This window comes from Selenomonadales bacterium 4137-cl (assembly GCA_032334055.1).
GTDB classification, from domain to species: Bacteria; Bacillota; Negativicutes; order Sporomusales; family UBA7701; genus Anaeroselena; species Anaeroselena agilis.
In genome coordinates, this window is sequence record JAUOZS010000001.1 from 842,501 (window position 1) to 1,073,186 (window position 230,686).

The 230,686-nt window shown below is 60.1% G+C and carries 222 protein-coding genes, 2 tRNA genes, 3 rRNA genes, 1 other RNA gene and 1 other annotated feature (2 of these 229 cut by a window edge); of the genes, 188 read left to right on the forward strand and 40 right to left on the reverse strand.

The window, feature by feature from the left end; translation table 11 throughout:
- The 9 genes from Q4T40_04375 to cydC form a co-directional block, all read left to right on the forward strand.
- Nucleotides 1–2,718, forward strand: a 23S ribosomal RNA gene (locus Q4T40_04375); it begins 205 nt to the left of the window's first position.
- A gap of 151 nt (nt 2,719–2,869) precedes the next feature.
- Nucleotides 2,870–2,986, forward strand: a 5S ribosomal RNA gene (rrf, locus tag Q4T40_04380).
- A gap of 40 nt (nt 2,987–3,026) precedes the next feature.
- A tRNA-Met gene (locus tag Q4T40_04385) sits at nt 3,027–3,102 on the forward strand.
- Between the two features lie 14 nt (nt 3,103–3,116).
- Nucleotides 3,117–3,233 (forward strand): 5S ribosomal RNA (rrf, locus tag Q4T40_04390).
- Between the two features lie 184 nt (nt 3,234–3,417).
- Nucleotides 3,418–3,840: an Rrf2 family transcriptional regulator gene (locus Q4T40_04395; protein MDT8900476.1), complete on the forward strand. Its 423-nt coding sequence runs from the start codon at nt 3,418–3,420 to the stop codon at nt 3,838–3,840.
- A gap of 47 nt (nt 3,841–3,887) precedes the next feature.
- Complete coding sequence (locus Q4T40_04400; protein MDT8900477.1) at nt 3,888–5,270, forward strand: cytochrome ubiquinol oxidase subunit I; 1,383 nt, start codon at nt 3,888–3,890, stop codon at nt 5,268–5,270.
- Nucleotides 5,261–6,265 carry a cytochrome d ubiquinol oxidase subunit II gene (gene cydB, locus Q4T40_04405; GenBank protein ID MDT8900478.1) on the forward strand — a complete coding sequence of 335 codons (1,005 nt, stop codon included), beginning with the start codon at nt 5,261–5,263 and terminating at the stop codon, nt 6,263–6,265. Before Q4T40_04400 ends, cydB begins: the two co-directional genes overlap by 10 nt.
- A 62-nt stretch (nt 6,266–6,327) precedes the next feature.
- Nucleotides 6,328–8,052 carry a thiol reductant ABC exporter subunit CydD gene (gene cydD / locus Q4T40_04410; protein ID MDT8900479.1) on the forward strand — a complete coding sequence of 575 codons (1,725 nt, stop codon included), beginning with the start codon at nt 6,328–6,330 and terminating at the stop codon, nt 8,050–8,052.
- On the forward strand, nt 8,049–9,773 hold the full coding sequence (cydC, locus tag Q4T40_04415) for a thiol reductant ABC exporter subunit CydC (GenBank protein ID MDT8900480.1): 1,725 nt from the start codon (nt 8,049–8,051) through the stop codon (nt 9,771–9,773). Before cydD ends, cydC begins: the two co-directional genes overlap by 4 nt.
- 47 nt (nt 9,774–9,820) lie before the next feature.
- Here cydC and Q4T40_04420 read toward each other — a convergent pair whose 3' ends face one another.
- From Q4T40_04420 to Q4T40_04440, 5 genes are all read right to left on the reverse strand, one after another.
- Nucleotides 9,821–9,943, reverse strand: coding sequence for a hypothetical protein (locus Q4T40_04420; protein MDT8900481.1), 123 nt, complete (start codon nt 9,941–9,943; stop codon nt 9,821–9,823).
- A gap of 144 nt (nt 9,944–10,087) precedes the next feature.
- Entirely contained in the window at nt 10,088–11,014 is a 927-nt protein-coding gene (fba, locus tag Q4T40_04425; GenBank protein MDT8900482.1) for a class II fructose-1,6-bisphosphate aldolase, read from the reverse strand.
- A 93-nt stretch (nt 11,015–11,107) separates the two neighbouring features.
- Entirely contained in the window at nt 11,108–12,001 is an 894-nt protein-coding gene (locus Q4T40_04430) for an RluA family pseudouridine synthase (protein MDT8900483.1), read from the reverse strand.
- A 127-nt stretch (nt 12,002–12,128) separates the two neighbouring features.
- Entirely contained in the window at nt 12,129–12,596 is a 468-nt protein-coding gene (locus tag Q4T40_04435; GenBank protein ID MDT8900484.1) for a hypothetical protein, read from the reverse strand.
- A gap of 79 nt (nt 12,597–12,675) precedes the next feature.
- Complete coding sequence (locus Q4T40_04440) at nt 12,676–13,008, reverse strand: hypothetical protein (GenBank protein ID MDT8900485.1); 333 nt, start codon at nt 13,006–13,008, stop codon at nt 12,676–12,678.
- Between the two features lie 125 nt (nt 13,009–13,133).
- Between Q4T40_04440 and Q4T40_04445 the strand changes: the two genes are divergently transcribed.
- The 12 genes from Q4T40_04445 to Q4T40_04500 all read left to right on the forward strand — a co-directional run bounded on the left by Q4T40_04445 (nt 13,134) and on the right by Q4T40_04500 (nt 25,104).
- The gene (locus Q4T40_04445; GenBank protein ID MDT8900486.1) at nt 13,134–14,030 is read left to right on the forward strand and encodes a DMT family transporter; all 897 of its coding nucleotides are present in this window, start codon (nt 13,134–13,136) and stop codon (nt 14,028–14,030) included.
- Between the two features lie 366 nt (nt 14,031–14,396).
- The gene (locus tag Q4T40_04450) at nt 14,397–14,648 is read left to right on the forward strand and encodes a hypothetical protein (GenBank protein MDT8900487.1); all 252 of its coding nucleotides are present in this window, start codon (nt 14,397–14,399) and stop codon (nt 14,646–14,648) included.
- Nucleotides 14,649–14,780: 132 nt separating this feature from the next.
- Nucleotides 14,781–15,173, forward strand: coding sequence for a class II SORL domain-containing protein (locus Q4T40_04455; protein MDT8900488.1), 393 nt, complete (start codon nt 14,781–14,783; stop codon nt 15,171–15,173).
- 143 nt (nt 15,174–15,316) lie between these two features.
- On the forward strand, nt 15,317–16,552 hold the full coding sequence (locus Q4T40_04460; protein MDT8900489.1) for an aspartate kinase: 1,236 nt from the start codon (nt 15,317–15,319) through the stop codon (nt 16,550–16,552).
- A 392-nt stretch (nt 16,553–16,944) separates the two neighbouring features.
- The gene (locus tag Q4T40_04465) at nt 16,945–17,841 is read left to right on the forward strand and encodes a hypothetical protein (protein MDT8900490.1); all 897 of its coding nucleotides are present in this window, start codon (nt 16,945–16,947) and stop codon (nt 17,839–17,841) included.
- A gap of 125 nt (nt 17,842–17,966) precedes the next feature.
- Complete coding sequence (locus Q4T40_04470; GenBank protein MDT8900491.1) at nt 17,967–18,245, forward strand: alpha/beta-type small acid-soluble spore protein; 279 nt, start codon at nt 17,967–17,969, stop codon at nt 18,243–18,245.
- Between the two features lie 139 nt (nt 18,246–18,384).
- Nucleotides 18,385–18,858 (forward strand): pyridoxamine 5'-phosphate oxidase family protein, encoded by a 474-nt coding sequence (locus Q4T40_04475; protein ID MDT8900492.1) that lies wholly within the window; start codon nt 18,385–18,387, stop codon nt 18,856–18,858.
- Nucleotides 18,859–18,927: 69 nt separating this feature from the next.
- Nucleotides 18,928–20,220: an asparagine--tRNA ligase gene (asnS, locus tag Q4T40_04480; GenBank protein MDT8900493.1), complete on the forward strand. Its 1,293-nt coding sequence runs from the start codon at nt 18,928–18,930 to the stop codon at nt 20,218–20,220.
- Between the two features lie 108 nt (nt 20,221–20,328).
- Nucleotides 20,329–21,570 carry an aminotransferase class I/II-fold pyridoxal phosphate-dependent enzyme gene (locus tag Q4T40_04485; protein ID MDT8900494.1) on the forward strand — a complete coding sequence of 414 codons (1,242 nt, stop codon included), beginning with the start codon at nt 20,329–20,331 and terminating at the stop codon, nt 21,568–21,570.
- Between the two features lie 387 nt (nt 21,571–21,957).
- Nucleotides 21,958–22,812 carry an IS3 family transposase gene (locus tag Q4T40_04490; GenBank protein ID MDT8900495.1) on the forward strand — a complete coding sequence of 285 codons (855 nt, stop codon included), beginning with the start codon at nt 21,958–21,960 and terminating at the stop codon, nt 22,810–22,812.
- A gap of 144 nt (nt 22,813–22,956) precedes the next feature.
- A complete protein-coding gene (locus Q4T40_04495) occupies nt 22,957–23,139 on the forward strand; it encodes a hypothetical protein (protein MDT8900496.1) in 183 nt (60 codons plus the stop codon).
- A gap of 387 nt (nt 23,140–23,526) precedes the next feature.
- The gene (locus Q4T40_04500; protein ID MDT8900497.1) at nt 23,527–25,104 is read left to right on the forward strand and encodes a nucleoside kinase; all 1,578 of its coding nucleotides are present in this window, start codon (nt 23,527–23,529) and stop codon (nt 25,102–25,104) included.
- 32 nt (nt 25,105–25,136) lie between these two features.
- On the opposite strand, the gene Q4T40_04505 is transcribed toward Q4T40_04500, so the two are convergent.
- The 8 genes from Q4T40_04505 to Q4T40_04540 form a co-directional block, all read right to left on the reverse strand.
- Nucleotides 25,137–26,489 (reverse strand): pyruvate carboxylase subunit B, encoded by a 1,353-nt coding sequence (locus Q4T40_04505; GenBank protein MDT8900498.1) that lies wholly within the window; start codon nt 26,487–26,489, stop codon nt 25,137–25,139.
- Between the two features lie 83 nt (nt 26,490–26,572).
- Nucleotides 26,573–27,958, reverse strand: coding sequence for a [Fe-Fe] hydrogenase large subunit C-terminal domain-containing protein (locus Q4T40_04510; GenBank protein MDT8900499.1), 1,386 nt, complete (start codon nt 27,956–27,958; stop codon nt 26,573–26,575).
- A 384-nt stretch (nt 27,959–28,342) separates the two neighbouring features.
- Entirely contained in the window at nt 28,343–29,320 is a 978-nt protein-coding gene (locus Q4T40_04515) for an ATP-binding cassette domain-containing protein (GenBank protein MDT8900500.1), read from the reverse strand.
- Nucleotides 29,317–30,333 carry an ABC transporter ATP-binding protein gene (locus tag Q4T40_04520; protein MDT8900501.1) on the reverse strand — a complete coding sequence of 339 codons (1,017 nt, stop codon included), beginning with the start codon at nt 30,331–30,333 and terminating at the stop codon, nt 29,317–29,319. Before Q4T40_04520 ends, Q4T40_04515 begins: the two co-directional genes overlap by 4 nt.
- Nucleotides 30,334–30,348: 15 nt before the next feature.
- On the reverse strand, nt 30,349–31,257 hold the full coding sequence (locus tag Q4T40_04525) for an ABC transporter permease (GenBank protein ID MDT8900502.1): 909 nt from the start codon (nt 31,255–31,257) through the stop codon (nt 30,349–30,351).
- 2 nt (nt 31,258–31,259) lie between these two features.
- The gene (locus tag Q4T40_04530; protein MDT8900503.1) at nt 31,260–32,192 is read right to left on the reverse strand and encodes an ABC transporter permease; all 933 of its coding nucleotides are present in this window, start codon (nt 32,190–32,192) and stop codon (nt 31,260–31,262) included.
- A gap of 156 nt (nt 32,193–32,348) precedes the next feature.
- Nucleotides 32,349–33,944 carry a peptide ABC transporter substrate-binding protein gene (locus tag Q4T40_04535; protein ID MDT8900504.1) on the reverse strand — a complete coding sequence of 532 codons (1,596 nt, stop codon included), beginning with the start codon at nt 33,942–33,944 and terminating at the stop codon, nt 32,349–32,351.
- 151 nt (nt 33,945–34,095) lie between these two features.
- Nucleotides 34,096–36,465 (reverse strand): diguanylate cyclase, encoded by a 2,370-nt coding sequence (locus Q4T40_04540; GenBank protein MDT8900505.1) that lies wholly within the window; start codon nt 36,463–36,465, stop codon nt 34,096–34,098.
- A 99-nt stretch (nt 36,466–36,564) separates the two neighbouring features.
- On the opposite strand from Q4T40_04540, the gene Q4T40_04545 reads away from it, so the two are divergent.
- Nucleotides 36,565–36,801 (forward strand): hypothetical protein, encoded by a 237-nt coding sequence (locus tag Q4T40_04545; GenBank protein MDT8900506.1) that lies wholly within the window; start codon nt 36,565–36,567, stop codon nt 36,799–36,801.
- A gap of 79 nt (nt 36,802–36,880) precedes the next feature.
- The gene (locus Q4T40_04550; GenBank protein MDT8900507.1) at nt 36,881–37,270 is read left to right on the forward strand and encodes a DUF1540 domain-containing protein; all 390 of its coding nucleotides are present in this window, start codon (nt 36,881–36,883) and stop codon (nt 37,268–37,270) included.
- A gap of 159 nt (nt 37,271–37,429) precedes the next feature.
- On the opposite strand, the gene Q4T40_04555 is transcribed toward Q4T40_04550, so the two are convergent.
- The gene (locus tag Q4T40_04555; protein ID MDT8900508.1) at nt 37,430–37,639 is read right to left on the reverse strand and encodes a DUF896 domain-containing protein; all 210 of its coding nucleotides are present in this window, start codon (nt 37,637–37,639) and stop codon (nt 37,430–37,432) included.
- A gap of 101 nt (nt 37,640–37,740) precedes the next feature.
- On the opposite strand from Q4T40_04555, the gene Q4T40_04560 reads away from it, so the two are divergent.
- The 15 genes from Q4T40_04560 to nth all read left to right on the forward strand — a co-directional run bounded on the left by Q4T40_04560 (nt 37,741) and on the right by nth (nt 53,636).
- Nucleotides 37,741–38,646: an FAD-dependent oxidoreductase gene (locus Q4T40_04560; protein ID MDT8900509.1), complete on the forward strand. Its 906-nt coding sequence runs from the start codon at nt 37,741–37,743 to the stop codon at nt 38,644–38,646.
- Nucleotides 38,647–38,882: 236 nt separating this feature from the next.
- Nucleotides 38,883–39,725 carry a xanthine dehydrogenase family protein subunit M gene (locus tag Q4T40_04565; protein ID MDT8900510.1) on the forward strand — a complete coding sequence of 281 codons (843 nt, stop codon included), beginning with the start codon at nt 38,883–38,885 and terminating at the stop codon, nt 39,723–39,725.
- Nucleotides 39,722–40,195, forward strand: a complete 474-nt coding sequence (locus Q4T40_04570) for a (2Fe-2S)-binding protein (GenBank protein MDT8900511.1) — start codon at nt 39,722–39,724, stop codon at nt 40,193–40,195. Before Q4T40_04565 ends, Q4T40_04570 begins: the two co-directional genes overlap by 4 nt.
- Nucleotides 40,188–42,599: a xanthine dehydrogenase family protein molybdopterin-binding subunit gene (locus tag Q4T40_04575; GenBank protein MDT8900512.1), complete on the forward strand. Its 2,412-nt coding sequence runs from the start codon at nt 40,188–40,190 to the stop codon at nt 42,597–42,599. Before Q4T40_04570 ends, Q4T40_04575 begins: the two co-directional genes overlap by 8 nt.
- A gap of 69 nt (nt 42,600–42,668) precedes the next feature.
- Nucleotides 42,669–43,988 carry a uracil permease gene (gene uraA, locus Q4T40_04580; protein ID MDT8900513.1) on the forward strand — a complete coding sequence of 440 codons (1,320 nt, stop codon included), beginning with the start codon at nt 42,669–42,671 and terminating at the stop codon, nt 43,986–43,988.
- A 49-nt stretch (nt 43,989–44,037) separates the two neighbouring features.
- Nucleotides 44,038–44,931: a DUF2877 domain-containing protein gene (locus Q4T40_04585; GenBank protein MDT8900514.1), complete on the forward strand. Its 894-nt coding sequence runs from the start codon at nt 44,038–44,040 to the stop codon at nt 44,929–44,931.
- 1 nt (nt 44,932) lies between these two features.
- On the forward strand, nt 44,933–46,408 hold the full coding sequence (locus tag Q4T40_04590) for an FdrA family protein (protein MDT8900515.1): 1,476 nt from the start codon (nt 44,933–44,935) through the stop codon (nt 46,406–46,408).
- Nucleotides 46,409–46,410: 2 nt separating this feature from the next.
- Complete coding sequence (locus tag Q4T40_04595) at nt 46,411–47,832, forward strand: DUF1116 domain-containing protein (GenBank protein ID MDT8900516.1); 1,422 nt, start codon at nt 46,411–46,413, stop codon at nt 47,830–47,832.
- A 37-nt stretch (nt 47,833–47,869) separates the two neighbouring features.
- Nucleotides 47,870–48,655, forward strand: a complete 786-nt coding sequence (locus tag Q4T40_04600; GenBank protein MDT8900517.1) for a cyclase family protein — start codon at nt 47,870–47,872, stop codon at nt 48,653–48,655.
- The gene (gene yqeC, locus Q4T40_04605) at nt 48,642–49,436 is read left to right on the forward strand and encodes a selenium cofactor biosynthesis protein YqeC (GenBank protein ID MDT8900518.1); all 795 of its coding nucleotides are present in this window, start codon (nt 48,642–48,644) and stop codon (nt 49,434–49,436) included. Before Q4T40_04600 ends, yqeC begins: the two co-directional genes overlap by 14 nt.
- A 122-nt stretch (nt 49,437–49,558) precedes the next feature.
- A complete protein-coding gene (locus Q4T40_04610; GenBank protein ID MDT8900519.1) occupies nt 49,559–49,828 on the forward strand; it encodes an ACT domain-containing protein in 270 nt (89 codons plus the stop codon).
- Between the two features lie 71 nt (nt 49,829–49,899).
- Nucleotides 49,900–51,258 (forward strand): PFL family protein, encoded by a 1,359-nt coding sequence (locus Q4T40_04615; protein ID MDT8900520.1) that lies wholly within the window; start codon nt 49,900–49,902, stop codon nt 51,256–51,258.
- Between the two features lie 109 nt (nt 51,259–51,367).
- Nucleotides 51,368–52,393: a molybdopterin-binding protein gene (locus tag Q4T40_04620; protein MDT8900521.1), complete on the forward strand. Its 1,026-nt coding sequence runs from the start codon at nt 51,368–51,370 to the stop codon at nt 52,391–52,393.
- Nucleotides 52,390–53,001, forward strand: coding sequence for a nucleotidyltransferase family protein (locus Q4T40_04625; GenBank protein ID MDT8900522.1), 612 nt, complete (start codon nt 52,390–52,392; stop codon nt 52,999–53,001). Before Q4T40_04620 ends, Q4T40_04625 begins: the two co-directional genes overlap by 4 nt.
- Before the next feature lie 2 nt (nt 53,002–53,003).
- Nucleotides 53,004–53,636: an endonuclease III gene (gene nth / locus Q4T40_04630; protein ID MDT8900523.1), complete on the forward strand. Its 633-nt coding sequence runs from the start codon at nt 53,004–53,006 to the stop codon at nt 53,634–53,636.
- Nucleotides 53,637–53,687: 51 nt separating this feature from the next.
- On the opposite strand, the gene Q4T40_04635 is transcribed toward nth, so the two are convergent.
- The gene (locus tag Q4T40_04635) at nt 53,688–54,872 is read right to left on the reverse strand and encodes a methyl-accepting chemotaxis protein (protein ID MDT8900524.1); all 1,185 of its coding nucleotides are present in this window, start codon (nt 54,870–54,872) and stop codon (nt 53,688–53,690) included.
- 206 nt (nt 54,873–55,078) lie between these two features.
- Between Q4T40_04635 and Q4T40_04640 the strand changes: the two genes are divergently transcribed.
- The 9 genes from Q4T40_04640 (at nt 55,079) to tdh (ending at nt 69,378) form a co-directional block, all read left to right on the forward strand.
- Complete coding sequence (locus Q4T40_04640) at nt 55,079–55,531, forward strand: N-acetyltransferase (GenBank protein ID MDT8900525.1); 453 nt, start codon at nt 55,079–55,081, stop codon at nt 55,529–55,531.
- Nucleotides 55,532–55,634: 103 nt separating this feature from the next.
- Complete coding sequence (locus Q4T40_04645) at nt 55,635–58,772, forward strand: PD-(D/E)XK nuclease family protein (protein MDT8900526.1); 3,138 nt, start codon at nt 55,635–55,637, stop codon at nt 58,770–58,772.
- A complete protein-coding gene (locus Q4T40_04650; protein ID MDT8900527.1) occupies nt 58,765–62,241 on the forward strand; it encodes a UvrD-helicase domain-containing protein in 3,477 nt (1,158 codons plus the stop codon). Before Q4T40_04645 ends, Q4T40_04650 begins: the two co-directional genes overlap by 8 nt.
- A 453-nt stretch (nt 62,242–62,694) precedes the next feature.
- Nucleotides 62,695–64,386 carry a sigma 54-interacting transcriptional regulator gene (locus tag Q4T40_04655; protein MDT8900528.1) on the forward strand — a complete coding sequence of 564 codons (1,692 nt, stop codon included), beginning with the start codon at nt 62,695–62,697 and terminating at the stop codon, nt 64,384–64,386.
- 237 nt (nt 64,387–64,623) lie between these two features.
- Nucleotides 64,624–65,370, forward strand: a complete 747-nt coding sequence (locus Q4T40_04660; protein MDT8900529.1) for a glucose 1-dehydrogenase — start codon at nt 64,624–64,626, stop codon at nt 65,368–65,370.
- Between the two features lie 36 nt (nt 65,371–65,406).
- Nucleotides 65,407–66,435 (forward strand): TRAP transporter substrate-binding protein, encoded by a 1,029-nt coding sequence (locus Q4T40_04665; protein ID MDT8900530.1) that lies wholly within the window; start codon nt 65,407–65,409, stop codon nt 66,433–66,435.
- A 73-nt stretch (nt 66,436–66,508) separates the two neighbouring features.
- Entirely contained in the window at nt 66,509–66,997 is a 489-nt protein-coding gene (locus Q4T40_04670; GenBank protein ID MDT8900531.1) for a TRAP transporter small permease, read from the forward strand.
- Between the two features lie 15 nt (nt 66,998–67,012).
- Nucleotides 67,013–68,299, forward strand: a complete 1,287-nt coding sequence (locus Q4T40_04675) for a TRAP transporter large permease (GenBank protein ID MDT8900532.1) — start codon at nt 67,013–67,015, stop codon at nt 68,297–68,299.
- Nucleotides 68,300–68,340: 41 nt separating this feature from the next.
- Nucleotides 68,341–69,378, forward strand: coding sequence for an L-threonine 3-dehydrogenase (gene tdh, locus Q4T40_04680; GenBank protein MDT8900533.1), 1,038 nt, complete (start codon nt 68,341–68,343; stop codon nt 69,376–69,378).
- Between the two features lie 182 nt (nt 69,379–69,560).
- On the opposite strand, the gene Q4T40_04685 is transcribed toward tdh, so the two are convergent.
- Nucleotides 69,561–70,232, reverse strand: a complete 672-nt coding sequence (locus Q4T40_04685) for a metal-dependent hydrolase (protein ID MDT8900534.1) — start codon at nt 70,230–70,232, stop codon at nt 69,561–69,563.
- Nucleotides 70,233–70,449: 217 nt separating this feature from the next.
- On the opposite strand from Q4T40_04685, the gene moaA reads away from it, so the two are divergent.
- The 7 genes from moaA to Q4T40_04720 all read left to right on the forward strand — a co-directional run bounded on the left by moaA (nt 70,450) and on the right by Q4T40_04720 (nt 75,621).
- Entirely contained in the window at nt 70,450–71,430 is a 981-nt protein-coding gene (moaA, locus tag Q4T40_04690) for a GTP 3',8-cyclase MoaA (protein MDT8900535.1), read from the forward strand.
- Nucleotides 71,431–71,542: 112 nt separating this feature from the next.
- Nucleotides 71,543–71,788 carry a MoaD/ThiS family protein gene (locus tag Q4T40_04695; GenBank protein ID MDT8900536.1) on the forward strand — a complete coding sequence of 82 codons (246 nt, stop codon included), beginning with the start codon at nt 71,543–71,545 and terminating at the stop codon, nt 71,786–71,788.
- 21 nt (nt 71,789–71,809) lie between these two features.
- Nucleotides 71,810–72,292, forward strand: a complete 483-nt coding sequence (gene moaC / locus Q4T40_04700) for a cyclic pyranopterin monophosphate synthase MoaC (protein ID MDT8900537.1) — start codon at nt 71,810–71,812, stop codon at nt 72,290–72,292.
- A gap of 10 nt (nt 72,293–72,302) precedes the next feature.
- Entirely contained in the window at nt 72,303–72,746 is a 444-nt protein-coding gene (locus Q4T40_04705; protein MDT8900538.1) for an MOSC domain-containing protein, read from the forward strand.
- A complete protein-coding gene (locus Q4T40_04710) occupies nt 72,739–73,239 on the forward strand; it encodes a MogA/MoaB family molybdenum cofactor biosynthesis protein (protein ID MDT8900539.1) in 501 nt (166 codons plus the stop codon). Before Q4T40_04705 ends, Q4T40_04710 begins: the two co-directional genes overlap by 8 nt.
- 68 nt (nt 73,240–73,307) lie before the next feature.
- Nucleotides 73,308–73,558, forward strand: a binding site (T-box leader).
- A 189-nt stretch (nt 73,559–73,747) separates the two neighbouring features.
- Complete coding sequence (gene aroF / locus Q4T40_04715) at nt 73,748–74,764, forward strand: 3-deoxy-7-phosphoheptulonate synthase (protein ID MDT8900540.1); 1,017 nt, start codon at nt 73,748–73,750, stop codon at nt 74,762–74,764.
- Nucleotides 74,761–75,621, forward strand: a complete 861-nt coding sequence (locus Q4T40_04720; GenBank protein MDT8900541.1) for a prephenate dehydrogenase/arogenate dehydrogenase family protein — start codon at nt 74,761–74,763, stop codon at nt 75,619–75,621. Before aroF ends, Q4T40_04720 begins: the two co-directional genes overlap by 4 nt.
- Here Q4T40_04720 and Q4T40_04725 read toward each other — a convergent pair.
- Nucleotides 75,605–77,218 (reverse strand): GDSL-type esterase/lipase family protein, encoded by a 1,614-nt coding sequence (locus Q4T40_04725; protein ID MDT8900542.1) that lies wholly within the window; start codon nt 77,216–77,218, stop codon nt 75,605–75,607. The genes Q4T40_04720 and Q4T40_04725 overlap by 17 nt on opposite strands.
- A gap of 89 nt (nt 77,219–77,307) precedes the next feature.
- On the opposite strand from Q4T40_04725, the gene Q4T40_04730 reads away from it, so the two are divergent.
- A complete protein-coding gene (locus tag Q4T40_04730) occupies nt 77,308–78,477 on the forward strand; it encodes an MFS transporter (protein MDT8900543.1) in 1,170 nt (389 codons plus the stop codon).
- A 60-nt stretch (nt 78,478–78,537) separates the two neighbouring features.
- On the opposite strand, the gene hydG is transcribed toward Q4T40_04730, so the two are convergent.
- Nucleotides 78,538–79,971, reverse strand: coding sequence for a [FeFe] hydrogenase H-cluster radical SAM maturase HydG (gene hydG / locus Q4T40_04735; GenBank protein MDT8900544.1), 1,434 nt, complete (start codon nt 79,969–79,971; stop codon nt 78,538–78,540).
- Nucleotides 79,961–80,239, reverse strand: a complete 279-nt coding sequence (locus Q4T40_04740) for an iron-only hydrogenase system regulator (protein ID MDT8900545.1) — start codon at nt 80,237–80,239, stop codon at nt 79,961–79,963. The genes hydG and Q4T40_04740 overlap by 11 nt, the downstream gene beginning before the upstream one ends.
- A gap of 335 nt (nt 80,240–80,574) precedes the next feature.
- Here Q4T40_04740 and Q4T40_04745 point away from each other — a divergent pair, with 335 nt between their 5' ends.
- The 31 genes from Q4T40_04745 to Q4T40_04895 all read left to right on the forward strand — a co-directional run bounded on the left by Q4T40_04745 (nt 80,575) and on the right by Q4T40_04895 (nt 111,958).
- Nucleotides 80,575–81,480 (forward strand): acyl-CoA dehydratase activase-related protein, encoded by a 906-nt coding sequence (locus tag Q4T40_04745; GenBank protein MDT8900546.1) that lies wholly within the window; start codon nt 80,575–80,577, stop codon nt 81,478–81,480.
- Nucleotides 81,477–82,580: a hypothetical protein gene (locus Q4T40_04750; protein MDT8900547.1), complete on the forward strand. Its 1,104-nt coding sequence runs from the start codon at nt 81,477–81,479 to the stop codon at nt 82,578–82,580. The genes Q4T40_04745 and Q4T40_04750 overlap by 4 nt, the downstream gene beginning before the upstream one ends.
- 83 nt (nt 82,581–82,663) lie before the next feature.
- Nucleotides 82,664–83,056 carry a 4Fe-4S binding protein gene (locus tag Q4T40_04755; GenBank protein MDT8900548.1) on the forward strand — a complete coding sequence of 131 codons (393 nt, stop codon included), beginning with the start codon at nt 82,664–82,666 and terminating at the stop codon, nt 83,054–83,056.
- A 239-nt stretch (nt 83,057–83,295) separates the two neighbouring features.
- A complete protein-coding gene (locus Q4T40_04760) occupies nt 83,296–83,685 on the forward strand; it encodes a secondary thiamine-phosphate synthase enzyme YjbQ (GenBank protein ID MDT8900549.1) in 390 nt (129 codons plus the stop codon).
- A 2-nt stretch (nt 83,686–83,687) separates the two neighbouring features.
- Nucleotides 83,688–83,969 (forward strand): DUF503 domain-containing protein, encoded by a 282-nt coding sequence (locus Q4T40_04765; GenBank protein MDT8900550.1) that lies wholly within the window; start codon nt 83,688–83,690, stop codon nt 83,967–83,969.
- A gap of 122 nt (nt 83,970–84,091) precedes the next feature.
- Nucleotides 84,092–84,550 (forward strand): tRNA (uridine(34)/cytosine(34)/5-carboxymethylaminomethyluridine(34)-2'-O)-methyltransferase TrmL, encoded by a 459-nt coding sequence (trmL, locus tag Q4T40_04770; protein ID MDT8900551.1) that lies wholly within the window; start codon nt 84,092–84,094, stop codon nt 84,548–84,550.
- A 37-nt stretch (nt 84,551–84,587) separates the two neighbouring features.
- Entirely contained in the window at nt 84,588–85,475 is an 888-nt protein-coding gene (locus tag Q4T40_04775) for a TIM barrel protein (GenBank protein MDT8900552.1), read from the forward strand.
- Nucleotides 85,476–85,489: 14 nt separating this feature from the next.
- Complete coding sequence (locus tag Q4T40_04780) at nt 85,490–86,329, forward strand: methyl-accepting chemotaxis protein (protein MDT8900553.1); 840 nt, start codon at nt 85,490–85,492, stop codon at nt 86,327–86,329.
- A 180-nt stretch (nt 86,330–86,509) separates the two neighbouring features.
- Nucleotides 86,510–86,857, forward strand: coding sequence for a YlbF family regulator (locus Q4T40_04785; protein ID MDT8900554.1), 348 nt, complete (start codon nt 86,510–86,512; stop codon nt 86,855–86,857).
- A complete protein-coding gene (gene murB / locus Q4T40_04790) occupies nt 86,844–87,770 on the forward strand; it encodes a UDP-N-acetylmuramate dehydrogenase (protein MDT8900555.1) in 927 nt (308 codons plus the stop codon). The genes Q4T40_04785 and murB overlap by 14 nt, the downstream gene beginning before the upstream one ends.
- Before the next feature lie 110 nt (nt 87,771–87,880).
- Nucleotides 87,881–89,512, forward strand: coding sequence for an MBL fold metallo-hydrolase (locus tag Q4T40_04795; GenBank protein ID MDT8900556.1), 1,632 nt, complete (start codon nt 87,881–87,883; stop codon nt 89,510–89,512).
- A gap of 85 nt (nt 89,513–89,597) precedes the next feature.
- The gene (typA, locus tag Q4T40_04800) at nt 89,598–91,427 is read left to right on the forward strand and encodes a translational GTPase TypA (protein MDT8900557.1); all 1,830 of its coding nucleotides are present in this window, start codon (nt 89,598–89,600) and stop codon (nt 91,425–91,427) included.
- Nucleotides 91,428–91,429: 2 nt separating this feature from the next.
- Nucleotides 91,430–93,121: an adenosylcobalamin-dependent ribonucleoside-diphosphate reductase gene (locus Q4T40_04805; protein MDT8900558.1), complete on the forward strand. Its 1,692-nt coding sequence runs from the start codon at nt 91,430–91,432 to the stop codon at nt 93,119–93,121.
- 274 nt (nt 93,122–93,395) lie between these two features.
- Nucleotides 93,396–93,803, forward strand: coding sequence for a cell division protein SepF (gene sepF, locus Q4T40_04810; GenBank protein MDT8900559.1), 408 nt, complete (start codon nt 93,396–93,398; stop codon nt 93,801–93,803).
- A gap of 271 nt (nt 93,804–94,074) precedes the next feature.
- Nucleotides 94,075–94,845 (forward strand): IclR family transcriptional regulator, encoded by a 771-nt coding sequence (locus Q4T40_04815; protein MDT8900560.1) that lies wholly within the window; start codon nt 94,075–94,077, stop codon nt 94,843–94,845.
- Nucleotides 94,846–94,886: 41 nt separating this feature from the next.
- Complete coding sequence (gene kduI / locus Q4T40_04820; GenBank protein ID MDT8900561.1) at nt 94,887–95,714, forward strand: 5-dehydro-4-deoxy-D-glucuronate isomerase; 828 nt, start codon at nt 94,887–94,889, stop codon at nt 95,712–95,714.
- An 81-nt stretch (nt 95,715–95,795) separates the two neighbouring features.
- Nucleotides 95,796–96,158: a cupin domain-containing protein gene (locus Q4T40_04825; GenBank protein ID MDT8900562.1), complete on the forward strand. Its 363-nt coding sequence runs from the start codon at nt 95,796–95,798 to the stop codon at nt 96,156–96,158.
- 72 nt (nt 96,159–96,230) lie between these two features.
- Entirely contained in the window at nt 96,231–97,247 is a 1,017-nt protein-coding gene (locus Q4T40_04830; GenBank protein ID MDT8900563.1) for a TRAP transporter substrate-binding protein, read from the forward strand.
- A 124-nt stretch (nt 97,248–97,371) separates the two neighbouring features.
- On the forward strand, nt 97,372–98,652 hold the full coding sequence (locus Q4T40_04835) for a TRAP transporter large permease (GenBank protein MDT8900564.1): 1,281 nt from the start codon (nt 97,372–97,374) through the stop codon (nt 98,650–98,652).
- Nucleotides 98,653–98,667: 15 nt separating this feature from the next.
- Nucleotides 98,668–99,156, forward strand: coding sequence for a TRAP transporter small permease (locus tag Q4T40_04840; protein MDT8900565.1), 489 nt, complete (start codon nt 98,668–98,670; stop codon nt 99,154–99,156).
- Between the two features lie 38 nt (nt 99,157–99,194).
- Nucleotides 99,195–100,337: an iron-containing alcohol dehydrogenase gene (locus Q4T40_04845; GenBank protein MDT8900566.1), complete on the forward strand. Its 1,143-nt coding sequence runs from the start codon at nt 99,195–99,197 to the stop codon at nt 100,335–100,337.
- A 38-nt stretch (nt 100,338–100,375) separates the two neighbouring features.
- Nucleotides 100,376–101,137 carry a 2-dehydro-3-deoxy-D-gluconate 5-dehydrogenase KduD gene (kduD, locus tag Q4T40_04850; GenBank protein ID MDT8900567.1) on the forward strand — a complete coding sequence of 254 codons (762 nt, stop codon included), beginning with the start codon at nt 100,376–100,378 and terminating at the stop codon, nt 101,135–101,137.
- 77 nt (nt 101,138–101,214) lie between these two features.
- A complete protein-coding gene (locus Q4T40_04855; protein MDT8900568.1) occupies nt 101,215–102,228 on the forward strand; it encodes a zinc-binding alcohol dehydrogenase family protein in 1,014 nt (337 codons plus the stop codon).
- Between the two features lie 76 nt (nt 102,229–102,304).
- The gene (locus Q4T40_04860) at nt 102,305–102,949 is read left to right on the forward strand and encodes a bifunctional 2-keto-4-hydroxyglutarate aldolase/2-keto-3-deoxy-6-phosphogluconate aldolase (protein MDT8900569.1); all 645 of its coding nucleotides are present in this window, start codon (nt 102,305–102,307) and stop codon (nt 102,947–102,949) included.
- Between the two features lie 18 nt (nt 102,950–102,967).
- Complete coding sequence (locus Q4T40_04865; protein MDT8900570.1) at nt 102,968–103,987, forward strand: sugar kinase; 1,020 nt, start codon at nt 102,968–102,970, stop codon at nt 103,985–103,987.
- 166 nt (nt 103,988–104,153) lie between these two features.
- Entirely contained in the window at nt 104,154–105,221 is a 1,068-nt protein-coding gene (locus Q4T40_04870) for an HD-GYP domain-containing protein (protein MDT8900571.1), read from the forward strand.
- 337 nt (nt 105,222–105,558) lie between these two features.
- Complete coding sequence (gene dcuS, locus Q4T40_04875; protein MDT8900572.1) at nt 105,559–107,169, forward strand: DcuS/MalK family sensor histidine kinase; 1,611 nt, start codon at nt 105,559–105,561, stop codon at nt 107,167–107,169.
- Nucleotides 107,166–107,870, forward strand: coding sequence for a response regulator (locus Q4T40_04880; GenBank protein MDT8900573.1), 705 nt, complete (start codon nt 107,166–107,168; stop codon nt 107,868–107,870). Before dcuS ends, Q4T40_04880 begins: the two co-directional genes overlap by 4 nt.
- Before the next feature lie 200 nt (nt 107,871–108,070).
- A complete protein-coding gene (locus tag Q4T40_04885; protein MDT8900574.1) occupies nt 108,071–109,495 on the forward strand; it encodes an anion permease in 1,425 nt (474 codons plus the stop codon).
- 30 nt (nt 109,496–109,525) lie between these two features.
- Nucleotides 109,526–110,752, forward strand: a complete 1,227-nt coding sequence (locus Q4T40_04890; protein ID MDT8900575.1) for an NADP-dependent malic enzyme — start codon at nt 109,526–109,528, stop codon at nt 110,750–110,752.
- Nucleotides 110,753–111,091: 339 nt separating this feature from the next.
- Nucleotides 111,092–111,958, forward strand: a complete 867-nt coding sequence (locus tag Q4T40_04895) for a methyl-accepting chemotaxis protein (GenBank protein MDT8900576.1) — start codon at nt 111,092–111,094, stop codon at nt 111,956–111,958.
- Nucleotides 111,959–112,027: 69 nt separating this feature from the next.
- Here Q4T40_04895 and Q4T40_04900 read toward each other — a convergent pair whose 3' ends face one another.
- Nucleotides 112,028–112,843 (reverse strand): serine hydrolase, encoded by an 816-nt coding sequence (locus Q4T40_04900; GenBank protein ID MDT8900577.1) that lies wholly within the window; start codon nt 112,841–112,843, stop codon nt 112,028–112,030.
- A 361-nt stretch (nt 112,844–113,204) separates the two neighbouring features.
- Here Q4T40_04900 and Q4T40_04905 point away from each other — a divergent pair, with 361 nt between their 5' ends.
- Nucleotides 113,205–114,389 carry a CaiB/BaiF CoA-transferase family protein gene (locus Q4T40_04905; protein ID MDT8900578.1) on the forward strand — a complete coding sequence of 395 codons (1,185 nt, stop codon included), beginning with the start codon at nt 113,205–113,207 and terminating at the stop codon, nt 114,387–114,389.
- 38 nt (nt 114,390–114,427) lie between these two features.
- On the opposite strand, the gene Q4T40_04910 is transcribed toward Q4T40_04905, so the two are convergent.
- The gene (locus tag Q4T40_04910; GenBank protein ID MDT8900579.1) at nt 114,428–114,997 is read right to left on the reverse strand and encodes a CBO0543 family protein; all 570 of its coding nucleotides are present in this window, start codon (nt 114,995–114,997) and stop codon (nt 114,428–114,430) included.
- A 23-nt stretch (nt 114,998–115,020) separates the two neighbouring features.
- Nucleotides 115,021–115,167, reverse strand: a complete 147-nt coding sequence (locus Q4T40_04915; protein MDT8900580.1) for a hypothetical protein — start codon at nt 115,165–115,167, stop codon at nt 115,021–115,023.
- 146 nt (nt 115,168–115,313) lie between these two features.
- Between Q4T40_04915 and Q4T40_04920 the strand changes: the two genes are divergently transcribed.
- Nucleotides 115,314–115,790 (forward strand): universal stress protein, encoded by a 477-nt coding sequence (locus Q4T40_04920; GenBank protein ID MDT8900581.1) that lies wholly within the window; start codon nt 115,314–115,316, stop codon nt 115,788–115,790.
- Between the two features lie 112 nt (nt 115,791–115,902).
- Nucleotides 115,903–116,871 (forward strand): acyl-CoA dehydratase activase, encoded by a 969-nt coding sequence (locus tag Q4T40_04925; protein MDT8900582.1) that lies wholly within the window; start codon nt 115,903–115,905, stop codon nt 116,869–116,871.
- A 39-nt stretch (nt 116,872–116,910) separates the two neighbouring features.
- Here Q4T40_04925 and Q4T40_04930 read toward each other — a convergent pair whose 3' ends face one another.
- Together Q4T40_04930 and Q4T40_04935 are read right to left on the reverse strand one after the other, a co-directional pair.
- Nucleotides 116,911–117,996: a hypothetical protein gene (locus Q4T40_04930; protein ID MDT8900583.1), complete on the reverse strand. Its 1,086-nt coding sequence runs from the start codon at nt 117,994–117,996 to the stop codon at nt 116,911–116,913.
- The gene (locus tag Q4T40_04935) at nt 117,993–118,904 is read right to left on the reverse strand and encodes an acyl-CoA dehydratase activase-related protein (GenBank protein MDT8900584.1); all 912 of its coding nucleotides are present in this window, start codon (nt 118,902–118,904) and stop codon (nt 117,993–117,995) included. The genes Q4T40_04930 and Q4T40_04935 overlap by 4 nt, the downstream gene beginning before the upstream one ends.
- 189 nt (nt 118,905–119,093) lie before the next feature.
- Between Q4T40_04935 and Q4T40_04940 the strand changes: the two genes are divergently transcribed.
- Nucleotides 119,094–119,384, forward strand: a complete 291-nt coding sequence (locus Q4T40_04940) for a hypothetical protein (GenBank protein MDT8900585.1) — start codon at nt 119,094–119,096, stop codon at nt 119,382–119,384.
- A 3-nt stretch (nt 119,385–119,387) separates the two neighbouring features.
- Here the strand turns inward: Q4T40_04940 and Q4T40_04945 are convergent, their stop codons facing one another.
- From Q4T40_04945 to Q4T40_04955, 3 genes are read right to left on the reverse strand one after another with little or no spacing between them, the layout of a single operon-like run.
- The gene (locus Q4T40_04945) at nt 119,388–120,674 is read right to left on the reverse strand and encodes an aspartate aminotransferase family protein (GenBank protein MDT8900586.1); all 1,287 of its coding nucleotides are present in this window, start codon (nt 120,672–120,674) and stop codon (nt 119,388–119,390) included.
- A gap of 21 nt (nt 120,675–120,695) precedes the next feature.
- On the reverse strand, nt 120,696–122,615 hold the full coding sequence (locus tag Q4T40_04950) for a U32 family peptidase (GenBank protein MDT8900587.1): 1,920 nt from the start codon (nt 122,613–122,615) through the stop codon (nt 120,696–120,698).
- Complete coding sequence (locus Q4T40_04955; GenBank protein MDT8900588.1) at nt 122,608–123,462, reverse strand: ABC transporter substrate-binding protein; 855 nt, start codon at nt 123,460–123,462, stop codon at nt 122,608–122,610. The genes Q4T40_04950 and Q4T40_04955 overlap by 8 nt, the downstream gene beginning before the upstream one ends.
- 198 nt (nt 123,463–123,660) lie before the next feature.
- On the opposite strand from Q4T40_04955, the gene Q4T40_04960 reads away from it, so the two are divergent.
- Nucleotides 123,661–124,119, forward strand: coding sequence for a redoxin domain-containing protein (locus Q4T40_04960; protein ID MDT8900589.1), 459 nt, complete (start codon nt 123,661–123,663; stop codon nt 124,117–124,119).
- A gap of 184 nt (nt 124,120–124,303) precedes the next feature.
- The gene (locus tag Q4T40_04965; GenBank protein ID MDT8900590.1) at nt 124,304–127,726 is read left to right on the forward strand and encodes a DNA polymerase III subunit alpha; all 3,423 of its coding nucleotides are present in this window, start codon (nt 124,304–124,306) and stop codon (nt 127,724–127,726) included.
- Nucleotides 127,727–127,771: 45 nt separating this feature from the next.
- On the opposite strand, the gene Q4T40_04970 is transcribed toward Q4T40_04965, so the two are convergent.
- On the reverse strand, nt 127,772–128,347 hold the full coding sequence (locus Q4T40_04970; protein MDT8900591.1) for a YdcF family protein: 576 nt from the start codon (nt 128,345–128,347) through the stop codon (nt 127,772–127,774).
- A 424-nt stretch (nt 128,348–128,771) separates the two neighbouring features.
- Between Q4T40_04970 and Q4T40_04975 the strand changes: the two genes are divergently transcribed.
- The 8 genes from Q4T40_04975 to Q4T40_05010 all read left to right on the forward strand — a co-directional run bounded on the left by Q4T40_04975 (nt 128,772) and on the right by Q4T40_05010 (nt 137,256).
- On the forward strand, nt 128,772–130,346 hold the full coding sequence (locus Q4T40_04975) for an acyl CoA:acetate/3-ketoacid CoA transferase (GenBank protein ID MDT8900592.1): 1,575 nt from the start codon (nt 128,772–128,774) through the stop codon (nt 130,344–130,346).
- 67 nt (nt 130,347–130,413) lie between these two features.
- A complete protein-coding gene (locus tag Q4T40_04980) occupies nt 130,414–131,595 on the forward strand; it encodes an acetyl-CoA C-acetyltransferase (protein ID MDT8900593.1) in 1,182 nt (393 codons plus the stop codon).
- A gap of 137 nt (nt 131,596–131,732) precedes the next feature.
- Nucleotides 131,733–132,872 (forward strand): acyl-CoA dehydrogenase, encoded by a 1,140-nt coding sequence (locus Q4T40_04985; protein MDT8900594.1) that lies wholly within the window; start codon nt 131,733–131,735, stop codon nt 132,870–132,872.
- A 37-nt stretch (nt 132,873–132,909) separates the two neighbouring features.
- Nucleotides 132,910–133,695 (forward strand): electron transfer flavoprotein subunit beta/FixA family protein, encoded by a 786-nt coding sequence (locus Q4T40_04990; protein MDT8900595.1) that lies wholly within the window; start codon nt 132,910–132,912, stop codon nt 133,693–133,695.
- A 14-nt stretch (nt 133,696–133,709) separates the two neighbouring features.
- Nucleotides 133,710–134,909, forward strand: coding sequence for an electron transfer flavoprotein subunit alpha (locus tag Q4T40_04995; protein MDT8900596.1), 1,200 nt, complete (start codon nt 133,710–133,712; stop codon nt 134,907–134,909).
- Nucleotides 134,910–135,073: 164 nt separating this feature from the next.
- Nucleotides 135,074–135,490 carry a MaoC family dehydratase gene (locus Q4T40_05000; protein MDT8900597.1) on the forward strand — a complete coding sequence of 139 codons (417 nt, stop codon included), beginning with the start codon at nt 135,074–135,076 and terminating at the stop codon, nt 135,488–135,490.
- 97 nt (nt 135,491–135,587) lie between these two features.
- Nucleotides 135,588–136,448, forward strand: a complete 861-nt coding sequence (locus tag Q4T40_05005; protein MDT8900598.1) for a 3-hydroxybutyryl-CoA dehydrogenase — start codon at nt 135,588–135,590, stop codon at nt 136,446–136,448.
- A 22-nt stretch (nt 136,449–136,470) separates the two neighbouring features.
- On the forward strand, nt 136,471–137,256 hold the full coding sequence (locus Q4T40_05010; GenBank protein MDT8900599.1) for a short-chain-enoyl-CoA hydratase: 786 nt from the start codon (nt 136,471–136,473) through the stop codon (nt 137,254–137,256).
- A gap of 62 nt (nt 137,257–137,318) precedes the next feature.
- Here the strand turns inward: Q4T40_05010 and Q4T40_05015 are convergent, their stop codons facing one another.
- Nucleotides 137,319–138,728 carry a GntP family permease gene (locus Q4T40_05015; protein MDT8900600.1) on the reverse strand — a complete coding sequence of 470 codons (1,410 nt, stop codon included), beginning with the start codon at nt 138,726–138,728 and terminating at the stop codon, nt 137,319–137,321.
- Nucleotides 138,729–139,145: 417 nt separating this feature from the next.
- On the opposite strand from Q4T40_05015, the gene Q4T40_05020 reads away from it, so the two are divergent.
- The 8 genes from Q4T40_05020 to Q4T40_05055 all read left to right on the forward strand — a co-directional run bounded on the left by Q4T40_05020 (nt 139,146) and on the right by Q4T40_05055 (nt 148,544).
- The gene (locus Q4T40_05020; protein ID MDT8900601.1) at nt 139,146–140,324 is read left to right on the forward strand and encodes an acetyl-CoA C-acetyltransferase; all 1,179 of its coding nucleotides are present in this window, start codon (nt 139,146–139,148) and stop codon (nt 140,322–140,324) included.
- Nucleotides 140,325–140,371: 47 nt separating this feature from the next.
- Complete coding sequence (locus tag Q4T40_05025; GenBank protein MDT8900602.1) at nt 140,372–141,112, forward strand: beta-ketoacyl-ACP reductase; 741 nt, start codon at nt 140,372–140,374, stop codon at nt 141,110–141,112.
- Between the two features lie 297 nt (nt 141,113–141,409).
- The gene (locus Q4T40_05030) at nt 141,410–141,964 is read left to right on the forward strand and encodes a hydrolase (GenBank protein ID MDT8900603.1); all 555 of its coding nucleotides are present in this window, start codon (nt 141,410–141,412) and stop codon (nt 141,962–141,964) included.
- A gap of 182 nt (nt 141,965–142,146) precedes the next feature.
- Nucleotides 142,147–144,234 carry a sigma-54-dependent Fis family transcriptional regulator gene (locus tag Q4T40_05035; GenBank protein ID MDT8900604.1) on the forward strand — a complete coding sequence of 696 codons (2,088 nt, stop codon included), beginning with the start codon at nt 142,147–142,149 and terminating at the stop codon, nt 144,232–144,234.
- A 25-nt stretch (nt 144,235–144,259) separates the two neighbouring features.
- Nucleotides 144,260–144,457 carry a hypothetical protein gene (locus Q4T40_05040; GenBank protein ID MDT8900605.1) on the forward strand — a complete coding sequence of 66 codons (198 nt, stop codon included), beginning with the start codon at nt 144,260–144,262 and terminating at the stop codon, nt 144,455–144,457.
- Nucleotides 144,458–144,476: 19 nt separating this feature from the next.
- The gene (pyk, locus tag Q4T40_05045) at nt 144,477–146,231 is read left to right on the forward strand and encodes a pyruvate kinase (protein MDT8900606.1); all 1,755 of its coding nucleotides are present in this window, start codon (nt 144,477–144,479) and stop codon (nt 146,229–146,231) included.
- Nucleotides 146,232–146,448: 217 nt separating this feature from the next.
- Nucleotides 146,449–147,849 carry a hypothetical protein gene (locus Q4T40_05050; GenBank protein ID MDT8900607.1) on the forward strand — a complete coding sequence of 467 codons (1,401 nt, stop codon included), beginning with the start codon at nt 146,449–146,451 and terminating at the stop codon, nt 147,847–147,849.
- Entirely contained in the window at nt 147,846–148,544 is a 699-nt protein-coding gene (locus tag Q4T40_05055; GenBank protein ID MDT8900608.1) for a class I SAM-dependent methyltransferase, read from the forward strand. Before Q4T40_05050 ends, Q4T40_05055 begins: the two co-directional genes overlap by 4 nt.
- 92 nt (nt 148,545–148,636) lie before the next feature.
- Here the strand turns inward: Q4T40_05055 and Q4T40_05060 are convergent, their stop codons facing one another.
- Nucleotides 148,637–149,854 (reverse strand): tyrosine-type recombinase/integrase, encoded by a 1,218-nt coding sequence (locus Q4T40_05060; GenBank protein ID MDT8900609.1) that lies wholly within the window; start codon nt 149,852–149,854, stop codon nt 148,637–148,639.
- A 977-nt stretch (nt 149,855–150,831) separates the two neighbouring features.
- Nucleotides 150,832–150,987: a ribbon-helix-helix protein, CopG family gene (locus Q4T40_05065; protein MDT8900610.1), complete on the reverse strand. Its 156-nt coding sequence runs from the start codon at nt 150,985–150,987 to the stop codon at nt 150,832–150,834.
- 172 nt (nt 150,988–151,159) lie between these two features.
- Here Q4T40_05065 and Q4T40_05070 point away from each other — a divergent pair, with 172 nt between their 5' ends.
- The 52 genes from Q4T40_05070 to Q4T40_05325 all read left to right on the forward strand — a co-directional run bounded on the left by Q4T40_05070 (nt 151,160) and on the right by Q4T40_05325 (nt 190,254).
- The gene (locus Q4T40_05070) at nt 151,160–151,555 is read left to right on the forward strand and encodes a hypothetical protein (GenBank protein ID MDT8900611.1); all 396 of its coding nucleotides are present in this window, start codon (nt 151,160–151,162) and stop codon (nt 151,553–151,555) included.
- A complete protein-coding gene (locus Q4T40_05075) occupies nt 151,548–151,739 on the forward strand; it encodes a hypothetical protein (protein ID MDT8900612.1) in 192 nt (63 codons plus the stop codon). The genes Q4T40_05070 and Q4T40_05075 overlap by 8 nt, the downstream gene beginning before the upstream one ends.
- Before the next feature lie 405 nt (nt 151,740–152,144).
- On the forward strand, nt 152,145–152,630 hold the full coding sequence (locus Q4T40_05080; GenBank protein ID MDT8900613.1) for a hypothetical protein: 486 nt from the start codon (nt 152,145–152,147) through the stop codon (nt 152,628–152,630).
- 14 nt (nt 152,631–152,644) lie between these two features.
- A complete protein-coding gene (locus tag Q4T40_05085) occupies nt 152,645–152,914 on the forward strand; it encodes a hypothetical protein (protein ID MDT8900614.1) in 270 nt (89 codons plus the stop codon).
- Between the two features lie 2 nt (nt 152,915–152,916).
- Nucleotides 152,917–152,997, forward strand: an RNA gene (locus Q4T40_05090) — hammerhead ribozyme type II.
- 19 nt (nt 152,998–153,016) lie between these two features.
- On the forward strand, nt 153,017–153,322 hold the full coding sequence (locus Q4T40_05095; GenBank protein ID MDT8900615.1) for a hypothetical protein: 306 nt from the start codon (nt 153,017–153,019) through the stop codon (nt 153,320–153,322).
- Nucleotides 153,323–153,347: 25 nt separating this feature from the next.
- Complete coding sequence (locus tag Q4T40_05100) at nt 153,348–153,575, forward strand: hypothetical protein (GenBank protein ID MDT8900616.1); 228 nt, start codon at nt 153,348–153,350, stop codon at nt 153,573–153,575.
- A gap of 88 nt (nt 153,576–153,663) precedes the next feature.
- The gene (locus Q4T40_05105; protein ID MDT8900617.1) at nt 153,664–154,338 is read left to right on the forward strand and encodes a hypothetical protein; all 675 of its coding nucleotides are present in this window, start codon (nt 153,664–153,666) and stop codon (nt 154,336–154,338) included.
- A gap of 16 nt (nt 154,339–154,354) precedes the next feature.
- Nucleotides 154,355–154,540 (forward strand): hypothetical protein, encoded by a 186-nt coding sequence (locus Q4T40_05110; protein ID MDT8900618.1) that lies wholly within the window; start codon nt 154,355–154,357, stop codon nt 154,538–154,540.
- Between the two features lie 3 nt (nt 154,541–154,543).
- Nucleotides 154,544–154,699, forward strand: coding sequence for a hypothetical protein (locus tag Q4T40_05115; GenBank protein MDT8900619.1), 156 nt, complete (start codon nt 154,544–154,546; stop codon nt 154,697–154,699).
- A 288-nt stretch (nt 154,700–154,987) separates the two neighbouring features.
- Nucleotides 154,988–157,582 (forward strand): hypothetical protein, encoded by a 2,595-nt coding sequence (locus Q4T40_05120; GenBank protein MDT8900620.1) that lies wholly within the window; start codon nt 154,988–154,990, stop codon nt 157,580–157,582.
- Nucleotides 157,583–158,067: 485 nt separating this feature from the next.
- On the forward strand, nt 158,068–158,592 hold the full coding sequence (locus Q4T40_05125; GenBank protein ID MDT8900621.1) for a hypothetical protein: 525 nt from the start codon (nt 158,068–158,070) through the stop codon (nt 158,590–158,592).
- 29 nt (nt 158,593–158,621) lie between these two features.
- Nucleotides 158,622–158,834 carry a hypothetical protein gene (locus tag Q4T40_05130; GenBank protein ID MDT8900622.1) on the forward strand — a complete coding sequence of 71 codons (213 nt, stop codon included), beginning with the start codon at nt 158,622–158,624 and terminating at the stop codon, nt 158,832–158,834.
- 26 nt (nt 158,835–158,860) lie between these two features.
- Entirely contained in the window at nt 158,861–159,190 is a 330-nt protein-coding gene (locus Q4T40_05135; GenBank protein ID MDT8900623.1) for a hypothetical protein, read from the forward strand.
- Nucleotides 159,191–159,215: 25 nt separating this feature from the next.
- The gene (locus Q4T40_05140; protein MDT8900624.1) at nt 159,216–159,854 is read left to right on the forward strand and encodes a hypothetical protein; all 639 of its coding nucleotides are present in this window, start codon (nt 159,216–159,218) and stop codon (nt 159,852–159,854) included.
- Nucleotides 159,855–160,331: a hypothetical protein gene (locus Q4T40_05145; protein MDT8900625.1), complete on the forward strand. Its 477-nt coding sequence runs from the start codon at nt 159,855–159,857 to the stop codon at nt 160,329–160,331.
- On the forward strand, nt 160,328–160,666 hold the full coding sequence (locus Q4T40_05150) for a hypothetical protein (protein MDT8900626.1): 339 nt from the start codon (nt 160,328–160,330) through the stop codon (nt 160,664–160,666). Before Q4T40_05145 ends, Q4T40_05150 begins: the two co-directional genes overlap by 4 nt.
- 20 nt (nt 160,667–160,686) lie before the next feature.
- Nucleotides 160,687–162,357, forward strand: a complete 1,671-nt coding sequence (locus Q4T40_05155) for a DnaB-like helicase C-terminal domain-containing protein (protein ID MDT8900627.1) — start codon at nt 160,687–160,689, stop codon at nt 162,355–162,357.
- Nucleotides 162,358–162,378: 21 nt separating this feature from the next.
- Nucleotides 162,379–162,828 (forward strand): DUF5664 domain-containing protein, encoded by a 450-nt coding sequence (locus Q4T40_05160; GenBank protein ID MDT8900628.1) that lies wholly within the window; start codon nt 162,379–162,381, stop codon nt 162,826–162,828.
- Between the two features lie 70 nt (nt 162,829–162,898).
- A complete protein-coding gene (locus Q4T40_05165; protein MDT8900629.1) occupies nt 162,899–163,171 on the forward strand; it encodes a hypothetical protein in 273 nt (90 codons plus the stop codon).
- A gap of 23 nt (nt 163,172–163,194) precedes the next feature.
- Nucleotides 163,195–165,165, forward strand: a complete 1,971-nt coding sequence (locus tag Q4T40_05170; GenBank protein ID MDT8900630.1) for a DNA polymerase — start codon at nt 163,195–163,197, stop codon at nt 165,163–165,165.
- Nucleotides 165,166–165,283: 118 nt separating this feature from the next.
- Nucleotides 165,284–165,604, forward strand: a complete 321-nt coding sequence (locus Q4T40_05175) for a hypothetical protein (protein ID MDT8900631.1) — start codon at nt 165,284–165,286, stop codon at nt 165,602–165,604.
- Nucleotides 165,601–165,768, forward strand: coding sequence for a hypothetical protein (locus tag Q4T40_05180; protein ID MDT8900632.1), 168 nt, complete (start codon nt 165,601–165,603; stop codon nt 165,766–165,768). Before Q4T40_05175 ends, Q4T40_05180 begins: the two co-directional genes overlap by 4 nt.
- Nucleotides 165,758–166,033, forward strand: a complete 276-nt coding sequence (locus tag Q4T40_05185; GenBank protein ID MDT8900633.1) for a DUF2829 domain-containing protein — start codon at nt 165,758–165,760, stop codon at nt 166,031–166,033. The genes Q4T40_05180 and Q4T40_05185 overlap by 11 nt, the downstream gene beginning before the upstream one ends.
- 67 nt (nt 166,034–166,100) lie before the next feature.
- On the forward strand, nt 166,101–167,012 hold the full coding sequence (locus Q4T40_05190; GenBank protein ID MDT8900634.1) for a hypothetical protein: 912 nt from the start codon (nt 166,101–166,103) through the stop codon (nt 167,010–167,012).
- Complete coding sequence (locus Q4T40_05195) at nt 167,012–167,203, forward strand: hypothetical protein (protein MDT8900635.1); 192 nt, start codon at nt 167,012–167,014, stop codon at nt 167,201–167,203. The genes Q4T40_05190 and Q4T40_05195 overlap by 1 nt, the downstream gene beginning before the upstream one ends.
- A gap of 1 nt (nt 167,204) precedes the next feature.
- Nucleotides 167,205–167,432, forward strand: coding sequence for a hypothetical protein (locus tag Q4T40_05200; protein ID MDT8900636.1), 228 nt, complete (start codon nt 167,205–167,207; stop codon nt 167,430–167,432).
- The gene (locus Q4T40_05205) at nt 167,432–167,692 is read left to right on the forward strand and encodes a hypothetical protein (protein MDT8900637.1); all 261 of its coding nucleotides are present in this window, start codon (nt 167,432–167,434) and stop codon (nt 167,690–167,692) included. The genes Q4T40_05200 and Q4T40_05205 overlap by 1 nt, the downstream gene beginning before the upstream one ends.
- Nucleotides 167,693–167,932 carry a hypothetical protein gene (locus Q4T40_05210; GenBank protein MDT8900638.1) on the forward strand — a complete coding sequence of 80 codons (240 nt, stop codon included), beginning with the start codon at nt 167,693–167,695 and terminating at the stop codon, nt 167,930–167,932.
- Nucleotides 167,926–168,702, forward strand: a complete 777-nt coding sequence (locus tag Q4T40_05215) for a hypothetical protein (protein ID MDT8900639.1) — start codon at nt 167,926–167,928, stop codon at nt 168,700–168,702. Before Q4T40_05210 ends, Q4T40_05215 begins: the two co-directional genes overlap by 7 nt.
- Nucleotides 168,675–169,175, forward strand: coding sequence for a hypothetical protein (locus Q4T40_05220; protein MDT8900640.1), 501 nt, complete (start codon nt 168,675–168,677; stop codon nt 169,173–169,175). The genes Q4T40_05215 and Q4T40_05220 overlap by 28 nt, the downstream gene beginning before the upstream one ends.
- A 13-nt stretch (nt 169,176–169,188) precedes the next feature.
- Complete coding sequence (locus Q4T40_05225; GenBank protein ID MDT8900641.1) at nt 169,189–169,398, forward strand: hypothetical protein; 210 nt, start codon at nt 169,189–169,191, stop codon at nt 169,396–169,398.
- Complete coding sequence (locus tag Q4T40_05230) at nt 169,388–169,588, forward strand: hypothetical protein (protein ID MDT8900642.1); 201 nt, start codon at nt 169,388–169,390, stop codon at nt 169,586–169,588. Before Q4T40_05225 ends, Q4T40_05230 begins: the two co-directional genes overlap by 11 nt.
- Before the next feature lie 35 nt (nt 169,589–169,623).
- Complete coding sequence (locus tag Q4T40_05235; protein ID MDT8900643.1) at nt 169,624–169,770, forward strand: hypothetical protein; 147 nt, start codon at nt 169,624–169,626, stop codon at nt 169,768–169,770.
- A gap of 80 nt (nt 169,771–169,850) precedes the next feature.
- Nucleotides 169,851–171,401, forward strand: coding sequence for a portal protein (locus tag Q4T40_05240; GenBank protein ID MDT8900644.1), 1,551 nt, complete (start codon nt 169,851–169,853; stop codon nt 171,399–171,401).
- On the forward strand, nt 171,401–172,237 hold the full coding sequence (locus tag Q4T40_05245) for a hypothetical protein (GenBank protein MDT8900645.1): 837 nt from the start codon (nt 171,401–171,403) through the stop codon (nt 172,235–172,237). The genes Q4T40_05240 and Q4T40_05245 overlap by 1 nt, the downstream gene beginning before the upstream one ends.
- A gap of 66 nt (nt 172,238–172,303) precedes the next feature.
- Nucleotides 172,304–173,296 carry a phage capsid protein gene (locus tag Q4T40_05250; GenBank protein ID MDT8900646.1) on the forward strand — a complete coding sequence of 331 codons (993 nt, stop codon included), beginning with the start codon at nt 172,304–172,306 and terminating at the stop codon, nt 173,294–173,296.
- An 85-nt stretch (nt 173,297–173,381) separates the two neighbouring features.
- Nucleotides 173,382–173,954 carry a hypothetical protein gene (locus Q4T40_05255; GenBank protein MDT8900647.1) on the forward strand — a complete coding sequence of 191 codons (573 nt, stop codon included), beginning with the start codon at nt 173,382–173,384 and terminating at the stop codon, nt 173,952–173,954.
- Nucleotide 173,955: 1 nt separating this feature from the next.
- Nucleotides 173,956–176,331, forward strand: coding sequence for a hypothetical protein (locus tag Q4T40_05260; protein ID MDT8900648.1), 2,376 nt, complete (start codon nt 173,956–173,958; stop codon nt 176,329–176,331).
- Entirely contained in the window at nt 176,328–176,774 is a 447-nt protein-coding gene (locus Q4T40_05265; GenBank protein MDT8900649.1) for a DUF2833 domain-containing protein, read from the forward strand. The genes Q4T40_05260 and Q4T40_05265 overlap by 4 nt, the downstream gene beginning before the upstream one ends.
- Nucleotides 176,775–176,776: 2 nt before the next feature.
- Nucleotides 176,777–177,328, forward strand: a complete 552-nt coding sequence (locus Q4T40_05270) for a hypothetical protein (GenBank protein MDT8900650.1) — start codon at nt 176,777–176,779, stop codon at nt 177,326–177,328.
- A gap of 3 nt (nt 177,329–177,331) precedes the next feature.
- Nucleotides 177,332–179,632 carry a hypothetical protein gene (locus Q4T40_05275; protein MDT8900651.1) on the forward strand — a complete coding sequence of 767 codons (2,301 nt, stop codon included), beginning with the start codon at nt 177,332–177,334 and terminating at the stop codon, nt 179,630–179,632.
- A 15-nt stretch (nt 179,633–179,647) separates the two neighbouring features.
- Nucleotides 179,648–184,099, forward strand: coding sequence for a transglycosylase SLT domain-containing protein (locus Q4T40_05280; protein ID MDT8900652.1), 4,452 nt, complete (start codon nt 179,648–179,650; stop codon nt 184,097–184,099).
- 11 nt (nt 184,100–184,110) lie between these two features.
- Nucleotides 184,111–185,919 (forward strand): phage tail fiber protein, encoded by a 1,809-nt coding sequence (locus Q4T40_05285; protein ID MDT8900653.1) that lies wholly within the window; start codon nt 184,111–184,113, stop codon nt 185,917–185,919.
- 39 nt (nt 185,920–185,958) lie between these two features.
- A complete protein-coding gene (locus Q4T40_05290; GenBank protein ID MDT8900654.1) occupies nt 185,959–186,153 on the forward strand; it encodes a hypothetical protein in 195 nt (64 codons plus the stop codon).
- Nucleotides 186,129–186,413 (forward strand): hypothetical protein, encoded by a 285-nt coding sequence (locus Q4T40_05295; GenBank protein MDT8900655.1) that lies wholly within the window; start codon nt 186,129–186,131, stop codon nt 186,411–186,413. Before Q4T40_05290 ends, Q4T40_05295 begins: the two co-directional genes overlap by 25 nt.
- A complete protein-coding gene (locus Q4T40_05300) occupies nt 186,382–186,960 on the forward strand; it encodes a hypothetical protein (protein ID MDT8900656.1) in 579 nt (192 codons plus the stop codon). The genes Q4T40_05295 and Q4T40_05300 overlap by 32 nt, the downstream gene beginning before the upstream one ends.
- Before the next feature lie 25 nt (nt 186,961–186,985).
- Entirely contained in the window at nt 186,986–187,213 is a 228-nt protein-coding gene (locus tag Q4T40_05305; GenBank protein ID MDT8900657.1) for a hypothetical protein, read from the forward strand.
- The gene (gene terL / locus Q4T40_05310; GenBank protein MDT8900658.1) at nt 187,213–188,967 is read left to right on the forward strand and encodes a phage terminase large subunit; all 1,755 of its coding nucleotides are present in this window, start codon (nt 187,213–187,215) and stop codon (nt 188,965–188,967) included. The genes Q4T40_05305 and terL overlap by 1 nt, the downstream gene beginning before the upstream one ends.
- 420 nt (nt 188,968–189,387) lie before the next feature.
- Complete coding sequence (locus Q4T40_05315) at nt 189,388–189,801, forward strand: hypothetical protein (GenBank protein MDT8900659.1); 414 nt, start codon at nt 189,388–189,390, stop codon at nt 189,799–189,801.
- Nucleotides 189,789–189,911, forward strand: a complete 123-nt coding sequence (locus tag Q4T40_05320; protein MDT8900660.1) for a hypothetical protein — start codon at nt 189,789–189,791, stop codon at nt 189,909–189,911. Before Q4T40_05315 ends, Q4T40_05320 begins: the two co-directional genes overlap by 13 nt.
- Before the next feature lie 196 nt (nt 189,912–190,107).
- Complete coding sequence (locus tag Q4T40_05325; GenBank protein ID MDT8900661.1) at nt 190,108–190,254, forward strand: hypothetical protein; 147 nt, start codon at nt 190,108–190,110, stop codon at nt 190,252–190,254.
- Between the two features lie 338 nt (nt 190,255–190,592).
- Here the strand turns inward: Q4T40_05325 and Q4T40_05330 are convergent, their stop codons facing one another.
- Both Q4T40_05330 and Q4T40_05335 read right to left on the reverse strand, forming a co-directional pair.
- The gene (locus tag Q4T40_05330; protein MDT8900662.1) at nt 190,593–191,708 is read right to left on the reverse strand and encodes an acyltransferase; all 1,116 of its coding nucleotides are present in this window, start codon (nt 191,706–191,708) and stop codon (nt 190,593–190,595) included.
- A complete protein-coding gene (locus Q4T40_05335) occupies nt 191,693–192,646 on the reverse strand; it encodes a DMT family transporter (GenBank protein MDT8900663.1) in 954 nt (317 codons plus the stop codon). Before Q4T40_05335 ends, Q4T40_05330 begins: the two co-directional genes overlap by 16 nt.
- Nucleotides 192,647–192,727: 81 nt before the next feature.
- On the opposite strand from Q4T40_05335, the gene Q4T40_05340 reads away from it, so the two are divergent.
- Nucleotides 192,728–193,192 (forward strand): peroxiredoxin, encoded by a 465-nt coding sequence (locus tag Q4T40_05340; GenBank protein ID MDT8900664.1) that lies wholly within the window; start codon nt 192,728–192,730, stop codon nt 193,190–193,192.
- Between the two features lie 16 nt (nt 193,193–193,208).
- On the opposite strand, the gene Q4T40_05345 is transcribed toward Q4T40_05340, so the two are convergent.
- On the reverse strand, nt 193,209–193,745 hold the full coding sequence (locus Q4T40_05345) for a pyruvate kinase alpha/beta domain-containing protein (protein ID MDT8900665.1): 537 nt from the start codon (nt 193,743–193,745) through the stop codon (nt 193,209–193,211).
- Between the two features lie 143 nt (nt 193,746–193,888).
- Here Q4T40_05345 and dat point away from each other — a divergent pair, with 143 nt between their 5' ends.
- Entirely contained in the window at nt 193,889–194,746 is an 858-nt protein-coding gene (dat, locus tag Q4T40_05350; GenBank protein MDT8900666.1) for a D-amino-acid transaminase, read from the forward strand.
- Nucleotides 194,747–194,880: 134 nt separating this feature from the next.
- Nucleotides 194,881–195,129: a hypothetical protein gene (locus Q4T40_05355; GenBank protein MDT8900667.1), complete on the forward strand. Its 249-nt coding sequence runs from the start codon at nt 194,881–194,883 to the stop codon at nt 195,127–195,129.
- A gap of 27 nt (nt 195,130–195,156) precedes the next feature.
- On the opposite strand, the gene Q4T40_05360 is transcribed toward Q4T40_05355, so the two are convergent.
- Nucleotides 195,157–196,392 carry an MFS transporter gene (locus Q4T40_05360; protein ID MDT8900668.1) on the reverse strand — a complete coding sequence of 412 codons (1,236 nt, stop codon included), beginning with the start codon at nt 196,390–196,392 and terminating at the stop codon, nt 195,157–195,159.
- A gap of 286 nt (nt 196,393–196,678) precedes the next feature.
- On the opposite strand from Q4T40_05360, the gene Q4T40_05365 reads away from it, so the two are divergent.
- The gene (locus Q4T40_05365) at nt 196,679–196,885 is read left to right on the forward strand and encodes a hypothetical protein (protein ID MDT8900669.1); all 207 of its coding nucleotides are present in this window, start codon (nt 196,679–196,681) and stop codon (nt 196,883–196,885) included.
- Nucleotides 196,886–196,913: 28 nt separating this feature from the next.
- Here Q4T40_05365 and Q4T40_05370 read toward each other — a convergent pair whose 3' ends face one another.
- A complete protein-coding gene (locus Q4T40_05370; GenBank protein ID MDT8900670.1) occupies nt 196,914–197,552 on the reverse strand; it encodes a nitroreductase family protein in 639 nt (212 codons plus the stop codon).
- A 242-nt stretch (nt 197,553–197,794) separates the two neighbouring features.
- On the reverse strand, nt 197,795–198,514 hold the full coding sequence (locus Q4T40_05375; protein MDT8900671.1) for a L,D-transpeptidase: 720 nt from the start codon (nt 198,512–198,514) through the stop codon (nt 197,795–197,797).
- 144 nt (nt 198,515–198,658) lie between these two features.
- Between Q4T40_05375 and Q4T40_05380 the strand changes: the two genes are divergently transcribed.
- Entirely contained in the window at nt 198,659–199,543 is an 885-nt protein-coding gene (locus tag Q4T40_05380) for a dihydrodipicolinate synthase family protein (protein MDT8900672.1), read from the forward strand.
- Nucleotides 199,544–199,759: 216 nt separating this feature from the next.
- Here Q4T40_05380 and Q4T40_05385 read toward each other — a convergent pair whose 3' ends face one another.
- Nucleotides 199,760–200,104, reverse strand: a complete 345-nt coding sequence (locus Q4T40_05385) for a hypothetical protein (GenBank protein ID MDT8900673.1) — start codon at nt 200,102–200,104, stop codon at nt 199,760–199,762.
- Between the two features lie 179 nt (nt 200,105–200,283).
- Between Q4T40_05385 and Q4T40_05390 the strand changes: the two genes are divergently transcribed.
- From Q4T40_05390 to hcp, 3 genes are all read left to right on the forward strand, one after another.
- Nucleotides 200,284–200,616: a hypothetical protein gene (locus Q4T40_05390; protein MDT8900674.1), complete on the forward strand. Its 333-nt coding sequence runs from the start codon at nt 200,284–200,286 to the stop codon at nt 200,614–200,616.
- 325 nt (nt 200,617–200,941) lie between these two features.
- On the forward strand, nt 200,942–201,457 hold the full coding sequence (locus Q4T40_05395) for a hypothetical protein (GenBank protein MDT8900675.1): 516 nt from the start codon (nt 200,942–200,944) through the stop codon (nt 201,455–201,457).
- Between the two features lie 172 nt (nt 201,458–201,629).
- Complete coding sequence (hcp, locus tag Q4T40_05400; protein MDT8900676.1) at nt 201,630–202,928, forward strand: hydroxylamine reductase; 1,299 nt, start codon at nt 201,630–201,632, stop codon at nt 202,926–202,928.
- 216 nt (nt 202,929–203,144) lie between these two features.
- On the opposite strand, the gene Q4T40_05405 is transcribed toward hcp, so the two are convergent.
- Entirely contained in the window at nt 203,145–204,242 is a 1,098-nt protein-coding gene (locus Q4T40_05405; protein MDT8900677.1) for an NADH:flavin oxidoreductase, read from the reverse strand.
- A 100-nt stretch (nt 204,243–204,342) separates the two neighbouring features.
- Nucleotides 204,343–205,080: a SprT family zinc-dependent metalloprotease gene (locus tag Q4T40_05410; protein ID MDT8900678.1), complete on the reverse strand. Its 738-nt coding sequence runs from the start codon at nt 205,078–205,080 to the stop codon at nt 204,343–204,345.
- A 119-nt stretch (nt 205,081–205,199) separates the two neighbouring features.
- On the opposite strand from Q4T40_05410, the gene Q4T40_05415 reads away from it, so the two are divergent.
- The 20 genes from Q4T40_05415 to Q4T40_05510 all read left to right on the forward strand — a co-directional run.
- A tRNA-Leu gene (locus tag Q4T40_05415) sits at nt 205,200–205,285 on the forward strand.
- 471 nt (nt 205,286–205,756) lie between these two features.
- On the forward strand, nt 205,757–206,116 hold the full coding sequence (locus Q4T40_05420; GenBank protein MDT8900679.1) for a hypothetical protein: 360 nt from the start codon (nt 205,757–205,759) through the stop codon (nt 206,114–206,116).
- Entirely contained in the window at nt 206,101–206,463 is a 363-nt protein-coding gene (locus Q4T40_05425) for a response regulator (GenBank protein ID MDT8900680.1), read from the forward strand. The genes Q4T40_05420 and Q4T40_05425 overlap by 16 nt, the downstream gene beginning before the upstream one ends.
- Nucleotides 206,464–206,485: 22 nt before the next feature.
- Entirely contained in the window at nt 206,486–208,525 is a 2,040-nt protein-coding gene (locus Q4T40_05430) for a chemotaxis protein CheA (protein MDT8900681.1), read from the forward strand.
- A 21-nt stretch (nt 208,526–208,546) separates the two neighbouring features.
- Entirely contained in the window at nt 208,547–209,035 is a 489-nt protein-coding gene (locus tag Q4T40_05435; protein MDT8900682.1) for a chemotaxis protein CheW, read from the forward strand.
- Nucleotides 209,036–209,073: 38 nt separating this feature from the next.
- Nucleotides 209,074–210,765, forward strand: a complete 1,692-nt coding sequence (locus Q4T40_05440) for a methyl-accepting chemotaxis protein (GenBank protein ID MDT8900683.1) — start codon at nt 209,074–209,076, stop codon at nt 210,763–210,765.
- Between the two features lie 60 nt (nt 210,766–210,825).
- On the forward strand, nt 210,826–211,647 hold the full coding sequence (locus tag Q4T40_05445) for a protein-glutamate O-methyltransferase CheR (GenBank protein ID MDT8900684.1): 822 nt from the start codon (nt 210,826–210,828) through the stop codon (nt 211,645–211,647).
- On the forward strand, nt 211,647–212,663 hold the full coding sequence (locus tag Q4T40_05450; GenBank protein ID MDT8900685.1) for a chemotaxis response regulator protein-glutamate methylesterase: 1,017 nt from the start codon (nt 211,647–211,649) through the stop codon (nt 212,661–212,663). The genes Q4T40_05445 and Q4T40_05450 overlap by 1 nt, the downstream gene beginning before the upstream one ends.
- Before the next feature lie 51 nt (nt 212,664–212,714).
- Nucleotides 212,715–216,527 carry a PAS domain S-box protein gene (locus Q4T40_05455; protein ID MDT8900686.1) on the forward strand — a complete coding sequence of 1,271 codons (3,813 nt, stop codon included), beginning with the start codon at nt 212,715–212,717 and terminating at the stop codon, nt 216,525–216,527.
- A gap of 13 nt (nt 216,528–216,540) precedes the next feature.
- On the forward strand, nt 216,541–216,942 hold the full coding sequence (locus Q4T40_05460) for a response regulator (GenBank protein MDT8900687.1): 402 nt from the start codon (nt 216,541–216,543) through the stop codon (nt 216,940–216,942).
- Nucleotides 216,943–217,199: 257 nt separating this feature from the next.
- Nucleotides 217,200–219,191, forward strand: coding sequence for a sigma-54-dependent Fis family transcriptional regulator (locus Q4T40_05465; GenBank protein MDT8900688.1), 1,992 nt, complete (start codon nt 217,200–217,202; stop codon nt 219,189–219,191).
- 427 nt (nt 219,192–219,618) lie between these two features.
- Nucleotides 219,619–222,372: a molybdopterin-dependent oxidoreductase gene (locus Q4T40_05470; GenBank protein MDT8900689.1), complete on the forward strand. Its 2,754-nt coding sequence runs from the start codon at nt 219,619–219,621 to the stop codon at nt 222,370–222,372.
- A gap of 106 nt (nt 222,373–222,478) precedes the next feature.
- The gene (locus Q4T40_05475; GenBank protein MDT8900690.1) at nt 222,479–224,788 is read left to right on the forward strand and encodes an FAD-dependent oxidoreductase; all 2,310 of its coding nucleotides are present in this window, start codon (nt 222,479–222,481) and stop codon (nt 224,786–224,788) included.
- Nucleotides 224,789–224,800: 12 nt separating this feature from the next.
- Nucleotides 224,801–224,992 carry a hypothetical protein gene (locus Q4T40_05480; GenBank protein ID MDT8900691.1) on the forward strand — a complete coding sequence of 64 codons (192 nt, stop codon included), beginning with the start codon at nt 224,801–224,803 and terminating at the stop codon, nt 224,990–224,992.
- A 23-nt stretch (nt 224,993–225,015) separates the two neighbouring features.
- Nucleotides 225,016–225,264 carry a hypothetical protein gene (locus Q4T40_05485; protein MDT8900692.1) on the forward strand — a complete coding sequence of 83 codons (249 nt, stop codon included), beginning with the start codon at nt 225,016–225,018 and terminating at the stop codon, nt 225,262–225,264.
- Nucleotides 225,265–225,295: 31 nt separating this feature from the next.
- Complete coding sequence (locus tag Q4T40_05490; protein ID MDT8900693.1) at nt 225,296–226,357, forward strand: XdhC family protein; 1,062 nt, start codon at nt 225,296–225,298, stop codon at nt 226,355–226,357.
- Nucleotides 226,341–227,489 (forward strand): nucleotidyltransferase family protein, encoded by a 1,149-nt coding sequence (locus Q4T40_05495; protein MDT8900694.1) that lies wholly within the window; start codon nt 226,341–226,343, stop codon nt 227,487–227,489. Before Q4T40_05490 ends, Q4T40_05495 begins: the two co-directional genes overlap by 17 nt.
- On the forward strand, nt 227,486–228,850 hold the full coding sequence (locus Q4T40_05500; GenBank protein ID MDT8900695.1) for a radical SAM protein: 1,365 nt from the start codon (nt 227,486–227,488) through the stop codon (nt 228,848–228,850). The genes Q4T40_05495 and Q4T40_05500 overlap by 4 nt, the downstream gene beginning before the upstream one ends.
- Nucleotides 228,847–230,163, forward strand: coding sequence for an AMP-binding protein (locus Q4T40_05505; GenBank protein MDT8900696.1), 1,317 nt, complete (start codon nt 228,847–228,849; stop codon nt 230,161–230,163). The genes Q4T40_05500 and Q4T40_05505 overlap by 4 nt, the downstream gene beginning before the upstream one ends.
- A 4-nt stretch (nt 230,164–230,167) precedes the next feature.
- Nucleotides 230,168–230,686: the 5' portion of a histidine phosphatase family protein gene (locus Q4T40_05510; protein MDT8900697.1), read on the forward strand. Its footprint extends 93 nt past the window's final position; only the first 519 of its 612 coding nucleotides appear in the window; its start codon is at nt 230,168–230,170; the stop codon falls past the right edge of the window.

Here is a 230,686-nt window from a genome sequence, read left to right on the forward strand (position 1 = left end):
GAGGAAAAGTAATCAAACGAGATTCCCTAAGTAGCGGCGAGCGAACGGGGAAGAGCCCAAACCAGGGAGCTTCGGCTCCTTGGGGTTGAGGACCAGCATAATCTTGGTCAGGTCTAGTCGAACTACCTGGAAAGGTAGGCCACAGAAGGTAAGAGCCCTGTAGGCGAAAGACAGAGCCAAGTGGCTGGTATCCAGAGTACCACGGGACACGAGAAACCCTGTGGGAAGCAGGGGGGACCACCCTCCAAGGCAAAATACTCGTTGGCGACCGATAGCGCATAGTACCGTGAGGGAAAGGTGAAAAGCACCCCGGGAGGGGAGTGAAAAAGTACCTGAAACCGTATGTCTACAAGCAGTCGAAGCTGTAAAAGGCGACGGCGTGCCTATTGAAGAATGAACCGGCGAGTTACAGTCACTAGCGAGGTTAAGTGGGAAACACGGAGCCGCAGCGAAAGCGAGTCTTAATAGGGCGACAGTTAGTGATTGTAGACCCGAAACCGCAGTGATCTATCCATGACCAGGGTGAAGCGTAGGTAAAATTACGTGGAGGCCCGAACCCGTGAGCGTTGAAAAGCTTTGGGATGAGTTGTGGATAGGGGTGAAATGCCAATCGAACGCGGAGATAGCTGGTTCTCCCCGAAATAGCTTTAGGGCTAGCCTCAAGTGATGACTTACGACGGTAGAGCTCTGATTGGGCTAGGGGCCGTTAGGTTACCGAACTCTGTCAAACTGCGAATGGAGTAAGTTTAACTTGGGAGTCAGACTGCGAGTGCTAAGATCCGTAGTCAAGAGGGAAACAGCCCAGACCATCAGCTAAGGTCCCCAATGCCGTGCTAAGTGGCAAAGGATGTGGCGATACAAAAACAACCAGGATGTTGGCTTAGAAGCAGCCACCATTAAAAGAGTGCGTAATAGCTCACTGGTCGAGTGTCGCTGCGCCGAAAATGTCCGGGGCTAAAGCACGGAACCGAAGCTATGGCTTGAACGAAAGTTCAGGGGTAGGGGAGCGTTCCTACTGGGTCGAAGTCGCATCGGAAGGTGCGGTGGACTGGTAGGAAGTGAGAATGCCGGTATGAGTAGCGAAAAGGAAGGTGAGAATCCTTCCCACCGAAAGCCTAAGGATTCCTGAGGAAGGATCGTCCGCTCAGGGTAAGTCGGGACCTAAGCCGAGGCGTAGATGCGTAGGCGATGGACAACTGGTTGATATTCCAGTACCACCCCAAGTCGTTTGAGTGATGGAGTGACACAGTAAGGTAGGTAATCGCGAGGATGGAAATTCGCGTCTAAACTAGTAGGGTGTTTGGGAGGCAAATCCCCCAAACGAAAAGCCTGAGAAGTGACGGGGAGCCGATAGCGATATTGGCGAACTTACTGACCCTAGACTGTCAAGAAAAGCTTCTAGCGAGACTTGTGGGTGCCCGTACCGCAAACCGACACAGGTAGGCGGGGAGAGAATCCTAAGGTGCGCGGGAGAACCCTCGTTAAGGAACTCGGCAAAATGTCCCCGTAACTTCGGGAGAAGGGGAGCCCTGGGACGTGTAGATTAGAAACGATTGAAGCGTCCTGGGGTCGCAGAAGAGAGGCCCAAGCGACTGTTTACCACAAACACAGGTGCCTGCTAAAGCGAAAGCTGACGTATAGGTGCTGACACCTGCCCGGTGCTGGAAGGTTAAGGGGAGTGCTTAGAAGCAATTCGAAGGTGTGAACCGAAGCCCCAGTAAACGGCGGCCGTAACTATAACGGTCCTAAGGTAGCGAAATTCCTTGTCGGGTAAGTTCCGACCCGCACGAAAGGTGTAACGACTTGGGCACTGTCTCAACGAGGGACCCGGTGAAATTGAAATACCTGTGAAGATGCAGGTTACCCGCGACTGGACAGAAAGACCCCATGGAGCTTTACTGCAGCCTGGCATTGGATTTTGGTAAATCATGTACAGGATAGGTGGGAGACTTAGAAGCGAGGACGCAAGTCTTGGTGGAGTCGCCCTTGGGATACCACCCTTGATTTACTGGAGTTCTAACTGAAGAAGTAACGACTCTCAGGACAGTGCCAGGTGGGCAGTTTGACTGGGGCGGTCGCCTCCGAAAGTGTAACGGAGGCGCCCAAAGGTTCCCTCAGCGCGGTTGGAAATCGCGCGCAGAGTGCAAAGGCAGAAGGGAGCTTGACTGCGAGTCAGACAAGACGAGCAGGGACGAAAGTCGGGCTTAGTGATCCGGTGGTACCGAGTGGAAGGGCCATCGCTCAACGGATAAAAGCTACCCTGGGGATAACAGGCTAATCTCTCCCAAGAGTCCATATCGACGGGGAGGTTTGGCACCTCGATGTCGGCTCATCACATCCTGGGGCTGAAGTAGGTCCCAAGGGTTGGGCTGTTCGCCCATTAAAGTGGTACGTGAGCTGGGTTCAGAACGTCGTGAGACAGTTCGGTCCCTATCCATCGCGGGCGTAAGAGACTTGAGGGGAACTGCTCCTAGTACGAGAGGACCGGAGTGGACTGACCAATGGTGTACCAGTTATCCCGCCAGGGGTACAGCTGGGTAGCTACGTCGGGAACGGATAAACGCTGAAAGCATCTAAGCGTGAAACCGGCCTCAAGATGAGGTCTCTCACAGCATAAGCTGGTAAGGCCCCTTGTAGAACACGAGGTTGATAGGCCAGGAGTGTAAGGGCAGTAATGTCTTCAGCTGACTGGTACTAATAGGCCGAGGGCTTGACTTATGGCCAGACACACAGCGCTTCAGCGCTGATGTGGTCGGCAAGTTCTGAGCGTAGCGAAGAACATCCTATGTCTAATCCAAGCAAATGTGCATACACTTTCTTCTGTGATGTTTTGAGGGAGCGTACTTTTAAGAGATGCTTACCTCTACAATCTGGTGCCGATAGCTGTGGGGTCCCACCCGTTCCCATACCGAACACGGCAGTTAAGCCCACATACGCCGAAAGTACTTGGCTGGAAACGGCCTGGGAGGATAGGTAGGCGCCGGTTAGACAGAGTACCGCTAAGGTACTCTGTCTGTCTCTCACATCGCGGGGTGGAGCAGCTGGCAGCTCGTCGGGCTCATAACCCGAAGGTCGCAGGTTCAAATCCTGCCCCCGCAACCAAATTATCAATAACATCTGGTGCCGATAGCTGTGGGGTCCCACCCGTTCCCATACCGAACACGGCAGTTAAGCCCACATACGCCGAAAGTACTTGGCTGGAAACGGCCTGGGAGGATAGGTAGGCGCCGGTTAGACAAACCCCGTTCGTATTCACGAACGGGGTTTTGCCTGTTTGTAGGAAAGTTTGAGGACCGACGTCAAACAGAAGGAGAAGTATTATCAGAAGATTGACTTTAATTAGTATTGACTACTGAAAATGTATGGTGGTAAAATAAAACTGTACTCATATAGTATAGTATACAGTGGAGGCATCACGTGCAGTTTAACCAAGCAACCGATTACGCATTCCGGGCGATGCTCCATTTGGCGGCACGGCCTCCCGGATCTATAGTCAGTATCCAGCAATTGGCGGCGAGCGAGGCAATTCCACCCCGTTTTCTCCAGAAGATAACGCGTCCGCTCGGCAAGGCCGGTCTGATACGTTCTCATCGGGGGGTTGAAGGCGGGTTTGCGCTTGCCCGTCCGGCCGAAGAAATCAGTTTGCTGGACATTATCACGGCTGTGGAAGGAAAGTTGGTCGTCCACCGTTGCCTAGCGGAAAGGGAGGCCTGCAATAAGCACTGCACGGAAGAATGCCCCGTGCACGCAACTTTGGCAAGGTTGCAGGCGCAGTTGGTCGCCGGACTCAGGCAAGCGAACCTAGCGGCGTTGGTGGCTGAGCAGCGGGGCCGAAAATGAGTAATCGCCGGTTTTGGCGGAAGTCTTTTAACGAGGAGTGGGGATAAGTGGATGAACTTTTGCTAGCCCGGTGGCAGTTCGGGATTACCTCAACCTATCATTTCTTATTTGTGCCGCTTACTTTAGGGCTGTCGCTGCTGGTGGCGGCGATGGAAACGGTTTACGTTCGTACTGGTAACGAGCTTTATAAGAAAATGGCCCAGTTCTGGGGCAAATTGTTTCTTATCAATTTTGCCCTCGGAGTGGTAACCGGATTGGTGCAGGAATTTGAGTTCGGCATGAACTGGTCGGAGTACTCGCGCTTTATGGGCGATATCTTCGGAGCGCCGTTGGCGCTGGAGGCTCTTACCGCTTTCTACCTTGAATCCACCTTCATCGGGATATGGATATTCGGTTGGAAACGTTTATCGAAGGGCATGCACGCCGCCGCCATCTGGATTGTAGCCTTGTCCAGCAATCTTTCGGCCTTCTGGATTTTGGCGGCGAATTCTTTCATGCAGGCGCCCGTCGGTTATGTGCTGCGCAACGGCCGGGCCGAAATGAACGATTTTTCCGCCTTGTTGGCCAATCCGTACTTATGGAATCAATTCCCCCATACAGTTCTGGGGGGCCTGGTGACCGGTGGCGTTTTCGTCATGGCCATAAGCGCCTACCATCTGCTGCGGCGGAGCCAGGTGGAGTTTTTCCGGCCGTCTTTGAAAATCGGGCTTATCTGCGCCTTAACCGCCAGTCTGTTGGTGGTCGTTACCGGTCACCGGCAGGCCCAGTATCTTGCCGAGGCCCAGCCGATGAAGCTGGCGGCCATTGAGGCCTTGTGGGAGACGGCCGATCCGGCGCCGTTCACCTTTTTCACCGCTATCGACAGCGGGAAGCAAGAGAACCGCGGGGGTGTTAGTTTGCCCGGCGGCCTGTCGCTGCTAGTGCACAGTTCGCCGACTGGCGAGGTGAAGGGCATAAAAGACCTCCAGCAAGAGAGCGAAAAGCGTTTCGGTCCCGGTTCCTATGCTCCCGATATCCCGTCGGTGTTCTGGAGTTTCCGGATTATGGTGGCGGCCGGCTGCTGGCTGTTGGCGGTCGCGGGCTTGTGCGCCTATTATTTGCGGCGCGGTACGCTGGAGGATAAGCCGCTTGCGTTGAAAGCGGTGGTGGTTACCCTCGCTGTGCCGTATATCGCCAATTCAACCGGCTGGTACGTGGCGGAGGCCGGGCGGCAGCCGTGGATCGTGGTCGGCCTGCAGCGGGTTGAGCAAGCTGTGTCGCCAACAGTATCGGCAGCCAGTATTGGGATTACGCTTGTCGGTTTCACGCTTGTGTATGGGGTTTTGGCGGTAGTTGGCATTTATCTACTGGGTAAGTTCGCCAAGCAGGGACCGGTGGCGCCGTTCGCGGCGAAGCCGGCCGAAGGCAAGGGGGTGGCGCTGTGGAACTGAGTGTTGTCTGGTTTGTGCTTGTCGCTGTTTTGTTCACAGGTTTCTTTTTCCTTGAGGGGTTCGACTATGGAGTAGGAGTGCTGTTGCCCTTGCTGGGGCGCACGGATGATGAACGACGGCTGATCATCGGTTCGATCGGCCCGGTTTGGGACGGTAACGAGGTCTGGATGATAACGGCCGGGGGCGCGATGTTTGCCGCATTTCCCCATGTTTACGCCACTCTGTTCAGCGGTTTTTACCTGGCTCTTTTCCTAATGCTCGTCGCGCTAATCGTTCGCGGCGTGGGCCTGGATTTTCGCAGCAAGCAGTCAGGGCCTGCCTGGCGTAGCACTTGGGACTGGCTGATCTTCGCCGGTAGCCTGGTGCCCGCGCTGCTGTGGGGCGTGGCGGTGACCAATCTTTTAAAAGGAGTGCCTATCGATGCCAAGATGAATTATGTCGGCACTTTTTTCGATCTTTTAAGTCCGTACACCTTGATAGGCGGCGTCGCCTTCCTGCTGGTGTTCATTTATCACGGGGCGGCCTATCTTGTTCTCAAGCTGGAGGATCCTTTGGCCGGGCGGGCCCGCCGGACGGCTCTAACGGTCGGTGTTTTTGCGGCGATCGCTTTCCTGGCGCTGGTTGGAATGACCTACATATATACCGATCTTTTCGCCAGCGTCGGCGCGGGCGTCAGTCTGTGGGCGGCCGTAGGAGCATTTGTCGTCAGTTATCTGGCCATGAGGGCCCACCGCACCGGATGGGCGTTTGTCGGCAGCGGCCTGGCGATTGTGTTTACGACGGCGGCGTTTTTCTGGGGGCTTTTTCCCCGCCTGATGGTTTCCAGCCTCAATTCCGCCTGGAGTCTCACGGTGACCAACGCTTCCTCCAGCCCGCTCACGCTGAAGCTGATGACCGTTGCCGCCGGACTGCTGGTGCCGGTCGTGCTGGCCTATCAGGCCTGGAGCTACTGGATTTTCCGCAAAAGGGTAACGCTGCGCGATCTCGAATATTAACTAAAGGCGACCGTGACCATCCTAACGGTAGGTCACGGTCTTTCTATTTTAGGGGGGCGGCGATGTTTCACCGCGGTTTGTGGAATGAGGGTAAAAAACAGAGCCGTCAACTGGCGCTCCTGGCAGGCGCGGGCGTGGCCGCAGGCGGCGCGGCCGTGGCTCAGGCCTATGTGTTCGCGCGCCTTGTGGACGGCGTGTTTTTGAAAAGCCTGGGCGTCGGCCAATTAAGGCATTGGATATACGGTCTGATAGCGATAATGGTTGCGAGGGCGGCTATTACCTGGATTATCGAGACGGTCGGCAGCCGCCTGGCGCTGGCGGTGAAAACCGATCTCAGGCGACGCCTGTTGACCCATTTGGCTGCCCTGGGGCCAGTGCACGGCGGGGCGGAGAGGACGGGAGAACTGGCCAATTTGCTGGGTGAAGGCATGGAAAGCCTCGATGCCTTTTTCGCCCGCTATCTGCCGCAGTTGGCGGTGACCGTCGCCGTGCCGCTGCTTGTGCTCGCGGTTGTGGCTCCCATCGATGGCGTAGCCGCCATCATCATGCTGGCGACGGCGCCGCTCATACCGATAATGATGGCGTTGATCGGCCGCTGGGCGGGCGAATTGCATCAGAAGCGCTGGCAAGTACTCAGCAGCCTCAGCGGCCATTTTCTCGACGTGCTGAAAGGGCTCACGACGTTGAAGCTTTTCGGACGCAGCCGCGAGCAGGCGGATATAATATTTGCTTACAGTGAAGAGTTCCGGCGGACGACGATGGGGGTGCTGCGGATCGCTTTTCTGTCGTCTCTTACCCTTGAGCTTTTGTCGACAATCAGCATCGCGCTGGTGGCGGTGACAGTCGGCCTCAAGCTACTGTATGCCGGCATCGGTTTTGGGGAGGCTTTTTTCATCTTGCTGCTGGCGCCGGAGTTTTATCTGCCTTTTCGTCTGCTGGGCGGCCATTTCCACGCCGGAGCGGCGGCCGTCGCCGCCGCCGGGCGCATTTTCGACCTTCTGGCGCAACCGGTGCCGGAAGGGGCTTACGGCACGCTTCCCTTGGCTGCGGGCAAGGGGATAACGGTGGAACTGTCGGCCGTTTCTTTCTGCTACCCCGGACGCGACCGTCAGGCGCTGATGGACGTCTCCTTCACTATTCCGGCCGGCAAGCGGGTGGCGTTGGTAGGGCCGAGTGGTGCCGGTAAGACTACGGTGGTTAATCTGCTGCTGGGGTTTGCGGCGCCCGCGCGGGGGGCTGTCAGAGTGAACGGGCAGGATATAAAAAGCGTATGCCGGGAGGACTGGTTGCGCAATGTCTCTTATATCCCCCAGTTTCCGCATATTTTCGCCGGCACGGTCGCCGACAATATCCGCCAGGGCGGTCGCGGCTCTCAGGCGAAGGTGGTGGCGGCGGCCGAGGCGGCCGAGGCGCATGCATTCATCAGCCGCCTGCCCCGGGGATATGACACGCTCATCGGCGAGGGAGGCCTGGCCCTGAGCGGCGGCGAGGCGCAGCGTATCGCCATCGCCCGCGCATTTTATCGTCAGGCGGCATTTATTATCCTTGACGAGGCGACGAGCGGGCTGGATCCTCGGACGGAAAAAGCGGTGCGGACAGGATTGGACAGGCTGCTGGCCGGCCGCACCGCTCTGATAATCGCCCATCGCCTGACAACCGTGTATTCCGCCGACTTGATCGTCGTACTTACGGAAGGCATGGTCGCCGAGCAGGGCCGTCATGAGGAACTAGTGGTCAAGGAAGGGGTGTATTCCCGGTTGGTGGGCGCCTACCGGGGAACGGCATGAGGTGCTTTTGCCGTCTTCTGGGGCTGGCCGGACCGGTTTGGCTGCTGCTGGCCGCCGCGGCGGGGGCTGGTTTCCTGGCGGTGGCGGCCGGGGCGGGCATGCTGGCGACCGCTGCCTATCTCATCGCCATGGCGGCTTTGTCGCCGCCGCTCGCCGCCCTGTCGGTCTCAATCGCGGGGGTGCGTTTCTTTACGCTGCTGCGGGCCGGAACCCGATATTTAGAGCGCTACCTGGCGCACGACGCAATCCTGCGGCTTTTGAGCGACCTGCGGGTACGGCTGTATAGGGCTCTCGAAAGGTTGGCTACCGCCCGCTTTGACGCTATCGGCGACGCCGATTTGTTCGCCCGCCTTGTCGCCGATATCGACAGGCTTCAGTTTTTTTACCTGCGGGTGGTGCTGCCGCTTCTTGTGGCCGTAATGGCAACAGTCGGGCTGGGGTGTTTTCTCGGCGTGTTCGCCTGGCACTTGATCTACCCCGCAGTCGCCGGGTTTCTGGTGGCCGGGGGTGTGCTGCCGCTGGTGTTTTATCGCGTGGGAGCCGGACTGGGCAGGGTGCTGGCGACCGCCGGGGCCGAGCATAGCACGGCGGTCATTGATTGCCTGCGCGGCTGGCGGGAACTGGCGGCCGCCGGCAAGCTCAGCCAGCAGGCCGAACGGGTGGTGCAGGCTGACCATCGCCTGGCGCAGGCCCAGAAGGGAGCGGCCGGCCTGACCGGATTGGCCGACGCGGCCAGTGGCCTGGTAGTAAATCTCACGGTGTTGGCCGTCTTTTTGGCGGCGGCGGAAATGGTGCGGAGCGATCAGCTTCCTGGCGTTTATCTGGGGGCGCTGACCCTGGCTGTTCAAGGGGCGGCCGAGGCGATGCTGCCGCTGACCGCGATTTTCCGGCACTGGGGCGAGAGCATGTCGTCCGCCGAGCGCGTCTTTTCCCTGCTTATATATGGGCCGGTTTTGGAGAAGGCAAACCGTGAAGAGGTACCGGTGGCGTATGATATCGAACTACGTGATGTCCGGTTCCGGTATCAGCCTGAAGGCCCGTGGGTGCTCGACGGATTGTCGCTTTCGCTGGCGGCGGGAAGCCGTGTGGGGGTGGTGGGCGCCAGCGGAGCGGGCAAAAGCACACTGGCCAAACTGCTGCTGCGGCTTTACGACCCTGAGGATGGCTGTGTTTTGTTGGGAGGACGGGATATACGCGAATACCGGTCAGAAGCCGTGTGGGCGTCGATGGGAGTGGTTGAGCAGCACAATCATCTTTTTAACGCCAGCGTCGCCGACAATATTCGCCTTGCCAAACCGTCAGCCGGCGAAAACGAGGTTGTCGCCGCCGCCAGGGCGGCCGGCCTGGGAAAGATCATCGACGAATGGCCGCAGGGGCTGGCATCATCCGTAGGGGAGAACGGTCACTGTTTATCGGGCGGCGAGCGTCAGCGGGTGGCGATGGCCCGCGTGCTGCTGAAAAAGCCGCAGGTATTCATCCTTGACGAACCGACCGCCGGGCTTGACCCGGTAAGCGCACAAACGCTGCTGGACTCGCTGCTGGCTGGCGCGGACGGCCGAACGACCCTGTCGATAACCCACCGCTTGGCAGGCCTGGCGGTCATGGACGATATTATCGTCCTCGATCAGGGCCGGGTGGCCGAACGGGGGAGTTTCGACGAACTACTGGCCAGACAGGGGATTTTTTATGAAATGTGGCGATTGGAGCAAGACTTGTTCTAAGTAGGCAAAGAGGGCGAAGACGCGGTGTCTTCGCCCTCTTTGGGGATTCACTTGTCGAAGGCCAGCAGGATGACCGGATTGCCATATTTTTTGGCCAACTCGCCTTCGTAGTCCTTGATGGCGGCGATCTGATCCGGCGACAGTTTGGCCAGCGGCGCTTTGAGATCCATTGCGGAAGCTCCTTTCCTAAAGGCAATTTTGTTCATAACATCTCCCAACCAGGATAGTCTATACGCGGATTTTTTAGCGGCGTTCCGCTGTTAGAGGCCAAGCCGAAAAACAAAGGCCGGAACCGATCGGTTCCGGTCTTTGTTTTACAGCCTGTTGCTCGCTCCCAGGACATTTTTGATTTTGTGTTTGACCATATTTTTGATCGCTTCGCGGGCGGGGCGCAGGTAGTCGCGGGGGTCGAATTTGTCGGGATTTTGGGCGAGGGATTCGCGGATGCTGGCGGTCATGGCCAGGCGGAGATCAGTGTCGATGTTGATTTTGCATACTCCCATGGTGCCGGCTTTTTTGAGCATTTCCTCGGGAACGCCTTGCGCGTCCTTGATCTGGCCGCCGTAAGCGTTGCATTTGGCGACAAACTCGGGCAGGACGGTAGAGGCACCGTGGAGAACGATGGGGAAGCCGGGAATGAGGGCGGCTATCTTGGCGAGGCGATCGAAATCAAGTTGCGGCTCGCCCTTGAATTTATAGGCGCCGTGGCTGGTGCCGATGGCGATCGCCAGTGAGTCGACGCCGGTGCGGCGCACGAACTCGGCGGCCTGGTCGGGGTCGGTGTAGGTGGCGTCTTTGGCACTGACGTTGACGGCATCCTCCACACCGGCGAGGCGGCCCAGTTCGCCTTCGACCACTACGCCGCGGGCGTGGGCGTATTCGACCACCCGCTTGGTCAGCGCGATGTTCTCCTCAAAAGGATACTTGGAGCCATCGATCATAACGGAAGTGAATCCGCCGTCAACACAGGCTTTGCAGATTTCGAAGTCTTCGCCGTGGTCGAGATGCAGGCAGATCGGCAGGCCGGTATCTTCGACAGCCGCCTCGACGAGTTTCATGAGGTATATATGTTTGGCGTATTTGCGGGCGCCAGCCGATACCTGCAGGATTAGCGGGGCCTGTTCCTCCTTAGCGGCGTCTACGATGCCCTGAATGATTTCCATGTTGTTGACGTTAAACGCGCCCACAGCGTAATTGCCATAGGCTTTTTTGAACATTTCCGCTGACGATACCAACGGCATAGAGATTCCCTCCTTGCTTTTTGTCCGCGTTAATTATATCACATTTTCCCAATTAGCGGAAAACGGTGTAGCGGCATTTCGGCCAGGGTTGCGCTAATCGCCGCCAGTCGGCGGAGAGTGCAGCTTGTCCAGCAGTTGGGCCATATCGGGGGGCAACGCGCTTGACAGCGATATCCGCTCGCCGCCGATCGGGTGGGAGAAGGCCAGAGCCGCTGCATGGAGAGCCGGCCTGGCGATGAGGGCGGTGGAGCCTCCGTACAGGTCGTCGCCGAGGATGGGATGCCCGAGGTGGGCGAGATGGACGCGAATCTGGTGTGTTCGGCCGGTAAGCAGGCGAAGGCGGACAACGCTGTGCGGGCCGGCTGTGGTGACTGTTTCGTAAATGGTGGCGGCGGTCTTGCCATCCGGGCAAACAGTGCGCTCGATGATGCTGCCTGGCAGACGCCCCACTGGCGCGTCGATCACGCCGGCCGGGGGGAGGGGATGTCCGGTGACGAGGGCGAGGTAAGAGCGCTCGATGGGCTTGGCGTTTTCCGAAGACAGGAGGTGCTGAACATAAGGGTTCTTGGCGATCAGAATCAGACCCGACGTATTGCGGTCCAGACGATGCACCGGGTGAAAGGCGCCAGGTTCACCCAGCGTGCGCAAGTGATGGACGATCGCATTGGCCAGCGTGGGTTCCGGTGTACCGCTCGCCGGATGGACGAGCAGGCCGGCGGGCTTATCCACCACCAGCAGGTGCTCGTCTTCGTAACTGATGGCGAGGGGCAGGGAAAGGGGAGCTATAGTGCTCTCGTCAGGCCAGGAGATGGTGATGACATCGCCCGGCGTTACGGCTGTCTGCCAGGGAACGGGCCGCCCGTTAACGCGGATGGCATCCGGGGTGCGCTTCAGTTTGCGGCGGAGGGTAAGGGAGAAATTGAGACGGCGGAGGAGCTTGCTCAGTTGCGCGGGTTGTTCGCCGCCGGGGAGGGTAAAAGTGAACATGATGTCAGTCCTTTGCGGATGCTTATATTTAGTATTTCGTTTTCCGGCGGCCCGATTCCTGGGTGACGCTGTCAGGAAAGGCCGATCTGAGACGGACAAAAAAAACCTGCCCTCGCAGGCAGTGTTTTCACAGTATATCCTGGATCAGCGCGATTAGCTCGGCCATATGTTCTCGTTCGGCGGTCATGGATTCTCTGAGGTAATCGCCCATCGGATGCCCCCGCCATCCATAGACATCGGCAAAGCGGCGGTGCCGGCGGTTCAAAGCTGACAGAATAGGCAGAAGAGGCAGGCGGCTTCCGTAGTTTTCGGGGCCGGTCTCGGTGCTGTCGCTGTCACGCAGGCTCATGCCGTGCTTGCTCAGGACGGCCGCCATTTGATCGTCATGGAGGGTGATCATGTGGAGGACGTCCAGGTAACCGTTCCAGTGGTCAACGGCCATGTCGTCCAGGGTGTCCCGGGCGGTGCCGCTGGCTTGGCCGGCGGCTTCCAGGGCGGTGCGCAGGAGATCAAGCTGTTCCGAGGCTTCGAGATGCAGGCGCCGAAGATGATCCGCGTCAACCGTCATCGGCCTGCGGTCGCGGTTCTTTTTCACGGCAAACCCTCCTCATAAGGGTGGATGGTATATCTTATGCCGCCGCGAAATGGATGTGAAGACAGCGCCCGGGCCGCCTTTATTTATATGGGGCGATGAAGCGGATCATTTTGATCGGGATATGCATGGACAGGCAGCGATGACGGACATTTACGTTGACGATGACGAAGTCACAGCCTACGTAGCACAGGGTGCCGCAGAAAGATTCCCTGCCGCAGAAGCGGGCATCCACCGAAAAGAGCACTTCGTCGCCAAGCAGGCATAGGATGCGGTCTTTGAGGCTCTCGCGATGGAAGTCGTACATCTTGTACGCCATGGGCTCGTCGCAGCAGACGTCTTTCATCATGTAGTCGTCGCAGACGGGCTCCATGTTGTCATCGCATTGATACCAGTGCGGATATTTGCAGTCCATAGGCCTTAGTATCCTCCTTTATTTTTTTATGGAGAAATGGTATAATTTTTTTGCTGTCTACCTGCTACATCATATGAGAAGCTGAAACATAATGTTACTTTTGTCAACACCCAGGAGGTGGGGGATTGCTGCGTTTTTTACTACATACCGAGAGAGGCGTTCTCATATTACTGACTTTGACTGCCGTAATGTGGGGTGGTAACGCGGTGACCGCCAAGTACGTCGTGGGCGAACTGCCGCCGGTTACCACCGCTTTTTTTCGTTTTGCCTGGGTAAGCGCCATTTTGCTGACACTTGCCTGGCGTGTCGAAGGGGCCAAGTGTTTGCCTGAACGGCGGCAGTTGCCGGGGATCCTGGCTATGGCCGCCACCGGCATTTTTGGGCATAATTTCCTCGTTTATAGCGGAGTCAAGCTGTCGACCGCCACCAACATGAGCCTGTTTGCCGCCGTCAATCCGGTCATCACCGCCTGCCTGGCCGCCGTATTTTTGCACGAGCGGCTCACGGGACGGCAGATGCTGGGAGTGGCGCTATCCCTGATGGGGGTGGTGACGGTAATCACCAGAGGCGATGCAAGCGTGCTTACGGGGCTGAGTTTCAACTTCGGCGACATTCTCCTGGCTGCCGCTCCGGTCGCGTGGGCGGTGTATTCAGTTGTCGGCCGGCGCGTTATGAGGGGGATGTCGGCGCTGGCGGCGACAGCGTGGGCAAGCCTGGCAGGGACGGCATTGCTGCTAGCGGCCGCCCTGTGGGAGGGATTCGACGGCGCGATCGCCCTGAGCACTGTGGGCTGGGCCGGTATGACGTATATGATCATCGGCAGCGGCGTTATCGCCTTCTATTGGTGGAACCAGGGAGTAACGGTCGTCGGGCCTAGCCGGGCGGCAATCTTCATGAACTTAATACCCTTGTCCGGCATGTTCTTAGCGGCCGTGCTGCTGCACGAATCAATCTCCGCCGAGCAGGCGGCAGGGGCGGCGATGATAATAGGCGGCGTCTGGCTGACAACGCAAAGACCTTAGCGCATCTACATTTAAGGCTGCGAGCAGGATATTGCGCATTTAGTCCCGAAATATTAATCACACGCCATTAGGGAGGATGCCATGTCTCCTTCGATTGTGACTTTCTGGGGCGCGTTGCTTGGCTGGTTCCTCATGCCGCGAATCAGAAAAAAAAACCGGAGCATTCGCGCGTTTAGGCCTATCTGGGCATATGCCTGCGCGATAATAATCGCGTTAGCGGTGATGTATTTGTTCGAATACCACCGCAAAGCATGGCTGTTTGTTTTTGGAATGGCCGTTCAGCTCATGGTGTTTGCTTCCGTGGCCTGGTTACGCCGGCCGGCGGCCAAAGACGGCCGTAAATAGTAGGCCTGTCGGGAGGATAGTATGGAAATCGGTCAAAACGTATATATTGTGTTGTGTGGCTTTCTGGTATGGCTGATAATCGCCCCACGCCTTAGTGCGGAACGATACGGTGATTGGTTCCTCGCCTATATGGCCGCCTTATTGCTCAGTCTGATAGCCAGTGCCGAAATAATGATGGTAAAGCCGGTAGCTTTCTTTTTTACCGTGGGCGGCGTTTTTGCCTTTTGCTATGTACTGGCCCGTTCGCTAGTGATGGTCAGAATCAGAAAATGAAACCGGCGGGCGTAATGCACAGCCGGTTTCATTATGAATAGAAAAATAATTAAAAAATAATAATTATCAAGAAGGAATTTTTGAGTTGAATGAGTAATACTATTAATAACACAAAAATAAGGAGGGTCTTAAATGAAAATTGCCGATGTCGTTCAAAGCGCCGACTGGAAAACCGAGAAGCACGTTCCGGTAATCGAGGCTCCGGACAGTGCGAAAGCAGGGGAGAAACTGGCTATCCAGGTATCGGTGGGCAAAGAGATAGCCCATCCCAACACGACCGAGCACCATATTCGCTGGATCAAGCTCTATTTCAAGCCCGAGGGCGGCAAATTCGCGTATGACCTTGGCGGCTACGACTTCTCCGCCCACGGGGAGTCGGTGGAGGGAGCCAACAAAGGACCAGCCTACAGTGAACCCCAGGCAACCGTGGCTGTAAAGCTGAACGTATCCGGGACTCTTATCGCCGAGGCTTACTGCAATATCCACGGATTATGGGAAAGCTCCAAAGAAATAAAGATCGTGTGATGTGCAACCCGGCCGAGGCCGGGTTTGCCTTTTTGTAAGCCGTATCTATAGCCGCAATATTCTGAATGTGCATTACCAGGAGGAAATTGTACGTGCTTGAAGAATAATAACTCCTATTGTGCAGCAGAAGGAAGGTAATGGATATGGCGCTAATCGTTAAAAAATTCGGCGGTAGTTCGGTAGCGACGACAGAGAAGATAATGGCTGTGGCTCGGCGCGTCCTGGCCGATAAAAAACCTGAAGACAAAGTGGTCGTTGTAGTTTCGGCTATGGGCGACACTACCGACGACCTGATTCAGCTGGCTAAAGGGGTGACAGATAAGCCCTATGGCCGGGAAATGGACATGCTGCTGGCGACGGGAGAGCAGGTATCCATCGCCATCCTGGCAATGGCTTTCGCATCCCTGGGCCAGCCGTCAGTTTCGCTTACCGGCTGCCAGGCCGGCATTGACACGAACAACGCCTTTAACAAAGGGAAAATCAAGGCGGTTAAACCGGACCGGGTATTGGCGGAACTGGCGGCGGGCAAAATTGTCGTAGTTGCAGGTTTCCAGGGAGTGACAGCCGACGGCGACATCACGACCCTGGGGCGGGGAGGCTCGGATACCACCGCCGTGGCTCTGGCCGGCGCCATGCAGGCTGACGTCTGCGAGATTTTCACCGATGTCGACGGCGTCTACTCCGCCGACCCCAGGGTAGTAAAAACCGCCCGGCGGATGAAAGAAATCACCTACAACGAAATGCTGGAAATGGCCAGGCTGGGAGCGGTGGTCATGCAGCCGCGCTCGGTCGAGATGGGCAAGCACTACGGGGTGCCGATTCATGTCCGTTCGACCTTCAGTCGCGAGCCGGGTACTATAATCAGGGAGGTATACACAGTGGAAGAAAAAGAGTTCATCATCAGGGGAGTAACTCACGACTCCAATGTCGCCAAGGTGGCCATCCTGGGAGTGCCGGACCGTCCGGGTATCGCCTATAAGGTTTTCTCCGCCCTGGCTCAGGCCAATATCGACGTTGACATGATCGTCCAGAGTATCCGTAACGCCGACAAAAATATCAACGACATCGTTTTCACCATTGCCCAGCCGGACCTGCCGATGGCCAGGCAAATAATCGAGGAGGTGGGGAAAACGATCGGCGTTCTTGGCGTGGTTGTTGACGAGAATGTCGCCAAGGTATCGGTGGTGGGAGCCGGCATGTACGGCAGCCCCGGCATCGCCGCGGCAATGTTTGGCGCATTGTCCGACGCCGGCGTTAACATCGAAGTCATCAGCACATCGGAAATCAGCATTTCCTGCCTGATTCAGGCCGACAAGGTCAAAGAAGCGGTTGGCGCCATCCACGCCCGTTTTTTTAAGGACGAGAACAACGCCAAATAATTCGCCTGGTATAGCAAGAGCGCCGCAAGGCGCTCTCTTTTTGCCCGAATATTTATGTTATGTAAAATATAATGATGATGCTATCACTTGTTATTGCGTTATATGGCAGTAATTACATAATAGATATAGTTCTATCTGTGAAGGAATTATGTAAACGACATAGAATTATGCTAAATATAAAAGGCTTATAATCGCCACCGACGCGAGAAAGAGACAGCAGGGTGACTGCTCAGTCTGCGGAGGATAGGCGTTATAGGATAACCGGCTCACTCGGGGAGTCTGACAGTGAGGAAACGTGGATACTCACTCTGGGCTCTTCAGGGAAGCAGCGGGTTATGTAGATGGTAACACGGACAAATCACCCGCAAAAAAAACTGAGGAGGCACAAAAACGTGAAAAAGAGACTGCTTTCGGCTGCTATCATGGCTGCACTCACTATTTCGACCGCTACCGCTTTTGCCGCTCCCGTGATCACCGGCGACGCTCAGACCATGATTCAGTCCACCAAAGAACGCGGTGACTACTCTGACGCCCGTATCCGTCTGAACTTCGACTTCGACATGGGTGAAGGCATGTACGCCCACGCCCGCCTTATGGGTATCGACCAGCAAATGCAAGGCACCGGCCTGAACTATGCCGAAGCCGGCACCGGCTCAAAAGGTTCGGAAGTCAATATGGAGCAGATGTATATCGGCTCAAAGATCGGCCAAGTTGACGCAAAAATCGGTCGTCAGCCGGTTGCCGTTGGCCAGGGCATGCTCGCCGACGTCAATGGCATCCAGGGTATCTCGGTGAGCGGCAAAGCGGGCGACTTCAACCTCTACGGCTTCGGTGGCCGCTCCGTGAAAGACGATGTTCTCGCCGCCAGCATCGACACCAAGGTGCAAGCAGTCGACATGGGCGCCGGCTACCTGAAACGCGAAGACAACAAGTACTGGTCCGTTAACGCCGGCGGCAAGATCGCCGAAAACGTGGGTCTGACCGGCGTCTATATGAAGAACAACACCGCCAAGGCTGACGGCTACATGATTAAAGCCACCGTCGGCGAAGCGGCCAACAAAGGCGACTTCAGCTACGCGGTATCCTTCCGCGATATCGAGAACAACGCGGTTGACGCCGACTGGGTTACCAACGGTGCATTCGCCGATTCCAAGGGCGTTCGTCTCGAAGCCAAGTACAAGCCGACCAACAACGCTACTCTGTGGGTATACCAGGACATCACCAAGCAATCCAGCAACCCGTCCTACAAACCGAACCAGTTCCGCGCCGAACTCGACTTCAACTTCTAGAACAATTGCCAAAGCGGCCCTTAACGGGCCGCTTTTTCCTGCCCATTTTTTTCAATGTATGCGGCGGCTCTTTTCAGCCATTCTATAAATGGGTACCCAAAATACGCAAAGGGAGGTTTTGCTTAATGTCGAGGAGTCGGAAACCCGTAAATCCCCAGGCGCAGAAAGCTCTCGACCAGCTGAAGGTGGAAACCGCTGCCGAACTCGGCTTGCAGAATTACCAGAACACCTACAAGGGTGCCCTTACTTCGGCGGATAACGGCCGCGTCGGCGGCCACATGGTCCGCAAGATGATCGAGTCTCAGGAGAACAAATTGGGCGGCAGTGCGGGCAGCTTCGGACAAAGCGGCCAGCAGGGCAAGACCACGCAGACGCTGACCAGCAAGAACAACATTGGCAGCTGACGAGGATTGAAGGGCAGGCCGCAAGGCCTGCTTTCCATTTTGAAAGGGCATCACTTTTCGCGGATGTTTGCGCCGGGAGACAGGAAAATAGCGCCAGATAAAGAAATGAAACAGTATGCACATCTGTAGGAGGGATAAGATGCCAAAAAAATGGCTAACCGAAAGCGAGGCGTTCGGCTATCTCGCGGCGAGGACGGAAGGAAGGCTGGCTACGTGCGACGCCGATGGACAGCCTTACATAACGCCCCTCAACTATGTTTTCCATCGTGGCAATATCTATTTTCACTGCGCTCCTCAGGGGCATAAGCTTGACAACATTGCCGCCAATAACCGCGTCTGCTTTGAAGTGAGCCAGTCCGACAAGCTGGTGTTTAACGAGAAGGCCTGCGGTTGTTCGACCCGCTACACCTCGGTGGTCGTTTTCGGGAAAGCCCGTATCGTCAACGATACCGCGGAAAAGATTGACGCGCTCAACACGTTGACCGCGCGTTTCGCCGCCGGACGCCCGTTCGCGGCTGTGGACGCCGCGATGGTCAACGGCTGTGTCGTAGTTGCCGTAAGCGTGGAGAAGATCAGCGGCAAGAAAAACGTCGATCCGGATGCGGCGCCTTAAGAAGGCGGTAATAGGAAATTTCTTCATGGTTACACTAACTAAGAATCAGGCAAAAAGGGGTGGCGCCGATTGGCAACGGCACTTATAAAACATCTTGGCCGCCATGTGGGCGAAACGGTGACAGTCCAGGGGTGGCTTTATAATTTCCGGTCTTCGGGAAAAATCTCGTTTCTGATTGTCCGCGACGGTACCGGTCTTGTGCAAGGGGTAATGGTGAAGAAAGAGGTCGGGGACGACCTATTTGCTCTTGCCGCCACTCTGACCCAGGAGAGCTCGCTGAAAGTAACCGGCGTCGTACGGGAGGAGCCGCGGGCGGTGGGCGGTTACGAGCTTACCCTGACCGGTCTTGATATTGTCAGCATTGCCGAGGAATACCCGATAAGCCATAAGGAGCACGGGGTAGAATTTCTCGCCGAAAGGCGCCATTTGTGGCTCAGAACCCCTAAACAGGCGGCCGTTATGCGCATTCGCTCCGAAATCGAGCAAGCATTCCGCGACTTCTTCTACCAGCGCGACTTCGTGCTGGCCGATGCGCCCGTGATCACGCCGGCCGCGTGCGAGGGCACCACGACGCTGTTCGAGATCGATTATCACGGCGATAAAGCGTTCTTATCCCAGAGCGGCCAGCTTTACAACGAGGCGACCGCCGCCGCCCTCGGGCGCGTTTACTGCTTCGGGCCGACTTTCCGGGCCGAAAAGTCGAAGACGCGCCGTCACCTGATGGAGTTCTGGATGATCGAAGCGGAAATGGCCTACTTCGATATCGACGACAATATGAAACTCCAGGAGGAAATGGTATATTACGTAATCCAGAGGGTATTGGAACGTTGCCGCCAGGAACTCAAGGCTCTGGAGAGGGACGTAACCAAGCTAGAGTCCGTCAAGCTGCCTTTCCCGCGCATAAGCTATACCGAGGCGGTCGAGCTGCTTAAGAAAGCGGGCGAGGAATTCACCTGGGGCGACGATTTCGGGGCGCCGCACGAGACGATCATCGGCAGCAATTTCGAATCGCCTGTCTTTGTCCATCGCTATCCCACCGCGATCAAGGCGTTCTATATGAAACCCGACCCCAACGACCCCAAAGTGGTTCTAGGCGCTGACCTGATCGCCCCGGAAGGATACGGCGAAATGATCGGCGGCGGGCAGAGGATCGACGACCTGGGCCTTCTTGAACAGCGGCTGGACGAACACAAGCTGCCGCGGGAGGCGTTCGAATGGTACCTCGATCTTCGCCGCTACGGCGCTGTTCCCCATTCCGGCTTCGGGCTGGGAATCGAACGGACGGTTGCGTGGATATGCGGTCTTGATCATATCAGGGAGACGATACCCTTCCCGCGGATGCTGCATAAGATGTACCCCTGATGTATACTGGATTTTTCCTGCATACGGCAGGAAAAAGGGAGAACGCGCCAAACGTTAAGATAATATTGGTTATAAAATGGCTATAAACTGATTGAGGAGGAAACTGATATGCCTTATGGTATCGCAGCATCCCACATGGCCGGGAAGTCGGCCACCGACAAAATTTTCGGCGCCGCGGCTGCAGCTAACGCCGCGAAAGCCAAGATCGGCAAAGAGAACGTCGTTGACGCCACCATCGGCGTTTTGCTGGACAACAGCGAAAAACTTGTCATCCTGCCCACGGTGGAGAAAGTCTACAAGAGCCTGCCGATGGCGGAAATAGTTCCTTACGCCGGTATCGCCGGTATGCCTGATTTTCTCGAAATGGTTCAGGTCGCCGCCTTCGCCGACAACAAGCCGGAGGCTTACACCAAGGCCGTATCGACTTCGGGCGGCTCGGGCGCCATTCATCACACCATTTGGAACTACTCCGAGGTCGGCGACACCATTCTGACCCACGACTGGTACTGGGACCCCTACAGCGTTCTGTCCGACGCGCTGATGCGCAAACTCGACACCTTCTCCCTGTTCGACGAAGCCAACAAGTTCAACATCAAGTCCTTCGAGAGCAAAGTCAACGAGCTGCTCGCCAAACAGACCAATCTCGTCGTTATCCTGAATACCCCGGCGCACAACCCGGTCGGCTACAGCCTGAGCGACACCGAATGGGATCAGGTGCTCGCGGTTCTCAAAAAGGCCAAGCCCGAAAAGAAGATTACCCTTTTCGTCGATGTCGCCTACTTGGATTACGCCGGCGAAAAGAACGAGAGCCGGGCGTTCATGAAGAAATTCGGCGGCCTGCCGGAGAATATCCTCGTCATCATCGGTTACAGCATGTCCAAAGGCTATACCGTATACGGCATGCGGACAGGGGCGATGATCGGCATTTCCTCCAGCCAGGACGTTATAACCGAATTCGCCAACGTCAACCAGTACCTTAGCCGGGCCACCTGGTCGAACATCAATCGCGGCGCTCAGCACCTGCTGTCCGCCATCTACAAGGACGCCGCCACCCAGGCTGAACTGGAAAAAGAGCGGGCCTCCTTCTATAAGATGATCGCCGAACGGGCCAGCCTTTTCACCGCCGAGGCCAAAGAGGCCAAGCTCAACATGCTGCCGTACATCGCCGGCTTCTTCCTGTCCATCCCGGCCCGGAACCCTGATGCTGTCTGCACCAGGCTTCACGCCGACAACATCTTCGCCGTGCCGCTCGCCAAAGGGGTCAGGGTCGCCGTCTGCGCCCTGCCGGCCGGTAAAATTAAGGGCGTGCCGACTAAAATTGCGCAGGCCATGGCCGAAGCGGACAAATAAAAAGCCCCCGAAACCGGACTGAACTGAACCCGAAAAAACGGACATTGAGCAAAAAAGCCTCCTGTTGTAGGATAACTACGATAGGAGGTTTTGTATGTCACGGAAATGGACAGATATGCAATCGGCTGAGCGGATTATCCTGCAAATGCGACAAGATGGAAGAACCAGGCGGGAGATAGCAGATGCCTTGGGTCTTGAAAAAGTACAAATCAAGAACTGGATTAACCGGTACAATCGGAGACAGACCACCCTTCCGGCATCCCCCAAGAAGAAAGGCCGCCCCAGAAAAAGCCCGATAACTGCACACCACGCGATGGAGCTGCGGATACGGGAACTTGAAAGAGAAGTGGAACTATACCGGTCTTTTCTTCACGCTGCTGGAAGGATGTGAGAGCACAGGTTAAGTACATAGCCATAGCGCAAAATGCCGGCAAGCATCCGGTTGCGGTCATGTGTAATTTCTTTGAGGTATCAAGAAGCGGCTACTACGCGTATCTCAAACGGAAAGACCGGTCATCCGCCGAGGAGAAGTTGGCCGCCTTGATTCAAAAATGCCAGCGGCAGACTAATGGAACTTACGGTTATAGGCGTGTGGGGATATGGCTTGAGAGGCGAGGCATTAAGAAAAACCATAAGGCGGTGCTGCGCATCATGAACAAGTACGGGTTGCTGGCGCAAATCCGGCGCAGAAAAAAGTACCGGCAGATGAGCGGTCAACTGCACCGGTATCCGAATATCCTCGGCCGCGATTTCACAGCTATCAAACCTAATCAGAAATGGGTAACGGATGTTTCCTATATCCAGACGCCGCAGGGAACCTTGTATCTATCCATGATTCGCGACCTGTTTGACAACAGTATTGTCGCCTACCAGACTGGAACCGAGCAGTCGGTCAACCTGGTTCTGCGAACCGTTCGGCAAGCCAAGGCAAAAGAAGCGGTCACTGCAGAGTTGCACCTCCACAGTGACCAGGGGTTTCAATACACTTCCCAGGCATATTTCACCCTAACTCAAAATTACGGCATTACTCCGTCCATGTCAAGGCGGGGAAACTGCTATGACAACGCGCCGGCAGAAAACTTCTTCAGCATCCTTAAGACCGAGTGTATCCGGCGGCATAAGCCAAAGACGGTCGATCAGGCGCGTCAGCTTATTGATAACTACATTTTTTTCTACAACCACGAGCGTATTCAACTCAAAACAAAACTGACGCCGCTCGAAAAACGACGCCAGTTTGCGTAATCTCATCTAATCCTACGATAGGGCTTTTTATCTGTGTCCATTGGCCGGGGTTCAGTGCAGACGGACAGTCCGGTTTCCTTTTTTTCCCGCTTGAGAGAAAAGGCCGCTTTGGCAATACTATCGCCAAAGGAGGCTGATGAATCCGTGGGGCAATATCATGAAAATTGGATCGACGACACTGCTCTTGAATTTCCGCGGACCGGTTTCTGGCTCGTCCATCTTCTCGGTACGGTAATGATTTTCATTCTCGGCATGCGTTTCGCCGTTCACCGCGCGCCGCTGTCGATAATGGCCTACCGCTTTATGCGCCTGCTCCGGAAGCGGTGAATCCGGGAGGAGGAGTGAACGAAAGTTCACTCCTCCTGTTGTTGAATCCCCCGGCCCGGCGGGACAGACAGTGCCTTCCCCGGTAAGCGCTGCTGGACATATTACCGCCGTTGCCTGGCGTTTTAGGCATAAATCCTATATACTATTTTCGGGGAAAGTATTTGCGGTACCGGTTGGATACGGCCAGGGTTACCGGCGAATAATTAGCGACGTGATGTATAGAATGGGTAATAGGTTGTTGTTGCGGAAATACGGGCGGGCAACGAGTGCGCGGATAAGTACGCGGCCCAGCCTTATCTGGAGGGGGATTCATTGGTTACAGTCCAAATCAACGATACCAGCCGCGAGTACGACGCAGGCGCGACCCTGCTGGACGTCAGCCGGGATATGGCCTGCCTTTACCCCTCGCCGATCGTCGCGGCGACAGTCGACAACGATGTCAAGGATTTGAAGACCGCTATTCGGGACGGCGACAGGATAACCTTCCTTGACCTCACCAGCGAAGAGGGGATGAGGGTATATCGCCGCAGCCTCTCCTTCATCCTTGTCGTCGCTGCTCGCGACCTTTTCCCCGCCGCGGAAGTGACTGTCGAACATTCGCTCGGCAAAGGGGTCTACTGTGAGCTTCATCTCGACCGTGAATTAACCGCGGAGGATGTTGATCGCCTCCAGGAGCGCATGCGGCGGCTTGTCGCCGAAGATAGGCCGTTCGTCCGTCAGAGCATGCTGCGGGCTGACGCTATCGCCCTATTCAAGGCTTCGGGCCAAATCGGCAAGGTTAAACTGCTCAGTCAGCTGCAGCGCGAGCTTGTAAGTGTTTACTACTGCGGCGACGAGTATGACTATTTTTATGGGACAATGGTGCCGAGCACCGGTTATCTCAAGGTGTTCGAGCTCAAATACCACTCGCCGGGCTTTATTCTCCGTTATCCGGAAAAGGATGCCCCTGAAGTCTTGCCCCCTTACGTACAGCAGCCCAAGCTGTTCAAGGTGTTCCAGGAGGCCGAGCAATGGGGGAAAATCCTTCGCTGTCCGTACGTGGCCAATCTCAACGAATACGTGGAACAGGGCCAGGCGGCCGAAATCATCCGCATAGCCGAGGCCCTTCACGAAAAAAAGATGGCCCAGATTGCCGACTATATCAGTGAACACACCAGCGAGGTGCGGGTTATTCTCGTTGCCGGGCCGTCCTCATCGGGAAAAACCACCTTCGCCCAGCGACTCAACGTGCAGCTCAGGGTCAACGGCGTAAGGCCAGTTCCCATCTCCCTTGACGATTATTTCGTCGATCGCGACCATACGCCCCGGGACGAGAAAGGCGACTACGACTTCGAGGCCATCGAGGCCATCGACCTGGAGCTTTTCAACGAGCATCTGGTAAGGCTTTTGCGGGGCGAACTCGTTAAACTGCCCACCTACAACTTCATGTCCGGCCAGCGGGAGTACCGCGGCCGCCGCATCCAGATCGAGCCCGACCAGCCCCTAATTATCGAGGGCATCCACGGCCTCAACGAGCGGCTGACCCGCGCGGTGCCGCGGGAAAACAAGATAAAAATATATATAAGCGCCCTCACGCAACTCTCGATCGACAACCACAACCGCATCCCCACGACCGACACAAGGTTAATCCGCCGGATTGTGCGCGACAGCCAGTTCAGAGCCCACGACGCGCTCAAGACGCTCGAAGTATGGCCTTCGGTGCGACGGGGGGAGGAACGCAACATTTTCCCCTTCCAGGAAGAAGCCGACATTATGTTCAACTCGGCCCTCATCTATGAACTGGGGGTTTTGCGCAACTGCGCCGAGGGGCTGCTGCAGCAGGTCGGTCCCGAAAGCCCGATGTATTCTGAGGCCAAGCGGCTTTTGAACTTCCTGCGGTACTTCACCCATTTGCCTGATGACGATATCCCGGCGAACTCCATTCTTAGGGAATTCGTCGGCAAAAGTTGTTTCTACAGCCCATAAAAAACCCCCTGGCGTCAGCCAGGGGGTTTCCGTTACTTCCTGTTCGTTTCGAAGAATTTCAAGGCCACTTCGGGGAAGACGGCGTACGACAGGACATCCTCCATCGAAGCGTTGGGGTAGCCCTTCTCGGCAAGAGCCTGCTTGAGGCCTTCGAGCTGGGGCGGGATGTCGTCGGCCGGGCGGTGGGTGATGATCTCCTCACCCTTGAGGATGAGGTCAGCCACCTCCTTGGAGATTGGCGCCGGGGTGCGGCCGTACTTGCCGCGGGCCAGGTCCTTGACCTCGCGGGGCACGTTCTTGTACCTGCCCATGATGACGTTGAAAGCCGCCATCGAGCCGACAATTTGGCTTGTAGGGGTGACAAGGGGCGGGTAGCCGAGATCAGCACGCACTTTGGGCATCTCCTCGATCAGCGCGGGATACTTGTCGGCCATGCCCATCTCCTTGAGCTGATTGAGCAGGTTCGACATCATGCCTCCCGGGATCTGGAAGGACAGTACCTTGGTGTCGATGTCGATGGCGGTGTTGAGCTTGAAGGTCTCGGCAAGCTGCTTCTTGACGCCGCGGAAATGATCGGCGATAGGGTACATGTCTTCCTTTTTGAGGCCGGTGTCGCGTTCGTGGCCTTCGAAAGCCGCTACGATCGCCTCGGTGGCCGGCTGGGCTGTGCCGAGGGCGAAGGGGGACAGCGAGCAGTCAACGATATCTACGCCGGCTTCAGCGGCCTTGAGATAGGACATCGAAGCCATGCCGCTGGTGTAGTGACTATGCAGGTGTATGGGGATGCTGATCTGGCCTTTGAGGGTTTTTACCAGTTCATAGGTAGTGTAAGGCGCCAGCAGGCCGGCCATATCCTTGATGCATATCGAATCGGCGCCGAGGTCTACCAGATCTTTGGCCACTTTAACGAAACTGTTCACATCATGGAAGGGGCTGATAGTGTATACGAAGGCTCCCTGCACGTGGGCGCCGGACTGCTTTGCGGCCCGCATGGCCGCTTCCAGGTTGCGGACATCGTTAAGCGCGTCGAAAATGCGCATCACGCCCACGCCGTTGTCGACGGCGCGTTTGACGAACTCCGTCACCACATCGTCGGCGTAGTGGTTGTAGCCAAGGACGTTCTGGCCTCTCAGCAGCATTTGCAGCGGCGTTTTTTTCAGGTATTTCTTAATGGTGCGCAACCGCTCCCAGGGGTCTTCGTTGAGGAAGCGCAGACAACTGTCGAACGTGGCCCCGCCCCAGGCCTCCAACGAGAAATAGCCAATCTCGTCGAGCTGCTCCAGCGCCGGGATCATATCAGAGGTGCGCATGCGGGTGGCGGCCAGTGATTGATGACCGTCGCGCAAAACTGTTTCGCAGATCTTTAAAGGATTCTTGTTAGCCAAAATACAGCCTCCCTTGTAAAAAAATCGCAATTAAATCTATTCTACCCTATCTATTTTCAGCGCGCAACGATCCGGCATATATATTAGCTTGGATCCAGTTTACGCGCCAGCAGGGTCGCAATGGGACCCTCCCCGGTAAGCGCCGGCGTGTCGGTTTCGTGGCTTAGCCGGGCGAGGATGGAGTAAACCTGGGGATTTTCCGGCGGGATATGGCTGGCGGAGGTCTCTGAGTAGGCGTTGACATGGCGGGTGCCATCCTCCGGCGGCAGAATGCGCCCCGGGCCGCCGACGCAGCCCCCCTTGCAGGCCATACCTTCGACAAAGTTAGCCCCAAAGTCGCCGCCCTTCAGTTCCGCGAGCATTTTTTGGCAGTCGGGAATGCCGTCGACCTGGCGGGCTATAAACTTTTCCGCCCGCCGCGGGATAAGCTTGGCAAGGGTTGCGGCCACGGCGGCGCTTACGCCGCCGGTGCGTCCGTAAACCCGGCCGCTCCACGACGCCTGGGCATTTTCCTCATCCGGCTGGTCGGCGGGGTCGACCCCGGTAGCCTCGAAGATGGCGGCAAGCTCCTGGAAAGTGAGGACAAAATCCACGGCGCCGCTGAGACCGGGGAGAACGGCCTCCGATTTTTTGGCCACGCAGGGGCCGATAAAGACAACCTTGGCATCGGGCTCAAACGCCTTGATTACCCGCGCGGAAGCGACCATGGGAGAGACGGAGGGAGAAATGTGGGCCAGCAGTTCGGGGAATCTGTTCTCGATAAGTTTTATCCACACCGGACAGCAACAGCTGGTGATGAGAAAGTCCTTTTCGGTCTGGACATGTTCGTCATACTCGAAGCATTCCTTCATCGTGATGAGGTCGGCGTAAAGGGCGGTTTCCACCATGTCGGCGAATCCGAGCTTCAGCAGGGCCGTTCGTAGCTTTCCAGGGGTGACGTCCGGGCCGAACTGGCCGGCGAATGCGGGGGCGATCGAAGCGTATACCGGCCGCTCGTTTTGGCGGAGCAACCCAATTAGAGGGACGAAATTGGACTTCTCGGCCAGCGCCCCGAAGGAACACGCTTCCACGCAGTGACCCTCGCCTAGGCACCGTTCGCCGTCAATGCGCACCCGGTCGAATTCGTCGCGGCTGATGGCCCCCACCGGGCAAGCCCGTTGACAGTTACGATCATCGGGGGCGCAACTGTTGCACGCGTCGGGATTTGCTACGACGAACGGCTCGCTGGCCATGCCCATAAGGGCCTCGGCGTCGTGTTCGCCGATGACGGTATCGCTGTCGTGGGGGTCGAGGCCCATGGCGATACGGATCTGGTTGGCGACTTGGCGGCGGGTGAACCTATCGGCAAATTCGTCGTGAACCATGCGGCAGATATCCTCGCGCCGCTCGAACAGTTTGCCTTCCCAGGCGGCCTTGGCGACCTGGTAGAGGATACGGGGCCTGATACTGAGGGCGGACTGTGTAGGCAAGTCAATCACCTCGGCATAAACATTTTTTAAGTATTATTAGTTTATTTATGCCAAGTCTAGTCGTTTTCCTGTTTTTTTCCCTAACCGTCAAGCCGGCGTCGCCGCCGGAGGAAAAAGCGTAACGGTGCCGTGGCATGGGTTTTCGCTATCGGGGCCGTCTTTTGCTCCTCAAATTGGGGACAAAGGCTGAAGTTGCTGGCGGGAGCTAGACGGGGGCGGGGCCAGGTGGGTTGAATAATGTATACGTGTATACAAAAATTATGCCACAGGCCAAAAAGAAAAGTCAATAAAAATATTCCAAAATTCAGAATATGACACAAAACATCATCCCGCGGACCGATAAAAAACCGCTCTCTTTATAGGAGCGGTTTTATCGGTAGATTCCTAGCCGTTGACGAGATGGCAGGCAACGAAACGGTCTCCGTGGCCCATTAGGGGCGGGACCTCGCACCGGCAGCGCTCGAAAGCCCGGGGGCAGCGGGTGTGGAATTTGCAACCGGGCGGCGGATTTATAGGGCTGGGGACTTCGCCGCCGAGGACGACGCGGCGGCGGTTTTTCTGAACCAGCGGATCGGGAATGGGAATTGCGGAAAGAAGCGCCTGAGTGTAAGGGTGCAGAGGGTTTGCATACAGTTCGTCGACGGGGGCTGTTTCGACCAGCGTGCCGAGATACATGACGGCGACGCGCTGGCAAATATGGCGGATCATCGAAAGATCGTGGGCGACGAAAAGGTAGGTGAGGCCGTACTCAGCCTGCAGATCCTGCAGCAGGTTGACCACCTGGGCCTGGATTGACACGTCAAGGGCGGAGATGGGCTCGTCGCAGACAAGGAATTCCGGCCCGGCGGCAAGAGCCCGGGCGATTCCGACCCGCTGGCGCTGACCGCCGCTGAACTCGTGCGGGAAGCGACTGGCGTGCTCGGGACTGAGACCGACCTGCCCGAGCAGGTGCATGATGCGCTCCCGGCGTTCGTTGCCGGTGGCAAGGCCATGGATATCGAGAGGCTCGCCGACGATGTCGCCCACCGTCATGCGTGGGTTAAGCGAAGCGTAGGGGTCCTGGAAGATCATTTGAACGCGGCGGCGGAAGAGGTTGCCGTCCGGGCCGGCGAGGGCGGCGTGAATATTTTCGCCGCGGAAGAGAACCTCCCCGGCGGTGGGCGTATAGAGGCCCACCAGGGTGCGGGCGACCGTCGATTTTCCGCAGCCGGTCTCGCCTACGAGGCCGAGCGTTTCCCCGGCGGCGACGGCGAAACTGACGCCTTCCACCGCTTTTAGCACGGCGCGGGGCGCACCCAGCAGGGTGCGGGCGGTTACGAAAAATTTGCTGAGGCTCTTGACCTCGATCAGGGGCGCGCTCATGCCGGTAGAACCTCCTTTGCCGCCCGGATTGGCAGGGTACGGGGGCAGTCGGGGTGAGCCAGCCAGCAGCGACTGAAGTGATCTTGACCAACCGGGAAAAGGGACGGCGCCTCCTCGCAGACCTTCATGGCGAAGCGGCAGCGGGGCGCGAAGGCGCAACCGTCCGGCGGCGCCAGCAGGTCGGGGGGGTGGCCGTCGATCGACGTGAGGCGCGACCGGACGGCGTCGAGCCGCGGCACCGAGTCGAGGAGCCCCAGCGTATAAGGGTGGCGGGGCCGGGCGAAAAGGGCGGCCACCGGGGCGGCCTCGACAATTTGGCCGGCATACATGACGAGAACCCGCTCGCACAAGCCGGCGACCACGCCAAGGTCGTGAGATATGAGGATGATCGCCGTGCCCAGTTCCCCGTTGAGCTTTTTCATCAGGTCGATTATCTGCGCCTGAATGGTGACGTCAAGGGCGGTGGTGGGTTCGTCGGCGATCAGGATGCGCGGGTTCATAGCCAGCGCCATTGCGATCATAACCCGCTGGCGCATGCCGCCGCTAAGCTGGTGGGGATACTGTCCCAGCCGCACCTCGGGGGCGGGAATACCCACAAGCCGGAGCATGTCCGCTGACCGGCCGGCTGCTTCCTCCCCGCTAAGTTTTTGATGGGTCGTGAAGCACTCTTTAAGCTGGTTGCCGATGGTCAGCACCGGGTTGAGCGATGTCATCGGATCCTGGAAGATCATGCTGACGGCATTGCCTCTTAGCTTGCAGAGCGCTTTTTCGTCCATCCCGGCGATATCTTCACCGGCGAACAGGATGCGGCCGGCGGCTATTTCCCCCGGCGGCGCGGGGATGAGCCCCAAGAGTGCGCTGGCGGTCACGCTTTTGCCGCAGCCCGATTCGCCCACAATGCCGAGGATCTCCCCTTTGGCCAGGGTGAAGCTAACATCGCGGACGGCCTGGACGATGCCGGCGTAAGTATGGAAGTTGACGGTAAGGTTTTCGACGCTGAGGAGCGGCTGCATCTTACACCTCCTGTCCTATTTGCGCATCCGCGGGTCGAGGGCGTCGCGAAGGCCGTCGCCGAGGAAGTTGAAGGCCAGCATCGTAACGCTGATGGCGAGGGCGGGGTAGAGGAGCTGGAAAGGGTAGGAACGGAGACCGGCGAGGCTTTCCGACGCCAGCACGCCCCAGCTGGCCATAGGCGCGGAAACGCCAAGGCCGATGAAGCTGAGGAAGGCTTCGGTGAAAATTGCCTCCGGGATTGAGAGAGTGAGGGTAACGATGATCGGCCCCATGCTGTTGGGGACAAGGTGGCGGAGGATTATGCGCCGGGAGCCGGCCCCTATCAGGCGGGCGGCCAATACATATTCCTGTTCTTTGATCGCCAGCACCTGGCCGCGGACGATGCGGGCCATGCGCAGCCAGTAGACCAGCCCCAGGGCGATGAATATATTGGTAAGCCCGGGTTTGAGGACGACCATCAGCAAGATTACGTAAAGAAGCAGCGGGATGCCGTACAGGATATCGACGAGGCGCATCATCACGCTGTCCACCCGGCCGCCGAAGTAACCGGATATACCGCCGTAGACTACGCCGATCGTCAGGTTGATGAGGCTGGCGACCACGCCGATCGACAGCGAGATGCGGGCACCGTAAAGCACGCGGGTGAAAAGGTCGCGGCCGAGGTTGTCGGTGCCGAACCAGTGCGTCGCGGAAGGCGGTTGGTTGGCGTCGGCCAGTACCTGGTCGGAATAGGAGTAGGGCGAGAAGAGCGGGCCGATGACCGCCATCAGGGCGATGAGAACGATAACGGCGAGACCGGCCATGGCCAGCTTGTTCTCCTGAAGGCGGCGCCAGGCGTCCTGCCAGTAGGTGGTGGCCGGGCGGACGGGGCCGGCTGCCTTGGCGGCGATGTTCAGCGGGGTGAAGTCGGGTGCTGCGGGCACTGTTAATCCCCCCTTCCGCCGTCGAGCTTGATGCGGGGATCGAGCCAGGCGTAGGCGATATCGACAAGGAAGTTGAGAAAAACCAAAAAAGTGCTGTAAAAGATAGTTATGCCGAGAATCACGGTGTAATCGCGGTTGTAGATGCTGGTCACGAAGTGGCGGCCGAGACCGGGGATGGCGAAAATCGACTCGATGACGAAGCTGCCGGTCAAAACGGCGGCTATCAGCGGGCCGAGATAGGTCACGACCGGGATGAGCGCGTTTTTCAAAGCATGGCGCCAGACTACGGCGAACGGAGACAGGCCTTTGGCGCGGGCGGTGCGGATGAAGTCGAGGCCCAGTACCTCCAGCATGCTCGACCGGGTGAGACGGGCTATGAACGCCATCGGGAAGGCGGCCAGGGCCAGCGCCGGCAGGACTACGTATTCCGGGCCGCCCCACATGGCGGCGGGAAATAGTTCGAGCTTCAGGGCGAAGACGTAGATAAAAAGCGTGGCAAGAATGAAGCCGGGGACGGAGATGCCGATGGTGGCCGCGAACATGCACAGGTAATCCGGCCAGCGGTTCTGGCGTAAAGCGGCGATAATTCCCATCGGCAGGCCGCCGGCGACGGCGATGAACACGGCGGCCAGGCCGAGTTCGGCCGACACCGGGAAACTTTCGGCGATGATATCGTTGACGGTGCGCGCTTCATATTTGAAGGAGGGGCCCAGGTCACCGCGCGCGACATTGGCGAGGTAATCGGTGTACTGCTTGAAGAGGGGATCGTTAAGGTGATAGCGTTCGTTGAGATTCTTGAGCACCGCTTCCGGCAGGTTCTTCTCGGCGGTGAAGGGGCCGCCGGGGATGGCGTGCATCAGCACGAAGGTGGCGGTGGTGATGATGAACAGCACGAGCAACATCGAGAGGAAACGGCTGACGGTGTACTTCAGCAAAGCGGCTGGCCTCCTCTTGCGGATATCTATTACCTTTTGTTCTCTGTCAGCGCCGATTATCCTCGTGGCCCGGCGACATGTATTTTATGACAGAGGCGTCCGCCGGCACAAAAAGGGGCGCCACGCTTTGAGCGCGTGGCGCCGGCGGAGCACCGGCTATTCCATATAGGCTTCCTTGAAGTAAAATACGCCGGTGATCGAGCGCACATAGCCTTTGACGTTAGGTTTGACGAGCACGGCGTTGGTGTAATAGTAAATCGGCGCCAGGACGGCGTCGTCCATAAGGAGTTTTTCCGCCTGGTGCATCAGCTTTATCCGCGCGGTCTGGTCATTAGACTCCTTGGCCCGCCTGACAAGATTCTCGTAAACGGGATTTTTGTACTGGGCATCGTTGTTGCCGCTTTCGGGCACGAACATATCGATAAAGGTCATGGGGTCTAGATAGTCGCCGGTCCATCCGTGGCGGGCTACCTGGAAGTCTCCTTTGGTGCGGGAATTGATGAACACCTTCCACTCCTGGTTGGCAAGGGAGACGTTTACGCCGAGATTCTTGCGCCACATTTCCTGGACCGCTTCGGCAATCGCCTTGTGCCCCTCGCTGGTATTGTAGATGAGTGTTACCGGCGGCAGACCCTTGCCGCCGGGGAAGCCGGCCTCGGCCAGCAGCCTCTGGGCAGTCGCCACATCGTTGTCGGCGAAGAAATCGCCGCCCACCCGGCGGAAATCGCTGCCCCGCGCCTCATCGGCCAGGCCGGGCGGGACCCAGGCCAGGGCAGGCTGCTGACCGGCCCTGGTCACGTTTTTAACGATGGCGGCGCGGTCGATGGCGAGGGTGAACGCTTTGCGCACCTTTACATTGTCGAAGGGCGGCTTAGTTACGTTAAAGCAGTAGAAATAGGTGGCGAGAAGAGGGGCGATCTTGAGCTTGCCTTCCTTGAGGAGGCGGGGAATCTCGCTCGGGGGGACATTGCCGCCGAGATCGAGCTGGTTGTTCTCGAACATCGCCAGTTCGGTGGTGGCGCTATCGGTGAGGATGAATTCCATCTTCGGCATCCTGACCTTGGCCGCGTCCCAGTAGTGCTCGTTCTTGGCGAACTCCAGCCTGCTGTTGTGGATCCAGGCGGTCACCTTAAAGGGGCCGTTGCCGATCAGCGTCTTGGGGTCGGCGGCCCATTTTTCGTTGGCGGCGGCTGTTTGCCGGTGCACCGGGTAATAGGTATGAAAGGCGGTGAGGGTGAGGAAGTAAGGGGTAGGCTTTTCCAGCGTCACCTTCAGGGTGCGGTCGTCGACAGCTTTAACGCCTACGGCATCGGCGACTATGAGACCCTTGTTATATTTCTCGCCGTTCTTTAGATAAAAGAGTTGGTAGGCGTATTTGGCGCCGAAGGCGGGGCTGAGCGTCGACTTCCAGGCGTACTCAAAATCGTGGGCGGTCACCGGGTCGCCGTTCGACCATTTGGCGTTGGCGCGCAGGCTGAAGGTGTAAGTAAGACCGTCGGGCGAGACCTCCCACTTTTCGGCGACGCCGGCAACGGGAGCGTCCTTATCGTTCAGCACGGTGAGGCCCTCGAAAATCTGCGCCTCGGCGATCGCCTCGGGCGAGCCTGTTGACCTCCGGGGATCGAGGGTTTCCGGCTCGGTGCCCGCCGAGTAACGGAGATACTTACCGGCCGGCTTGGTGGCCGTGGAGCAGCCGGCTGTCGCCGCCGCTGCCAGTATGAGGACCAGTATAAGGCTGATCAGTTTCCGCAACTTTATTCCCCCTGCCCGACTATACCCTTTTATTCTCTGGTATTATTCTCTGCCGCCGGTTTTTTACCCTCCTTGGCAGAATCATCCGTTTATGCGGAAAAGACGCGGGACACCAAATCCCGCGTCTTTTCCTAGCTAATGGTTGCGGCGTTTACACCAATGGCGTGCTAACCACCCTGTTTCTGCCGCCCTGCTTCGCCTGATAAAGAGCGCTGTCGGCGACGGCAATGAAGCTGGCGGGGTCGGGCGGCGCGGCGTTAACGGATGGATCGTAGGTCGCCACCCCCATGCTGGCGGTTATGCGGGCGGTGAAAGTGCCGGCGTTGTCGGGGAATTCGCCAGCCTCCACCGTCCGCCTGATCTTTTCGGCGAGCGAGGTAGCTTCGGTGGCGCCGCATTCGGGCAGGATGACGGAAAACTCCTCGCCGCCGTAACGCGCGGGGAAATCGATCGTCCGGGTATTCTGCCGGAGGATATCCCCAAGTTGGGCGAGCAGCTTGTCGCCGGTAGGGTGTCCGTAAGTGTCGTTGTACTTCTTGAAATTATCAAGGTCAAGCATAATGAGGCTCAGGGGGCGCCTGAGGGTGAAGGCCCGCCGCAGTTCGGCATCGAGGAACAGGTCGAAGTTGCGGCGGTTGGCAAGGCCGGTTAGCCCGTCGGAAAGGGCCATGGCCTTAACCTGGTTATAAAGGCTGGCCTTTTCGAGAGCGAGGGCAATTTGCTGCGCCATAAGGGTGGCGAACGGAGTGCACTCGATATTTTCCGGGCTGACGCGTCGCCGCCAGCCGAGCAGCATGAGGCCGAGCAGGCGGCTATTTACCGGCAGGGGCATCACCATTACCGGCCCCGTAGCCCCGTCGCCGCACAACCCCTTCAGCGGCGGCGCATCTCCCGAAGGCAGCATCGACGGTATCATGGTGGCGACAAGTGTCCTCAGTTCGGGATAAAAGCCAAGATCGATGTCGGCCGGCCGGAAACTTAGCCCGACGGCTGCCTTGAAGATCAGGGGTTCATCGGCCTGGCCGCCGGCGAAAAAGGCGAGCGCGAACTCGGCCCCGAGAGCCTGGGCCGCGCAGGGCAGGCATTGCTCAAGAATGGTGTCCGGGTCGACGGTGGTGGCCGAGGCCTGGGCAATCCTGTACAGGTATTGCTCCTCGTCGAGACGGGCTTTTGTTTGCTCGTGCAGGGTGGCGCCGGCCACAGCCGCGCCGGCGTGATAACCCAGCGCCTTGAGGAGAAGCACGTCGCGCTGGGAGAAGGCGCCTTTTTCGCTGGAATAAGCTTCCACGACGCCGATGATCTCACGATCGTTTACGAGCGGGGCGGCGATAACGGACCGGATGCTGGTGAAAACGAGCTGCGGACGGAACAGCTCGGGCTGGATCAAAAGGTCATCGACTGTAAGCGCTGTCTGGGTTTCGCAAACCTGTGCGGCGACGCTGTCCTTGAGAGGCAGTAAATCAGGTGGCGTGTTCATGCCGTAAGTTGCCGCCACCTTGAGGACGGAGCGGTCCTCGTTGAAGAGGGCGATAACGCACTGCCGGGCCCTCATCATGTCCGCCACCATGTCAGCGATGGCGTCCAGGGTTTCGCGGAGGTTGAGCTGGGAGGATATTATCATCCCCACGTTGGCGAGGATATCTTCGAACAGATTGCGTTGCTCCTCGGATTCGCGGAACAAGCGGGCGTTGTTTTCCGCCAACTTTTCCATGTCCTCCTTCATTGCCATGGCGTCGGCGAACGGCTGGCGAATAAGGATAACGTATAGGGTCCGCAGGACATACAGGTTGGCGAGAGCCGCGAACAGATGGGCGGCGATGTTGAGGTTTTCCGGCGAGTGCCCGGCGAACGCAAAACTCAGGTCGGCCAACGCGCCGAGCAGCACCGCGGTGTGCGGCAGAATGCCCACATGATTAATCCGTCTGCCGAGAAGAATAATGAATGTCGCGACATTAGCCGCGCACGAAACATATAAACCGTAAATGGCTAACGGATGGGCCGGGCTGTCGATGCTATAAAGGTAAGGCCAGGAGTCGGGGGCGATGAAAATGTCGGCAACTAGGCCGCCAACGGCCACCATAGCGCCGAAAAGGAGAGAGCTTCTGGATGATAGCTGGCACGATGGCCCGTTACGGTCTAGCAAGGTTACCGCGGCCAGTAGGCCGAACGACCACACGAAGCGCGAAAACAGCCACGCTGTTATCCAGATGTGTTTTACATCCATGACGGCGTGCATTTCCGGGAATGCGATCAGGTGTACGAGAGTAAGGATGCCCGAGCCGAGGACGACAAGACTTACGACAGCGACACTTATGCGGACCGGGCCGGTACTGTACCAGGCGATGAAAAAAACGACACAGCCGAAGGCGATGCTGCTTACCTCCAAAACGGTGTGCAGGCCGGCCGCCCGCGGCGCTTCCAAGGTGAGCGAAGTCAGTCCCCCGAAGATGAGAAAACCCAGCAATCCTGCGACGATAAACAAGATGGCCCGTCTGGCGCCGACGGGGCTGGCGGTTTGCATAGCCAAGACGAAACCCTCCCCTTGAAAAGTTGACGATAATCGCTTCTGTTATATGATATGCGGCCGATGTTCCGGGGGTTTGGCGAAGGAGGCTACGGAGTGGAGAAAGTTTGCCCGGTTTGCAACGGCCTCGTGGCGGTCGCGGAGAACTGTCCGCGCTGCGGCCGGCGGCTAGTTGACGGCGGAGCGCTGGAGAATTATTTCGGGCCGTACAGTCCTTACATGGATGTGGCTTCTTTCCAACAGGGCGCCCCGGATGTTCACTGCGTCCACCTGCTTTACTGCCCGGCGTGCGGGTACGACGTCCGGGCGGCCTGGGACCTGGTAGCAATATAGCTGCCGGCTGCTTTGTACAGTCCATGGATAAAGAATTTGCCGGCGTCGAAAACTATCAAAAAAAGAAAGAGGTGGTTTTGTGTCAACAGTTAACCCTCTCGTCAAGTGCAGCGTCGACCAGTGTACGCACTGGATGCCGGGGAATCAGTGCATGGCGGCGAAAATCGCCATATACAACGACGAACACGGCGGAGCTTCACGCTCGTCGGCCGAAACCCAGTGTAAATCCTTCCATGCCGGCAAGGGGGTCGGTGACTACGTGGGAGCGTTGCACAACGCCAATGTGGGCGGGACGGTAAAGGCGGCCTTCGTCGAAGGCACCCAGATCACACCGTCGGTGGAATGTTATGTGGACAATTGCCAATACTGGGAAAAAGGCAACTACTGCCACGCGTCCGCCATTGAGGTCAAAGGACCTTATGCGGCCAAGACGGTAGACACCGATTGCGAGACCTTCAAACCGCGGTAGAAAAAAAGAGCCGGGACTTATGTGTCCCGGCTCTTTCCCGGCCAAATGGTGAGACCAGGAGTGTCTTTTTCGCGTTTTCGCCCTTTGGGGCATATGATGGAATAGGTCGACCGAGGGTAGCCGCGCGGGACGGCAGGAAGGCGGGGTTGACCGGCCTTTTCAATGCTTATGGTTACATCCGCAGCCGCAGTCGTCGGAGTGGGGTTGCCTGACAGCATCATCCAGCGCGGCCTTGATCTGGTTTTTGATATTGTCGATATAAAGACGGCGGAGCTTAGCCTGCTCGGCTCTTTCTTCCTCGGTTAGAATCGCCTCGCGCTGTTTTTTGGCCAGCTCGTTGATGCGGGCGATGACTTCAGGAGTAATCACGGTTTCACCTCGGCCTTTCAAAAATCATGTCTTATACTAACAAATTCCCGGCCGGCGCGCAAGTCGGCGGTGCTGGCGGGAGGATACGGGCGGTGAAGGATATGCACGATATCATAATAATCGGCGGCGGGCCGGCCGGAATGACGGCCGCGGTTTACGCCGCCCGCAAGATGCTGGACACCCTGCTCCTTACAAAGGATCTCGGCGGCCAAATGATGTGGACGAGGGACATAGAAAACTATTTGGGTTTCCAGTACATTAGCGGGCCGGAGTTGATCGGCAAATTTGAAGAACACGTCAGGCACTATCCGACCAATATAGTTTACGAAGAAGTCACCGAGCTTGAGCGGTCAGCCGACGGCATTTTTATCGTCCACTGCGGAGATAAGGAATATCGGGCCAAGACGGTGGTGATCGCCTCCGGTAAACGCCCCAGGCGACTTGGTATTCCGGGTGAAACAGAATATACCGGGCGCGGGGTAGGCTACTGCGCCACCTGTGACGGACCGCTTTACGCCGGCAAGGCGGTGGCGGTGGTGGGAGGCGGCAACTCCGCCCTGCAGGCGGCCATCGAGCTTGCCGCCATCGCCAGCCAAGTCTATCTGGTGGTGCGCGGCGGAATCAAGGCCGATCCGGTCGTTGTCGAGAAGCTGCAGACGACCAGAAAAATCGAAGTCTTGCGGGGATATGTCGCCCGCGGCATCTACGGCGGGGAAACGGTGGAGAAATTCGTAGTGGCAGCCGGAGAAGGGAAGGAACGGAATTTGGCGGTCCAAGGGGTGTTCGTTGAAATAGGTCTCGACCCCAACACCGAGTTTGTCGCCGGCTTGACCGACTTGAACGAATACAAGGAAATAGAGGTGGATTGCCGCACGGCGACCGGTGTGCCCGGCCTGTTCGCCGCCGGCGATGTGGCCAGCGGGCCGGACAAACAGATAATCATCGCGGCCGGCGACGGCGCCAAGGCGGCGCTGGTGGCTTACGAATACCTGCTTCACAATTTTTGAACAGGACGCGTCCATCGGACGCGTTTTTTTCCTTTAAACCGCCGGCGAGCCGGCAGGATTTTTTGCCCCGTTTCCGAATACCAATATATTGTACGGACTAACTGAATAAAGAGCGTCAATGTTGACATATGGGGTATATTCAGTACAAATCGCAGCCTTGTTCCGAGGCTGCTTTTTATGAAAGGTTTTGCATAAATATAATTTTTAATGTATATTTATTCTGGGAGGGTGATGGCATGTTCGAATACCATGAGCCGCAATCGTTGGCCGAGGTCACTTCGTTCCTCGCCGCTCACGGGGAGGCGGCCCGGGTGCTGGCCGGCGGGACCGATCTTCTGGTGCAGATGCGCAAGGGTCGCCATCAGCCGCGCCACCTGCTGAATATCAAGACCGTGCCCGGGCTCGATCAGATTGTCGTCACCGAACACTGTGTGGAAATCGGCGCGGCCGTGACGCTGCACGACGGGGAAAAGTTTCTATCCTCTCACCCTGAATACGGGGTGCTTTGCCAGGCGATGCACAGCGTGGCCTCCTGCCAGATTCGCAACCGGGCTACCCTGGCCGGCAACGTCTGCAACGCCTCGCCTGCGGCCGATACTGTGCCTGCGCTGGCCGTGCTCGGCGCCAGTGTGAAAGTCCACGGCAGCCGCGGCGACCGCCTCGTGCCGGTGGAACGTTTCTTCACCGGCCCCGGACGCACCGTCCTGCTCACCGGCGAGGTGGTAAGCGCAATCGTGTTGCCGCGAATTAACGGCGGGGGAAGGGGCGTTTTCCTCCGCAAGGCCCGCCGCCCGTCGCTCGATCTGGCAACCGCCAACGTCGCCGTACACGGCGCGGGGGCCAACTACCGCATCGCCCTCGGTGCGGTGGGGCCGACCGTTATCCGCGTGCGCGAGGCCGAGCGTCTGCTTGCCCGCCAGGGCCTAACGGCGCCTTCGGCGGCCGAGGCGGCCCGCATCGCCAGGCAGGCGGCCCGGCCGATAACCGATGTGCGCGGTTCGGAAGAATACCGCCTCGAGCTCGTGGCCGCCCTGACCGAACGGGCGCTGCTGACCCTGGCCGGGGAGGTGAGGGCATGAAGACGATAACTTTAAAAGTCAACGGCCGGGAGGAAAAATTGACCCTGGCTCCCCACCGGACACTGCTCGACGTATTGCGCGAGGACCTTGGCCTTACGGGCGCTAAGCGCGGCTGCGAAGCCGGGGAATGCGGCGCCTGCACCGTAATCTTGAACGGCAAGCCGGTCAACTCCTGTCTTGTGCTGGCCGTGGAACTCAATGGCGCCGAAGTGCTCACGGTTGAAGGCCTCGGCGGCCCCGGGGCGCTTGACCCGCTGCAACAGGCCTTTATCGACCATTTCGCCCTGCAGTGCGGTTACTGCACCCCGGGCATGCTTCTCATGGGCAAGGCGCTGCTGGCCCAAAATCCCCGCCCCAGCGAGGACGAGGTCAAGGAATACATAAGCGGCAACCTCTGTCGCTGCACGGGCTACGAGAATATCGTAAAAGCGATTATGGCCGTTGCCGCGGGAGGTGAGCAGGATGGCTGAGCACCGGGTGCTGGGGAAAAGCGTGCTGCGCCAGGACGCGGTCGATAAGGTCACCGGGGCGGCCCAATTTGTCGACGATATCCAGTTCGGGCCCACCCTGCTCCATGTCAAAATTCTCCGCAGTCCCCACCCGCATGCGCGGGTAGTCTCCGTCGATACCGCCGAAGCCGAGAAGGTGCCGGGGGTGAAGGCCATCGTCACCGGCCGGGACTGCCGGAGTTACATCGGACTCTATCTGGCCGACCGCACGGTCTACGCCACCGATAAAGTCCGCTTTGTCGGCGAGCCGGTCGCGGGCGTCGCCGCCGACAGCGTCGAAGCCGCCAGCAAAGCGGTCAACCTCATCAAGGTCGAGTACCAGCCGTTGCCGGGCGTGTTCGACCCGGTGTCGGGCGCTCTCGGCCGCGAAGGCCTGCTGCACGAGAACCCGTCGGCGAGCGACCTGTGGTGGCAGGGCCTGCCCTGTATCGTCACCAAGTCGCCCGGGGCGCTGCTCCACGAGCACCTCGGCGAATACCAATGCGCTCCCTTTATCCACCCCGTGCCCGGCACAAACATCTCCAACCACTTCAAGCTGCGCAAGGGGGATGTGGACCGTGGCTTCGCCGCGGCCGACGTCATTACGGAAAACGTCTACACCCTGCCCCATATCCAGCATTCCCAGATCGAGCCCCACTCGGCGGTCGCCCACTTCGACCGGGCCGGAAAACTGACGCTGTGGGCCTCCAGCCAGTCTCCCAACGCTGTCCGCAAGCTCATCGCCACCGCCTTCGAACTGCCGATGAGCAAGATCCGCGTCATCACTCCCTACGTGGGGGGCGGCTTCGGCGGCAAGGCCGGGGTGACCTGCGAGGCGCTCGTCGTGCCCCTTGCCAAGCGGCTGCCCGGGTATCACTTAAAACTGACGCTGACCCGCGAGGAGGTCTTCCAGGCCACCTTCGTCCGCCAGGCGCTGGTGGCCAGGCTGAAAACGGGGGCGGACAGAACCGGCCGCCTCGTCGCCATGGAGGCCGAACTTTTCTGGGACGGCGGCGCGTACACCGAATACGGCGTCAACATCACCCGCAGCGGCGGCTACTGTTCGTCCGGACCCTACGAGATACCCAACATCAAAACCGACTCCTACTGCGTATACACCAACCATCCGGTAGGCGGGCCGATGCGCGGCTTTGGCATGCCCGAGATCCACTGGGGCATCGAGCAGCAGATGGATATCCTCGCCGCCAAGCTGGGGATGGACCCGCTGGCCTTCCGGCGCATGAACGCCTTACGGGAAGGACGGCCAGGCGCGTTCGGCGGGGCGATGGAAGGGGCGACGCTTGTCGACACCATCGACGCCGTGGCCGCGAAATGCGGCTGGGGAACCCCGCTGCCGCCGGCGTCGGCGCCCCATAAGGCCCGGGGCCGGGGAATTGCCTGCATGTACAAGGCCCCCTCCATGCCGCCCAACGCCCAGTCGTCGGCGATTCTCAAGCTAAACGAAGACGGCTCCGTCCACGTTCTGACGACTGCCATGGAAATCGGCCAGGGTTCGCTTACCGCGCTGGCCCAGATCGCCGCCGAGGAACTCGGGGTCGCGGCCGACAAAGTCGTCGTAACCCTTCCTGATACCGACTACACGCCCTACGAGTGGCAGACGGTCGCCAGCCGCATCAGCTACTCCGCCGGCAACGCCGTTCTCGCGGCGGCCAGGGACGCCAAAACGCAGTTGCTCGCCGTGGCCGCGCAGGTGCTGGAAATTCCGGCCGCCGAACTCGTCATCGAAGACGGGCAGATATTCCCGCCGGCCAAGCCGACCCGCAAGCTCGCGATCAGCGATATCGCCATGGGCTACCTGCTGCCCGAGGGGGCTATCGGCGGCCCGGTCATCGGCCGTGGGTCGTTCATCCCCGCCGGCATCACCGGCCTGGATAAAGACACCGGCCAGGGTGACAAGCCGGCCGCTTTCTGGACCTACGGCACCCAGGTAGCCGACGTCGAGGTGGACACCAAAACGGGGGAAATAACCGTTCTTAAGGTTACAGCCGCTTATGAAGTTGGCAAGGTGATCAATCCCGCCATGGCCAAGGGGCAGGTGCAGGGCGGCATCGTGCAGGGACTGGGGTCGGCGCTGTACGAGCACCTCGTGTTGTCCGAGGGCAAGTATCTTAACGGCGACTTCGTCGATTACAAGATCCCGACAGCCACCGACACCCCGGAAATGGACGTCATTCTCCTGGAGACATCGCCCCAGGCTGACGGACCCTTCGGTATAAAAGGCATCGCCGAGCCCACCATGGTGCCGACCGCCCCCGCTATCGCCAACGCCGTTTACAACGCCACGGGCGTGCGCATCAACGATCTGCCGCTGGCGGCGGAAAAAGTGCTCGCGGCGCTGATGAAGCAGCAGACACGCGGAAAATGATTTGCGCGTGTTCGCCATGGCCGTCGCCAGGCGGCCAAAAATACATAATAGGAAGGTGCGACTCAAGGTATGGAAAGACGGATCATTCAAGTTGATGAACGATTGCCCCTCACTCAGACTATCCCGCTCAGTCTCCAGCACTTATTTGCCATGTTCGGCGCCACCGTTCTCGTCCCGTTCCTGTTCAAGGTCGACCCGGCAACCTCCCTGCTGATGAACGGCGTCGGCACCCTCGTCTATCTTTTCTTCTCCAACTGGCGCATCCCGGCCTACCTCGGCTCGAGCTTCGCTTTCATCGCCCCCGTATTCGCCGTCATGGCTGTGCCCAGCCTGGGCGGTTACGCAGCCGCGCAGGGCGGATTCATCATGTTCGGTATTTTCTTCGTCGTCGTTTCGTTTATAATCAGAGTCGCCGGCGTCCGCTGGCTGGATGTCGTCTTCCCGCCGGCCGCCATGGGCGCCATCGTAGCCATCATCGGCCTTGAGCTTGCGCCGGTGGCCACCGAAATGGCCGGCCTTACCGGCAAACTGATCGAGCAGCTCAAGATCCCCTATGCCACGGCCGTCACCGTTTCGATGTTCACCCTCGGCGTCACCATCCTCGGCTCGGTGCTCTTCCGCGGTTTCCTGTCCGTCATCCCCGTCCTTATCGGCGTTATCGCCGGCTACTGCCTGTCGCTGGCAATGGGCATCGTCGACCTGGGCGCGGTCGCCAAGGCCCCCTGGTTCGGCATCCCGACCTTCTACGCCCCGGTTTTCAATATCTCCGCTATCCTGATGATTATGCCTGCCTTCCTGGTCGTGCTTGCCGAGCACATCGGCCACCTTGTCGTCACCGGCAACATTGTTGAGCGCGATCTGGTCAAAGACCCCGGTCTCCACAAATCCCTCCTTGGCGACGGCATCTCCAACATTCTGTCCGGCTTCGCAGGCGCCACCCCCAACACCACCTACGGCGAGAACATCGGCGTCATGGCGATCACCAAGGTATTCAGCACCTACGTCATCGCCGGCGCGGCCATCATCGCCATCGCCGTATCCTTTATCGGCAAATTCTCGGCTCTCATCCGCAGCATCCCCGTGCCGGTCATGGGCGGCGTCTGCATCCTGCTGTTCGGCGTCATCGCCGCCGCCGGTATCCGCATGCTCATCGAACGGAAAGTCGACTACACCAAATCCAAAAACCTCATCCTCACCTCGGTCGTCCTCATCAGCGGTATCAGCGGCGCGGCCGTCAAAATAGGCACCGTCGAGCTCAAGGGCATGGCTCTCGGCACAATCGTCGCCATCGTCATCAGCCTGGTGTTTGAACTCTTCGACCAGTTGGGGTGGACCAACGACGGCGAACCCAGCGCTCCCACCATTCACGTAGTGGACGAACAGAAATAGGGAGGAGCCCGCTAAAGCGGGCTTTCTCCACTCTTAGGGACTGATGTCATTGCTGGAGGCTCTCTCGGTCGACGCCGCGGCTAGCGACGCCCTGTTCGGGCGGCCTTTCCGCGGTCGCGTACATAGCGTATTCGCCAAAACGGTCAATTTCACCGGCCCGCGTGGGCAGCTTCATTGCCTGGCGGCCGAGGAACTCGACGATGCGCCGGGAACAATAAGGGTCCGGCATTCTGAGGGCCTGAGGCTCGACAGCCTCGGTATAAAGCCGGGCGACGAGGTCGCGACCTTCGGCGGCGGCCTGGCTTTTGGCGCGGTGCCGCTGGTTGCCCGTGAGGTGAGGCCATGGTCGGCGTCCCTGCCGGCGTTTCCGTCTGTACCGGCCGGGCGGAACCTCCTGGCGGCGCGCCTTGTCGTACTGAAGAACGAAATTGTCGCCGCTGGATATGACGGCGGTCTGAAGGCTTTTATCGGGGGGACGGTCGGCACCGTTATGGAAAACCGGCTGGCGGAGCGGGCGGCGGCGCTGATCAGCACTCTTGTTGACGGAGACCTTTCCGACGCCCTGGCTGCCGGAAGGAGGCTGATCGGCCTGGGAACCGGCCTGACGCCTTCCGGCGACGATTTCCTTGCCGGTCTGATGATTACTTTCAATATGCCGGCCGGTCCCTTCGGGCGACGTTACCGCGAGGTCGCGAAAAAACTTGCCGCCGGCGCGGAGACGGGAACGGTGAGCCGAGCCATGCTGCAATACGCCGCCCGCGGCCGCACCAGGGACGGAGTCGTGGCGCTCCTGGCAGCGATGACAGATCCGGCAGCCCGCGACATCGTAGCCGCCGTGCGGCGGGTGCTGGCCTGCGGGGCCACCTCCGGCACCGACCTTGCGGCAGGTATCGCCGCCGGCCTGTCTACGGGGCTGGAACTAGCCGGCGAAAGGGAGGAATGACATGACTGTACACGTCGAGGTAAGAAAGAACACCTATTACGACTCGGTCACGCTGATGGCGCTGACCCAGAAGATGGCCGCCCTGCCCGGCGTCGCCGAAGCGGTGGCCGTGATGGCCACCCCGATGAACAAAGATCTGTTGGCCGGGGTCGGTCTGCTGACGGCAGAGGCGGACGCTTGCGGTGCCGACGATCTGGTTGTCGCTATCAGGGCCGACAGCGATGCGGCCTGTGAAGCGGCCGTGGCACTCTTTGCCGGGGCTGCGGCCAGACAGTCCGGGGACAAAAAAACGGCCGCCGGCTTCGTTTCCCTGAACACCGCGGTGCGTCATCTGCCAGACGCCAACCTCGCAATTATCTCCGTGCCGGGCGAGTACGCGGCCCGTGAAGCCAGAGACGCCCTCCGCCACGGCCTCAACGTCATGCTGTTCAGCGACAACGTCTCACTGGCCGACGAGATCGAATTGAAAACAACGGCCCACGAAAAGGGCCTGCTGGTGATGGGACCGGATTGCGGCACCGCCATCGTGAACGGCGTCGCTCTCTGTTTCGCCAACGCCGTGCGGCGGGGCAACATCGGCATTGTCGGCGCATCGGGGACGGGTACCCAGGAAGTGACCGTACACATCGACCGCCTGGGGGGCGGCATATCGCAGGTGCTCGGCACCGGCGGGCGCGATCTCGGCGAAGCGGTGGGCGGAGTTATGATGCTCGATTGTCTGGAGGCACTAAGCAAAGACGCAGATACCGCCGTTATTGTGCTCATCTCCAAGCCGCCGGCGACGGCGGTGGCCGACAAGATCGTTGCGGCCGTAAAAACCTGTCCCAAGCCCGTGGTCGTCTGCTTTCTCGGTGGCGCGAGCGCGGTCAGGGCAGAAAAGGCATACTTCGCCGCCACCCTGGAGGAAGCGGCTGGGGCGGCGGTGGCGCTGGCTAAAGGGGAACAGCCCGCATCTCCGGCCTGCCGGCACGAAAAACTGGCGACGATGGCAGCGGTGGCGCGGGCCAAACTGGCTCCCGGACAAAAAACCGTACGCGGTCTTTTTTGCGGCGGCACTCTCTGCCAGGAAGCGGCCAGGACGGCGCCGGGCGAAGGGAATATCTTCATCGACCTTGGGGACGACGCCTACACCAGAGGTAAGCCTCACCCGATGCTTGAGCCGTCGCTGCGGCTGCCCCACCTCCTCGATGCCGCCCGTGACCCGGCCGTGGCCGTCATCCTCCTCGACATCGTCCTGGGCTATGGGGCTCATCCCGATCCCGCGGGCGTAACCGCCCCGGCCATCGCCGAGGCCCGCGAAATCGCCCGCGCCGCCGGACGCCACATCGAAATCATCGCCTATGTCTGCGGGACGGATGCCGACCCCCAGGGTAAGGCCGGCCAGGAGGGCAAACTGGCCGCGGCCGGGGCGACACTGGCGAAAAGCAACGTGCGCGCCGCTTGGCTGGCGGCCGCCGTCGTGACCAGGGAGGTGTGACAATGGCACCGATAAACGATTTATTCGGTAAGAAACTTTCCGTCATAAACATCGGGGCGCCGGTATTTAAAGACGACCTCGCCGCCCAGAACGTTTCGGTCGTCCAACTCGACTGGCGGCCGCCGGCCGGCGGTCGCCCGGAACTCATCGCCGCCCTTGACGTCCTGCGGGACCGCGCGGCGACCGACGAGGCCAATGCCGTTGCAGTGGCCGCCATTTTGGACGCGCGGCCGGTGCTGACTGACGTAGCCCTCACCGCCTTGGAAGCCATTCCCGGCATGACGCCCACCACCATTCTCCACGCCGGCCCGCCGGTGGCCTGGGAGGCGATGGCTGGGCCGATGCGCGGCGCGGTCATCGGCGCCCTCATCTACGAAGGGCTGGCTGCCGACGAACAAGAGGCAGGGCGCCTGGCCGCCTCAGGCAGGATAACCTTCGCCCCCTGTCACGAGTACGGCGCAGTCGGGCCGATGGCGGGCATAGTCTCCGCCTCGATGCCGGTGTGGGTGGTGGAGAACAAAACCGCTGGCAATCGCTCCTTCTGCACCCTCAACGAAGGCCTTGGCAAGGTGTTGCGCTACGGCGCCTTCAGCGCCGAAGTTATCGACCGGCTGCGCTGGATGCGCGATGAGCTCGCCCCCGCCCTCAAAGCAGCCCTTGCCCGTACCGGCGGCATCGACCTGAGGACGATGATCGCCCAGGCGCTCCACATGGGCGACGAATGCCACAACCGCAACAAAGCTGGCACCAGCCTCTTCATCCGCGCCATCGCTCCCGCCCTCGCCCAAACCGGCGCGGCGCCGGAAGTCATGGCCAGAGTGCTGGCGTTCATGCACTCCAACGACCATTTCTTCCTCAACCTTTCCATGCCGGCGGCCAAGGCGGCCCTGGACGCCGCCCACGGCATCGAAGGCGCCAGCGTCGTCACCACCATGTGCCGCAACGGCGTGGAGTTTGGCATAAGAGTGAGCGGCTGCCCCGGCAACGCCTGGTTCACCGGCCCCGCCCAGCAAGTGCAGGGGCTGCTCTTCCCCGGCTTCACCGCGGCCGACGCCAACCCCGATATCGGCGACAGCGCCATAACAGAGACCTACGGCATCGGCGGCTTCGCCATGGGCGGGGCGCCGGCCATCGTCCAGTTCGTGGGCGGCACCGTCGGCGACGCGCTTGAATACACGACTAAAATGTACGAAATAACCCTGGCCGAAAACCCCAGCTACACCATCCCCAACCTCAACTTCCGCGGCACGCCCACCGCCATCGACCTGCGACGGGTGGCCGCCACCGGGCTGCTGCCGGTCATCAACACCGGCATGGCCCACCGCGAGCCGGGCATCGGCCAGGTGGGGGCAGGAATCGTCCGGCCGCCGCGCGAATGCTTCGATAAGGCGCTGCTGGCGCTTGCCAAACGGGTCGATATGTAATCCCCAGGATAAATCACGGAAAAGAGAGGGAAGCTTTATGGTCAAAAACTGGGACAAAGTGAAAATGTACGATCTTACGCAGAAACTGAGCCATCTGACGCCGCCGTGGCCGACCTACGAGCCGCTGCAGATCAAATTCTTCAAGCGCCTCACCTCCAACGGCGCCAACGGTCAGGTCATAACCACCTCCAACCATGTCGGCACCCACCTGGACGGCTCGCTCCACTTCTGCACCCACGGTCGCGACATCGCCGCCATCCCCCTGACCGACCTTATCGGTCCCGGCGTCGTCGTCGATGTGAGCGACATCGCCGAGGACTACGGCATCTACACCTCCAAGGACATCATGGAGCGGGCCGACGTGCGCGAAGGCGACATCCTCCTCATCTACACCGGCTATCACAAATATTCCTGGGATCAGCCGGCCGCCGACGAGGTCCGCTACATGGTCAAGCACCCCGGCCCGACCCGTGAGTTCGCGGAGTGGTGCCTAAAAATGAAATTCAAATGGCTGGGAGTAGACGCCGGCTCGGCCGACCATCCCATTAACACCAAAATCCGCGAATGGTGCCCGCGGCAGGCGGCCGAGTGCGAACAGTATTTCCGGGCGAAGTACGGCAAGGGCATCGACGACATCTTTCCCCCCGACCACTACCAGCTCATGCATATCGACCTCTTCCCCCACGACATCATCCATGTCGAGAATGTCGGCGGCGAAATCGAGAAGGTGCTTGGCAAGCGCCTGATAATCGGCTGTTACCCCTGGCGGTTCGAAGGCGGCGAATCGTCGATCTGCCGCATCGTCGCCTATGACGAAGAATAACGAGGTGCTGCACCCGGTCTGGCGCGAACTTCTCGCCGGGCTGCCGGCTTCCGGACTGGTGACCCTCATCGGCGGCGGCGGCAAGACCAGCCTCATGTATTACCTGGTGGCCGGACTCAAGGCCGCCGGAACCGTTGCCTTCGCCGCCACCACCGCCAAACTGTTCATGCAGGAGGGAGCGGGCCACCGGACGGTACTGGTAGGCAGCCTGGCCGAATTCCGCCGGGCGGTCGGGGAATTGCGCTCCTGCCCCGCAATGGTGACCGTGGCCCGCGGGCTGGTGGACGGTGCGCAGCGCAAACTGGCCGGCCTCGCGCCGGAATGGCTCGATACGCTGGCCGGGGAATGCCCCGCCATACGTTTTATAGTCGAAGGGGACGGCTCAGCCGGTCTGCCGCTTAAAGGCCATCTTCCTCACGACCCTGTGGTGCCGGCGGCCACCCGTCTCCTCATTCCGGTCATCGGCGCCGAGGCGGTCGGCCAACCGCTTGCCGCCTGCTGCGTCCATCGGCCGGCACGGGCAGCAGAGCTCACCGGCGCGGCCGAGGGGGAAATCATAACGGCGGACACGGTCGCTAAACTCCTCCTTCACCCCAAAGGCTATCTTCACAACTGTCCGCCTGAAGCGCGCGTCGTCCCCCTCATAAACAAAGCCGAGGGAGCGGCGATGCGTACCGCGGAAGATTTGGCGGCCACCGTACTCGCGGCCCGCCATCCCGCCGTCGGAGGCGTCGTCGTCGGCAGCATCAGGAGGCAGGAATTTTCCTTTATCAGAAAATAGAAATATCGGCCAAGCTCTTTGGTTTTTGACTGAAAAAAGGTATAATATTAGTCAATACCATAACCGCCAGACAAAAGTTTTTGCCTGGCGGACTATTATTTGAACGGGTGGAGCGTGGTTTTATGAAAGTCGTCATCACCATCATCGGCCAGGACAGGGTCGGCATCGTCGCCATGGCCAGCACGACGCTGGCGGCCAACAGCGTAAACATCCTCGACATCAACCAGAATATCGTCAACGGCTTTTTCAACATGGTCATGATCGCCGACATGAGCGGGGCGACGATAAGCCTCAAAGACCTGCAGCAGCTTTTCAAGGACAAAGGACAAGCCATGGGCCTCGAGATCAAGGTGCAGCACGAGGATATCTTCAAAGCGATGCACCGCATATAAAGCCGGCTGCTCGTTTGTGAACAGCCTCAAGTCTGTGGTAATATTTCTGCTCATGTTGAAGGAGGCGGGCTATGCTATCGGTCCAGGATATCCTCGAAACCAACCGGATGATCGAGGAAAATAAGCTCGACGTGCGCACGATCACCCTCGGGATCAGCCTGCGCGGCTGCAGCCATCCCGACATCAAGGTTTTCTGCGCCAATATTTACGACAAAATCACCAAGACTGCCGAGCGGCTGGTGCAGACCGGCGAAGACATCGAAGCCGAGTACGGCATCCCCATCATCAACAAACGCATCTCGGTCACACCGATCGCCATCGCCGCCGAGAGCTGCCGCACCGACAGCTATCTGCCGGTGGCTGAGGCCATGGATGCCGCCGCCAAGGCGGTCGGCGTCAACTTCATCGGCGGCTTTTCGGCTCTCGTGGAGAAAGGCTACACCGAGGGAGACCGCATCCTCATCCGCTCCATCCCCGCCGCGCTGGCCACTACCGAGCGGGTATGCTCCTCGGTCAATCTCGCGTCCACCAAAGCCGGCATCAACATGGACTGTGTGCGGGAAATGGGCCAGATCATCAAACAGACGGCCGAACTGACCCGCGATCGCGACGCGCTCGGTTGCGCCAAACTCGTGGTATTCGCCAATGTCCCGGAGGACAACCCCTTCATGGCCGGCGCCTTCCATGGCGTGGGCGAGGCTGAGACGGCCGTAAACGTCGGGGTAAGCGGTCCCGGCGTCGTCAAACGGGCGTTGGAAGAAGCGCGTGGCAAGGACTTCGGCGCGGTCGCCGAGACGATCAAGCGCACCGCGTTCAAAATCACCCGTGTCGGCCAGCTTGTGGCCCAGGAGGCATCGCGCCGCCTCGGCGTGCCCTTCGGCATTATCGATCTGTCGCTAGCGCCCACGCCGGCGGTCGGCGACAGCGTAGCCCACATCCTTGAAGAAATGGGCCTGGAGAGCTGCGGCGCACCCGGCACCACCGCGGCCTTGGCGCTTCTCAACGATGCCGTCAAGAAAGGCGGCATCATGGCCTCCTCCTACGTGGGCGGCCTGAGCGGCGCCTTCATCCCCGTCAGCGAGGACGCCGGCATGATCGCCGCCGTCGAGCGCGGCAGCCTATCCCTGGAAAAGCTCGAGGCAATGACCTGTGTCTGCTCGGTCGGCCTGGATATGATCGCCGTGCCGGGGGATACCTCGGCGGCCACGATCGCCGCCGTCATCGCCGACGAGGCGGCCATCGGCATGATCAACAACAAAACCACGGCGGTGCGCATCATCCCCGTGCCGGGCAAGAAGGTCGGCGACCGGGTCGAATTCGGCGGTCTCCTCGGCCATAGCCCGATAATCCCTGTCAACCGCTTCAAAGCCGACGCTTTCATCGCCCGCGGCGGCCGCATTCCCGCGCCCGTGCGCAGCATGACCAATTAGCCGCCTTTACTTTCCCCGGGCGGTAGCCTATAATTTAATCATGGGACAAGCTAAGGCCGTTTTCTTTTGAAAATGGCCTTTCTTACTACGTTCGCAGGGAGTGGAGACTATGGCGATAAAAAAAGTACGGGTTGAAGAAGCGGTCGGAATGGTCTTGGGCCATGACATCACCAAAATCGTGCCTGGCGAATACAAAGGCCCGGCCTTCAAGAAAGGCCACATCATCCGGGACGAGGACATTCCCCATCTGAAAAATATCGGCAAAGAGCATATCTACTTAATTGAACTTACCGCCGGGCAGGTGCACGAAAACGAGGCCGTCACCCGCATCGCCCGGGCGGTGGCTGGCCCCGGGATTACCCTTGCCGAGCCGTCCGAAGGCAAGGTCAACCTCAAAGCGGCCGCTGATGGGCTCCTGAAGGTCGACCGCGAGTTGGTGACAGCCATAAACGGCGTAGAACACGCCGTGCTTTCCACCCTCCAGGGCAACCTCCCCGTGAAAGCCGGCGCCCTGCTGGCCTCGGTCAAGGTCGTGCCGCTGGTAGTGGAGATGGCCACCGTGGAGGCGGTGGAGAAACTTGCCGTGTCGAAAAGCGTAATCTCCGTGATGCCGATGCGCAACCTAAAGGTAGCGGCCGTCATCACCGGCAACGAGGTCTTCCACGGCCGCATCGAAGACCGTTTCGGCCCGGTTTTCGCAGCCAAGGCGGCTCAGTACGGCGCCACCCTGATCGGTACCACCTTCCGGCCGGATGACCCTGAACTCATCAAAGAAGCGATCCTTGCCTATAAAGACCAGGGGGCTGACGTAATCGTCGCTTCCGGCGGCATGTCGGTCGATCCCGACGACGTAACCCCTGACGCCATCCGCGCCACCGGGGCCGAAGTGGTCAGCTACGGCAGCCCGGTCCTCCCCGGCGCGATGTTTATGCTCGCCTACCTGGGCGATGTCGCCGTAATGGGTATGCCGGCCTGCGGCATGTACTCCAAAACCACCGCGTTTGACATGATATTACCGCGCGTGCTGGCTGGCGAGCGGCTGCGGAAAGGCGACATCGCCGCCCTCGGGTACGGCGGCTTATGCCTGTCTTGCCCTCAGTGCACCTATCCCCACTGCCACTTCGGCAAAGCATGATTGCCGCGGTAGTCCTTGCCGCCGGCGGTTCCCGGCGGATGGGCCGCCCCAAGCAACTTCTGCCGCTCGCCGGCCGGCCGTTGGTTTGGCATGTCGCCGCTGCCGCCTGCCGGTCGGTCGCCGGCGAAGTGCTCGTTGTCACCGGAGCGGAGCAGACCGCCGTTAAGGCCGCCGTCGCCTGTCTGCCTGCCAAAGTGATTCCCAACCAATCCTGGCGCGAAGGTCAGGCGAGTTCGCTTAAGGCAGGACTGAACGCCGTGAGCCCAAGTGCGCGGGCGGTTATCTTCCTGCTCGCCGACCAGCCGCTCGTCACCCCGGAATTGATCGATTCGCTGGCGGCGGCCTGGCGTGCCGGCGGCGGATCCATCGTCGCTCCGGTCGCCGGCGGTAGACGCGGCAACCCGGTGCTATTCGACCTGGGCCGCTGGCTGCAGCCGTTAACGGCCCTTGCTGGCGACGCTGGCGCCAGGACGGTCATCGCCGCCAACCCGGATCAGCTAACCGCCGTGCCGGTCGTCGATGAGGCGATGTTCTTCGATGTCGACACCCCCGACCAGTACGAAGAAATAAAACGCCTTTATAAAGCAATACACCCTGGAGGCCACTGAACTTGCGCATCAATAAAGCGACCCGCGATAACATCCTCGCCGCCCTCGCGGCAACATACGGCGGCGCCACAACCGCCCTCGAATACGGCTCGCCCTTCGAACTGCTCGTCGCCGTCGTCCTCTCCGCCCAATGCACCGACACGCGGGTCAACATCATCACCAGCCGCCTGTTCCCGGCCTACGACACACCGGCAAAAATGCTTGGCCTCGGTGAGGAAGGCCTGGCGGAGCTCATCCGCGACTGCGGCCTCTACCGCGCCAAGGCCCGCAACCTGATCGCCGCCTGCGCCATGCTGCTCGAAGACTACGGGGGCGAAGTGCCGGGAAACTTCGATGATCTGACGCGACTTCCCGGGGTGGGACGCAAGACCGCCAACGTCCTCCTCAGCCAACTGTTCGCCGTGCCCGCCATCGCCGTCGATACCCACGTCTTCCGGGTCGCAAGGCGGCTCGGCCTGGCAACAGGCAAGACGCCCGAGCAGGTCGAAGAGGGGCTGATGAAAGTTGTGCCGCGCCACGACTGGAGCGACGCCCATCACTGGCTCATCTGGCACGGGCGCAAAATCTGCAAGGCCCGGCGTCCCGATTGTGAGGGATGCCCGCTGAAAGAGCTTTGTCCCAGTGCCTTCAAATAAGACGGCAACAAGCCACCGCCTGGTTGGCGGTGGCTTGCGTATTCCCGGACATTAGCTTTCCGTCAGCTTCAGTACCGTTGACTGCAGTTTATCGCTGATCTCGCGGATGCCCGACAGCGCCTGTACAATGTCGGCGACCGACCGGCTTTCCGTGGCGGCGGCTTCGGCGATCTTGGCTATCTGCCGCTGATTGGCGCTCATCTCCGAGGACAGTGAGCCAAGTGCGGGCGTAATTTGGCCGACCATCGTCTGCACCTCGTTTACCGACTTGCGGATGGTGTCCGTCGAGCCGCGTGTTTCCTCGGCCAGCTTGCGCACCTCCTGGGCGACGACCGCGAAGCCGCGGCCGTGCTCGCCGACCCTCGCCGCCTCGATAGCGGCGTTGAGCGCCAGCAGGTTGGTCTGGTCGGCGACATTCTTGATTGTCTCCGCGATCCCGCCGATATTGCGGGTGGCTGTCACCAGCGTCTCTGACTGGCGGCTAGTCTCGTCGACTTTGGCCAGTTCAAGGTTCATTCGCGCGTCCACATCGTTGATCGTGGCCGAATTAGCGGTAATCGAGCGCGACACCTCGGTCGAAGCGGCTGCGAGTTCCTGCAGTTTGCCGTTGAGATGGCCGGTCAGGGAGGCGACCTCGTTCGCCACGCGTTTGTGATTGAAAAGGGTTATCCAGCGCATCAGCGTGCAAACTGAATCGGTAGTGGCGATGCGGGTGGCGCCGATCACGATCGCGTCGGGCCTTAGATAAGCGCCGTATTTCGTCGGCAGAACGCCGCCGGCGCCGACGATACGCTCCGCGCCGATGATATAACGCGCCGTTCCCAGTTTGGCACAGATCTCCTCATGGGAAAGCTCGCTGTATTGGATGTAATAGTACTCGACATGAGTAATGCCGTGCTCCTGGCAATACCTGGCGATCATCTCGGCCTGGGCAGTGTTGTTGTTGAAGACGGCAACCCGGCTTCCGGGGGGCAGCATCGCCACCTTGACATAAAAAAAAGCATTGGGGATAAGCTCAAGGGCAACCAGCTTGTCGCGGGGGATTTTTTTGGCCGCTTCCTCCACCCGGGTGGGCAGGCAGATAAAAAGGTCAGCGACAGAGTGGTCGCCAACGTCACCGATTGCGTAGGATCGGCCGCCGACCTCTTTCCCAAGCAGGTGGCGGGCGGCGTCGAGCAGTTCATCGGCGACAACCTGCGAGCTACCAACAGTAGCCAGGCGAATTTGCGCATCCAAAAAACGACACCTTCTTTCAAAATGACATAATATTAAAACACTTTGTCTAAATTGTAACATAATACCGGTACGCAGAATATTAAATTCCGCACCATGGCCCACAAGAATAAATTATAACGCCATAATCTATATTTATAACAAAAAAGTGTTGAATATTTATAAGTAAATTGGTATGATTATACGAAAGAGAGGGGATGTTCACAAAGATGCTTTATCGTAAGCCAACCTTTAAAGATGTCGAGGCTATACATAAACTGGTCAACGATTACGCGGAGAAGGGCCTGATGCTCGCCCGGTCGCGCAACGTGCTCTACGAGACACTGCGGGACATGATTGTCGCCGAGGAGGACGGCCGGATTCTCGGCGTCGGCGCGCTCCATCTTGTCTGGGACGAACTCGCCGAAATCAGGGCCCTGGCGGTTGCTCCGGAAACGGTCCGGAAAGGCGTCGGCCGCGTTCTGGTCGCCAAGCTGACGGAAGAAGCCGTCGAACTGGGCGTCAAAACGCTGTTCGCACTGACTTATCAGCCGGAATTCTTTGCCAAGCAGGGCTTTAACGAGGCCAACAAGGACAAACTCCCCCACAAAGTATGGAAAGAGTGCATAAACTGCCCCAAATTCCCCAACTGCGACGAAATCGCCATGATGAAGGAAATCTGAGGTGGCGACAACAATCCCGCGTCTTCGGGCGCGGGGTTTTCTTTTGCAGGACTATGGCGGCGCCTGCGCCAATATATATGACAACTACTTCGGGAGGGCCGTCATGCACACACTCTACTGCACCCCGCTGGGCGAAACGATGCGGGACGAGTTCGTCGCCGAACTGGCCGGGGCCGTTGAACAGGGGCGCGGCCATGAGCATGCTTTTCTCCTGCCCAGCGCTCACCTGCTCGGCGCCGTCCGCCGCGAACTGCGGGTCCGCGGCCCGGTCAGCTATGAGCAGCCCGGCCTGCTGGCCTTCGACGATCTTGTCGGCGAAATCGCCGCCCTTGCCGGGTACCCTCACCGCCTGATGGACAGGATGACCCAGGAAATCGTTGTGGCCGATATCCTCGACAGCCTGAACAAAAGGCAGGCGCTGCCCTATTTCAGCGCCATTTCCACCTTCCCCGGCTATATCAGCACGGTCACCAGCCTCCTGGCCGAGATCAAGCGCACGGCCGCCCCGCCCGAAGAATTCCCCGTGGGCGCCAGCGGCAGCCAGGCCAAGGACGCCGAGGTCCACGCCATCTATGCGGCGTACCAGGGCGTGCTGGCGACGCGTAAACTGGCCGACCTCGAAGAAATGTACTTCCTGGCGATACAGGCCCTGGCAGAAGGGGTGACTCTACCGTACCGGAAGGTATTTATAAGCGAATTCTATATCCTAACTCCGCTGCAGCTCGCTCTGGTCAAAGAGCTTAAGCGGGTGGCGGCGGTAGACATCGGCATCGTTTACGAGCCTAACCGGCCGGAAGTGTTCGCCGCCGTCGAACAGACCTACACCGACCTCGTCGGGATGGGGTTCGCGCCCGTCCACGTCGCTGCCAGGCGGCGGACGGCTGTCGAACACGCCCACATCCGCCGCAACCTGTTCGCGGCCAAACCGGCGACAATCGATGCGGCTCCCGGCCTCGCCGTCGTCAGCAGCCCTACCCGGACGAAGGAGATGGCGGTGACCGCCGCCCGTATCAAAAAACTGCTGCTGTCCGGCGATTGCCGTCCGGCGGAGATCGCCGTCGTCGTCCGCGACACCTCCGCGTGGGCCGATTTTCAAGACATATGCGGCGATTTCGGCCTGCCGGTCAGCCTGGCCCGCGAGGAACGGTTGGTCGACCAGCCGCCGGCCCGCCTGCTGGTGAACGCCCTAACCGCCAAAACCGACGGTGGCGCCCGCGCCACCGTCCTCAACCTGATCAAGTCGCCGCTGGTCGCCGACGCTCTCGGCATCGACGCCGACGCCGTCGAGCAGGCCGCGCTGAGCAAGGTCATCCGTTCCTGGCGGGACTGGTTCGGCGTCTTCAAAGGCGAAAACTCACCTGAAAACCTAAATGAATCACGTAAGAGCTTCGACACTCTCGGCCGCCTGGTAACGAGCCTGCCCCGGCAGGGGACGTGCGCGGCGTTCGCGGCCGCGCTGAAAACCGTCCTCGACACCCTCCGCATCCCGACGACTCTGGGGGAAGCCTACAAGACCGGCCGTCTGCCCCTGCCCGTGCTTCAGGCCGGTCTGCTGGCATGGCAAAAATGCGGCGAAACCCTTGACGCCGTAACGGAAGGCTTCGCATTCGCCGGACAGGCCGACAAACTGCTTCCGGCCGCCGAATTTCTGCGGTTCTTCCGTCAGGCGCTCGCGGGACAGTCGATCAGGCTTGAGGGCCACAACGACCAGGCGGTGCAGGTGGTAAGCCCGGCCGGAGTGCGGGGCGTCACTTTCCGGGCCGTATTCATCCTCGGCCTGACCGACGGCGAATTCCCCTTGCGGGAACGCGAAAACTGGCTGTACGACGACCGCGAACGGGCCGAAATGGCCGCCCTCGGGCTGACCCTGACCACCGCGTCGTTCCGGCGGGCGGAGGAGGATTTCTATTTCGCCATCGCCGTCGCTCTCGCCGGTGAAACGCTAACCCTCAGCGGCCGCGAGGACGCCGAGACGCTGCTCTCCCCTTATGTGGCCGAGGTTGTGCGCCTGTTCGCGCCGGCAACGGTCATCGCCGAAAAGTACAGTGCCGTCGAGTTCTTTCCCGCCGCTTATGACGGGGTTTTCTCGGCCCGCGAACTGGCCGGCAAGGCCCTCCTCGACACCGGAGACTACGCCGGGCCCGAAGCGTGCGCCGCCGCCGCTTACGTTCTCGCCACCCTCACCGACGACGACTTCGTCCGGCGGGTGGCGGTCGAGAAGGACCGCGGCCGCGGCTGTGATCCTTACGGCGGCTTTGTCGGCAATGATGGCGGGGGACACGGGCCGTCCGTGTTCAGCATCACCGCCCTCGAGGAATACGCCCAGTGCCCGTTCCGCTACTTCGCCACCCGCAGCCTGAAGCTCAGGGAGTGGGAGGAAAAGGAGGAGGAGGCCGGCTACGACGTTATCGGCAACATCTATCACGAAGTGCTGGCGGCCTTCCTCCGCGCCCATCGCGGCGAAACCCTCGACGCCGCCAAAAGCGAAGATTACCGCGAAGAACTGGCCGTCGCCCTGGATGACGTCTGCCGCCGTCTCGCGGAGGGCGACAAATCCTTTAACACCAAGGCCTGGGATTACCGGCGACGCCGTCTCGAAGCGACGCTCCGCCGCTGGCTGGACTTTGAAATCGCCGAGCAGAACGGCGACGGCCTCGCTTTTACCCCCGCCTTCCTCGAATGGGGTTTTGGCCTGCCGTTGGCGGAAGGGATGGACGCTGCCTCGGTGTCCGAGCCGCTGGAGATTGTCGTCGGCGACCGGCAATTGAGGATCGTCGGCAAAATCGACCGTATCGACGCGGCTGGCGACAAACTGGCGGTCACGGACTATAAACGCAAATCCACACCCCGCTTCCGCGACCTGGCGGCCGGCACCGACCTGCAGGCCGCCCTCTACATCATGGCGGCCGAGCGGTTCCTGTGCCCGGCCGGCGGCGAAGTGGCCGGCGGGGGTTACTACTCGGTGGAGAATGCCAGGAAGGAAGGCGGCATGTGGCGGGCCGAACTCGCGGGCGATATCGGTCACCGCGCCGCCAAAGACGCCGGCAACCTCGCTGCCGCCGACTGGGATGCCCTGCAGGCGGAATTGCGGCGTCTGGCCGGGGAATACTGCGCCGGCATCCGCAGAGGGGAATTCCCGGTGCGGCCGGCGTTGGATTGCCCGCCCTATTGCGTCGCCCGCTCCATGTGCCGTTACCGGCCTGAAGACGGACGTCCGGCGGGAGGTGAGACCAATGGCTGAATTCACCTCCGCCCAGCAAGCCGCCATCCAGGCCTTGGATGCCAACGTAGCCGTTTCGGCGGGCGCCGGGGCCGGCAAGACCCGCGTTCTTGTCGAACGCTACCTCAACATCCTCGCCCGCGACCAGGCCGCATGCGACGGAATCCTGGCCATCACCTTTACCAACAAGGCGGCCAAGGAAATGAAGGAACGGATTCGCAAACGGGCGTCGGAGCTGGCTGCGGCCGCCGACGGCGAGGAAGGCCGCCGGTGGCGCGCGGTGCTCGGCGAACTGGAGTATGCCCCCATCGGTACCTTTCACAGCTTCTGCGCCCGCGTGCTGCGCGAAAACCCCGTCGAAGCGGCGCTCGACCCCAACTTTGCAGTGCTTGACGAAGCGGAAACAGCCCTCCTGACCGAAAAGGCGCTGGCCGAAGTATTCACCGCCGCGCTGGCCGAGGGCGCTCCCTGGCTCGACAACCTCCTCCTCACCTACGACAAGGCGCTCCTGACCGCCGTCGTGCCCGACCTCTATGATAAAATTGCCGCCGCCGGCCTGCTCGGCGACGAACTATCCGAACGGCTGGCCGCTCCCTATCGACAGGCGGTCGACGCCGCCGCCGCTCTCAAAGAAGACCTTGCGGGGCTGTGCGGCGAGCTCATCGCCTATAAAGACAACCTCAAGAAGACAGGCGCCCAATTCGCCCGCGTCGACAGGCTCGCCCGCGACTGGCAAAAGGTTGCGGCCGCCATCGCCGCCGCCGACGGGAGCGCCGACGCCGCTACCGTGCTGCGCGATTACCTCGATTGTCTCGACCGCCGCTCCGGCGACCGGGACATCGTCGCCGCCATCAGGGAGACGCTCGGGCGTCTCCGTCAGGTCCCCTGCGACCGGGCCGCCCTCAGCCTCATCCCCGATCTCTGCCGCCTGCTCACCGAGCTTGACGCAGTCCTGGCCGCGCACAAGCGAGAGCAGCGGGTACTCACCTTCACCGACCTGGAAACCCGCACCGCCGACCTCCTTAAGGGATGTCCCGGAGTCAGACAGAGGTACCTAAGCCGCATCCGCTACATCATGGTGGACGAATTCCAGGACACCAACGACCTGCAGCGCCAGATCGTCTACCTCGTGGCCGGCGGCGATGCCGAAAAACTGCAGGGCCGCAAACTGTTCGTCGTCGGCGACCCCAAGCAGTCCATTTACCGTTTCCGCGGCGCCGACGTGGCCGTCTTCGCCCGTGTTCGCGACGACATTGCGGCCCGCGGCGGCGAAATCCTCGACCTCGACGTCAACTTCCGCTCCATGGACAGCCTGCTGACCCTCTTCAACGAGTGCTTTGCCGCCGTCATGGGTACGGCCGAGGATGCCGTCCCCTTCCAGCCGCTGGGGGCGTTTCGCAGCGAATGCCGGTCGGTGGGAGGCGCGGCCGAGTTTATTGTCGTCGCCGCTGACGGCGAAACCGGGGACCCGCGGAAAGAAGAGGCTGCAGCCGTGGCGCGGCGGATCGGCGCGATGGTGGCCGGCTGCGAGCCGCTCGTCGACAGGGACGCCGTACCGCGGCCGGTGAGCTACGGCGATATTGCCGTCCTCTTCCGCACCGTCACCGATCTTGACACCTACGCCGCCGCGCTGCAGACCGCCGGCATCCCGTATTACGTCGTCGGCGGCCGGGGCTTCTATCACCGTCAGGAAATCATCGACATCCTCAACCTCCTGCAGGTGATCGACAACCGCGGCAACGAAACGGCGCTCGCCGGGGTGCTGAGATCACCCCTCTTCCTGCTCTCAGACGACGCCCTGCTGGCGCTGAAGAAGGGTGGCGGGAGCTTATGGCAGGGGCTTGAGCGCCACGCCGACATTGCCGGGTTGCCGGAAGAGCAGCGCCAGGCCGCCGCGCGCGCCTGGCGGGTTATCGCCGGTCTCCGCGACCTGCGAGGGGCGGTGGGGGTTTCCCGGCTCATCCGCCTCGCGTTGGATCAGACCGGCTACCTGAATTTCGTGCTAACCCAATTCATGGGCCAGCAGAAATACGCCAACCTTCTCAAGCTCGCGGCGGTGGCCGACGCCTTCGAGAGCAAAGGGGCCGCCACGCTCGGCGAATTCCTGCGCTACGTCGCCAAGCTGGTCGCCGGCGAGGTCCACGAAAGCGAAGCCCAGGTCGAGAGCGAAGGCGGCGATACCGTTAAACTGATGACCATTCACAAGGCCAAAGGATTAGAGTACCCCGTCGTCTTCATCCCCGATCTCCAGCGCCGTTTCCGCGACGAGACCGGCCCCCTCATTTTCAGCGCGGAGAAGGGACTGGGCCTGAAGGTCCCGGGCGACGGCGGCGAACTCGTCGCCGCCTCCGTTTATGCTGAGGTCGCCTCTTGCGAGAAGAAACTATCCCTGCTTGAGCTCAAACGGGTGCTTTACGTGGCTTTCACCCGCGCCAAGGATTACCTTGTCCTGTCGGCCGCCGGCGGCAAGGTGACCGTCGGCAAGGACTTCACCGCGCTCGGCACGTGGCTGGGATGGCTCGGCAAGGTCTATAGCTTCGACAATCTGGCTGCCCTCCCCGGGCGACTGGCGGTCGACAAGGCCCCCATCCTCGTCAGCGTTGGCCAAACGCTGTCGCCGCCGCTCTGCCCCGTCACAGGCGGAGACACAGAAGCAAGCGTAGCCGCAGGCTGGATCGAGGAGCTTGCCGGGCGCATCGCCGCCCTGCCGCCCGTCCGTCCCGAACCCGTTTTCACCGTCAGCGCCATCGGCAAATTCCGGCAATGCCCCCGCTCCTTCTTTTACGGCTTCATCGCCGCCCTGCCGGAACCGGCGGTCGAAGCGCCGTTCAGAGCCGATCCCGCCAGGCCGCCGGGGCGCATCATCGGCGATGTCCTTCACCGCTCCCTGGAGCTGGCTGATCCGCGCCTGCCGGCCGACGAATGGCTGGCCAGAGCGGCGGCGGAAAAGGCGCCAATCCGTTGGCGCCAGGCGGCGATGGCCGAAGTTCGGCCGTTGCTGGCTCGCTACACCGCCAGCGACCTTTTCCGGGAAATAGCCGCATGCTCCGTGCGGCGGGAGTGGCAGTTCGCCTTTCGGCTCCCCGACCACGACGGGCGCGAATCCTACCCCTTCACGGGCCGCGTCGACTGCTTGCTCGATTACCGGGACGGCAGTTTCGGCATCGTCGATTACAAAACCGACAGAGTCACCGCCCGTGAGGCGCACGATAAAGCCGAAGAATACGCCCCCCAGCTCGCGCTCTACGCCATGGCGGCCGAAGCCGCCGGGCAGGGGACCGTGCGAAACGCCAGGCTCCATTTCCTGCGGCCCGGCGTAACCGTGGCGGTGCCGGTGGACGAGGCGTCGCGGGCAGCGGCTGCTGCCGCACTGGCGGTGGCGTGCCGCCACATCAGCGGCGGCGAACGTGAGGAAGACTACCCTGCCGACACCTCCTGGTGTCTCCGCTGCGGCTATCGTGTACTGTGCAGCGCCTGCCTCCCGGAGTAGGGAGGGAAAAGATAAACCCCGCCGTTAGCACGGCGGGGTTTATGATGCTATTTCAAAGAGTTCAATTCTCCTGCGGCGATTGCGCTGAAGCGGTGTTTTCTTCATGCCACTTCTCACAGGCGGTCCAATTTTCGCAGCCGGGTCCGAGGCAGAAGGCGTTGCAGTCGTACATCAAAAACACCCTCCTTTCACTTCTTGCTTAAATTATAACAGCGCTTCTTAATAAAATCAATAAAAAACATAAAGTTAAATTAATAACTTAGTAATTGTTACGTTAATAACTTACTAATAGTTCAATTGTTACGTTATTAACTTACTTTGATGCAAGACAATGATAAATTTGTAACATTCTGTGATTGCGGCGGAAAGCGTTAACGGCTTGACGTTGAAGAAAATCTCCTGCTAAAGTATAATTTTTACAGGTGACTGACGCCACTGGCAGGGGGTGCTTAGATGAGTGAAAAAAGCGATATAATAGCCAGCATTATCGACGCGCTGACGGACCCGGTTCTATTTGTGAACACCCGGAGAGATATTTCCTTCGCCAATACAGCCGCCTATAAGCTTTTCAACGGTTATCCGCCGGCCGCGGCCACCCCTGAAATGAGAAAACTGTTGTCTGGCGGGCTGGAAAGTGGCCTGCGTAATACCGCTGTCATTATGGGAAAAGAATATACAGTAACCGTTGCAGCCCTTGAAACAGCCGGGGAATCACTTGGAGCTATTGTGGTGCTGCGGGAAATGACCGACATCCGGTCACTGGAAGCTGAGTTGAAAGAGGCGCGCAATTCATGCCGCGAACTGGATATGATTATCAAATCCAGTTATGACGGTATATTTGTCATTGACGGAAGCGGCATCGCTATAAAATACAACGAATCGTATTGTCGGATCACGGGCCTGGATGCGGCTGAAATGATGGGCCTGCATATGAGAGAGATTGTAAAAAGAAAATATTTTTCGGAAACGGTCGGACTGAAAGTTTTGGAGACTCGCTCCGTCGCGACCACTATGCCGACGCTGTCAAGCGGGAAGAAAGTGCTTATCACCGGGTCGCCGGTGTTTGACGAAAACGGCGAATTAATCAGGATCGTTGCCAACGTTCGCGATATTACCGAACTAATCAGCCTGAAATCGCAGATGGAGGAAGCCAAAGAGCTGGCGGAAAGATACTATTCGGAAATACTGCATCTGCGCGGGCAGCAATCTGAAGTGGACGGGTTTATTTTCGAAAGTCCCAAAATGAAGTCTATTTTATCTACAGCCGTAAAAGTGGCTCATACCAATGCCACCGTTTTGATCACGGGCGATTCCGGGGTCGGCAAGGAAGTGCTGGCCCGCATTATTCATAATAACAGCGAGTATAAAGACGGTCCGTTTGTAAAGATTAACTGCGGCGCAATACCGGAAACCTTGTTGGAAAGCGAACTCTTCGGTTATGAAAAGGGCGCTTTTACCAGCGCGGCCAGTACCGGAAAACCGGGGCTTTTTGAGGTTGCGACCCAGGGGACGGTTTTTCTGGATGAAATCGGCGAGATACCCTTGGCGTTGCAGGCTAAATTACTTGGAGTATTGCAGGATATGAAGTTCACCAAAGTCGGCGGAGTTAAGCCGATCGAAATGAAGTCCAGAGTAATTACTGCGACCAACCGGGACCTGGCGGACATGATCGGTAAGGGACAGTTTCGCAAGGACTTGTTTTACAGGTTAAATGTTGTGCCGCTGCCGGTACCGCCTCTCTCCGACAGACGCAGTGATATTTTCCCGTTGGCCAGGCATTTTTTAACGAAATTCAACGCAAAATACAACACGAATAAAACATTGTCAACGCAAGTTATTGCCGCTTTTGAAGAATATGACTGGCCAGGTAATGTCCGCGAGATGGAAAACCTTCTTGAACAATTGGTGGTGTTGGCGCCAACCGGTCAACTTACGTTGGATATGCTACCTGAGGAGAAGTTCGCACCGCGAGCGAAAAACCACTTTTCGGAAGGTAAAAGACTGGGTGAAATCCTGAATGATGTGGAGCGTAATCTGTTTAGGCGGCTTTTGGACAAGGGGTACAGCACTTACAAAATTGCCAGGGAACTTGGAATTAGCCAGCCGACAGTGGTAAGGAAAATAAACAGGCTGGGCCTTAATTAAGATGCAATAATGAATCGCGATGCAATTATGTATCATGCCGATAAATTAACTGAATATTAGAAAGATAAAGACTTGTTGCGAGGGCCTTTGATGCATTTTTGCATTGGCCCTCTTTTTAGTTGGAGTGAAAATACCTTGATAAGTCAGGGCTCGTTGGCATTTAGGCCGTTGGCACAATAGTTGCGTTATAATAGCGCGGAACGGAACCGCAATCGTAACACAGTTGGAGGGATGAAGTTGCTGAAGGATAAAGTGGCGGTGATTACAGGCGCGGGGCAAGGAATCGGCAGGGCGATAGCACTGCAATTTGCCCGGCAAGGCGCCCGCGTAGCGGTGTGTGATCTAAATTCCGACAACGCCGCCGCGGTTGCGCGAGAGATTACCGATACCGGTGCCGAGGCTATAGCCGTCAAGGTGGATGTTACCAACGAAGAACAGGTACTGGAAATGGTGGCGGAGTGCATGCTCCATTTTTCCCGGATTGACATTTTGGTTAATAATGCCGGGATTATCCAGACAGGACCGTTTTTGAAGATCAGCGCCGAAGCGTGGGATAAAGTAATGGCGGTCAACCTTAGGGGCGTGTTCAGTTGCTGTAAGGCCGTATTTCCGGTTATGCAAAGGCAAAACGGCGGCAGGATTATCAATATCGCCTCGATTGCCGGCAAGAGAGGCGGCGGGATACTGGGGAATTCGTGCTACGCCGCGTCCAAAGGAGGAGTAATTGCCTTTACCAAGGGCATTGCCAGGGAAGGTGGTCCCTACAACATCAATGTCAACGCAATTACGCCCGGCTATACAGATACCGAAATGACCAGTTCGCTTACGCTTAAGCAGCGGGACGCCGTTTTGCAGATGGTGCCGCTGGGTAGGGCGGGAAAACCCGAAGACGTTGCGGCGGCGGCTTGCTACCTGGCCTCCGATTACGCGGCGTTTATCACCGGCGAGATTATGGATGTCGACGGCGGACTGATGATGGACTAGCGGCTTGGAATCAAAAAATAAGAGGGGGTTTTACACGTGTCGAAGAGATTGATTACCCTGGTGGTCAGTATCGTCTTGGTTTTCGGCTTAGCCCTAAGCGGCTGCAGCCGGCCGGCGGAAAAAGCGCCCGCCGGCAAGCCCATCGCCATCAAACTGACCCACATCAGCGCTCCCGGCTCCAGTTGGCAAAAAGGCGCCGAAAAGTTTGCCGAGCTGGTCGCCAAGAAAACCAACAACAAAGTCAAGGTCGACATCTATCCTTCCGGATCACTGTCTGGCGGCAATACCCGCACCATGCTCGAGCAGCTCCAAACAGGGGCGGTCGACATGACCATCCACTCCACAATTATTTACTCAGGCTTTGATAACAAATTCTCGGTGTTCAGCCTGCCGTTTCTCTTCCCGGACCGGGGAATAGGGTATAAGGCGGTGGATGGGCCGCTGGGCAATGAGATGCTCGCTCAGTGCGAAAAAATCGGTATCAAGGGCTTGGCTTATTGGGAAAGCGGTTTTCGCGAGTTGACCAACAACAAGCGGCCCATCAGCAAGCCGGAAGATGTCGCCGGCCTGAAAATCCGCATACCGGAAATCAAGCTCTTCATCTCTTCCTTCCGGGCCCTCAAAGCCGACCCGACGGTCATGACTTTCGGCGAAGTTTTTACCGCTCTGCAGCAGGGCACGATCGACGGTCAGGAAAACCCGGCCACCATCATCCATTCATCGAAGCTGTATGAAGTCCAGAAATACTGCACGCTATGGGACTATGTGTGGGACCCGCTGATTATCGCCGTCAACAAGAAGTTCTATGACAATTTGCCTGCCGACATTCAGAAGGCGCTTAAGGAAGCGGCCGTCGAAGCCGGCGCCTATCAGCGCCAGGTCGTTGTGGACGAAGAAAAAGCGTTATTCGCCGATATGGAAAAGCGGGGCATGAAAATAACCAATTTGACCAAGGAAGAAAAGCTGGCCTTCGTCAAAGCAATGGCGCCAGTGTATGACGAATATCGCGGCATTCTCGGCAAGGACTTTGTTGACAAATGGGTGAAAGCGACCCAGGGGAAATAGCCTCAGCCGGGAAGACGGTTTCCGTCTTCCCGGCCTTTATCGAAGGATCGTCGGAAAGAGGTGAAACAAGCAAGTGCAAGCCTTCATGGACAAAGTTGCCAAGGCGGAGTATATTCTGCTGGCGGTTATGATAGCGCTGATGGCGATTATAAACTTCCTGCAGGTGGTATTTCGTTATCTGTTGCACGGGTCGTTGCCATGGTCCGAGGAAACGCTGCGGTTCCTGTTTATCTGGGCGACGTTTATCGGCGCCAGCATCGGCGTTCGCAAGGGAGCTCACCTTGGCCTGACTTTTGTTATTGGATTTTTACCGCCAAAATTGAAAACTGCGGTCGCGTTTATCACTTACGGCTTATGCCTGGTTTTTGCCGGAATAATTGCGTATCTCGGTTTTCAGGTGGTGGTGATGCAGATCGAATTCAACGTTCGTTCGTCCGCCATGGGTATTCCGATGTGGTGGCCCAGCCTCGCTATTCCTGTCTCCTTTATTCTGATGATTTTGCATATCGTAAACTTGGCTAGAGGTCATCAGGATAAAGAACAAGTCCGCATAGAGAACTAGAGAGGGGGGGCTGCAATGGACGTTGCGGCGATTATATTTGCGGTCTTTACGCTGCTGCTGCTGCTGGGGGTACCCATTTCTTTCACACTTGGAATTGCATCAATGGTTGCCTTATGGTTCGGCACCCGGGTGCCGATGGAAAACATTCCGCAGATGATGTTTGCGGCCAGCGATTCCTTTACGCTGCTGGCAATACCATTTTTTATCCTGGCCGGAATTCTTATGGAAAAGAGTGGCATTTCCGGACGACTGGTGAATCTGGCTAACAGAATGTGCGGGTCCTCGATTGGCGGTTTAGCCACGGTCAGCGTAGTGGCCAGCATGTTTTTTGCCGCTATTTCCGGATCAGGCCCCGCTACCGTCGCAGCGCTGGGGAGCATTCTCATTCCGGCGATGATCGCCGCAGGCTATGACGAGGGCTTTGCCTCCGCCATCATGGCTACATCGGGCGGTATCGGCGTCATCATCCCGCCCAGCATTGCCTTCATCGTCTATGCCGTCGTCGCCAACGCTTCGGTAAGCAAGCTTTTTATGGCCGGAGTTTTGCCGGGTTTCGTCGTAGGAGCAGCTTTGATCGTTGCCGGATATGTAATTTCCCGCAAGAGAGGCTACCGCGGGGCGGAAGTGGCGACCGCCGCCGAAAAATGGCAGGCGGCCAAAGATGCTTTTTGGGGAGTGATGACACCGGTAATTATCCTCGGAGGCATTTACGGCGGTATTTTTACTCCTACCGAGGCGGCCGGTATCGCCGTAATCTATGCCTTTATCATCGGGGTGTTCGTCCACCGGGAATTAAAGCTGGGCGACTTGCCCCGGATTCTCGTCGATACCGGCGTTTCGTCGGCGGTTGTCATGCTGATAGTATCTTCCGCAGCCGTTTTTTCCTGGCTGCTGGCCAATCAAAACATACCGGCGCTGGCTGCCGAGTGGTTCTTGGCAATATCCCGCGACCCGATTGTTATTCTGCTCCTGATAAATATACTGCTGCTTATCGCCGGCTGTTTCCTGGACGCAATTTCCGCCATGATGATCCTCGTGCCTATCCTGGTGCCGGTGGTTACTGCTCTTGGCGTGGATATCACCCACTTCGGAATAATTATGACCGTCAACCTGGCGATAGGCATGGTAACTCCTCCGGTGGGAGTAAACCTCTATGTCGCCTGCAGCATCGCCAAAATCAGTATTGAAAAGATATCGAAAGCGGTGGTGCCTTTGCTGGCTGCCGCGATTGTAGCCTTGATGATGATCAGTTATATTCCCTGGCTTTCTCTGGCTCTGCCGGCCTATCTCGGTCTGAAATAACCTGACAGGGAACGAGTTCTCGCGAAAAGGTGATGATGAATATGGGTGACATGCTGGCGCTCGTCAAAACCTCCCCGACAGTGGCTGAGCTTGTTAACGTGCCTATTCCGGAATGCGGCCCCGAGGACGTGCTGGTGAGGGTAAGGGCGGCGGCTCTGTGCGGTACCGATCTGCATATCTTCGCCTGGAATGCATGGGCCCAGGGGGCCGGCATCAAACTGCCGTTTATCATGGGGCACGAGTTCTGCGGCGATGTCGCAGCGGTCGGCTCCGCCGTGAAAACCGTAAGCATCGGTGACAAGGTCTCCGGCGAGACACATGTCCCGTGCGGGTACTGCTATCAATGCCTGAACGGCGAGCAGCATATCTGCAACAATCTCAGGTTGTTCGGCGTCCACCGCAACGGCTGCTTCGCCGAATACGCCGTTATTCCGGCTGTTTGCGCCAAACCGATTCCGCCTGCGATTACATATGAAACAGGGTCAGTCATGGAGCCTCTCGGCACAGCTTTGCGGGCGATAGTGGAAACTAATGCCGCCGGAACGAACGTAGTTGTCCTGGGGTGTGGGCCGATCGGCTTGTTCGCTGTCGCTTCGGCCGCATGTTTGGGCGCGGCCGGCATCATCGCCGCCGATATCAGCGACGCCCGGCTGAAAATTGCCGCCCAAATGGGCGCCGGCCGGACGATTAATCCGACGAACGACGACCTTGCCGAGGCGGTATTGCGGGCGACCAACGGCTATGGCGCCGATATCGTCATCGACGCCTCCGGCAGCGTGGCAGCAGTAAAGCAATCGTTCAGCTATTTGCGGAAAGGCGGCAAGATCGCTCTCATCGGTTTGCCCGACAAGCCTATCGAACTCGAACTGGGTAAAGAGGTCGTTTTTAAGGAAGCCAAAATTATAGGAATCCACGGACGTAAGATGTTTGAAACCTGGACACAGATGGAGAATTTGCTTTCAACCGGAAAACTGCTTGTTGCGCCGGCCATAACCCATGCGCTTCCCTTATCCCGCTGGCGGGAAGGAATAGAACTTGCGCAAAGCGGTCAGGCGTGCAAGGTAATATTTAATCTTTAATCAGTGTATGGGTGAAGGCGAGAACTTCCACTACCCCTCCGGAAGACTCCTGCCTTCATTCGAGGCACTTTAGGTCCCGTAAGGGACCGTTCTTTTTTTGCTATGCCTGTCCGGCGACGATGTTGCGCGGCGGACAACAGAACACCCCGGCAACTTGCTGCGCCGGGGCGTTTTTGCCTGCTCTACTCGAGATTCAGTGCTTCGCCCGGCTTAACGACCAGCACCGGGACGTCCAGGCGCGTTTCCACGGCCCGTTTGAATTCTAGCGGGTCCTGGGCGATAAGCGGCCAGGTATTGTAATGCATCGGCACGACGAAACGCGGTTTGAGCAGGGCGACTGCCTCGACGGCGTCCGCCGGTCCCATAGTGAAGTTGTCGCCGATCGGCAGCAGGGCGTAGTCGATCTTCTCCAGTTTGCCAAGCAGTGCCATATCGCCGAACAGCGCGGTATCGCCCGCATGGTACACGGTCGTGCCGCCGATATTGACGATGAAGCCGCAGGCGTGGCCGCCGGGTACGCCTGCTCCGTGGAAGGCGAGCGTCAGGCGGACGTAGCCGAAGTCGAAGGCATGCTTGCCCCCGAGGTGCATGGCGTGCGTCTTGCAGCCTTCCCCGCCGCATAATCCGGCCATTTCGGCGGTAGATACGACGGTTGCCCCCGCGCGTTTGGCGATTCTCACCGTATCGCCGAGGTGGTCGGCATGGCCGTGGGAGGGCAGGATGTAATGGCAGTCGATATCGTCCGCCCCGGCGGCTGCGCAGGGGTTGCCAGACAGGAACGGATCGAAGACGAGCGACGTCCGGCCGTCGGAAAGCAGAAAACAGGCATGACCGAGATATTTAAGGGTTTTCATCGCAAAACCTCCTCAAGAATAGTTTTCTCCATTAATCTTGCAAATAATATCCAGTAATAGTATTATCGCTCCGCGGGGAAAAAACCTTTCGCGCCGCCGCGTATGTTTTGCATGGAGAGTTTTTGGCCGGTCGCTGCGGCAGGTTATCCGGCCGGAACGGCGAATACTGTTACCTACAGCCCCGAGCCAAGGGAGATAATGGGGAGGAGGCGTGGCGATGAACGACGGCCATAACCGGGCGATTCATTACCTCAGGGTATCGGTCACCGACCGCTGCAACTTCCGCTGTGCCTATTGCATGCCGCCGCGGGGGGTGAAATGGCTGCCCCGCGCTGAAATCCTTACCTACGAAGAACTGCTGCGCCTCATTGCCGTATTCAGCCGCGAAGGCATAAGAAACGTGCGGCTTACGGGCGGCGAGCCGCTCGTGCGTAAGGGAATAGTCGGCTTTGTCGCCGCCGTGAAGGGACTGGGAATGATCGAAGACCTGTCGCTGACGACCAACGGCAGCCTGTTGCCTCAGTACGCCGTCGCGCTTAAAGCTGCCGGCCTCGACAGGGTCAACATCAGTCTCGACACCGTGGACCCGGCCGGCTTCGCGAAAGTAACCCGCTGCGGCTGCGTCAAGGACACCCTGCTGGGAATAACGAGCGCGCTTGAGGCGGGCCTTGCGCCCGTCAAAATAAACGTCGTTCTGACCGACGCGCTGAGCATAACCGATCTGGCCTTCTTCATCGACCAGGTTAAGCGTTACCCGATCGCCGTGCGCTTCATCGAGCGCATGCCGCTAGGCGGCCAGGACGACCCTGACTCCGGCCCCGACATCGCCGCCGTCAAACGGCTGCTGGAAGAAGCCGGGCACGGGCGGCTAGAGCCGGCGGACACCAAGGGCAACGGTCCGGCCCGCTACTGGCGACTTCCCGAGTCGCAGGGCACCTTCGGCTTCATCACACCCATTTCAGAGCATTTCTGCGGCGCCTGCAACCGTCTCAGACTGACGGCCGACGGCCGGCTTCGTCCCTGTCTCCTGAGCGACCGGGAAATCGACATCAGGACGCCACTGCGAGCCGGCGCCAGCGACGCAGACCTTGCCGCCCTGTTTGCCGCCGCTGTCCGCGCCAAGCCCCAGGGGCACTCCCTTTGCCGCACGAGCGGCTATATTGGATTCGGGCGCCAAATGTCGCAGATCGGCGGGTGAGAGGCTAATAGCAAAAATTGGAAAAAAATTGGCAGGAGTTTGACCGAACTGCCCGAATAATATACGTAGCCTTGTAAGGACTGAACGCATTCAGGGAAGGTGTGGGGCAGGTTTGGTTATCGAAGTGCGCTTATACGCCTCGCTCAGGCGCTACCGGCCGGAGGGCTCGGATACCGGCATGGTGGCTGTCGACGTGCCGGACGGTATTTCTCTGGGCGAACTTCTCTCCGAGTTGGAGATTGACACTGACGAGATAAAACTGGCGGCAGTCAACGGCAATGACAGTAGTCCTGCAAAGGTGCTGTCCGACGGCGACCGGGTGGAGCTGTTCCCCCGGGATTTTGCCGCCAAAGCCTGATCCGCCGGGGAAGGGGCCGAAGTGGAATTAACCCATTTCAATCAATCTGGGCGGGCGAGAATGGTGGACGTTTCGGTCAAGAACGACACCAGGCGCGAGGCGGTGGCCGAAGGCCGGATCAGGATGCAGCCCGCCACGCTCGCGCTCATAAAGGCGGGGGCGGTCGGCAAAGGCGATGTCCTGGGTGTGGCCCAGGTAGCCGGCATAATGGCGGCCAAGCAAACCTGGCAGCTTATCCCGATGTGCCACCCCCTGCTACTGACGGGGGTCGACATCGGCTTCGCAATCGACGAAGCGGCCAGCGCGATCGATATCGTCGCCACGGTAAGGACAACCGGCAAAACCGGTGTGGAGATGGAAGCTTTAACGGCCGTAACCGTCGCTGCCCTGGCCATTTACGATATGGCCAAGGCGGTTGACAAGGGCATGGTCGTCGAATACGTCCGTTTGACCGCCAAATCCGGCGGCAAGAGCGGCGATTACGTGCGGAACGACCGCGACTAGGGGGACAAAAGTGCAAGGAACAATCATCGCAGTTTGTACAAGCGCCAGCAAAGGCGAGCGCAAAACCAACGTCGGCCGCGGCAATCTGTTGCCGGGGCTGGGGCTGGAAGGCGACGCCCACGCCGGCTTCGCCCACCGCCAGATCAGCCTGCTGGCAATGGAAAGCATCGACAAGATGCGCCAGGCCGGGCTTGACGTAGGGCCGGGCGACTTCGCCGAAAACTTCACCACCAAGGGCATTTCCCTCGTCTCACTGCCGGTCGGCACCCGCCTGAAGATCGGCGACGCGCTCCTGGAGATAAGCCAGATCGGCAAAGAATGCCACACCCGTTGCGCCATATACTACCAGGCAGGCGACTGCGTAATGCCCAAGGAAGGCATTTTTGCGACCGTCCTGACCGGCGGACCGGTAGCGGTCGGCGACACTCTCAAGGTGGTGACGGATAATGTTTAGCATCGGTATAATCACCGCCAGCGACAAAGGCTCCCGCGGCGAACGCGAGGATGTCAGCGGGCGGACCATCGCAACCATGCTGGCCGGCATCGGCGAAGTAAAGCACTACGTCGTCGTGCCCGACGAGCGTGAGGCTCTGAGCGGCGAAATCATCAATATGGCGGACGCACTGGCGATCGACCTCATCCTGACCACCGGCGGCACCGGCCTGAGCCCGCGGGACGTCACGCCTGAGGCCACCCTGGCCGTGGTCGACCGCCTGGTGCCGGGTATTCCCGAAGCCATGCGGGCCAAATCGCTGGAAGTGACCTCCCGGGCTATGCTGTCGCGGGCGGTGGCCGGTATTCGCGGCCGCACGCTCATCATCAACCTCCCTGGCAGCCCCAAGGGGGTAAAAGAATGCCTGGAGGTAGTCCTGCCCGCCCTGGAGCACGGGTTGGCGATCATGAAAGGCGAAGCCGGCGAATGCGGCGGGCCGGCGCCGGCAAAATAACATCGCCTTCAAAATTATGACTTGACATAGCCAAACTACTTTTGCTATAGTAAGCATCAACAGCACATCGAAATGCGATGAGCGGGAGAAGTAAGCCAGAAGCGTTTTCCAGAGAGCCGGGGGGTGGTGCGACCCGGCAGACGCGCTGACCGAAATACACCCGCGAGCAGCAGGTTGAAAGCCGCGTGCGAGTAGACCGGGCCGGAGCGCCACCGTTAACACAGGCTAGGGTATCGGACGTCAGTCCCGTACCTGAAAAGAGCGGCTTGCCACAAGCAAGCAGGGTGGTACCACGGGTAGATAATAACCCGTCCCTGATTTCAGGGGCGGGATTTTTATATTCTACGGCTGCCTCAGAAGTCCATCTGCGGCGTTGCTCCTCGGCTGCTTGCTCGGCGTACGCAACCAAGTACGCTGTCGCAGCGCAGCCTCCGGTGCGCCTTGCATCTGGAGCTTCTGAGACAGCCTAAGCCAAGACAAAGTCAATTTAACGGGGAGGAACACTATCATGATCATCGTAATGCAGCCCCACGCCAGCGAAGCCGAAATCAACCGCGTCGTCGAGAAAATAACCGGCCTCGGCCTCAAAGTCCATCTTTCGGAGGGGCGCTACCGCACCATCATCGGCGTCATCGGCGACAAGAAAATCATCAACGGACTCCCGGTTGAAGTCCTTCCGGGGGTTGAAAAGGTGGTCTCCGTAACCGAAAGCTACAAACTTGTCGGCCGCGAATTCAAGCACGAGGACAGCGTCATCGACGTCGGCGGCGTGCCCGTGGGCGGCGACGGTCTCGTGGTCATGGCCGGTCCGTGCGCCGTCGAAAGCCGTGAACAGCTCCTGGAATCGGCGGAGGCCGTCAAGGCTGGCGGCGCCCAGTTCCTGCGCGGCGGGGCCTATAAGCCGCGCACGTCGCCCTACTCCTTCCAGGGCCTTGAGGAAAAAGGCCTGGAGATGCTTGCCGAAGCCCGCGAGAAAACCGGCCTGAAAATCGTCACCGAAGTCGTCGACATCCAGTCAGTGCCGGTAGTCTGCGCATACGCCGACGTAGTGCAGGTCGGCGCCCGGAACATGCAGAACTTCCAGCTTCTCAAAGCGGTGGGCAAAGCCGGCAAACCCGTCCTCCTCAAGCGCGGCATAGCCGCCACCATCAACGAATGGCTCAACGCCGCCGAATACGTCATGAACGAGGGCAACTACAGCGTCATCATGTGCGAGCGCGGCATCCGCACCTTCGAGAACTTCACCCGCAACACCCTCGACCTCAGCGCCGTCGCCGCCGTAAAAAGCGTCAGCCACCTGCCGGTGATCGTCGACCCCAGTCACGGCACCGGGGTGTGGAAGCTCGTCCGGCCGATGTCCAGAGCCGCAGTTGCCGCCGGGGCCGACGGGTTGATGATCGAGGTTCACCCCAACCCGGCCGAAGCCCTGTCCGACGGCAAACAGTCGCTCACCCCGGAAAACTTCGCCGGATTGATGCGGGAAGTTGCGGGTATCGCCAACCTCATGGGCCGGAGGATGGCATGAAAAACCCGCGGATCACCATCATCGGCGTCGGCCTCATCGGCGGCTCGCTGGGCCTGGCTCTCAAAGCGGCCGGCCTCGACGTCACCGGCGTCGACAGCGACCGGGGCAGCCTCGACATCGCCGTCCGGCGAGGCTCCGTCGACCGGGCCACGACCGACCTGGCGGACGGGGTCGCTCAGGCCGACGTGGTTTTTCTCTGCACCCCCGTGCTGCAAATCCCCGCGGTCGTCGCCCGGATCGCTCCCCATCTCAGAGAAGGGGCCATCATCACCGACGTCGGCAGTACCAAACGGTTCATCGGCGAAAAAATAACCCGCCTGCTGCCCCGGGGAGTCCACTATGTAGGCGGACACCCCATGGCCGGACGGGAGAAAAGCGGCATCGCAGCCGCCGACATCAACCTTTTCCGCGACAAACGCTATATCTTCACCCCCGCCGCCGCCACACCGCCGGCAGCGGTGTCGCTGGTCGCCGGCCTCATCCGCACCACCGGCGCCAGGGTAAGCGTCATGGACATTTCCCACCACGACGACTGCGCGGCCGTCATCAGCCACGTGCCCCACGTCGTCGCCGCAGGCCTCGTCAACCTCCTCGGCCGTTACCCCGGCGAGGAGGAAAACATCGGCGCGCTCGCCGGCGGCGGCTTCTGCGACACCACCCGCATCGCCTCTTCCAACGCTGACATGTGGGCTGACATTTGTCTAACAAACCCTGACGCCATCACCACCGGCATCGAGGAACTGCAGGCAATGCTCGACGAGGTCGTCGCCGCCATCCGGCGTGGCGACCGGGCGGCAGTTCACGCCTTCTTCGCCGCCGCCAAAGCCCGACGGGACAACATCATCGCGTCACTCTAGACCAATGGGCGTTGATGATTTGGGCGATGACCTTCTTCGCCTCGATATCGGGGTGGAGGCCGTCGACCGCGTAGTAATCGGGCAACTCCCGCCCCGCATCTGCCAGGTGGGGATCAAGATCGATATAGTAGCGCTGCTGTCTGATGAAATTATTGACGGTGTCGAACTCCTGCCGCCAGTTCGACGCCGTCTCTTCGTTGAAAACCTTCCTGATCGCCTCGGGGTTGATCGGCGGAAGGGTCAGAAAGATCGGACGGATGCTGTGCGCCAGGCATTTGGCGCGGACGGCGGCCAGGTCCTCGATGACCTTCTCGGCCGGCGTGCCGCCGCGCAGGCTGTTAGTACCGCCCATAATTATGAGGAATTTCGGCCGGAAGGGCAGTACATCGCGTTCAAACCTTTCCGCCATCGTCTCCGAGGTGTCGCCGCTGCGCCCGAGATTCACGACCGGGAAATTGAGGTAAGTCTGAAAACTGTATTCCCAGTCCCCCGGCGAATAAGAAACCGCGCCGCCGCCATGAGTGATGCTATCGCCCAAAGTTGCGGCGTAATTGCCCCTTTTTAGGTCGACGACGAAACTGCCTGCCTGGGAATAAACGCCCACCGGCTCGCCGGCCGCGTCCAGGCCCCTGACCCGCCAATAATAGGTGCCCGGGGTAACGCGGGGTTCCTCGTCGTAGCACGAAAAACCGGACACCTCTTTGCTCCAGATGCGGTGCACCGACGGCGCCGTGCCTGCCGGCAGTTCCGGCGGGGCGCTCAAAACCTCGACCTCGTAACCGACCGCCCCGACGATTGGGACCCAGGAATAGGCCGGATAGAGCGGCGTAGGGAGACCGTCGCGGTTAAAGACGGTCGTCGGCAGCGGCCGCAGCGTCTGTTCTTTGTCGTGGTCGATGAAAATTTCCTGGGCGTCCGAGAACACCCCCAAAGGGTCGCCGTCGTAATCGAGAGCTCGCACCCGCCACCAGAGGCGGCTTAACTCATATCGCGAAAAATCGGCGTTGAAGCCGTTGGTAAACACCTCGCGGGAATGGGTGAAGCGGTGCTGGGACGGTTCTATGCCTCCGGGATTTTCCGGCGGCGCGTCCAGAAATTCGATCTCGTAATACACCGCTCCCGGCACCGTAGTCCACGACAGCATCGGCTTGTCCGCGGCCGGCGCGGCTGCGGGGTAGGAGCAGGTGGCCACAGGCTTGAGGCGCTGAAAATCGACGGCTGACCGGCCTGTAAGGACGGCAAGGTCGAGAAGATCGGAGTAACCGCCCAGCGGGTGGCGGAAAAGGCCGTGAGCAGATACCCGCCAGTAGGTGCGGAAGGGGTAATTATCGTTGATCGTGAAGCTGTTGCCCCAGGTGCGGAAAGAGAAGAGGCGCTGGCCGGGCGGAGCCGGGAACCGCCCCGACGGCGGCGCCTTCAGCACCTCCACTTCGTAGTAGCCGGGGTACGGCAGCCGCTGCCAGGACAGAATATATTCGTTGGCGGCGAACGCGGCCACCAGATTGGGCCGGTAACCGCCGAGCACGACAGACGCCGCGGTCTCCGCCATGTATATCACAACAAGGGCGATGGCGATCGGCAGGACAAAGCGCTTCATAGATTGCCTCACTTTGCGTGGTTTTCGACAGGGATTGTCGGGGCTGGCACCGAACAATCATATATGTCCTAAATCAGGGAGATGATCTGTTGCTCGATCGTTCGTTGTACAGCCGCCCTTTTCTCAGCCTTGTTGCCGCCAACGGGTTCTTCTGGATGAGCGTCAACTTTTTTCTGCCGGTGCTACCAATATATTACCACAGTCTGGGCATGAACGACCATCAGATAGGACTCGCGGTCGGGGCGTTCTCCCTCGGCTCGCTGCTGTTCCGCCTCTTCTCGGGGCGGGCGGTCGACCGCTACGGCGGCCTGCCGGTAATGACCGCCGGCGTCATCCTGTCCGTGGCCGCCATCGGCAGCTACCATCTCGCCGTAACCCTCGCCGCTGCTACCGTGGCGCGTTTCCTCCACGGCGTCGGCATTTCGGGCTACAGCGCCTCCGCCCTCACCACCGTCACCATGATGCACGAAGAGCGCCGTGCCGCCGAAGCGGTGGCCTTTTACACCCTCTCCACAATGATCGGCATGGGGATCGCCGCCAGCTCCGCCAACTGGCTGTACGCAGCGGGCGGCATGCCGCTGGTCATCGGCGCAGGCGCCCTTGCGACCTCGCTTTCCCTGGTATTATTCCCGCGCCGGGTAAAGGCGAGAGCCACCGCCGCCGCCGGACAGCCCCTGCCGCTCATCAAAGTCGTCACAATACCGTCCGTACTGATATCCACCGTCAGCCTGACGGCCGTTAACATCTGCTACGCAAGTATTATGACCTTCCTGCCCCTGCTCATGCTCAGCCGGGGAATAACCGAGTTCAACTCCTATTACGTGGCCTACTCGGTCGCCGTTGTCCTGTCGCGCATGTGGATCGGCCGGCTGTGCGCCGTTTTGCGGCCCGACCGGCTCGCCTTCTACGTTCTTGCCATTCTCGGCCTTACGATGCTGGCGGCCGGGAATTTCACCGGCAGTTGGGTAGCGGCGCTTTGCGGCGCGGGTATCGGCATCGGCTACGGCCTGGCCTTTCCGGCCATGGCCACCATCATCACCGCCAACGTTCAGCCTGCCAACCGTGGCACCGCCTTCGGCTTCTACACCATGGCGGTCGACATGGGCTTTGGCATCGGCGCCATCGGCATGGGGGCGGTGGCCGAAGCCTGGGGTTATCAGGCTGTTTTCGCCGCCGCCGGCACCTACACCCTGGCCTATGCCGTCCTCTATCAGCTCTGGCTGCGGAGGAAACTGGCCGTCCCGGCCGCATCCGCATGAACACCGCAAAAGAGCCGGTTGGTTATTACCAACCGGCTCTTTTTATGCCGTTCACGCTTTCTAGAAATACAGGTCCCGTTTCCCGGCCTCGATATCCTTAAGCCGCTCGGCGGTCGCGGCGCGGATATTCTCCTGGGGAATGTCGGCGAGCGAGCTGCTGATGAGGTTTTCCCCCATCGCGCGCGTCGCTTCATCCGCGTAATCAAGCAGATACTCCTTGAAGGTGAGGAGGGCGTTGGGCAGACAGACGTTCTGAATCTCACCGCTTTTGGCCAGCGACATGAACCGGTCGCCGGTGCGGCCCTGGCGATAGCAGGCCGTGCAATAACTGGGCACGAACCCCTTGCCGCACAGCATGCGGATGATCTCGTTCGGCGACCGCTGGTCGCTGGGTTCGAATTGCTGACCGTTGTTAGGTTTACAGGCTTCGTGCTGATGATGAACCTGCTGGTAGCCGCCCACCCCCGTGCATGAGCCGGCGCTGATCTGGGAAATGCCGTAGGTGATCAGCTCGTCGCGCAGCTCCGGATCCTCGCGGGTGGACAGGATCATGCCGGTATAAGGCACCGCCAGGCGGATGATGGCGATGATCTTCTTGAAATCCTCGTCCCCCACCAAGTAGGGGAAGCTGTCGAGATTCACGCTGCCGGCGGGGCGCAGCCGCGGCACCGAAATCGTGTGGGGACCCACACCGCAGTCGCGGTCTAAATGCTCGGCGTGGAGGAACATCGCCACCGTTTCGTACTTGTAATCATACAGGCCGTACAACACGCCGATGCCCACATCGTCGATGCCGGCCTTCATCGCCCGGTCCATCGCGGTGGTATGCCAGTTGTAATCCCGCTTCGGGCCGCTGGGATGCAGCGCTGCGTAAGTCTGACGGTGGTATGTCTCCTGAAAAAGGATATAGGTGCCGATGCTGGCCTCTTTTAACTTGCGGTAATCCTCGACGGTGGTTGCGGCGATGTTGACGTTCACGCGGCGGATGCTGCCGTTGCCATCCTTGATGCTGTAAATCTCCCTGATGACGTCCGTGACATAATCGATCGGGCAGTTGACCGGGTCTTCGCCGGCTTCGACGGCCAGGCGCTTGTGGCCGAGCGATTCGAGAATCTCCACCTCTTCCTTGACCTCAGGCAGGGTAAGGCGGCGGCGGAGTTGTTCCTTGTTGCCGGTCCGGTACCCACAGTAAACGCAGTTATTGATACAGTGGCTGGAAATATACAGCGGAGCGAAGAGCACGATGCGCTTGCCGTAAATCGCCTCCTTCACCGCCGCGGCGGCGGCGAACATTTCCCGCAGCAGTTCGGGATCGGTGACCTCCAGCAGTACCGCCACCTCGCCGGCGGAAAGCCCCTTGTACCCGCCGGCCTTGGCGATGATGCGCCGGACGCCGTCTTTGTCGCCAGCCTTTGTCTTGGCCTCGGTCAAGAGCTTTTCGATGAGGGCGTCATCGATAAACGCGTCGGAAGTGCGTTCCTTTTCATCGATCATGATTCTTCTCCTCCTCCAAACTCTGGGTGGTGAGCGCCGATTTGACGGTCACGCCCGGCAGGTTGCCGAGCTTGCCGGTCAGGGCGCCCACTTCGTCGGTCGTGCCTTCGATAATCAGAGCAATAACGCCCACGTTAGCCTCGGGCTTTGGAATCCCCATGCGGCCAATGACGATATGCCCGTAGTCCGAAATCACGGTGTTAACCTTTTCCGCGACGGTTTTCGGCTCATGGATGACGATGCCGACGACGCCGATGCGTTTTGCCATCTCCATTCCTCCCCGGGGCGTAATAAAATGAAAAACCTTCTTCTGCCAAGGGCAAAAGAAGGCGGACGTCACCGAACGGTAACCATCGCCATCCTCGGCGCAGGCGCGCGGCCCTTGCTTGCAGACTCGACAGAGCGGCAGTTCCTCCCCGGCAGGCCGTCGGCCCGCTGCGTCAGAAGCTGTTTACTTTATTATACACCATTTTTAGCCAGAGCAGAAGAGTGTCGCACCCTGAACGGGTATTTTTTTCGCTTATTATAACCGGGAGCGTCAGCGGCAATAATAATAGAGTTAAACACACGCCGCCACAGCGCGGCCCGAAAGGATGGACGGGTTTGCCGCCGACGGTGGGTATTCCCCGCGGACTTCTCTACTATTATTACGGCGATGTCTGGAGCGGATTTATCCGCAGACTTGGCGCCGAACCGGCAGTATCGCCGGAAACGACCCGGCCGGTCATCGAGGCCGGCGGCTCGGTCGACGAAGTCTGCCTGCCGGTCAAGGCCTTTTTTGGCCATGCCCTTTCTCTCGCGGACAAGGTCGATTTGCTGTTCCTGCCGCGGGTAGTCAGCGTCGCGGCCGGGCACTATTCATGCCCCAAGATCATCGGTCTGCCCGATATCGTGCGGGCCGCCCTCCCCGGCGGACCGCCCCTCATCGCGCCGACCGTCGATCTGCGCCAGGGGCGTCGCAGTCTATGTCGGGCGATCATCAGCGCGGGCCAGGCGCTCGGGCGCTCGCCTCTTTACAGCCTGTACGCCTGGCAGCGAGCGTGGCAGGAATACCGCAAGCCGGCCGCGGCAGCCGGAAAGCCGGCGGGATTATCGCGCATCGTCCTGGTGGGACACCCTTACATCCTTAACGACCGCCACATCTGCATGGACATCGGCGGCAAACTGGCGGCCATGGGGATGGAGGTCGTAACCCCGGACAAAGCAGACCCGCGGGCCGCCGCACAAGCCGCAGCCGCGCTGCCGAAGAACATCTTCTGGAACTACTGCCGCCAGCTGGCGGGAGCGGCCCTAACCTTTCTCGCGGCCAGCCCGCCGCCGGACGGCATGATCTTTCTTACCTCCTTCGCCTGCGGCCCCGACTCCCTGGTCGGCGAGCAACTGCGCCGGTTCGCCGGGCGGCGCGGCGTCCCCTTCCTGCTCGTCGCCCTAGACGAGCATACCGCCGAAGCGGGCCTTGTCACAAGGCTGGAGGCATTCACCGACATGATCCGCAGGAGGCGCCCATGAACGTCACCTTTCCGCACATGGGGACGCTCCACATCGTCCTCAAGGCTATGCTGACGACACTGGGGGTCCGGGCGGTGCCGCCGCCTCCCATCAGTAAAACGACGATCGAGATCGGCGCCCGGTTTTCTCCGGAAACGGCCTGTCTGCCGTTTAAAACGACGCTCGGTAATTTTATCCAGGCCCTTGAGGCGGGCGCAGACACCATCCTCACCTGTGGCGGGGCAGGCCCCTGCCGTCTTGGCTATTACGCAACAGTACAGCGCGATATCCTCCGCGACCTGGGCTATAAGTTCGCCATGATCGTCATTGAGCCCGACCTCGCCAGCGTATGGCAATCCATCAGGCGCCTTGCGCCCGGCGGTATACGGCCCCTCTGGCCCGCTTTCCGCCTGGCCGGCGCTAAGCTGCGGGCCCTCGACGCCATCGAGCGGGCGGCTTGCCGGGCCCGGCCACGCGCCGCCGCGTCCGGCGACGTCGACGCCGAGCGCTTGCGGGCGCTGGCCGCAGTTGACGAAGCCGCCACGCCGGCCGCTGCCGCCGAGGCGGTCGCCTCTTCGCTGCGTCGGCTGGAAGGGTTGCCTGCCGGGAGCGGGCCGCCGCCCCTTAAGGTAGGACTGGTGGGGGAAATCTACGTTATGCTCGAAAGCGGTGTCAACGGAGACCTCGTCCGCACCCTTGGGCGGATGGGGGCCGAAGTCCATCCAACCATGCTTCTGGGAGACTACGTCGACACCCATATCCTCAGGGACAAAGCGGCCCTCCGCCGGTCGGAGGCCGTGGCCGCCGCCGCCGCGCCCTTCATCGGCCACTACGTAGGCGGCCACGGCATGAAAAGCGTCGGCCACACCGCCGCCATGGGGCGCACGGGCTTCGACGGCATCATCCACGTCTTTCCCTTCACCTGCATGCCGGAAGTCATCGCCAAGAACATTCTGCCCGTGGTGAGCGTACAGGAAGGCATCCCCGTGCTTTCGCTGGCTTTCGACGAGCAGACCGGCGAGGCGGGGACGGTCACGCGCCTCGAAGCGTTCGTAGATTTGCTGCGCTACCGGCGAAAAAGACAGGAAACGGCCGCCGCCGCACAGAAGCAATTAAATTGAGACCGTGTGACGAACATCACTGTCGGACGGCTTGCGTTCCGGTTATACTAGAACCAGACGACAAGGAAGAGGTGCAGATTATAATGGAAAAAGTTAAGCGTAAAATAATCAAGATCGACGAAGACCTTTGCACAGGCTGCGGCAAATGCGTATCACCCTGCGCCGAAGGCGCCATCGAAATAATTGACGGCAAGGCCAAAGTCCGCCGCGAACAGCTTTGCGACGGGGCCGGCTTCTGCCTGGGCGTCTGCCCGACCGGGGCCCTGACCCTCGAAGAACGCGAGACCGTTCCCTTCGACGAACACGCCGTTCACGAACACAAAAAAACGCTGGCCGACAAGCCGGAGTACAACATCACCATGAAATGCCACCTTTGCGGCACCACCGAGCACGACCGGCCGTTGCTGCCTATCAAGGCCAAGGGCGAGAGTGATTGGGTGTGCGTTAAATGCATACCCCGCCTCATCCACGGCTAGGCGGGACGTTGATAACCCTCCATCTGCTGCGTTGTTTTGCCGGGCGCTTGCTAGCGTACGACCCGAGTACGCGTCGCGGTGCGCCCGGCAAAGCCGCCTTGCATCTGGAGGGTTCTGAACGTCCCTTGGCTTTATCTTAGTCAAAGAACGCCCCCATTGGGGACGTTTTTGTTTTATAAACGTGTCATAGGATTTTTCCCGCCCGCTATGGAACTATAACAGCAAAGAAGGTGAGCCTAATGGACAAATTCGTCGTCTCCACCCCCACGGAAGGGTTTGTCGACATCACCGCCCAGATCGCGGCCATCGTCAGGGCCGCCGGCATCGGCGAAGGCATTTGCCACATCTTCGTTCCCCACACCACCGCCGGCGTCACTATTAACGAAAACGCCGACCCCGACGTCGTCGCCGACATGCTGGCCGGCCTCGACAAAATCGTCCCGCGGCTGCCCTATCGTCATGCCGAAGGCAACTCCCCGGCCCACATCAAAGCCTCGCTGCTGGGCGCGGCGGCGACCGTGCCGATAACGGGCGGCAGCCTTATGCTCGGCACCTGGCAGGCGGTATACCTGGGCGAATTCGACGGCCCGCGCCGCCGGACGGTCTGCGTTACACTGGTCGGTCGCTAGCCATGGCGGTCGTGGTCTGCTCCGTCGAACTCCACATCCCCGCCGCCGGTTCGCTCAAAACCAAGCGTCAGGCCGTTCGCAGCATCGTCGGGCGCATCCGCGCCCGCTGCGGCGCGTCCGTGGCCGAGACCGGGCACCAGGAAACCTGGCAGCGCGCCGCGCTTGAAGTCGCTATCGTCGGCAGCAGCCGGGCCGTGCTCGTCAGGCAGGTCGAACTCGTCCGCCGGATTATCGACGATTGCGGTGAGGCGGAAGTAGCCGCCTTCAGCGTCGAATACCTGTGACGGCTTGCCGGCGGCTGCGGAACGCAGCCTGGTGCGATTGTACTTTTTGACGGACAGTTGTGTACATAATAATAGACAAAGCCGCAGGCCTTGCTGCCATGCGGACTTCCTGAGGTGATCCCATGCACATCGTCCTCGTCGAGCCGGAAATACCCGGCAACACGGGCAATATCGCCCGCCTGTGCGCCGCCACCGGCTGCGAACTGCACCTGGTGCGGCCGCTCGGCTTCTCCACCGACGACCGCTATCTCAAAAGGGCCGGGCTCGACTACTGGCACCTTGTAAAGGTACATTACCACGATTCCTTCGCCGAGGTTGAGACGCTGTACGCCGGGCAGAATTTCCACTTCAACACCACCAAGGCGGACCGGTTTTACAGTGATGTCGCCTATACCTCCGGAGACGTGCTCGTATTCGGCCGGGAAACGGCCGGATTGCCGGACAACATCCTTGCCGCCAATCGCTCCCGGTGCATACGCATCCCGATGCTCGCCGGCGCGCGCTCACTCAACCTCTCCAACGCCGTAGCCGTCGTCGTATACGAGGCTCTCCGCCAGAACGGCTTCAGCGATTTTGTATGAAAAATTTGGCATAATTTATGCAGGAGTTGATTAGAACATGCCGAAAGCTCAGTTCGGTCCGGCCGGGAATCCGGACGCATTTTACGCCGCGGGGCACAAGGCTTCGGCCGAGATGCCGGCGTGGCTGGCCTCCCAGGGACTCGGCGCCTACGAGTATCAGTGCAGCCGCGGCGTAACCATCCGCGAGGAAACCGCCCGGGCCATCGGCGAGGCCGCCCTGCGGAACGGCGTCAGACTCAGCGTCCACGCCCCCTACTATATCAACTTGGCCACCGAAGACCCGACCATCGCCGCCAATACCACCCGGCACATCCTCAAGTCGCTTGAAGCCGCCCGGTGGCTTGGGGCCGACCGCGTCGCCTTCCATATCGGCGGCCCTGGCAAGCAGCCGCGGGACCGGGCGATCGAGCGCGCCGCCGCTCTGTTCCTCGCCGTCCTGGAAGAAGCGGACAAACAGGGCCTGCTCGAAGGAATCTACCTCGCCCCGGAAACGATGGGCAAGCAGAATCAGCTCGGCAACCTCGAAGAAGTGCTGGCTTTCTGCGCCTTGAGCGAATGGACCATCCCCACGATCGATTTTGGCCACCTGCACGCCGTCACCGGTGGTCGCTACACCACCCACGCCGAATATGAGGCCGCCTTCGACCTCGTCGCCGAAAAACTGGGCGAACGGAAAGCCGCCGCCGTCCACATCCACTTCAGCCGCATCGAGTTCACCAAAGCGGGCGAAAAACGGCACTGGACCTTCGGCGACGACTACGGGCCGCCCCATGAACCGCTCCTCGACACCATCGTCGCCCGCGGCTACGCCCCGCGGATCGTCTGCGAATCGGCCGGCACCCAGGCCGCCGACGCCAAAACAATGCAGGAATATTATCTGGCGGCCCTTGCCCGCCGTTCAACCGACCCGGTTACGCACACATAAAGGGGGAGTAATATTTGAACGGAACCAATCCCGCCCTCGACCACTTCCTTCACGTCATGCCGGTGATGGTAGACCTTCACGCCGGACAAATCGGCGTAGCCGTCACCGATCGGGAAAAATACCTCTACTACCGCCCGTCCGACAAACTGGACCTCAAAATCCTCCCAGGCGCGCCTCTCAAAGCGGGGACGGCGATCGTCAGGGCGATGGAAGAAAAACGCCGCGTCGTCGTCAGGGGCGATAAAGCGACCTTCGGCCTGCCGTACATCGCCACCGCGTACCCCATCGTCGGCGACGGCGGCAACGTGGTCGGCGGCGTGGTGGTCATCGAACCCACCGACCGCCAGGACGCCCTCAAGGAAATGGCTGATAACCTCAACGACAATATCGGCACCCTTGCCAGCACCACCGAAGAAATCTCCGCCCAGGCGGAAGAAATCGCCACCGTCAGCGCCAACCTTTCCCGGCTCTCCCGGGAATCACAGCAGCGGGTCAAGGAGACTGACCAGGTGCTGGGGCTGATCAAAAACATCGCCGGCCAGACAAACCTGCTGGGGCTCAACGCCGCCATCGAGGCCGCCCGGGTGGGCGACGCCGGCCGGGGTTTCGGCGTCGTTGCCGAAGAGATCCGCAAACTCGCCACCGCCAGCGCCGATTCCATAAAAAAGATCGAAGACATCATCGGCGCCATCCAGACGGACAGCAACAACACTTACGGCCAACTCAGCCAGGTCAACGACGTAATCGGCCAGATCGCGGGCGCCCTCGCCCATGTCGCCGGCGCCGTCCAGGAAGCCGGCAGCATGGCCCGGGAGCTTGATCAGATGGCCGACGACCTCAGTCATGATAAATAGTCGGTAACTCCCCGCCCCGCAGGCCTGCGGGGCGTTTTCGTCCATTTTCCGGCCGTTGGCAGGAGTTGGCCGCGGTGTTGGTGAATACACCCCTAATGTCCCGCGGTATGCCGGCCGCATCCTCGATGTATTAATCCGTACCGGGGAGCATAAGATACATTGTATATGGGAGGAATACGCTTGAACCCGTACGATAAGGCGCACGAACTTGCCAGAACGCTCAAGGCGTCTGCCGAATACCGCACCTTCCTGGCCGCCAAGGAGGCTCTTGCGGTCGACCCGGAAGCCAAGAAAATGGTCCAGGACTTTCTCCGTAGAAAGATGGAGCAGGAATACGAGGCGCTCGCCGGCAAGGAAGACCCTGCCAAGGCCGAGGCGCTCAACAGGATGTACGAACTTCTTGCCGCGAACGGCAAAGCGCGCGAGTTTCTCGAAGCCTACCTTCGTTTTCAACGCATCATGGCCGATATTAGCAAAATTATTGGCGACTCGGTCGCCGAAGGACTGGATCTGTTTGCAAAGGATTAAACTGAAGGACGATTTCTCCACACAACTGCAGAATATAATTTCCGGTCCGCGCCTTCTGCTCGACGAGCCCATGTCCAAGCATACCACCTTCCGCATCGGCGGTCCGGCCGACTATCTCGTCCTGCCCGCCTCGGCCCGGGAGGTGGCGGCGGTGCTGATTCTCGCCAGAGAATGCGGCATCCCTGTTACGATCCTCGGCAACGGTTCCAACGTCCTCGTCCGCGACAAAGGCATTCGCGGCCTGGTGCTAAAATTCGACGTCACCATGGGCAGCATCCGCCACAACGGGGCAACGGTCAAAGCCGGCGCCGGGGCGTCGCTCGGCGACGTAGCCCGCTACGCCGCCGCTCAGGGCCTCACCGGACTGGAATTCGCCGTCGGCATCCCGGGGAGCATTGGCGGGGCGGTCTTCATGAACGCCGGCGCGTATGAAGGCGAAATCGGCTGCTTCGTCTCAGCCGTCACGGCGGTATGCCCCGACGGACGCCTGCAGCGGTTTGCGCACGCCGACATCCGCTTCGGCTACCGCGACAGCATCTTTCAGCACAACGGCTGCATCATCTGCGAGGTCGAACTCGCGCTTACGGCCGGCGACGACGCGGCGATCGACAGGAAGATGAACGATTACACAAGCCGCCGCGAAGCCAAACAACCTATCGAAATGCCCAGCGCCGGCAGCACCTTCAAGCGCCCCCCCGGTTACTTCGCCGGCACCCTCATCGAACAGGCCGGCCTAAAGGGGTATAAAATCGGCGGCGCGCAGGTATCCGGGAAACATGCAGGCTTCATCGTCAATGCCGGCGGCGCCACCGCCGCCGACGTGCTTGCCCTTATCAAGGAAGTGCAGCGCAAGGTCCAGGATCGCTTTGGCGTCAGGTTGCAGCCTGAGGTCCGCATCTTCGGCGAAGAATAAAGTTTATCTCTAAAAGCGGGGATAGCCCCGCTTTTTTCTCGGGCAGGAAATGATATACTGACGTGGAAGTAAACAGCGTTAGCAATAATTTTGGCGAAGGAGCGTAAAACATGCAACTGACGTTTTTGGGAGCATCGGGAATGGTTACCGGTTCTTCTTACCTCCTGGAGGCAGGCCAAAGCAAAATTCTTGTGGACTGCGGCATGTTCCAGGGCTCAAAGGCGACCGAAGCCCTTAACCGGCGGGCGTTCCGCTTCGAACCTGCCGCCATCGACGCCGTCCTGCTCACTCACGCCCACATCGACCACAGCGGTCTGTTGCCGAAACTTTGCAAAGCGGGTTACAAAGGCAAAATTTACGCCACCGAAGCCACCGCCGACCTATGCCGCATAATGCTGCCCGACAGCGCCCACATCCAGGAGTTCGAGGCCGAGATAGCCGGCCGCAAAGGCCGCCGTGCCGGCAAGCCTCCCCTCGAGCCTCTCTATACGGTCGACGACGCTTACGCCAGTCTTAAGCAATTCGAGCCCAAGCCTTACGACCAGAAGCTGAACATAACCCCGGAAGTAGCCGTGCGCTTCAACGACGCCGGCCACATCCTCGGCTCGTCGATCATCGAAATATGGGTCACCGAAAACGGCAAAACAGTCAAATTCGTATTTTCCGGCGACCTTGGACAGCCCGATCAGCCGCTGATCAAGGACCCCTCCGCCATCGACGCCGCCGACTACATCGTCATGGAATCCACCTACGGCAACCGCAAACATGAACACTACGACAAAGGGGAGGCCCTGGCGGCGATAATAAACGAAACCGTCGCCCGCGGCGGCAACATCGTCATACCCGCCTTCGCCGTCGGCCGCACCCAGACCATCATCTACCACCTTTATAAATTGCTCAAAGCAGGCAAAATCCCCAGTATCCCCGTCTTCATCGACAGCCCCCTTGCCATCTCGGCCACCGACATCTTCGCCCACCACCCCGAGGTTTTCGACGCCGAAGCCCACGAAATACTGTACGACCATCAGGAAAGCATCAACAAACTGTTGCACCTCAATTTCACCCGGACAGCCGAAGAATCGAAAGCGATAAACTTCCTCAAGGAGCCGGCCATCATCATCTCGGCCAGCGGCATGGCCGACGCCGGCCGCATCCTCCATCACCTCAAACACAACCTCTGGCGTCCCGAATCCAGCGTCATCCTCGTAGGCTACCAGGCCGAGGGCAGCCTGGGACGACGGCTGATAGAAGGCGTCAAGCGGGTGAAAATTATGGGCGAGGAAGTGAGCGTACGGGCGAAAATCCATAATCTCGACGGTTTTTCCGCCCATGCCGACCAGGAATACCTCATTAAATGGCTGTCGATGTTCCGGGAGCCGCCGGCCAACATCTTCATCGTCCATGGCGAGCTGGAACAGGCGAACGCCTTCGCCGGCGTCATAAAAGACAAACTCGGCTATCCCGTCTATGTGCCCGGCTTCGGTGACTCCGCCGTCATCGACGGCCGCAGCTTCAGCGTCGAGGCCAGCGGCATGGTGCTCGTCGACCCTGCGGTTATCGAACTGCAAAAACTCCTCGAACAACTCGACAGCGAATTCATGGAACTGCGCAAACGCCTGGAGACGGCCGGCGCGGGCGACCCGGCCAAGCTTTCCGCCCTGCTGCGCGACGCCCAGAAAGTCCGCAAATACGTCCGCAAAACACTCGAAGCCGCCGGCGGGAACGGCAGCGGATCGAAATAGCCGCATAAAAGCGTCCCGTTATGCATGAGACTAAATAATACTCGCAGCATTATACAAAGCGCCACGCTACCAGGAGGAATAAACAATGCAACGCAACGACCTACGCAATATCGCCATCATCGCCCACGTCGACCACGGCAAAACGACGCTCGTCGACGCCATGCTCAAACAGAGCGGGGTATTCCGCAGCAACGAGCAGGTAGTCGAGCGCGTCATGGACTCCAACGAGCTCGAGCGCGAGCGCGGTATCACCATTCTTGCCAAAAACACCGCCATCATGTACGGCGGCGTCAAAATCAACATCGTCGACACCCCCGGCCACGCCGATTTCGGCGGCGAAGTCGAGCGCGTGCTCAACATGGTCGACTGCGTCCTGCTCCTCGTCGACGCCTTCGAAGGGCCCATGCCCCAGACCAAGTACGTGCTGCGCAAAGCTCTCGAACAGAACCTCAGGGCCATCGTCGTCATCAACAAGATCGACCGCCCCGATCAGCGGGTCGCCGACGTGCTCGACGAAGTGCTCGAACTCTTCATCGAACTCGAAGCCGACGACAAGCAGCTCGACTTTCCCGTCGTCTACGCCACCGCCCGCGACGGCATCGCCAAACTCAGCATGGATGACGACAGCGAGGACCTCAAACCGCTGTTCGACCTGCTGCTCTCCGCCGTTCCCGCGCCCCAGGGCGACATCGACGGACCTTTGCAGATAATGGTCACCACCCTTGACTGGGACGACTACGTCGGCCGCGTCGCTATCGGCCGCGTCATGCGCGGTCGGGTCCAGAGCGGACAGTCGGTCACCATTATGAACGGTGAAACCGAGACGCGGGCCAAGCTGAGCCGCCTGTATGTCTACGAAGGACTCAAACGCAGCGAAGTCAAGGAGGCAGCCCTGGGCGACATCGTTGCCGTCACCGGCCTCGACGCCGTCAACATCGGCGACACCATCGCCGACCCCGAAAACCCCGAAGCATTGCCGACAATCAAAGTCGACGAACCGACGCTGGCGATGATCTTCAGCGTCAACACCAGCCCCTTCGCCGGCAAAGAAGGCCAGTACGTCACCAGCCGTCACCTGCGCGACCGGCTGTTCCGGGAAGTCGAAACCAACGTCAGCCTGCGGGTCGCCGAAACCGGCAGCCCGGACTCTTTCGAGGTCTCCGGCCGCGGCGAACTTCACCTTTCCATCCTCATCGAGACCATGCGCCGCGAAGGCTATGAATTTCAGGTCGGCAAACCCAGAGTAATCTTCAAGACCATCAACGGCCAGAAGTGCGAACCGCTCGAACGCCTCACCGTCGACGTGCCCCAGGAATACATGGGAACAGTCATGGAGGCGCTCGGCACGCGCCGGGCCGAGCTCATCAACATGGTCGAACTGGCCGGCTATCTCAGGCTGGAATTCGTCATCCCCGCCCGCGGCCTCATCGGCTTCCGCTCGGAATTCCTCACCAACACCAAAGGCTACGGCATCATGCACCACATCTTCCACGGCTACGCCCCCTACAAAGGCGACATTTCCGGCCGCACCCGCGGCGCGCTCGTCGCCTTCGAAACCGGCGAAACGACCACCTACGGCATTCACAGCGTCCAGGACCGCGGCACGATGTTCGTCGTTCCCGGGCAGGCGATTTACGAAGGCATGGTTGTCGGCGAGAACGCCCGGGAAATGGACATGGAAGTAAACCCCTGCAAGAAAAAGCACGTCACCAACATGCGCTCGAGCTCTGCGGATGAAGCGCTCAGACTCACCTCGCCCCGCATCCTCAGCCTCGAGCAGGCGCTCGAGTGGATCAACGACGACGAAGTCGTCGAAGTCACACCGAAGAGCATACGGCTGCGCAAAGCCACCCTCGACCGGCAGCTCAGGGCTCGCGAGCGCAAAAACGCCAAGGAGGCGCAGGAAGGGGAGTAGGGATGTTTTCTTCCGAAGCCGAGGCCGTCCTGCAGGCCCGTTACCTTAAAGACGGCGAAACCCCCGCGGACATGTTCCGGCGGGTGGCCGGCCACGTCGCCCAGGCTGAAACCCGAAACGGCCGGGACTCCTTCCGGGCAGCGGACGAATACCGGCGGCTTATGGACGACCTCGTCTTCCTGCCCAACTCTCCCACCCTGATAAACGCCGGCAAGGCGCGGGCCCAGCTCGCCGCCTGCTTCGTGCTTCCTGTCGACGACTCGCTCACCAGCATCTTCGAAACCCTCAAAAACGCCGCCCTCATCCACCAGAGCGGCGGCGGCACGGGCTTCTCCTTCTCCCGCCTGCGCCCCGCCTGCGACCGGGTATCCACCACCGGCGGCGAGGCCAGCGGACCGGTATCCTTCATGCACATCTACGACGTCGCCACCCAGGTGGTCAAACAGGGCGCGGCGCGACGCGGCGCCAACATGGCCGTCCTTAGGGTCGATCACCCCGACATCGAACAATTCATCACCGCCAAACGCAGCCACGACGTCCTCAACAACTTCAACCTCTCGGTCGCGATAACCGACGACTTCATGCAAGCCGTCGCCGCTGGCCGTCCCTACGCCCTCGTCAACCCCCGCAACGGCGGCGTCGTGAAAACCGTCGCGGCCCGCGGCCTGTTCTCCCTGTTGGTCCGCATGGCGTGGGAAAGCGGTGAGCCCGGCCTCTTCTTCCTCGACACCGTCAACCGATACAACCCCACCCCGGGCCTCGGCGCCTTCGAAGCCCCCAACCCCTGCTCCGAGCAGCCGCTCCTGCCGTACGAATCCTGCGTCCTCGGCTCGATAAACCTCACCAGACTGGTCGCCGGCGGCGACATCGACTTCGGTCGGCTGCGCCAGGTCGTCCACACCGCCGTCAGCTTCCTTGACAACGTGATCGACATCAACGACTATCCCCTGCCGGCCGTAGCCGAAGCCACCCGCAGAACGCGCAAAATCGGCCTCGGCATCATGGGGCTGGCTGAGGTGTTCATCATGCTCGATATCCCTTACGCCAGCGAAGCCGCCGTCAAGCTCACCGGCCGCATCCTCGAATTCATAACCGGCGAGGCGCGGCAAGCGTCCGCCCTTCTCGGCGCCGAGCGCGGCAGCTTCCCGGCCTTTGCCGCCAGCGTCTATCCCGGACGCGGCTTCGCCGCCATGCGCAACGCCACCGTTACCACCATCGCCCCCACCGGCACCATCAGCATAATCGCCGGCTGCTCCAGCGGCATCGAGCCGCTCTTCGCCCTCGCCCTGTCCAGGCGCGTCCTCGAAGGGAGGGTGCTCACAAGCGTCAACCGCACCGTCGTCGACTACCTCAGTCAACGTAACCTGTATACGGAAGAAATCGCCGAAACCATCGCCACCTGCGGCAGCGTCGCGGACACCGCGCTCCCGGCCCGTATCAAAGAAGTACTAGCTACGGCTCGCGAAATCGCCCCCTACTGGCACGTGGCCCATCTCGCCGCCGCCCAAATGTTCACCGACAACGGCGTATCGAAAACCGTCAACATGCCGCACGAGGCCAGCGAAGCCGATGTCGCCGCCATCTTTCGCCAGGCATACGCCGGCGGCTGCAAAGGGGTAACCGTGTACAGGGACGGGAGCAGGGCGGAGCAGGTGTTGACCGGCGGCACCGTCTGCGAAGAATGTTCGCTATGAAACCTGAAAGTTTCCTTGAAAGTCCTTCTGCATCGTTAGCCCAGCAGGCGTTTACAGCTACTCTGAGTAAGCGTCGCTGCACATCCTCGGGCTGCCCTGCGGCAGAAGCTTTCAGGAAACTTTGCATTTTTTAGGCCCTTTTCCTTAAGTTTTCGGCTTTTTTTGACGAAATTACTTACAAATGCCATTTTCATGCAGGAAAACGGTAACACGTGTCGAAACTTTACCGGAAAATGGATTAGACAAATGATTATGTCAAGGGGGTGGGGGGAACTTGGCTTCCGGCCTCATCGATAAACTGACCAATTTCCTCATGCCGGTCGAAGAAGAAACTCAGCCGGCGGAGGCTCCGCCCGTCGCGGGCGAACGCCGCGCCCAGCTCAGGGTCCACAGCCCGGCGGCGCTGAAAGTTTTCATTGCCTCGCCGGTCGAATTCGACGACGTAAAATTGTGCGCTGACTACCTTAAAGCCAACGTCGCCGTACTGATAAACCTCGAGGCTGTCGACGACGCCGTCAAACAGCGTATCGGCGATTTCCTCGACGGACTTCTTGTCATCACCGGCGGCGCAAGCCAGCGGGTATCGGACTCGGTTTTCGTCTACGTGCCCGCCAACGTCGACATCAACAAGGAAATGTATGCCTACTCCGTTCCGACGTACGTCAAACGGAAGAAGGAATAACGAGCAACTTTTAATTATTTTGTATTAATCAAGGAGCGATTCGCGCGAATCGCTCCTTTTGCGTCTCCTAGCCTGTTCCTGGCAGCAAGGCCGCGGGTCGGCGGCCGCGACGCCAGCTATTCCCCATCCAGACAATGGCGAATTTCATATTGTGAACTATCGTGCCAGAATATTGAAATAACAGCAGGATTTTTGCGCCGTCGAGCGTAAATTAGCATTGAAATTCTAGTATGCGGCACCTGGTTCCACAATATGAAACGAGGAAGGAAGCATGGAAAAGCACTTTTTAGAAGTTCAGGTTCTCCAACGGGCCATGGACGTCCTCGAGGTCATCGGCAAGAGCCCCGAACCGGTCAGCTTGAAAAACATCACCGAAAAAGTAGGGCTGCCCAAATCCACGGTATACCGCATCCTGTCCAACCTCGAATCCCGCGGCTATGTATGCTGCAGCAACGAAGGCGGTTATCGCCTGGGGCTGACCTTTCTCACCCTGGGACAGAAAGCCGAACGGGGATTCGAACTCAAACGTCTGGCCCGGCCGTACATGACAAAGCTCAATCAGCTCACCAACGAATCCGTCCACCTCGGCGTGCTGGCGAGGAACAAAGTCCTTTATCTCGACTCCATCGACAGCCCCCACACCATCCGCCTTGTCGCGCAGATCGGCGGCAACAATCTGCTGCACTGCACGTCGCTCGGCAAAGCCTTGCTCATCGCCCACAGCGACGAAGAAATCAGGCAGATACTGATCGAATCCGGCATGGAGAGGCGAACCCACTACACCTTGGCCACCCCCGAAGCCTTTCTCAAAGAAATGGAAGTCGTGCGCCGCGCCGGCTTCGGCTTCGACGACCGCGAGAGCGACAGCGAATGCTTCTGCATCGGCGCGCCTATCTACAACCATCTCGGCCAGGTTCTCGCCGCGATCAGCGTTTCCGGACCGATCTCCCGCGTCTCGCGGCGGACGGCGGAAACGATCGTTGCCCCGCGGCTCATCGAAGCCACCAAGTGCATCTCCCGTTCCCTGGGGTATGTTTCCTAGCCAGTAAAGACGAGATTCTTACACTCGAAGGAGGCCAGTCCATGGAAATCAGGTATCCGTCCCACCCCCAGGATGTAAAGCGCTACACCACCGACCAACTTCGCAAGGACTTTCTCATCCAGGAAATCTTCGTTCCCGGCGAGACGAAAATGGTCTACAGTCACTTCGACCGGATAATCGCCGGCGGAATCTGTCCCACCGCCCCCCTGGCCCTCGAAGCCGGCAAGGAGATCGCCGCCGACTTCTTCCTCCAGCGCAGGGAAATCGGCATCATCAACATCGGCGCGCCGGGCAAGGTGCTCGTCGACGGCGCCGAATACCCCCTGAAAAAAACCGACGGTCTGTATATAGGAATGGGAGCGCAAAAAGTAACCTTCACGAGCGACGACCCTTCCAACCCGGCCAAATTCTACTTCAACAGCACCCCGGCCCACAAAACCTATCCCACCGTCAAAATCCTCGTCGACAACATCGTACCCGCCGCCCTGGGCAGCATCAGCCAGTCCAACGAGCGGAAAATTTACAAATACATCGTTCCCGGCGGCGTCGAGAGCTGCCAGCTCGTTATGGGCATGACCGTACTCGCCCCCGGCAACATGTGGAACTCCATGCCCTGCCACACCCACGAGCGGCGAATGGAAGTCTACTTCTACTTCGACCTCGCCCCCGAATCCGTTGTCTTCCACCTCATGGGCGAGCCGGGAGAAACGCGCCACGTCGTCATCCGCAACGAAGAAGCGATAATTTCGCCCAGCTGGTCGATCCACTCCGGAGTAGGCACAGGCAACTATACCTTCATTTGGGGCATGGCCGGCGAAAACCAAAAATTCGACGACATGGACCATATACCCATGTCCTGCTTGAAGTAAGCGCCTGCGAAAAAAGGGTAGGGGGGTGACAGCGCAACCGCAAAAACCGTCGCTCAGAAAAAAACCAAAGGGGGACAAAAGATGGCGGAAACCAGGAAATACGTTTACTCCATCAGGGATATTCCTCCGGTGCCTCTGACCGACAAAGTCAACACCCGTTTTCTCCTCGGCGACAACGTTCTCATGAGCTTCATCGAGCAGCCGCCAGGAGCGGTATTTCCCATCCATGCCCACGACTGCGAACAAATCCTGATTATCCTCGAAGGGTCCAACGAGCAAATTGTCGACGGCGAAACCTACCACATGGAAGCCGGCGACGTCTGCGTCCACCCCGCCAACGTGCCGCACGGCGGCGAAACGAAAACCGGTTTCAAGGGTATCGACATTTTCTCGCCACCCCGTCAGGACTATGTTGAAAGAATAAAAAAATATCAGCGGCAATAACCGGCTCAGGCTGACGGTACGGAGCTCCACGGAAACCTCACTGCGAAGATTTTTATGTAGAGAGGGATGCTTGTGAAAAAGACGCTCAGCGTACTGCTTGCCCTGACACTGCTGCTTGGCGCCATCGCCATGGCCGGCTGCGGCAAGAGCGAACCCGCCAAACAGGAAGTCAAAACCATTGCCATGAAGTTCGGCCATTATGCTCCGGCCGGCCACCCCGGCCACGCGGCCGCCAAGATGTTCGCCGAGAACGTCGAAAAGCGGACCAACGGCGCCATCAAAATCTCCGTATTCCCCGACAATCAGCTCGGCTCCCCGCCGGAAATGCTCGAACAGAACATCATGGGCGCCATCGACATGAGCCTGCCCACCCAGGGCGCGCTCGACAAATACTCGAAAAAATTCGCCGTAGTCATGCTGCCCTTCGTCTTCAATGACGCCCACCACGCCTACAAGGTGCTCGACGGCCCCTTCATGCAGTGGGCGGCCCCCGACCTTGACAAACAGGGGCTCATCTTCCTCGCCAACTGGGAATGGGGTTTCCGCAACCTTACCAACAACGTGCGCCCCATCAACTCCCCGGATGACGTCAAAGGACTCAAGATCAGGACGCCGCCGGAAATCCAACTCCAGGCGGCCATGGAAGCGCTTGGCGGCAACGTCACCAAGATCGCCTTCCCCGAACTGTTCATGGCCCTCAAACAGGGGGTCGTCGACGCCCAGGAAAATCCCCTGTCCGTAATCTATCACAACAAATACTACGAAGCCCAGAAATACCTGGCAATGACAAATCACGTCTATAACTCCATGGTCCACGTCATGAGCAAAAAGACCTGGGAAAAACTGACCCCCGAACAACAGAAGATAATCAAGGAAGAAAGCAAAAAAGCCGGCGACTTTATGAGGGAACAAGTCCAGAAGGAAGAAAAGGCGCTGGTTAAACAGCTCGAAGAAAAGGGCATGAAAGTCACCACTCCCAAAGTGGCCGAGTTTAAAGCCAAGATGCAGCCCGCCTACGACAAGATCGCCGCCTACGCCGGCAAAGAGAACGTCGACGCCTTTATCAAGATGGCCGACTCTGTCAAATAATCCGCCCCTTCCAAGGGAACCCGGCGGCCAGGCTGGCGGGTCAGGCCAGTCGGGCCGCCGGGTTTCCCTTCCCCCTCCCAATTAAGCGGAGCAGGTCACTCTTAATAAGGAGATGGGACTGAGCATGCTTGCCTTGGCAATTTTCTTCGTCCTTGTCTTTTTTATGTTTGCAGGCATCCCGGTGGCTATCAGCATGGGCGTCACCTCGATGATCTTTTTCGCCTGCCTCGACGGCTTGCAGAACCTCACCATGGTCGCCCAGCGCATGTACTCCTCGACCACCGGCTTTACCCTGCTGGCTATTCCCTTCTTCATCATGGCCGGCAACCTGATGAACACCGGCGGCGTCACCACCCGCATCTTCCGATTCGCCGCCTCCCTGGTAGGCCATATCTGGGGCGGCCTCGGCCAGGTGGTAATCGTTGCCGCCGTCATCATGTCCGGCATGTGCGGCGCCGCCGTCGCCGAAGCCGCCGGCCTCGGCATGTTGGCCATGAAAGCCATGCCCGAGCGCGGCTTCGACCGCCGCTTCACCGCCGCCATCACCGGCGCGGCCGCCACCATCGGCCCCGTGGTCCCGCCCAGCATCCCCTTCGTAATCTACGGCAGCATCACCGGCGTCTCAATCGGCCAGCTCTTCCTCGCCGGCTTCCTGCCCGGCTTTCTTATGGCGGCCGCCATGGGCGTCGCCGTATACTTCATCTCCAGGCACCGCGGCTACCCCCGCCAGGAGCCGGCCCCTGTCAGGGAAATCCTCGCCAGCTTCAAAGAAGCCTTCCTCGCCCTCATGTGCCCGGTCATCATCATCGGCGGCATCGTCAGCGGGGTATTCACCCCCACCGAGGCGTCGGTAATCGCCTGCGTTTACGCCCTATTCCTGGGGCTGTTCGTCTACGGGGAAATAAAAATCGCCGACCTGCCCCGCATCGGCTGGGAAACAACCCTCTTCACCATCCGCATCATGTTCATCATCAGCGTGGCCGGCTTCTTCGGCTGGCTGCTCATCCACCAGACAATACCGCAGAAGGTGATCGCCGAACTCACCGCTCTCGGCACCGGCGCAAACGTCTTCATGGCCATCACCATCTTCGTTCTCCTCGTTCTCGGCTGTTTTATGGAAGGCATCGCCATCATCGTCATCACCGTTCCGGTCTTCATGCCGATCGTCTGCCAGTACGGCATCGACCCCGTGCACTTCGGCGTCGTCAACATCCTCTGCTCGATGGTCGGCCTCCTCACCCCGCCGGTGGGGATGTGCCTCTACACCATGGCCAGCGTAAGCGGCGAAGGCATCTGGGATCTTAGCCGGGAGCTACTGCCTTATATCCTCGGCATCTTCGGCGTTACCCTCCTGTGCGCGTTTGCGCCGGGAATAGTCCTGTGGATACCCCGCATGTTCGCTTAGAGGGGGCTGACACTGATGGAAGCGCTGAAAAACCTTGACAAAATACTGGGCTGTTTACTGCGCGGGGGCAGCGTCGCCCTGCTCGCCGCAATCTTCGTCATTCTCATCGCGAACGTCTTCGTGCGGTTCTTCCCCGTGACCTCCTTCGGCTGGTTCGACGAAATCATCGAAATGCTCATCGCCTGGTTCGTCTTCCTCGGCGCGGCCGCCCTGTGGCGGGAGAACGAGCACTTCGTCGTCTCCTTCCTGCCCGACCATCTAAAGGGCAAAACCGCCGGGCACCTGCTCGACATCGTCGTCAGCATCGTCAGCCTCGCATTCCTGGCGATATTCACCTATTACTCCCTTAACCTGACAATGCGCGCCCAAGACTGGACCCCGATCATCAACATGCCGAAAAAACTGCTTTACGCCAGTATGCCCTTCTCCGGGGCGCTCATGATCGTCTACAGCGTTCGGAACATCATCCGGAGCGGCGGCCGCCTGGTGGGGAGACAACGATAAACCGGAAACTTCTGCCAACAAACGGGAGAGGTGGTATAATGAAAGAACTGAGATTCCACGGCCGGTCGATCGTCACCGGACGCGGCGCCGTCGGATTCCTGAAAGACCTGCCCGTAGCGCGGGCCTTCATCGTGACCGGCGGCAGTTCCGTCGTCCGCAACGGCATGCTCGCCAAAATCCAAGACCTTCTGGCCGGTAAAGGCTGCCAGACCTTAGTCTACAGCGGCATACCCAAGAACCCGCCCGTCGAAACCGTCGTCGACGGCATCGCCCGCATGCGCGAATTCGCCCCCGACACCGTCATCGGCATCGGCGGCGGGTCGGCCCTCGACGCCGCCAAAGTCATGAGCGTCTTCTACGAGCACCCCGAACTCGACGTGGCAGCAGCCTTCCGGCAGGCCATCCCCCAGCAGCGGGAAAAAATCAGGCTCATCGCCATCCCCGGCACCTCGGGGACGGCCAGCGAAGTAACCTGCTTCGCCGTTCTCACCTATCGCGGCGAAGACCTCAAGGTAGGCGGCAAATCGCCGGCCTTCGTGCCCGACTACGCCATCCTCGACGTCGACATGACCCTGTCCATGCCCAGAAACGTCGCCGCCGAAACCGGGATGGACGCCATGGCCCACGCCGTCGAATGCTACACCAACCCCGCCCTCGACGACTTCACCGAAACCATGGCCGCCGGAGCCGTCGAAGGACTCTACCGTCACCTGCCCGCATCCTGCGCGGTCGGCGACGCCGCCGCCCGCGAGAAAGTCCACAACTACCAGTGCCTGGCCGGCTGCGCCTTCGCCAACGTCGGCACCGGCCTCGACCACGGCATCGCCCACGCCTTCGGCGGCAGATACGACCTTGGCCACGGCCTCTTAATCGCCGTCGCCCTTCCCTATGTCCTCGAATTCAACTCCCGCGATCCCCTAGTGCGCGAAAAACTCGCCCGCCTCGCCAAGCGGATCGACCGCGACGACTTCGTCGCCGCCATCCGTGAGCTCAACTCCCGGCTGGGCATCCCCGCATCCTTCAAAGCCCTGGGCATCAGCGAGGCCGACTTTGCCGCCGACTTCGCCACCCTGACCGAAAACTCGCTCAAGGGCTCGACCAGGGTCAACCCTGTCCCTGTTTCGACGGACGACATGCAGGTTATTCTACGCTCCATCTACGAAGGCCGGAGCATTCAATAACAAAAACGCGCACTGCGCGTACTAATGGAGGCGATCAAATGATTCTCGACCAATTCTCTCTCGCCGGCAAAGTGGCCATCGTCACCGGAGCCAGCCGCGGCCTCGGCGCCGGCATGGCCATCGGGCTTGCGGAAGCCGGCGCCGACCTCGTCGTCGTGGCCAGCAGCGCCCGCATCCACGATACAGCGGCCAGCATTACCGCCCTCGGCCGCAAATGCGTGGCTGTTCAAACCGACCTTACCGATGTCAAAACCGTCCCTGCGGTCATCGACGCCGCCCTGAAAAACTTTGGCAAGATCGACATCCTCGTCAACTGCGCCGGCATCATCCGCCGCGCCCCGGCGCTCGAATTCACCGAAAAAGACTGGGACGACGTCATGAACGTCAACCTTAAGACGATGTTCTTCATGTGCCAGGCGGCAGCCAAGGAAATGATGAAACAGGGCAAGGGCAAAATCGTCAACATCGCCTCCCTGCTGTCCTTCCAGGGCGGCATCATCGTTCCGTCCTACACCGCCAGCAAATCCGGCGTCGCCGGCCTTACCAAGGCCCTCGCCAACGAGTGGGCCGCCCACGGCATCAACGTCAACGCTATCGCCCCCGGCTACATGGCCACCGAAATGACCGAAGCTCTCCAGAAGAGCGCCGAACGGGCGCCGGCCATCCTCGCCCGCATCCCGCAGGGCCGGTGGGGAACGCCCGAAGACATGAAAGGCGCCGCCGTTTACCTCGCCTCCGCCGCATCCGACTACCTCCAGGGCCACGTCCTGGTCGTCGACGGCGGCTGGATGGGCCGCTAAACAGAAGCCACGCACCGAAAATAATCGTCGCATTCCCGCCCGCGGACACAGCGGCCGGGAACAGGGAGGTTTAGCGAGTGAAAGCAGCGATCCTTTACGGGCCCCATGATCTCAGACTGGTCGAAACTGCCATGCCCGTCCCCGCCGCCGACGGCGTCCTCATTCGCGTCAAAGCGATGGGCATCTGCGGCTCCGACCTTCACGCCTACCACGGCAAACTGGCCACCGTGGTCTACCCGCGGCTCATCGGCCACGAAGTCGTCGGCGAAGTCGTCGAAACCGGCAGCGCCGTCAGCAAAGTCAAAGCCGGCGACCATGTCGTCATGGACCCGGTCGTCAGCTGCGGCCGTTGCCCCGCGTGCCGTTCGGGCCGCGGCAACGTCTGCCGCGACGTCAAATGCATGGGTGTCGCCGCCGAAGGCGGCTGTGCCGAATACATCGTCCTGCCCGAAGGCAACGTCCACCTCATTCCCGCCGACATCCCCTGGAATGAAGCGGCGCTCATCGAGCCTTACACCATCGGCGCCCAGGTCACCAGCCGCGGCGAAGTAGCCCCCGGCGACACCGTCCTCATCATGGGCGCCGGCCCCATCGGCCTCGTTGTCCTCCAGGCCGCCAAGCGGCGCCGCGCCAAAGTCATCATCACCGACGTATCCGAAGGGCGGCTCGAGCTCGCCCGCCGGCTCGACGCCGACGTCACCGTCAATCCCCAGAAGCAGGACCTGGCCGTTGCCGTCAGCCAGTTCACCGACGGTTACGGCGTCAACGTCGCCGTCGACGCCGTTGGCCTGCCCGAACTCTTTGCCCAGGCGGTCGAATTCACCGCGCCCACCGGCCGTGTCGTCATCCTTGGCTTCAACCCCACCCCGTCCCATGTGTCGGAGCTGCCGATCACCCGCAAGGAACTCGACATCCGCGGCTCGCGCATGCACGCCGGCAAATTCCCCGAAGTCATCAGGTGGTTTGCCGCCAGGGAAGTTAAAACCACGCCCCTGATATCCCACCAGTTCCCGTTCGAGAAAGTCAACGAAGCCTTCAAGACACTCGAACAGGAACCCGACAAAACCTGCAAAGTAATCATCACCTTCTAAGAAAATGGCAGCGGTCGGCGGCTTGCCGCCGACCGCTGCCATAGCCGACATAGCTTTGAGGAGGAATCCGACAATGCTGTCAAGACAAGCCGTGGTCCAGAAAATCGCTCAAGCGGGTCTCGTAGCCGTCGTCCGGGCCGAAAGCTCCGAACAGGCCGCCAAAATAGCCGACGCCTGCATCGCAGGCGGCGTCGCGGCCATCGAAATCACCTTCACCGTGCCCGGAGCCGCCGACACCATCAAAGACCTTTGCCGCACCTACAAATCGGGCGAAATCATCATCGGCGCCGGCACCGTCCTCGACCCCGAAACCGCCCGTATCGCCATTCTCGCCGGGGCCCAGTACGTAGTAAGCCCGAGCATCAACTTCGAAACCATCAAACTCTGCAACCGCTACCAGATACCCATAATGCCCGGCTGCGGCACCATCAAGGAAATCGTCGAAGCCATGGAAGCCGGCGCCGACGTCATCAAAGTATTCCCCGGCGAAACGCTTGGCCCCACCTTCGTCAAAGCGGTCAAAGGCCCGCTGCCCCAGGCGCCCCTCATGCCCACCGGCGGCGTCAGCCTCGACAACGTCGCCGACTGGATCAAAGCCGGCTGCGTGGCCGTAGGTGTCGGCGGTAACCTGACCGGCGGCGCCAAGAAAGGCGACTGGCAGTCCATCACCGCCATCGCCAAGGAATTCGTCGCCAAGATCCGTGCCGCCCGCGGCCAATAGGAAGGAGAGAGCACACCAATGAAAGCAGTAACCTTCGGAGAAATCATGCTTCGGCTGGCCCCCCCCGGCTACCTCCGCTTCGAGCAAGCCGCCTCCTTCGAGGCCGTCTACGGCGGCGGCGAAGCCAACGTTGCCGTATCGCTCGCCAACTTCGGCGTCCCCGCCGCCTTCGTCACCAAAGTACCCGACAACCCCATCGGCCAGGCGGCCATCAACGAAATGCGTCGTTATGGCGTCGACACCGCCTATATGCTTAAAGGCGGCGACCGCCTCGGCATCTACTTCCTCGAAAAAGGCGCCTCCCAGCGCCCCTCCAAAGTCGTCTACGACCGCAAACTGTCCGCCATCTCCCAGGCCAGGAAGGAAGACTTCGACTGGCCAGCCATCTTCAGCGGCGCCGACTGGTTCCACTTCACCGGCATCACCCCCGCCCTCGGCGACAGCGTCGCCGAAGCCGTCCTCGCCGCCTGTCAGGCCGCCAAGGCCGCCGGGCTCACCGTAAGCTGCGACCTCAACTTCCGCAAAAACCTCTGGACGAGCGAAAAAGCCGGCAAAACCATGGCCCAGTTCATGCCCTACGTCGACGTCTGCATCGCCAACGAAGAAGACGCCGAAAAAGTCTTCGGCATCAAAGCCCCCGACAGCGACATCGTCGGCGGCAGCCTCAGCCACGACGGCTACAAAGCCGTCGCCGAAGAACTCAAAAAGCGCTTCAACTTCACCGCCGTCGCCATCACCCTCAGGGGCAGCATCTCCGCCTCAGACAACAACTGGGCGGCCATGCTCTACAAAGACGGCGAATTCCACTTTTCCCGCACCTATCCCATCCACATCGTCGACCGCGTCGGCGGCGGCGATTCCTTCGCCGGCGGCCTCATCTACGCAATGCTGAGCGGCTTCGCCGCCAAAGACGCCCTCGAATTCGCCGTAGCCGCCTCCTGCCTCAAACACTCCATCGAAGGCGACCATAACCATGTCACCGTCGCCGAAGTCAAAACCCTCGCCGGCGGCGACGCCTCCGGCCGCGTTCAGCGCTAATCATCCATATCTAGCTACTCGGGCACCCCGTGCGGGGTGCCTGTTCTATTGCCTGTCCCGCAAAAATCCGCCCCTGGGCCTACGATATTATGTAAAAAAACGTACTTTAGTCCCGTTGTTATTATCAAAACCGTATGGTACCCTTAACGTAGGGGAGGTGTAAGCCGTGCTGTGGATTACAAGACACCATTTGCTCTCCGAGGTTCAGACCGGCATGATCCTGGCAAGGCCGGTCGTATCGGACGACATGAGCATCCTGCTCAACGAGAACACCGTCCTTACCGACTCCATGCTTGCCCTGCTCAAAACCTGGCAAATCCAGTCCCTGTACGTCAAGGAAATCATCCGCGAAGGCGGCCATAACATCTCCGGCTTCGGCTCCGAACAGGAAGCCTTCGGCAGAAACTACGCCGACATCGTCCGCACCCTCAAGGATGTCTTCGAAAAGACCCGTTACTTCAAAGAAGTGCCCCTGGGACAGGTGCAGGAACTGGCCGACCAGACGATAGAATCACTGGTCAACGCCACCGGCGTCATCAGTCACCTTGCCAGCGTCCGGGCCGCCGACGACTATACCTTTCGCCACTCCCTCAACGTCGGCGTCATTGCCGGGCTGCTGGCCAAATGGCTGAAATTCAGGGGCAAAGGTCTGCGCGAAATCGTTCTCGCCGGACTCCTCCACGACATCGGCAAAACCCAGGTGCCCCTGGAGATACTCAACAAGCCCGGGCCGCTGTCCGGCGAAGAAATGGCCGTCATCGAGGAACACCCGATTAAAGGCTACAAATTGATCGAAGACACCGACCTCATCCCCCAATCGGTCAAACTGTGCGTACTGCAGCACCACGAGCGCCTCGACGGCAGCGGCTACCCCCTGGCCATCGCCGGCAAAGAAATCGCCGACTACGCCCGCATAATCGCCGTCGCCGACGTATATGACGCCATGACCTCCCGGCGCGTCTACCGCGGAGCCCTCACCCCGTTCAGCGTCATCGCCGAAATATTCGCCGAAATGTTCATCAGACTCGACCCGGCGGTCGCCCTGCCGTTCATCAGTCATGTGCGCGACTCGCTCGTCGGTTTCCTGGTCCGTCTCTCCGACGGCACGGAAGCCAGAGTCGTATACCTCGACAAAGATAGACCCGCCCAGCCGGTCGTAAAACTGGCCGGCGGCGACTATATCGATTTGGAGAAGAGGCGGGATCTCACCATCACCGAAGTCATCGCTAGCTGAAAACTCGGCCGCTGATAATGCCCCGTCTGCGGCGTTGCTCCCCGTCTGCGGCGTTGCTCCTCGGCTGCCATCCTCAGCGTACGTACGTGTACGCGCGATGCTGCTAAATCGGTCCTGTGCAAACAACGCATCTAAACATTGTCGCTGAGGCAACGGTGGCGTCAGCCTCCGGTGCGCCTTGCATCCGGAGCATTCTGAGCGGCCTCAAACTTGATAAAAAGAACCTAAAGGCGGCGGAAGTCGCCTTTTTATATTGTCTTAAAAGGGGGGGAGGGGGGAGGAGGATTATTCTTTTATGAGGCGAAGGAAATGATAATTTCTTCCGAAGGAGAGAATCATGCGCACCGGCAAACCCTACCTCAACCTCCAGACCAAGATCGCCATCCTCGTCTGCGGCGTCGTCGCATTGGCGCTTCTGGTCACCAACATTCTCATCACCCGCCATATTGCCGCCACCGTCGAAGCCGGCATCGGCGAGAACGCCGCCGACATTGCCCGCATCATGGCCAGGTCGCCGCTCGTCATCGCCAGTTTGGAAGGCGGCCCTGGAACGCCGGACATCCGGGCATTCGCCAAACGCATCCGCAAAGCCACCAACGTCGAATTCATCGTCGTCATGGACATGAACGGCATCCGCAAGACCCACCCCAACCCGACGATTATCGGCCAGCATTTCGTGGGCGGCGACGAAGTAGCCGTGCTCAAGGAAGGCCGCGAATACACCTCCGTCGCCAAGGGTACCCTCGGCCTGTCGCTGCGCGCCTTCACTCCCGTCTTCGCCGCCGACGGCCGCCAGATCGGCGCCGTAGCCGTCGGCATTCTTCTTCACGACATCGAGCGGGAAATCGACCGCGCCCGCTCCATCATCTACCTCGCCGTCGGCGTGGGTCTGCTGGTCGGGGTCATCGGCGCGCTCGCCCTTGCCGCCAACATCAAGAAAACCATGTTCGGCCTTGAGCCCTTCGCCATCGCCCGTCTCGTCGAGGAGCGCAACGCCACCCTCCAGTCGGTCCGCGAAGGCATCATCGCCGTCGACAAAGAAGCCCGCATCACCGTCGTCAACGACGAAGCCAAGCGCATCCTTAGCAAAGCCGGCCTGGACGTCGACCTCATCGGCCGGAAAGTCACCGAGCGGATCGCCAACACCAGGCTACAGGAAGTGCTCGAAAGCGGCCGGGTAGAGCTCGATCAGGTGCAGAACATCAACGGCGTGGAAATACTCACCAATCGCATGCCGATAAAGGTCGACGGGCAAGTGGTGGGCGCCATCGCCACCTTCCGCGACAAAACCGAAATCCGCCTGCTCGCCGAGCAGCTCACCGGCATCCGCGCCTACGCCGAAGCCCTCCGCGCCCAGACCCACGAATTCATGAACAAACTTCACGTCATCCTCGGTATGGTCAAAATGGAATGCTATGATCAGCTTGCCGCCTACATCAACAGCATCGCCCAGGCTCGCCGCACCGAAACGGGATTCGTCACCGCCCAGATCCGCGACCCGGTCCTGGCCGGCTTTCTCCTTGGCAAACTCAGCCGGGCGCGGGAACTGGGAGCGGAACTTGTGCTCGAACCGTCTAGCTGCCTGCCCGCGCCCGCCGACCCGGAAACCGTCCACGAACTCATCACCATCATCGGCAACCTCGTCGACAACGCCCTCGACGCCGTCGCCAACGCCAACCGCAAACGGGTCGCGCTCCAAATCGCCTACGAAGGCGGCGAACTGACCATCGCCGTCACCGACAGCGGGCCAGGGATAGATCCCGGCGTCAGCGACGCCGTCTTCGCCAAAGGGTTCTCCACCAAGGCCGACGACCGCGGACTGGGACTCTACCTCGTCAAATGCAGCCTCGACCGCCTTGGGGGACGCGTCAGCCTCGCCGCCGGCGACGACGGCGGCGCCCGCTTCACCATCACGATACCTTATCATCCGGTGGAGGGAACAGTATGATAAAAGTCCTCATTGTCGAAGACGACCCAATGGTAGCCGAATTCAACCGGCGATACCTCGCCAGGACCGAAGGCTTCGAGCTCGTCGCCGTCGCCTCCTCGGGCGACGAGGCTCTGGACATCATCGCCCGCGCGAACGTCGACCTCGTCCTCCTCGACATATTCATGCCCGGCAAAACCGGACTCGAATTCCTCGGCGAAATCCGCCGCGCCGGCCGCGGAGTCGACGTCATCGTCGTCACCGCCGCCGCCGACCGGGGCAGCATTCAGCAAGCCCTCCAATACGGCGCGGTCGACTACCTCATCAAGCCGTTCGAATTCGAACGGCTCAACGCATCGCTGACCGCCTACCGCGAACGGATCAGGCTCATGCGCCGCAGCGACGTCCTCAGCCAGGCCGACCTTGACCGCCGCATCCTTCACAAAGACCTGCCGGCCCGGGCTGAACTCCCCAAGGGACTCGACCGCAACACCCTGCGCCGCGTCTGGACCCGGATCGCCGCCACCGGCGGCGCCGCCTTCTCCACCGGAGACATGGCCAGCGCCGTCGGCATCTCGCGCGTATCGATGCGCAAATACCTCGATTTCCTCACCCGGCAGGGGGTTCTGCACGTCGAAGCCGTGTACGGCGCCGTCGGCCGGCCGGTCTACAAATACCGCTGCGTCAACGCCGACGAAGCCCTGGTGGCCAGATACTGGTGACCGTCCCGCTTACATTAGTTACACAACTGTGATTTTAATTGCAAAAATGTTAACAAACTAACTGAAGATAGCGAAAACCGCGACCCGGGCAGTAATATTGAAATGATGAGGGGCTGGCAGTGCTCGCGCCTAACCTGGCCGGCATCATTTCATAACCTGGCGCGCACGGCAGCCCGAAAGAAGATACAGGAGGGTTTAACATGAACAAAGACCTCGTTCGGGCAATCGTGACAGTCGCCGTCGGCGCGGTCATCTGGTTCGCCCCGGTCCCCGCCGGAGTCAAGCCGCAGGCTTGGCACCTGTTCGCCATTTTCGTGTCCACCATCCTCGGCTTCATACTCCAGCCGCTGCCGATGGGCTCGATAGCCGTCATTAGCCTTACCTTCACCGCCCTCGTCGGCATACTCAAACCGGGCGAAGTGCTCAGCGGCTTCGCCAACGGCACCATCTGGCTCATCGTCGCCGCCTTCCTCTTCGCCCGCGGCTTCATCAAATCCGGGCTTGGCCGCCGCATCGCCTACAAATTCATGAGCATCCTCGGCGGCAGCACCTTGTCGCTGGGTTACTCCCTCGTGGCCAGCGACCTTGTCATCAGCATGGCCACCCCCTCCAACACCGCCCGCGCCGGCGGCATTCTTTTTCCCATCGCCCGCAGCCTCAGCTCCGCCTTCGGCTCCGAACCGGGAGACGCCCCCCGCCGCTTCGGCTCCTACATGATGCAGACCGTCTACCAGGGCAACGTCGTCACCTCGGCCATGTTCATGACCGCCATGGCCGGCAACCCCCTATGCGTCGAGCTCGCGCGCAAAACCCTCAACATCAACATAACCTGGATAGACTGGGCGGTGGCCGCCATCGTCCCCGGCCTCGTCTCGCTTATCGTCGTTCCCTACCTGCTCTACCTCATCTACCCGCCGGAAGTCAAAAAGACACCGGAAGCCAAAGAAATCGCCGCCGCCGAACTCGCCAAAATGGGCCCCATGTCAGCGGCGGAAAAAATCGTCGCCGGCGCCTTCGTCCTCGCCCTCGCCCTGTGGGTTGCCGCCGGCCTTCAAAAGGCCATTCCCTGGGCGCCGAACGTCAACGCCACCATCGTCGCCCTGCTCGCCGTTTCCATCATGCTCGTCACCAGAGTCCTTGATTGGAAAGACGTCCTTGAGGAAAAAGGCGCCTGGGACACCCTCATCTGGATGGGCACCATCGTCGGCCTGGCCGGCTTCCTCGCCAAACTCGGCTTCATCCCCTGGTTCGCCAAATACGTCAGCGCCAACATCGCCGGCGTAGCTTGGGTACCCGCCCTGGCCATCCTCCTCGTCGTCTACATGTACGCCCACTACGGCTTCGCCAGCCTCACCGCCCATATCACCGCCATGTACGCCGCCTTCACTGCCGTCGCCGTGGCCGCCGGCGCGCCGCCCATGCTGGCCGCGCTCTCCTTCGCCTTCCTCTCCAACCTCTGCATGTCCCTCACCCACTACGCCGCCGGTCCGTCGCCGATCTTCTTTAACGCCGGCTATCTCGACCAGGGCACATGGTGGCGGCTCGGCTTCATCGTTTCGGTGGTAAACCTCGTCATCTGGGCCGGTCTCGGCTCGATGTGGTGGAAAATTCTCGGATTGTGGTAAAACTAGCCGTACAACAAGACAAGGGGGAGAATTATGAACATCCGGGAAGAAGCGCTCAATATCCGGCGGAAACACCAGGGCATCCTCGGGATGGCGGCCAAAGTGCCGCTCAAGAACCGGCAAGACCTAAGCATCCTCTATACTCCGGGGGTGGCCGAACCCTGTAAAGACATCAAAGCCGACAAAGACCTCTCCTTCGAAATAACCTGCCGCGGCAACATGGTCGCCGTCGTCACCGACGGCACGCGTGTCCTCGGCCTCGGCGACATCGGACCTGAAGCCGGCCTGCCGGTCATGGAAGGCAAGGCCGTCCTTTTCAAAACCTTCGGCGACATCGACGCCATCCCCATCTGCCTCGACACCAAAGACCCGGACAAGATCATCGAAACCGTCAGACTTCTCCAGCCCAGTTTCGCCGGCATCAACCTCGAAGACATCTCCTCCCCGAAATGCTACGACATCGAAGACCGGCTGAAAGAAATAATGGACATCCCCGTCTTCCACGACGACCAGCACGGCACCGCCATCGCCGCCCTCTCGGCCGTCATCGGCGCCCTCCGCTTCGTCAAAAAAGACATCAAAACGGCGCGGATAATCGTCAACGGCGCAGGCGCGGCCGGCACCGCCATCGGGCGGCTCCTGGTAAACGCCGGGGCCGCCAACCTCGTCATGGTCGACGTCAAAGGCGCCCTCTACGACGGCATGGAAGGCCTCAACCGCGTCCAGGCCGAACTGGCCAGGAACACCAACAAAGACAAAAAACAGGGCGACCTGGCCGCCTTCGCCCAAGGGGCCGACGTCCTCATCGGCGTCTCGGGCCCGGGCCTCTTTACCAAAGAAATCATCGCCGCCATGGCCAAAGACGCGATCGTCTTCGGTATGGCCAACCCCGTCCCGGAAACCACCTACGCCGACGCCAAGGCGGCGGGAGCCAGGGTGGCGGGGACGGGGCGCTCGGACGCCCCTAACCAGGTTAACAATGTCACCGTCTTCCCCGGCATCTTCCGGGGGGCTTTGGACGTAAGGGCGCGCCAGATCAACGAAGAGATGAAGCTGGCGGCGGCCTACGCCATCGCCGACCTGCTCCCCGAGAAAGACCTGAGGGAAGACTTCGTCCTCGTCGACGCCTTCGACCCGCGGGTAGCGCCGGCCGTGGCCGCGGCGGTCGCTAAAGCGGCCATCGAAACCGGCGTGGCGCGGGTGAAGGCCGACCCGGAAGAAATACGCGCCCGCACCGCCGCCAGGGTGGGGCGGTAGAAGCAGCGGGATTGTATCAGGCAGGTCCCGGCAACTCAAAGAACGCAAGAAGGCCGAGGGTTACTCCTTCGGCCTTTACATTCCTATAATTCCTCGCTTGCCCTTACTGCAAAATAGCCTTTACCCGAATCAGCGCGCAGGAATGATCCCGCCGACGTAGAAACAAACAGACAAAACAGGCTTCAGGCCTATCGGCGCCAGCCAAGCTTACCTGCCCGCGGGCGACGCCTTGCGGCGTTCGCCGGTAGCGGACAGGCTGCCCGGCTTGTTTGCGGCGCAACGGCGGAAATATGGAGCCGTTTGTGGTTGCGACAAGAACAAAGGGAGAGGATTAACACCATGAATGCAGGAACCGAGACCACCGGCCGCCGCTCGGCGGCGGAAATTCTCCACATGTTCGCCGAAATCGCTCCGTACCTGAACAACGCCGTCGCCGGCGATATCGGCGTGTCGGTCATCAAAGACGGAGTATACATCGCCTACGCGCCCGCCGACTCGCTGAACCTCGGCAACAAGGTCGGCGACCCCGTAAAAGGCAAGGTAAGCCTCAGATGCCTGCAAACCGGCGAGACCATCTCGGAAATCGTCACGCGGGAGAAATCCGCCTACGGGATACCCTACGCCGCCTGCGCCCTGGCGATCAAGGACGGCGACAAAGTGGTCGGCTGCGTCACCACCACCCAGAACATCGACAAACAGGAAAAAATCCAGGCTGCGGCCAGCGATCTGGCCTCCTCGGCCGAAGAACTCACCGCCGGCATGCAGCAGCTCGCGGCCGGCGCCCAGACCGTAGCCTCGGCCAGCCACGACCTGGGCAAACTCGGCCAGGAACTGGCCGGCGCCGCCAAACAGACGGATGACATTGTCGCCTTCATCAAAAACATCGCCGACCAGACCAACCTGCTGGGACTAAACGCCGCCATCGAAGCAGCCAGGGTAGGCGAACTGGGCCGCGGCTTCGGGGTGGTTGCCGAGGAAGTCCGTAAACTCGCCACCGCCAGCTCGGAATCGGTCAAAGAAATCACCACCGCGCTCAAGACCATCCAGAAATCGGTTAACGCCCTTGCGGACAAAAGCGGCACCATCGACGGCAATATCAACTCCCAGTCCGTCTCCATCCAGGAAATGGCCAAAGCCAGCCAGACGCTCGCCGCCCTTGCCAGCGAACTCACCCAAGTGGCCGCGGCACTATACGACAACCGTTGATCCGCGAACAGCCAGACAAGCAGAGGGCAACACGCCGACCGCCGGCGGGTTGCCCTCTGCTCGCGGAACCTATTTCGTCCGCAACGCGTTATACGAAGCGGCGGAAGTGTGGGCGATGAAACTGCTGGCGTATGCCTCCGGCCGGAGGGTTGTCGCGAAAACGCTGATAAGAATCTTGTCCCGACCGTCGTCGACGATGCCGACATCGCACAGCAATCCGGGCAGCGAGCCCACCTTGTGCATCACCCTGCTTCTTTGCATGAAGCGGGGAATCTCCTCCCGGAAAACGGTATTCGCCAGCTCCTCTTTCAGAATCGCCGACATTTCCTTGCCGAGATAAGCTTCGTTGTAAATCGTTTCGAATACCGTCGCCATTTCGCGGGGCGTCGTCACGCTGTGGTACCCGTAGCGGTTAAAAGCCTCGCCGCTGTTGACCCTCGTGTGGGTCAGGCGCAGATCGGCAAGCACCCTGGTCAGGGCATCCGGCTTGCGGGCGGCGATCTCGTCGAGGAGGCGGTAAAATGACGGGTTGTCGCTCGTCACCATCATCGCCTTGATCGCCCGGTCATACTCGCGCCGCTGCACCGGAGCCGCTTCAGAGTACAGGTAGCGATAAACGGCCAGGGCCACGACCAGCTTGTTGGTCGAGGCAGTCGGGAAAATCTTATCCGCATTTACCCCTACCGTCCGGCCGTCCCCGAGATTTTTGACGAAAACCCCAGCCTGCCCGTCGAACCGCTCGACCGCCAAGTGGATGCTCCGCGCCGGATCGGTCGGCGCGCCCCCCGCCTGCGGCTCCGGCGCAGGCTTCGGGGCAGGCGGCGCCTGTGCGCAGGCCGACAAAAACACCGTTAGCAGCAAAGCCAAACACAATCGTTTATTCATCGCCGCCACCTCACCACCGCCCCCGGAGGAAAAAAAGCTCCGAGGACGAATAATAGCAACAACACACCGGCATTGCCCGGACGAGCCGGGCAGCCGCCTCTAAAGTGTGGCTGCCCGGCCCGGAAAATATACCGGACCCGGCGGCGGCAAATACTTCAATACCCGGCTGGGTCTTGTGCGTGGCGCCGGCAGCGTTCAATTTCCGGATAGTATTTTATCATTCCGGTCAGTCCACAGCCACTACGCCAGTCACCTTCAGACCGAGTGCATGCGTACCGTCCGACCGGCCGTATGACGGACAGGACGCCACCGCAGCCAGCTAACAGGGGGCGGCATCATAGAATTGCAAGGAGGAGAATGCATGAAACCGCTCAAGGACATCGTTGTCCTCGACCTCACCCGGGTGCTCGCCGGCCCCTACTGTGCCATGGTGCTGGCCGACTACGGCTGCGACGTCGTCAAAATCGAACCCCCGGGCGAAGGGGACGACTCCCGCGCCTTCGGGCCGTTCGTCGGCCAAGAAAGCGCCTACTTCATGAGCCTCAACCGCAACAAGCGCTCCATGACCCTGAACCTGAAAAAGCAGGAAGCCCGTGACCTCTTCAAGGAAATGGTCAAAAAAGCCGACGTCGTCCTCGAAAACTACCGTCCCGGGACGATGGAAAAATTCGGCCTCGGCTACGACGAACTCAAAACAGTCAACCCCCAAATCATCTACGCCGCCTGCTCGGGCTTCGGCCACACCGGCCCCTACGCCCAAAAACCCGGCTACGACATCCTTGCCCAGGCCATGGGCGGCATCATGAGCATCACCGGCCCCGAGGGCGGCGAACCCGTGCGCGTCGGCGCCTCCATCGGCGATATCATCGCCGGACTCTTCACCGCCATCGGCGTCCTCATGGCCCTTCACCACCGGACCGTGACCGGAGAAGGGCAGAAAATCGACGTATCCATGCTCGATAGCCAGGTGGCCATCCTCGAAAACGCCATCGCCCGCTACTTCGTTTCCGGCTCCGCCCCCAAGCCCCTCGGCACCCGGCATCCCTCCATCACCCCTTTCGACGCCTTCAAATCCAAGGACGGCTCCATAATCGTCGGCGCCGGCAATGACCGGCTGTGGGAAAAACTGTGCGACATCATCGGTTGTCCCGAACTAAAGGCTGATGAGCGTTTCAAGAGCAATTCCCAGCGCACCCAGAACTTCCAAGAACTGTACCCCTACCTCAACGACGCCTTCCGGGCCAAAACCACCGCCGAATGGATAATTGACCTCGAAGCCGCCGGCATACCCTGCGGCCCCATCAACCCCATCGATAAAGTCGTCGCCGATCCGCAGGTTCTCTGCCGCGAAATGATCGTCGAGACCGACCATCCCGTGGCCGGCCCGGTCAAAATGGCCGGCGTGCCGATCAAGATGTCGGCCACTCCGGGCGGCGTCGACAAACCGGCCCCCACGCTAGGCCAGCACTCGGCGGAAATACTCCGGGAGCTTCTCGGGCTCAAGCCCGAAGAAATAGAAAACCTTCGCAAGCGGCAGGTACTTTGATAACACCGGAAAGGGAGCAGGCAGAGCCTGCTCCCTCCTTAACTCGCGGATTTACCTTTTGGCGCCGCGAAAACTTTGCCAACCAGCCATTTTAGGACGACGCCGATGGCGACATAGATCGGCAATCCGTAATAAGGCTTCCAATGCAACGGGGTATATAGACCCAGCCAAATGAGGGCCGGTTCGGCCGCCAGCGTAAACAGCACGGCGACCACGAAAAGAACGGCGACAAACCGCTTCCAGGCGGGGAAATATTGATAAACGAGCATATATATCACCGGCAGCGCGGAAAGATTCACCTCCTCGAACCGCGGGAAAAGCGGCGCTAGCTCTGTCGGGTAATACCAGACCCCCAGCTCGTAGCCGATATGATCGAGCGTCTCGGCGGCGATCAACACCCACGAACCGTACAGCGCCAGCTCCGGCAACCGGTCCCTCTTCGCCAGCCGCGCGAAAATGATCCAGGGAACGATAAACATCGCCAGTTGTATCCACCATCCGGCGCTCAGGAAATCCTGCTCCAGCCAGGACTTGATGTCCAGGTCGGTCATCTTTTCCTGCAGCTCCATCATCAGCTTATCGTCCTGGGTCAAACCCCTGGCAGTCACATTGCCTCCCGGGCCGCAGACACTCAGACGCCCCCTTGGTCGCGGACATCATCGGCGTGCAACTTGGCAATTTCGTCGACAAGATATTGTTTCTCCCGTTCCCGGTAAACATGGCCGGCCACTGTCGCGATCGTCACCCCTACGGCGACGCCGAGCAAAAACCGCAGCATCAGCAGTCCCTCCTTCTTCGGATAAGAGTATTATGCTTAGCCGGGAGGTTTTTATATGCATCGCAGAACTGTTCCCCGGAAGGAGAAGGAACAGCCTGCGGGGAATAAACATAAGATAGTTACCAACGCTGCGAAGGAGGAAACCGATGAAGAGAAACATCCTGTTGCCCTTCGATGGCTCGACTAACGCAATTGCCGCCCTGCAGCAGGCCATCATCCTGGCCAAGGCCCTCGACGAAGAAGTAATCCTGCTCAACGTCCAGCCAACCTTTCACACCGCCCACACCAAACTATTCTTCAACGAAAACGAAATCCACGAGTACCAGCTTCAACTCTGTCAGGAGACGGCCGACCCGGCGATACAAATCCTGAAGGACAGCGGAGCGTCCTTCGAAGTCCGCCTGCGCGTCGGCGTCCCCAAAGACATCATCGTCCAGGAAGCGTCCCGGGAAGGAGAAGACGGGGTCCGTCTGATCGTCATGGGCTCGCGCGGCCTCAACCCCATCATCGGCGCCTTCCTCGGCACCACCAGCTACGGCGTCCTTCAGGAAGCGCCGTGCCCGGTCCTCATCGTGCCCTACAGGGAGACGGAGGAGCCGGAAGCCGGCCCACAACTTCCATAGAATAGCAAAGTCTAAAGAGTGCCCGGCAGGCACTCTTTTTTCTGTCGAATACCTCGCCGGTAAAAAGGGGAAAATAACAAGGTGTGATGCAAAAACCGGGAGGTAAAGAAGCTTGAAAGTATATCTCGGCGTCGACGTAGGCTCGGTCAGCACCAACATCGCCGTAGTGGATGCTGCGGGAACCGTCCTCGACACCGTCTACCTGCGCACCCACGGCAGGCCGGTCGCGGCCATCCAGCAGGCCCTCCGGCAGACGCGGGAACGGAATCCCGCCCTTGCCGTGGCCGGGGTGGGCACCACCGGCAGCGGCCGCCACCTCGCAGGCGTCGTCCTCGGCGCCGACAGCGTCAAAAACGAAATCACCGCTCATGCCGTCGCCGCCATGCACATCGTCCCAGACGTCAGGACCGTCCTGGAAATAGGCGGTCAGGACTCGAAAATAATCATCATCAGGGACGGCGTCGTCACCGACTTCGCCATGAACACCGTCTGCGCGGCCGGCACCGGCTCGTTCCTCGACCAGCAGGCCGCCAGGCTGGGCATCCCCATCGAAGAATTCGGCCGCCGCGCCCTCGAAGGCGCCTCGCCCGTCAGAGTCGCCGGCCGGTGCGCCGTATTCGCCGAATCCGACATGATCCACAAGCAGCAGACCGGCCACCGGATCGCCGACATCCTCAGCGGCCTGTGCCAGGCGCTCGTCCGCAACTACCTCAACAACATCGGCAAAGGCAAACCCATCGACAGCCCGGTCGTCTTCCAGGGCGGGGTAGCCGCCAACGCCGGCATGCGGCGGGCCTTCGAGGAAACGCTCGGCTGCCCGGTCGTCGTTCCCGACCATTACGGCGTCATGGGGGCCGTCGGCGCCGCCTTGCTTGCCCGGGAGCAGGTCGACGGCGGCCCCACCGCCTTCCGCGGCTTCGACCTTGTCGACTATCGCTTCCGCACCGCCGGCTTCGAATGCGACGGCTGCCCCAACATCTGTGAAGTAGTGGAAATAAAACTGGACGAACAAGTAATTGCCAGATGGGGCGATCGCTGCGGCAAATGGACAAACAGCGTTCAAAAGCCCAGCAGAAAATGAGGTTCCCGAATTGCCGGAAGCCGTCTAGAAGGCTGAACCTTATAGGCGGCTTCCCTCTTTTTTTCTCTTGATGCAATCCACGAACGCCTCCAACCTGGTGGCTATCCCCACATCGCTGGCGTGCTCGTCGATGCTCAGCGTCAACAGCGGCAGGCCGTAATCGGCGGCGATATTCTTCAGCGCGTACTGGGCGACGATCTCGGGCATGCAGCCGAACGGAAAGACATGGATGATCCCGTCGTAGCCCTGCCGGGCGCTCCATAGCGACGTGCCCACCGACTTGAGGCCGTCGCCGCCCACATGGTGGTTGAAATACGGCCTGGCCTCGTCCAGGTATTCGCGCTCCTCGTCGAACAGGCCGAAGGTCTGCAGCAGCGTCTTGGCGTACGCCCAGCCGCCGGTCCGCACGAACTTCCTCACCTCCACGCCCTGCTTGACCAGGGCGTTTTCTATCCAGCGGTTGGCATAAGGCTCCAAAAGCACGTAAAACTCGCCCACCAGCGCCACCCTCGGCGGCTGAGGCGCATCGGCGCGGCAGTAAGAGCTCATTACACTGACGATCAGATCGCGGCTGTAATTAACCTCGGCGAAGCTCTCCGCGCCGGCGATCTCGCCCGTGCCGTACTCGCAGATGTCTACGACCCGTTCTGGTACGTCCGCGCGGGGAGCGAAACGGTTCTTGGCGTCATTGACGGCATCGAGCGCCCGCAGCTTCTTGACCGCCAGAGCGATGCTCCCGGCCACCGTCAGGCGACCCGCCGACGGAGCCGCGCGACGGAGAAAACGGTACATATCCGGCAGCAGCCGCTCGGTATCCAGCGAGCAGAACGCGATCTCCCGGCCCTGGGTCAGCGCGGTCCGCTGCACCGCGCCGTAAAAGCCGAACCGGCACTTGCCGGCCCCGCACATCGTCACGATCGTATCGGCGCCCCGCTCCAGCCCTTCGAGGAAATTGCCCATATTCAGTTTGTAAGGCAGGCACACCCCCTCGGGAGAATGGAGCGTCCCCAGCTCCACCGTCCGTTTGCTGATCGGCGGCGCCTCCGTTACCTCGATCGCCAGGCTCTCCAGCATGTGGCGGACAGGTGCGCTCATATAGCCCATATACGGATAAGTGACCTTCATTTACGCCGCCTCCATTCCACCAGGTCCCAGAAAGCCTCCACCCGCGTCGCCACTCCCGCCCGGCCGGTATGTTCGTCCACATTGAGAATCAAATACGGTTTTCCGCAACCCTTAAGCACCCGGTACTCCAGAAACTCGTTCACCAGCGAGTCGGGTCCGCAGCCGAAGCACGACACCAACACGAGACCGGCGATATCGGGACGGACGGCGAAATACCTTGTCGCCCCGGCCAGCTTCGCCGACAGCTGCCAGTGCACCTCAGGCGCGAACCTGCCGGCTTCCGCATACAGCGCCCGCGCGGGTACGTCGTCCGGCGTGACCGTCGCCACAGACCGCGCCGCCAGCAGCGACAAAACCTCGCCGCCCAGGAACGGATCGCGCAGGATATAACTGTGGCCGATTACCGCCACCTTCGTATCCGCCGCGACGCCTGGTCCTGCCGGCTGCGTCCGCCAAGCCGCCAACGCCTGGCGGAGGCTCGCCAGACCGGCGAAAGTCGACCGCCCCACAGCCCCCGCGGCGGTCCGCACGGCGTTAATGCCGCACAGCGGCCGGCGGCCGTCGACATCGGGGGCGATCACCCGGTCCGCGCTAAGCCCGAACGTATTCCTCACGATATCGGGCAGGCCGGCGAATTTGGCGCACAGGTAATAATCGCGGTGATAGCAGGCGATGCGGGGCACGAACAGATGGCTCGAGCAGCCCAGAAGCGACTCCGCATGGCCGAGGTACAGCTTGAGAGGCAGGCACGACTCGTCGACAGCGAGGGAAGTGCCGCGGTCCAGAAGCGTTTTCGTCGTCGCCGGCGAAACGCTCACGGCGACACCGAGATTGGAAAAGAAACTCTGCCACAGCTCACCGAACTCATGGAACAGCAACGCCCGGGGGATGCCGACAGAAATGGTCATGGCTCCTCCCATCTTTACTTATTATTCATGAAGCGGTGGCGCGGTCGCGTACTCACATTAGCTAGTATTGGGACGGCACTTCTTTTTATTACTGGAAGTTCCCGCCGCCCCGCCTGGCAGAAGCTGCATATTCTTACAAGCCCGGCAACGGCATATAATCTAATAACGTCCTCGAAAGGGGTGACTTAATTGACTGGATTGTTCAAAGAACGGTCAAGCAGGTTCGGGTCGCTGGTCAGCCTCATCGCCGTCACCGCGATGCTGGCGGTATTTTTCCTGTCCCTGCCGGTTTTCCTGGTATCCTTCCCCGGCCGGACGTTCGTGGCCGCATGGTCGGTCGTGGCGATCGTTATCCTCATCGCCCACGCCCGCAATGTTGCCGGACTGCGTCATCGCCGGCCCATCACCTATAGTTCCTCGGGACGACCGCAATCGCCGCAAAAAACAGTGCAGCGGGCCGTAAGCCCGCTGCGGGGATGATTCTCAGAGTCGGCTTAGCACATCGTCCAGGGCGGTGAGGAGGCTGTCGATGTCCTCCTCGCCGACGACCAGCGGCGGCTGAAAAGCGAGGACATTACGGTGGAGCCCGGTTTTGCCCGCCAGGAACCCTCTGTCTTTCAGCATTTCCAGGGCAAGGTCGGCCTCGGCCGCCGCCGGCGACTTGTCGGGGCGGATCAGCTCGGCCCCCACCATCAGGCCAAGGCCGCGGACATCGCCGATGACCGGGTGGCGGCTCATAAGGCCCTTTAACCCGTTCGCGAGGCGGTCGCCGAGGATTGCGGCCCGGTCGGCCAGGCCTTCTCCGGCGATCACGTCCAGCGTCGCCAGCGCCGCCGCGGCCGTAACCGGGTTGCCGCCCGTGGTGGAAGCGCTGGGGCGGGTGAATTTCGCGGCCAACTCATCGGTGGTGATGAAGGCCCCCACCGGCGCACCGTTTGCTAAGGCTTTCGCCATCGTCATGATATCCGGCTCCACCCCGAAATGCTCAATGCCGAACATCCTGCCCGTGCGCCCGAAACCGGTCTGGACCTCGTCGACCACCAACAGCACGCCGTAGCGGTCGAGAATTTCCCGCAGGCGCTTAAAATAGCCGGGGGGCGGGGTAATGACGCCGCCGTTCCCCTGAATGGGCTCCGCGAACATCGCCGCCACTCTGCCGGAGGTGGTGGTCTTTATTATCGTCTCCACAGCGTCGGCGCAAGCCAGGTCGCACGAATCCTTCCGGCTGCCGAGGGGGCAGCGGAAACAGTACGGGCTCGGCGCGAAGCTCACCCCGCCGACCGGGCTGGTATCGGCCCGCCACATCTGCAGCCCGGTAAGGCTCATCGTAAGCTTCGTGCGGCCGTGGAGGGCGTGCCGGAGAGCGATGAACTCGCCGCGCTCCGTCGCCAGCGCCGCCAGCAGCGCCGCCCCCTCGTTCGCCTCGCTGCCGCTGTTGCAGAAAAACGACTTGCCCAGCCTGCCGGGGGTAACCGCCGCCAGGCGCTCGGCCAGGTCGACGACCGGCTGGGTCAGATAAATCGTTGTCGTGTGCTGGAGCGTCGCCGCCTGCTCGCACACCGCCCGCACGATATCCGGGTGGCAATGGCCGCAATTCACCACCGACACCCCCGCGAAGCAGTCGAGATAACGCCTGCCCGCATGATCGTACAGGTATTGCCGCTCGCCGCGGACGATCTGCATCGGCTCGGCGTAAAAATGATACACGCACGGGATCAGATACTGATGCTTCTTGCGCAGGATCTCCCCCGGTCCGGCCGGTTTCTTCATGGCGAACACCTCCTGGCTGTATTAGCGCGACGCCTCATAGCGGAAAACCCCCACACCCAGGGGCCTCCGTGCCCCGATGCCCGCCGCCGGCCCCTCCGGGGCCGCCGTGCCGTCGAGTTCCCGCCGATAGGCGGCGACCACTTCCCCGACATGTCCGGGACTGTAGTGCTGGCCTTCGATCCGGAAAGCTCCTATTCCGGCGGCGGCCAGCGGCGCCAGCCGCCCCGCCAGGCACAGATCGCGCCCGAACAGGATGTGGTTGCGGCAGTACTGATCGATCTTCACCGCATGGCGCTCGCCGGCGCTGTCCGTCAGCGCGAAATCCCCACCCTGGCACACGTCCCGGCATAGTCCGGCCGGCGTACCGTTTCCCAGCAGCGCCCGGGGCAAGCAATAATCCATCACCATCGCCTCCAACGGCCCGTGCACCACCACCTCCAGCGGCAACGGGCTGGCGGCCGCCATCGCCGCCGCCTGGAGGCCGGTGGCCTCCAGCGACACCGTCGCCCGGCTCACCCCCTGCCTATTGAGCCAGCGGGCGGTCAGCGAATTGAACAGGTTGAACGAAAAATCGGCGTAGAGGGGGAGGGTGGTCAACTCGCCGGCCAGCCTCAACGCGCCGGGATTGCTCACCATTACCCCGTGGGGCTTGAGCGCTTCCAGCAGCCTCAGCAGTACGGCGAGTTCGCCGCATTCCCGCTCCGTGGTGATACGCGGCGTAGTTACCACCAGCGCCGCGCCGCGCGCCTCAGCCGTCGCCACGCCCGCGGCGATATCCGCCAGCGTCCACGGCCTGGCCGGCCGGAAAGCCTCGCCGCCGACGTACGCCACGTCGGCGCCGTTCTCATATGCCGCCGCCAGCGCCTCCTTATCGGCCACCCGTACCGTCAGCAGGGCCCGTGCGGGCGCGGCGCCGCCAGCCACGACCGCCGGCAGCCCGGCCGCCGGCGCCGCTGTCGAAGCCTCCTTCACCGCCTGGCTGAAGAAACGCGGCTCTCGCGCCCCGCTAAAACCCACCGCCGCCGCGCCGGGGTTGCCGAACGCGTAACACGTCGAAAAATCGCGCGCCCGGGCGGCGTGAAGCTCCCGCAACTCCGCCTGATCAGCGGCGTAGCCGGCAGGGTCGGCCAGGTAGCGGTCGATCGCCCGGCGGTAAAGGCCTGTTATCCGACCGACAAAATCGGCGGTCCGCATGCGCCCCTCGATCTTAAACGACACCACCCCCGCCTGGATGAGCTGCGGCAGGTGCAGATAAAGGCACATATCCTTGAGCGCCAGCTTATAAGGGCCAGGGTCGCGGTCCGCCGCCAGCGGCGCGTCCGCGGCCGTGAAGCCGTACGGCCAGCGGCAGGGCTTCAGGCAGCGGCCGCGGTTCGAGCTCTGGCCGAACACCACCCCCGAATGTAGGCACTGGCCGCTGTGGGCCACGCACATATCCCCATGGACGAAATACTCCAGCTCGATCCCCGTCCGGTCCCGGATCAGCGTCAACTGAGCCAGCGACAACTCGCGGCTGAAAATCACCCTCGTCACCCCGTACTCCTGCAGCGTGCGCACCGCCGCCTCGTTGTGGGTGTTCATCATCACCGACGCATGGAGAGGCAGCTTCAGTCCCTCTGAGCGCGCAAGCTCCAGCAGGCAGGGGTCCTGGACGATCAACGCGTCCGGGCCGAGCTCCTGCAGGAAGGCCAGATAAGCGCGCAGCTCCGGCAGCTCGGCTTCGCTCACGAGATTGTTCACCGTCACGTACAGGCGCACCCCGCGGGCGCGGGTGTACTCCACCGCCCGGGCGAGGCCGTCGTCGTCGAAATTGGCGTCCCGCCGGTGGAGGCGCATGTTGAAGCGCTTGCCGCCGAGGTAAACCGCGTCGGCCCCGGCTTCCACAGCCGCCTCCAGCGCATCCCACGTCCCGGCGGGGGCTAACAGCTCCACCTCACTCATACACTTCCCTCGCAATCGCTATCAAGTCCGCCGGCAGCACCAGCCCCAGTTGCCTTGCCGCCGCCGCGTTCAGGAATATATCCGGATTCTCCGCCCTGCCCACCGGCAAGCTGCCCGGATCGGCGCCGGCGAGAATGCGGGCTGCCTGTCCGGCGCAGGCGTAACCCAGCTTATGGTGGTCGGCCGCCAGGGCGCCGACGGCGCCGGCGGCCACGTTGGCCGGACTGGACGCCACCACCGGCACCCCCGCGAGCTCGGCGTAATAAGCGACTGTCGCGAAATTCTCCTCCACCACCCGGCCGATAGGGAGAAAAAGAACATCAGGCTTTACAGCCAGTCTCTCATCGAAGGTGGACAGGTGGTCAGACCGCGAAACGGCAAAATTAATAATTTCATAGCTTCCCGCCGCTGCCGCGCGGAAATTTTCCGCCTCAAGCACTGCGTTGGCGTCGCCGTCGTGATAAAGCACCCCGACCGTGCGGGCCGCCGGGAGCAGCCGGCGTATGAACGCCACCTTCGCCGCCGCCGGCACCATGCCGGCCATGCCGGTCGCCTTGCCGGCCGCCAGCAGGCCGGCCCCCGCCGGGTCGAACACCGGCGTGAACACCACCGGAATCGACGCCGCCAGTTCCACGGCCGCCTTCGCCGCCGGCGTCGAACAGGCGAAGATCAGCTCGACACCCCTCCCGGCGAGTTCTGCCGCCAGCGCGGGCAGCAGGGCCGCATTGCCGTCGGCGTTCAGATAAGTAAACGCCGCGTTCGCGCCGCAGTCCTCTAAACCGGCCTTGAAGCCACGGACGGCGTCGTCGAGATGCTGGGTAAACTGGAGAATGCCTATATGCCGCATGCCAAAACCTCCATTTATAACCATATAAGGAATTCTGCATAGCGAGAATAATCCCTTTCACGGAAAACATAATTTTCAGAGGATTTGACGCCCGCCTCACCGAAAATATATGCCATAGGGACAGCGGCGAGACCGTCCGGAACTTCGCAACCGGATGGCCGAAATCGCAGCATGATATCTCATTAAGGAGGAAAGACCATGAAAACTATCGCCGTCGGCGACCTCGCGCCCGAATTCGCCCTCAAGGACAACCGGGGCGAACTTATCGAGCTTAAATCCTATCGGGGCAAAAAAGTGCTGCTTTCCTGGCACCCGCTCGCCTGGACGAGGGTCTGCGCCGAACAGATGAAAGCGCTGGAAGCCCGCCTGACCGACTTCGAACGCCTCAACACCGTACCGCTGGGGCTGAGTGTCGACTCGTACCCGTGCAAAAACGCCTGGGCGAAAGAACTTGAGATTGCCACCGTCAAGCTGCTCGCCGACTTCTGGCCCCATGGCGGGGCGGCCAAGGACTACGGGCTGTTCCGGGAGGCCGAGGGTTTCTCCCAGCGGGCCAACGTCATCCTCGACGAAAACGGCAAGGTGATCTGGGTAAAGCTCTATGATATCCCCCAGTTGCCCGACATCGACGAAGTTTTTGCCGTACTAAGCAAATAGCGGGGGATAATCTCCGCAGGCACAAAACCGGGGTTCCGGCTACGGAGCCCCGGTTTTTTTTCGGCCGCGTCGCCGGACCCCGAAGACGAAAAGAGGACTAGCCGCCACGCGGGGAGAAAATGTCCTACAACGCAGAACGATGACGGCGTAACAGCCGGCGCAAACTCCGAAAGGAAACACCCCCATGAGCAACTTCGTCCACCTCCACAACCACACCGAATTCAGCCTTCTCGACGGAGCCAGCCGCGTCGAGCGCCTCGTCGCCCGCGCCAAAGAACTCGGCATGCCCGCCGTCGCCATAACCGACCATGGCACCATGAGCGGCGTCATCGACTTCTACAAGCACGCCGTCAAAAAAGGCGTCAAACCCATAATCGGCTGCGAGGTCTACGTCGCGCCGCGTTCCAGGCTGGAGAAAACCACCGTCGAAGGCGAAGCCTACTACCACCTCGTCCTGCTGGCCGAAAACGCCGCCGGCTACCGCAACCTCATGGAACTCGTCTCCCGCGCCCACACCGAGGGCTTCTACTATAAACCGCGCGTCGACAAAGAGCTCCTCCGCGAATACCACGACGGCCTCATCGCCCTCAGCGCCTGCCTGGCGGGCGAGCTGCCCGCGCTCCTGCTCCGCGGCGACAGCGCCGGCGCCGAGTCCCTGGCCCGCGAATACGCCGCCATCTTCGGCCCCGGCAACTTCTTCATCGAGCTCCAGGACCACGGACTGCCTGAGCAGAAACAGGTCACCCCCATGCTCTCCGCCCTCGCCGCCAAAATCGGCGTCGGCCTCGTCGCCACCAACGATATCCACTACATCGACCGCCAGGACGCCGAAAGCCACGACGTCCTCCTCTGCATCCAGACCGGCAAAACGGTCGACGACGCCGGCCGCATGCGCTTTAACAGCAGCGAATTCTACCTCAAGAGCGGCGAAGAAATGGCGGCCCTGTTCGCCGCCTACCCCGAAGCCCTCGCCAACACCGTCCGCATCGCCGAACGCTGCGACCTCAGCCTCGAATTCGGCAGGCTCTTCCTGCCCGAATTCCCCATCCCCGCCGGCCTGACTCCCGAAGAATACCTTCGCCGCCTGTGCCTTGAAAGAATGCCCTCCCGCTATCCCGCCGCCGGCCAAACCGAAACCGACCGGCTCGACTACGAACTGTCCGTCATCGGCCAAATGGGCTTTGCCAGCTACTTCCTCATCGTCTGGGACTTCGTCAACTACGCCCGCCAGCAGGGCATCGCCGTCGGCCCCGGTCGCGGCTCGGCCGCCGGCAGCATCGTCGCCTACCTCCTCGGCATCACCAACATCGACCCCCTCAAATACGGCCTTCTTTTCGAGCGCTTCCTCAACCCCGAGCGGGTCACCATGCCCGATATCGACATCGACTTCTGCTACGTCAGGCGCGGCAAAATAATCGAATACGTCATCGAGCGCTACGGCGCCGACCGCGTAGCCCAGATCATCACCTTCGGCACCATGGCCGCCAAGGCCGCCATCCGCGACGTCGGCCGCGCCCTCAACATGCCATACGGCGACGTCGACCGCATCGCCAAACTCGTCCCCGGCGAGCTCGGCATCACCCTCCACCGCGCCCTCGAAGTCAGTAGCGAACTCAAAACCCTCTACCAGGCCGACCCCGACATCAAAAAGCTCCTCGACCTCGCCATGAGCGTCGAAGGCCTGCCCCGCCACGCTTCCACCCACGCCGCCGGCGTCGTTATCGCCAACGAGCCCCTCACCCACTACGTCCCCCTCCAAAACTCCTCCGAAGGCTTCGTCACCACCCAGTACGACAAAGACCGCATCGAAGAGATCGGCCTCCTCAAAATGGACCTCCTCGGGCTTAGGACGCTCACCGTCATCGGCGACGCCCTCGCCCTCATCAAAGACAACCGCGGCCTCGTCATCGACATCGACGCCATTCCTCCGGACGACGCCAAAACCTGCGCCATGCTCGCCGCCGGCGACACCGCCGGCGTCTTCCAGATGGAATCCAGCGGCATGACCAACCTCGTCAAAGAGCTCAAACCCGAACGGTTCGAAGACCTCATCCCCCTTGTCGCCCTCTACCGGCCGGGCCCTCTCGGCAGCGGCATGGTCACCGACTTCATCAACGGCCGCCACGGCCGCAAAAAAGTCACCTATCTCCACCCGCTCCTCGAGCCCATCCTCAAAGACACCTTCGGCGTCATCCTCTACCAGGAGCAGGTCATGCAGATCGCCTCCGTCCTCGCCGGCTTCACCCTCGGCCAGGCCGACCTCCTCCGCCGCGCCATGGGCAAGAAAAAGCCCGAAGTCATCGCCGCCCAGCGCGAAAACTTCATGAACGGCGCCGCCGAGCACGGCCTCAGCCCCAAACTCGCCGAAGAAATCTTCAACCTCATCGCCCACTTCGCCGACTACGGCTTCAATAAATCCCACAGCGCCGCCTACGCCCTCGTCGCCTACCAGACCGCCTGGCTCAAGGCCAACTACCCCCAGGAATTCATGGCCGCCCTCCTCACCAGTGTCATGGGCGCCAACGACAAAGTCGGCTTCTACATCGAAGAATGCCGGCACATGGGCATCGCCGTCCTCCCCCCCGACATCAACGCCAGTTCCGCCGGCTTCACCGTCGATGGCGCCGCCATCCGCTTCGGCCTCGCCGGCGTCAAAAACGTCGGCGACAACGCCATCGCCGGCATCCTCGCCGTGCGCGCCGACGGCGGCCGCTTCACCTCGCTCGTCGACTTCTGCTCGCGCATCGACATGCGGCTCGTCAACAAACGCATGCTCGAAAGCCTCATCAAATGCGGCGCCTTCGACTCCTTCGGCTGGAAACGCTCCCAGCTCCTCGCCGCCCTCGACCAAGCCGCCGAAGTCGCCGCCTGCCGCCAGCGCGACCGCGAAAGCGGCCAGCTCGGCCTCTTCGGCGACGACGAGGGCGCCGGCGCCGACGACATCACCCCGCCGCACCTCGACGAACTGCCGCACGAAGAACTCCTCGCCCTGGAAAAGGAAATGACCGGCTTCTACGTCACCGGCCATCCCCTCGATAAATACCGCGAAACCATGAAAAGTTACACCGCCGTCAGCCTTCTCTCCAGCGGCGAATACGGCGACGGCCAGCCCGTAAAAGCCGCCGGCCTCGTCGCCGGCGCCAAGCGCATCACCACCAAAAGCGGCGACATGATGTGTTTCGTCGCCCTCGAAGACTTCACCGGCCAGGTCGAAGTCGTCGTCTTCCCCCGCCTGTTCGACCGGGTAAGCCGCTTCCTCCTGCCCGACGCCGCCGTCGCCGTCGCCGGGCGCCTGAATGTCAGCGAGGAAACCGTCAAAATCATCGCCGACGACATCGTCCCCCTGGGCTCCGGAGCCCAGCCGGTAAACGGCAAAAAGGCCGGCGAAGTCCGCCTCCGCCTAGGCGAGGGCCAGGAAACGGACAAAGTCTTCGATCTTCTCAAAAGCGTTTTCGCCCGCCACCGCGGCCAATCGACCGTCTACCTCCACTTCACCGCCAGCCGCCGCGTCGTCCGTGCCGACCGCCAATACTGGCTCGACCCCACCCCCGAGGCTATAAAAGAGTTGGAAGAAATATTAGGCCCCGGGACAGTGCAAATAAACTAAACACAAAGAGTCCGCCGCAACGACTGCCGCACCACAAGCCTGCTTTCACCGCCGCAGCGTCAGCGCCGCCATCGCCGCCCCCTCGCGCAAATAATTGCGTACCTTCAGGTACAGCCCGTCCGGCATCGGCGCCGGCGCCGCGCTCGCCTCCAGCCCCAGGTCGCGGGCCAGCACCAGCGAGCGGTGTATATGCGAAGCGTTCGAAACGATGATCGCCCGGCGGTACCCCCGCGCCGCCATCATCGCCTGCGAATTGGCCAAATTCTGATAAGTGTTGTAAGACCCGTCCTCGGTGAATATCCGTTCGCCGGGGATGCCCTGTTTTACCAGGTAATCGCGCATCGCGAACGCCTCGGCCACCGCCTCGTCCTCGCCGCGGGCCCCGCTCACGATGATCGTCGGCGCCAGACCCTGACGGTAAAGCCGCACCGCCTCCTCCAGCCGCAGCCTCAGCATCGGCCCCGGCTCGGTGCCGAACACCCTCGACCCCAGCACGATCATCACATCCGCCGGCGCCGGCTTGGCCAGGAAACCGCCGGCCACCACCGGCAGCTCGAGCGCCGCAAACGCGAACAACAGCACGGCCAGCAGCCACCTCCGCCAGTGCGGCAAAAATACCATCGTCAAACCTCCCGCTCTCAAGCGAATACATACATATTATAGCACCTACGCCCCTCAAGGTTCAAAGAGGGCGCGCCCTGGGTCAGGAGTTGCGCCGCCGTCCGCGCACCCGCCCGCACCGCCGTCCCGTAAAGCTCGGGCGCAAAGCCGTGTCAAATCCCCTGTAGATAAACAGCGACAATTTTGTACAGAATTATATACAGGTGTCGGCTAGACACTTTACTCTCAGCCGGCGGCAGGCCGCAGCGAAAAAAACTTTCGAGCCGCCGACGCGCGCTGGCTGCGCCATTGTTGCGTTGCCTGCGTACCCAGGCGGCGGGGAAGGGGAGGAGGCCCTGGAAATAGCCGGAATACAGCCGTAATGGTTTTGGCACGGTATTTGCATATTAATATCGTGAAATCATTAACGGGGAGTGAATCGACCATGGCTAAATTTATCACCGCGCCGGAAGCCGCCCAACTTATCGAAGACGGTGCGATAGTAGCCACCGGGGGCTTCGTCGGTATCGGGCATCCGGAAGCAATCACCGCGGCGTGTGAAGAAAGATTCCTGTCGGAAGCCAAGCCCCGCGACCTGACACTTGTATACTGCGCCGGCCAGGGCGACGGCAAAGACCGCGGCCTCAACCATTTCGGGTTTGAGGGCATGGTCAAGCGCGTCGTCGGCGGTCACTGGAATCTCGCGCCCAAACTCGGCAAACTGGCGGTCGAAAACAAAATCGACGCCTACAACTTCCCCCAGGGCACCCTCACCCACTGGTTTCGCAGCGTAGCCGGCAACAAACCGGGCGTCATCACCAAAGTCGGCCTCAACACCTTCTGCGACCCGCGCGTCGAAGGCGGCAAAATCAACAGCGTCACCAAGGAAGACCTGGTTGAAGTCCTTGAACTCGGCGGCGAAGAATGGCTGTGGTACAAGCCCTTCCCGATCACCGTCGGCCTCATCCGCGGCACTACCGCCGACGAGAACGGCAACATCACCATCGAACGCGAGGCCCTGGCCCTCGAGATACTCCCTATTGCCCAGGCGGCGAAAAACTGCGGCGGCATCGTTATCGCCCAGGTCGAACGCGTCGTCCAGAAAGGCACCCTCAAACCCATGGACGTCAAAGTGCCCGGCCGGCTCGTCGACTACATCGTCGTCGCCGAAGACGCCAGCAAGCACGCTCAGACCTTCGCCGAGCAATACAACCCGGCCTACTCCGGCGAAGTTCGCATCCCCCTGTCCGCCATCCCCCCCATGGCCCTTGACGACCGCAAGATCATCGCCCGCCGCGCCGCCATGGAACTTATCCCCGGCGCCATCGTCAACCTCGGCATCGGCATGCCCGAAGGCGTTGCCGTAGTCGCCAACGAAGAAGGCGTCGGCGACACCATGACCCTGACCGTCGAGCCCGGCGGCTGGGGCGGCGTACCCGCCGGCGGCCTCAGCTTCGGCGCTGTCACCAACTCCGACGCTCTCGTCGACCAGCCCTACCAGTTCGACTTCTACGACGGCGGCGGCCTCGACCTTGCCTACCTCGGCTTGGCTGAGACCGACAAGCACGGCAACATCAACGTCAGCAAATTCAAAGGCCGGGTCGCCGGCTGCGGCGGCTTCATCAACATCACCCAGAACGCCAAGCGGGTCGTCTTCTGCGGCACCTTCACCGCCGGCGGCCTCAAGATCGCCGTCGCGGACGGCAAACTCCAGATCGTTACCGAAGGCAAAGCCCGCAAATTCCTCGATCACGTCGAACAGATAACCTTCAGCGGCGACTACGCGAAAAAAGTCAAGCAACCCGTCCTCTACATCACCGAACGGGCCGTCTTCGAACTCACCGCTCAGGGCATGACCCTCATCGAAGTCGCCCCCGGGATCGACCTCGAAAAAGACGTCCTCGCCCAGATGGATTTCAAACCGATCATATCCCCCAACCTCAAGACAATGGACGAGCGCATCTTCAAAGCGGACAAAATCGGTCTCAAAGAAATGTTGCCTGCCAATGGTAAAAAGTGATAAAATAAAGTAGATATTCCGCACACCCAATAAATTTAACAAAGGCAACCGAAAGGAGATGATCATGTTGAAGGAAGTAGTAATTGTCAGCGCTGTTCGCACGGCGATTGGCACCTTCAACGGCGGACTGGCCACCCTGTCAGCCCCCGAACTTGGCGCGATTGTCGTCAAAGAGGCCCTGGAAAAGGCCGGCGTCAAAGGTGAAAATATCGACGAAGTAATCCTGGGCAACGTGCTCCAGGCAGGCCTGGGGCAGAACCCCGCTCGCCAGGCGTCCATCAAAGCCGGCATCCCGGCGGAGGTACCCTCCTACACCGTCAACAAAGTCTGCGGCTCCGGCCTCAAGACGGTCAACCTCGCCGCCCAGGCTATCATGTGTGACGATGCCGACATCGTCGTCGCCGGTGGCATGGAAAGCATGACCCAGGCCCCCTACCTGCTGACGAGCAAAGCCCGCTGGGGCTACCGCATGGGCAACGATAAAGTCGTCGACGTCATGGTCAACGACGGCCTGTGGTGCGCCTTCAACAACTACCACATGGGCATCACCGCCGAGAATGTTTCCGAACGCTACAGCATTACCCGCGAAATGCAGGACGAACTTGCCAGCCAGTCGCAGGATAAAGCCGTCAAAGCCATCCAGAGCGGCGCCTTCAAAAAAGAAATCGTTCCCGTCACCATCAAAACCAAAAAAGGCGACGTCGTCTTCGACACCGACGAATACCCCAAAGCCGGCACCACCATCCAGACGCTCGCCAACCTCAAGCCGGCCTTCAAGAAAGACGGCACCATCACCGCCGGCAACGCCTCGGGTATCAACGACGGCGCCGCCGCCCTCGTCGTCATGAGCGCCGACAAAGCAAAAGCCCTCGGCCTCAAGCCCCTCGCCAGAATCGTCGGCTACGGCTCCGGCGGCGTGGACCCCGCCATCATGGGCATGGGCCCCGTCTCCGCCACCCGCAAGGCACTGGCCAAAGCCGGTCTCACCATCGGCGACATCGACCTCATCGAAGCCAACGAAGCCTTTGCCGCCCAATTCCTGGCCGTCGGCAACGAACTCGGCTTCGTCAAGGAAAAAGTCAACGTCCACGGCGGCGCCATCGCTCTCGGTCACCCCATCGGCGCCAGCGGCGCCCGCATCCTCGTCACCCTGCTGCACGCCATGGAACTCCACGGCGCCAAGCGCGGCCTCGCCACCCTCTGCATCGGCGGCGGCCAGGGCGTAGCCACCATCGTAGAAAAACTGTAGGTTCCCTGAAGGCAATCGGTGTAATCTTTTAGTGCCAATGGGATATCCTATTGGCACTAAAATAAAAAACTCATGTGATTTTTTTCACATTTTTATAATATCGTATTAAAAACAAATTAAGATAGGAGAGATAACAAATGCAATTCCAATTGACCGACGAGCAAAAAATGATGCAGAAAATGGTGCGCGAATTCGCCGAAAAGGAGGTCGCCCCCGGCACGGAAGAACGCGACGAACATGAAAAATTCGAACGGGCCCTGTTCGACTCCCTCGGCGACCTAGGCGTCACCGGCATCTGCTTCCCCGAACAATACGGCGGCGCCGGCGGCGACGTCCTCAGCTACATCCTCTCCATCGAAGAACTCAGCCGCATCGACGACGGCCTCGGCATCGCCCTGTCCGCGTCCGTATCCCTGTGCGGCTGGCCCATCTACGCCTACGGTACCGAAGAGCAGAAAAAGAAATACCTGACCCCTATCGCTGAAGGAACCAAACTCGGCGCCTTCGGCCTCACCGAGCCCAACGCCGGCACCGACGCCGCCTCCCAGCAGACCGTCGCCGTCCGCGAGGGCGACAACTACATCATCAACGGCAGCAAAATCTTCATCACCAACGCCGGTGAAGCGGAGATCTACATCGTATTCGCCATGACCGACAAAAGCAAAGGCGTAAAAGGAATTTCCGCCTTCATTCTCGAAAAGGATATGCCTGGGTTTACTTTTGGCAAAAAAGAACATAAAATGGGCATCCGTTCCTCCCAGACCATGGAGCTCATCTTCCAGGACGTCAAAGTTCCGGTGGCCAACCTCCTCGGCAAAGAAGGCGACGGCTTCAAAATCGCCATGAGCACCCTGGACGGCGGCCGCATCGGTGTCGCCGCGCAGGCCCTCGGCATCGCCCAGGCCGCCCTCGACCACGCCGTCAAATACTCCAAGGAAAGGGTTCAGTTCGGCAAGCCCATCGCCGCCAACCAGGCCATCGCCTTCATGCTCGCCGACATGGCCACGAAAGTCGACGCCGCCAGGCTGCTCACCTATCGCGCCGCCTACCTCAAAGACAGCGGCCAGCCCTACTCCAAAGAGGCCGCCATGGCCAAAATGTACGCCTCGGACGCCGCCATGGCCGTCACCACCGACGCCGTCCAGATCTTCGGCGGCTACGGCTACAGCCGGGAGTACCCGGTCGAGCGCCTGATGCGCAACGCCAAAATCACCCAGATCTACGAAGGAACTAACCAGGTCCAGCGCATGGTCGTCTCGGGGGCCATCCTCCGCTAGCCGGCGCTTCATCTCACCAGAAACAGGAGGCTGAAGAATGGAAATCGTCGTCTGTGTCAAGCAAGTACCTGACACCACCGAAGTCAAAATCGATCCCGTCACCAACACGCTCATCCGCCAGGGAGTCCCGAGCATCGTCAACCCGTTCGACAAGAACGCCGTCGAAGCGGCGCTCGTCCTCAAAGAAAAGCATGGCGGCAAGGTGACGGTCATCAGCATGGGCCCGCCCCAGGCCAAGGACGCCCTAAAAGAGTGCCTCGCCATGGGGGCCGACGCGGCCATCCTCGTCAGCGACCGCGCCTTCGGCGGCGCCGACACCCTCGCCACCAGCTACACTCTCGCGGCGGCCATCAAAAAGCTTGGCACAGTCGACGTTATCCTCTGCGGCAAGCAAGCCATCGACGGCGATACCGCCCAGGTCGGCCCCGAAATCGCCGAACACCTCGGCATACCCCAGGTCACCTACGCCGCCAAAGTCGAAGTCGACGGCTCCGTCGCCCGCGTCGAGCGCGAGCACGAAGAAGGCTACGAAGTCATCGAAGTGGGGCTGCCTGTCATGCTCACCGTCGTCAAATCCGCCAACGAGCCGCGCTACCCCACCGTCAAGGGCACCATGCGTGCCAACCGCGCCGAGATTCCCGTCTGGACGCTCGCCGACCTTGAAGTCGACGAAACCAAGCTCGGCCTCAAAGGCTCGCCCACCCAGGTCCGGAAAATATTCACCCCCAAACAGCGCACCCAGGGGGTTCTCATCCAGAAGGACACCGCCCGGGAAGCGGTCGCCGAACTGATCGCCAAACTTTCAGAAGCGAAGATCGTCTAGGGGGTAGCGAAACAATGGCCATCAAAGTAATCAAAGAACAGTGCATCGGCTGCAGCGCCTGCGTCAGCGCCTGTCCCTTCGGCGCCATCGAAATGCAGGACGACGCCAAAGCCTTCGTCACCGAAGCCTGCACCGCCTGCGGCGCCTGCATCGACACCTGCCCGGTCAAAACCATCATCAGGGAACAGGAAGAAAAACAGGTCGCCATCGACAAGAATGCCTACAAAGATGTCTGGGTATACATCGAACTGACTGAAGGCAAACCCCGCAACGTCGGCCTCGAACTCCTCGGCGAAGGCCGCAAGCTCGCCGACGCCATGAACCAGAAACTGGCCGCCGTCATCCTCGGCGACGGCGTCGAGCCGATCGCCAAGGAAGCCTTCGCCGCCGGCGCCGACAAAGTCTACCTCGTCGAAGGCCCCGAATACGCCCACTACAGCACCGACGCCTACACCATCGCCCTCGTCGACCTCATCGGCGCCTACAAGCCCTCCGTCATCCTTCTCGGCGCCACCAACGACGGCCGCGACCTCGGGCCGCGCATCGCCTGCCGCGTCGGCACCGGCCTCACCGCCGACTGCACCGGCCTCGGCATCGACGAAGCCACCGGCCTCGTCGCCTGGACCCGTCCGGCCTTCGGCGGCAACATCATGGCCACCATCCTCTGCCCTGACCACCGGCCCCAGATGGGTACAGTCAGGCCGAAAGTATTCAAAAAACCCGAGCCCGACTACGCCAAGAGCGGCGAAATAATCCGCGTCGCCAGCAAAGTCAAGCCCGGCGACATCCGCACCAAACTTGTCGAAGTCATCAAGGTCTGCACCGCCTCCTGCAACCTCGAAGAAGCCGAAATCATCGTCTCCGGCGGCCGCGGCCTCTGCAAACCCGAAAACTTCACCCTCATCGAAGACCTGGCCAACGTCCTCGGCGGCGCCGTCGGCGCCTCCCGCGCGGCCGTCGACGCCGGCTGGAAACCGGCCCTCCACCAAGTCGGCCAGACCGGCAAAACCGTAGGGCCGAAAATCTACTTCGCGTGCGGCATCTCCGGCGCTATCCAGCACCTTGCCGGCATGTCCTCGTCCGACATCGTCATCGCCATCAACAAAGACCCCGACGCGCCCATCTTCAAAATGGCCGACTACGGCATCGTCGGTGACGTCATGGAAGTATTGCCGATCCTCACCGAAGAATTCAAGAAAATCAGGCAAGCATAGCAACGCGGCAGTCTAGAAGGTCCATCTGCGGCGCTCCGTCCGGCGGTCTTGAGCCATCCATGGCGTGCCCGGCGCGCGGCCCATTCCGGGCCGTCGTCGCGGGGCCGCCTCCGGTGCTTGCATCTGGAGCCTCCTAGAGCAGCCTTAAGCAGGGAGGAAATCCTATGGTCCGCGACATCCCCTTCGCCGAGATCAACATCGGCGACAAAGCCAGCATGACCAAAACGGTCAGCGAACACGACGTCTACACCTTCGCCGGCGTAAGCGGCGACTTCAACCCCGTCCACATCGACGCCGAATTCGCCAAAACCACCATGTTCAAAGAACGCATCGCCCACGGCATGCTCTCGGCCGGCTTCATCTCCGCCGTCCTCGGCACCTCGCTGCCCGGCCGCAACACCATCTACCTTGGGCAGGAACTGGCCTTCAAAGCCCCGGTGAAAATCGGCGACACCGTCACCGCCACCGTTGAGGCGATTGAAAAAATCCCCGAAAAAAGCCGCATCATCTTCCGCACCACCGTAACCAACCAGGACGGCACCATCGTCATAGACGGCAAGGCCACAGTCCTCAAAAAGTAGACCGGACCCCCCGTGCCGAACAGGGCAACTGTGCGGTGGCGGGGGTTCGTCACGTTCCCCCGAATGTGAAAAAAATAATTAACTGGGAGGATAAAAAATGGAGATCAAAAAAGTGCTCGTAATCGGCGCCGGCCAGATGGGCAGCGGCATCGCCCAGGTAATGGCCCAGGGCGGCCTCACAGTCGTCCTCCGCGACATCAAAGACGAATTCGTCAAAAAAGGCATCGCCGGCATCGATAAAAACCTTGCCAAAGCCGTCGAAAAAGGCAAAATGGCCGCCGACGAAAAAGCCGCCGTCATGGCCCGCATCTCCGGCGTCGTCGACCTTGACGCCGCCGCCTGCGACGTCGACCTCGCCATCGAAGCCGCCGTCGAAAACATGGACATCAAGCGCGACATCTTCCAGGCCCTCGACAAACTTTGCCCCGAACACACCATCCTCGCCTCCAACACCTCCTCGCTGCCCATCACCGCCCTCGGCGCCATCACCAAACGCCCGCAGAAATTCATCGGCATGCACTTCTTCAACCCGGCCCCGGTCATGAAACTCGTCGAAATCATCACCGGCCTCGCCACCAGCGAAGAAACCTACGCCGCCGTCAAAGCCCTCGCCGAAGCTCTGGGCAAATCGCCGGTCAAGGTGTCCGACTTCCCCGGCTTCGCCGGCAACCGCATCATGATGCCCATGATCAACGAAGCCGTCTACGCCCTCATGGAAGGCGTCGCCAGCGTCGAAGACATCGACAACGTCGCCAAACTCGGCTTCAACCATCCCATGGGCCCGCTCGCCCTCTCCGACCTCATCGGCAACGACACCGTCCTCTACATAATGGAAGTCCTCTACCAAGGCTTCGGCGACAGCAAATACCGCCCCTGCCCGCTGCTCAGGAAATACGTCGCCGCCGGCTGGCTGGGCCGCAAAACCGGCCGCGGCTTCTACGACTACAGCCAGAAATAAATAAATAGGGAGGTAGACAAAAATGAGCGACTACCAGAACCTTATCTTCGAAAACCAGGACGGCATCAGCGTCATCACCATCAACCGCCCCAAAGCCTTAAACGCCCTCAACGCCGACACCATGGGCGAACTCGACCGGCTTGCCGACACCCTTGCCAAAGACCCCGCCGTCAAAGTCGTCATCATCACCGGCGCGGGCGACAAAGCCTTCGTCGCCGGCGCCGACATCTCCTACATGCAGCCCCTCGGCGCCGTCGAAGGCCGCGAATGGGCCAAATTCGGCCAGGCCGTCTTCAACAAAATCGAAAATCTGCCCCAACCCGTCATCGCCGCCGTCAACGGCTTCGCCCTCGGCGGCGGCTGCGAACTCGCCATGGCCTGCGACATCCGCATCGCCTCCGAAAAGGCCAAATTCGGCCAGCCCGAATCCACCCTCGGCATCCCGCCGGGATTCGGCGGCACCCAGCGCCTTGCCCGTCTCGTCGGTAAAGGCCGCGCCAAAGAACTCCTCTTCACCGCCGACATGATCGACGCCGCTGAGGCCTACCGCATCGGCCTCGCCAACAAAGTCGTCGCCCCCGAGGAACTCATGGACGCCGCCAAAGCCATGGCCCAGAAGATCATGAGCCGGTCGCCCATCGGCGTCCGGATGTGCAAAGTCGCCATCAACGAAGGCCTCGACACCGACCTTGAAACCGGCGTCGCCTACGAAGCCGAAGTCTTCGGCCTCTGCTTCGCCACCGCCGACCAGAAGGAAGGCATGGCCGCCTTCCTCGAAAAACGCAAACCCAACTTCACCGGCAAATAACGGGGGCCCAACAAAAAAAATCCCCGCGCAACTTGCGTTGCGCGGGGATTTTTTGTGGCCGATCAGCCGGTGAACCCGGTTACGGTATAGATAAGGATTACCGTGATACCGACCAGGAACGGGATGACGAGCGAGGTCATGCCGATATCCTTGTAGGATTGGACATGCGTCATGCCGCAGACAGCCAGCAGCGTGATGACCGCGCCGTTATGCGGCATCGTGTCGAAACCGCCGGAAGCCATCGAAGCGACACGGTGCAGCAGTTCGGGATTCAGGCCCACCTGGTTGGCCCAGGCCAGCCATTCCTTAGCCATGATGCTGAGGGCTATCGACATGCCGCCCGAGGCCGAACCCGTGATGCCGGCCAGGATGTTGACCGTGAAGAACTCCGACACCAGCGGCGTGCCGCCGAGCTTGATGTTCAGCAGGAAAGTCGCGATCGACTTGAAGCCGGGCAGCGAGGAGATAACGTTGCCGTAGCCGACCTCCGAAGCGGTGTTCATGATCGCCAGCAGCGAACCGATGGCGCCGGTGTTGAGAGCGCGTTGCAGGGAACCGGGCTGTTTCGGGAGGTAGCGGTAGCCGATGCCTACGGCCAGGATGACACCGACCACCAGGCCGATGATCAGCGCCCAAATGCCGGCGACATTCTTGACCGCCGGAACCATAAGCGGCAGCTTCATAGGCTTGAAGGGTTCCAGAATATTGGGATCCCAGGCGAACTTGGTCATCGCGAAGTTGACGACGACAACCGCGAGCAGCGGGAGCAGCGACAGAACCCAATTGGGGGTCTCGAGATCAGAGCTCTTGATTTCCGGCTCGTTCAGCGTATGGTCGCCGTAGCCTTCGCCGGCGGCCTGGGCGGTTTTCCTGCGCCATTCCAGCCAGGCTACGCCGCATCCGAAGGTCAGGATGGCGGCCAACAGGCCGAGCCACTTGGCGGCAAACGCGTCGGTGCCGTAAAAGGTCATCGGGATGGCGTTCTGGATCTGAGGCGTGCCAGGCACCATCGTCATCGTGAACGTGAAGGCGCCCAGGGCGATCGCCCCGGGGATGAGGCGTTTGGGAATGTTGGCTTCCCTAAATATGGCGGCGCCGAAGGGATAAACCGCGAACACGACCACGAACAGGCTGACGCCGCCGTAGGTCAGGATGGCGCAGGCCAGCACGACGGCGATAATGCCGCGCTCCTTGCCCAGAGCCTGAATGATTTCGTGCGCGATCGATTTGGCCATCCCGGTGTCTTCCATAACCTTGCCGAGCACCGCGCCGAGCAGGAAGACGGGGAAGAACAGCTTGACATACCCGACCGCCTTGGTCATAAACAGCTCGGTATAAGTCGGCATGACGTGCAGTCCCTGCATGGAGGCGGCCAGCAGCGCCAGGATGGGGGCGAAGAGAATTACCGAGAAGCCGCGATAAGCCACGTACATTAGTAGGAAAAGACTTAAAACAATGCCCAGTATTTCCATTACTTTTCCTCCCTTGGTCGTCAGAATTGGGTGCCATAGAGCAAACACAACATATAAATACCCAGCAAGACAGAGTGCGCAAAACCCTCTTTTCCCATCACCTCCTTATACAACTTTAAATATCATGATGCAAAATCCGTGCCAATATTCCGAATATATGAAATCAGGCTGCGTACTGCCGCTAAGTCGCCGTTCGGGTACCCAGCCAGGACAAAAAATGTCACACAATATGTACAGAATACTATACACCGTGTCTAACATTGTGCACGGATAACGGCGGCCGGTTCATCCGCGATCGTGGATATCGCCGGCAAAAAGGGGACACCCGCACCTCCATGCCCTTTGGCACAATAATTGCATTTAATATTCACTGCAAGACAAGGCGCAAAGCTAGAAATTAAATCGGAGGGATACTCTATGCGTGAAGTAGTGATCGTCGGGGCTAAGCGTACCCCCATCGGCGACTTCCTCGGAGCGCTCAAAGACGTAAGCGCCGTAGACCTTGGCGTGGCAGCCGTCAACGCCGCTCTGGGCCAGGCTGGCGTCAAACCGGAGCAGATCAACGAACTGGCCTGCGGCATGATCTACAAAGCCGGCGCCAAAGGCAACCCCGGACGCCAGATCCAGCTCAAATGCGGCATGCCTGTGGACGGCTACGCCTATACCGTCGACCAGCAGTGCGGTTCCGGCATGAAAGCCTTCGAACTCGCCAGCCAGTCCATCCTGCTCGGCAAGACGGACATAGCGGTGGCTGTCGGCGTCGAAAGCATGTCCCAGGCTCCCTACCTTTTAAAAGGCGCCCGCACCGGCTATAGGATGGGTCAGGCCGACATCTACGACTCCATGCTCTACGACGGCCTCATCTGCGCCATCATGGGCTACCACATGGGCAACACCGCCGAAAACCTCGCCGAACGCTACGCCGTTACCCGCCAGGAGCAGGACGAACTGGCCGTGATGAGTCACCAGCGGGCCACTAAGGCGATTGCCGCCGGAGTCTTCAAAGACGAAATAGTGCCCGTCACCATAGAGACCCGTAAAGGCCCCGTCACCGTCGACAAGGACGAGCACCCACGGGCCGACGTCTCCCTCGAAAAACTCGCCGCCATGAAGCCCGCCTTCAAAAAAGACGGCACAGTAACCGCCGGCAACGCCTCCGGGGTAAACGACGGCGCGGCCGCCCTCGTCCTCATGACCGCCGAAAAAGCCAAAGAGCTTGGCATCAAGCCGCTCGCCAAACTGCTCGCCACCGCCAACGCCGGCGTAGCCCCCGAAATCATGGGCATCGGCCCGGTATACGCGGTCCCCAAGGCGATCAAATACGCCGGCCTCAAACCCGAAGACATCGGCTACTACGAAATAAACGAAGCCTTCGCCGCCCAATTCCTCGCCGTCAACCGCGAGCTCAAAATACCCTACGACAAAATCAACGCCAACGGCTCCGGAATCGGCCTCGGCCATCCCGTAGGCTGCACCGCGGCGCGAATACTCGTCTCCCTCATCTACGAAATGGGCCGCCGCGGCGACAAGTATGGCGTGGCCTCCCTCTGCGTGGGCGGCGGTCCCGCCATCGCAAGCGTCATCGAAAAACTCTGATCCCGGTAAACGCCGGCCAGGAACATCAAAACTGGGAGGTATCGTCAATGAGAGGTCTCAAAGACAAAGTAGTCCTAATCACCGGCGCCGCGGGCGGCATCGGTAAAGCCACCGCCATTCGCTTCGCCGAAGAAGGCGCAAAAATCGTCGTCGCCGACTTTGCCGACGGGGCCCAAACCGTCGAAGCCGTAAAAGCCCTCGGCAGTCAGGCCGTCTATGTCAAAGTCGACGTCACCAGCACCGAAAGCTGCCAGAACATGGTCGACGCCGCCAAGCAGGCCTTCGGCCGCGTAGACGTGCTCATCAACAACGCCGGCATCACCAAAGACGCCATGATGAAAAAAATGGCCAAAGAAGCCTGGGACGCCGTCATCGGCGTAAACCTCACTGGCGTATTCAACTGCACCTCCGCCGTTCTGCCCACCCTTCTCGAGCAGCAATCCGGCGTCGTCCTCACCACCTCTTCGATCGTCGGTCTCTACGGCAACATGGGGCAGACCAACTACGCCGCCACCAAATGGGGCGTAATCGGCATGACCAAATCCTGGGCCAAGGAAATGGCCAAGAACGGCCTGCGCTTCAACTGCGTCGCCCCGGGCTTCACCGGCACCGAAATGGTCCGCAAAATCCCCGAGCAGGTGCTCCAGGAAAAAATCATCATCAAAATCCCCGCCGGACGTCTGGCCGAACCGGAGGAAATCGCCGCCGCCTTCGCCTTCCTCGCCTCCGATGACGCCAAATACATCAACGGCGCAGTACTCAGCGTTGATGGGGCATGCACCATCTAGCCACCTCGGGCGTGCACCCATTATATAAGTCCCGCGCGTACCTCTCTACGCGCGGGGCTTTTTTATTCCCGGCCGCCCAGCAGCGCCCATCTGCGGCGTTGCTCCTCGCCGGCTTGCTAGCTTACGTTCCGAGTACGCGCGATACTGTTAAACGATCCTGTGCAAACCACATATATAAACATTGTCGCGGAGGAAACGGTGGCGCCAGCCTCCGGTGCGCCTTGCATCTGGGCACTTCTGAACAGCCTCTTCCTATGATACAATATTATCACCAAAACATAGCGGGAGGGAATACCGATGCCTCATCCCCACAAGCTCGACAAAGCCGGCAGCGTCCTCGTCGTCGTCGATGTCCAGGACAAACTGCTCCACGCCATCCACGACTGGCCGTCCGTCCTCGACAACACCGTCAAAATGGTCAAAATCGCCCAAACCCTCGGCGTGCCCGTAATCGTCACCGAGCAATACCCCAAAGGGCTTGGCGCCACCAATGCCGCCCTCGCCGGGCTCTTTCCGGCCTTCGCCCCCCTTGAGAAAACCGTCTTCAGCTGCTTCGGGGCCGCAGGCTTCGCCGCCGCCCTCCAGGACCACGGCGCCAAAACCATCGTTCTCACCGGCATCGAAGCCCATATCTGTGTCCAGCAGACCGCTCTCGAAGCCCTCCACCGCGGTTTCGGCGTCCATGTCGTCGCCGACGCCGTCGGCTCCAGGGCGCCGGCCAACAAAGAGATCGGTCTCGCCAAAATCCGTCAGGCCGGCGGCGTCGTTTCGGCTGTCGAAATTGCCCTGTACGAGTGGTTGGAGAGATCCGACGGAGCGGAGTTCAAAGCAATCCTCCCTCTCATAAAATAAACGGCCGTCGATAAGCGACGACTGCGGGGTTGGTGTGAAGATTTTTTCACCGCCCGTGCAAAAAAATGCCCATCGGGATATACACCCGGTGGCTTTTTTTATTGTCTAAAAAAATGTACAGTGGTTTGCAGGGTTTTCGGAATCCGTGTATAAACAATGCTATAAAGAGAGGTGGTTTCAACATGCGCGTCTCCGACATAATGAACACCAGGGTGTTCACGATCCCCCCCACTACCATTCTTCAGGAAGCGGCGGCGATCTTCGACCGCAATCGCATCGACGGTGCGCTCGTCGTCGACGGCAGCGGCCACCTGATCGGCCTGATAACCAAATCTCACCTCATCAAAGCCCAGGCCAAAAACCAGATGGATCAGCAGGTCGACGCGGTCATGACTACCAGCGTTTTCACCCTGCGCGACACCGTATCCCTAAGCGAGCTCCAGCGGCCCAACCGTGTCTTCAGCTACAGCGTCTTCCCGGTTGTCGACTCGGAAAACCGTCCCATCGGCATCATCAGCCGCACCGACCTCGTCAAATACCTGTCCGAGAAATCCCTCCGCCTCGCCGAAGAAATGCAGGCAGTCCTCAACGCCATCTACAACGGCGTCATCGTCACCGACGCCGAAGGCATCGTCACCATGTTCAACCGCGCCGCCGAAAACCTCACCGGGCAGAACGCCGTCAACGTCATCGGCCGCCTGGTGGACGACGTCATGCCCAACACCGGCCTCCGCCGCGTCCTGGAGCTGGGCGCTCCTGAACTCAACCAGAAACAGAACCTCGGCAACTGCCAAATCCTCACCAACCGTTCCCCCATCCTCAAAAACAACAAAATCGCCGGCGCGGTCGCCATCTTCCAGGACATTACCCAACTATCCGCCGTCGCCGCCGAACTCGAAGAAGTCAAAAGCCTAAAAAGCACCCTCGAATCGGCCCTGGAAAGCTTTTTCGAAAACATCGTCATCGTCGATAAAAAAGGGTACATCAAAATGATGAACTCCTCCTACGGCGACTACCTCGGACTCGACCAGCACGACGTCGTCGGCAAGCATGTCACCGAAGTCATCGACAACACCCGCATGCACATCGTCGCCGCCACCGGCAAGGCCGAAGTCGCCGAAGTCCAGCGCATCAGGGACAAAGACTGCGTCGTCACCCGCATCCCCATCATCAAGGACGGCGAAGTCATCGGCGCCGTCGGCAAAAGCCTCTTCAAAGACCTCAAAGACCTAAAAGCCATGGCCCGCCAAATGAATACCCTCCAGCACCAGCTCGAATACTACAAAGAAGAACTGCGCAAAGTCCAGGGCGGCAAATTCACCTTCGACAGCATCGTCGGCAAGAGCGAAAAGATGGAATGGCTCAAAACCGTCGCCGTCAAGGCGGCCAAAGGCAACTCCACCGTCCTCGTCCTCGGCGAAAGCGGCACCGGCAAAGAACTCTTCGCCCACGCCATCCACAACGCCTCCGGACGCCTGCACGGCCCGCTCATCAAAGTCAACTGCGCCGCCGTCCCCGAAAACCTCCTCGAATCCGAACTCTTCGGCTACGACGAAGGCGCTTTCACCGGCGCCCGCCGCGGCGGCAAACCCGGCAAATTTGAACTTGCCAACGGCGGCTCCATATTCCTCGACGAAATCGGCGACATGACCCTCGCCATGCAGGCCAAACTTCTCAGAGTCCTGCAGGAAAAAGAAATCGAGCGGGTTGGTGGAACCAAGCCCGTCAAAGTCGACGTCAGGGTAATCGCCGCCACCAACCGCGACCTCGAAGGCATGATCGAGCGCGGCGACTTCCGCCAGGACCTCTACTACCGGCTCAACATCATCTCCCTGCAGATTCCGCCCCTTAGGGAGCGCAAAGAAGACATCCCGCTCCTCTCAAGCACCCTCCTCAAGAAAATCAACAACCAAACCCCCCATTGGGTTGAAGGGGTTTCTCCCGAAGCCATGGAAATACTTATGGAATATTCGTGGCCGGGCAACGTGCGGGAGTTGGAAAACATCCTCGAACGCGCCGTCAACCTCATGGACGAAGAAGCCCTCATCACCCCCGACAACCTGCCGCCCGTCCTCAAAAAACAACACAAAAACAAAGACGTCGACGAAGGCGGGAAACATTTAGCAGGAATAATGGGGGATACGGAGAAACAAGCGATATATAGGGCGCTGGAAGCCGCCGGCGGCAACAAGAGCAAAGCCGCGCAGATCCTCGGCATTCACCGGTCGGGATTTTACCAAAAACTCAAAAAGTACGGCCTGAGCGTATAATCTTATTATCCTGGAGGGCGGCATCATGTGGACAGTGGTGTATATCGCAGCCAACCGTGCGCAAGCGGAAGAGATCAGGGGACTGCTCTCGGCCGAAGGCGTGCTCGCCAACATCCGGCCGGCGGGGATCGCCATGCTTGGCGACGGACTCTACGAAGTCATGGTTCTCGAATCCGAAGCCGACGAAGCTCAGGCTGTGTTATGCCAGTTCGCCGCCAGATAGGCAAGGGAGAAAAACCGCAATGCTGAAAAAGACCAAGATCGTCTGCACGGTCGGGCCCAGCACCGACAAGCCCGGGGTATTGCAAGCACTCATAAAGGGCGGCATGGACGTCGCCCGCTTCAATTTCTCCCACGGCAGCCACGACGACCACGCCCGGCGCATCGCCATGGTCCGCGCAGCCGCCGAGGAGTGCCGCGTCCCGGTCGCCCTCATGCTCGACACCAAAGGGCCGGAAATGCGCATCGGCAAAATAGCCGCCGGCAAAGTCACCCTCGAAGCCGGCAGCCAATTCGTCATCACCGCCCGTGAAGTCGCCGGCGACAGCCGGAGCGTATCCGTCAACCACAAAGGGCTGCCTGGGGAAGTCGCCCCCGGCAGCACCATCCTCCTCGCCGACGGTCTCATCAGCCTCCGGGTCGAAAAAATCGACGGCGAAGACATCATCACCACCGTCGAAAACGGCGGGGAAATCAGCAGCAACAAGCGCGTCGCCGCCCCCGGCGCCGCCGTCAACCTGCCGCCCCTGTCCGAACAGGACGTCGCCGACATCATCTTCGGCATTGAACAGGGCATGGACATCGTCGCCGCCTCCTTCGTCCAGCGGGCCGCCGACATCCTTGCCATCCGCAAAGTCATCGAAGAAGCCGGCGCCGCCATGGACATAATCGCCAAAATCGAAAACGCCGAAGGCGTCGACAACATCGATGAAATCCTCAAAGTCTCCGACGGCGTAATGGTCGCCCGCGGCGACCTCGGCGTCGAAATCCCCACCGAAGAAGTCCCCATCGTCCAGAAACTCCTCATCGAAAAATGCAACGTCGCCGGCAAACCGGTCATCACCGCCACCCAGATGCTTGAATCCATGCTCGCCAACCCCCGGCCCACCAGAGCCGAAGCCAGCGACATCGCCAACGCCATCTTCGACGGCAGCGACGCCATCATGCTCAGCGGCGAAACCGCCGCCGGCGCCCACCCCATAGAAGCCCTCCAGACCATGGCCCGCATCGCCGCGCGCACCGAAGCGGCCCTCGACTACAGCGACATCCTTCTTGCCAAGGGCCTCACCGTCCAGCGCACCACCACCGGCGCCATCAGCCACGCCACCGTCCAGGTAGCCCACGAACTCGGCGCCGGCGCCATCATCACCGTCTCCGAAACCGGCTTCACCCCCCGCATGATCGCCCGCTACCGCCCCCAAGCCACCATCGTCGCCGTAACCCCGCGGGCCAAAACCCTGCGGCGCTGTCAGCTCTACTGGGGCGTACACCCCGTCCTCGGCGTCGGCACCCAGAACACCGACGAAATGGTCGCCAACGCCATCGACCTCGCCCTGTCCGCCGGCATCGTCAAAGAAGGCGACCTCGTCGTCATCACCGCCGGCGTACCTGCCGGCACGCGGGGCACCACCAACATGATCCGGGTCGTCATCGTCGGCAACATCCTGCTCCGCGGCACCGGCATCGGTCATCGGGTCGTAACCGGCAAAATCTGCGTCGCCCGCACCCCCCGCGACATAAGCGAAAAATTCGCCCCCGGCGACATCCTCGTCATCAGCAGCGTCGACGAAGAAACCGCCCCCTACGCCGCCAAGGCCGCCGCCATCGTCACCGAAGAAGGCGGCCTCACATCCCACGCCGCCATCGTCGGCATCAGCTACGGCCTGCCAGTCGTCGTCGGCGTCGAAGGCGCCACCGAAAAGCTCGCCGACGGCATCACCGTCACGGTCGACTCGGCGCGGGGCGTCATATACAAAGGCCACATCAACGCCAAATAAAGGCTGCCTAAAAAGTCCATCTGCGGCGCACTCGCAAGGAGCAGGCCGCGACTCTAAGGCGCTGAAGCACCAAGACTCGCGCACTTGCTCCTCGGATGGCCCGCTTGACGTACGCAACCAAGTACGCCGGCGCGGGCCATCCTCCGGTGCGCCTTGCATCTGGAGCTTTTTAGACAGCCTTTGGAATCTAAGCATAAAAATGGGGGAGGGGAGAGGCATGGAAATACTCGCGGCCATCGAGCCTGTCTGGCTTTATGGCGCAGTCGCGGCCGCGGTCGCCCTGCTCCTGCTCGCCGCCTTCCTCTATAACCGTACCCGCGGCATCGCCGGGCGGCAGCGCCGCCTCGCAGACAGAGTAGCCCGCCTCAAACGTGGCCGCTCAAACCCCGAAACCCTCGACCTGCTGCGGCGGCTCTTCTCCCTCGCCCACGCCGCCGTAAGCGCCAAAAACGAACAAGGCGCCTACCAGGCCGTCGACCTCATCAAAACCGTTTACGGACACGGCATAACCCGGCCCGGCGAAGCCGTCCTGCTCGGCGCTTTAGCCGTACGGGCCGTCCGCGCCAGACAGCTCGACACCGCCGCCGCCGTCCTCGACGCCTTCCGGCTGCTCCTGAAACGCCTGCCAACCGAAGAAGTGCCGGACGCCGCCGGACAAATAACCACCATCGCCGCAGTCGCCCTGCGGGAAAAACACAACTTTTTGGCTGCGAAAGCAGCCGAAATTACTTTTTCCCTCCTCGAAAAAACCGGCTGGGAAGACGACCGGGCCGCCCTCCTTGCCGCTTTCAAAGTCTTGGAAACCATCGGCATCCTCGCCCTCCGCCGCCGCGACGGCGACCTCTTCCGCGAAATCGTCACCCGTTTGGACGCCGCCCTGCCCGCCAGCCTCGAAGGCGGACCGGCCGCCGCACTCGGCGCCCTCGTCTGCGCCTGGCTCCACCGCGCAGTCCAGAACAACGACAACGCCACCTTCGCCATCCTGGCCGACTTCACCGCCCGCCGGAGCGCAGGCGGCCTGTGGCCGTCCGCGGACCTTGCCGCCCTTGTCAAAGAATGGCACAAACTTGCCGGCACCGCCAGCCTTCGCCCCCGCAGCACCCTCGCGCCGGCCATCGCCGAAGCCGCCCTGCGCCTCGCCCTCGCCGGCGCCGACCTCAAGCGCTGGGAAGCGTCCGTCGCCGGCGCCGGCCAGACCGCCCGCATGGCCATCCAGCGCCACGGCATCGCCGAAGGCTTTGCCCTCGTCCTGCCCCTCTTCGAAATCGGCCGCGAACTGCTCGCCCTCGAACTCAAATTCGGCGCCCCCGAACACGCCGCCGACTTCCGTCCCCAGGCCCTCTACCTCATCGTGCGCGAAAGCCTAGCCGTCGCCGAATTCGCCGCCCGCCAGGACATGGTCACCACCGTCGGCGACATCCTCGCCGAATTCCTCCGCTGCTGGGCGGGGGCCGACCGGGCCAACCCCAAAGCCGCCAAACGCTTCTGTCAGCTCCTCGCCGCCCACTGGCTGCGGTCCAGGACCCGTCAGGCCAAGCGGTCCGCCATCAGCGACGAACTCGCCCTCCCCGTCCTCCTCACCGACACCGACAAACAAAGGCTGGGATTCCTGCTGTGAACGCCAACTACTTCCAAGAACTCGCCGCCAAATACGACGCCTGGTTCGCCACCCCCCACGGGCGCTACGTCCACCGCTTCGAGCGCGAAGCCGTCCTGGGCCTCGCCGCCCCCGCGCCCGGGATGAACGTAGCCGACATCGGCTGCGGCACCGGCATCTACACCGACGAACTCCTCCAGGCCGGCGCCAGCGTCACCGGCGTCGACATCTCCCCCGAAATGCTCGCCATCGCCGCCGCCCGCACCGCCCGCCACGGCGACGCCGTTTCCTTCCTTCAAGGCGACGCCGCGGCCCTGCCCTTCGCCGCCGTCAGCTTCGACCTGGTCACCAGCATCACCGCCATGGAATTCTTCGCCGACCCTCGCGCCTGCCTCCAGGACATGTACCGCATCGTCAGGCCCGGCGGCCGCCTCGTCGTCGCCACCCTCGGCAGCCAAAGCCCCTGGGCTTGGCAGCGCCGCCTCAAAACCTTCTTCAAAAAAACCGTCTTCCGCCACGCCACCTTCCATAGCATTCAGGACATGCGCGCCTTTTTCGCCCCCCACCCGATAACCGCCTGGCGCGGCACCATCTTCGTCCCCCCCTTCGCCCCCGCCGCCCTCATCCGCCACCCCGACCCCTTCGAACGCTGGTGCCAGCGAAACATACCCTCCTTCGGCGCCTTTTTGGTAGTGCGGGTCGATAAACCCGAATAATCAACCCGGAGCATTACAGCTCCGGGTTTGCCGTTTTTTTGTCCTCCCAGCAAAAACTACAAACAAAAACCCGGAACATCAAGTTCCGGGTCTTACTCTGTCTGACCTGGAGAGTGGGCGTCGTTGCTGGATTCTTCGCTCTGGTTCTCTCTCGTTTTCTCTGGTTCATTGTCACTAATAGGCACTTTGTTGGCACCCAGCCAGGCCCCCATGATGTCCGCAGCCTGCTTGTCGTGCTCTGGTAGCACATGCACGTATAAGTCCAGGGTGGTCTTGATGTTCGCATGGCCCAGGCGCTGCGACACGACCTTTACGTTCACCCCGGAGGCGATCAACTGGGTGGCGTGAGTATGGCGGAGATCGTGAAATCGGTATCCTTCGAGGCTGCATTGAGTCAGCAGGGCCGAAAAGAGCTTGCCTACCCGCGAAGGAGTAAATTCCTCGCCCTTCCCTCGGTGGAAGATCAGGTCGTAATTCGGATTTTTCAACTCGCTCAGGGTCTCTATAATGGACTTGTCCACCGCTATTGTGCGGCGCGAGTCGGCTGTCTTTGGGGAGTCGAGGTGGATACCGCCGGCTACCTCTATTAGGCTATCCTTGACCGTTATTGTGGCCGCCTCTTTGTTGATATGACCCCAGCGCAGCGCCACCAGCTCGCCGCGTCTCATTCCTGTGGCAAGAGCAAGCAGGACCAAGTAGTAAATGTATCGCTCCTGAGTCTTTCGGCCAATTAGGCCCCTTGCGGTCTCCAGCAGGAGCTGACACTCCTCTTTATTTAAGACTCCTATATTCGCCTTCTTGCGAACGACCGTGTGGCACATCTCCGACACATTGCGGCTAACAATGCCCTCGCGGAGTGCTAGGTCGAGGAGGTCGTGAAGGAGAACCCTGTGCTTTGAAACTGTGTTATTGGACAGGCCCTCTGCCAGCTTTCCGCTGAGGTAATCGTTAAGGCGCGCCGTGGTGAGCTTCTGGACCTTCAGTTTCCCCAGGGCGGGCGTCAGGTGCTGCTCGCAGATTCCCTTGTAGCTATCGTAGGAGGACCGCTTAGTTAGCTGCTTTTTGGCTTTTAGCCACCTCTCGATCAGGTCCGCAAGGGTTGTGCTAGAGGACCCCACAAGGGACCCCTTGATCTTATCCGCCTTGAACTCGTTAAGCCTGCGGATTGCCTCCGCCTTTGAGGATGAAGTGAATGTGACGCGCTTTCGGTTTCCACCCGTGTCCCAGCCTGCGTCTACCTGGACCTTAAACTTGCCGTTAGGTAGCTCCTGGAGGGACCCCTCGCCTTTGGGTCTCCGTTGGGTTGCCATAATATACCACCTCTCAGGTGCATCATAGCACATCGACCTTCGTTTCTCAAGAGGAATCTTGACGGTTGTGGCTCGAAGCCTCCCGGTGCTCATCCATTGAGGCGCGACCTTGAGGATTCCTCCTGGTGGAGAGGAGGTGTCCTATGTGGCGGGATGTCCTGCAAATCCTGGTGCTAATCCTGTGGGTGGCCTGGAGGATGTCCTGCCGGTCCCCGTAGGATTACCTGGCGTAGTCAAAAGGTCAAAGTAAAATTTGGCGAAAATTTCCGAGAGGGGACGTTCACGCTTCGCGTTCACTAGCGTTCCCCCGTGGCCCATCCCGAACGTCCGTTCCCTAAGTGATGGCGTCCCTCTGGGAAATACTTTTGTATACCACAAGCGAACCAAGGCCGCCAGGCCAGTGATGGCGCGGCCGCTAGGCTACATAATGACTATTATTGGACGTTGGGAGGGCGGCGGGGACGGCGCGGGGGATGACCTGGAGGGGACAGACGCCCGCTAATTAGTACCTAATATTGGGACCAGGTGCTAAGTTTGGGTTAACGTGCGTTAACTCATCTGTATTAGAGTGTAGAGTAAATTAGACACCTCCAGGACATCCTCTAGTCACCTACTGTCTAACCTTTTGCACACTCTTTCCGCGAGCCTGTGAGAGACCATGCCAGGCGGCAGTCCACAGGATACCCGCGAGGATATACTCCAGGAGCCTGGGGGACTTCCCGAAGGCCACGCAGGCAGCCACGGCCAGGCCAACGCCGAGGACGTACCGAAGAGGCCACGAGGTAATAAAACGGCCCACCGCGACAACCAGGAGTAAAACCAGAAGGCCGTCCGAGAGCATAACGCCAAGGGCACCCGCGAGACTTCCTAAAATGGTCATTACGATTCACCTCCATAATATGGCAATACTTCGACATGGATAGTAAAAGCCCTCCTAATGAGTCCGTAAGGGATTCGCTAGGAGGGCTTTTCGTGTTCTAGCTATTCGATTTCACGTAGTCCGCGAGTAGGCGTCTGATTATCTCAGATGCGTTCACGGCGTCCCGGTCACAGATCGCGGTGAAAGCATCTTTTTCCTCCTGCGGCAGGCGTATCTTGATTTCAGCGTCTTTCGCTGGCTTCTCCTTCGCCATAATGGCCTCCTTCCTGAATATTACTCTTTTAGGATTACTTTACCACATGTGGACACAGAGGGCAAGCCTGAAGATTTTATTTTTTTTTTGCGGGAAAGTGTTGACACAAAGGGGAACAAGTGGTAAAGTGTAATCAAACAGGGAACATGTTCCCACAAAAGGAGGCTAAACAATGACTCTGAAACAGCTTAAGGCGCTAAAAGCCGCCGCCGAAGAATTGCACCACGGTTCTATTGAGTATGCCAGGGCGATGTTCACCTACCATTCAGAGGCCGCAGAGTATTGGGAAGGGCGGTATGGGTCTGTTTATAACGATGACGAGAAGTGTACCGCCAATTGGAACAAACACAACAAGGCAGCCGGCAAGCTCATGGCCGAGATTAAGCGGAGGGAGGCGAAAACCCTGATACCGATTGGCATTGGTCATGTGGTCCGCGCGCTACAACTGGCAGCCTTCGGCCACGCGGAAATTATGGCGATGCGTGAGGCGATGATAACCGGCGACTTCAGTAAAATCGACTTCGGCGAAGATTGCTTCTATAAGAAGGAGGATGCGGCCAATGGCTAAGATGCGGGCAGCAGTAGACGACTATTCGGTGTGGGTCTACATTGACGAATACCGCTGGGTCTCCTTCGGTCGCCTAGGGAAAGCCGGTCTGTACTGTGGCTGTGTGCTGAGTGAAGCGTCCTGCGGAGTGTTCAAGGACGAGGCGCGACGGGTTGCGGAGCAAGCACTAGAGGGGAGGGAATAGCATGTCGAAACTTAGCGCCATCCGTAAGGGATTCCGCAGGGTCCGCCTGGTATACCGCAAGTCCGGGCAAATCATCTATCAATGGTAGGAGGGAAGGAAGATGGCAAACCTTGGGTCTTTAATTACGAAGTCGTGGGCACCAAGTACGAGAACGGCACGGTTGAAGCTGCAACGGGCAAAGAGGCGGCGGCTCAGGTCCTGAAGGAGGAGGTTGTTTACGCGGGCGGCGGCTGGGAAAGTCGAGTTCTGTTCGAGGGCGTAGGGAGCAAACGACGGGTAGTCTTACGGGAAAGGCGCGCAGCAGATTAGTCGAAACCTAGCGGGGTCCTATAGACTCCGCGAAGGTCCGCCAAGGGTTGACCGCCTGGCGCTGAGGAGACAGGTCGAGCGAAAGGATGGGGAGGCATGTATAGAGGCAAGAAAGTACCCGGCCGAAAGGAGTACGTGTATGCCGAGGGGCGACTAACCAAGATCGGAGACCAAACGCCGTACTTCTCGATAACTGGCGAGGTTTACCCGACCAAGGCAGACGGAACACGGGACAGAAGGCGCAGTATGATTGCCTGCGGTTGCATCCATGAGACCATCCTGAAAGCGTGGCCGGACCTGGCGGACCTCGTAGCCCTCCACCTTTCGGACATTGATGGGCAGCCGATGCACGCCATAGAAAACGGATGGTACTGGAACGGCGGGACGAAATGGCAAGCGTACAAGCGGGAGACCTTAGCGGCACACCTCCGGGTGAGCGAAGAGGAGGCCGACCGGGTACACGAGACCTGTACCACTAAGGAGCAATTTGCGGCCTATGTGGAAGCCCAGCGGCCCAGATGGAAGGCCGAGGCTGAGGCGGCAATCGCCAAGTATGACCTAAAGATCAAAGTGAGTAGATAGGGAGGAGCGGTAAAATGAAAATTCGCCAAGTAGGAGCCAACATGACCGAGGTACACATACCCGGAGCCACCATCCTCTTCAGCTATGAAACGCCAGTAGCCGCGCAGGTGTTTGAGAAAACAGGCGTTAGATACTACAGGACCGAAAAGCGTGGGTCTACCACAACCTCCAAGCATATCGGGAAATGGCTGGATGGTTGTAAGTTCACCGAGAAGCCGCAAGAGTTCTTTGAGCACCTAGTACAGGTAAAGCCGATGGATGGCCTGATTCCGGCTTACGTGTAGCGCGTCGAAACCTCCTAGACTCTTTCCGTGGGTCTGGAGGTCTACCGAGGGATGGCCTCCCGGTACTGAGGAGACAGGCCGAACGACGAAAAGGAGGATAACATGGAAAACCTCGAAAACACCGCCACCGAAACCCCTTGCCATTTCTACGCAGCCACCTGTATGAACTGGGCAACGGCCCCGACTCGGCAGGAAGCCATTGCCAAGGTAGCCAAGGTCGCCGGCCCTGCTTTTATCCGGGAGCAAGTCAAGCATTGTGGCGGCCTGTATGTGGGTACGGTGAAAGTCCTATTGTCTGAAGATGCTGACTATGAAATCCGCCTTTTCCAGCCGGTCGGCGTCCCGATGGAGGACGCGAAGGAATACCGGATAGTGGACGCCAGGGGCTATGTAGTCCCTCTAGACTAGTAACCAAAAGGAGGAGGACGAGATTATGGCCGTACACAGTTCCTTTCACTGGCGGAGGCAGGAGGACGCTCCCTCTCTTACCGTCAGCTTAAACCGGGACAGCGCCGGCAGGGACTATTATTCTGTGACGGTTGAAAATTACACAGAAGACGGCGCAGACAGCGCAACCTTTTACTTGCGGCCGGAGCAATACGAGGCGTTCCGGGATAACGTCCACGCCGTAGAGATCGAAGACCACCGGAACGAGCGTTAGGTCCAGCTAGGGACCGTTAGGGACTCCTTAGCGGTCCTCATGGTAGACCTAAATAAGCCCGTGTATATTCGAGAGGAGGCAAAGCATCGTGAACGTGATCGAGACCTATAAGAACGACAGGTATTGTCTGAAGGTCATCCAAGACGAAACCCCGGCGAACCCGCGCGAAGACTTCGACAACCTTGGGACGATGATCGGATTCTCGCGGGACTACGTGATGGGAGACAAGCACAATTACTACAGCTATCGCCATTTCCTGGAGTGCATGGCAGCCGAGTATGGCTTCAAGGGCTGGGCAGAGAACGCGAGCGACAGAACCCTGGCCAGCTTTCTTGAGCGGCACCTTATTATTCTACCCTATTACCTCTACGCGCGAGATGGCCTTGCAATTGCTAACGGCTGGGACTATGACCGGGACGGCTTTCTGCGTGCTGACGGCTTCCTGTACGTGTCCAAGCAGGCCGTCCGGGAAGAGTGGAAAGTCAAGCGGATAAGCCCCGCCCTTCGAGCGCAAGTCCTGCGCGTCCTAAAGGTCGAATTTGAGACCTACGAGCAGTACCGCCAGGGCGAGGTCTACGGCTTCATCCTCCACGAGCTAAAGGCGCGGGACTGCCTAGCGTGTGGCGGGGAAGCAGGCTGTGAGGTCTGCCCGGAGGTCGAAGACGAGGAAATCGACTCCTGCTGGGGATTCTACGGGGACGACCCGAAGGTTAACGGTATGATGGACCACTTGCCGGAAGCCGCTCGCGGTCTACTGGGATAGAGAGGAGGGAAGGTCTATGTCCATTCACAAGGTCTATGCTACCATGACCGGACGCGAACAGGCGGCAGTCGATGAGGCGTTCCGTGCAGCCGCCAGGACTCTTCGCGCGCATGGCCTGCCGGCCACAGGTGATGACCGGGCGGAAATTCTGGTCGAGGCAATCGCTGTCTACGCGGAAGAGTCGAAGAAGGCAGGGCGCTAGATCATGGACGAGGAGAAAATTTACGCCATCCAGCGGACGCAGGGCGGGGCCGTCAAGGTTGCCTACAGGAGACTTTCAGACGCCGCCCTCCACATGAACTGGGTGAACAAGCGCGCAGGCAGGCGCAGCGTGCGGATCGTCCCGGTGACTCTCAAATAGGACAAAAGTCCCAAAAAGTATGACTTTTGGTAGATGTTTGCAGGGCTAGAAAAGTAAGACAATTTAGACAGAACTAAATACTAGCAATTTCACGGGTTTATATACGCTGTTATTGTCCAGGTAAGTCCGTCTATCCGATAGGCTGACAACTGAACTCCCTACTCAGCACATAACCTGGGATGCTTTCCGTTTATTTCCAGCCGGTCCCTTGCTATGGGGCCGGTATTCTTTTTGCGCTTTTGAATGTCGATTTTTGCCATAAATGGTAATAATAAGGAGGCAAAGTGCATGACACAGAACCAACGCGGACCCGAGGAAATCTATGGAGACCTCTTCACGGAACAGCTACGGCTCGAAGATCACTACAGGGAACTAGCCAAGGCCGCCGCGCAACACGTGATCGACTCCGCCAAGGCCGAAATGGCCGCGAGTCAGACAGGTGTAGGCCGGAAGCTAGTCAGTTATGGCTTCGAGGACGCCCTAGCAAACGTCAAGACGTGGCTCCACGAGACGCTCCGACCTAAGCGAGGCACTAAGCCGGGTTACATCACGATCCTGAAGAAGCTCCGGGACACCTATGAGCACCGCGAGGAGGAACTCCTGGGTCTCCTCACCGTTGTCCCGCTGTCGGCCCTCATCAACCACATCGCCCGCGATTCGATCATCCTCTCGGACCTGGCGCACATCGTAGCCGGTGAAATCCAAGCCGAGGCGCGCATGGAAGCATTTATCAAGAGTATCCCCGAACGGAAAGTCGAGGTCCTCCTAAAAGGCATGGCCGAGCGGGCCGATAGTTACTACAAGGCGTATTACGCCCGCCGCACGATGAAGCTAGAGAACTTCGAGTGGTCCCGGTGGGACCCGAAGGACGCCGCCCACATGGCCTTCCAACTTCTGGAGCTAGTGATCGACGGGTCGGGCTTCTTCGAGCGACACGTCCCCAAGAGCGCCCGAGGCGATGAGCAGCTCGTGGCCGTCCCCACAGATTGGCTCCTCAAGACCTGGCAGCGAAACGAGGCGCGGCTCCTTGAGAATGTCTACAGGAATTGCCCGATGGTCATCCCTCCGAAACCTTGGGAGGGCCTGAAAGACGGGGGCTACTACGGGACCCTTAACGGCCGCCACTCGCTGCTCAGGAGCGACTCCTTGCGCTACGGAGGGACTCCGAACGCATTTACCAAGGCGTACCTTGAACGGCTCGAAGAGGTTGACCTGTCGGCGATCAAGCAGGCCGTCAACGCCATCCAGGAGACCCCCTGGGCCATCAACAAGGAAGTCCTGGCCGTGGTCGAGGAGATTGCCCAGCGAGGGGGCGAGATCGGGGATATCCCGCGTATGGACAAGCTCCCGCAGCTCCCGGAGCTAACCGGGGACTTCACCGAGGAACAACTCAAGGAGCACCGGAAGAAAAAGTGGGAGATATACAAGAAAGACATAACCAGGGCCACCCTGGCCGCCCGCACCTTAGCGAACCTCAAGACGGCGAGAGCCTTCGCTAAATATGACCACATCTATTTCCCTCATAATATGGACTTTCGGGGCCGGGTCTATCCGATTCCCTCCTTCGGTCCGCAGGGCGACGATGTGACGCGAGGTCTGCTCCTCTTCGCCGATCCCCCAGCCTGCAATTCAATGGAAGACATTGAGTGGCTCATGGTCCACGGGGCGAACCTGGCAGGGATCGACAAGGTGTCCTTCGAGGATCGCAAACAGTGGGTCCGGGATAACGAGAAGCATATCCTTGCGAGCGCCGAGGACCCTCTAGGATACCTCTGGTGGGCCGAGCAAGATGACAGCTCCATTCAATTTCTGGCGTTCTGCCTGGAGTGGGCGAAGTGGAAAGCATGGGAAAAAGCGCACGGAACTCCCGATGGCTTCGTGACTGGGATTCCTGTGGCGTTCGATGGCACGTGCTCCGGGCTTCAGCACTATAGCGCCCTCCTCCGGGACCCCGTGGGTGGCGCGGCCGTAAATCTCGTCCCCGACGATCACCCGCACGATATCTATCAAGAGGTGGCCGATAAGGTTATCGAGCTACTGAAGCGGGACGCCATCCACGGAACTATCGACGAACCGAAGACGGCCCAGGACGGGACTCCCTACATTAAATATGGCACAAAAAGTCTGTCTCAACAGTGGCTCGCCTACGGGGTTACTCGCAAGGTCACGAAGAGGTCCGTCATGACGCTTCCCTACGGCAGCCGGGAGTATGGCTTCCGGGACCAGATTCTGGAGGACACCATTAAGGAAGCCCTTAAGGACGGCCGGGGCGGGATGTTCGTGGCTCCCGCTCAGGCGGCCGGCTACATGGCCCGCCTCATCTGGGAGGTCGTCCAGCAGGTGGTCGTCAAGGCGGTTCACGGGATGAACTATCTCCAAAAGCTCGCCCGGATGGTCTGCAAGCGGGGTCAAGTGATTACCTGGACGACACCTATGGGCCTTCCGGTGCAGCAGGCGTACATGGAGGAGAAGACGCAGGAAATTCGGCTCCGGCTTCACGGTGCAATCAGGCGGAGACTCTTTGCCACACAGGCGACCGGCAACATCAAGAAAACCGAGCAAGTCTCCGGGATAGCTCCTAACTTCATCCACTCCCTGGACGCCGCCCACCTCCAGCTCACGGTCCTAAACGCCAACGAGAAGGGCATCAAGCACTTCGCGCTCATCCACGACTCCTACGGGGCACCTGTGGCACAGGCAGGGGAGATGTTCCAGACCGTCCGTGAGGCGTTCCTCCAGCTCTACACTGAGCATGACCCGCTCGGCACCTTCACGAGTGAGATGGGCATCTATCTCGAAGAGGCAGACGAACTTCCTCCGCTTCCCCGGCAGGGCAAGCTGAAAATTGAGGAGGTCCTAGAGAGCCTTTACATGTTCGCCTAGTTTACCATAAACAACTGTCCCACGTATTAGAGCAAGAAGGCGCTCGTAAGGGCGTCTTTTTGTTATCTGGAAGGAGGAGTGACAGGATGGATCGGAGGGACTGCACCACATGCCTGTACGCGAAGAGAGCAGGAGGGGAGGAGCCGTGTAAAACCTGTTCTTACCTGTCCGGGCGCAACGCGGCGAACCTGCCATATTCCAAGTGGGAGCCGAAGACAGCCCCGGACTGCTCCACTTGTCAGCACCGCCTGAATCGGGCGGGCAAAAAGGTTAAAGAGTATGGGCCTTGTATATACTGCGCTTTGACCTTCGCGGGCCGGAAACGCGAGCGGCCTATGTGGACGCCAATCCAGGCCGCCTCCGGTAAGACAGCCCGCGATAGCGAGCTAGCGGAGATGATGCGGTATTATAAAGATTTGGGGGTGTGCCTACAAGAGGCAATCCTCAAGCCGGTTCCTCCAGTCAATGTCCCTCAGAGACCCCTTGTGGTTAACCTCTTCGGAGGCGCGGGGGCCGGTAAGTCCACCACCAGGGCTGGCGTTTTCCATCGGCTCAAGCTGGCTGGCATCGTCTGCGAGGAAGCCTTCGAGTGGATCAAGTACAAGGTCTACGAGGGCAACACCTACGCGCCGACCGATCAGCTCTACATCCTGGCGAAGCAGCGGAAGACCCTGCGGGAGATTGGGGATCAGGTCCAGGTTATCATAACCGATTCGCCTATCCTCCTCTCGGCCATCTATGACGCGGAGAAAAACCCGCTGTTCCAGCAGCTCGTCCTCCAGGAGTTCAAGAAGTTCAACAACCTCAATTTCGTGGTCGAGCGTGTGAAGCCTTTTTCGGCGGTCGGCCGCTACGGAGACGAAGAGGACGCGCAGAAATACGACCAGAAAATCGAGCAATATCTGCACGACAACGGGCTACTACACGCCCACGTCGCTGGAGACGAGAAGGCGGCAGAGGTCATCGCGGCGATCACGAGGCGCAAGCTCGAAGGACGGTGGCCGGTGTGAGCGGGCAGGCGTCCATAGTCGCCCAGATCATGGATGCCGTTTATAGGGCGCGCTGGGAGAGGCGCGGCCAGCATCCCGCCTTCATCGTGTTGGGTTATAGGCAGACCCTCGCCCTACGCGCTGACCTGGAAGCCGCCATGGTACTGCGCGTCTCGCAAGCCCCGGAAGAGAACGACAGAATCAACGGCATCGAAATCCTCTACTCCCGCAAGGAGAGTGAGCTTCGAGTCGTTTTCAGTTAATCAGCATCAACGGAGAGAGGAGGTGTATGCACTTGGCAAAAGCCTCCGTCAAGGCCACCAAAGGAATCCTCAACTCTCCTGCGGACTTCTTCATCGGGTCCTTCCGACTCGCTCAGGGTTCCCAGGAGATCAAGATCACAGAGCCGCTGGACATCCCGGAGGGCGGCGTGGCGATCCTGCGTCTCGTCCCATTCCTGGCGAAGAAGTCAAATCTGCGGCTCGTTAATGAAGTGATTCCGGCCGGCGAGAAGCCCGTGCTCTACATCGACAACGTGGGTGTGGACGCCTATCGTATCACGAAGGGCACCCCGCTGGTCGAATACTTCATCGTAGCCGGCACCCCCGAAAAACAGTAAGCGGAGAGATCGAGGAAGATCATAAGTGGCAAAACAGTGGAAACAAATGGTATCCCCCGTAGGGGAAGCCTACTGGGCGCGCCTGCGCCGTGAGGAGGAGTACAAGGGTAAGCCGACCGGGCGATTCTCTATCTCCCTCAAGCTGCCCCTTGAGGCAACCCAGCAGCTCCTCAAAGAGCTGGAGGCCGAGTACGATGTGCTCAAGAAGACCTCCAGTGTATTCCAGGGGCAGAAGCCCGCGAAAGGCTCTACGCCCAACTTCGGGACCAAAGAGGATTCGAACGGCGACATCGTGTTCAAGTTCTCGACCAAGAGCACCTTCGAGAGCAAGAAGACCGGGGAAACCTTCAAGAAGACCATCCCCATCTTCTCGGCCAGCGGGAAAGCCCTGGAGCTGGCGAACGAGATCGGCAACGGGTCGCGAGTCCGCGTGTCCTTCAGCGTTGCGCCGAAGTTCAAAGACAGTAAGACCTACGGCCTTCAGCTTTTCCTGGACGCCGTGAAGGTCATCCAGCTCGTGGAGTACAAGGCTGGCGGCCTCCAGGAGGAAGCCTTTGGCTTTGAGCCGGAAGACGGTTACGAGCCGGATCAGGAGAGTGGTTTCTGTGAAGAAGACTCGGTAGACGAAACCGAAGACGGTGGGGCTGAAGAGACGGATTTCTAATTGACCACTAAGCGCGTCTTTTCGCGCTATGGAGGATACCACGAGGCCGTTGCAGACGAGTTCCGCAGCGGCCTTGAGGCTTCCATCGCGCGTCAACTTCAGAAGGCGGGAGTTCCCATCATTTACGAGGCGTACTCCCTGCGCTACACGATTCCGGCGGCCGGACACATTTACACGCCCGACTTCATTCTGCCGAATGGCATCATCATCGAGGGTAAGGGGCTGTTCGAGGCGTCCGACCGGAAGAAGCACCTTTACATCAAGGAACAGTGGCCCGAGCTTGACATCAGGTTCATCTTTAGCAATCCGAACACGCGCCTCACGAAGCAGAGCAAGACCTCCTACGCGATGTGGTGCGAAAAGTACGGGTTCCTCTACGCCAAGCTGACGATCCCCGAGGATTGGTTTAAGGAGAAGCCGAAGACGGCCGAGGGCCTTATCAAGAAAAAGAAGAAAGGCGAGAAAGGAGACAAATGAAGTTCAGGGTTCGGGAAGCAACAGACTTCCTCTATCTGGTTTTTGCGGATATTGGGGGTCTGTCTGCGGCTGAACTACATCGGAACGCGAGGAGGGCTGCGAAGTTCGGAATCGACTATCACTATGTAGTTCAAAGGAATGGCCTGGTTGAGGCTGGAAGGGACCCCGCAGCGGTCGCTGGGGGAGACCTGGAAAACAACAAGACCGCAGTATACGTGCTGGTCGATGGCGGCCCGAAGGGGAAGCCCACGGACGCCCAACAGGTGGGCCTGAAGAAGCTCCTTGAGGAACTCCAGAAGGCACATCCCCAGGCCAAGCTCAAAAAGGTAAGATAAGCGAGAAAGAGGCAGCGGCCGTGCGAGATTCGGTCATTGTCGAGGAACACATCCCTTGTCCAGACTGCGGCAGCAGCGATGCCCGTTGCAAATACTCGGACGGGCATTTCTTCTGCTTTTCGTGCAAGACCTACACCAAAGGAGAAGAAGAGGAATCCTACCACATGGCACCAGGGCGGAAGACCCCCGACATTATCCCGCCTGATGCCCTAACCCTCGGCCCTCTGAAGGCGCGGGGCATCATGCAGGAGACTTGCCAGAAGTTCTCCTACTTCACATCGAAAATTAACGGGCAACCCGTACAGGTTGCCAACTACTATAGAGACGGCCAAGTCGTGGGCCAGAAGATACGCTGGAAAGACAAGACCTTCCGCACCTTTGGTGAGGTGGGGGATGTGTTCTACGGCCAGCACCTGTTCCCAGGTGGAGGGAAGAAGCTCGTCGTCACCGAGGGCGAAATCGACTGTCTGACCGTCTCGCAAATTCAAGGAAATAAATATCCGGTGGTCTCAGTCTCTAAGGGGGCCGGCTCCGCCAAGAAAACCTTCAAAGCTAACCTCGAATGGCTTGAGAGCTTCGAGGAGGTTATCGTCATGTTTGACGAGGACGAGGCCGGCCGGGCCGCTGTCAAAAGCGTTCAGGGCCTCCTCAGTCCTGGTAAATTGAAGATCGCCACGCTGCCCCTCAAGGACCCTAATGATTGCCTCTTGGCCGGCAAGGCAGAGGAAGTCACGAGGGCCATCTGGAACGCGGCCCCTTATCGGCCCGATGGGATAATCAACGGGAGGGACCTCTGGGATCGACTCAACAAGAAAGTCGAGGACGACAAGAGTGTTCCGCTTCCGTGGAACATCAAGCTCCAGACGATGACCCGAGGAATCCGGCCTGGCGAGATCATCCTCGTCACCGCTGGCTCCGGGATCGGCAAGTCCACGGTGGTCCGAACGATAGCTCACTGGCTGGCGACCCACGAGAAGATCAAGGTCGGCACACTCATGCTTGAGGAGCCACCCGAGAGGACCGCTCAGGGCTTCATGTCGCTAACCCTGGGGGTGCCTGTGCATCTCGAATGGCAGAACGTGCCGAAGGAAGAACTGAAGCGCGCCTTCGACGAGACCCTTGGCCCCGGCAACGTGGTTATCTACGACCATTTTGGGTCCATCGAAGGGTCGAACCTCATCAACCAAATGCGGTACATGGCGAAATCCGAAGGTTGCAAGTTCCTGGTGCTCGATCATATCAGCATCGCTATAAGCGGGCTGGAAGGCGAAAACGAGCGCCGTATTCTCGATAACCTGATGACTGCGCTTGCCTCCTTGGCGCAGGAGACAGGAGTGGGGATCATCGTTATTAGTCACCTTCGCAAGACGGATGACAAGCGAAAGTCCCACGAGGAAGGCGGTACAGTGTCTCTCAGCGACCTGCGCGGGTCCGGGGCATTGTACCAGCTTTCCTTCACCGTCATCGCCCTTGAGCGGAACCAACAGGAGGAGGACCAAGTACTTAAGAACGTCCTCCGGGTCCGTCTTCTGAAGTGCAGACACACCGGCGAGACCGGCCTAGCGGGTTATCTCTGGTACGACAAAGAGAAGGACCAGCTACAGGCCGTGGAGGATATCGACGCCTTCATCGCAGAGAACTCAGTCGCCACTGAAGAGGAGGGAAGTACCTCGGAGAGGGGCGATTTTTAGATTCGAAATAAAGGAGGAGTAATGGTGATTAAAGGAGTCGGCCCAGATGCCCCCATCGTGACCAACGAGCACGGAGGCCGCCAGTCTGCGGTGCCCTATGCGTTCCACTTATTCGACCCCCAGGCCATCATCGCCACCGCTGAGGTCATGGCTTATGGGGCCACCAAGCACTCCCCGGACAACTGGCGGAAGATTACCGTGGAAGAGCACCTCAACCACATGATCGGCCACGCCTACGCGGCTCTGGCGGGGGATACCCAAGACGACCACCTCGGGCATATGGCAGCACGGGCACACATGGCGCTGGCGGTTGACCTGGAAAACAGGAGAAAAGGCGCTGAGGGCACTTCCACCAAGCCTGATGACAAATACTGCGAAACCTGTTACTTCAATTTTTGCCTGATAGATGAGGCATCCTGCGACCTCTGCGAGGCAGGCAGCAAGTGGAAACAGGCGCAGAAAAAAAAATAGCTGATCCATGCGGACCCTGCCGAGGCGGCGGAACGCTGTGCCAGCAATGTAAGCGAGAAGGAGCAACACCATGAAAAGCATGAGGACCCTTGAGGTCATCGAAGCGGTATCCGCTGGCATCGTAGAGATCGCCCAGGCGGTTGCCGATAGCGTCCAGAAGGCGGTCAAGGCGACCACCAAGTTCCGCTTCAAGAAGATGCGGAGCATGATGAACGACCAGATCAAGTGTCGTCGTCAGCGTATGACACAGATCGAACTGGAATATCTGAAGCTCGAAGGCGAAATGGGCCGGCTTGAAGATGCGGCTGCCGGCTACCAGGAAAAGTACCTCAACAGCAAGTAACCAAGTGGAGACTGGAGCGCCAGATGCTCCTTTTCGACATCGAGTCCGATGGTCTGCTGGATGACCTGACAAAAATACATTGCATGACTATCTCGGACCTGTCTACCCGGACCTGCTATCGGCCTGCTGAGGTCGAGCGAGGGGTCCGCAGGCTCCTCCAGGCCGTCCTCGACGATGAGCCTATTGGAGGCCATAACGTAATCAACTTCGACATCCAAGCGATCCAGAAGGTCTATCCCTGGTTCGTCATCCCTCGGGACAAGCGGCATCTCGTTGTGGACACGCTGGTCCTCGCCAGGCTCATCTACACGAACCTCGCGGACCTCGACGCGCCTCTCCTTCGCTCCGGGAAGCTGCCCGGAAAGCTATACAAGGCGCAGAGCCTGCGGGCCTGGGGGCATCGCTTAGGGGTCCTCAAGGGCGACTTCGCACTTCACACTGAGGAAGACGAAGAGAAGTGGGCCATCTTCACCGAAGAGATGCTCGCCTACAACGAGCAGGACGTGGCAGTCACGGAGGCCCTTTGGGCGCGAATCGCCGCCAAGGAATACTCCCCGGTCGCTATCGAGCTGGAGCATCAGGCCCAGTGGCTCATCAGCCAGCAGGTCCGCAACGGCTTCCCCTTCGATCAGTTCAAGGCGAAGGAACTGGAGGCTGTCCTTCGAGGTCGCGCTGCGGTTCTTTCGACTCAGCTCGGTGGCGAGGTCCCACCGATCCCCGATAAGGATTTCATTCCGAAGCGGGACAATAAGAAGCTCGGCTACATCGCAGGCGTGCCGGTGAAGAGATTCAAGACCTTCAACCCGAACAGCCGCCAGCAGATCGAGTGGATCGTCACGAAACACTTCGGTTATCTGCCGGGAAACCTTGACCTGTATAATCTCCCGGACGATGCTAAGGATGTCCCGGAGGATACCCTCAAGGCTGCCATCGCGGCCGGTAAGTATCCGCTCAAGGTCGATGAGACGACCTTCAGATTCATCCAGCACGACGCTGCTGCCCCGGAGGAGCTTCGCAAGATCGCCAGCACCTTTGAGGAGTACCTTACGGTATCCAAGAGGCTCGGCCAGCTCGCGGATGGCAAGGAAGCGTGGCTCAAGAGCATCGGAAAGGACGGTAACATTCATGGAAGTGTTATCACCAATGGCGCAGTCACCGGGCGGGCAACTCACAGCCGGCCGAACATCGCCCAAGTCCCGAAGGTTCTGCACGGAAAGGACGGTAGTGTACTCACCGGCTACGAAGGTCGTTATGGTGCCGAGTGCCGAGAGCTGTTCACTGTCCCTCCCGGATGGGTCCAGGCTGGAATTGACGCATCGGGGCTTGAGCTGCGATGTTTGGCGCACTTTATGGCCCCGTATGATGGCGGAAGCTACGCGGACACTGTTGTCAACGGAGATGTCCACACCCTAAACCAGCAGGCCGCTGGGCTGCCCTCCCGTGATAAGGCGAAGACATTCATCTACGCTTTTCTCTACGGGGCGGGCGTGACGAAGATCGGCAAGATCGTGGAGGGAACCGACCAGGATGGTAAGCGACTCAAGAAGGCTTTTCTTGAGAAGACCCCGGCCCTGGCGTCCTTACAGAAGGCAATCGAAGATACGCTGGTCGCGGAGATGTTCCGGGGCCGCGTCAGGAAGTGGCGGCGGAGGCACCTTAAGGGCCTTGACGGCCGCCTTTTGCATGTCCGTTATCTACACGCCGCACTCAACACCCTGCTTCAAGCGGCCGGGGCGGCCATCTGCAAGAAGTGGATCGTCACCCTGGAGGATCGCCTGGTAGCGAAAGGTCTGAAGCACGGCTGGGACGGTGATTTCGCCTACCTTGCCTGGGTCCATGATGAGGTCCAGGTAGCTTGCAGGACCGAGGAGATCGCCAAGCTGGTCGTCGAGACCGCCCAGGAAGCCATGAGGGAAACACAGGCTTTCTTCAAGTTCCGCGTCCAGCTCGATACTGAGGGCAAGATCGGCCCGAACTGGGCGGTCTGTCACTGAGGAGGAAAGTATGACTCCCATTCAGCTCGTCAATGCGGTGGGTTTCTTTCTGGTTAGCGCCGCCGCTATCAAGATTCTCTGGCTCATGTAGCCGAAATGAGAAGAGGAGGAACACGTCATGACCAACTTCAGGAAAACCGTTGCCCAGATCGCGAAGTCCACCTGGGAGGGTACTAAGACCCTTTTGGGCATCCGCACGAAACCCAAGGACAGGCACGCCTGGAAAGCGAAAGAGCAGCGCCCAGTGGTGATCCTGGCGTGCTCCGCCTGCGGCAAAGCTGGAGGAACCCTTCGGAATATCCGGGGTCTGCTGTTCTGCGAGCGCTGCCTCCGCGACAGGGCGGGCGTGGGTGTGTCCCTGAACAGGATCAGAGGCATCCTTCACTCACCCCGCAGGCTGCGCCGAAAACATGGCCTCTGCCGAAAGGTGGCTGTGTGATGGAGTTCTGTGCCTGCGAAACCTGCAAGAAGCAAGGGAGCGACATATGCGAGCACGAGTGCATGACCACGAACGTCTGCCGAGCGTGCCCCAACTTCTGCCGGTATCCTGCCTGCTACGAAGCGCAGCAAAACCAGGAGGAGGCGAATAGCGATGCCCGCTGAACAGGACAACCTCTTTGAGCAGCCCGGCCAGCACACCTTTAGTACCGCATTGGTGCTCCTAAAGGATGGCCGGAAGATGCGCCGCCTGGGCTGGTCCTCTCCTGGAATGTGGATAGCCCTCGGGAAGATGCCCGAAGCGACAATGAACGGGACGCCTATCGTGATGCGGCCCTTCTTCGCCATGCTTGGCCGGGACGGCAACTTTGCGGTCTGGTTTCCGGCAATCTGCGATATCCTAGCGGACGATTGGGTGGTGGTTGAGTAATGTTTGAGTTCTGTTTTGCGATCTTTGCCTACCTCCTCGGCGCGGCCATGGGAAGGTGGACAGCCTAATGGACTTCTTGGCCCTGACAGGGCGACCCAAGGACAAGTTCATCCAGTTTGCTCTCGACTTCAACAAAGTGAAACACCCGGAGCGCCTTACGTTTCCTCGACTCGCCTCGGAGAAGATCGACGGTGTATTCTGCCTGGCTCACAGGCACGAAGGTGACGTGACGATTTACTCACGAACAGGCGAGGTCTATACCTCCATGAGGCACATCGAGGAGGCCCTCAAGGACATCCTGGAGGATGGCGAGATCGTTATCTTCGAGGCGTGTGGGCCGATGGGGACCCCGCAGCCGGTCGTCAGTGGCTGGTGTCGGGACACCAAGGAACAACACCCTGAGCTGATGGCGGGCTGTCACGACTACATCTACATCAAGGAGTTTTTGCATGGAGGCCACGTGCTCTATCACCGGCGACACGCCATCTTGAAGGCGTGCGTTGATAACTGGCGCGCCTTCAAGGCCACCAAGGCAACCTACTGGACCCTCTTCTGCATAGCTCAGAAGCCTGTAGTGTCCCTCGACGAAGCCAAGGCATACGCCGAGGAAATATGGGCAGGTGGTGGTGAGGGCGTCGTTCTGCGGAACCCTGACGCCGTGTACCAACCGGGCAAGCGCAACGATGACATCATCAAGATCAAGAAGGGCGTCTCGTATGACCTGGAGGTCGTGGGCCTGAAGGAAGGCAAGGGCAAGTACAAGGATACCCTCGGGACCCTCGTGTGTCGCTGGAAGGATGGCAAGACAATCGAAATCAGCGGCATGACGGACGAGCAGCGGCGATGGTGGTGGAAGTATCCCCACATGATCGTTGGTAAGGTTGTCCAGGTGGATGCCATGTGCGAATCCTCCAAGGGCCTGCTGCGGGAGCCGAGATTCAAAGGGCCGCGCTGGGATAAAGAAAAGGGGGACTTCTGATGTTTAAGCCGTGGTTTCGCGCGCTGATTACCTTTCTCCCGTTCCGCGCCTGGCGTCTTTCGGTCGGCGTGGCGATTCTCCCTGCGTGTGTTGTCCACTACATCTTTATGGTGTTCCGCGAGTCGCTCGGGGAGTTTGCTGGCGAAGTCAGAGCATTATTTAGAAAACTCTGGCGATGGGAGGACGACTAAGGTGGGCAAAGAGTACGTCAACTGCGATCGCTGCGGCGCGCAATTTGAATCGGCCGCCCACGGGCTGTGTCCCCGCTGTACCAAAGAGGTGGTCATCGTCCCAAAGGCTGAATACGACCGACTCCAGGAGCGGGACAAATTCCTTTCCTGCCTTGAGGCAGCCGGCGTGGATAACTGGGAAGGCTACGAGGACGCCTGCGCGATGCGGGATGTTAGGGAGGATTCCTGATGCAAGTTACCTGGCGAGCCTGGCTTAGGGAGTTTTTCAGGATAACTCTCGACGTTGCAGATAGATGGGGAGGCAGGCTGGGCTTGGGATGCGTTGCTTCGGCGCTTGCCTACATGTTTACACTCCTCGTCTGCTGCTTTTTCACCGCCCTGGTATGGCCGTGGGCCTTCCTGTACGTTACCGCAAGGGTTCTATGGTTCTACCTCGGCGAGTTCTACATCTGGATCACCAAGAAACAAGTGGAGACCGGAAGCAAATAATTGGACGAATACATTCAGGTCCTGCTGAAGATCATCTTCAAGCCTCGGACCTTCCAGTGTGACTTCGCCCGCGAGCACGCGGCAAAAATCGCGGAGATGGCCTCGCGGGGTCACATCACCTGTATCCTGAACGGCCGGGTCTTTCCGAAATGGTACGGGACCAAGGCCGCGATGGATTTCATCACTCAGCACGGCGTTAAGATTGGCCTGGAGACGGAGAAGGAGGGAAGCAAATGCTGACCCTGCTTGTCGATGGCGACATGATCGTCTTCGAGATATGCTCCGCGATTGAGGTTCCTACGTGCTGGCCCTGCGAAGACGGAGAACCGGGAGACCTCTGGACCCTCCATGCGGATGCAGCCGAAGCTAAGGCCAAGGTTGACGACCGCGTTCAGTCTCTGGTCGAGAGGGTGCTCCGTAAGGTTAAACATAAGGGCGACTATGAGATCGTCCTCTGCTTCACCGACGAGACCAACTTCCGCAAGCGCATCCTTCCGACCTACAAGGCGAACCGCGCCGGCAAGCGCAAGCCTGTCTGCTACTACGGGGTTCGGGAATGGATCAAGCAGAACTACAAGGCGTATCAGCGCCCCGGACTTGAAGCGGACGACTGCATGGGCATCCTCATGACCAGCGCCAAGAACAAGACGATCCTCCTCTCTGGTGACAAGGACTTCAAGTCTGTGCCGGGGATGTTCTACGACTTCAAGAAGGATGTCCTGCACGAGACAACCGTAGAAGAGGCCAACTATTGGCACCTCTACCAGACGCTGATCGGGGACGTGGCGGATAACTACAAGGGCTGCCCCGGCGTTGGTCCGGTTGCGGCCGAGAAGATTCTCGCAAAGGGTGCAACCTGGGACGTGGTTCTGGGTGTCTTCACCTCGCGCGGGCTTTCGGAGGTCGAGGCGCTGACCCAGGCTCGGGTAGCAAGGATTCTCCGCAAGGAAGACTACGACTTCAACAAAAAGGAGCCGATTCTATGGACTCCCCGAACCGAGAAGAAGTAAAGCTGCTGGAGCGTCGGCTCCTTACGAGCTACGACTTCGATACCCTGGCGAACGCCCTCGGGGCGCATATGCTGCGGGAGGCTGAGAAGGGACACCCATTGAGGCACCTCATGGACCTCAAAAAGGTGCGTCAGTGGCTCATGTGGGGCTTCCGTGGCGATCCGTCTACGGGAGTCCTCGATGTATTCGAAGCCGGCGATGAGATAGTGGGCGCTCTGGGCTGGGCGGTAGCCCCCATTCCTTGGGGTCGCTACTCGGCTTTAAAGGAGCTTACTGTGTTCTCTGTTGGTCACGAGCGCGCCGGCTTCGGGCGGGTGGTTTTGGAGCGACTGCGGCATCTGGCGGACAAGCACAATTGTGCCATCATCGAAACCGGCAGCGCCCTTTGTACCGACCCCGCGCTTCTCAGGAACCTCTACATGGGCCACGGAGGCTTCCAGTGGTCCTATCCCAACTTCGTAAAAGTGCTTTAACAGGAGGCCACGCATGGACAGATTCATTGATGAACTCGACGACAAGACCCCGTACATCCCGCCCCTGGTGGTAAGCTGGCTCGAAGAGCGGCTTTCGCTCGGTATTTTGCTTGACGAGAAGGGGCCGGCCGATGGATTGGAACGTCTAGGTTTCCTAAAGGGTGCCCAGCACGTCCTTAACGTCCTGAAGGCCGCCCAGGCGAGGGCAACCAATGTGCTTTAAGATCGGCAGCTACCCGGTGCAGAATACCTCGCTAACCGCGCGGGACATCGTACCCCAGACCGGCTCGGCAACTCCCGACTCTCCGGTCCTCGGGACTGCTGGGGATTATTCTGGGACCCAAAAGAAGACCGGAAAGGATACCCTGAAGATTGACCTCGACGAGGACACCTCAAACAAGGTTGTCTTTTAGCAGGTAGAAAGGAGCGAATTGATGGGTGTTATCTCGTGGATTTTAGGGGCGGTCGCGGCCAAAAAGGCGGCATCGGCGGCCTCGCCTTCAGTCACCACGACCACAGCGCCAACCTCGGCAGCCTCGCCCGCAGCGGCGGCAGCAGCCCCCACAACGGCAGATACGGACGCGGATACGGCTAGAGCTATAATCCGCAAGAAGGGGAGAGGAAAATCCAGGCTGACGATTGACACCGGCTCCTCCTCGGGAGGGACCGGCCTGAATGTCTAACCCCGATTTCTTCGCCCCTGAAACGGTCGCCGGGATGTATAAGCGCCTCGCCGCCAAGCGGGAGCCTTATATCCGAAGGGCCGAAGAGGCTGCGCTCTACACGATTCCCTCGCTGTTCCCCAAGGAAGGGTCTAACGGCACCACTGAGTTCCGTAAGCCCTACCAAGCGTTAGGCGCTCGGGGCCTCAACAATCTCACCGCCAAGATTCTCCTTGCGATGTTCCCGCCGAATACCACATGGTTTCGCCTGGGGGCCACCGAAAAGGCGAAGGAGGAGGTCAAGCAGCAGATCGGCGAGGATGCGGCCTCCGAGCTGGACCACCGGCTCAGTCTCCGCGAGCAAAAGATTATGCGCTATCACGAGACCCGTCAATTCAGGGTCACGTTAGGGGAAGCGATCAAACAGCTTCTGATGGCCGGGAACGGCTGCCTCTTCATGCCTCCGAAGGAAGGCGGCATAAAGCTCTACAAGCTCAGTAGCTACGTGTGCGAGCGGGATGGACTTGGGAATGTTTTTAACCTAATCGCCGAGGACGTTCTCGCTTATGCGGCGCTCCCCGATGCCGTCCAGGAGCTGATCTCCAGGGGGTCCTCTCAGCACTCCCCGGATCAGGAAGTCAAGATTTACACCCGGACGTTTCTCCAGGATGACCGATGGATTTCCTACCAGGAAGTTGATGGTCAAAGCATCCCCGACTCCGGGCAAGATTACCCGAAGGACCTTTCCCCCTGGATACCCTTGAGGATGTCCAAAGTGGATGGTGAGAGCTACGGGAGGGGTTACATTGAGGAGCACATCGGCGACCTCGAATCCTACGACCGCCTGTGTCAGGCCATGCTTGAGTACGCGGCAATCGCCGCCCAGATCAAGTTCCTCGTCAACCCCAACGGGCAGACGCAAGCTCGTCGCCTGGTGAACTCCAAAAACGGGGACTATATCCCAGGCCGTAAGCAGGACGTAGAGGCCCTGACACTCGACAAGTTCGCCGATTTCCGCACCGCCAAGGAGCAGGCCGACACTCTCGCAGCGGGACTGTCGATGTCCTTCCTGCTTAACTCTGCGGTCCAGCGCCAGGCCGAGCGGGTCACGGCGGAAGAAATCAGGTTCGTGGCGAGGGAGCTGGAGGATACCCTCGGGGGCATCTACAGTCTTCTCAGCCAGGAGCTTCAGCTTCCGCTTGTCAGGCGGTCTGTGGTCCAGCTTCAAACAATGGGAGAGTTGGAAGAGCTGCCGAAGGGCACGGTCGAGCCAACCATCACCACCGGCCTAGAGGCATTGGGCCGGGGCCACGATCTCGAAAAACTGAAAACCTTCCTCTCCTACATGGAAGGAATCCCCGAGGCCGCCAGCTACATGAAGCTAGGCGGTCTTCTTACTATGGTCGCCACGGCGCTCTCAATGGATATCTCCAGCCTCGTCCGAACTGAGGAGGAAGTCCAACAGGCGAACCAGCTCGCGCTTTTGCGTGACATGCTGACCAAGGGAGCGCCTCAATTAGCCGGGGGCTTCGCCCAGGCGCAACTACAAGAAGGAGGTAAATAATGGTAGGCGAAGACATCAAAGCCACGCCCGAGGAAATCTACGGCAAGAACGCCGTAGTGGGCACAGTGGCGGACTCCGTTCAGGGTCAGCAGGTCACGATCCAGACGGCCGGCTCGCAGACTGTGAAAGTATCGGCCGAGGACCTCGTGAGCAAGGGTGCGGATGCCCCGAAGGCTGATCCTGCGGAGGAGCAAGCAAAAGAGAAGGCCCCGGAAAAGCCGTCCGGGACCGAAGAGACTGCTGAGAGTGAGACAGGTGAAGAGTCAGGCGAGGATGTCCTGGCGGCGGACCTTAAGGAACAACTGGAGGCATCCGCAGCGGCTGAGAAGGACCTGACCGAAAAGGGTCTCGACTTCAAGGCGCTTGAGGCCGAGTTTATGAACACCGGCACCCTCAGCGCGGCCTCGATGGAGGCCCTCGCCAAAGTGGGCTACCCCGAGCAGGTCGTCAAGGCGTATCTCTCGGGCCTGACGGCTACCGTCGAGCGATTCACGTCAAAGGTCTACGAGATGGCCGGGGGCAAAGAGACGTACAAGCAGATCACCGGCTTCATCAAGGCCCAAGGCAAGGGCCACGTGGACGCCTTCAACGCGGCCATCGACAGGGGCGACATGAAGAACCTGGAGATTATCCTCCGGGACGCCAAGGCGCAGATAACCGCAGCCCGTGGCACCGCCAACCCCACGATCACCGGGGGAACCAAACCATCCGCACCGGGCGGGTTTTCGAGCGAGGCCGAGCTGATCGCGGCCATGTCCGATCCGCGCTATGGGCGTGATTCCGCCTACCGCGCCAGTGTGGAAAAGAAAGTTGCCAAATCCACGATCTTCTCATAAAGAAGCCGTCTCACGCGGGCTTCTCTTTTATTGTCAAATCGCTAACACGAAAGGATGAATAACTGAATGAGTATTATCGTAGCAACCCCAGGCCGCGACGTTAACGCGACCACCCCTACCAATCTTGACTCCTTTATGAAGGTCTTCTCCGGGGAGGTCCTGACGGCTTATAGCCGCGCCTCCAAGACTGAAGGACGACACTTCGTCCGCACCATCTCGGCCGGTAAAGCGGCCAATTTCCCCGTTCTCGGCCGCACCACAGCCCGCTACCTTCCGCCCGGTAAGAGCCTTGATGAAGGGCGGCAGAACATCCCCGGCACCGAGCTGCCGATCCTGATCGACGGCCTCCTGGTTGCCGATGCGATGATTACTGACCTCGACGACGCGATGAACCACTTCGACGTGCGTGCCCCATATTCCACCCAGCTAGGAGAAGCGTTGGCCTATGCGGCTGACGGAGCTGTCGTGGCGGAGCTGGCGAAGCTCGTGGTGGCAGACGAGGAGAATCTTACCGGCCTCGGCAAGGGGGCAATCGTTGCTAAATCGGCCGCCGCTGGGACTGCTATCACCAGCGCCACGCTGGGCGCTCTATACCTGGACATGCTGCTCGAAATGCAGTACAACATGGACGCGAATAACGTCCCCGAATCCGACCGTGTGGCCTATATCGCGCCGGACGTGAGTGCCGCGCTCGTTAACGCAAAGGTCGTCATCAACAGCGACTATGGTGGTTCCTCGAACATCCAGGAGGGACGCCCCGTTCGTGTTGCAGGTTTCAACCTAGTGAACTTCCCCAACCTGACGCGGGGTGGAGCTTCGACCACGGACATCCTTCAGGGTGACGGCCACATCTTCCCTGCGACTTATGCCAGTACCGCGAAGATCGTCGCGGCCCACCGTTCGGCCGTAGGCACCCTGAAGCTGATCGGCCTCGGCATGGAGCACGCCCGCCGCGCCGAGTACCAGGCGGACATGTTCGTTGCCAAATATGCGATGGGCCACAGGGGCCTGAGACCTGAAGCCGTCCAGATGGGCACGATGACTATAGAGGCCGGCTAACTCTCAAGTAATACAAGGAGGGACCTATAGGACAACCTGTAGGTCCCTTTTTTACCTTATTTCAGTGAAAGGAGGCCACCGACTGATGCTCATCTCATCTAACGTGACCGTAGATGCCATCAACGAAATCCTGAGTGCCATCGGGGACGCCCCGGTCAATTCCATCGAGAACCCCACAAACGTCAATGTCATAAACGCCATCGCCATCTTGGAGCGGACCAACCGCAAAGAGCAGGCCCGTGGCTGGAGCTTCAACATCCGCGAGTCCTATACCCTCAATCCTGACACCACCACCAAGAAAATCCCCTGGTCGAACCTGTTCCTGCGAATAAAGAGCGCGGACGGGACGAAGTACGTGCGCCGAGGTGATTACCTCTACAACTTCACAGACCAGACCTATACATTCGAGAGGGCAATCGAGGTCGAGTGTATCCTCCTGGTGTCCTTTGAGGAAATGCCCGAGGCGATGCGGAGCTACATCACCGCCAAGGCCGCGCTGGAATTTCAAGTAAAGTACCAGGGAGATGAAGCCCTGACCGAAGAGCTGAAGAGAAACCTGGCGGATGCCTGGGCGCGCCTTCAGGAAGATGAAATGGACCTGAACAACTTCAACGTCCTGGACACCGCCGAGGTCGCCCTGATCGCACGGAGGCATTGATATGGCTTTCATTAGTCAGTCTATCAAGAACCTCCTCGCCGGGGTCAGCCAGCAGCCCGCCACGCTGCGCTACCCGGAGCAACTGGAGCACCAGGAAAACGGACTTTCGACCGGACCTGCCGGTCTTCAAAAGAGACCGCCAACTCTCCATGTAGCCGCCTTGGACGCCTCTACAATCGTTTCCGGGGTCAAGCCTCTTGTTCACCTCATTGAGCGCGATGCCTCCGAGCGGTATGTTGTGATGTTCAACGGGGAGGGGATCGCCGTCTGGGACCTTAACGGAAACCGCAAAACCGTGAACTATGCAGCCGGCACACAAGCCTACCTGGCCTCCGCAAATCCTAGAGAAGAACTCAAGGCGGTCACAGTGGCAGACTATACCTTTATCACAAACACCGCTGTCGAGGCGGCTATGTCCGAGGAAGTGGTGACAGACGTATGGGCCGCCCAGGGGGCGCTCGTTCACGTTAAGTCGGGGCAATACGGGCGGACCTATCAGATAATCATTAATGGGGCGGCTGTGTCGTCCTACATAACTCCAGATGGGTCCGACCCGACGCATACCGCAGCCATAGACACTAATCACATCGCCAGCGCCCTTGGGAGTTACCTCAACGCATCTTACGAGGTCGCCCAAAGCGGGGAGGGCTGGCTATATATCAGGCCCAAGACAGGAACCCCTGCCATAACCTCAGTCGAAACGAAGGACGGCTTCAATAACCAAGCCATGTTTGGGTTTCTCCAGGACACCCAGAAATTTTCCAATCTACCCTCCACCGCGCCGAACGGCTTCACGGTGCGGGTCCAAGGCGAGACCGGGAGTTCGGCCGATGACTATTACGTCAAGTATGATGCCTCGAATAAGGTCTGGAAGGAGACCGCCAAGCCGGGCATACTCAAGTCTTTTGACGCCTCCACCATGCCACACGTCCTGGTCCGCGAGGCTGATGGGGCCTTCACCTTCAGAGAGGCGGAATGGGACGGCCGCGAGGTAGGCGACGACGACAGCAACCCGCTGCCGAGCTTCATAGGCCGTAAGATTACTGACGTGCTCTTCATTAGGAACCGTTTAGGATTCCTTGCGGGCGAGAATGTCATCCTCTCGAAAAGCGGCGAGTTTTTCAAATTCTGGACATCTACCGCGACTGACGTGGTGGACACGGACATGATTGACGATGCGGTCCCTGACGAATCCGTAACCACTCTTCACTACGGAGTGCCTTTCAACGAGGAGCTTCTCCTCTTCAGCGCGCGAGGGCAGTACATCGGAAAGTCCGATACTGTATTCACCCCGAAATCCTTCAGGATAGATCGCACCACGCGGTTCGACTGTAACCCCCATTGTCGCCCCGTGCAGGCCGGCCGGCGCGTATACTTCGCCAACAGCCGCGCGGAATACTCCTCGCTCCTGGAGTATTACATCGTCCAGGATGTAACGGAGGTTAAGGACGCGCAAGATGTCTCCAGCCATGTCCCATCGTTCATCCCCAACACCGTACACAAGATACTGGGGAGTACCTCCGAGAATCTCCTGCTGTCCCTCTCGACCGGGGATGAGAGCCGTATTTACACCTATAAGTATTTGTTCAACGAGGCAACTCGTGTGCAAGCATCGTGGAGCTTCTGGGAGATGGGGGATGCGGCCATCCTGGGTGGCGGCTTCGTCGGTTCGACCCTCTATCTGCTTCTGACTCGCGGCTCCGGGTTGTACTTGGAAAAGATGCTCTTCACACAGAACACGAAGGACAACGATGTGGAGCCTTACCGGGCACATATGGATCGCAAGGCCGTAACGGCCCCTCTGACCACCTATAACATCCTCACGGATTCGACCACTGTGGATGTGCAGGGGTTGTACGGGGGCGGCTCCTTGCCTGCCTCCGCTACATATCAGGTGGTCCACCCGGACGGTATGGTTTCCCGCTGCGCCGCCTCCGCGATGACTGGCGGCACGATGCAAATACCCGGAGACCTCACGGGACAGCGAGTGGTCGTGGGGGAGGTCACTAACTTCAAAGTCGTTCTGTCCGAAATCATGATAAAGAATGAAGACGGAAAAGGTGGAGTCAAGGCGCGGAATCGGGGCAAGCTCCAAGTCAAAAGCGTCACTCTTCACTACGACAAGTCAGGCTACTTTAAGGTCTCCGTAGCGCACGCTGGCAAGCAAACCTTCGTCTATGAGATGACGGCCCGCCTCCTTGGGTCCACCAAGAACGTCCTCGGCGCTCTCCCTTTGGACACCGGGAGCATCACTGTGCCGGTTCAAGGAGACAGTCAGGACGTAACCCTCACCATCGAGAGTGATTGGCCGGCCCCTTTGGCCCTGATCGGTTTTGACTGGGAAGGGACTTACACTGAAAGGAGCACACCTCGATGATCGTCATCAAGCCCCTGCTCGTCAAGCACTTTCAGGACTTCATAGCGCACGCGCGCTTGAGTGACTTCGAGGAAGTGAAGGCGGCAACCGGCCAGCTTTTCCAAGACCTTCCCGCCGCTGATGTAGTCCTCGGGACCCGCGCGATCATCCGCGAAGAATCCGGCGAGGTACTTGGTATCGGTGGGTTGGAGCACTTCGGCGACCGGGCTGCTATCTGGGTCATGTTGACTACGCACGTCGAAAAGCACCCCATCGAGTTCCTTCGGTTTTCTAAGAAGTACCTCAAGGACACTATCTTCCGGCGCTACCGGGAGGTGGCGAACTATGTCCACAAGGACAATCGCCTGCACATCAAATGGTTGAATTGGCTAGGCGCGGAGTGGCTCCCCTTCGACCACGAGTGCCTCAAGCTGTTCGTTTTGTCAAGAGGGGAGGATGAGTAGCTGTGGGAGTATTGACAGCCCTCGGGACGGCCTTGGGGATTTATGGTCAGGTCGAAGCCTACAACGCACAGGGAAGGGCGGCCCAGCAGCAGGGCCAGGCGGCGATCACCAACATGAACTACGCCTTTCAGAATTACGAGATTCAACGGCGGGATGCGTTCGATGCGGCGGTTGAGCAGATCGCAAGCACCCGTCTCAACGCGCAGAGCTTAAACGCCGGCGCTGATGTGGCTATCAACGAGAAGCTCGGAGCCGGCCGCACGGCGACCCTTCTGAAGCGTTCTGTCCGGGGGGATGAAGCGAGAAAAGTGGCGGCCATCCAGTCCAACTATCAGCAGAAATCCAATGAAGTTGATCTGAATAAAGAGGCCCAGCTTATCTCCACCAAAAATCGCATCGCCAACATCAAGACGCCGAGCAAGACAGCCCTCATGGTGGGTGTCGCGTCCTCATTGGTGAAGGGTGTCTCTGCGATGGAGGAGCAGCGCCTCCATGCGGAGGAGAACGACCTGGACTGGGACTTCTGGGGCGGAGCAAAGAAAAAGGGAGGTTAAACTGTGGCAGACCTTGTAGGAGCCAGTATTGGAACTGAAAAGCAATTCGCAGGGAATCCCGCAGGTCTCTACCAGAAGCGCCTTACCGGCGTTTCGGTGGATACTCCCACGGCGTCAGGGATGGACCTGGCGAACGCCCTCGGAGTGCTGGGGGACACTCTCGCTTACGAGGGAGTGGCCTCCGAAAAGCGCAAGGAGAAGTCAGGGGTTGCGGCGGCGGAGAGGATCGCAGCGGCGGCTTCTGAGGAAGACCTAAAGAAACTCACCGCCATTGAGCTGATCGGCAACTATGGCAAAGATAGGGAACTTCAGGATAATCCATACGCTGTGTCCACCATCGAAAGGATGCGCGGGCGCTACTTCGCGGCCCAGCTTAAGGATGAGTATGCGTCCTGGCGGCTCCAGCAGCCAAAGCTGAAGTCGGCAGATGAAGAACTTCAACAGTTCAACAAGTTTCGGCAGGAACACTACGCCAAGGTGGGCGATGTCTCCCTGGATAGACAGGCGTTCGACCGGGGGTATAACGAGAAGAACCTTGTTAATCAGCTTGACTTTGCCAGTCAGTTTCGGACGGAGCAGGCCCTCGAACTGAAGGCCATCCAAAAGGGGAGCGCAAAGGCTGCCCTTGGAGAACTGATGAGTCATTACTCCGCGCTGCCCCCGGAGGATTTCATTAAGGGCCTGAATAATGTCTTCGCGGACGCGCGCATCTCCTGGATGAGCATCCCGGAACGCATGGAACTGGCCCAGGAAGCCTTTAAAAGTATCGCCACAGCCCCTGGGGACTACGAGCGAATCAAGAAGGTCGCCTCGGAGGTCATTATCGGGGTGGACCGCAACGGTAAGCCAGTGAAGGCCGGCGACAACATAGATATCGAGCCATTCAGGCTGGTGGCGGAACAGAGGACAGCGAGCATCTTCGGGGAGCGCGTCCAGCGGAGCCTTGAGGACCTCCAAAAGATGTCCATTCCCGAACAACGCGCGCAGTACGCCAAGTGGCAGCGGGAGGACCCCGCCTGGTTCAATGTCATGGCCCCCTACCAGGACAACGCCTACAAGTATCGCCGCGCCCTGGAGCAGAAGGCGCAGGTATCAATGGCCCGACAGATGACCACAGCGACCGCGCAGACGATGCAGAGTAGTATTATCCAGCGCCAACTCCGCGCCTATCTTGAGGGGTCCATGACGGATTCTTCCGGGGACACCGTGGCAGCTTCTAAGGGAGCCTTACCCACGCCGGGGGTTCCGGGCGTGGATGTCAACGGCAACCCCAAGACGCAGAAGCTGACCTGGGATGACGCTTTCCTCAACGCAACCATCCGCAACGAAATTGCTACCATCCAGAACTCTGCCACGTTGTCCGAGGATCAGAAGACTGCCGAGGTTATGAAGCGCGTGCTGTTCCCACCCTTCGAGGACTTCAGGAAATCCTTGAGGATGACCGTCAATAGTGCCGTGGATAGCTTGGCGGTCTCGAAGATTACGACCAAGGCGGACGGCGCTGTCGAGCTGCCTCCTGCCCTTCAGAAAGCCCTCGACATGAGCAGGGTGAACCCCGAGGCGTTCCATAGTATCGTCGGTGACGAGGCGTACCAAAAGGTGGAAACGATCAAGCACCTGGCGCAGGGCCTCAATGGCGACTGGAAGCAGGCCGTGGCACTTTATGCGCTAGGCCGCGAGAACTCCAAAGACAAAGAGTTCGTCAGGCTCAAGGATAAAGAGCTGGCGGATGTCCTTAATATCACTCGCCTGGATGGCTTCAAGGACCTGGACGGTAACCTTGTGAAGGCGGACGTGGCGCTCGGAACGAACCGCCCGATCATGCAACGAGTGGAGGAGATCGCGAAGTGGCTGGTTTACGCCGGCAAGGCCCCTGCGGACGCCGTGGTGATGGCAAAGGACAGCGTGCGGCAGACGATGTACGTGTGGGAGAGCGCCGCGATGCCCAAGCAAGTATTCGCGGGGATCAATACCGACCGCAAGGCGGAGATCGGAAAGAAGGTCCTTGAGGATTACATGAACGAGTTCCTCCAAAACACCGGAACCGAAAGGAAGTATGTAGCTGTTTCTTACATGCCCGACGAGAACGCGCTGGTGTTTCAGGGCGGCGGCGGGTATATGAAGAGGACGGCCAACGACATCGCGTATTCCGGCAATCTCTATCTGGGCGGGCCACAAGAGAAACGCCCGCGCATCCCCACTATATCGGCCGAGGATGTGAATCGACAGAGGGCCGCAGCGGAAGCCGCGAACGTTGATAACGGCGCGAACCTTTCGAGCGAATCACAAAGTACGCTGCCATAAGAGGAGGCGTTTAAGGTGGACCTAGAGCAATTCATAGCGGAAGCCTCGCAGGCCGAGGGGGTTCCCGCAGAGGAAATCCGGGGGATTATCCAACAGGAATCCTCGGGTCGCCATTACCAGGAAGACGGGGCTATCCTCACCTCCTCCGCAGGGGCGCGAGGCTACATGCAGCTCATGCCCGGAACCGCAGCGGAGCTGGGGGTTAATCCTGACGACCCCCGAGAGAACGTCCTCGGTGGAACCCGCTATTACAAGCAGATGCTGTCGCGCTTCGGTGGTGACAGGGAGATGGCCCTGGCGGCCTATAATGCAGGGCCGGGGGCTGTGGAGAGATATGGTGGGGTGCCGCCCTATCAGGAGACCCAGGAGTACGTGAAGAACGTCCTCGGGAATATCTCGGGGAAACCTTATGACTGGCTCTCTCAGGGGTCCGATGCGAACGCCTACGGGACCCGGCCAGGGATAATCCCGGAGGTCGAGCCTGACCCTCTTACTTTCGCCTCCTATCTCGGGGACAAGTTCCTTGATTCCTGGAACGATTCCTATCTCGGAGGGACTGCCCGTACTATCTGGGCTAATATTACCGGCCCTGATGCTGGCCGTGGTTATCTTCCGGGCGATTACAAGGTCTCGCAGGATGACATAGGCTATGTTACGAAGGCCCTACCGGATGACCCTGCGGGGCAGCGATGGGTTCTGACGCGCGCCCAGAATCCTTATCACCTGGTCAGCCTCATTCAGATGAAGCAGGAAGACGCCAGACGGCGCGAGAGAATCGAGGCGTACCAGGGCAACTGGGCGGCCTACGGCGCAGGCTTCCTCGCAGCGGCGGCAGGGACGGTTACTTCCGACCCCACCGCGCTCCTGCCCCTCGGTCAGCAGGCGGTCATGGCGAAGGCCCTGGCAAAGCTCGGTCCGGTGGCTTCCAGGTTATCCATGAGCAAGCTGCTGCGATACTCGGAACTGGCCGCCGAGAACGCCCTCATCAACGTGGCCGAACGGAAGGCCGCAGAAGTTGGCGGAGGCTATCAGCAGGACTACACCGCAGCGGCCCTGGTAGGAGGCGCAGCAGGAGGGATTCTAGGTGCCCTTGGGGATGCCATAAGGACCCGCAGCGTGCAGCGTGTGGCAGCCGCAGCGGACAACGCGGAGTCACACGCCCTGGCACACACCATGGGCCTGCCCTTGCCTAACGAGGTCCCGAAGATGCGCGATGCCCTTCAGGGTCTCCATGATGGGGCCTGGGCGAGGGGCCTGAAGTCAAAAACCCTGGATGCCCTGGAGGCGTCCGGGAAGGTTATGGCCGTGGCGAAGGCGGACCTCAAGGCACTCGCCAAGCGCCTCGGGGTTGACCTCCCAGAGAGCGTGGGGGCCTTCCACAAGGCTGATGAGGACCTGACCGTAATCGTCAAGGATGGGCTGCCCGAGGGCGTCAACATAGACAACCTCCTGGCCCACGAGCGGGGCGTCCACGCGGGCCTCAAGGGTCTCCTCGGGGACACCGGCTATGAGACTCTGCGGAGGACCGTAAGGCAACACATCGAGAACCCTGACGAATCCTGGCTGGCTGCCATCAAGGCCACCCCGGAGGGCGGCTGGGAGGAAGTCCTCGGTCACTGGATCGAGAGAGCCGACCTGACCGATTCGACCTTCAGGAACCTTCGGAACATCACCATGCGGGGTCTGCGGAAACTCGGGGCCTCCTCGGGATTCTCCGAGGGCGAGATCAAGACTTTCGTCAAGCAGGCCCTTGCGAATGAAGCCACGGCCGCTACCGGCTACCGAACCCTCGGAGATGGAACAGTAGTTCTGAACGGCCTCCGGTTCTCCGCTGCGAACGTCTTTAACCCGAACATCATCGGGCATATGATCGACCTTGAGGGACCACGGAGGGGCATGAAGGCAAAGATCACGGGTCTCCTCGATGACATCAGCAAGTGGACCGAGGAGGGCTGGTACTACGGGACGCCCTTCGGGGTGCTCACGAACTCCCCCAGTAAGATCGGCCGACAGTTCGCTGCGGATGTCCTCCAGGATGCTCGCCTGCGGGACCGGGAGAGCGACCTCGTGATCTCCATCGAGGCGCAGCGGGACCGAATCAAGCGGCAGCTCGACACTCACTGGGACAGCTTCACAACGGCACGGAACGAGTGGATAGGAGGGACCGTCGCTTCGATGGGTCCCCTTTCCAATGCCCGCCGCCTCGACTTTAACAAGGCCGTCCGGGAGTGCTTCAACGTCACCTACACGAATAACACCGCAGGGATTATCCGCAAGGAGTGGCCTGCGGAGGTGGTCAAGGGGGCGAAGGCGCTGAAGGCCCTCCGGGATGACATGGTGGGGGTCGCGAAGGCTTCGGCCGAGATGTTCGGAGTCAAGGGCAAGAACCTCGTTGCCAAAGACTGGAAGGCCCTGGATGACGAGCTGTGGCGAAAGCTGGACGAGGACAGGTGGCTGTCGTTCGTTAATCGCTTCCCGAACATACACGACAAGGGTGGCGCGGTGGATTTCCTCACGGAGTACGCGAAGGCGGCTGTGAAGCGAGACAAGGTGCAGGAGAAGCTCCTGGCTGAGAAGACCGCGAAGTACGAGCGCGACCTGAAGCGGTGGGAGGACAAGACTGCGGACCTGGAGGAAGGAGCGACTCCCCAGGCCAAGCCTGTCCAGCCGGAGGTCACTGAGAAGGAGATCGACGAGTGGGTCGATAAGGAGGCCCGTAACTGGGCGATGGGTGTGGGCGACCAGAACCTCTCCAACCTGGAACGCTTTAAGGCTGACCGGGATGGGAACCACGTAGCCTACACGGACCCCATAGATTTCCTCAACGAGAGATTTCCGATGGACACCTCGAAGGTCGTGGAGGCCCCCTGGGGCGAGTTCAGCTACGACCTGCACCTCCGCTCGGACGACCTGGACAGGATGGTCCCGAGGATCATCAACAGGTTCTCCGGGGAGGCGGCCCTCCACAACAAGTATAAGGACACCGCCGCGATTGCCCACGAGCGGGCGCTCCTGGCGCAGGCCCTGGAGCACGGAGTTACGTTCAAGCAGATCACCCGTAGAGACGCGAAGAGAAACCTGTACGCAATGGATGAGGCTCTTCTTCAGATTCGCGGCCTCAAGCGGGATGAGGACATCCGCAGCAAGGCCCACGCGCTGGCGCAGACCCTACGTGGGCAGGCGTACTCTCAGAATGGCTCTAACATGGGCATGAATCAGCTTGGGGAGCTGGGCGGGGCGATTGCTTATGTGGGCCTGAAGGCTGCCCTTCACTTTGTCCCGACGTTGGCCCGCGAGCTGCGCGACATCCGACTCGGGCGGGGGACAGGCAAGTGGGTACAAGAGACCGAGAAGGAAATCTTCGGAGAAACCCTGGAGGCTAAGATATGGAAGACCTCGTGGGACTCCCGACTGTGGGCAGACGCAAGCACGCAAGGCTCGAAGCTGGCCTATCTGGACTACGCCAACGCAGGCATTAACTATGCCAGTCGCCTCGTGTCAACCGTCTCGGGGTTGCCTAAACTCACCGATCTGATGCTCCGAGGGATTCGCCAGGACACGATCATCGACTCCCTGGAGTGGGCCGCAGGCAAGCGTGTGGGCTGGTTCAGGAACCCCTTCAGCGAGAAGAAGCTGAAGGCGGCCGGCGTTGACCAAGCGTGGGCGGACAAGATCAAGGCAGACCTCAATAAGTATGTGGAGAGGGACGCCAAGGGGACCCTGAAGGGTTTCCTCCAGGATGCCTGGATCGCAGAATCCCCCGACACGTACTGGCGGTGGGTGCAGGTAATCGACAATCAAAGCCAGCGCGCGCTCACTCAGAACACCATCGGCAACCGGAATATCCTCGCCAACAGCGGCCCGAAGTCCAGACTATTCTTCCAGTTCAAGGACTTCAACCTTCGGGTCATGAACAGCCAGCTCGCTCGGGTCCTCACGCACCGCGAGATTGACGACTGGATGTCCCTGATGTGGTCTATGGCTACCAACGCTAAGGTCTACGCGGCCCTCACGATGGGGCGGGCCTGGTCGTACTATGCGGACGATGACGGAAAGAGGAATCAGTACCTGGACCGGACCCTTTCGCTTGAGCGGCTGGCCTCTGCGGCCCTTATCAGGAGTACCATCGGCGGGGCCGCTTCTTCGCTCACGGATGTCTACGAGCTATACTCAGGGGTCCCGACCTTCAGGACCACTGTGGATCGTTCCACGAGTCGGCCAGGTAATCGAGACTTCAGCGACATGGCCGGGGACGCCATCGCGCAGCTTCCGGGGGTGAGGGCGGCCACAGATATCGGGGTTGCGGCTGGGAGCGCCGGTCGCCTGGCGTTCACCGACAAGGCAACCCAGAAGGACCTGAAGAATCTCTTCAGGCTCATGCCCCTACAGAACAGCATCCCAATGCTCCGGGCGGCCGAGTTCATGATGGACGAGACGGGCCTGCCTGAGAAACCCTTGAGGAGATAGGAGAGGATACCTTGTCGGATTATAATGCACAGATAACCTACGCAACGGATGGGTCCCAGACGACCTTTTCGTTCCCGTTCGATTATCTGCGAAAAACTTTCATATACTGCACCTCGAATGGTGTCGCGCTAGTCTATGGGACTCACTACACGGTCCTTGACAAAGAGGTGGAATTTGCCTCCGCGCCTGCTGCGGGAACGCTAAGGATACAACGAAGAACCTCGACGGACCCCCTTGTATCGTGGGCGGACGCTTCCGTGCTGCGCGCCCTCGACTTGACGGTGTTCGAGGTCCAATGCCTGCATCTAGCGGAGGAAACAGCAGATGCGGTGAAAACGGATACGGCCGACCTCGCAGAGGAGGCAGCAGCCTCTGCGGGGGCAGCAGCGTCCTCGGCCAGCGAAGCAGCAGCCTCTGCGGGGGCAGCAGCGTCCTCGGCCAGCGAAGCAGCAGCCTCTGCGGGGGCAGCAGCGTCCTCGGCCAGCGAAGCAGCAGCCTCTGCGGGGGCAGCAGCGGCTGAAGTGGCTACCGCCATTGCGAATATAAAGCCTCCGCCCGGCCTCACTAATTACATCGCTAGTGGCCGCAAATTTACCGTGGGTGCTGACCTCAACCTCTCGATCAGCGCCGGAGTAGATTCCATTAGTGGGATAACGGTCGAGCGTGAAGTTGGTACAATCGCCCTCCACCCCCGCCGCGCACAGCTTCTTTACGATACCAAGGCCGGGACAACCGGGATAATCGACGCTACTTTTCCTACTGCTGACGCGGGGACGGTCTGCCGATGGGATTTGTCAAACTGGGATGGCGTCAGTCAAATTCCATCAACGGCGGGCGCCAACAATCTTATTCCCAACGGTGCTTTGACGCGAGAAGTCGGGTGGGCTGGCGATTACGCCATAAAGGGTAATGGCAGTAGTGGGTATTTGGTCAGCGCCAACAGTACCGGATTTCCCACTGGCAATAACCCTGTTGAATTGATAATACCCACTACCTACGCCAAAGGAAACGCAGACTATACGCTAATTGGTGGGTATGGAGTCAACTCGGCGAATGGTTTTTATATTTATACCGCCGCTGACAACCAGATATATATAGCGGCTGGCGGTAATATTCCGACTGGATTTTTTCCCGACGAGACGAAATACGTTTTTACGTTATCCCATGACGGCACAACTCTGCGATTGAGAGCCAACGGCCAAGTAGTTTATTCCGCTCCAGCCACCCTTAACATTACTGCAACACCGTTAAGTATTTTTAGGAACGGAGTACTTACCGGCTATTATAAAGGGGTTATCGACTATATTGAACTCCGTAACGCTCCCTGTACCGCTGCCGAAATTGCCGCAATATCAAACGCGCTGTTACTCCCATGCCGGTATTACCCCAGCCCCGCCATAAACGAGTATACGGATATATGTTCCGTCCTTCCGGCTGACGCCATATCCCTTGGATTTGTTCGTACCGGCACAACTGCACCACTTGAATCCAATGGCATCGATTATAAATATGGCCGGCGCGAGGGGGCTGTGGGAGGCAATCGTAGAGTATTTTTGGGGAGAGTGTATGCGTCAGGAACCGGAACTCCTGTGCCGTTTATCAACCCATTCGGGACGCGGAAGTTTCACCCACGCTTCACGTGGGCAGCCGATTCCGAAGGTACAGGAGAGTGCGGTGTTGCGGCCCCTTACGTTTACATCATAGGCGACCCAAACCCTGATAAAATTATCGTCTATTGTAGCGCCACTGGCTGGGCGAACGTAGCCTTCTCATGGAAAACCTCGGGCCATATTGGTTGCTACGCGGAGGTGTTTGATTAATGGCCGCACACAGATTAATGGAGAACTGAAGGAAACCCAATGAACCAAAACGACATCCAAAGTGAAGTCATCCGCGCCCTCCCTCCAGTGGGGGTCTCGGCTACTTCGTATTTCGGGGTCACTCTTCAGGATTGGGTCCTGTACGTGACCATCGTCTACACCCTACTACTGATCGCGCAGAAAATTCTCAAGCTCGCGGATTGGTGGTGGTGGGAGAGAAAGGGCAAGAAATAGCCATGTGGCAAGAGCTTAAGGCCAAACTGGCCGAGAATCCAGGAATCGCCGTCTTCATGATGACGTATCTCGGGGAACAGATGGCGAATGCCCTGTTTAGCTGCGATTTCAATATCAAGGACCTGGAGATTCTCGCGTGGCTCCTTGGGGGTCGCTATGGGATGAATCAGCTCCTCGGCTCGCCCATCCCCGCGCTAGATCAGTGGAAGCAGAGAGGAGGGCTGAACAATGGAACTGGGGCACCTGTCCGCAAAGTATGAGTCTAACGGCGACCCCGGAGCTATCGCCTACACAGTAGGAGACGCCGGCGGGGCCTCTTACGGGGCGTATCAGTTTGCCACCAACGCCGGTATTCCCCAGGACTTCTGCGCCTCTATGGAGCTTGACTGGGGAGTCCCTGGGACTCAGGAGTTTGACGCGAACTGGCGGGCAATGGCGGAGGCAGACCCTGAAGGATTCCTCCTCATCCAGCATCGGTACGTCTACGAGAAATACTTCGTCCCCGCTCACAACCTCCTGGCGGCCTCCGGGTTTTATCTATCGAGCCACTCCGAGGCATTGGGTCAGGTTGTCTGGTCGGCTGCTGTCCAGTACGGGCCAGGATATATCGTGGAACTCTTCAACACGGCAGCCGCTCTGTCGGGTGTAAATGATCCAAACGAACTTCCTGACAGAGTTCTCATTGAAAACATCTACGTCGTGCGGGCTTCTGATGAGTGGACCGCTGGGTCCCCCTCGCTGCGTCCGGGTCTTCGCGACCGATTCGCGGCAGAGTGTCAGGATGCCCTGGCGATGCTCGAAGAATAACACGTGGAGAAATCAGGTAAAATCATTGGTCAAAAAGATTGACCCCAAGGTCCTCGAAGAAATCGCGGAGCTGGAGGTGCTGGCCCTTCTTGAGGGACTCCAGGACCCGGAACTCCGCAGGAACCCTAGCTTTCTGGAGAAGGTGCGGAAGTTCATGGCGCAGAACCGCCTCATCACTTCCGAACAGACGCCGGGAATTAGGCAGCTCCAGCGCGAGACCGAAGACATCCCGGAGTTTGACGACTTCAACTGATGACCCGGTGGACAGCGGAGCAGATCGCGCGGGCTAAGAAGGACTTCAGGGTCTTCGTCTTCATCGTATGGCGCTCTATTGGCTTGCCTAAGCCGACTGAAGTGCAGAACGACATCGCGAATGTCCTTCAGAATCCTCCAGGGGACCGCATCATAATCGAGGGCTTCCGTGGGGTTGCCAAGAGCTTCCTTACATGCGCCCTCGTGGTGTGGCTCCTCTGGAAGAACCCGCTCCTCAAGATCATGATCGTCTCGGCCTCCAAGGAGAAGGCGGACCTCAATGCCGCTTTCATCAAGAAGATCATCTACACCATCGACTTCCTGGAGTGCCTTCGCCTGACCGACGAGGACCGCCGAGCGGGCCTGCGCGACACCAACAATCTTTTCGATGTCCACGGGGCCGTCCCGGACATCAGCCCTTCAGTGAAGAGTGTGGGCATCACCGGACAGCTCACAGGCAGCCGCGCGGATGTCCTCATCTCAGATGACGTGGAGGTCCCTGGCAACTCCGGGACCCAGCTCCAGCGGGACCGCCTGTCGGAACTTGTCAAAGAGTATGATGCCATCCTCAAGCCCGGCGGCCGGATCATCTACCTTGGGACGCCTCAGTGCGAGGCGAGCCTGTACGTGGAGCTTCAGAATCGCGGCTACCAGACCGTCATCTGGCCCGTGGAGTACCCGAACGATGCGAAGGAGCGCGAGTTCTATGGGGACCGCCTGGGGCCACTCCTCAAGAAACGCTACGATGCGGACCCTGAGAAGTGGAGAGGCAAGCCCACCGATCCGCTCCGGTTCAACGAAGAGGAGATCGAAAAGCGAAAGCTCTCCTACGGTCGCGCAGGCTTCGCCCTCCAGTTCATGCTTAACACGAACCTCAGCGACCAGGACAAATTCCCGCTTCGGGTTGCCGACTTCATCGTCACCGACCTCGACCGGGAGGAGACCTCCGTTAAGTGGGCCTGGGCCTCGGGTCCGCAGCAGCGCCTCACAGATGTCCCCAGCGTGGCCCTCAAGGGTGATTTCTTCTATGGTCCTTTCGACCGCTCGAAGGAAGTCACTAAGTACACCGGGACGATGCTCTATATAGACCCCAGCGGCCGGGGCAAGGATGAGACCTCTTATGGCATCTCCAAGTTCCTGAACGGCTTCGTCTTCATCATGGAGCTGGGAGGTTTCATGGACGGTTATGGGGAGGCCACGCTGCGCTCCCTCGCCACCAAGGCCAAATTCTGGGGTGTGAACGATGTTGACATCGAGCCAAATTTCGGTGATGGCATGTTCACGAAGCTCATCACTCCGGTGTTCAAGGAGATCGGGCATCCCTGCAATATCCAGGAGACCAAGCACAGCTCCAAGCAGAAAGAGGCGAAGATCATCGACGGGCTGGAACCTGCCCTCAGCCGTCACAAGATCATCCTCGCCAAATCGGCCATCCTCGACGACTATGAAGTGTACCAGCGCGACCCGCGCTACTCGCTGATCTACCAGATGACACGCCTCAGCCGGGAGAAGGGCGCTCTCGCCCACGATGACCGGATTGAGGCCCTTTGGGGCTGCGTGATCCACTGGCTTGAGTATATGGACAGGGACGCCCAGACCGGCCTTGAGGAACTCCTTGAGGAAGAGCTTGAGAAATGGATGGACCCGTCAAGAGGGGTCTTCTATATCCCCGAGATCAATCCACCCCAGAAGATCATCAAGGCCCGTAACGGGGTCAGCCTTGGGAATATCCTGGAGGGTGCCTGGCGGCGTTAGCTGCCGGGTGCCCTCATCTCTTGTTTACCGTAATTAACTGTCCCACGTATATACAAAGTCCTAACTGTCCCACGTATTGAGGGCCTGATGATTACCTTAAGGATATCCTAGAGTCCACCGCCAGTATTTCCCGCTGGCCTGTGATCTCTCGGTCCCTCCGGTGATGTCCTTAAGGATTCCTGAAAGCTCTCCTGCCTCTGTTATTACAACAAAGATACCTATCCTTTAGGTTATCCTCGACACACCTTACAAAGTGTAAGCAACGCTAGGAGGTGAAAGGCCATCCTCACACAGATCAAAGAGTATCTCAAGACCACCTGGCTGCCTTGGGGGCTGCTGGCGTGCTCTTGGGTTTTCTTTTACCCATTCCTCAACCACCAAACCGATAATGATTATCCGTTACCGGCAACTCCTCCGCCTGTGATCGACTCCCTTACGACCCTCCAGACCACCCTCAAGACCACCCCTTCCGACCCTGATCTCGTCCTGACGCAGACCTACAAGGCGGTCATCAACGGCGAGACCCTTAAAGCCCCGATAAGGCCGGCCTCGCAGCAGCCCCAAGGGTCCCCTAAAGGCGGAGCGCCGGGGACCACCGCTACGGTGCGCCAGGAAATCGACCTGACGAACATCGTCAAGCGCCTCGAACTGGACGCCGAGAAGAAGCGCAGGGTCAACTGGGAACTGGGTCTCGGAGCTGGAGTTCACAACGGCAAGGCGTATGGCATCGTGTCGATCCAGCGCAACTATCGACCCGACAGAGGGGTCGAGCTGGAGGTCCATCTAGCCCCCGGCCTCAAGGGCACGGAGGTGAAGCACAAGTGGATGTACTAGCTGCGGCGCTCAGAGACTTCATTCTCGTCGTCCTCGTTAGCTTCGGAGTGGCTTTGGCGATCATCCTGACCGCGTTCCTACACATCCTTTTCGGAAAGGAGAAGAGATGATCGAGCTTTATTGTCCCAAGTGTCAGCGATCCTGGTACACCGCTAACACATTCCCAGGTCAAACTTGTGGGACCTGTAGGACACCCTTGAGATACGTCGGGGTGGCTGGGCCTACACGGGAGACGCCGGCAGCCCTCAAGGTGCATCGAGGCTGCTGTTATGATATCACAAAAGACCGCGAGGAGTGTTGCCGCGAATGAAAGAGTTCTGGAAACGCATAGAGACGGGCTTCGCTATCTTCATTCGGATAACTTTCGCCGTCACCTTTTGCTGGGTCTGGATTCCTCTGTGGATCATCGGCGCTACTTATAAGCTGATTACTGGCCGCGACCTCCGCGTCTAAACTAAGGGACCCTCGGAGGTCATCCTCTTCGGGTCCCAACTCATCTTTAGGAGATGATCGCAATTAGCCTTCAGCCTTTACTGATTAGCATCCAGGAAGCGTCTAAAATCCTGAACATACCGCTCTGCGAAATGTACGATCTGGTCAAGAGTGAGGACTTCCCAGCAATTAAGATCGGGCGAAAGTGGCGCATCATCGTCTCTCGCCTCGAACAGTGGGCCGTGTCCCGGTTGGAGGAGCGGCCGAACAACATAGGCACCCCATTGGCACCCGTGAGGAAACGGCTGGGTGGAAATAGGCGATAATGCTGGCTTCTCCGGGATCGACACCTCCGCACATCAAGTTCCGGGTTTAACCTTACTTGGCGCCGACCCCGTCAACAACGGCCCGAACGCCGGCAGCCGCTCCAGTCCTGCCGCGAAAAGCAGGCTCACCCCAACGGTTGCCGCATAGAATCCCGCCACCACCGGCGGCGTCAACGCCTCGCCCGCCGCCGCCAGCCCCGCCGCCAGATGGAACATCACCAGCGGATGCGCCAGATACACCGCGTACGAATGGCGCGCCAGCAGCGACAGAGGATAGGAGAGAGCAGGGGAGAGCGGCCGGTCGAAAACCGCGAACAGCGCCAGGCAAACCGCCAGCGTATACACCACCCCCTCGGGGGAAAGCTGCTGGACGGTATTCACCGCCTGCTCCGGGTCTTTGCCGTTGCCCAGCAGCCAGTAATAACGCCCCAGCATCGCCGCCAGCGCGATTGCGAAAAACATGCCCAACTCCCGCCGCCGGCGGGCCGCGAAAGAGCGGAAATCCTCCAGGCGCACCGCGCACACCGCCCCCAGCAGGAACACGAACACATAATGCAGCACCCAATAACTCAAGCGGTGCTTGAGCGCCAGATCGGCATAATAATCCTCCGCCCCGAAAGGCAGCACATTACACGACCAATAATTAAACCACACTTGCGCCGACATCAACGCCCCCAGCCACGGCAACGGCCTGGCGGCCAGCGGCGGCACCACCGCCCGCCACAGCGGCATCAGCGCGTAAAACCACATCAGGATGACGAGAAAATACAAATGGTATGAAGCCAGGCCGAACAACAGGAACTCGTACAAATGCGGCGGCTCCCACGGCCACACATCCCCGGTCGCCCAGGAATTATGCGCCATATAAAGCAGCGACCACGCCAGGTACGGCACCAGCACCGCCGCCGCCCGCCGCCGGAAAAAACGGCCGTACCCGAACGGCGCTCCGGGGCGGTACTGGTAGAAAAGCCCGAACGCGGAAACGAAAAAAAAGATCGGCACACTGAAGCGCGTGAAAATCTCCAGCAACGCGAACAGATGGACGTTAACCGCCGGCCCTGCCAGCGAATAGGCGCCCGCATGGATGCCCACCACCCCCAGCATCGCCGCCCCGCGAATATACTCGGCCGCCGCTATCTTCCCCGGCATGGCGCGCTCCCGGCCGGCGGGGCGCTCCGCCGCGCCGCCTTATTCGTCATATACACTCCCGCCAGCACGATCGCGCCGCCGGCCGCCACGTACGCCGTCAGCGTCTCGCCCATGAACAGCACCCCCACGATCGCCGCGAACAGCGGATTGAAATACGAAAACGACGCCGTCCGCACCGCCCCCAGCCGCTCCACGCCCAGGTACCACATATAATAAGCGTACACCGAGCACAGCACCGCCAGGAAAAGAGCGCTCGCCGCCGTCGGCCAGGTGATGCCCGCCAATTGCCCCGCCAGCGGCACCGGGGCCAGCGGTGTCGCCACAAAAGCGAACGGCGCCAGCAGCAGCGTCCCGAAAATATGGATCCAGGCCATCGTCAGAAAAGGAGGGTACTTCTGCATAATCTCCCGCCCATAGAGCGTAATCCCGGCCCACGTCAGCGCGTTCACCAGCATCAGCAGATCGCCCGGCAGCGTCGATGACGACAACAGAGCGGCGCCGCCGCGGCCGCCGCTGATAATCAGCGACACCCCGCCCAGAGCCACCGCGATCCCCGCCGCCCCGGCCGGCGACACCCGCTCCCAGCCGAGGGCCGCGCCGAACACCGCCGTCCACACCGGAATCGTCGCCACGATCAGCGCCGCATTCACCGTCGTCGTAAACGTCAGCGCGGTATACTGGATATAAAAATACGACGTTACCGTCAGGAACCCGAGCACAACGAACCGCCACACATCGGCGAAAGCGATCGTCGATTTTTCCCGCCGGAAAAACAGGATAACGGCGAAAATCGTGGCGGCGACAAAAAACCGCAGCACCACAAGATTCAGCGGCGCCAGTTCGGCCATTCCGGTCTTGGCGACCGCGAACGAGGCCCCCCACAGGAAAGCCACGCTCAACAAACCGGCGTACATCATTCGAGGCTTGGCATCGGTCATTATTACCCTATCCTCCAGTGACTAGCTAAGTTGCTTCATGCTATACTAAACATAGTGAAAAAAACGAAAGAAGGTAAGAAAATGAGCGAACTCGGCATAGGAACGCCGGCGCCGGACTTCACCCTTCCGGCCACCGGCGGGGCGGCGGTGAGCCTCAGCGCCCACCGCGGCCAGAAAATCATCCTCTTCTTCTACCCCAAAGACAACACCGCCGCCTGAACTGACGAAGCTCGCGAGTTTCGCGACATACACCCCGAAATCGTCGCCGCCGGGGCAGTCATCTTCGGCGTCAGCCGCGACAGCCTCGCTTCCCACGAAAAATTCAGCGCCAAAGTCGGCCTGCCCTATCCGCTCCTAAGCGACGCCGACAGCGCCGTCTGCCGGCTATACGGCGTCCTCAAGGAAAAAACCATGTACGGCAAAAAAGTCCTCGGCCTCGAACGCTCCACCTTCGTCATCGACGAAAGCGGCCGCCTAGCCCATATCTTCCGCGGCGTCAAAGTCGCCGGCCACGCCCGGGCCGTCGTAGACGCCCTCAAGGCATAACGAACAGACTAAAAACCTAGGGCTTGCAGATAATCTCCGCAACATACGTATCCACGATATTCGCCGCGTGCGCCGGTCGCAGCACCACCGCAGTATCCGCCCCCTTGCCCGTGCCGCCGATCGCGATCACCTCGCGTCCGTGGGGGATCAGGCCGGCATCCAGCGCCATAACCGCCACCTCCACGCACACCTTCACCCCCTGGCCGAACATCCGCAGCGTATGCGCCATAATCTCCACCGGATACGCGCCGCTGAACTTGCGGCTGATGCCTCGCTCCGCTCCCGACAGCACATGCGTCGTCGTCAGCACCTTCACTCCGCGGGCGACAAGCTCGGCGCGCACCTCGGGCGGCATTTCATTTTCCCCCGGTTTCGCATACCCCTGGGCGTGCGTCACGCACACCACATTCGGCGCCTTGCCTGCCAGCAGTTCGGCCGTCGCCCCGCTGCACGACGCCACCACGATATCGTCGATTCCCGCGGCCGCAGCCTTGGCCAGGGCAAGCTCCACCGTAGAGGCCGTATTCGCCGGCCCCGGTTTTTTCCAGTACATAAACCTCACTCCTATACTCAAAACTACCGCTAACTTCCCCGCTGCGCGCCGCTTTTCCTGCCGCAGGCCGAACTACTGGCAGGAAATTCCCGACCGGCGGGGAATAAAACTAAACATCCCGAACAGAAAGAAGGATGACACGCATGGGACCCATTGGACTTCTTGACGGCCGAATAATCGACCTCAACGAAAAAATCGTCGAAATGGAAGACCGCGGCTACCAATTCGGCGACGGCGTATATGAAGTAACCCGCGTCTACAACGGCAAACCCTTCGCCCTCAAACCCCACATGGACCGGCTTTACCGGTCGCTGCGCGAACTCAAGATTCCCGCCGTCTACACCTTCGAGGAACTGGCCTCCTTCCACGAGCGGCTCATCGCCGAAAGCGGCTATACCGACGCGGCCGTCTACCTCCAGATCACCCGCGGCGTCGCTCCCCGGGCCCACGCCTTTCCCGAAAATATGGTGCCCCGCCTAACCATGACCATACGCCCCTCCAAAACCAACGTCGAGCTCCAGACCAGCGGCGCCAAAGGCGCCTTCGTCCCCGACGTCCGCTGGCTTAGATGCGACATCAAATCCATAAACCTCCTCGGCAACCTCCTCGCCAAACAGCGGGGCAAAGAGACCGGCGCCTTCGAAGCCGTGCAGATCCGCGACGGCATCGTCACCGAAGGCTCCAGCAGCAACTTCTTCATCGTCAAGGACGGCGTCCTCTGGACCCATCCCGTCAGCAACCTCATCCTTCGCGGCGTCACCCGCACCATCATCATCGACCAGCTCGCCCCCAAACTCGGCCTCACCGTCATCGAAAAAGGCTTCGACCAGGCCTTCGCTCTCAAAGCCGAAGAAACCTTCGTCAGCGGCACCAACACCGAAATCATGCCCCTCGTACGCATCGACGCCGCCACCGTCGGCGACGGCCGGCCCGGCCCCGTCACCCGCAAACTCATCGAAGCCTACAACGAGTTCGTAATTAAGGAATGCGGCGCCAAATAGAATCAGCCTAACCAACCGCGAAGCCACCCGGACGGGTGGCTTTGTTGTTCTTATTCCCCGACGCATGGTAACAACCGGGAAAGCGTTTACATATCATGTAGCAGAACCCTATTCGCGTGAAAGGAGCGTAAACAATGAGAAGACCCGTCTGGGACTATCCCGAAATCGACGACTGGGATGACGATTTCGCCCGAGACGACCGTCAGATCGTCATCGGCGCCGGCTTCGGCTTTGGTTTCGGCTGCTATCCCCGCCGCTTCTGCTTCCCCCGTCAGGGCTTCTTCGGCTGCTTCCCGCGCCGTTTCTGCTTTCCCCGTCAGTTCTTCTTCGGCTGTTACCCGCGCCGCTACTGCTACCCCCGCCGTCCCTGCTACCCCATCTAACGCCCCTAAAGAAAGCAGGCCGGGCCGTCATGGCCCGGCCTGCTTTCTTTCTCCCTGCAGCCTTCCCGGCAGCAGCGCGATCAACGCCGACCCGGCCAGCACCAGCGCGCTTCCCGCCAGCATCGCCGGCACCAGTGAACCGGTCACGTCGCGCAGATACCCCGACACCGTCGGCGCCACGATCGCCGCCGACATCACCACAAAATTGAATACCCCCACAGCCGCGCCCATCGCCCCCGGATAGCGGCTGCTCACGATATCCCCCGTCCAGGCCGCCATTATCGGCGTAAACGCCGAATTGCTGAACAGCCCGAACGCCAGCAGCGCGGCCACGATTGCCGGCGCGCTCGTCACCTGCGACAGCGCCATCAGCGTCAGCGCCGCTCCGGGCGCAACCAGCAGCGCCAGCGGCTTGCGGCCAAAGCGGTCCGACAGGCGGCCCCACATCAGCCCCGCCGGCAGAGCCGTCAGCGCCACCAGCCCCGTGTATAAGCCCGCCTGGCCCAGGCTGAAGCCGCGCTCCAACTTCAGAAAAGTAGGCCCCCACGTAACCGCCACCCAAAAACCGTATAAAGCCGTGAAAGTTACGATATTGATCAGCCACAAATCGCGGTCAGCCAGAATTGCCCGGTATTCGCGCCACGACGCCGTCTCCGTGCCGCGCACCGCCGGCACAGCCGCCTGGAAAAAGCCCAGCATCAGAAACGTCGGCACGCTCAGCAGCAGAAAAGGCGCCCGCCAACTCCCCAGCCAGTCATACACCGGGCCGCTCATCGCCAGTCCGGCCAGCAGACCGGCCGCCATCCCCGTGCCCACGACCGCCGCGCTGACCCCGCGCCGCTCAGGTGGCACCGCCTGCAGCATTGCTCCGTACGCGCTCGGATAATACCCGCCCGCGCCCAGACCGTGTAGCCCCACGAAAAAAAGCAGCGACGCGTAACTCGCGCCCGCCAGCCCCAGGCCGAGGACCCCCGCGCCCGCCAGCGCGTAAGTAGCCAGCAGCACCTTCTTCAGGCCCCAGCGGTCCCCGGCCATACCGGCCGGAATCTGCAGCACCAGATAAAGGAGAAAATAAGTGCTTGTCAGCAACCCAACCTCGGTCGACGACAGCGCCAAATCCCCGGCGATAACCGACAGCAGCGGATACAGTGCGGTGCGGTCGGCGTAGACCACTGCCCAGCCCGCCGCCAAAGCGGCCAGCATCAGACCGTTGCCGCCCGCCCGGCGCCCCGCGCACTTATTCATACCACATAAATTGCTCATACCTTCCTCCGTTGTTCGCGCCCTGGCAAAACCTTTCCCTGCATAGGCGATAATAATTACTTATGGCGAGCGAACAAGGCAAAACCCGTAATTCCCTTGACTGCTCCTGGGCACCATAATAAAATAAAAGAAACCACCCTCCCCCAGGAGGGGGGTACGGAGAAAGGAGCTGCTGCCCATGAATCTGACCATCAGCCCCAAGGCGCAGACTGTAATTGCCGAACAGGGCAACATCGTCGCCGTCAAGCTCGAAAAAAAAGTAACCTTTGGCTGAGGCGGTCCCCAGGTGAGAACCACCCCGTCCGTGCGGCGGGGCACACCCGAAGCCAATGAAGCCAGCGAATACGAACAGCAGACTGTAAACGGCGCCACCGTCTACGTGCATAACTCCCTGCGCGATCTCGACAATGTCGAAATCGACGCCGAAGTCTCCGTCTTCGGCAGCAAACTTGTGCTAAAAGGAGTGCAGACCGCGGGTCGGAGCTGCTGCTGACAAATACTTGACACTCCTCGGGCGGGATTCAATCCCGCCCTTTTTTTTCGCCGAAAACGTCCAGATGCACCATATCAGCGAAATCCCGCCGCCACTGGCGGGGGTAAGGGGGCTCCTTCGCCCGCCGGCCGAGGGTGACCAGCATTACCGGCAGGAAGTTCGCCGGCACCTTGAACTCCGCCAGAACCTTCTCCGGATAAAACCCGTCCATCGGCCCCGAATCCAGGCCCAGCTCCTGTGCAGCCAGCATCAGCGCCATCGCCGCCAGCGCCGCGTTGCGCGACGCCCACAGCTCGCGGTAGCGCACATCGCCGTCGAACCTCCGTACATAGCGCCGCGAGCCCTCCACCCTTTCCGGCGTCGTCCCGCCCAGCGCCAGCAGATCGGCGTACACCGGCTCGAAATGGGCCATCATATCGGTATTGCCCAGCACGATTACCGTCGCCGAAGCAAGCTTGATCTGGTACTGATCCATCGCGCAGGCCCGCAGTTTTTTCTTCGCCGCCGCATCCCGCACCACGATGAATTCCCATGGCTGCAGATTCATCGCCGACGGCGCCAGCTTCACCAGCGAAAACAGGCGCATCAGAACCTCGTCGCCGATAACGAATCCGGGATCGTAATCGCGGGTCGCGCGGCGGCGCGATAGCGCCTCGGAAACCAACACACCCCATCCCTCCAAACCATATAATAGTCGCTGCCATAGACCCAAGGAATGACGGACATGCCAAACAGCTATTTTACCGTCAAGACCGCGTGAGATAAAATACAATCATAACCATCATATTTCCCCCTTGCCTGTCCCGATTCCTGCCGGGGCCGACCTTCGCCGGCGCGCGCCGGGCGAAGAAAAAGACCGGCCGGAACCACAGCGGGTCGACTCCGGACCGGTCGCGGGCAATATGTTCTTCACTCGGGCAGCGGCGGCGCCGTCCGTGGCTGGCGCTGCAGCGCCGCCACCGCTCCCGGCCCGCCGGCAGGTGAATTCCCCCGCACGGCGAATTTTACCTCATAGGCATCCTCAGTCTCCTTCAGGGGGAAAACCGGCTGACCCGTCGTCCGCCAACTTGCGGACAGCGGCGAAAAAAGCGCCAGAAAACGCTCCCTGCTCGACGTCTGCCGCCCGTAAATATCCGGCAGCACCTTCAGATACAACCCGTCCTTCCTCTCCACCAGCAGCAGAGTCTCGTATGCCACCGTAACCGGCGTACCGACCTCCACCACCTCGTAAAGCTCGCGGGCGTCCGCGTCGTGCATGCGGATGCAGCCGCCCGACACCGGATAACTTATCGACCAGTCGACATTCGTCCCGTGGATGCCGTACGAAGGAGCGAACTCCATCCAGCGGCTGCCCAGAGGATTGTCCGGCCCCGCCGGCACAGGCGTGCGGTCGGCGAACTTCGCCCCCGGGTACCAGGTCGGCTGCTCCAGCTTCAGGAACACCGCGAACCTGCCCACAGGCGTCTGCTCGTAAGGCGTGCCCACCGCAATATCGTAACTCTTCACTACTTGTCCTTTGTCAATCACCGTCAACTTATACTCGGGGATATTGATATAAATCTCGGGACTGGCGTGAGCGCTGCCGCAAAAACTGACGCATAGCAGGATCAGGCAAAGGACCAAGCGCAATCCATCACCTCCCTTCGCCGCCAACATAAGCCTTATCTGTCAGACCTATTATCAGATGAGGGACGGACCGGCCATACCAAGTAACATGTGGACAAAGAGGCAACCCCTGCAAACGCAGGCAAACAAACCATAAGGAGTGATTTCATGGAACTCAAGGGTGTATACCCGGCGATGGTCACCCCCCTCACCCCGGACGAGCAAATCGACAAAGCGGCCTACCGGCGCGTCGTCCGCTACTGCCTGGACGGCGGCGTCCACGGCGTCGTCGTCCTCGGCACCACCGGCGAATTTCCCGCCATGACCGACGCCATGCGTCAGGACGCCATCGAAACAGCCATCGACGAAGTCAAGGGCAGCGTACCCGTCCTCATCGGCTGCGGCGACACCAGCACCACAAAAACCCTCGCCCAGGTCAAGGCGGCCGCCGCCGTCAAAGCCGACGCCGTCCTCGTCGCCATACCCTACTACTACCCCCTCGACCAGGCTGCCGTCACCCGCCACTTTCTGGCGGTCGCCGAAGCCTCGGTCCTGCCCGTCATCGTCTACAACTTTCCCCAGATGACGAAAACGGCCATCGCCCCCGACACCCTCGCAAAACTCGCCGCCCACCCCAACATCATCGGCGTCAAAGACAGCGCCGGCGACTTCGTCGCCATGCAGCGCTACCTAGACCTCACCACCGACCACGCCTTCGCCGTCATGTCAGGCAACCCCGCCCTCGGCCTCGCCGCCTACCTCCATGGAGCAAAAGGCGGCATCTACGCCGGCTGCAGCATGGTCCCCAAACTCTGCGCCGACGTCTACAACGCCTTCAGCCGCGGCGACCTACCCGCCGCCCTCGACCTCCAGAAGCGCGCCTCCCTCATCCCCCTCATGGGCGGCTTCGGTCCCGCCCCCGCCGTCATCAAGCTCGTCCTCAGCAAACTCGGCGTCTGCGACGCCACCGTCTCCGCGCCGCTGGGACTGGCGCCGGGACAAGAAGAAAAAATCTTTGCCTGGGCGCGTCGTCTTGGCGTCGAAGTACAATAGGGCCGTTGATAAGCCCCCATCTGCGTTGTTGTTCCTGCGGGCGCTCGCTCGCCGTACGTCCCGGTGTACTGTCTTCGCTCGCGTCCTCGGAGCCGCCTAGCATCTGGGGGCTTCTGAACGGCCCCGGCAGTTCAGAGTATCGGGGGATGCAGCTGTAAACGGCACAACAAAAATAAAAAAGCTGCTGATTTAGTCAGCAGCTTTTTCGTTTTGCCCCTAGAACTTCATTCCGATATACTGGCCGTGCCGGAAAGGCGCGTTTTCCACCACCTGCTCCGGCAAAATGCCGAAATGGCGGAAAAACCGTTTTGCGCCGATATAAGCACCCTTGGCCGCATATCTTACCGGAAAAGCGTTCGATTCCTGTTCCGCCACCGGCATGATGCCCAGCGCCTGGTTTTCGCTGTCATAGCCCAACATGCAGAAATAATGGTTGCCCAACAGTTCGGCGGCTTTCTTGTTGAAAACGATGCGGCCGTTCGGTTTTACGGCCACCAATGGATCATCCTTCTTGCCGCCGCGGGTTCGATGCGGTGTAAACATCGTAAACGAAAACTCCACTCTTTTTCACTCCCTGTGCAGATTCTTAATAAAAGTATGTGCAAATCGCCTGAATTATAATCATCTTTTTCCCATTTGTAGCAAAAATATCTTTTTTCTCTTACCGCGCGCTTCAATTGTTTGCCGCCCCGTTTATCGTATATAATCAAAGAGAAAAACAAATACGGAAGGGGAATTCCATGAACACCGTCTGGTGGTATATACTCGCCGCGATCATCGTCGGCAGCATCCTCAAATACCTTGTCATGAACCCGTGGGCCTGGGTGGCCATCGACATCGGCGTCTTCGTCGCCGTCTACATCATCCTCCGCCGTTACCCCTGGATCAACCTCAAAAGAAGCATAACCTTCTTCGGCTGCCTCACCCTTGTCAACATCTTCGTCGACCTCGGCATCGTCTCCGGCCTCATCGGCAACATCGTCCTCCTCGTCCTCCTCGGCTGGATGATGTTTGGGCAGGGCGGGGGAGGGCAGGGGGGGAGACAAAGGCCACGCCACCCCTGGCACAAATAAGTTTTCGGCTTCGTACTTTAGGGCCGTTGATAAGCCCCCATTGCGGCGTTGCTCCTCGGCTGTCATCCTCAGCGTACGTTCGTGTACGCGCGATGCTGTTAAATCGGTCCTGTGCAAACAATGTGTCTAAACGTTGTCGCGGAGGAAACGGTGGTGACAGCCTCCGGTGCGCCTTGCACTGAGGGCTTCTTAACGGCCCCTGCAGACCCGTTTTATGAAATGAGTAACGGAAGTTGCCATCGTAAGCGAGTGTGAGAAACGCGAGCGATGATAATCTTCCGGGACAATGACAAGTTACCCAATACAAACAAAGGAGCAAAGCCCAATGACCCCATCCCGGCCGGACCTGCTGGCGCGGGCCGCCCTCCTGCTGGCGCTCACCGTCATCTTCCAGTCCCTGCGCCTCATCATCCCCGTACCGCCCTTCTTCACCACCTTCATCATCGGCAGCCTCGTCAACGCCTGCTTGCTCATCGCCTGCGAAACCGTCGGCCTCGCCGCCGCCGCCCTCCTCGCCGCCGTAACCCCTGTCGTCGCCTACCTCCAGGGGCTTCTTTTCCTGCCCGTCTTCATCCCGCCCGTCGCCCTCGCCCACCTTCTCTACGCCCTCATCTACAAAACCCTCCTCGCCCGCGGCCGTTTCGCAGCCATCGGCGCGGCGACGGTCATAAAAACAGCCGTCCTCTTCGCCGCCTTCACCTGGCTGCTCACCTTCATCAACGTTCCCCCCAAGCTTGCCGCCGGCATCATGTTCGTCATGGGCTGGCCGCAGATCTTCACCGGCATAATGGGCGGCGTACTGGCCGCCATCGTCGTCAAACGGGTGGGCGGCCGCCCATAAGTGTCGCCTGCAAATTCAAAGCTTACAAAAAAGCTGCTGCGGCAGCTTTTTTACTCGACAAAATATAAACTTTATAATCGAAAAAATTCCAGAACTGTGACGCACGTCACAGAACGGACCCCCCCATCCTCCTATAATGGCAGTAGAAACCAAAACAGAGGAGGATGCATCAATGGGAATGTTCTGCTACCAATGTGAACAAACCGCCGGCGGCACCGGCTGCACCAAAATCGGCGTCTGCGGCAAGAACGAGGACGTCGCCGCCCTCCAGGATACCCTCATCTTCGGCCTCAAGGGCATCGCCGCCTACGCCCACCACGCCCGCGAGCTGGGCGCCCGCGACGAGCAGGTCGACAAATTCATGCACGACGCCCTCTTTTCCACCCTCACCAACGTCAACTTCAACCTTTCCCGCCATATAGACCTCGTCCTCAAATGCGGCGAAATGAACCTGCGCGTCATGGAGCTCCTCGACAAAGCCCATATCGACCGCTTCGGCCAGCCCACCCCCGCCCAGGTATTCACCGGGCTTAAAAAAGGCCACGCCATCCTCGTAACCGGCCACGACTTCCTCGACCTCGAAGAAATCCTCAAACAAAGCGAAGGCAAAGGCATCAACGTCTACACCCACGGCGAAATGCTCCCCGCCCACGCCTACCCCGAGCTGAAAAAATATCCCCACCTCGCCGGCAACTACGGCACCGCCTGGCAGAACCAGCGCCAGGAATTCGAACAGTTCCCCGGCGCCATCGTCGTAACCACCAACTGCGTCATGCCCCTCACCGCCAACCAGACCTACGGCGACCGCATCTTCACCCGCGGCGTCACCGGCATCGAGGGTAGCACCCACATCGAAGACCGCGACTTCTCCGCCGTCATCGCCAAAGCCCTCGCCATCCCGGCTGCCGAAGCCAAAGACGGCGACTACACCCTCACCACCGGCTTCCACCACAACTTCATCCTCTCCATCGCCGACAAAATCGTCGACGCCGTCAAAGCCGGCAAAATCAAGCGCTTCTTCCTCATCGGCGGCTGCGACGGCGCCAAGCCAGGCCGCAACTACTACACCGAACTCGCCCAAAAAGTGCCCCAGGACTGCGTCATCCTCACCCTCGCCTGCGGCAAATTCCGCTTCAACCACCTCGACTTCGGCGACATCGACGGCATCCCCCGCCTCCTTGACATCGGCCAGTGCAACAACGCCTACTCCGCCATCCAGGTCGCCGTCGCCCTCGCCAAAGTCTTCAACTGCGGCGTCAACGACCTGCCGCTCACCCTCGTCCTCTCCTGGTACGAACAAAAGGCCGTCGCCATCCTCCTCACCCTCCTTCACCTCGGCGTCAAAAACATCCGCGTCGGCCCCACCGCCCCGGCCTTCATCACCCCCGGCGTCTTCAAAGTCCTCAACGAAACCTTCGGACTGCAGCTCATCACCACCCCCGACGAAGACCTCAAAGCCATCATGGGCTGATAAGCGAACAAGGGGATGGGCCAGAAAGTCCATCTGCGGCGTTGCTCCTCAGAGCGCTTGCTTGCGTACGTCCGTGTACGCTGCGCGGCGCGCTCTTACGGTGCGCCTTGCATCTGGAGCTTTCTAGCCTAATCCCGGCAGTCCGGGAACACAAAGAGACCGTCAGAAGCACCTCGCTTCTAACGGTCTCTTTTTTTATACGGTGGTCTTGTAACCCTATTTCTCCGGCAGCCAGCACTTCAGCCCCGCCGTATTAAAACACGCGTTGCACGACACGCACGAAGCCTTCGCCTGACCCCGCCTCATGCGGGCCACCAAGTCCGGCTCCTTCACCAGCGGACGCGACAGCGCCACCAGATCGGCCGACCCGTCGGCTACCACCCGCTCCATCACCGCCAGCGACCTCAGGCCCCCGACCAGAATCACCGGCACCTTCACGGCCGCCTTCACGGCCTTCGCCGCCGCCGCGAAATACGCCTCCTGCTCCGGCCGCGCGATCCCCGGCGCCGACATCACTCCCTTCGCCTCGCGGATGCCGCCGCTCACCTCGATCGCCGCCACGCCCCAGGCTTCCAGCGCCTTCGCCGTTGCCACCACATCGTCGAGCGTCAGGTACCCCTCGCCGGGCATACCGTCAGTCGAATTCAGCTTCGCCAGGATCGGGTACGCGTCGCCCGCCGCCCGCCTGGCCCGCTGCATGATCTCGCCCAGGATACGGACGCGGTTCTCCAGACTGCCGCCCCATTTATCCGTGCGGCCGTTGGTATACGGCGAAATAAACGACGACAGCAGATACCCGTGGGCCACATGCAGCTGAGCCCCATCGCAGCCGGACGCCTTCGCCCGGCCCACCGCCGCCGCGTACGCGTCCACCAGCGACCAGATCTCCTCCTCCGTCAGCTCCCGCGGCGTCATCCCGGTCGAACCGTCCGTCACCGCCGACGGCGCCACCGGCGCCTGGCCTTCCGGCCAATCAGGCGGCGTCTGGCGGCCGGCATGTGACACCTGCAGCACCAGCGCAGCCCCATGGGCGTGGGCCGCCTCCGCCGCCCGGCGGTAGCCGGCCACGAAGCGATCGTCGAAAATCGCGTTCTGCCTCACGCTCGCCCGGCCCAGCGGCTGCTGCACATACGAATGGCCGGTGATAATCATCCCCACCTCGCCTGCCGCCAGCGCGCGGTACAGCTCCACCTCGCGCCCGGAAACCGCGCCGTCCGGCTCAGCCATGAAATCCTGCGTCGCCGAGCGGACGAACCTGTTCTTCAGCTTCAGCGGGCCGACCGTCACGGGATCAAACACTACACTCACTGCCATTCCTCCTTGGCGGGGCGGCGACCGCCCCGTTATCCATTATATCTTCTCCGGCCGCCGCGTCATCGCCTGTCGCCAGGCATGCGGCACCGTTGAAAACACCCTAGCCGTCGTCCGCGAACAGCCGCGTCAGCAGCGCCCCGTGGCTGCGCAGCCACTTGCGGTGCTCCCGGTAATCCGGGTCGGCCGCCTCCACCAGCCGCCAGAAAGCCGCCGAATGATTCGCCTCCCGCATATGGCAAAGCTCGTGGATAACCAGATAATCGACAACCGCGGGCGGCGCCATCACCACCCGCCAGTTATAATTTACATTGCCGCGCGACGAGCAGCTACCCCAGCGGCTCTTCTGCTCCCGGATAAAAATCCGCAGCGGCCGCACCCCTAAAACCTCCGCCCACTGCGCCGTCCGCTCCGTCAGCACCGCCCGCGCCTGCTCCACATACCAATGCCTAAGCGCGGCCGCCAGCGCGGTCGCCTGCTCCGCCGCCGACACTGCCGGCAGACGCGCAAAAATCCGCTCGTCCTCCACAGTCACCTCGGCCCGGCCCACGCCGCCCCACAGCACCGTCAGTTGCCGCGCCAGCCCGAGATACAGCAGCTTCGCCCCCGGCTCCGCCGCCGCGTTCACCGGATTCGCCGCCACCGCCGCCAGCTTCGCCCTCTGGCGCGCTATCCAGGCCTCCCGGCCCCTCAGCAGCGCCGCCACCTCCGCCTCCGGAAACCTCAGCGGCGCCGCCACCTCGATGCGGTCGGCCGCCGCCACCCTGATCCTCACCGTCCGGCGGCGGCTATATGTCACCGTCACCGTCAGCCGGTCAGAACCGATCACCAAATCCTCCATACACCGTCCTCCGCGGGCCGGACCGAAGCCCGCCGCACTTGACAACGCCTTGCGGCGATGGTATTATAACTATTGTTCATAACAGCCGGTCGACTCTATTATAACACAAACCCATCCATGCCCGGGTGGCGGAATGGCAGACGCGGAAGACTCAAAATCTTTTGCTGGCAACAGCGTGGGGGTTCAAGTCCCTTCCCGGGCACCAGCAGCGATAAGCTCTCAATTATTTGGGAGCTTATCGCTTTTTTTGTTGTTCACATGCCGCCTCGCAAGCTATTACTGAGCGCGGCGCCTATTCTTGAGAAAAAAAGCTCGAAAAGAATCAAAAAAAGTAAATAATGTAAATTTATGTTTTGACAAAAGAATACGTTGATCCTTACAATTAAAAGCGAGTGAGCACTCGCACCGGGGGTGAAAAATTACGTCTAAATTTCTTCATCGCAGAGAAAGCGTTATTCTAACAGCGATCGAGATAATCGGCGAGCTTGGTATCCAAGGGCTATCGACCAAGGAAATCGCCAAGCGGCAGCAGATATCGGAGGGTACGCTGTTCCGTCATTTCAAGACCAAAAACGAGATAGTACTGGCTGTTCTCGAATATTTCGCCAAATACGACGCTGATATCTTCGCGACAGTAAAGCTCCGCAACAGCACGGCAAGTGAAGCGATAGCCTTTGTGTTAGAAGCGTTTGCGACCAACTACGAGAACTACCCGGCCCTTGTCACCATCAGCCAGTTGTACGGCGTGCTGTCTTTCGACGCGGAGCTGGGAGCAAAAGTTAGAGAGATCGTCGCCGGCAGACACCGGTTCCTTGTCGAGATCGTCGCCGCCGGCATCGCGGCCGGCGATCTGGCAGATACCAATCCTGAGGCGCTTGCCGACGCACTCGGCGGCATTTTCCACTCGGTCTGCCTGAAATGGCAACTTTCCGGGCATGGGTTTTCGCTGCGCGAGAAGGTGCTGTCGGAAGTGGGGATAGTATTATCCGCATTTATACCAAAAAACGGGGAGGACAGGATATGCCCAGGGTATTAATTGTTGATGACGCGGAATTCATACGTTTTTCTCTGCGACTGATGCTGGAGAAAAACGGCTTCGAGGTTGTCGGCGCGGCCAAAGATGGCGCCGACGGCATCATGAAGTACAAGGAGCTGAAGCCGGATATCGTCACCCTCGACATAACCATGCCGGGAATGGACGGGATCACGGCCCTGAAAGCGATCACCGCCTCCGACCCGGACGCCAAAGTAGTCGTTGTCTCGGCGATGGGGCGGGAAGACATCATCAAAGACGCGGTGATGTGCGGGGCGAAATATTTCCTCGTGAAGCCCTTTAAGGAAGAACAGGTGCTGGAAACCGTGCGAAAGGTTCTGGCGATGTAATACGGCGCGAAGGGGGATAATCTTGGCCGACCATATCTCTGAGCCCATGCTGGAAATGTATATATTCGAAACGACGCAACTGATGGAACAACTGGAGCAGGTTGTCCTGGCAAACGAAAAATCCGGCTTCAGTCAGGAAGACGTCAATGAGATATTTCGGATAATGCATACCGTCAAGGGCTCCTCGGCAATGATGTTGTTCGACAATATTTCCGCCCTGGCACATGCGCTGGAGGATGCCTTCTTTTTCCTCCGTGAGAGCAAGCCGGACAAGGTCGACTACCCGAAGCTGGCCGACCTGGTGCTAGCCGGTATCGACTTCATAAAAAACGAAGTCGAAAAGATCAAAAGCGGAGCGGAGGCCGACGGCGACGTCGACGAGCTGAAAAGCGGCGTACAACAGTTACTTGCCGACCTGAAAAATCACGGCGGTGCACCGGAGACTATAACAACAACCAGACCGGTCGAAGACCAGAAATACTACATCGGTCCCCAGAAAGAGGCGCAGTCCAAGGAGTACTATCAGGCGAGAGTGTTCTTCCAGGATGGCTGCCAGATGGAGAATATCCGCGCTTACACGGTTGTTCACGGTCTCAAAGCTTTGGCTGATGAAATCGCATACTCGCCGCACAACATCATCGATGACGACGGCACGGCGGACCTGATCGGCAAGGAAGGTTTTCTCGTCACCTTTTCCACCCGGAAAAGCGATGAGGAGGTCCGGGAGTATTTCAACAGGACAATTTTCCTGAAAGAGCTTGATCTGGCAAAGGTCCAGGACAATCCGTTCAAATCGGAAAACGGGGAACAGGCCGCGGCGCAGGCAAAGGCTCCGGCCGCCGTGGGGTGCGAGGACCGGGAGCAGGCAAACGCCCCGCAGAGCATGGTGAGCGTCCATGTTACCAAACTGGACCGCCTCATGGATCTTATGGGTGAACTGGTGATCGCCGAAGCGATGGTCACCCAGAACACCGACCTCAAAGACCTGGAACTGGACAATTTCCAGAAGGCCGCCCGGCTGCTCGGCAAGATTACCGGCGAACTGCAGGACATCGTAATGTCGGTCCGCATGGTGCCTTTGGCGACTACGTTCCTGAAAATGCAGCGCGTTGTCCGCGACATGTGCAAGAAGCTCGACAAACAGGTTGAGCTGGAACTGATAGGCGAGGAAACCGAGGTCGACAAAAATATCATCGAGCGGATATCGGATCCGCTGATGCACCTGATCCGCAACGCGGTCGACCATGGCATCGAGCCGGCCGGGGAGCGCGAGGCCAAGGGCAAGCGGCCTGCCGGCCAGATAACGCTCGAAGCCAGGAACGCCGGCAGCGATGTACTAATCGTCCTGCGCGACGACGGCCGGGGCCTCGACAAGGAGAAAATCCTGGCCCGGGCGCGGGAAAACGGGCTGGTGCAGAAAAACGAGAGCGAATTATCCGCAAAGGAAATATACTCGTTCATCTTTTTGCCGGGGTTTTCGACCAAGGAGAGGGTTACCGAGTTTTCCGGCCGGGGCGTCGGCATGGATGTGGTGACGAAAAACATCGCCAGTGTAGGCGGCTCCGTTTACGTCGACAGCGAGCAGGGGGCCGGCACCACGATAACGCTCAAGATCCCGCTGACGCTGGCGATAGTGGACGGCATGACCATCAGGGTAGGAAACGCCCGTTACACACTGCCGATCACATCAATACGCGAATCGTTCAAGCCCAGGCGGGAAGACATCATCACCGACCCGGACGGCAACGAAATGATCATGGTGCGCGGAAACTGCTATCCCGTTCTACGGCTGCATCGCCTCTTCAACGTTAAAGAGGCGGCGAGCGAATTTACCGACGGCATCATGGTAATGGTCGACAGCGACAGCGACAGCCTGTGCGTGTTTGCCGACGAATTAATCGGCGAACAGCAGGTGGTGGTCAAAGCCCTTCCCAACTACATAAAATCCTTGCGACGGGTGGAGGGGCTCGCCGGCTGCACGTTGCTGGGCGACGGCAGTATAAGCCTGATCCTCGATGTAGGGGGCATGGTCAACATGGGCTATCGGCAAGGGGCCCACTAAACAGCGAAAGGGGATGCGTCAATGGAAGCGGCCCGGGATTTCCTGGAACAGGAGGAAGACACCCAGAAAGGCAAGTATTTGACCTTTTCCATCGGCAGCGAGTTTTTCGGGCTGGAAATCGCCTGCGTCACCGAAATTATCGGCATCCAGCCGATCACGGAGGTGCCCGAGCTGCCGGAATACGTCAAGGGAATCATCAACCTCCGCGGCAAAATAATACCGGTGATGGATGTCCGGCTCAGGTTCCGGAAACCCTTTCGGGAATATAACGACCGCACCTGCGTTATCGTCGTCGATATCAAGGATACGTCCGTCGGCCTCATTGTCGACAGCGTATCCGAGGTTTTATCCATCCGCGACGAGGACATCGTGCAGCCGAACGAGCTCAAAGCCGCCCAGAACAGGTACATAAAAGGCATCGGCAAAGTAGGGGGCGATGTCAAACTGCTGCTCGACTGCGATAAACTGCTGCACGACGACGAAGTCGAAGCGCTGGAAAAGATCGGCTAGCCGGGAATCGTTACGAAATAATAAGGAGGCCAGGATCGATGAACTGGTTTCAGAACTTTAAAATTGCCAACAAGCTGATTATATCCTTCCTCGTTGTGGCCGTTATCGCCGGCGCCGTCGGCGCGGTGGGGGTTTACAACCTTTTCATCTTGGCACGGGAAGACAAAGTCCTGTTTGAGTACTACTCGGTACCGCTGGAGCAAATGGGTGTAATCAAAGAGGCCTATCAAAAAAGCCGCGTTAACGTAAGGGACGCCATCCTCAACAAAGACGCGAAAATCATCGCCGCCAACATCAAACAATTTGACGACCGCATCAAAGACATGAAAAGCGAAACCGCCAGTGTCGGCAAGACCCTGGTGAGCGACGAGGGCCGCAAGGTCCACAAAACGCTCGAAGTCGCCGTCACCGAATACGATATCTACTGCAAAGAACTGTTCACCATGATTCAGGCGGGCCAGATCGACCAGGTCAACCAGCTTATGCAGACCAAGGGTATGAGAATGGCCGAGATTCTGGAGGGCAGCCTGGCGAAGCTGGGGGATATGAAGGTCGATTTGGCCAAGCAGAAAGCGGCCAGTAACAAAGAAACGGCCGACAAAGCCACCATGATCATGCTGGCCTTCGTCGCGATCGGCGTCCTTCTGGCCATGGTGCTCGGGGTTTTCGTTTCCCGGCTGATTTCCCGGCCCTTGAAGGAAATGGTCGGCGTCGCCGGAAAATTGGCCGACGGTGATCTGGACGTTTCCATCACCGTCAGGAGCAGAGACGAAGTCGGCGAATTGGCCAAGGCTTTCCAGACGATGACCGACAATATCAACCACGCAATGAGCAACATCAACGCTTCAGCCGATCAGGTGGCGTCCGGCTCGAAACAAATGTCCGATTCGAGCATGGCGCTTTCCCAGGGGGCGACCGAGCAGGCCAGCTCCATCGAAGAGTTAACAGCCTCGCTCGAAGAAATCGCGGCCCAGACCGAGCAGAACGCGGCCAACGCCAACCAGGCGAACACGTTGGCCGAGGCGGCCAAGGACAACGCGGCCGAGGGCAACTCCCAGATGCTGGGGATGCTCAAAGCGATGGACGATATCAACGAATCGTCGGCCAGCATTTCGAAGATAATCAAGGTCATCGACGAAATCGCCTTCCAGACCAACATCCTCGCGCTCAACGCCGCCGTGGAAGCCGCCCGCGCCGGCCAGCACGGCAAAGGCTTCGCCGTGGTCGCCGAGGAAGTGAGGAACCTCGCCGCCCGGTCGGCGAACGCCGCCAAGGAAACGACGGCGTTGATCGAGGGCTCGATCAAAAAGGTGGAAGGCGGCACGCGCATCGCCAACGCGACCGCGACCGCACTCGACCAGATTGTCGACGGGGTTACTAAAGTCGCCGAACTCGTAGGCCAAATCGCGGTGGCGTCCAACGAACAGGCGGCCGGCATCGCCCAGGTAAATCAGGGCGTTATGCAGGTATCCCAGGTTGTCCAGACCAACTCGGCCACGGCCGAGGAGAGCGCGGCCGCGAGCGAGGAGCTTGCCGGGCAGGCCGAGATTTTGAAAGAAGCGGTGGCGAGATTCAAACTGAAGAAAATCGGCTCGGGGCCGAACCGGCTGAGCGAGCTCAGCCCCGAAATCATGAGGGCGCTCGAGAACATGGCCGAGAAAAAAGGCAACAGCAGCGTCGCCAAGCCGGCGAAAATCGTCCTGAGCGACGCGGAGTTCGGCAAGTACTAAAACATATAGCCCCGCAGAGAGAGCGCCGCTTGCTCTCTCTGCGAGCCGCGGGTGAGGAACATGGTCACGATAACCGAAACCGAATTCGAGGAATTGGCCCGGTACATAAAGAGCCAATACGGCATCAGGCTGGGGCAGGAGAAAAAGTCGCTGGTTCTGGGAAGACTGGGGAACCTGCTTTCACAACAAGGGTTCGCCACCTTCTCGGAATACTTCGGCCACATTATGGCCGATAAAACAGGCAGCGCCGCCTCCACGCTCGTCAACAGAATCACGACCAACCATACCTATTTCATGCGGGAAACAAAGCATTTCGATTACTTCCGGACTGTCGTGCTCCCTTACCTGCAGGCCCATGTCAAAGACCGGGATCTCAGGATATGGAGCGCCGGCTGCTCGACCGGCGAAGAACCGTATACGCTCAGCATGATTATCGACGAGTATTTCGGCCTGGGGAAAAACGAATGGGATACGAAATTGCTGGCGACGGACATCTCGGAAACCGCGCTTAATACAGCCCGGCAGGGCATTTACCGCCAGGACGACGTCGCCACGCTACCGGCTGCCTGGCGGGCGGCTTATACAAAAAAACTCGACTCCGAGCGGAGGGCAATCACCGAGACGATAAAAAACGAGGTCATATTCCGTCGCTTGAACCTGATGGACGCGAGTTTTCCCTTCAAGAAGAAATTCCATGTCATCTTCTGCCGCAATGTCATGATCTATTTTGACGCCAGGACGCGCAACGAGCTTGTCAGGAAGTTCTACGATCTGACCGAGCCCGGCGGCTACCTGTTCATCGGGCATTCCGAATCGCTGAACCGCGATCAGACCGGCTACAAGTACATCATGCCGGCCGTTTACCGAAAGGAACGGTACTGATGAAGAAAATCCGCGTGCTTGTTGTCGACGACTCTTTGTTGTTCCGGGAGATGCTCGCCAGGGGCCTCGCCACCGACCCCGCCGTCGAAGTGGTGGCCACGGCGGTAGACCCCTTCGACGCCCGCGACAAAATCCTGCAATATTCCCCCGACGTCATTACTTGCGATGTCGAGATGCCGAAAATGAACGGGATCGAATTCATCCGCCGGCTCCTGCCCCAGTATCCGCTGCCGGTCATAGTCATCACCACCATCAGCGAGACCGTATTCGAGGCGATGGCCGCCGGCGCCGTAGACTTCGTAACCAAACCGAGCGTCAGGTCGCCCGGCGGCATCGAGCGCTTTTTGACCGACCTGATTACAAAGGTAAAGACAGCGGCGAGCGCCAACGTATCGCCAAGGAACCCTGTCGTACAAAGAGCCGCCACGCCGGCCGGCACGGCGGCGAAGGACGCGATCGTGGCAATCGGGGCCTCGACCGGCGGAACGGAAGCCATATTCAACTTAGTAAAAAATCTGCCCGCGAGCATGGCCGGCATCGTAATCGTGCAGCACATTCCCCCTATCTTTTCCCGCCTGTTTGCCGAACGCCTCAACAGCCAGACCGGCTTCGAGGTCAAGGAAGCCGCCACGGGAGACATCGTGCTACCGGGGAGGATTCTCGTCGCGCCGGGCGATAAGCATATGAAGATCAAAAAAACTGCCGGCCGTTATGTCGCCAATTGTTTCGCAGGCGAGAAAGTCAGCGGCCACTGCCCGTCGGTGGACGTGTTGTTCGAATCGGTGGCCGCCGCCGCCGGCAAAGACGCTGTGGGGATAATCCTTACCGGGATGGGATGCGACGGCGCCAAAGGGCTGCTGAGCATGCGAAGGAGCGGCGCCCGCACCATCGGCCAGAACGAAGCCAGCTGCGTGGTGTTCGGCATGCCGAAAGTGGCGCATAACATCGGAGCGGTGGAAAAGATGGTCCCGCTCGAAAACATCCCTCAGCTCCTCTGCTCACTCCTGAACGGCTGAGGAAAAACTAAGCCGACGCGAACGAGAAATAGCAGGCAAAAGGTGATAATAATGGGCTTAACCCGCCTGAGCGACAGCAAACATCTTGCCGAGATTCTGGCCGCAATCGGCGACGGCGTCATCGCCACCGACCATGACGGCAGGATAATTTACGCCAACGCCGCCGCCGCGTCGATTATCGGCCTTCCGACCGCCGACATCATCGGCAAGCCCTTCGACGAAGCGGTCCCCCTCTTTGACGCCTTAACGCATAAACGGTTAAAGGGCCCTGTCGAGCGTTGCCTGAAGCTGCGCGAGCCGGTCGGCCTCGAAAATCGGACGGAGTTTATAACCCCGGACGGAGAAAAGAAATATCTTTCCGCCAACTGCGCCCCGATTATCGCCGCAAACGACGGCAAAGGGGCGGTGGTGGTGTTTCGCGACGTAACCAGCTACAAGATCCTGGAGCAGAAGAACGAGGACAACGAGAGCAACCTAAAAAGGATCTTCGACGCCGCGCCGGTGGGAATGCTCATCCTCGGCCCGGGGCCCAAGATCGTTCAAGTTAACTACGCCGCCCTTAACATCATCGGCGCCCGGAAAGAACAGGCTTTAAACCAATTTATCGGCAACGCGTTTTGCTGCAAGGAAAGGCTGAGAGACGAGCGCGGCTGCGGCTTCGGCGCGGAATGCAAGAACTGCGACCTGCGCCGCTCGGCCATGTTGGCGTCCGAAGGCATAGCCATAAACGGCATGGAGTGTCAAAAGACGTTTTTCAGGGCCGGCCGGGAGTGGACCGTCTGGCTGCGGACCAACTTTTCGCCGCTCGCGGTCGACGGCGACACCCACGTTCTCATGACAATGGTCGATATCAGCGAGCAGAAAAAGAAGGAAATCGCCGCTATCGAAGCCAGGGATTTTTACCTGGGAATTTTCGAAAATCTGCCGGTTGCCGTGTGGCGAGTCGATACGACGGGCCGCATCAACTATACCAATCAGTACTGGTGCCTGATGACCGGCCAGACGCCCCGGCAGGCGGCCGGCTGCGGCTGGCTCGAATTCATCCACCCCGAGGACCGGGAAAGAATCCTCGGGCGGCCGGATCGGCAGTCGCAGACGGATATCTTGACTGAGGGCGAAATCCGGATAAGGCATGCAAGCGGCGAATATCGGTGGCTCTACTGCATCAACCGGCTGTATACCGACCCGCAGGGTGTTCCCGAAGGCTTTATCGGCATGGGCATCGACATCACCGAACGCAGGGAGGCCGAAGAAGCGCTCGGCCGCTACAAAGTGCTGTCCGAGAAAGCTCTCGACATTTTCCTGTTCGTCGACGCCGACGGCAACATTCTGGAGGCCAACGAAGCGGCGATACAGGCCTACGGCTACACGCGCGAAGAAATCCTCACGAAAACCATCTTCGACCTGCGGGGCGAAAAAGACACCGTTAAAAAGCAGTTGGGCGACGGGTTCCGCCGCGGCATCTATTTCGAAACCACCCACTACCGCAAGAACGGGAGCCCGTTCCCTGTCGAGGTAAAAGCCCAGGGGACGGTCATCGGCGGCCGGGAAGTCCTGCTGAGCGTTATCCGCGACATATCCCAGCGGAAACAGGCCGAGGAAGCGCTTCGCCAGAGCGAAGAGAAATTCCGCCTCCTCTTCGACAAGGCGAATGATGCTGTCACACTGATGGAAGAAAGTGATGACGACCGGGCGCCGGGCGTTTTTATAGAGGTCAACGACGCTGCCTGCGCCATGCTCGGATATAACCGCGAAGAGCTTATCGGCATGGAGCTCGCCGCCATCGACAAGACCCTCCCCCGCGCCGAACTGGCGGCGCTCTACAAGAAAACCAACTCCTCCGGGCAAATGCATCTGGAAACGGTGCACACCGCAAAGGACGGGCGTGAAATCGCCGTCGAAGTCGTCGGCCACCGCCTTGAGGTCGACGGCAAGCGGCTGTTGTTGTCGGCCGCCCGCGACATAACCGAACGGAAGCGGGCCGCCGAGCTGCTGGAAGCGAGCCGGGCCGAATACTACTCGCTGTTCATGAATATGCCGGTCGGTTTCGCCTATGTGCGCGTCATCTTCGACGGCGGGGAAAACGCCGTCGACTTCGAGTATATCGAGGTCAACGAAGCCTTTCCCAAAATGGTCGGCCGCCAAAAAGAAGAAATCATCGGTAAAAACTTCCGCGGCCTGTTCCCCGATCTGCCCAGGGAGCACATTGACAGGCTGGCCGTTTACGGGGAAATCGCCCTTGGCAAGCGGGACAGGGCGGACATGGAATTTTTCTCGCATGTCGCCGGCAAGTGGGTGTCGATGACCCTTTACAGCCCGGCGAAAGGCAATGTCGTGGCCCTTGTCACCGACATCACGGAACGCCGGCTGGCGCTCGAAGCGCTCGAACAGGCCAAAAACGAGGCCGAGGCCACCTATCGGGCAAAAAGCGAATTTCTGGTCAACATGAGCCACGAGATAAGGACGCCGATCAACGGCATCAACGGCATGATCGAACTGACGCTGCTGACCGATCTCGATTTTGAGCAGCGGGATAACCTCATGACAGCCAAATCTTGCAGTCAGGTCCTGCTCGGCATAATCAACGATATTCTCGACTTTTCCAAAATGGAAGCAGGCAAACTGGCGCTCGAAACAGTGAATTTCAACATCCGGGACTTTATCGAAGAAGTCATCAAGGTCCACTCCCAGGCCACGCTGACCAAAGACATCGACCTGAGACATACGATGTCGGCAAACGTCCCGAAATTTGTCGCCGGCGACCCGCTGCGCCTGCGGCAGATACTCTACAACCTGCTGAGCAACGCGATAAAGTTTACCGAGCACGGGCACGTGACGCTGGCGGTCAAGAGAGTGGGGACGGCGGACGACAAAAAAGTCGAACTGGTTTTTTCGGTGACCGACACCGGCATCGGGATAAGCGAACAAGAAAGGGACAAATTGTTCAAATCCTTCAGCCAGGTGGACGGTTCGATCACCCGGCGTTTTGGGGGCACGGGCCTCGGCCTGGCGATCTCCAAACGGCTCGTTGAGTTAATGGGCGGCAGCATTTGGGTCGAAAGTGAAAAAGGCAAAGGCAGCACATTTGCATTTTCCGTATGCCTCACCGCTGCAACCGGTAACGATGCGGACCGCACCGCGGAAACGCCGGCGAGAATAAACCCGCCTACCGAAAAGTTGTCCGTTTTGCTGGTGGAAGACGACAAGGTAAGCAGACTGGTTGTCACGAAGTATCTGCGGCAACTGGGACATCAGGTGGAGTGCGCGGACAACGGACGGCTGGCGCTCGAACTGTACGCAGGCAACCATTACGACGTCGTTCTCATGGATATCCAGATGCCGGATATGGACGGGGTCGAGGCGACCCGCAGGATCAGGGAGATAGGCGTCGCGAGCGGACGTTACACGCCGATTGTCGCCGTTACCGCCCACGCGTTGTCCGGAGACAGGGAAAAGTATCTTGCGGCCGGGCTTGACGAATATATCGCCAAGCCGGTGCAGATCGTCGAACTGCAGGAGAAACTGCAGCGGGTGACAAGTCTGGATATGGAGATTCTGCGGATTATCGCGCCTCCGACCACGGGCGCGCAAGCTTCGACCATATTTGAGCAGGCAAAAATCATCGACGAAATAGAGCGCCTTAACGGCATGGCCGGTTCGTACGCCGACGACGCCCCTCTCTTTGAGGGCTTAGTCCACAGAATTAAGGGGCTCGCCAACACGGCCGGCCTGGAAGATATCAAGGCGCTGGCCTTCAAAGCCGAACTGGCGGCCAGGCGCGCTAAAATGGAAGAAGCGGTAAACTACACAACGCGAATTCAAAAGAGCGTCGAAATCTTTCGGAAGACCAATATTCTATCTTAAAGGAGGGGTATAAATGCGCATTCTTGTTGCCGAGGACGATTCGGTAAGCAGAAAATTTTTGTTCAAATTTCTTTCCCAGTACGGGGAATGCGACCTGACGGTCGACGGACTGGAAGCGTTGGACGCCTTTCTGATGGCGCTTAAGGACAATGACCCTTACGACCTGGTATGCCTCGACATCATGATGCCGAAGGTGGACGGGGTAAAGGTGCTGAAAACCATCCGCAGCCTCGAAAAAGAGCGAAGCATCGCCCCGGAAAAACAGGCGAAGGTGATTATGATCACCGCCCTTGGCGAGACGGGTTTCGTAAACCAGTCGTTCGAATTTGGCTGTGAGGCCTATGCGGCCAAACCTGTCGACACCGAAAAACTGATATCCGTCATGGAGAAACTCGGACTGATATCGCCGAAATAAACACTGTTCCGCTTCTTCTGAAAACGACGGGATCGTTCCGTTATCGGTATTTTGATTAGCGTTAAAGGCATATCGTTATAACCTCTATCGCGAGCCCGGCATAATCTCCATCAAGCTCCCAGCCTGCAAAGCGCTCTCCGTAAGGGGGGCGCCTTTTCCATTGAGCGCGCAAATTAGGCTGCCGGGTATTCCCGCAAGGCAGGGGATTTATTCCGGGCGCAGAAGTATAACTCCATAACGCCGGGGAGGTGGCTGAGATGTCTGCCGAACAAAGCAACAAGGACGCCGTGCTTCGCGCCTGGGAAAGCTTCATCGCCGGGCGTCCCCACGGCAACATCGTCCGGCCGCAGATAATCGAATCCTGGCACAGGTGCGTCACCGCGCGCGTCGACCCCCACAGTGCCACCCCCCACAGCAAACTCGACGCCCATTCCCTCGGCAAACTGCTACGCGAAAAAGACCAGCTCATCAAAATCGCCAAACCCTTCATGACCAACCTCTATCAATTCGTGCAGGGGTCGGGCTTCGTCGTCGTCCTCACCGACGAAAACGGCATCATCATGGAAATGTTCGGCGACGAAGACACCATCAGCAACCCCATGACCGAGGACTTCTTCCGCGGCGCCAGCTGGCACGAAACCGAGGCCGGCACCAACGCCATCGGCACCGCGCTCGAGACCGGCGCGCCCCTCCAGGTATCCGGGGCCGAGCACTTCTGCCGCAAGCACCACTGCCTCACCTGCTCCTCGGCGCCGATCTTCGACGCCGACCGGCGGATCATCGGCGTCCTCGACATGTCGGGAGCCTCCCATGCCTCCCACCTTCACACCCTGGGCATCGTCGTAGCGGCGGCCGAAGCCATCATGGCCCAGCTCAGCATCAGGCGGAAAAACCAGGAACTGGCCCTCGTAAACAACCGCCTGTCAAACTTCTTCAACTCCGTATCCGACGGCGTAATCATCGTCGACAAAAAAGAAACCGTCATCGAACTCAACCCCGCGGCCAAAAAGCTGCTCGGCAGAGACGTCCAGGGCAAGCCGGTCAACACGCTCTTCGAGCGCCGGGCGACCTCCAAAGGCAAGACCCTCACCATCGCCGAACAATACACCGACATCGAAGTAATGGTCGACACCAGGGACGGCCTCTGCTATTGCCTGGTAACGTGCGAGCCCATCGTCAACGAGCACGGCGCCGTCACCGGCGGCATCATCATCCTCAGGCCCATCAAGCACGTCCAGAACCTCGTCAACCGCTTCGGCGGCTACTCGGCCACCCTCCAGTTCAAAGACATCGTCGGCGACAGCGCCGCCATCCGCGACGCCATCCGTCTCGCCACCCTCACCGCGACCACCACCTCCAACATCCTCCTCCAGGGCGAAAGCGGCACCGGCAAAGAAATCTTCGCCCAGGCCATCCACAACCTCAGCTTCCAGCACAACGGCCCCTTCATCGCCCTCAACTGCGGCGCCATCCCCCGCGAACTCATCGGCAGCGAACTGTTCGGCTACGAGGAAGGCGCCTTCACCGGCGCCCGGCGCGGCGGCAAACCCGGCAAATTCGAGCTCGCCGCCGGCGGGACGCTCTTCCTCGACGAAGTCGGCGACATGCCGCTCGAACAGCAAATAGCCTTCCTGCGCGTCATCCAGGAAAAGAAAGTCACCCGCATCGGCGGCGACAAAACCATCCCCGTAAACGTCCGCCTCATCTGCGCCACCAACAAGAACCTGCTGCACGAAGTCGAAAAAGGCTCATTCCGCCAGGACCTCTACTACCGGCTCAACGTCATGACCATCACCATCCCGCCGCTCAGAAATCGCGTCGAAGACATCAGGCCGCTCTTCGCCCACTTCCTCGACCAACTCGGACGCGACCGCGGCTGCCAATACCGCGCCGACCCCGAAGTGCTCGAATGCCTGCAACGCTACAACTGGCCGGGCAACGTCCGCGAACTGCAAAACGTCGTCGAACGGGCCGCCAGCCTCAGCGAAGACGGCAGCATCGTCCTGCGCCACCTGCCCGCCGAGCTTGTCGCGCATCCCGCCCACAGGACCTTCCCGGCGGCGGCGCCCGCCCTCCAGGTCCTCGACAGCCGGGAAAAAAGGCAGAAGCTGGCGCGCGACGCCGAAAAACACAAAATCCAGGGACTGCTCAACGCGCACGCCGGCAACGTCAGCCGGGTGGCGAGGGAGATGGGGGTTTCGCGCAAAACGCTCTACAAAAAGATGCACGTCTATTCCATCCAAAACTGACCCCGGTTGTTACCTTGTTGTAGAAAAAGTGTTACCTTTATACACAAAAAGGTAACACCGTCGCTACACCGGTGCACATCCGGCCCGCAGGACTGTCCCGCCCGCAAGCGTGCGGGGCGAAGGTCCCATTTGGCACGGGACTTGCAATATTTAATAACGGCTGCACTCTTCACGCCCGCCCGGTTATCCAATCCGACCGTTCTTTCGTGGGGCGACACCGCTCGGCCCCATGGCCGAAAAGGAAATACAGTGCTTGCCGGACGCAACAAGCAACGCGCTGGTTTCTTTTTCGCGCCTGCTTGTTTTTTTGTTCGGCTTTCCGCCGGCAAAGAGAATAGCCCAGCGTGGAATCAAGGCATGGAGGAGGGAGGAAACGGCCCGCCGACACGGGGACAGGGAAAACCAATAAACGAAGGAGATGGTAAGTGTGCTGAAAAAGGTGCTAAATATCAACGGGTTGACGCGGACGTTGATCGTCGATCCGGAAGCGAGCCTGGCCAGCGTTCTGCGCGAACAGCTCCTGCTCACCGGCTGCAAGGTCGGCTGCGGACAGGGGCAGTGCGGCAGCTGCTCGATCATCCTCGACGGCAAAGTCGTCCGCTCCTGTATTGTCAAGATGAGCAAAGTGCCCGATGACGCCAAAATCTTCACCATCGAAGGCATCGGTACTCCCGAGAACCTCCATCCCCTGCAGGTAGCCTGGATGGCTTACGGCTGCGCCCAGTGCGGCTTCTGCAGCCCCGGCTTCATCATGTCCGCCAAGGGCCTGCTGGACACCAACCCCAGCCCCACCCGCGAAGAAATCCGCGACTGGTTCCAGAAGAACCGCAACGCCTGCCGCTGCACCGGCTACAAGCCGCTTGTCGACGCCGTCATGGCCGCCGCCAAGGTCCTCCGCGGCGAGCTCAAGAAAGAGGATTTGCTGTTCAAGCCTGTCGGCAACAAAATATACGGCACCACCTACCACCGGCCGTCGGCCATCCGCAAGGTCACCGGCACCTGGGACTATGGCGCCGACGTCGCCCTGCAGATGCCGCCCGACACGTTGCGGCTGGCGCTCGTGCAGGCCGAAGTCTCGCACGCCAACATCAAGGGCATCGACACCAGTGAAGCCGAAAAAATGCCCGGCGTCTTCAAAGTCGTAACCCACAAGGACGTCAAAGGCAAAAACCGCATCACCGGCCTGATCACCTTCCCCACCAACAAGGGCGACGGCTGGGACCGGCCCATCCTCTGCGACGAGAAGGTCTACCAGTTCGGCGACGCCCTCGCCATCGTCTGCGCCGACACGGTGGAGCACGCCCGGGCGGCCGCCAAGAAGGTCAAGGTCGACCTGGAGATCCTGCCCGCCTACATGAGCGCCCCCGCCGCCATGGCCCCCGACGCCATGGAGATCCACCCCGGCACACCGAACATCTATTTCGAGCAGGGCGTGGTCAAAGGCGAGGACACCAAGCCGATCATGGAAAAAGCCGACGTCGTCACCGTCGAGGTCGACACCTACTGCAGCCGCCAGCCGCACCTCACCATCGAGCCCGACTGCGGCAGCGCCTACTTTGACGAGGAAGGCCGGCTCACCATCCACTCCAAGAGCATCGGCATCCACCTCCACCACGCCATGATCGTCGCCGGCATCGGCGTCGAGCCGGAAAAATGCCGCCTCGTCCAAAACCCGGCCGGCGGCACCTTCGGCTACAAATTCAGCCCCACCATGGAGGCGCTCCTCGGCGTAGCCTGCCTGGCCACCGGCCGTCCGGTATCGCTGGCCTACACGATGTATCAGCACATCACCTACACCGGCAAGCGCTCCCCCGGCTTCGTGAAATGCAAACTGGCCGCCGACAAAAGCGGCAAGCTGCTCGCCATGGAAACCGACTGGACCATCGACCACGGTCCCTACTCCGAGTTCGGCGACCTGCTCACCCTCCGTCAAGCCCAGTTCACCGGCGCCGGCTACGATATCGCCAACATCCGCGGCAAAGGCCGCACCGTCTGCACCAACCACGCCTGGGGCTCGGCCTTCCGCGCCTACGGTTCGCCCCAGGCTTTCCTGGCGTCGGAGATCGCAATGGACGAATTGGCCGAAAAACTCGGCATTGATCCGCTCGAACTGCGCTTCCAGAACATCTATCGCCCCGGCGCGACCACGCCCACCCAGCAGGTGCCCGAGGTATTCTGCCTCGAAGAAATGATCAACAAACTGCGGCCGCTGTGGCAGGAAGCAAAAAAACGCTGCCAGGAGCTTTCCACCCCCGAAAAGAAGCGCGGCGTCGGTCTGTCGCTCGGTATCTACGGCTGCGGCCTCGACGGCCCCGATGGCTCCGAGGCCTGGGTCGAACTGACCAAGGACGGAGTAACGGTTGCCAGCTCCTGGGAAGACCACGGCCAAGGCGCCGACCTTGCCGCGCTGACCCACGCCCACGAGAATCTCCGGCCGGTCGGCTTCACCCCCGAACAGATCAAGCTGCTCATGAACGACACGGCGCTCACCCCGAACAGCGGCCCGGCCGGCGGCAGCCGCAGCAACGTCATGACCGGCAACGCCATCCGCGTCGCCTGTGAAATGCTCGTCAACGCCATGAAGAAGGCTGACGGCTCCTTCCGCACCTATGACGAAATGGTCGCCGAAAACCTCCCCCTCCGCTACGAAGGCAAGTGGGCGGCCTCGATGTGCACTCCCTGCGACCCCGTCACCGCCAAGGGCGACCCGTTCCCCATCTACATGTACGAACTCTTCATGCCCGAAGTCGAGATCGACATGAAGACCGGCAAGGCCAAGGTGGTCAAGTTCACCACCATCGCCGACATCGGTACGATCACCAACAAAACCACCGTCGACGGCCAGATCTGCGGCGGCTTGGCGCAGGGCATCGGCCTCGCCCTCACCGAGGACTTCGAAGACCTCAAGAAACACACCAGCCTGGTCGGCTGCGGCCTGCCGTTCATCCAGGACATCCCCGACGACATCGAGATAATCTACAATATCACCCCGCGGCCGAACGGCCCCTCCGGCGCCGCCGGCGTCGGCGAGGCGCCGCTGACCGCCCCGCACCCCGCCATCCTCAACGCCATCTACAACGCCTGCGGCGTGCGCCTTTACGCCGTGCCGGCCCTGCCGGAAAAAATCAAGGCCGGCCTCGAAGCGCTCGCCGCCCAAGGGCAGGCGGCCGCCGGCAAGTAATTCCCAGCGCATCAACCGGGAACGAACTGGATAGTCCGCCGACTACCGGTTCGTTCCCGGTTGCCCCTTAACGGGGCCAAAAATTCGCAAACAGGCGAGTGGTATTATGGACCAAAAAGAACTGCGCGCGCAAGAAGCGAAATGTATCCAGGAAAATCCCCCCGGCTGCACCGCCGGCTGCCCCGTCCACGTCGACGTGCGGGGCGTCGTCGCCGCCGTCCGCAAAGGGGACTGGGCCGCCGGCAAGGCGGTCTTCGAAAAAACCGTGCCCTTCCCGGAGATCATCGCCCGCATCTGCGATCAGCCCTGCCGGCCAACCTGCAAACGGGGCGAAATCGGCGACCCCATCGAAATAAACGCCCTGGAACGGATCTGCGTCGTCCGGAGCGACCAGCCCGCCCCCCGCAGCCCCGCCCTCCCGGCCAAAACCAGCCGGGTAGCCGTCGTCGGCGCGGGCCTGAGCGGCCTCACCGCCGCCCTGGAGCTGGCCCGCAAGGGCTATCCCGTCGTCGTCTTCGAAGCCGCCGGTCAGCCGGGGGGAAGCATCAGGGATGTTCCCGATAAAATACTGCCCCGCCAGGTAGTCGAAAAAGATCTGGCCATCTTTGCCCGGCTGCCGGTCGAATTCCGCTATGGCTCGCCCGTAAGCGGCGACGGTCCGGGCGTCTCGCTGGCCGGCCTCGCCGCCGAATACGACGCCGTCTATCTGGGCGTCGGGAGCGGGCAAGCCTGCCGCGCTCTCGGCATTGCTCAAGACGCCGTCGACCCCGCCACCCTGGCGACCGGCCACCCCAAAATCTTCGCCGGCGGCAGCTTACGCCGCCAAAGCCGCGAACGCTCGCCCATCGCCTCAATCGCCGACGGCAAAGCGGCCGCCGCCTCCGTCGACCGGCTGCTGCAGGGCGCGTCCCTCACCGCCGGCCGGGACAAAGAGGGCCCCTACGCGACATCGCTCTACACCAACATCGCCGGCATCGAGCCCCTGCCCGCCGTCACCGCGGCCGACCCGGCCGCCGGCTACACCGCGGACGAAGCCCGGCAAGAAGCGGAACGCTGCCTGCTGTGCGAGTGCCGCGAATGCGTCAAGGCGTGCGAATACCTGGCCCATTACGGCTCGTATCCCCGCCGCTACGTGCGCGAGGTGTACAACAACCTGTCGATCGTCATGGGCATCCATCACGCCAATAAAATGATCAACACCTGCGCCCTGTGCGGCCAGTGCGCCGAGCTTTGCCCCAACAGCCTCGATATGGGCGGGGTCTGCCTGGAGGCGCGCCGGATGATGGTCGAGCGCGGCAAGATGCCCCCGTCCGTCCACGACTTCGCCCTGCGGGACATGGCCTTCAGCGCCGGCGACGCCTTCGCCCTCGCCAGGCACCAGCCGGGCTCAGGCAGCAGCCGGTTCGTCTTCTTCCCCGGCTGTCAGCAGGCGGCGTCCTCGCCGCAGCCTGTCAGGAAAATATACGAATACCTATGCGGAAAGCTCGACGGCGGCGTCGGCCTCATGCTCGGCTGCTGCGGCGCCCCGGCCAACTGGGCCGGCCGGGAGGAACTCTTCCGCGAAACGCTGCGGCAAACGGAAAACGCCTGGCGCGGTCTCGGCCGCCCCACCGTCGTCACCGCCTGCCCCACCTGCTACAACATGTTCTACCACAACCTGCCCGAGGTTCCGGTCGAGACGCTCTGGACGCTCCTCGACCGCATCGGCCCGCCGGCAGGAGCGGCGGGGCTGCCGGCGAGGAAGCTGGCCGTCCACGACAGCTGCACCACCAGGCATGAAACGCCGCTGCACCTTAGCATCCGCAGCCTCCTCGGCCGGCTGGGCCACGAAGTCGAAGAACTGCCGTTCAACCGCGAGACGACCGTTTGCTGCGGCTACGGCGGCCTGATGCTCTTCGCCGACCGCGAGGTTGCCCGCAAAACGGTCTCCAGACGCGTCGGGGAAAGCCCGGCCGACTACCTGACCTACTGCGCCATGTGCCGCGACAACTTCGCCGGCCAGGGCAAACGGGCCATCTATCTTTTGGACCTGCTGTTCGCGACTGGCGGGGACGAACCGGCCGAACGGCCGGCGCCGGGCTATTCGGAGCGCCGGGACAACCGGGCGCGCCTCAAACGCGAGCTGCTCAGGGAATTGTGGGGTGAAACCGTGACCGAACCGCCCGCCCAAATCAAGCTGATCGTTCCCGCGGACGTCCGGCGCATACTGGAGGACAGGATGATCCTCGACAGCGACGTCGCCCAGGTCATCGCCCACGCGGAAGAGACCGGCGACAAATTCGCGGATACCGCCAGCGGGCGCTTCCTCGCCTGCCACCGGCCGTCCGCCGTCACCTACTGGGTGGAGTACTCGCCCGCGGACGGCGGCTTCCTGGTCCACAACGCCTACAGTCACCGGATAGAAATACTTTACTAGCGGGGGAGCCACATGGACGAACAAAAGCTCGTATGTGTAAAGTGCCGCGAACCTCTTGTCCAGGGCGACGTGACCCTGTCGTACATGGGCAGCAACTTTCCGGTCAAGCTGCCCAAATGCCCCCGTTGCGGGCTGGTCTATATCCCCGAGGCGCTGGCCACCGGCAAGATGCAGCAGGTCGAAGCGGCGCTCGAAGACAAATGAACGAAGAACGGGAGGTTGACAAGATGAGCGACGGCCTCACCATTATCGAAGCCGACTCGATCACAGTCGAAGTCGTCGACAAACAGAGCGGCAGAACCTTCCGGCGCAATCTGCCGGTAAAATACATCGAGACCGACAACGGCGTCATCCTCGCCGGGGAGACGCTGGCGGGCGCACCCTGCGAAATCGCCCTCCTGTCCGACGCCGCCGTCGCCCGGATGATCGACGTCACCGGCCGGGGACCCGACTCCCACCGCTGCGATAACGACTAGACGCCCCTAAGTAAGTTGTTGGGAGGATAAGATGAAAAAACTCTTTCAGGCAATCGCGACCCGGCTGGCCGCCGGCGAAAGCCTTGTCGTGGCGACCATCTTCGACAAAAGCGGTTCCGCCCCCCGCACCGCCGGCGCCAAAATGGCGATCACGCGGGACGGCGCGACCGTCGGCACGATCGGCGGCGGACGGCTGGAGGCCGACGCCGTGCGGCTGGCCGCCGAAGCGTTCCGCTCGCGGCGAAGCATCCTGCACGCCTTTGACCTCAGCGGCCGCGACGTCGCCGGCATGGACATGATCTGCGGCGGCCAGGGAGAAGTGCTGCTGGACTTCATCGACGCCGCCGACCACGACAACCGCGCCGTCTACGCGGGCATCTGCGACGCCATCGGGCGGCGCGAAAAGGCCTGGCTGATAACCGCGCTCGGCGACGGGCAGGGCGCATACCGGCCAGCCCGCCGGCAATGCCTCGTAAGACACGACGGCAGCCTCGTCGGCCGCTTCGACGGCGAGCCGGCCTTCCTCGCCAAGCTCACCGAAGGTCCGGCCAAAATAGCCATCCACGCCGAAGTGCTCGAAGGGCAGCGCTTCCTCGTGGAACCCGTCCGCCCTACCGGTGTGGCCTATATTTTTGGCGCCGGCCATGTCTCGCAGAAGATCGCCCCCCTGGCGGAAACGGTCGGCTTCAGGACAGTGGTGCTGGACGACCGCGCTGAATACGCCAGCCGCGCGCGCTTTCCCGCGCCCACGGAACTCCTCGTGCTCGACTCGTTCGACCGCTTGCCCGCCCTGGAGATCGACGGCGACAGCTATCTCGTCATCGTCACCCGCGGGCACCTGTACGACAAAAACATCCTCGAATGGTCCCTGCGCACCGGCGCCGGTTATATCGGCATGATCGGCAGCCGGCGCAAGCGGGATAAAATTTACGCCGTCCTTGCCGGGCAGGGCTTCGGCGATGCCGACTTCCGGCGGGTTCACTCGCCGATCGGCACCGACATCGGCGCGGAGACTCCCGAGGAACTCGCGGTCAGCATCGTCGGCGAGCTCATCAAGGTGCGGGCGGAACGGGAAAGTGCGCGGCACGGGTAGCCCGGCCGCGCTCGTCCTCGCCGGCGGCCGCTCATCGCGCGCGCCGGGGTTCAAGCCGCTCCTGCCGCTGGGCGATTCGACCGTCCTCGAAACGGCGGTCGGCGGCCTGCGGCGGGCCGGCGTCGGCGACATCACGGTCGTCGTCGGCCACCGCGCCGCCGACCTGCTCGCGGTGCTGGCCAACCTGCCGGTGCGGACAGTCGTCAACGAACACTATCAACAGGGCATGTTCTCCTCCGTCGTCGCCGGCGTCCAAGCCCTCCCTCGCGAAACCGACGCCTTCTTCCTCCTGCCGGCCGACATCCCCCTGGTCAAAAGCCGGACAATCAGGCTGCTGGCCCGGGCCGGCCGGAAAACCGGTGCCGACGTCGTCTACCCTGTCTTCGCAGGCCGGCGCGGTCACCCGCCGCTCATCTCCGCCCGCCTGTCGCCGGCCATCCTGGCCTGGGACGGAGCGGGGGGCCTGCGTTCCCTGCTGGAGCGCTATGAAGTCGGTGCCAGCGAAGTGGCGGTGCTTGACGAAGGAATCCTGCTTGACATCGACACCGCCGCCGACTATCAATTTGTCGGGCGTTACGCCGACCGCCGCTGGCCGACCGGCGGCGAATGCCGGCAAATTCTTGCACGGCTCGCCGTCCCGGACGCCGTGGCAAGCCACGGCCGCGCCGTGGCCGCCGTGGCCCGGCGGCTCGCCGCCCGCCTTAACGGCGCCGGGCTCAGCCTCGACGAAGACCTCGTCGCCGCCGCGGCGCTCCTCCACGACCTGGCCAAAGGCCGCCCCGATCATCCCGCCCGCGGGGCCAAACTGATCGAGCGCCTCGGCTACCCGCGCGTGGCGGCCATCATCGCCGTCCATCACGATATCGTCTTCGCGGCGGGCCAGCCGCTGGACGAGGCGGCGGTGGTCCATCTGGCCGACAAACTCGTGCGCAACGACACGATCGTCCCGCTCGAAGATCGGTTTGCCTGCTCGCGGGAAAAGTTCGCCGACGCGGCCGCCCGGACGGCGGCCGAAAACCGCCTGGCCCGGGCGCGGCTGATCGCCGCGGCGGTCGAACAGACCCTGGAAACGGGCCTGGCGGACATAATCGGAGAGGCTTTCCCTCTGCCGGACGGCGGTGAAAAAACATGAGCAACCAAGAAGCCATCCTCGGCGCGGCCGCAAGCCTGTGCCCAGTATGCCTCAAACGCATCCCGGCCCGCAACGTCGCCGCCGGCGACGACGTCTACCAGGAGAAAACCTGCCCTGAACACGGCCGCTTCCGGACGATAATCTGGCGCGGCCCGCCGTCGTACCTGTCCTGGGGGGCCGCCGCGCAGCCGCCGGCCGGCGACGCGGCGACCGACAACGACTGCCCGTTCGACTGCGGCCTCTGTCCCGGCCACCGCCGGCAAACCTGCTGCGTCCTGCTCGAAGTAACGCAGCGCTGCAACCTTGGCTGCCCGGTATGCTTCGCCGGCGCGGGCGGCAAAGCCGTCGACCCCGACCTCGCCACGGTCGAAAGCTGGTACCGGCGGCTGCTGGTCCACGGCGGGCCTTACAACATCCAACTGTCCGGCGGCGAACCGACCCTCAGGGACGACCTGCCCGAAATGATCGCCCTGGGCAAGTCGCTGGGCTACAGCTTCTTTCAGCTCAACACCAACGGCCTGCGGCTGGCGGAAGACCAGCCTTACGGGCTGAGGCTGAAACAGGCCGGCCTGTCGTGCGTCTTCCTGCAGTTCGACGGCCTCGACGACACCGTCTACGAAAAAATCAGGGGCAAAGCCCTGCTGGCGATAAAAAAGGCCGCCATCGCCCGTTGCGCCGAACTCGGCCTCGGGGTGGTGCTCGTGCCCACGCTTGTTCCGGGAATAAACACCGCCCAGATCGGCCGGCTCGTCGACTTCGCCGTCAGCCTCATGCCGGCGGTGCGCGGCGTCCATTTCCAGCCGGTCAGCTATTTCGGCCGCTACCCGCAGCCGCCGGCCGACGCCGACCGCTTCACCCTCCCCGAGCTCATGCGGGCTATCGAGGCCCAGACCGGCGGCAAAATGAAAACCGGCGACTTCCGGCCCTCCGGCGCCAGAAACGCCTATTGCGCCTTCCACGCCAACTACCTGGTGGCGGCGGACGGAGGACTGAAACTGTTGAACAACGGGGATGGGAAGGGCTGTTGCCAGTCTGTACCCGCCGCCGACGGCGTCCGCAAAGCGCGGTCGTTCGTCGCCAGGCGGTGGTCGGCGGCCGGCAGCGCCCGGACCGACAGCCCCGCCTGCTGTCCGGGGGTCGACACCGGCAGCCTCGACGCCTTTCTGGACACCGTTGACCAACGGTCCCTCTGCATCTCCGCCATGGCGTTCCAGGACAGCGGCACCATTGACACCGCCAGACTGAAGGACTGCCCCCTCCACGTCCTCCATCCGGACGGCCGGCTGATACCCTTCTGCGCCTACAACCTGACGGATATGCGCGGCGAACCGCTGTACCGTCCCCGGAGCGTGACGCCGTGAGCGCCATAGCCAGAACGCGCCTCGACGCCTGGGCGGCGGAAAAAATCGGCGGGACCGCCTTCTCCCGCGAACAGCTCGAACGCTACCAACTGGCCAAGCTGCGGGCCACCGTCGACTGGGCGCTTGACAACAGCCCGTTCTATCGCGACCTGCTGGCCGGCCGCGCCGGGACCAGCCTCGACAGCCTGGCTGATCTGAGCCTTTTCCCCTTCACCACCGCCGACGACCTCCGGCGGCACGGTCCGCGCTTTTTGTGCGTATCCCAGAGCGACATCAGCCGGGTCGTCACCCTCGACAGCTCCGGCACCACCGGCGCGGCCAAGCGCCTCTACTTCACCCCCGCCGACCGCGAGGCCACCCTCGCCTTCTTCAGCTACGGCATGGCCAACCTGGTCGAAAAAGGCGACAAAGTGCTCATCCTCCTGCCCGGCGAGCGGCCGGGCGGCGTCGGCGACCTGCTCGCCACCGCCCTGCAACGCGGCGGCATACGCCCCGTCCCGCACGGCTTCGTTCGTTCCCTGTCGGCGACGCTGGCGGTCATCGCCCGCGAACAGACCGGCTGCCTGGTGGGCGCTCCCGCCCAGGTGCTCGCGCTGGCCCGCTGGGCGGAAAGCGACGGACTTGCTCTCCCGGTCAAAAGCGTCCTCCTCAGCACCGACCACGTTCCCCGCATAGTCGTCAGCGAACTCAAGCGCATCTGGGGCTGCGACGTCTTCGAACACTACGGCATGACCGAGCTCGGGCTGGGCGGCGGCACCGACTGCGCCGCCCACGCCGGCTGCCACCTCCACGAAGCCGACTTCCTCTTCGAAATCGTCGACCCCGCGACCGGCGTCCCTATGCCCGCAGGCGAAGAAGGCGAAGTCGTCGTCACCACCCTCGTCCGGCGCGGCATGCCCCTCATCCGCTACCGCACCGGCGACATATCCCGCATAATCCCCGGGCCGTGTCTCTGCGGCTCGCCGCTCAGGCGGCTCGCCCCGGTCGCCAGGCGCAAGGACGGCTTCGTCGCCCTCGGCGGCCACGGCGGCTTCACCCTCGCCGACCTCGACGAAGCCCTCTTCGCCATCCCCGGCCTCACCGGCTTCACCGCCGCCGTCGACAACCGCCGCCGCGCCACCAGACTGACAATAACCGCCTCCCTGGCGGCCGCCCCCGGCGGCGAACGCAAACTCAGCGCCGCCCTCGAAACCGTGCCTGCCATCCGGCACGCGCGGCAGGCCGGCGACCTGGCCGTAGCCTTAACGGTCGGCCGCTGCCGGGGCGAACTCGAGCCCGGCGCCGCCAAAAGAGCGATCGTGGAGTTGAACTGAGCCTATGGAAACCAGAACAATCTACCTGTGCAGGCATGGCAAAATCCACCGCGAAGACGACCAGCGGCGCTACCTCGGCCAGCTCGACCCGCCGCTCAGCGGCGAAGGCGAACGCCAGGCCGGGGCCTTGCGCGACCTGCTCGGCCAGGCCGGCCTCACGGCGATATACTGCAGCGACCTCGCCCGTTCGCGGCGCACGGCGGAAATCGTCGCCGCCCGCAGCGAGGTTCCCGTTATCGCCCTCCGCGCCCTCCGGGAAATATCGCTGGGCGAATGGGAAGGCGTCGCCTTCGCCGACATCGCCCGCCGCTACCCCGACGAATTCAGGGCCCGCGGCGCCGACATCGCCTACTACCGCGTCCCCGGCGGCGAAAGCTTCGCCGACTGCGCCCTGCGCGTCGTCGCCGCCTTTCGCGAAATCCTCGCCTCATCGGCGGGCGACATCGCCATCATCGGCCACGCCGGCGCCAACCGCGTCCTGCTGTGCCACATCCTCGGCATGCCGGTCGCCAACCTCTTCCGC

Coding starts and splice junctions, on each gene's coding strand:
- cydD (MDT8900479.1), top strand. CDS start 6,328: ATGTTTCACCGCGGTTTGTGGAATGAGGGTAAAAAACAGAGCCGTCAA.
- cydC (MDT8900480.1), top strand. CDS start 8,049: ATGAGGTGCTTTTGCCGTCTTCTGGGGCTGGCCGGACCGGTTTGGCTG.
- Q4T40_04420 (MDT8900481.1), bottom strand. CDS start 9,943: ATGGATCTCAAAGCGCCGCTGGCCAAACTGTCGCCGGATCAGATCGCC.
- fba (MDT8900482.1), bottom strand. CDS start 11,014: ATGCCGTTGGTATCGTCAGCGGAAATGTTCAAAAAAGCCTATGGCAAT.
- Q4T40_04430 (MDT8900483.1), bottom strand. CDS start 12,001: ATGTTCACTTTTACCCTCCCCGGCGGCGAACAACCCGCGCAACTGAGC.
- Q4T40_04440 (MDT8900485.1), bottom strand. CDS start 13,008: ATGGACTGCAAATATCCGCACTGGTATCAATGCGATGACAACATGGAG.
- Q4T40_04450 (MDT8900487.1), top strand. CDS start 14,397: ATGGAAATCGGTCAAAACGTATATATTGTGTTGTGTGGCTTTCTGGTA.
- Q4T40_04455 (MDT8900488.1), top strand. CDS start 14,781: ATGAAAATTGCCGATGTCGTTCAAAGCGCCGACTGGAAAACCGAGAAG.
- Q4T40_04460 (MDT8900489.1), top strand. CDS start 15,317: ATGGCGCTAATCGTTAAAAAATTCGGCGGTAGTTCGGTAGCGACGACA.
- Q4T40_04470 (MDT8900491.1), top strand. CDS start 17,967: ATGTCGAGGAGTCGGAAACCCGTAAATCCCCAGGCGCAGAAAGCTCTC.
- Q4T40_04475 (MDT8900492.1), top strand. CDS start 18,385: ATGCCAAAAAAATGGCTAACCGAAAGCGAGGCGTTCGGCTATCTCGCG.
- Q4T40_04485 (MDT8900494.1), top strand. CDS start 20,329: ATGCCTTATGGTATCGCAGCATCCCACATGGCCGGGAAGTCGGCCACC.
- Q4T40_04500 (MDT8900497.1), top strand. CDS start 23,527: ATGGCCTGCCTTTACCCCTCGCCGATCGTCGCGGCGACAGTCGACAAC.
- Q4T40_04515 (MDT8900500.1), bottom strand. CDS start 29,320: ATGAGCGCGCCCCTGATCGAGGTCAAGAGCCTCAGCAAATTTTTCGTA.
- Q4T40_04520 (MDT8900501.1), bottom strand. CDS start 30,333: ATGCAGCCGCTCCTCAGCGTCGAAAACCTTACCGTCAACTTCCATACT.
- Q4T40_04540 (MDT8900505.1), bottom strand. CDS start 36,465: ATGCAAACCGCCAGCCCCGTCGGCGCCAGACGGGCCATCTTGTTTATC.
- Q4T40_04560 (MDT8900509.1), top strand. CDS start 37,741: ATGCACGATATCATAATAATCGGCGGCGGGCCGGCCGGAATGACGGCC.
- Q4T40_04565 (MDT8900510.1), top strand. CDS start 38,883: ATGTTCGAATACCATGAGCCGCAATCGTTGGCCGAGGTCACTTCGTTC.
- Q4T40_04570 (MDT8900511.1), top strand. CDS start 39,722: ATGAAGACGATAACTTTAAAAGTCAACGGCCGGGAGGAAAAATTGACC.
- Q4T40_04575 (MDT8900512.1), top strand. CDS start 40,188: ATGGCTGAGCACCGGGTGCTGGGGAAAAGCGTGCTGCGCCAGGACGCG.
- uraA (MDT8900513.1), top strand. CDS start 42,669: ATGGAAAGACGGATCATTCAAGTTGATGAACGATTGCCCCTCACTCAG.
- Q4T40_04590 (MDT8900515.1), top strand. CDS start 44,933: ATGACTGTACACGTCGAGGTAAGAAAGAACACCTATTACGACTCGGTC.
- Q4T40_04595 (MDT8900516.1), top strand. CDS start 46,411: ATGGCACCGATAAACGATTTATTCGGTAAGAAACTTTCCGTCATAAAC.
- Q4T40_04600 (MDT8900517.1), top strand. CDS start 47,870: ATGGTCAAAAACTGGGACAAAGTGAAAATGTACGATCTTACGCAGAAA.
- yqeC (MDT8900518.1), top strand. CDS start 48,642: ATGACGAAGAATAACGAGGTGCTGCACCCGGTCTGGCGCGAACTTCTC.
- Q4T40_04610 (MDT8900519.1), top strand. CDS start 49,559: ATGAAAGTCGTCATCACCATCATCGGCCAGGACAGGGTCGGCATCGTC.
- Q4T40_04615 (MDT8900520.1), top strand. CDS start 49,900: ATGCTATCGGTCCAGGATATCCTCGAAACCAACCGGATGATCGAGGAA.
- Q4T40_04620 (MDT8900521.1), top strand. CDS start 51,368: ATGGCGATAAAAAAAGTACGGGTTGAAGAAGCGGTCGGAATGGTCTTG.
- Q4T40_04625 (MDT8900522.1), top strand. CDS start 52,390: ATGATTGCCGCGGTAGTCCTTGCCGCCGGCGGTTCCCGGCGGATGGGC.
- Q4T40_04640 (MDT8900525.1), top strand. CDS start 55,079: ATGCTTTATCGTAAGCCAACCTTTAAAGATGTCGAGGCTATACATAAA.
- Q4T40_04645 (MDT8900526.1), top strand. CDS start 55,635: ATGCACACACTCTACTGCACCCCGCTGGGCGAAACGATGCGGGACGAG.
- Q4T40_04650 (MDT8900527.1), top strand. CDS start 58,765: ATGGCTGAATTCACCTCCGCCCAGCAAGCCGCCATCCAGGCCTTGGAT.
- Q4T40_04655 (MDT8900528.1), top strand. CDS start 62,695: ATGAGTGAAAAAAGCGATATAATAGCCAGCATTATCGACGCGCTGACG.
- Q4T40_04675 (MDT8900532.1), top strand. CDS start 67,013: ATGGACGTTGCGGCGATTATATTTGCGGTCTTTACGCTGCTGCTGCTG.
- tdh (MDT8900533.1), top strand. CDS start 68,341: ATGGGTGACATGCTGGCGCTCGTCAAAACCTCCCCGACAGTGGCTGAG.
- Q4T40_04685 (MDT8900534.1), bottom strand. CDS start 70,232: ATGAAAACCCTTAAATATCTCGGTCATGCCTGTTTTCTGCTTTCCGAC.
- moaA (MDT8900535.1), top strand. CDS start 70,450: ATGAACGACGGCCATAACCGGGCGATTCATTACCTCAGGGTATCGGTC.
- Q4T40_04710 (MDT8900539.1), top strand. CDS start 72,739: ATGTTTAGCATCGGTATAATCACCGCCAGCGACAAAGGCTCCCGCGGC.
- aroF (MDT8900540.1), top strand. CDS start 73,748: ATGATCATCGTAATGCAGCCCCACGCCAGCGAAGCCGAAATCAACCGC.
- Q4T40_04720 (MDT8900541.1), top strand. CDS start 74,761: ATGAAAAACCCGCGGATCACCATCATCGGCGTCGGCCTCATCGGCGGC.
- Q4T40_04725 (MDT8900542.1), bottom strand. CDS start 77,218: ATGAAGCGCTTTGTCCTGCCGATCGCCATCGCCCTTGTTGTGATATAC.
- hydG (MDT8900544.1), bottom strand. CDS start 79,971: ATGATCGATGAAAAGGAACGCACTTCCGACGCGTTTATCGATGACGCC.
- Q4T40_04740 (MDT8900545.1), bottom strand. CDS start 80,239: ATGGCAAAACGCATCGGCGTCGTCGGCATCGTCATCCATGAGCCGAAA.
- Q4T40_04750 (MDT8900547.1), top strand. CDS start 81,477: ATGAACGTCACCTTTCCGCACATGGGGACGCTCCACATCGTCCTCAAG.
- Q4T40_04755 (MDT8900548.1), top strand. CDS start 82,664: ATGGAAAAAGTTAAGCGTAAAATAATCAAGATCGACGAAGACCTTTGC.
- Q4T40_04760 (MDT8900549.1), top strand. CDS start 83,296: ATGGACAAATTCGTCGTCTCCACCCCCACGGAAGGGTTTGTCGACATC.
- Q4T40_04765 (MDT8900550.1), top strand. CDS start 83,688: ATGGCGGTCGTGGTCTGCTCCGTCGAACTCCACATCCCCGCCGCCGGT.
- trmL (MDT8900551.1), top strand. CDS start 84,092: ATGCACATCGTCCTCGTCGAGCCGGAAATACCCGGCAACACGGGCAAT.
- Q4T40_04775 (MDT8900552.1), top strand. CDS start 84,588: ATGCCGAAAGCTCAGTTCGGTCCGGCCGGGAATCCGGACGCATTTTAC.
- Q4T40_04795 (MDT8900556.1), top strand. CDS start 87,881: ATGCAACTGACGTTTTTGGGAGCATCGGGAATGGTTACCGGTTCTTCT.
- typA (MDT8900557.1), top strand. CDS start 89,598: ATGCAACGCAACGACCTACGCAATATCGCCATCATCGCCCACGTCGAC.
- Q4T40_04805 (MDT8900558.1), top strand. CDS start 91,430: ATGTTTTCTTCCGAAGCCGAGGCCGTCCTGCAGGCCCGTTACCTTAAA.
- Q4T40_04815 (MDT8900560.1), top strand. CDS start 94,075: ATGGAAAAGCACTTTTTAGAAGTTCAGGTTCTCCAACGGGCCATGGAC.
- kduI (MDT8900561.1), top strand. CDS start 94,887: ATGGAAATCAGGTATCCGTCCCACCCCCAGGATGTAAAGCGCTACACC.
- Q4T40_04825 (MDT8900562.1), top strand. CDS start 95,796: ATGGCGGAAACCAGGAAATACGTTTACTCCATCAGGGATATTCCTCCG.
- Q4T40_04835 (MDT8900564.1), top strand. CDS start 97,372: ATGCTTGCCTTGGCAATTTTCTTCGTCCTTGTCTTTTTTATGTTTGCA.
- Q4T40_04840 (MDT8900565.1), top strand. CDS start 98,668: ATGGAAGCGCTGAAAAACCTTGACAAAATACTGGGCTGTTTACTGCGC.
- Q4T40_04845 (MDT8900566.1), top strand. CDS start 99,195: ATGAAAGAACTGAGATTCCACGGCCGGTCGATCGTCACCGGACGCGGC.
- kduD (MDT8900567.1), top strand. CDS start 100,376: ATGATTCTCGACCAATTCTCTCTCGCCGGCAAAGTGGCCATCGTCACC.
- Q4T40_04865 (MDT8900570.1), top strand. CDS start 102,968: ATGAAAGCAGTAACCTTCGGAGAAATCATGCTTCGGCTGGCCCCCCCC.
- dcuS (MDT8900572.1), top strand. CDS start 105,559: ATGCGCACCGGCAAACCCTACCTCAACCTCCAGACCAAGATCGCCATC.
- Q4T40_04880 (MDT8900573.1), top strand. CDS start 107,166: ATGATAAAAGTCCTCATTGTCGAAGACGACCCAATGGTAGCCGAATTC.
- Q4T40_04885 (MDT8900574.1), top strand. CDS start 108,071: ATGAACAAAGACCTCGTTCGGGCAATCGTGACAGTCGCCGTCGGCGCG.
- Q4T40_04895 (MDT8900576.1), top strand. CDS start 111,092: ATGAATGCAGGAACCGAGACCACCGGCCGCCGCTCGGCGGCGGAAATT.
- Q4T40_04900 (MDT8900577.1), bottom strand. CDS start 112,843: ATGAATAAACGATTGTGTTTGGCTTTGCTGCTAACGGTGTTTTTGTCG.
- Q4T40_04905 (MDT8900578.1), top strand. CDS start 113,205: ATGAAACCGCTCAAGGACATCGTTGTCCTCGACCTCACCCGGGTGCTC.
- Q4T40_04915 (MDT8900580.1), bottom strand. CDS start 115,167: ATGCTGCGGTTTTTGCTCGGCGTCGCCGTAGGGGTGACGATCGCGACA.
- Q4T40_04920 (MDT8900581.1), top strand. CDS start 115,314: ATGAAGAGAAACATCCTGTTGCCCTTCGATGGCTCGACTAACGCAATT.
- Q4T40_04930 (MDT8900583.1), bottom strand. CDS start 117,996: ATGAAGGTCACTTATCCGTATATGGGCTATATGAGCGCACCTGTCCGC.
- Q4T40_04935 (MDT8900584.1), bottom strand. CDS start 118,904: ATGACCATTTCTGTCGGCATCCCCCGGGCGTTGCTGTTCCATGAGTTC.
- Q4T40_04945 (MDT8900586.1), bottom strand. CDS start 120,674: ATGAAGAAACCGGCCGGACCGGGGGAGATCCTGCGCAAGAAGCATCAG.
- Q4T40_04950 (MDT8900587.1), bottom strand. CDS start 122,615: ATGAGTGAGGTGGAGCTGTTAGCCCCCGCCGGGACGTGGGATGCGCTG.
- Q4T40_04955 (MDT8900588.1), bottom strand. CDS start 123,462: ATGCGGCATATAGGCATTCTCCAGTTTACCCAGCATCTCGACGACGCC.
- Q4T40_04960 (MDT8900589.1), top strand. CDS start 123,661: ATGAAAACTATCGCCGTCGGCGACCTCGCGCCCGAATTCGCCCTCAAG.
- Q4T40_04965 (MDT8900590.1), top strand. CDS start 124,304: ATGAGCAACTTCGTCCACCTCCACAACCACACCGAATTCAGCCTTCTC.
- Q4T40_04970 (MDT8900591.1), bottom strand. CDS start 128,347: ATGGTATTTTTGCCGCACTGGCGGAGGTGGCTGCTGGCCGTGCTGTTG.
- Q4T40_04975 (MDT8900592.1), top strand. CDS start 128,772: ATGGCTAAATTTATCACCGCGCCGGAAGCCGCCCAACTTATCGAAGAC.
- Q4T40_04985 (MDT8900594.1), top strand. CDS start 131,733: ATGCAATTCCAATTGACCGACGAGCAAAAAATGATGCAGAAAATGGTG.
- Q4T40_04990 (MDT8900595.1), top strand. CDS start 132,910: ATGGAAATCGTCGTCTGTGTCAAGCAAGTACCTGACACCACCGAAGTC.
- Q4T40_04995 (MDT8900596.1), top strand. CDS start 133,710: ATGGCCATCAAAGTAATCAAAGAACAGTGCATCGGCTGCAGCGCCTGC.
- Q4T40_05000 (MDT8900597.1), top strand. CDS start 135,074: ATGGTCCGCGACATCCCCTTCGCCGAGATCAACATCGGCGACAAAGCC.
- Q4T40_05005 (MDT8900598.1), top strand. CDS start 135,588: ATGGAGATCAAAAAAGTGCTCGTAATCGGCGCCGGCCAGATGGGCAGC.
- Q4T40_05010 (MDT8900599.1), top strand. CDS start 136,471: ATGAGCGACTACCAGAACCTTATCTTCGAAAACCAGGACGGCATCAGC.
- Q4T40_05015 (MDT8900600.1), bottom strand. CDS start 138,728: ATGGAAATACTGGGCATTGTTTTAAGTCTTTTCCTACTAATGTACGTG.
- Q4T40_05020 (MDT8900601.1), top strand. CDS start 139,146: ATGCGTGAAGTAGTGATCGTCGGGGCTAAGCGTACCCCCATCGGCGAC.
- Q4T40_05025 (MDT8900602.1), top strand. CDS start 140,372: ATGAGAGGTCTCAAAGACAAAGTAGTCCTAATCACCGGCGCCGCGGGC.
- Q4T40_05030 (MDT8900603.1), top strand. CDS start 141,410: ATGCCTCATCCCCACAAGCTCGACAAAGCCGGCAGCGTCCTCGTCGTC.
- Q4T40_05035 (MDT8900604.1), top strand. CDS start 142,147: ATGCGCGTCTCCGACATAATGAACACCAGGGTGTTCACGATCCCCCCC.
- Q4T40_05040 (MDT8900605.1), top strand. CDS start 144,260: ATGTGGACAGTGGTGTATATCGCAGCCAACCGTGCGCAAGCGGAAGAG.
- pyk (MDT8900606.1), top strand. CDS start 144,477: ATGCTGAAAAAGACCAAGATCGTCTGCACGGTCGGGCCCAGCACCGAC.
- Q4T40_05050 (MDT8900607.1), top strand. CDS start 146,449: ATGGAAATACTCGCGGCCATCGAGCCTGTCTGGCTTTATGGCGCAGTC.
- Q4T40_05060 (MDT8900609.1), bottom strand. CDS start 149,854: ATGGCAACCCAACGGAGACCCAAAGGCGAGGGGTCCCTCCAGGAGCTA.
- Q4T40_05065 (MDT8900610.1), bottom strand. CDS start 150,987: ATGGCGAAGGAGAAGCCAGCGAAAGACGCTGAAATCAAGATACGCCTG.
- Q4T40_05070 (MDT8900611.1), top strand. CDS start 151,160: ATGACTCTGAAACAGCTTAAGGCGCTAAAAGCCGCCGCCGAAGAATTG.
- Q4T40_05075 (MDT8900612.1), top strand. CDS start 151,548: ATGGCTAAGATGCGGGCAGCAGTAGACGACTATTCGGTGTGGGTCTAC.
- Q4T40_05080 (MDT8900613.1), top strand. CDS start 152,145: ATGTATAGAGGCAAGAAAGTACCCGGCCGAAAGGAGTACGTGTATGCC.
- Q4T40_05085 (MDT8900614.1), top strand. CDS start 152,645: ATGAAAATTCGCCAAGTAGGAGCCAACATGACCGAGGTACACATACCC.
- Q4T40_05095 (MDT8900615.1), top strand. CDS start 153,017: ATGGAAAACCTCGAAAACACCGCCACCGAAACCCCTTGCCATTTCTAC.
- Q4T40_05100 (MDT8900616.1), top strand. CDS start 153,348: ATGGCCGTACACAGTTCCTTTCACTGGCGGAGGCAGGAGGACGCTCCC.
- Q4T40_05110 (MDT8900618.1), top strand. CDS start 154,355: ATGTCCATTCACAAGGTCTATGCTACCATGACCGGACGCGAACAGGCG.
- Q4T40_05115 (MDT8900619.1), top strand. CDS start 154,544: ATGGACGAGGAGAAAATTTACGCCATCCAGCGGACGCAGGGCGGGGCC.
- Q4T40_05120 (MDT8900620.1), top strand. CDS start 154,988: ATGACACAGAACCAACGCGGACCCGAGGAAATCTATGGAGACCTCTTC.
- Q4T40_05130 (MDT8900622.1), top strand. CDS start 158,622: ATGGATGCCGTTTATAGGGCGCGCTGGGAGAGGCGCGGCCAGCATCCC.
- Q4T40_05135 (MDT8900623.1), top strand. CDS start 158,861: ATGCACTTGGCAAAAGCCTCCGTCAAGGCCACCAAAGGAATCCTCAAC.
- Q4T40_05150 (MDT8900626.1), top strand. CDS start 160,328: ATGAAGTTCAGGGTTCGGGAAGCAACAGACTTCCTCTATCTGGTTTTT.
- Q4T40_05160 (MDT8900628.1), top strand. CDS start 162,379: ATGGTGATTAAAGGAGTCGGCCCAGATGCCCCCATCGTGACCAACGAG.
- Q4T40_05165 (MDT8900629.1), top strand. CDS start 162,899: ATGAAAAGCATGAGGACCCTTGAGGTCATCGAAGCGGTATCCGCTGGC.
- Q4T40_05170 (MDT8900630.1), top strand. CDS start 163,195: ATGCTCCTTTTCGACATCGAGTCCGATGGTCTGCTGGATGACCTGACA.
- Q4T40_05175 (MDT8900631.1), top strand. CDS start 165,284: ATGACCAACTTCAGGAAAACCGTTGCCCAGATCGCGAAGTCCACCTGG.
- Q4T40_05185 (MDT8900633.1), top strand. CDS start 165,758: ATGCCCGCTGAACAGGACAACCTCTTTGAGCAGCCCGGCCAGCACACC.
- Q4T40_05190 (MDT8900634.1), top strand. CDS start 166,101: ATGGACTTCTTGGCCCTGACAGGGCGACCCAAGGACAAGTTCATCCAG.
- Q4T40_05195 (MDT8900635.1), top strand. CDS start 167,012: ATGTTTAAGCCGTGGTTTCGCGCGCTGATTACCTTTCTCCCGTTCCGC.
- Q4T40_05205 (MDT8900637.1), top strand. CDS start 167,432: ATGCAAGTTACCTGGCGAGCCTGGCTTAGGGAGTTTTTCAGGATAACT.
- Q4T40_05215 (MDT8900639.1), top strand. CDS start 167,926: ATGCTGACCCTGCTTGTCGATGGCGACATGATCGTCTTCGAGATATGC.
- Q4T40_05220 (MDT8900640.1), top strand. CDS start 168,675: ATGGACTCCCCGAACCGAGAAGAAGTAAAGCTGCTGGAGCGTCGGCTC.
- Q4T40_05225 (MDT8900641.1), top strand. CDS start 169,189: ATGGACAGATTCATTGATGAACTCGACGACAAGACCCCGTACATCCCG.
- Q4T40_05230 (MDT8900642.1), top strand. CDS start 169,388: ATGTGCTTTAAGATCGGCAGCTACCCGGTGCAGAATACCTCGCTAACC.
- Q4T40_05240 (MDT8900644.1), top strand. CDS start 169,851: ATGTCTAACCCCGATTTCTTCGCCCCTGAAACGGTCGCCGGGATGTAT.
- Q4T40_05245 (MDT8900645.1), top strand. CDS start 171,401: ATGGTAGGCGAAGACATCAAAGCCACGCCCGAGGAAATCTACGGCAAG.
- Q4T40_05250 (MDT8900646.1), top strand. CDS start 172,304: ATGAGTATTATCGTAGCAACCCCAGGCCGCGACGTTAACGCGACCACC.
- Q4T40_05255 (MDT8900647.1), top strand. CDS start 173,382: ATGCTCATCTCATCTAACGTGACCGTAGATGCCATCAACGAAATCCTG.
- Q4T40_05260 (MDT8900648.1), top strand. CDS start 173,956: ATGGCTTTCATTAGTCAGTCTATCAAGAACCTCCTCGCCGGGGTCAGC.
- Q4T40_05265 (MDT8900649.1), top strand. CDS start 176,328: ATGATCGTCATCAAGCCCCTGCTCGTCAAGCACTTTCAGGACTTCATA.
- Q4T40_05290 (MDT8900654.1), top strand. CDS start 185,959: ATGAACCAAAACGACATCCAAAGTGAAGTCATCCGCGCCCTCCCTCCA.
- Q4T40_05300 (MDT8900656.1), top strand. CDS start 186,382: ATGGAACTGGGGCACCTGTCCGCAAAGTATGAGTCTAACGGCGACCCC.
- terL (MDT8900658.1), top strand. CDS start 187,213: ATGACCCGGTGGACAGCGGAGCAGATCGCGCGGGCTAAGAAGGACTTC.
- Q4T40_05325 (MDT8900661.1), top strand. CDS start 190,108: ATGAAAGAGTTCTGGAAACGCATAGAGACGGGCTTCGCTATCTTCATT.
- Q4T40_05330 (MDT8900662.1), bottom strand. CDS start 191,708: ATGCCGGGGAAGATAGCGGCGGCCGAGTATATTCGCGGGGCGGCGATG.
- Q4T40_05335 (MDT8900663.1), bottom strand. CDS start 192,646: ATGACCGATGCCAAGCCTCGAATGATGTACGCCGGTTTGTTGAGCGTG.
- Q4T40_05345 (MDT8900665.1), bottom strand. CDS start 193,745: ATGTACTGGAAAAAACCGGGGCCGGCGAATACGGCCTCTACGGTGGAG.
- dat (MDT8900666.1), top strand. CDS start 193,889: ATGGGACCCATTGGACTTCTTGACGGCCGAATAATCGACCTCAACGAA.
- Q4T40_05355 (MDT8900667.1), top strand. CDS start 194,881: ATGAGAAGACCCGTCTGGGACTATCCCGAAATCGACGACTGGGATGAC.
- Q4T40_05360 (MDT8900668.1), bottom strand. CDS start 196,392: ATGAGCAATTTATGTGGTATGAATAAGTGCGCGGGGCGCCGGGCGGGC.
- Q4T40_05380 (MDT8900672.1), top strand. CDS start 198,659: ATGGAACTCAAGGGTGTATACCCGGCGATGGTCACCCCCCTCACCCCG.
- Q4T40_05390 (MDT8900674.1), top strand. CDS start 200,284: ATGAACACCGTCTGGTGGTATATACTCGCCGCGATCATCGTCGGCAGC.
- Q4T40_05395 (MDT8900675.1), top strand. CDS start 200,942: ATGACCCCATCCCGGCCGGACCTGCTGGCGCGGGCCGCCCTCCTGCTG.
- hcp (MDT8900676.1), top strand. CDS start 201,630: ATGGGAATGTTCTGCTACCAATGTGAACAAACCGCCGGCGGCACCGGC.
- Q4T40_05405 (MDT8900677.1), bottom strand. CDS start 204,242: ATGGCAGTGAGTGTAGTGTTTGATCCCGTGACGGTCGGCCCGCTGAAG.
- Q4T40_05410 (MDT8900678.1), bottom strand. CDS start 205,080: ATGGAGGATTTGGTGATCGGTTCTGACCGGCTGACGGTGACGGTGACA.
- Q4T40_05425 (MDT8900680.1), top strand. CDS start 206,101: ATGCCCAGGGTATTAATTGTTGATGACGCGGAATTCATACGTTTTTCT.
- Q4T40_05435 (MDT8900682.1), top strand. CDS start 208,547: ATGGAAGCGGCCCGGGATTTCCTGGAACAGGAGGAAGACACCCAGAAA.
- Q4T40_05440 (MDT8900683.1), top strand. CDS start 209,074: ATGAACTGGTTTCAGAACTTTAAAATTGCCAACAAGCTGATTATATCC.
- Q4T40_05445 (MDT8900684.1), top strand. CDS start 210,826: ATGGTCACGATAACCGAAACCGAATTCGAGGAATTGGCCCGGTACATA.
- Q4T40_05450 (MDT8900685.1), top strand. CDS start 211,647: ATGAAGAAAATCCGCGTGCTTGTTGTCGACGACTCTTTGTTGTTCCGG.
- Q4T40_05455 (MDT8900686.1), top strand. CDS start 212,715: ATGGGCTTAACCCGCCTGAGCGACAGCAAACATCTTGCCGAGATTCTG.
- Q4T40_05460 (MDT8900687.1), top strand. CDS start 216,541: ATGCGCATTCTTGTTGCCGAGGACGATTCGGTAAGCAGAAAATTTTTG.
- Q4T40_05465 (MDT8900688.1), top strand. CDS start 217,200: ATGTCTGCCGAACAAAGCAACAAGGACGCCGTGCTTCGCGCCTGGGAA.
- Q4T40_05475 (MDT8900690.1), top strand. CDS start 222,479: ATGGACCAAAAAGAACTGCGCGCGCAAGAAGCGAAATGTATCCAGGAA.
- Q4T40_05480 (MDT8900691.1), top strand. CDS start 224,801: ATGGACGAACAAAAGCTCGTATGTGTAAAGTGCCGCGAACCTCTTGTC.
- Q4T40_05485 (MDT8900692.1), top strand. CDS start 225,016: ATGAGCGACGGCCTCACCATTATCGAAGCCGACTCGATCACAGTCGAA.
- Q4T40_05490 (MDT8900693.1), top strand. CDS start 225,296: ATGAAAAAACTCTTTCAGGCAATCGCGACCCGGCTGGCCGCCGGCGAA.
- Q4T40_05500 (MDT8900695.1), top strand. CDS start 227,486: ATGAGCAACCAAGAAGCCATCCTCGGCGCGGCCGCAAGCCTGTGCCCA.